We start from the raw sequence: 230,686 nt of genomic DNA on the forward strand, positions 1-230,686 counted from the left end.
CATCACCACTTACCGGGGCAGTCACGCTCCAACTGCCATCAGCTTCAACCACGGCCGAACCGATCAGCATATTACCGTCGTACAGTTTCACGATCTCGCCTTGCGTACCACCGTTACCGCGCAACGTCATCTCACCGTTGTTGGTCAGGCCACCGGCGCTCAGATCAAGACCGTTACCGTCTTGCAATTGTCCCACTGGCGCATCTGGTGCCGTGGTGTCCAGTTCGATAACAATTGGGGCAGATTTCGCGCTCTCGTTGCCCGCTGGGTCAGTCAGGCTGGAGCTCAGATTATGTGGGCCATCCCCACTTACCGGAGCGGTCACGCTCCAACTGCCATCGGCTTCGACCACCGCCGAACCGATCAGCGTGTCGCCGTCGTACAGCTTCACCACATCACCTTCGATGCCACCATTGCCGGACAGGGTCATCTCATCGCTATTGGTCAGGCCACCCGCACTCAGGTCAAGTCCATTGCCATCTTGCAGTTGGCCTACCGGTGCATCTGGAGCGCTGGTGTCGAGATCCACAATGATCGGAGCCGTTCTTGCGCTCTCATTGCCCGCCGGATCGGTAAAGCTCGCGCCCAACTCGTGTGTGCCGTCGCCGCTCACCGGGCCAGAAACACTCCAGCTGCCGTCGTCTTCAACTACCGCCGAACCGATCAGGGTGTCGCCGTCATACAGTTTCACTACATCACCCGGTACACCGTCGTTACCGGACAGGGTCATTTCATCGCTATTAGTCAGGCCGCCTGCACTCAGATCAAGACCGTTACCGTCTTGCAACTGCCCTACCGGAGCATCCGGCGCCGTGGTATCCAGTTCCACCACTATTGGGGTGGATTTTGCACTCTCGTTGCCCGCTGGGTCAGTCAGGCTGGAGCTCAGATTATGTGGGCCATCCCCACTTACCGGAGCGGTCACGCTCCAACTGCCATCGGCTTCGACCACCGCCGAACCGATCAGCGTATTACCGTCGTACAGTTTCACGATCTCGCCTTGCGTACCACCGTTACCGCGCAACGTCATCTCACCGTTGTTGGTCAGGCCACCCGCACTCAGGTCAAGTCCATTGCCATCTTGCAGTTGGCCTACCGGTGCATCCGGAGCAGTGGTATCGAGATCCACAATGATTGGAGCCGTTCTTGCGCTCTCATTGCCCGCCGGATCGGTAAAGCTCGCGCCCAACTCGTGTGTGCCATCACCGCTCACTGGGCCGGTCACGCTCCAACTACCGTCTTCTTCAACTACCGCCGAACCGATCAAGGTGTCGCCGTCATACAGTTTCACCACATCACCCGGTACACCGTCGTTACCGGACATCGTCATCTCATCGTTGTTAGTCAGGCCGCCTGAGCTCAGATCAAGCCCATTGCCGTCTTGCAGTTGCCCTACTGGTGCATCTGGAGCGCTGGTGTCGAGATCGACAATGATCGGAGCCGTTCTTGCGCTCTCATTGCCAGCCAGATCGGTAAAGCTCGCGCCCAACTCATGTGTGCCGTCGCCGCTCACCGGGCCGGTCACGCTCCAACTACCGTCGTCTTCAACTACCGCCGAACCGATCAGGGTATCGCCGTCGTACAGTTTCACTACATCACCCGGTACACCGTCGTTACCGGACAAGGTCATTTCATCGCTGTTAGTCAGGCCGCCAGTACTCAGATCAAGACCGTTACCGTCTTGCAACTGTCCTACAGGAGCATCCGGCGCCGTGGTATCCAATTCCACCACAATTGGGGTAGATTTTGCACTCTCGTTGCCCGCTGGGTCAGTCAGGCTGGAGCTCAGATTATGTGAGCCGTCACCACTTACCGGAGCGGTCACGCTCCAGCTACCATCAGCTTCGACCACGGCTGAACCGATCAGCGTGTCGCCGTCGTACAGCTTCACCACATCACCTTCGATGCCACCATTGCCGGACAGGGTCATCTCGTCGCTATTGGTCAGGCCACCAGCACTCAGGTCAAGTCCATTGCCATCTTGCAATTGTCCTACCGGCGCATCCGGCGCAGTGGTATCGAGATCTATCGTAATCGGAGCCGTTCTTGCACTCTCATTGCCCGCCGGATCGGTAAAGCTCGCACCCAACTCATGTGTGCCATCACCGCTCACTGGGCCGGTCACGCTCCAACTACCGTCTTCTTCCACGACTGCCGAACCGATCAAGGTATCGCCGTCGTACAGTTTCACCACATCACCCGGTACACCGTCGTTACCGGACATCGTCATCTCATCGCTGTTAGTCAGGCCGCCTGAGCTCAGATCAAACCCATTGCTGTCTTGCAGTTGCCCTACTGGTGCATCTGGAGCGCTGGTGTCGAGATCGACAATGATCGGAGCCGTTCTTGCGCTCTCATTGCCCGCCGGATCGGTAAAGCTCGCGCCCAACTCGTGTGTGCCGTCGCCGCTCACCGGGCCGGTCACGCTCCAACTACCGTCGTCTTCAACTACCGCCGAACCGATCAGGGTATCGCCGTCGTACAGTTTCACCACATCGCCCGGGGTAGCGCCGCTACCAGACATTGTCATCTCGTCGCTGTTGGAGAGACCACCGGTGCTCAAATCTAGCCCATTACCATCTTGCAATTTCCCGGCAGGAACATCCGGTGCCGTGGTATCAACGTCAAAATTGATCGGAGAAGATTTCGCACTTTCAACACCGCCCAAGTTAACTTCCGAGAAGCTCAGGCTGTGAGTCCCCTCGGTCAGTTTTGTGTCTGACTGCCACTGCCAGCGACCATCGCTGCCAACCGTGGTAGAACCGATCAACTCACCATTGTCATAGATTCGAACCACATGGCCTGGCGTCCCCAAACCTGTAACCACCGGACGGGTATCATCAGTACTATTGCCCTGGGTAATCACGCCTGTCACCGCACCAACGTTATCGGTAGCGATAGCATCCGCCGGAACAGTCGCCTCAACAGGCTGCCCATTACCATCAGCATTACCGCTATCACCGCCGCCACCACCACCGGCGGCTAAAGCAATACCGGTCAACGCGGCTAATGCTGCCAATGCGCCAACAGCAATCATGCCCGCAGAAAGCCCACCGGTCAGACTCAGGCCTTCAAGACCAGAAGTCGTTTCACTTGCGAGCAGTAACGGTGAGACAGAACCGTCTTCCAAAATCAGGAAGGCATCTTGGTCAGTACCTTGGCTCACATAAGTGTGGTAATTGCCGTCCGTGCCCATACCGGCAAGCTCACCCTGTTGATCATAGAAACCATCAATGATCAGCTCAGGGGTCTCGTCGCCCTCTTGTGTAAAGACGTGCAAATCCTTCCCGACACGCTTAACGCGAATATTATCGGGAGCAGGTTGGTTGTCTTCAGCGGATAACAGATATTTACCACCACGGATGGCTTTGATGTGCTTAGGTGTGCCACTAACCTCCGCAGACAGAGAAGCGGTATCGACGATCTTTTTGCCGTCTACGACGATTAAGTGAACAGTGTTTTTCATATAAAATTACCTGGTTTTATTAACGGAATATGGAAAGAGAGCCAAATCTCAGATTTTCCTTAATGCTAAACCGTCGAAAAATAAACCAAGTTTAAGAACGTTCTTGTTTGTCTAGATTACCCCCTTAAATAAAAAACGCCCGATGGAACTCATCAGGCGCAGGTAAGAACGGGTTAACTGTAAATCAGTGTCTAACGCAGGGATATTCCGCCGTTAGCGCCAGCATAATCACCGAAGGTGCCGAATAATGAAGTTGCTCAGGGTGATCTTTGAGGTAAACCAGCACCGCGTCCGATGCCGTGCCAATGCTTACACCGTCTTTTGGGCAAATATTACGCTTTCCTTGCATCGAATAAGTATCAAAAACGCCTGCCACATAGCCCATAAATAGGCCGCCATCCAAGGCTTCCGCCACCGTTGGTGCACCGTCTTTATTTTTTTCATAACCCGAGCTTTCATCCAGCAGCGTCTTGCCTGAATAAAAGCCCGCATATGCGGTTGTAGATAACAACAATGCGGCCAATAAAATCCAGAGTCTCGCCATAAAAATGCATCCTGCCAATTTTCAATTTTTGATACTGTAGGATAGCGGCTTTCGCGAGGATTATCCGTTTTTCGGGGTGCTTTCAGAATTTATCGGGCGCAACTCGTCTACCTTCTTAGCGGAACGGGGCAAGATCGCCTGCGCCTTTACGCACCACTTCGGGTGCGGCTTCGGTGAGGTCGACAACCGTAGTTGGGTGTTGCCCCAAGAAACCACCGTGGATCACCAAATCGACCTGTTTACCCAAGTGATCACTAATTTCTTCCGGATCAGATTCAGCAAAATCATTGCCCGGCAACATCAGCGTGGTGGACATCATAGGTTCATTCAGCACATCTAATAATGCTAAAGCGATAGGATTGGAAGGCACACGCAAGCCGATAGTTTTACGTTTATCATTCATCAAACGACGCGGTACTTCTTTGGTCGCTTTAAGGATGAAAGTGTAATTCCCCGGAGTATTATTTTTAATCAGGCGAAATGCCGCGTTATCCACAAAAGCGTAGGTAGATAATTCAGACAGATCGCGACACATCAGGGTGAAGTTGTGGTTGCCATCCAACTGACGGATGCGGCAAATACGCTCCATGGCATTTTTTTCTTCCAGTTTACAGCCCAACGCATAACCAGAATCTGTCGGATAAACAATCACCCCGCCCTTACGCAATACATCTACCGCTTGGTTAATCAAACGCGGTTGCGGGTTGTCTGGGTGAATATAAAAAAGCTGGCTCATGTCTTACTCCTAAAAATTTGACTGCGGCCAGTCACGCCACACCGGCTCAACTCCGCCGGGTAACCACAGTTTGCGTCCTAGTTCGATCCACGAGCAGGGCTGGTGAAAGTCGGAACCTTGCGACGCCAATAGTTGATAATCTTGCGCATACTTGGCTAATTGTGTGCGTTCGTGCGGGGCTTGCTGACATTGTGCGACTTCCATGGCATCACCGCCATGCTCAGCAAAGTATGCCAATAGGCGTTTGAGCCATTTAGTGCTCAACTCATAACGGCCCGGATGCGCGATTACCGCTTGCCCGCCAGATTGATGAATGACATCAATAGCTTGTTCTATTGTACACCACGGTGGCGGAACGTAACCGGTTTTGCCTTTCGCCAAATACTTTTTAAATACCTGCGCCATATTGTCCGCCACGCCGATCTGCACCAGATAACGGGCAAAGTGACCGCGAGTAACTGCGCCATCACCAGCCAGTTGCTGCGCCCCTTCAAAAGCATCAGCAATACGGGCTTTCGCCAATCTCACACCGATTTCACGCGCCCGCAGGTTGCGACGTTCGGTCTGTTCTGCCAGTAATTGGATCAGTGCCGGATGCTCAATATCCATCCCTAAACCGACGATATGAATTTCGTGATTCTCCCACAGCGTGGAGATCTCGACACCGTTCACCAACTGCAACGGCAGTGATAATGCGCTAATGGCAGTGGCGGCCTCTGCCAGCCCGGCAGTGGTGTCATGATCGGTGATCGCCAGTACGCCAACCCGCATTTCGACCGCCCGCTGCACCAGTTGTGTCGGCGTTAAATAACCGTCGGAGGCGGTGGTATGGCTATGGAGATCGTACAGAGTAAAGGCGGAGGATTGTGGGTTGTTATCTGTCAAAAGGAGCATCCAATAAGTAGCTAAGTTTCTATCATAACCGCTATACCCGTCATACTTGAAGCTGCATCTTTGTTGGCTACGTTCATTCGCCCGAATCACTTACTGATGTAAGCTCATCGGGACTATGAGCTTCGTTCCTCAGCTCCCCCTTCGGGCCAGCGCAAGCGCTGTTCAAATCGGTCTGACGACCAATTTGTCATTCACTTGTGCCGTGCAGGGATGCACTAATGTCGCGAGCGCAGGGATGCGCTGGAGCGACCCGCCTTGATGCAACTCCAATTATTTGGGGTATATCATTGAATAAAATCTACCTAAATGAAAAAACTCACTATTACGGATAAAACTTTACACGATGAGAGGGTTGACTTTATTTTCACGATCCAGTTAACTAGTACACAAGTTCACGGCGGTGACCGTGTTGGATGATAGACAGGAGAGTACAGACATGAACAAGCAAACTTCTCTTCATCGTTGGTGGCGTTCCTCCCTCTTGTGGGCGGTGTAATCACGCATACCTGTCATCTGACATTGCAGATTCCCTAAGCCCGCACATAACGCGGGCTTTTTTATGGACAGAATTTCACTGGAAGTAGCAATAATGAACAACAAACCACAGCTTAAATTACTGACAGCAGAATCCAGTTACCGAGGCGACCCAACGGCGATCTTCCACCAATTGTGTGGCGATCGTCCGGCAACTTTGTTGCTGGAGTCCGCCGAGATCAACAGTAAACAAAATCTAAAAAGCTTATTAGTGGTTGATAGCGCCCTGCGCATCACCGCGTTAGGACGCAAAGTCACGCTGCAAGCACTGACCGCTAACGGTGCCGCCCTGTTGCCGTTGCTGGATAATGCGCTGCCTGCGGAAGTGGAAATCCAAGTGCGTCCGAACGGTCGTGAACTGACTTTCCCCATCATTAACGCGGTGCAAGATGAAGATGCCCGCCTGCGTTCACTATCAGTTTTTGACGCGCTGCGGACTCTGTTGACATTGGTGGAAGCACCAACCGAAGAACGTGAAGCCATGTTGCTCGGCGGGTTGTTCGCCTACGATTTGGTCGCTGGTTTCGAAGATTTGCCAGAACTGCGTCACGACCAACGCTGCCCGGATTTTTGCTTCTACTTAGCAGAAACCCTGCTGGTACTGGATCACCAACGTCGCTTTACCCGTTTGCAGGCTAGCCTGTTCACTGCCGACAGCGCAGAAGAGCAGCGTTTGCAGCAGCGCCTTGAGCAGTTGCAGGCACAGTTGCAACAAACGCCGCAGCCGATCCCACAACAAAAGCTGGAAGATATGCAACTGAGTTGCAACCAGAGCGACGAAGAGTACGGCGCAGTGGTCAGCGAATTGCAGCAGGCAATCCGTCACGGTGAAATCTTCCAGGTTGTGCCTTCGCGTCGCTTCTCCCTGCCTTGCCCTGCTCCACTGGCGGCTTACCAGACGCTGAAAGATAACAACCCAAGCCCGTACATGTTCTTTATGCAGGATGACGAATTCACTCTGTTTGGTGCTTCACCGGAAAGCGCACTGAAATACGACGCCAGCAACCGTCAGATTGAAATCTACCCGATCGCCGGGACTCGTCCGCGCGGTCGCCGTGCCGATGGTTCACTGGATTTGGATCTCGACAGCCGTATCGAACTAGAAATGCGTACCGACCACAAAGAACTAGCCGAGCATCTGATGTTGGTCGATTTAGCGCGTAACGATCTGGCGCGTATCTGTCAGGCCGGTAGCCGTTACGTCGCGGACTTAACCAAAGTAGACCGTTATTCATTCGTGATGCATTTAGTGTCACGCGTTGTCGGTAGCCTGCGCGAAGATTTGGACGTGCTGCACGCTTATCAAGCCTGTATGAACATGGGCACCCTGAGCGGTGCGCCGAAAGTTCGCGCCATGCAATTGATCGCCGCCTCTGAAGGCTCACGCCGTGGCAGCTACGGCGGCGCGGTCGGTTACTTCACCGCTCATGGCGATCTAGATACCTGCATCGTGATTCGTTCCGCTTATGTCGAAGATGGCGTTGCTACCGTGCAAGCCGGTGCTGGCGTGGTGCTGGATTCCATTCCACAGGCCGAGGCCGACGAAACCCGTAACAAAGCCCGTGCCGTGCTGCGTGCCATCGCCACCGCGCATCAAGCTAAGGAAGTGTTCTGATGGCCGATATCTTATTGCTCGACAACGTGGATTCCTTTACCTACAACCTGGTCGATCAACTGCGTGCCAGCGGTCACAACGTGGTGATTTACCGCAACCAAATCGCTGCCGACACCATTATTGAGCGTCTGCAACAGATGGAGCAGCCAGTTTTGATGCTGTCTCCTGGGCCAGGCACTCCTTCCGAAGCCGGTTGTATGCCGGAATTGCTGCAACACCTGCGTGGTCAGTTGCCGATTATCGGTATCTGCCTCGGTCATCAGGCGATTGTTGAAGCCTACGGTGGGCACGTCGGTCAAGCCGGTGAAATCCTGCACGGCAAAGCCTCGGCGATCACCCACGACGGCGAAGGCATGTTTGCCGGTATGGCGAACCCACTGCCGGTGGCGCGTTACCACTCGCTGGTCGGTAGCAATATTCCAGCAGAGTTAGTCGTTAACGCCAAATATGGCGAAATGGTGATGGCCGTTCGTAGCGACGCCGAGCGCGTATGCGGCTTCCAATTCCATCCAGAATCAATTTTGACCACCCAGGGTGCGCGTTTATTAGAGCAAACCTTGGCTTGGGCGCTGGCGAAGTAAGCAGAGGAAATCACCATGCAATCTATTCTCGATAAGCTGTACCGCGCCGAATCGATGGATCAGCAAGAAAGCCAGCAACTGTTTAGCGCTATCGTGCGCGGTGAGTTGGAACACAGCCAACTGGCCGCAGCGCTGATCAGCATGAAGATCCGCGGCGAAAGCCCGGCGGAAATCGCTGGTGCAGCGAAAGCTTTGTTGGCAGACGCCTTGCCGTTCCCGCGCCCGGATTATCCGTTCGCCGATATTGTCGGCACCGGCGGTGACGGTACCAACAGCATCAATATTTCCACCGCCAGTGCTTTTGTCGCGGCGGCTTGCGGCGCTAAGATCGCCAAACACGGTAACCGCAGCGTTTCCAGCCGTTCAGGTTCATCCGATCTGCTGGCAGCCTTTGGTATTCGTTTGGATTTACCGGCGCAAGAAGCGCGTCAAGCGTTGGACGACCTCGGTGTGTGCTTCCTGTTTGCACCGCAATATCACACTGGTTTTCGCCACGCGATGCCCGTTCGTCAGCAACTGAAAACCCGCACAGTGTTCAACGTGTTAGGGCCATTGATCAACCCAGCGCGTCCGCCTTTGGCATTGATTGGCGTTTATAGCCCTGAACTGGTGTTGCCGATTGCTGAAACGCTGCGCGTGCTGGGCTATCAGCGTGCAGCAGTGGTTCACGGCGGCGGTATGGATGAAGTCGCTATCCACACCAGCACTCAAGTGGCTGAGCTGAATAATGGCGAGATCGAACACTATACGTTGACGCCACAATCGTTCGGCTTGAGCAGTTACCCGCTGGAGTCGCTGCTGGGCGGCTCACCGGAAGAAAACCGTGACATTCTGGCACGGTTGTTACAAGGTAAAGGTGAAGCGGCACACGCCGCGGCAGTCGCGGCTAACGTGGCGTTACTGTTGAAATTATTCGGCCAAGAAGACCTGCGCCAAAACGCGCAGCAGGCACTGGATGTGATTCACAGCGGGCGGGCTTATCAATTAGTCACCGCCTTGGCAGCAAGAGGATAAATGATGCAGGAAACCGTGCTTAACAAGATTGTTCGCGACAAAGCAGTATGGATCGCGGCACGCAGCCAACAGCAACCTTTGGTCAGCTTTCAAAATGAGATCGTGCCAAGCGAACGCAGTTTCTATGATGCACTGCAAGGAGCCAAAACGGCATTTATCCTTGAATGCAAAAAAGCGTCCCCTTCTAAAGGATTAATTCGCGAAGATTTCGATCCGGTCGAGATTGCGGCGGTTTACAAAGATTATGCCTCGGCGATTTCAGTACTGACCGATGAAAAATACTTCCAAGGCAGTTTTGATTTTTTACCGATGGTGAGTAAAACCGTCACTCAACCGGTGTTGTGCAAAGACTTTATTATCGATCCTTATCAGATCTATTTGGCGCGCTATTATCAAGCCGATGCCATTTTGTTGATGCTGTCGGTGTTGAACGATGAGCAATACCGTCAACTGGCCGCGGTGGCACATAGCCTGAACATGGGCGTGTTGACCGAAGTGATCAGCGATGAAGAGTTGGAGCGTGCGATCGCGTTGAAAGCCCGCGTAGTCGGCATTAATAACCGTGACTTGCGCGATCTAAGCATTGACCTGAGCCGCACCCGCACGTTAGCGCCGAAAGTGCCACACGGCGTCACGGTGATCAGCGAATCGGGTATCAATAACTACGGTCAAATTCGCGAACTGAGCCACTTTGCCAACGGTTTCTTAATTGGTAGTGCGCTGATGTCCGAGCCCGATTTACGTGCCGCCGTGCGCCGCGTGGTGTTGGGTGATAACAAGGTCTGCGGCCTAACCCGTCCTCAAGATGCCGCTGCCGCGCATAAAGCCGGTGCCATCTACGGCGGTTTGATTTTCGTTGGCACTTCACCGCGTTATGTTGACATCAGCCGCGCCCGCGAAGTGATTTCTGGCGCACCGCTGAAATATGTCGGGGTGTTCCGCGAAGCGAAAGTGGAAACCATCGTGCAGACCGTTGAACGCCTTGGACTGCGCGCAGTACAACTGCACGGTGCGGAAGATCAAGCTTACATTGACGAACTGCGTGCTCAATTACCGGCGAGTTGCCAGATCTGGAAAGCACTCAGCGTAAAAGAAGAAATACCGCAGCGCGATCTACAGCAAGTTGATCGTTATCTGTTAGATAACGGTGCGGGCGGTAGCGGAAAAAGTTTCGACTGGGCGCTGTTGCAAGGTGAAAAACTGGATAACGTGATGCTGGCCGGTGGCTTGAGCGCAGATAACTGTGTCAACGCGGCGAAACTCGGCTGTGCCGGTTTGGATTTCAACTCCGGTGTAGAAAGCGAGCCCGGTATTAAAGATGCCGCCAAAGTGGCCGCCGTGTTCCAAACCTTACGCGCTTACTAATTGCCCTTATTTTGATTAGAAAAGAGAAAGAAAAATGACGCTACTGAATCCCTACTTCGGCGAATTTGGCGGTCAATATGTACCGCAGATTTTAATGCCAGCCCTGAAACAACTGGAAGAAGCCTTTGTCAGCGCCCAGCGCGATCCTGAATTCCAAGCAGAATTCACCGATTTGCTGAAAAACTACGCTGGTCGCCCTACCGCGCTGACGCTGTGCAAAAACCTGACGGCAGGCACCAAAACCAAATTGTATTTGAAGCGCGAGGATTTGCTGCACGGCGGCGCGCACAAAACCAACCAAGTGTTGGGGCAAGCCCTGCTCGCTAAACGCATGGGCAAAACCGAGATCATCGCTGAAACTGGCGCAGGTCAACACGGTGTCGCATCGGCACTAGCCTGTGCTTTGCTCGGTCTGAAATGCCGCGTTTATATGGGCGCTAAAGACGTTGAGCGTCAGTCACCAAACGTGTTCCGTATGCGTTTGATGGGCGCAGAAGTGATCCCGGTTCACAGTGGTTCTTCCACGCTGAAAGATGCCTGTAACGAGGCGCTGCGCGACTGGTCTGGTAACTACGAAAAAGCCCACTACATGTTGGGTACTGCTGCGGGTCCACATCCTTACCCCACCATCGTGCGCGAATTCCAACGCATGATCGGTGAAGAAACCAAAGCGCAACTTCTGGAGCGCGAAGGTCGTCTGCCCGATGCGGTATTGGCTTGTGTTGGCGGTGGTTCCAACGCTATCGGCATGTTTGCCGACTTTATCGATGACACCAGCGTCGGCTTGATCGGCGTAGAGCCGGGGGGGCTGGGGATCGAAACCGGGCAGCACGGTGCACCGCTGAAACACGGTCACGTCGGTATTTATTTCGGTATGAAAGCGCCGATGATGCAAACTTCTGATGGTCAGATTGAAGAGTCTTACTCAATCTCCGCAGGTTTGGACTTCCCATCCGTCGGCCCTCAGCATGCCTATCTGAACAGCATTGGTCGCGCAGACTATGTCTCGATCACCGATGACGAAGCGTTAGAGGCGTTCAAAGCGCTGAGCCGCAGCGAAGGTATTATTCCAGCATTGGAATCCTCACATGCGCTCGCCCACGCGCTGAAAATGATTAAGGCCAACCCTGAGAAAGAACAGATTCTGGTGGTTAACCTGTCCGGGCGCGGCGACAAAGACATATTTACCGTTCACGATATTTTGCAAGCACGGGGAGAAATTTGATGGAGCGTTATCAGCAACTATTCAAACGCCTGGAAACCAGCAAGGAAGGCGCTTTCGTGCCATTCGTGACTATGGGCGATCCTAACCCGGCGCTGTCATTGCAAATCATCGATACGTTAGTCGAAAACGGTGCCGATGCGTTGGAGTTGGGTATTCCATTCTCCGATCCGCTGGCCGATGGCCCGACGATCCAAGGTGCGGCACTGCGTGCTTTCGCGGCTGGCGTAACACCAAACCAATGCTTTGAAATGTTGGCGGCCATTCGTCAGAAGCACCCAACCATTCCTATTGGTCTGCTGATGTATGCCAACTTGGTATTCCATAATGGTATTGATGCGTTTTATCAGCGCTGCGCCGAAGTGGGCGTCGATTCGGTACTGATTGCCGATGTGCCGTTCGAGGAGTCTGCCGAATTCCGCGCGGCGGCATTACGCCACGGCATCGCGCCGATCTTTATCTGCCCACCGAATGCCGATGACAACTTGCTGCGTGAGATCTCTTCTCATGGCCGCGGTTACACTTATTTGTTGTCGCGTGCTGGCGTCACCGGTACCGAAAGCCGTGCGCAGTTGCCGTTAAACCATCTGATCGACAAATTGCGCGAATACCATGCCGCCCCGCCGTTATTAGGTTTTGGTATTTCTGAGCCGACACAGGTGAAGGATGCATTACAAGCCGGCGCGGCTGGGGCAATTTCTGGTTCCGCCATCGTCAAACTGATCGAGCAAAATCACGCACAACCGGCAGAGATGCTGGCGAAACTGGGTAAGTTTGTTCGTGAGATGAAAGCCGCGACCGCTTCTTGATCCACCCACCTGGGTGTTCTACTGAGCACCCTTGGCTAACGCTTTGTTTATACTCCTTGTTTATGTTTAGGATTAAGCTAAAATTTCTGTAGAACATTTATCGTGTCTACGTTAGTTCAACATAACATTGCATGGAGAGTGATTTTATGAAATTCCTGAAAACCCTTTCGGCTATATGTATGGCCGCTATCGTTGCTGTTGCCGTAAGTGCTTGTGCTCCAACCGCTAAATCCGAAGGTACCGGCGGTTATATCGACGATACGGTGATCACCACCAAGGTGAAGTCAGCGCTGTTGGCAGATAAGACCATCAAGTCCACCGAGATCAGCGTCGAAACCTTTAAAGGGCGTGTACAGTTGAGCGGTTTTGTCAGTTCTAGCGCCGATGCCAATCGTGCGGTACAGACAGCTCACGGCGTTGCTGGCGTAAAAGCCGTTGAGAACGATATGCGGGTTAAGTAAGAAATGTTATTCAGGAGGCGCAATCGCGCCTCCTTTCTTTTATTAGAAGCGGTAACCTGCACCAAACATAAATACCCACGGATCCAAACGAGTATCAATGCTGTGATGGCCGCCAGAGGCATCGTCAAAGCGAGTTTTGGTTTCGATATTCATCCACCAGACTGACATGTTCAGCATCCAGTGCTCATCTAGGTTGTAATCCAAGCCCGCCTGCGCGGCAACACCCCAGGAATCTTTCAAGCTCAGATTGCTTAGACCAGCAGCTTGACCGTTATCGTTAAACTTCTCGTCAAAGAACGTGGTGTAGTTAACACCCAGCCCTAAATAGGGGCGCAGTTTGTCTTGCTTATCACCAAAGTAGTATTGGGCCATCAACGTCGGTGGCAGATCGCGGACGGTGGCAATATCGCCACTCACCGCAGAACCGCTCAGCGAAACTTTATGGCGGAACGGTGTAGCCGCTAACAATTCCACACCGATGTTGTCGGTTACCATGTAACCGAAAGTCAAACCAAGCTGCGTATTGTTGTCGGCATTGAATGAACCTTGCCCTAATACATCGTCAGAACCTGCATTTGGACGCACCGTTGCGGCGCCTGCGCGGAACAGAAAATCGCCCGCTTGGTGCGCACTGGCTGCTATAGGAGCCATCATCGATGCCAATACCACTAGCGCTGCTGCTTTCTTCATATTTTTCATTATCCATTCCATTAGTGTGGTTTATGTTCGAGGGGAATATACCTACTTGAGGGTATTTTTGATCTAATCGCGATCACATCTTATGACTAAATTTGTAAAATCCCACTAAAACCCTGATTACCTAACCCACTAATAAATAGAGAATTGATCTAAATCAAAAAGTAACTTTTGTTGCAAATTATGTACATGTTTAAATTTGCATTACTGGAGGTGAAAACGACGATCGTGCGTCTAAGTGTACGGTTGGCAGCATTCTGCCGATATCTCTACAATATCTATTGCCGAAGAATTCAGCACCGCGACATTCGTGGGGTGCCACAGAGAAGCGGAACAAGGTACAATCACGCCCTGATTTGTCTCTGTTCCCGACGCCAAGGAGTCTGCATGCCTATCACGGCCAACACGTTGTACCGTGACAGTTTTAACTTTTTCCGTAATCAACTCGCCACCATCCTGCTGTTGGCGCTGTTGACTGCGTTTATTTCCGTTCTGCTGAATCAGGTTTTCAGCCCGGATGTCGAACAACTGAAACTTCTGACAGCAACGGAAAGCGATTTTGCTTCCACCGCGGGTATGGGGATTCAGGAAGTCATTCAACAAATGACGCCAGAGCAACAAATGGTGTTGTTGAAGGTTTCTGCTGCGGCCACGATATCTGCATTGGTAGGTAATGTGCTGCTGGTGGGTGGGATGCTGACGCTGATCCGTATGGTTTCCCAAGGGCAACGCCTCAGCGCACTGCGCGCCATTGGTGCTTCTGCACCGGTTTTACCGCGTTTGCTGTTGCTGCTATTTATCGTCACTCTGTTGATTCAGCTCGGCCTGACGCTGTTTGTGGTGCCGGGGGTGATTATGGCGATTGCTTTCGCTTTAGCGCCAATCATCGCGACATCGGACAATAAAGGCGTGTTTGCTTCACTGAAGTTGAGCAGCAAACTGGCCTTTGCCAACGCCAAAGTGATCGTCCCAGCGATGATGCTGTGGTTGGCGGCTAAACTGCTGATTCTGTTCTTGGTCAGCCATTTGTCGGTACTGACACCTAACGTCGCCAGCGTGGTGCTGACGGCGCTGAGCAACTTGGTTTCTGCTTTATTGCTGATTTACCTGTGCCGTCTGTATATGTTGCTGCGTAACTAATCACAGCTCACTAACGTTGAAGGGCACGCCAGTGCGGTGTGCCCTTTTTGCTTGTTTACAATGACCTAATTACGCTGGCTGTGGTTCCGCCTGTTCTTTACTCTGAATCAATTTCAACGCCAGATAGAGATCCGGCACCAAAATCAAATCTTCATCACGCCCCACTTTGTTAATACGGAACCAACGCGTCAGTTCGGTTCGACGCCCCGCCAACACCAACTTGACGTTACGCTGTAACAAATCACGTTTCAGTTCATCAATCGCCGCCAACACGCTGATATCCGCGTGAGTAAAACTCGCCACCGCATCAACCACCACCCAGCGCGGCTGGAACGGTGTGCTATCTACCAAATTAAGGATACGGCGTTTGAAATAAGCCACGTTGAAATAAGTGAGCGGCGAGTTGAAGCGGTACATCATCACACCGGGCACGGCCTTGATGCCGTTGTTGTTGCCCATTGAGTGAATCATCCCTTCTTCATTCACGCCCAGCAGTTGTTCTGTCGGGCGGAATACGGTGCGTAGGAACTGCATTAAACCCAGTAAAACCGCCAAGCCGATCCCATTGATGACCCCGACTAGCAATACGCTTAACAAGGTGAACATTGCCAAGCTGAACGCCTGTACGTTGCGACGACGCAGTAGCCAAATACCACGAATATCCAGTAACGACCACGCGGCGTACATCAGTACCACGCCTAAACCAGCGACCGGGATAAACTGTAATGGTGACGTCAGGAACAGCAACACAATGCCGATCACTACCGCAGCAATAATCGAGACCAGCTGGCTCTTGCCGCCGTTGGCATCATTCACCGCAGTACGTGAATCCGCCCCGCTGATGGCGAAACCTTGTGACAGTGCCGAGACAATGTTTACCAGACCTAATGCGCGGAACTCGGCATCGGCGTTCACTTCATAACCATTTTTGGCGGCAAAACTACGCGCCGTCAGCATCATGCTAACGAAACTCACCACCGCCAAGTTAAGCGCTGGGATCACCATGTCACGCATCAAGCCGGGTTGAAAATCCGGCCATTGAACAATCGGCAACATACCGCTGAATCCACCTACCGTCACGATGCCATGTTGTTGTAAATTGCCCGCCCAAGTGACAAACGCCGCCAGCACCATAGCAAACAGTGGCGCAGGCCAATTAGGACGCAGCTTTTTAACCGCCACCAAGGTTAATAGCGTCAGTAACGAAACACCGATCGTCAGTAAATCGCTGTTCAGTAAGTTACTCGGCATAGCGTAAATACGTTCGATCAACTGCGCTGGCGCGGCACCGAACCCCAACACCTTACCCACTTGGTCAACAATGATGGTGATTGCCACCCCGTTTAGCAGACCGCTGAGGATTGGGCGCGACAGTAGATCGGCCAGCGCGCCCAATTTGAAACGACTGGCTAGCAGACACCAACCGCCCATCATGGCGGTCATCATAATGGTTAGCTGCCAATGCCGCTCCATATTGCCTGCCGCCAGCGGCGTTACCACCGCAGCAATTACCGCACAAGTCGCGGCATCCGGCCCGATGATTAACTGACGTGACGAACCAAAAATCGCATAAGCAATCATCGGTAAAATACAAGAATACAACCCGACCACCGGGCTAACCCCCGCTAGCTCGGCATACGCAATCGCCACCGGTAACGCCACTGCCGCCACCGATAGACCCGCACGAATGTCAGGCTTCAACCAACTGCGTTCGTAAGTTAATAAATGCGTCAAACCCGGCGTCAATGACCGGAGGGATTTCCATTGCATGATTATTTTCCATGGTAACTATCTGGCTATTATAATGTGTATAGACGCCGTGTGGGCTGTATATGTGAATTGATCGTAAGTTTATGCAAATTTCTGTCTGTTATGCGGAAATTCCACGACCAAACACCGATAATCACCGTTTTCCAGTGATACACAGACCCCGTCGAATCCGGTATAGTCGCCCCCTAAACAGTTGATGGATTGATTTATGAAGCAGTTTTTAGATTTCCTCCCACTCATTGTCTTCTTTGCTTTTTATAAGCTCTACGACATTTATGTCGCATCCGGGGCATTGATTGTCGCGACTGCACTGGCTTTGGTGTTTACCTGGGTCAAATACCGTAAGGTCGAGAAAATGACGCTCGTCACCTTCGTGATGGTGGCGGTGTTCGGGACTTTAACGCTAGTTTTCCATAACGATTTGTTTATCAAATGGAAAGTTACGGTGATCTACACCCTGTTCGCTTTGGCATTGTTGGTCAGCCAATGGGTAATGAAAAAACCGTTAGTACAGCGCATGCTGGGTAAAGAGCTAACGCTGCCAGAGAGTGTGTGGAACAACCTCAACTTAGCCTGGGCGGTCTTCTTCCTGGCCTGTGGTCTGGCAAATATTTACGTTGCTTTCTGGCTGCCACAAGATGTGTGGGTTAACTTTAAAGTGTTCGGTCTGACCGCGTTGACGTTGGTATTCACCCTGTTGAGCGGTATTTATATCTACAAACACATGCCAGAAGAACAAAAGAAATAGTTACGAATTTGTTAATGCCCGTTAATTCCACGACGGGCAGTATTATCTGAACCCCTTCTAGAAGCAGATTGAAATGACACAACAACGACCTTTGCCCAACGGTGAGTTGGTGCTACGTACATTGGCAATGCCAGCAGACACCAATGCCAACGGTGATATTTTCGGTGGCTGGCTGATGTCTCAGATGGATATCGGTGGCGCTATTCAGGCGAAAGAAATTGCCGAAGGCCGCGTGGTCACCGTGCGTGTCGATGGTATCACCTTCCTAAAACCGGTCGCCGTGGGAGATGTGGTGTGTTGCTACGCCCACTGTATCCGTACCGGGCGCAGTTCCATTACCATCAATATCGAAGTGTGGGTGAAAAAGGTTTCTTCCGCGCCGATCGGGCAGCGTTATTGCGCGACCGAAGCGGTATTTACCTACGTGGCAGTCGATCCCGAAGGTCTCCCTCGCCCATTGCCCGATGGCAAACAGAACTTCCGCGAGGACTCTGTTGAGTAATTGAAAAAGGGTTGCCGATTGGCAACCCTTTTTACTGGAACGGCGATCAATTCACCGCCGTCGAACCATCCAACTTGAACTGAATGTTAACGATTTTATCTTTCGCCGCTTTGGCTTCATAACGCCATTTACGCATCGCCTGTTTAACTTCACGCTCGAACATATTGCGTGGTTCAGCAGACAGAACTCGCACGTTGCTAATACGCCCATCGTTCTCAACATCAAACTGCACCCGCACTCGGCCTTCGATCTGTAAGGCTCTGGCTCGCGCCGGATACATAGGTGCGACACGGCTCAATGGCTTCGGCCCCAGATCTTGCGAATTGCCTTGCACAGGAGCAGCAGGAGCCTGCTTTACCGGCGCTTTGGCGATCGGCTTAGCTTCCGAATTGTTGTTTTCAAACGGCGAAGGTTCGCGCGGTTCAACTTTCTTCGGCTCCCGCTTCACCTGCTCGGATTTAGGTTTCGGTTTTGGCTTAGGCTTTGGTTTAACCGGCTCAGGTTTCGGGATCGCGACTGGCACCGGCGGTGGCTCTGGGATCGGTTCTGGCTCGGGTTCAGGTTCTGGCTCCACCTGCGGCTCTGGTTCTGCCGGTGCTGGCGGAGGAGGTTCAGCCAAAGCAGCCATATTCACCATCATAACGCTGATAGGCGCATCTTCTGGCTTGGGCAAATCCATCACTTCCTTTACGGATGCGTAGAGCAGACCAATCACCAAGGCACTGTGCAAACCAACGGAAAGAACAATTGGCACGGATAAACGGCGAATAGGGAACATCTTTTTTAGCGGCATAATGATTCTGTTTCCTCTGATTCGCCAAGTTTAAATGCAAATAGCAATCATGTTCAATAACGAAAGACAAACTATCGCTGTAATCGGCATGATTCGTCGCTTTAACCTGCAAACCTATGAGGATATTAACCTTTTCGTAGCCTTTTTCAGGAAGGATTGATACTAATTTTTAACTTATTGGCGAGCGGAGAAAATGTAAAAAAGGAAGTAAGGCACTTCAACATGGGTACAAAGCATGCAGATAATACTTTCCCTTGAGCTATTTTTTGCGTTACCTTGTAACCACCGTTGTATGGCAATGATTTTAAAGGTGAAATATGCTTTATTTGATCTACGCACAAGACGTTCCCAACTCCTTAGAAAAACGCCTCTCCGTGCGCCCTGCACATTTGGCTCGCTTGCAGACTCTGCGTGATGCTGGCCGTTTGCTGACCGCTGGCCCGAACCCGGCGATCGACAATAACGATCCCGGTGCCGCAGGTTTCTCCGGTTCCACGGTGATTGCTGAGTTTGCTTCGCTGACCGAGGCTAAAAGCTGGGCAGAACAAGATCCTTACGTGGCCGCGGGTGTGTATGCAGAAGTGACGGTCAAGCCGTATAAACAAGTATTTTGAGCAAAAAAAAGCCAGCACGGAGCGGCTGGCTAAAATGGGTTCTTACGAGGGATATCTTGTGTAGTAAAGATACTCCCTCTTCTGTCACTATCGCCAGCTATCGCTGTGATAGGTTATTTTTCATTGCGCGTGGGTTGGAAAATGAACGCTTGCATATCCGCAAACATGCTTTCCCACTCTTCCTGTGAGACGTCCATCAAGCCAAAGAAACGCATCATAAATGCGCCTTCCGAGGCAAGGAAGGCCAAGCGCGCCCTTTTGCCCTGTTCAGTCGTGAGATCCAATCCTTCGATTCGACTGTGATACCATTTTTTGGTGCCATCCAGATGCTCAGGCGTTTGGATCAGCATCGCCATTAATCCCGCCGCTTTGGCGCTGGAGGCTTGATCAGAGCTGCACGTCGCCTGCATATGCGCTTGAACCCGTTGCTCTGGCGATGGCGTGCTGCCGACAATCTTGTCAAAAGCGTTATCGTAGGCTTTTCCCCAACGTTCGAACATGGCATCGATCAGCGCCTCTTTATTGCCAAAGCAATATTGCACCCCGCCTTTCGAGATCCCCATCGCTTTCGCGACCGAATCAATAGTCAGCCCGGCTGCGCCTTGAGTGGCGACTATTTCTTCGGCGGCATCCAAAACTTTGTCGCGATCGATACTACGTTGACGTCCCATTGAGAAACACCTCTTTTCAATACGTGCGTATGGATTTATATTATACCACGTCGTTTTTTACTTTTGGGTCATTATTATGCACGTGAACAACCGTTGGCTGATCCTGTTGATGATCTCCAGCGCCCTATTTTTGATCATTATCGATATGACGGTGCTATATACCGCACTGCCGCGTCTGACACAGGCACTGGACGCCAGTGCATCGGAAAAACTTTGGATTGTGAACGCCTATCCGTTGGTAGTCGCGGGTTTGCTGCCTGGCGCGGGGATGTTGAGCGACCGAATCGGTCATAAACGTTTATTCATTGCCGGGTTGCCAGTTTTTGCCCTCGCTTCGCTCTGCGCGGCCTTTTCACCAACTGCTGAATGGCTGATTGCCGCACGCGTTTTCTTGGCCATCGGTGCCGCAATGATGATGCCGGCCACGTTATCCATCGTGCGCCACGTATTTACCGATGAGCGCGAACGTGCATTAGCGATCGGCATCTGGGCGGCGGTCGCCTCAGGTGGTGCAGCGATTGGTCCGGTAGTCGGCGGCATCTTGCTGGAGTATTTCTGGTGGGGCTCGGTGTTTTTAATCAACGTGCCGGTGGTGATGTTAGTTTTACCCTTCGCAATAAAGCTGATTCCACATTGCGGCGGCGAAAACCCACGGCCTTATGATGTGGTAGGTTCGGTGCAAATCATGATCGGTCTGGTTGGCTCAATCTATGCGCTGAAGGAACTGAGCAAACCTTTCCCTTCAATGGTTACTTTGGGGGTTGCCGCTCTGATTGGCATCGCGTTCTTGGCATTGTTTGTTCGTCGTCAGCAACGTAGCCAACATCCAATGATTGATTTCTCCCTGTTCCGTAATCCGATGTTTGCCGGTGGTGTCAGCGTCGCACTTATTTCGATGATCGCACTGGTGGGTATCGAATTGGTATTAAGCCAACATCTGCAATTGGTGGTGGGTTTTACACCGTTGCAAGCTGGGCTATTTATTTTACCCATTCCGTTGGCCTCTGCGCTTGCCGGCCCCTTAGCCGGACTATTATTACCGCGTTGTGGTGAACGGTATCTAATTATTGGTGGTCTGGTTCTCGCCAGCGGCGGAATTACCGGATTGGCCTTACTCTACCAAGGGAATCTTATCGTTCAATTAATCAGCCTGTTTATTGCGGGGTTTGGTTTCGGTTCGGCAATTACTGCGGCATCGACCGCAATTATGCTCAGCGCTTCGGAAGAAAAATCCGGCATGGCGGCTTCAATTGAAGAAGTCTCTTATGAATTAGGCAGCGTTTTAGGCATTACATTACTGGGGGGATTAATGACTGCCACTTACAGCCACAGTCTGATCTTACCTGCCTACCTTCCGGTGGCAGAATTAGCCTATGACAGTATCGACGAGGCATTGCGATTAGCCGCCAATATGACGATTTCTCAAGGTGAACAACTGATGCAACTGGCTCGTGCCGCCTTCGATCGCTCGTTGATGGCGGTGTTAATTGCCGCAGCCCTATTGATGGCATTGGGAGCCTGTGCGTTAAAATTGGCTTTACCTCGCCGTTGAGTTATTTTGGTAACGCTATTGGTTTAAACGATTGTATTGATACTCCAAATCGTCTTTAACCTCAGAATAGATCTGGTTACTGTGTTTGTATTGAATTGAATCTCGGAACAAACAATCAGGAGAAGATTATTATGGCAACGACAAAAAAAGCGACAAAAAACCATATCGGCCTGGACAGCAAGCAGTCAGCGAAATTAGCTGATGCACTCAATGCCCTGCTGGCAAACTATCAGGTGCTGTATATGAATGTGCGTGGTTATCATTGGAATATTTCCGGCCCCCACTTTTTTGAACTGCATGTGAAGTTTGAAGAAACTTATAACGATCTGCTGACTAAAGTCGATGAATTGGCAGAACGTATCCTGACCTTGGGCTCACAACCACGCCATGCTTTTAGCGAATATCTGAAGCACGCCGATATCAAGGAACACACCAACGTGACCGACGATAAAGGAACCTTGCGCGGTCTATTAGATGGGTATTCCATTCTGCTACAGCAACAGCGTGATCTGTTAGCGCTGGCGGCGGACGCCGGTGATGAAGGGACTTCTTCGCTGATGAGTGATTACATCAAAGAGCAAGAAAAACAGGTGTGGATGCTGAACGCCTACCTGGGTAAATAAGCCTTCGTTGAGTATAAAACAGTCCCTATCACGGGACTGTTTTCGTTTTACCACTCGCAAGAAACGGCAAATAACAACGAGCGGCGATGTTGGTCATCTAAACGACGACGTACACGAATAATTTTGCGGTTGTTGCACGATTGGCGTTCCAACCAACGATGTCTACGACGCTGAGTTTGGCGTAACATCCGCCAACGACCGACTTCATTTCTACTGCGTTTCATTTTTTCAGTCCAAAATAAACCGCGGGCATTATAGCCCTTTCCCATCATGATCCAAGTAGCAAAGAAAACGCTGACTTTGAAAAATACCGCGGGAAAATCAGGGTTTTTATTTACGCCAAGTCCCTTAAGATAATCATTTTTATGCCACTTAAGCCTCGATAAAGGGTTTCACCTTTCCCTTTCTGTGCGTACACTGGTTAATGGTGGTTTGCGAACAGGATTTTTCGCCTTTATGACAACATTTTATACCGTGATCAGTTGGTTGTTGGTGTTCGGATACTGGCTGCTTATCGCCGGTGTGACGCTGCGTATCTTGATGAAACGCCGTACAGTCCCTTCAGCCATGGCTTGGCTGTTAGTTATCTATATTCTGCCGTTAGTGGGAATCGTTGCCTATTTGTCATTTGGTGAACTGCATCTGGGCAAACGCCGAGCTGAACGCGCCAAAGCCATGTGGCCTTCAACCGCCAATTGGTTGAAAGAACTGAAAGAAAGCCGCCAAATTTTCGCGACTGAGTACAGTGAAGTGGCCCGCCCATTATTCCAACTTTGTAACCGCCGTCAGGGGATTGATGGCGTCAAAGGCAATCAGCTTCAACTGTTAACCACCACCGATGCCACGCTGAATACATTGATCCGTGATATTGAACTGGCGCGTCACAATATCGAGATGGTGTTCTATATTTGGCAACCGGGTGGCTTAGTGGATAACGTCGCCGAGGCGATGATGGCCGCCGCCCGTCGTGGCGTTCATTGTCGCGTGTTGCTAGATTCTGCCGGTAGCGTACAGTTCTTCCGTAGCCGTTATCCAGAGATGATGCGCAACGCAGGCATTGAGGTAGTTGAAGCACTGAAAGTAAACCTGCTGCGTGTTTTCCTACGGCGCATGGATTTACGTCAGCACCGCAAAGTGGTGCTGATCGACAACTACATCGCCTATACCGGCAGCATGAATATGGTCGATCCGCGTTACTTTAAGCAGGACGCGGGGGTTGGCCAGTGGATCGATTTGATGGCGCGTATGGAAGGCCCAATAGCGACGACAATGGGCATCGTCTACGCCTGCGACTGGGAGATTGAAACCGGTAAACGCATTCTGCCACCACCGCCGGACGTCAATATCATGCCGTTCGAACAGGAAAGTGGACACACTATTCAGGTGATCGCTTCCGGGCCCGGCTTCCCAGAAGAGATGATCCATCAAGCATTACTGACCGCCATCTATTCCGCGCGTGAGCAGTTGATCATGACCACGCCCTATTTAGTGCCGAGTGACGATCTACTGCACGCCATTTGTACCGCTGCATTGCGCGGTGTGGATGTCAGCATTATCGTGCCACGTGATAACGATTCGACGATGGTACGCTGGGCTAGCCGCGCCTTCTTTACCGAATTGCTGGAGGCGGGTGTTAAAATTTACCAGTTTGAAGGCGGTCTGCTGCACACTAAAAGCGTGTTGGTTGACGGCCAGCTCAGCCTGGTCGGCACCGTGAATCTGGATATGCGCAGCCTGTGGCTGAATTTCGAAATCACATTGGTCATTGATGATGACGGTTTCGGTAGCGATTTAGCCTGCGTGCAAGACGACTATATCGCCCGTTCGGTGTTGTTGGATGAAAAAGAATGGGTGAAACGACCTTTCTGGCATCGCATTGTTGAACGTGTGTTCTACTTTTTCAGTCCACTGCTGTAAATAGCCCGATGAGCATGGTTTAATAGCGTCAATTTATTAGTTATCAGGATATTTGTGATGGATTTGAATAACCGCCTTACTGAAGACGAAACGCTGGAACAGGCCTACGATATTTTCCTCGAATTGGCTGGCGACAATCTAGATCCGGCGGATATTCTGCTGTTCAACTTGCAGTTTGAAGAACGTGGCGGCGCGGAACTGTACGATCCAGCGGAAGATTGGCAAGAACACGTCGATTTTGATCTGAACCCAGATTTTTTCGCCGAGGTGGTGATCGGTTTGGCCGATAGCGACGGTGAACCGATTAACGACGTATTTGCTCGTGTATTGATTTGCCGCGAGAAAGACAATAAGTTGTGCCACATTTTGTGGAAAGAATAAGCTTCGTTATCTTTCCTGCATAAAAAAACCTGCCAATCGGCAGGTTTTTTGTTTTCAATAAGCGTCTATAGCGGATCGACCTTCAGGCAAGACACCGCGTGGCGGAAGCTCCCTTCCAGCAACGGTCGCGTCTTAGCACATTCTGGCCCGGCGATCGGACAACGGGTACGGAACACGCAACCAGACGGCGGATTGATCGGCGAAGGTAATTCCCCTTCCAACAATTGGATCTGTTTTTCCTTCTCTTTATCGGGATCAGGAATCGGCACCGCTGACATTAATGCGCGAGTATATGGATGCTGCGGGTTGTGATACACCTCATCATAGGTGCCTAACTCCACCGCGTGCCCCAAATACATCACCAATACACGGTCAGAAATGTGTTTTACCACCGCCAAATCGTGCGCGATGAAGATCAGCGACAGCCCCATCTCGCGCTGCAATTGTTGTAGCAGGTTAACCACTTGCGCCTGAATGGATACGTCCAGCGCCGAAACCGGTTCATCACAAATAATTAGCTTCGGTTCCAAAATCAACGCACGTGCAATACCGATACGTTGGCACTGGCCACCAGAGAATTCATGGGGATAGCGGTTGATCAAGTTAGGCAACAACCCAACCTTCAACATCATCGCTTTCACCTTGTCTTTCACTTCTTGACGCGGCATTTTGGGATGATAGGTACGCAGCGGTTCAGCAATGATTTCGCCAATGGTCATACGTGGGTTCAGCGAGGCCAACGGATCTTGGAAAATCATCTGGATATCGCTGCGCACATTGCGCCACTCTTCCGGCTTCATCCCCAACAAATCTTTACCCAACCAAGCAACACGGCCGCTAGTCGCTTTCACCAAACCGATAAGCGCGCGCGCGAAGGTTGATTTACCACAGCCAGATTCGCCGACTACGCCCAGCGTTTCCCCTTCGTATAAACGCAGAGTCACGCCATCAACTGCTTTCAGACTTTTTGGCGGCTGCCAAAACCACTGTTTGTCATCATGAATATCGAAGTGCACTTTCAGATCGGCGACTTCGAGCAACACTTTTTTGTCGGTTACTGTGTTCATACCAACGCCTCCACCGGCTTAAAGCAAGCGCGCAAGCGCCCTTCACCAAATTGCTCCAACGGTGGAGCACTGGCGCACTGTTCCATTGCGTGTGGGCAACGTGGCTGGAACGGGCAGCCTTTCGGCAAGCGCAGCAAGTTTGGCGGGTTGCCAGGGATGGTCATCAGAGATTCACCTTCCGCATCCAGACGCGGTACCGCATTCAGCAGACCAATCGAATAGGGATGCGTCGGATGATAGAACACGTCACGCGCACTGCCGTATTCCATGGTACGGCCAGCGTACATCACCAGCACCTTGTTACAGATACCGGCGACCACACCGAGATCGTGGGTGATCATAATGATGGCGGTGTTGAACTCACGCTTTAAGTCGTTCAACAGCGTCATGATCTGCGCCTGTACGGTCACGTCCAACGCGGTGGTCGGTTCATCGGCAATCAGCAGTTTTGGCCGGCACAACAACGCCATGGCGATCATTACACGTTGGCGCATCCCACCGGAAAACTCATGTGGATACATGCGCATACGCTTACGCGCTTCCGGCATTTTCACCGCGTCCAACATTCGTATCGACTCTTCAAACGCTTCGCTTTTGCTCATGTTTTTATGCAGCATCAGCACTTCCATCAACTGTTCGCCAACACGCATATACGGATTGAGCGAGGTCATCGGATCTTGGAAGATCATCGAAATCTCTTCTGCACGCAGCTTGTTGAGCTGTTTTTCCGGCAGGTTAAGAATTTCGCGACCATTGAATTTGGCCGAGCCACCAATGCGGCCATTACTCGCCAACAACCCCATCAGGGCAAATGCAGTTTGTGATTTACCTGAGCCAGATTCGCCAACAATGCCCAACGTTTCGCCAGCACGCAGGTCGAAATTCAGGTCGTTTACCGCGGTCACGTCACCGTCTGGCGTAGCAAAAGTGACACGTAGATCTTTAACATCCAGTAGCAGAGAAGATTGACTCGCGCTACTGGTTTGCAATTGTGGATTTTCAATGGTGCTCATGGTCGCACTCCTTAACGATCTTTCGGGTCGAGGGCATCACGCAGACCATCGCCGATAAAGTTGAAACAAAACAGAGTGATAACCAGGAGGCCCGCTGGAAACAGCAGCAACCACGGTGAAACTTCCATTGAGTTCGCGCCATCACTGAGCAACGCGCCCCAGCTACTCAGCGGTTCCTGCGTCCCCAAACCCAAGAAACTCAGGAAGGATTCGAACAGGATCATGCTCGGCACCAGCAAAGAGGCATACACCACCACCACGCCCAACACGTTCGGTACGATATGGCGCAATACGATGTTACGGGTAGAAACCCCACCCACCAGCGCCGCTTCGATGAACTCTTTACGTTTCAGGCTCAGGGTTTGTCCACGTACGATACGCGCCATGTCCAGCCACGACACCATGCCAATCGCCACAAAGATCAGTAAAATATTCTGACCAAAGAAGGTCACCAACAAGATAACGAAGAACATGAACGGGAAGGAGTTGAGGATCTCCAGTAAACGCATCATGACCGAGTCAGTTTTACCGCCAACATAGCCGGACAGTGAGCCGTATAACGTTCCAAGCAGAACCGCCACCAGCGCCGCCGCGACACCAACCATTAGCGAAATACGTCCGCCAATCGCCACGCGCACCAACAAGTCACGTCCGGAGGAGTCAGTACCAAAATAGTGCGCCGATTCGATGCTCGGCGCTGCCGACATCATCGCCCAGTCAGTGTCGTCATAGGCAAACTGCGACACCCAAGGAGCAAGCACAACAAATAGAGTAATCAGGGCCAAAACAAACAGACTGCTTACTGCCGCACGGTTCTGCATAAAGCGACGCCATGCATCTTGCCACAGGCTACGCCCTTCCACTTCCAGCCTTTCGCCGAAGTGTTCCAGAGCTTCGCTATTCTTTTTCGTCAACATCATTTGCGTGCTCCAGTTAGTAACGGATCTTCGGATCGATAACGGCGTACAGCACGTCCACAATCGCGTTGAACAAGATGGTCAAACCGCCCACCAAAATGGTCAGGCTCAGTACCAGTGAATAGTCACGGTTTAATGCGCCGTTAACGAACAATTGGCCAATGCCCGGCAGACCATAAATGGTTTCGATCACCATCGAGCCAGTGATGATGCCTACAAACGCTGGGCCCATGTAGGACAACACCGGCAACAGAGCAGGTTTCAACGCATGGCGGAAGATGATGCGACGCATCGGTAAACCTTTGGCTCGCGCAGTACGAATAAAGTTGGAGTGCAAAACTTCAATCATCGAGCCACGGGTGATACGCGCAATACTGGCGATATACGCCAGTGATAACGCCACCATCGGCAAGATCATAAATTTCAGCGCACCTCCGTTCCAGCCACCGCCCGGTAACCACTTCAAAGTAATGGCGAAAACCAAGACTAATAGCGGTGCCACCACGAAACTGGGGATAACCACCCCGGTCATCGCAAACCCCATGACGGTATAGTCCCATCTGGTGTTTTGGTTCAGTGCTGCGATCACTCCGGCACTCACTCCCAACACAACAGCCAAAATAAAGGCCGCAAGACCTAATTTGGCAGAAACCGGGAAAGAAGCCGCGACCAGATCGTTAACCGAGTAATCTTTATATTTGAATGAGGGACCAAAGTCGCCTTGGGCAAGTTGCCCCAAATAATTGAAATATTGCTTATAGATAGGATCGTTGAGGTGATATTTCGCCTCAATATTCGCCATCACTTCTGGAGGTAACGCACGTTCACCGGTAAACGGACTTCCGGGTGCCAAACGCATCATAAAGAATGAAATGGTGATCAAAATGAACAGCGTCGGAATCGCTTCCAAACAGCGGCGAAAAATAAATTTTAACATTGCCCGTACCTGTATCCTTGAGGCTACCACCCTGCATGGATGGCAGCCTCTTAGCCTTTACTTCAGCTTTATCATTATCAATACGCGAAGGATATTTCCCCCGCCATCAGCCACTAGTGCTTGATAATATAAAGATCTTTGACGTGGATATTATCCAGCGGGTCTTTACCGGTATAACCACCTACGTAAGGTTTCACCAAACGGGCGTTAACGTAGTAATAAACCGGGACAATGGCAGAGTCTTTATCCAACTGCACTTCGGCTTTCTGATACAGACCAGCACGCTCATCATCAGTTTTCACTTTCAGCGTTTCGGTAATCAGTTTGTCGAACGCAGGGCTCTTATAGTGAGCGGTGTTGTTACTGCTGTCGGAAAGCATGGTGTTCAGGAAGGAGCTTGGTTCGTTGTAGTCAGCACACCAACCAGCACGAGCGATGTCGAAATTACCTTGGTGACGGGTATCCAAGAAGGTTTTCCATTCTTGGTTCACCAATTTGATATTCACACCCAAGTTTTTCTTCCAAATAGAAGATGCGGCAATCGCCAGTTTTTTATGCAGATCAGAGGTGTTGTATAACAGGCTCAGCGTCAAAGGTTTATCTGGGCCGTAACCCGCCTCAGCCAACAGTTTCTTCGCTTCTTCATTGCGTTTTTCTTGTGTCCAGCCAAACCATTCTGGTGGGGTCAATTTCGCGCCATCGGTATAAGGAGGGGTGTAACCATACGCTGGCAGATCGCCCTGATTCTTCACTTTGTTGACGATAATGTCGCGATCCATTCCCAGTTTCAGTGCAGTACGGACACGTACATCGGTCAACGGTGACTTCTGGTTGTTAATTTCATAGTAGTAAGTACACAGGTATGGATCGACGTGAACTTCGTTCGGGATTTCTTTCTTCAATTTCTGGAACAGTTCGATCGGCATGTTGTTATAGGTCATGTCGATTTCGCCAGTACGGTAACGGTTAACGTCCGTCACTTCGGAGGAAATTGGCAGGTAAGTCACCTGATTAATAACAGTTTTAGCATTGTCCCAATACTCTGGGTTGCGCTCCAGAACGATACGTTCGTTGACCGTCCAAGTTTTCAGTTTGTAGGCGCCGTTAGCCACAAAGTTTGCTGGTTGAGTCCATTTCTCACCAAATTTTTCAACTGCGGTTTTATTTACCGGTGACATGGACGGGTGTGCCAGCAGCTTAATCAAATAAGGTACCGGCTCACTCAGAGTGACTTCCAGCGTATGGTCATCAATCGCTTTCACACCTAAAGTGTCTGGTTTCTGCTTACCGCTGATGATGTCATCAATATTGGTAATATGTGCATATTGGACATAACTGGCGTAAGGAGAGGCGGTTTTTGGATCGGCCAAACGTTGCCAGCTATAAACGAAATCTTGTGCAGTGACGGGTTCACCGTTTGACCACTTAGCATTTTTACGGATGTGGAAAGTCCACACTTTAAAATCTTTGTTTTCCCAACTTTCAGCAACGCCTGGGTTGATCTTGCCGTCTTGATCGTTGATCACCAGACCTTCCAGCAAATCGCGAGAAACGTTGGACTCTGGCACCCCTTCGATTTTGTGAGGATCTAACGATTGCACTTCGGAACCGTTGTTACGCACCAAAACCTGTTTAGCCGCATCTGCCAGTTGCACGCCTGCAGGCACTTCAGCCGCAAAAGCACTTCCGGTTACTGTCATTCCCAGAGCGGCAACAATGCCGGCAGCCAGGAGCGTTTTTTTCGTGATGTTGGTCATTTATATACTCCAGTTTTTTATTATCACAACCTCTCGTGGAGGCCGCGTTGCTCGTTATTCGAGCCTTGTTGTCATTGATTGCCGTGGAACGCAGCGGCAATCAACATCCCGATATTACTCACTACTGCTGCGTGTCGTAATACCTGTTATTTCTTAATGATGTACAGATTTTTGACGTCGGTATAATCCAGCGGATCTTTACCGGTGAAGCCACCGACCGTCGGTTTAATTAAGCGCGCGCTAACGCGGTAATACACCGGGATCACAGCAGAGTCTTTATCGAGCACCGCTTCGGCTTGTTGATAAATTACTGCACGTGCCGCCGCATCCGGTGCTTTCAGGCTGCTCGCCATTAACGCATCAAAAACCGAGCTCTTATAAAAGACCGTGTTATTACTGCTATTGGAGAGCAGCATATTAAGGAAGGCGCTTGGCTCGTTATAGTCACCGCACCAAGTTGCACGTGCGACGTCATATTGCCCTTGATGGCGGCTTTCCAATGAGGTTTTCCATTCTTGGTTCTGCAATGTGACATCCGCACCCAAGTTTTTCTTCCACATTGAAGCAGCAGCAATCGCCTGCTGTTTATTTTGATCAGACGTGTTGTACAACAAGGTGAATTTCAATGGGTTGGCGGTGCTATAGCCTGCTTCAGTCAGCAGTTTTTTCGCTTCTTCATTGCGTTTTTCTTGCGTCCAGCCCGCCCATTGCGGATTAGTGAATTTACCGCCGTCAATAAAGGTGGGTGTGTAACCGTATGCCGGGATCTGACCTTGTCCCATAATCTTGTTGGCAATAATGTCACGATCTAACGTCAGTTTAATGGCTGTACGCACTCGCTCATCGGTGAAAGGAGCTCGTTTATTATTGATTTCGTAATAGAAGGTACACAGATACGGGTTAACATGAAGCTGCTCGGGAATTTCGCGCTTCATTTTTGCATACAGAACCGGTGGGATCGCACTGTTGGTGATATCAATCTCACCACTGCGATAGCGGTTAATGTCGCTGACTTCGGAAGTCAACGGCAAGAAAGTGGCCTGCTCAATGACCGTTTTTTTGTTATTCCAGTAAGTTGGGCTGCGCTCCAGCACAATACGCTCGTTCACCACCCAGTCTTTCAAGCGATAAGCCCCGTTACCCACATAGTTTTGCGGCAACGTCCATTTATCACCAAACTTCTCGATTACCGACTGTTTTACCGGCTTCATCGACGTATGGCTCAGCATGCTGACAAAATACGGTACCGGCTCGCTCAACGTCACTTGCAGCGTTTTATCATCAATGGCTTTGACACCTAGCGTTTGTGGGCTTTTTTTGCCGGTCAGAATATCGTCGACATTGTCAATTTTGGCATACTGCAAATAACTGGCATATGGCGAGCCGATTTTTGGATCTGCCAAGCGTTGCCAGCTATAAACGAAATCTTGCGCAGTGACCGGGGAACCATCGCTCCAAACCGCATCAGGACGCAGATGGAAGGTCCAGTTTTGATAATTCTTATTTTCCCAACGTTCTGCCACCGCCGGAACCTGATGCCCATTCGCATCAGTACTTACCAAACCTTCTAACAGGTTAAGAATAATATTACTTTCTGGGCTGCCTTCGACCTTATGCGGATCTAATGAAGCGACTTCGCTACCATTGTTAATCACTATCTTTTGTTGCGCAGCGAGTTGTACGCCAGCTGGCACATCTACCGCATGAGCGCAGTTAATAACCGCCAAACTCAACATGCTGGTAATGATGAATAGATTTAGCGGTGTGCGCTTCAGTGTTTGCTGCATGGTCGAGGCTCCTTTTCACCAACAAGCATGGCTTATCGATCTTTGTGAAATATTTATAAGAATTCTAAATAAACGGATACCAGCAAAAATCATTCCTACTTTACTTAGCGACGTAACGGATTAGCCGCAGAGAAGTTGCTCGGAAATTAGCAGAAGCTAAAATCCATAGCCAATAATTTTTACAGAAATGTTAAGCAATTCTCTTTTATTGGTACTAACGCCTCTTTGCACCAACTCATTAATGCCACACAAAGATAACGTAACAACATGAATTTAATGAATAAAACAAGGGTGAAAATTTATCCCGTTCTATCAATCAAGCACCCAGCCGCCAAAAAGAAACATTAAATTAACAATTTAGCCATTCGAAGAATAAACACCTGCCTATGTGCGCTTAATCACTAATAACACCTGTATGAAAGCGAGACAAGCCCTACAGAATGATGTGATTAAATTAACAACAAAATAGGTTTTGATGGCGAAGGAAAGTCAGAAAGTGACAAGAGAAAAACGCTATAAATAGCGACTTGAGGATTTATTGAGCAACAAACAAGGTTTTATGCCACATAGCAGTGCAATTGCTAAAAATTTATTCAGATTGCGCACTATATTAATGCGAACAATAAAATAATTTTAAAAATTAAAAATGAATTGAGTTGCGATATTCTCATCGCAACTCAATTTGATCGTTATAACAGACCTGGGAATATCGCTTTGATACCGGTAACGATAAATTCAATCCCCAATGCCATCAGCAACAAGCCCATGATACGAGTAATAACGTTGATGCCCGTTTGCCCCAACAACCGCACCAACAGTGGTGCAGCGCGGAACAATAGCCAACAGCAGAAGGCAAACAGTGCAATCGCAACTGAAAAACCTAACAGATTCGGCCAAGTGTGATAACGCGAGCTCCAAACAATCGTGGAGCTGATCGCCCCCGGCCCCGCCATTAACGGTAACGCCAGTGGCACGACACCAATACTTTCGCGGATCGCGCTTTCGGACTTCTCTTGTTTATTCTGCTTATCTTCGCCCAACTTACCGCTGATCATCGACATAGCGATGGTCACCACCAAGATGCCGCCCGCAATACGGAACGAATCAATCGATATGCCGAAGAGATGCAGGATACCTTCGCCGAGGAACAATGAAGTCCATAAAATGATCGCCACCGACAGGTTAGCCGTCAGATTGGTTTTGTTGCGCCCGACTTCCGCTTGGTAGCTGGTCATACTGATAAAGACGGGCAGAATACCTACCGGGTTCACCAGTGCAAACAGGCCGACAAAGAACTTAATGTAGCCAGAAAAATCCAATAAAGATTGGCCCACAATGACCCCACGTTAATAGCTTTAATAAAGAGACACGCCCACGCGCGCTAATGTAATGGAATTGCAACTGCTAATCCATGACTTAACCATGACATTTTTCGCTACATTTATGATTTGTAACCAAACATCGCGCCATTGTGAAAAATTAGTGTAGGATTTAACACTTATTATAGAAGAGTGATGAAAATCACAGAACCTCGATCATACAAATCGTGCTGAAAGGTGTCAGCTTGAGAATTTTATGACTTATGTCACAAAATGATTAACCAAGAATAGTTAAGCTTTTAGTCGTAGTCAGGGAGTAGAACAGTTTAGGGATGAAGGTTCCATTCACTGCCTGCTACCAATTTCGCGCTTGGTAAAGCTCTTTAAGTAAATCAGCAGTATGTAGCACTAAATGCAGGAAAAGCCTTGGTTTTTAACAGACGTTTTTCCTCAAGCTGTCTATACTAGTTGCTCGCACGGCTTATTTACTGAAAGAGTTTAACATTTATCAGGAGAGCATTATGGCTGTAACAAATGTCGCTGAATTGAACGAGCTTGTTGCACGTGTCAAAAAAGCCCAGCGTGAATATGCCAACTTCACTCAAGAGCAAGTTGACAAAATCTTCCGCGCTGCCGCCCTCGCCGCTGCCGATGCACGTATTCCCTTGGCTAAAATGGCCGTCGAAGAGTCCGGTATGGGCATCATCGAAGACAAAGTGATCAAAAACCACTTCGCTTCTGAGTATATCTACAACGCCTATAAAGATGAAAAAACCTGCGGTATTTTGTCTGAAGACGAAACCTTCGGTACCATCACCATTGCAGAACCTATCGGTCTAATCTGCGGTATTGTTCCAACCACCAACCCAACCTCTACCGCTATCTTTAAAGCACTGATCAGCCTGAAAACCCGTAACGGCATCATCTTCTCCCCGCACCCTCGTGCGAAGAACGCTACCAATAAAGCGGCAGATATCGTGCTGCAAGCAGCTATTGCTGCCGGTGCACCAAAAGATATTATCGGCTGGATAGACCAACCTACCGTTGACCTGTCTAACCAGCTGATGCACCACCCAGATATCAACCTGATCCTGGCAACCGGTGGCCCGGGCATGGTTAAAGCCGCTTATAGTTCAGGTAAACCTGCTATCGGTGTTGGTGCGGGTAATACCCCGGTGGTCGTTGATGAAACGGCAGACATCAAACGTGTTGTCGCTTCTATTCTGATGTCAAAAACCTTCGATAGCGGCGTTATCTGTGCTTCCGAACAGTCCGTCATCGTGGTTGATTCCGTTTATGACGCCGTGCGTGAGCGTTTCGCTACTCACGGCGGCTACATGCTGCAAGGCAAAGAACTGAAAGCCGTTCAGGACATCATCCTGAAAAATGGCGGCCTGAACGCGGCGATCGTCGGTCAATCCGCACCGAAAATTGCTGAAATGGCCGGTATTAAAGTCCCCGCTAGCACCAAAGTGCTCATCGGTGAAGTTAAGGTTGTTGATGAGTCCGAGCCGTTTGCTCACGAAAAACTGTCTCCAACGCTGGCAATGTACCGTGCCAAGACTTTCGAAGAAGCCGTTACCAAAGCAGAAAAATTGGTAGAAATGGGCGGTATCGGTCACACCTCGTGCCTGTACACCGACCAAGACAACCAACAGGAACGTGTCGCCTACTTCGGCGAGAAAATGAAAACTGCACGTATCTTGATCAACACCCCTGCCTCTCAAGGGGGTATCGGTGATCTGTACAACTTTAAACTCGCGCCATCGCTGACGCTGGGCTGTGGTTCTTGGGGTGGTAACTCCATCTCTGAAAACGTCGGTCCAAAACACTTGATCAACAAGAAAACTGTAGCGAAGCGAGCAGAAAACATGTTGTGGCATAAACTTCCAAAATCAATCTACTTCCGCCGTGGCTCACTGCCAATCGCGCTGGAAGAAGTGGCAACCGATGGTGCCAAACGCGCCTTCATCGTTACCGACCGCTTCCTGTTCAATAACGGCTATGCTGACCAAATCACTAAAGTGTTGAAGTCACACGGTATTGAAACAGAAGTGTTCTTCGAAGTTGAAGCAGATCCAACGCTGAGCATCGTGCGTAAAGGTGCAGAGCAGATGAATTCCTTCAAACCAGACGTGATCATTGCGCTGGGTGGTGGTTCACCAATGGATGCTGCCAAAATCATGTGGGTGCTGTACGAACATCCAGAAACTCACTTCGAAGACTTGGCGCTGCGCTTTATGGACATCCGTAAACGTATCTACAAGTTCCCGAAAATGGGCGTGAAAGCGAAAATGATCGCCGTCACCACCACTTCCGGTACTGGTTCAGAAGTAACGCCATTTGCGGTAGTGACCGACGATGCAACCGGTCAGAAATACCCATTGGCTGACTATGCATTAACCCCAGACATGGCGATTGTGGATGCTAACCTAGTGATGAACATGCCTAAATCCTTGTGCGCCTTCGGCGGCTTGGATGCGGTCACTCACGCACTGGAAGCTTACGTTTCTGTTCTAGCGAACGAATACTCTGACGGCCAAGCGCTGCAAGCCCTTAAACTGCTGAAAGAATATCTGCCAGCCAGTTATAAAGAAGGTGCGAAAAACCCAGTGGCTCGTGAGCGTGTGCATAATGCTGCGACCATCGCCGGTATTGCATTTGCTAACGCCTTCTTGGGTGTGTGTCACTCTATGGCCCACAAACTGGGTTCCGAGTTCCACATTCCACACGGTCTGGCCAACGCCATGTTGATTTCCAACGTGATCCGTTACAACGCCAACGACAACCCAACCAAGCAAACGGCTTTCAGCCAGTACGATCGTCCACAAGCGCGTCGTCGTTATGCTGAAATCGCCGATCACCTCGGTCTGAGTGCGCCGGGCGACCGCACTGCACAGAAAATCGAGAAACTGTTGGTATGGTTGGACGAGATTAAAGCTGAATTGGGCATCCCTGCATCTATCCGTGAAGCTGGCGTGCAAGAAGCTGACTTCCTGGCGAAAGTGGACAAATTGTCTGAAGATGCGTTCGATGACCAATGTACCGGTGCGAACCCACGCTACCCACTGATCTCCGAGCTGAAAACCATCATGCTCGATACCTTCTACGGCCGTAAATTCAGTGAAGCCGAAGAAGAAGTGGCCGCTGCCCCTGTTGCTGCAAAAGTAGAAAAGAAGACCAAGAAGTAATGGTTCTCTGAACTGACAAAAAACCCGCCGAGGCGGGTTTTTTATTGCTCTGAATTAGCGCTATAAACTATCGCAGCCAAACAACGCTAGAAGCGATTTTCGTTACAACCCTTAATGACCACCAGCTATGTACCAGAAACGCACCAAACACGTCTCTAGCGCATTTAGAGCCCGTTACTCAGAGTGCATCGCTTCTTTATAATGCTTGCGGCAAACAGACACATAGCTTTCGTTACCACCAATCACCACCTGTTCACCGGCCTGCATAGCATTGCCCTGCTCATCTAAGCGCAGCACCATATTTGCTTTACGGCCACAGTGGCAGATAGTTTTCAACTCAACCAATTTATCAGCCCATGCCAATAAATATTGGCTGCCTGTAAATAGTCCACCCAAAAAATCGGTACGTAATCCATAGCACAGCACCGGAATATCAAGTTGATCGACAACCTCACAAAGCTGTTCAACCTGGGCTCTGGTCAAGAACTGGCTTTCATCCACTAATACACAATGGACGGCTTGCTGCTGGTGTTCTTGATGAATCATCGAGTGAAGCTGAGTCTCGTTATTATAAAGCTGAGCTTGAGATGAAAGTCCTATTCTAGAACTGACTTTACCCACGCCAAAACGATGATCAATTTCTGCGGTAAACACCAAGGTACGCATACCACGCTCTTGATAATTATATGAAGATTGTAACAGTGCGGTTGATTTTCCCGCATTCATGGCAGAGTAATAAAAATAAAGTTGAGCCATGGGCCCGTTGCTCCAATGGTATAAGAAATATTCAGATTGCAATCCCATTAGCGATTGTACCATAACCTAGCGTGGCTCTGCTTGTCAGCGGAACAATATCTCATAGATGAATACCCCACCTTTCAAACGAAAGATTTCATCCTGTAAGCCGCCCATTTTTACATCTATTTACAGGATGAGGTCGGCTAACGGTTACTATTAATTATTGCTAATGATTTACCATCAACATTAATGCTTTTGTGGATAACTGCCAAGACATCACTCCCCATCAAGAGAACAGACAACAGTATTAATCTTAATCCATGCCATTAGGCATAGACCTTATTGACTGTTTGCCAGTACCAGAACACTTCTTGACGAAATCTTTACTTGTATAACCCTAAGATTTACGGTGTTAGTAAATCTATTGACGTGATTAAGCCCACAAAATTTATCGCAATATTGATATAAAACACCATAATAACTTAAGCTACAAAAGCTTTTTAGGCTGAAGAGCACACGATGCCTGTTGAAATTTTGGCTGGACTTGATGTTGATAATAGTTAGCCTCACAAACCGATATTAGCTGAGTCGTTCTGAATAATAGTATTTAAAAAGGTAAAATTGAGCTTTGTTATCAATTTGGCTATTGCAGAAAAGAAAATAGCACTCTATTATTATCCAGACGCCCCCCCACCAATATAATTTGAGACCAGTACAATGAGCGAAGCATTAAAGATTTTGAACAACATCCGTACTCTGCGAGCACAAGCTAGAGAATGCACTCTGGAAACTCTGGAAGAGATGCTGGAGAAATTGGAAGTTGTTGTGAACGAACGTCGCGAAGAAGATAGCCAAGCGGCAGCAGAAATCGAAGAACGTACTCGTAAATTGCAACAATACCGCGAAATGCTGATTGCTGACGGTATTGATCCAAACGAACTGCTGAATGCAATGGCTGCAACTAAAGCCGCTGGTAAATCCAAGCGCGCTGCACGTCCAGCCAAGTATTCGTACATTGATGAAAACGGTGAAAACAAAACTTGGACTGGCCAAGGCCGTACCCCAGCAGTGATTAAGAAAGCTATCGAAGAGCAAGGTAAAAAGTTGGAAGACTTCCTGCTGAAATAGTTTTTTATTGTCTAAAACAAAAAGGCTCCCTTATGGGAGCCTTTTTGTTATGGTTATTAGGAATATTCCTTAAACCTTAAGACTGGTGAATTAATGCATACCTCATCACCTTGCAACCAGTACAAATCACAACGGTGTAAAAAAGGGGCTCAGCCCCTGAATTACCTTATGCCACACATTTACAAAATGTGATAAAACGCTTTGTACCAGTCAACAAATCGCTTAACGCCGTCTTCGACACGCGTTTCAGGTTTAAAGTCGATGGTTTTATAGAGTTCGACAGTATCAGCACTGGTGTCCAATACATCGCCTGGTTGCATCGGTAGCATGTTTTTATGCGCTGTAATACCCAGAGCCTTTTCCAAAGCACTGATATATTCCATCAGCTTCACCGGGCTGCTGTTGCCTATATTATAAACATAGTATGGTGCAGAACTGGTCGCTGGGGAACCTCTCTCAACGGTCCATTGACTATCCGGTTGCGGGATAATAGCCTGCAAACGGACGATGGACTCGACGATATCATCAATGTAAGTAAAATCTCGGTGCATTTCGCCGTGGTTATATACATCAATGCTCTCACCCGCCAATATCGCTTTGGTAAATTTAAACAACGCCATATCTGGGCGCCCCCACGGGCCATAAACGGTAAAAAACCGCAAACCCGTGGTAGGTAAACCATATAAATGCGAATAGCTATGTGACATCAGCTCATTGGCTTTTTTAGTTGCCGCATACAACGATATCGGGTGATCAACAGAATCATCTGTCGAAAATGGTAGTTTACGATTCAAACCATATACCGAGCTCGATGACGCATAGAGCAGATGCTCTACTTTATTATGCCGGCACCCTTCCAAGATATTTAAATGCCCAACCAAGTTTGAATCAGCATAAGCCAGCGGGTTTTCCAGTGAATAACGCACCCCAGCTTGGGCGCCGAGGTGAATGACACGTTGAAATTTATGTTCCGCGAACAGGTCGGCAATACCGCTTCGGTCGGCTAGATCCAGTTTGAAAAACTGAAACGCTGGTTTATCCGCCAACAGCGCAAGTCGGGCATCTTTCAGGCTAACGTCGTAATAATCGTTCAGGTTGTCAATACCAACGACCTGATGACCCGCCGCCAACAAACGCTCTGCGACGTGATAACCGATAAAACCTGCCGCGCCAGTAACCAAAAATTTCATAGTGACCTCTTAAACAACCGGTTGGATCGAAGCACCACGACCAATGGCATAATAAGTGAAACCACGCCCTTGCAAACGTTCTGGATCGTACAGGTTACGTCCATCAAAAATTACCGGATCTTTTAATGCTGTTTTGATGGCATCAAAATCTGGCGCACGGAAGCTTTGCCATTCGGTACAGACAATCAAAGCATCCGCACCTTGCAACGCGGCTTCTTTGGTGCCCATCAGTTTCAGATCGTCACGATGACCATAGATACGCTGAGTTTCACTCATTGCTTCAGGATCATACGCCTGAACCGTTGCTCCGGCCTCCCACAGAGTTTCCATCAGCACGCGGCTAGAGGCTTCGCGCATATCATCCGTGTTAGGTTTGAAAGCCAATCCCCAAAGTGCAAAGGTTTTACCCTGCAAATCTTTACCATAGTGGCGCTCGATGAACTGACCGAGTTTGTTCTTTTGCTGATAGTTCACCTGTTCAACCGCCTGCAACAGCTTCGGTTGATAGCCAATTTGTTCAGAGGTTCGAATCAATGCTTGAACATCTTTTGGGAAGCAGGAACCGCCGTAACCACAGCCAGGATAAATAAAGTGGTAACCGATACGGGAGTCTGAACCAATCCCTTGGCGAACTTTTTCAATATCCGCACCCAGCATTTCGGCCAAATTGGACATTTCGTTCATGAAACTGATTTTGGTGGCCAACATGCAGTTAGCTGCGTATTTGGTCAGCTCTGCACTGCGGATATCCATCAAGATAATACGATCGTGGTTACGGTTGAACGGTTCGTACAACTCACGGATAGGTTCGATAACATCTTTATTATCAGTACCGATAACGATACGTTCAGGACGCATGCAGTCAGCGACCGCCGCGCCTTCTTTCAAGAACTCCGGGTTGGAAACCACGTCGAATGGCAGTGAGCTACCACGCTTTTGCAAAGTCGCAGTCATTACCTCACGGACTTTATCTGCTGTCCCTACCGGTACGGTGGATTTATCAATGACCACTTTACGATCGGTCATGTGTTCAGCAATGGTACGTGCAACTGCAGTAACATATTTCAGGTCAGCAGAGCCATCCTCATCGGGTGGTGTCCCTACAGCGATAAACTGGATAGTGCCATGCGCCACACCCAGTTTGGCGTCAGTGGTAAAATGTAGGCGCCCCGCTTCGTAGTTTTGCTGTACCAACGGTGTCAAACCCGGTTCAAAAATAGGGATATTCCCTTTTTTCAGGTTCTCAACTTTTTTTTCGTCTACATCGATACACATGACGTCATGGCCAACTTCCGCCAACACTGCCGCCTGTACCAGGCCGACATAGCCAATACCAAAAACGGTTACTTTCATTGAAAGATCCTAGTTTTTCAAATTAAGAGTAATCACTGGACTTATTGCTTTCCAGCCGCCACGATTTGTTTCAACCATTGAGAGAAGTCTTTGCCCAAACTGGCGTGGCGCATACCGTATTCGACGAAAGCTTGCATATAGCCCAACTTATTGCCGCAGTCATGGCTCACCCCTTTGAGGTGATAAGCTTCAACCGATTCTTTCTTCATCAGCATGTCGATAGCATCGGTAAGTTGGATTTCGTCACCGGCACCTGGCGGTGTTTTCGCCAAGAGAGCCCAAATATCCGCAGAGAGCACATAGCGGCCAACAATAGCCAAATTAGATGGCGCCTTCTCTGGCGACGGTTTTTCAACCACGCTGGTCATGGCTGTGCTTTCACCCGGTTGCAGATCATAACCCTGGCAGTCAGCGACACCGTAATTACCAACATCTTTATGAGGTACTGGCTCAACCATAATCTGGCTAACGCCAGTCTGTTCGAAGCGCTGCAGCATCTCATGCAGGTTGTCTTTTTTCAGGTCAGAAGTGTATTCATCCAGAATCACATCTGGCAGCACTACGGCCACAGGTTCATCACCGATCAACGGATAGGCACACATAATGGCGTGCCCTAAACCTTTAGCGACACCTTGACGTACCTGCATAACGGTAACGCCTTTCGGGCAGATCGACTGCACTTCGTCCAGCAACTGGCGCTTGACGCGTTTTTCCAGCATCGCCTCCAGCTCAAAACTGGTGTCAAAATGGTTTTCGATAGAATTCTTAGAGGAGTGAGTCACCAACACGATTTCGTTGATTCCCGCCTTGATACATTCGTTGACGACGTATTGGATAAGCGGTTTGTCTACTAACGGTAACATTTCTTTCGGAATAGCCTTAGTCGCTGGCAACATCCGAGTCCCCAAACCTGCAACTGGAATCACTGCTTTTTTAACTTTACGATTTAACGCAGACATTATTTCCTCTCTTGATACGAGCTCAATTTGTGAGCTTCCGCTACCATAAAAAATATCCCGGAGTATACCAGCTTATACTGGATGAGTATTACTCCAAGTGTAAATAGGGGAAGTTTAGGACAACTACCTAATTCTAATAAGTTCAATTTAGAACCAGTGATATAACAGAATTAAGATTGGATACTATTTTCTTTCACAGAGTGAACATTTATTCAGCACTAAGCATCAGACGCAACTGCCCACCAGCCCCCCATACCTGACACTGCCATGCTGCGCAACGCTGGCTGATTTGATTCATATAAGTTGCGCCTAATGTCCCCAAAGGCACACCATTACTCAAATGGATATGATTGTCCCCCGTATTCACCTCGGCATGTAATCCGGCAGAAACGAGCACCAAGTTCTTATATTCAGCGTGGTAATATCCGACAAGTAATGGGAACTGTCCCTCCAGTTTCCCCTGCCGTAATAATTGATTAACCTGTTTTAACAATGCTGACATTTGCGGTAATCGGTGCTGTTGATTAGCCAAATGATCTTGTAACAAGCCATTAAATAGGGCACGCAATAACAATGCCGCTAATATGCCATTATCACCGGCTCGAGTAACATCTAAACAGTAAAAAGCTAAATCCTTGTCAGATAATGCCGCTATATCCAACACCAACCCCGGACTTTCTGTAGAGGTTAATTGGCGATAGTTAACCCGACAACGCGCTACCGTCTGTTGAACCGGAGGTTGTAATTGCTTGAGTAGACGCATGGCTTCTAAAGGATTTTTACTGAGCTCATCCCAATCCTGAAATAGTTCTACCTCTTCGATGGCGGGCGAAGTAAACATCTTTGGATACAAACAGGCCAAGGCGGCTTCACGCAATCGGTTTAAATCTGCCAACGGTTTCAGTAATACATCCTGCACACCAAGGCGCAAGACTTGGGCAACATCGGTCATTTTATCGGTCGCCGAGATCACCAATACTGGCGTCTTTACCCCTTGCAAACGCAAATGTTCGACAAACTCAATACCGCCCATTTCCGGCATAGCAAGGTCACAAAGAATCAGATCAGGGTTAACCTCATCAGCCATGCTCAACGCCTGTATGCCGTTGCTGGCCTCATGTGTTTCTGCTCCGAGAGATTTTAGATAGGCGACCAGTACCGAACGAAACACCAGTTCGTCTTCAACGATCAGAATATGCTTGTTAATCAGTGGTAGTGCCATTGGCCGAGTCTCTCCCCTTTTCATCCCTTAATAGTGGCTCATAATGGTCACTTACGCCTGTCAGATTTCCTCCTACATTTTCAAATTCACGTAAATACAGGTAACTATTTATGTCTTACTAACGGCAGCAATATTTCTAACTGTTTTTCTACCGCTAATCGCCCGGCTTCGATAGCTTCATCGGCTCGGTGGAAGTCCAACGTCGATATTTGCGGACAATAAGGTTGGATCAACACATCCGGCGGATCGCCCGCCATACGCGTGCGTTTCACCCGATTTTCCAGCACTTGAATTGAGGTACTCATAATCTCCATCGCCGTTGGGCTAATACTCGATTTTTTCTGAGTCAACTGTTCAATGCGTCCACGCAGCCGGCCACGCCAATTTTGTGCTGAACTCTCACCTGACTCTTCGCTTTCTTTACGGACGGAAAACAAATTCTGCTGCATCAAGTGAGCGTCATGTTGCAGATCAACAGCAATGACAATATCGGCTCCCAATGCTCGAGTCAGTGAAATAGGCACTGGGTTAACGACCGCGCCATCTACCAGCCAATAACCGTCGAACCAAACCGGAGCTAACAAGCCGGGCATACTGCACGAAGCCCGTATTGCCTGATGAATATCCCCTTTGGTCATCCACAGTTCGCGTCCGGTACTCAAGTTGGTCGCGACCGCACCAAACTTCAATGAACACTCGGCAATATCATCGACCTTAAGTAATTGACCAACGGCGTTAAAGACCCGGTCACCGCGCAGTAACCCACCGCGTTGCCAGGAAAGATCCATCAAACGGATGACATCCCAATAACTGAACGAACGAACCCAATGTTCCATTGCCGGTAATCGATGGCTAGCATATGCCGCGCCGACTAATGCCCCGACGGAGCAACCGGCCACGATTTCAGCCTCAATGCCCATTTTTCTCAAGGCATTAATCACGCCAATGTGCGCCCAACCTTTCGCCGCCCCAGCCCCTAATGCCAACCCAATTTTTATTTGCCGCATCTATGCCACCTTAACACTCGGGCGAATTGTGCCAATCCTGTTGGCAGAGTACATTGTCACGATTGAAGAATGTTAGGTAACATATGCGCTAATCTTATTTTAAGCGCCAGTTTGTTTTCCCCAAACCTGCCAATTTTAGGAGTTACTTTGTCCGAACTATGTCCTTGCGGCAGTGGTCTGGAGTATAGCGAATGCTGCGAACCTTACATAAACGGCAGCCAAACCGCCCCGACGCCCGGCAAATTGATGCGCTCTCGCTATAGCGCCTACGTTAAACAGAACGCCGATTATCTGATCGCTACTTGGCACCCAAACTGCAGCGCCAACGAATGGCGTACTGCCATTATCGATAGTTTCCAAGGTACTCAGTGGAGCGGTTTAACCGTAATCGAAGAAAAAGAAGGCAACGAGCCTGACGAAGGATTCGTCGAATTTATCGTGAAATTTACCGATGAAGGTGAGGAAAGTCGTCAAGCAATGCACGAGCGTTCCCGCTTCCTTCGTTTAGAACAACGTTGGTATTATATCGACGGCACCAAACCCCAACCGGGCAGAAATGCTATTTGCCCTTGCGGCTCTGGCAAAAAATATAAGAAGTGTTGTGGACATTAAGCCCTCAGCCTACAGAACTGAATCAGACAGGATCAACACCCCCATGCCACACCAAAATAATCAAAGAAAAATTCTACGCACCATTTGCCCAGACGCCAAAGGGTTGATCGCCAAGATCACCAATATTTGCTACAAGCACGAATTGAATATCGTTCAGAACAATGAGTTTGTTGATCATCTTACCGGTCGGTTCTTTATGCGTACCGAACTGGAAGGGATTTTCAACGATAATACCCTGCTTGCCGATCTCGATAGCGCCTTGCCAACAGGGTCAATACGCGAACTGCATAGCGCAGGGCGTCGTCGTATTGTGGTGCTGGTGACTAAAGAAGCGCACTGTTTGGGCGATTTGTTGATGAAAAGCGCTTATGGCGGTTTGGATGTCGAAATCGCGGCAGTCATCGGCAACCACGACACGTTACAAACGTTGGTTGAGCGTTTTGATATTCCGTTCCACTTAGTGAGCCACGAAGGGCTAACACGCGAAGAACACGATCAGAAGATGATCGAACAAATCGATCAATTCATGCCAGATTACGTGGTATTGGCAAAATACATGCGCGTGCTGAGCCCAGAGTTCGTACAGCACTACCCGAATCAGGTGATCAATATTCACCACTCGTTCTTACCTGCATTTATTGGCGCACGCCCTTACCACCAAGCTTACGAACGCGGCGTGAAGATCATCGGCGCCACTGCGCACTACGTGAATGATAATTTGGACGAGGGTCCTATCATCATGCAAGACGTGATCCACGTTGATCACACCTACTCTGCCGATGACATGATGCGCGCAGGCCGCGACGTAGAGAAAAATGTCCTAAGCCGTGCTCTCTATCACGTATTGACACAACGGGTGTTTGTTTATGGAAATCGCACCGTAATCTTGTAATTGCTTCTTTGTGGTGGGCGGGTTGTTCAGTCCCGCACCACCACGAATAAAAAACCGGCAAACGATTCATTTTCTTCATTTCAATGCTTTACACCCACGCTTCATTTGATATGATGCGCCCCGCTTACCAAGACAGTAGAAATGCAGTCACGGCAAGACAGAAAGCAGGTCAGCTTTCTGGAATAAAAAATTCGTTAAACCACGAATTTCGTGGTGGGGTTCCCGAGCGGCCAAAGGGAGCAGACTGTAAATCTGCCGTCATCGACTTCGAAGGTTCGAATCCTTCCCCCACCACCATCCTCAACCTTGGCAACAAGGTGAACTGAACGAATGTGCTAATACAGGCGCCGTACAGGGAAGGATGAGAAGCTTCGACAAGGTTCGAGTTGAGCGAAGCGAAACAGCGCGCGCCAGCGCGACCCGAAGGGTGAGGAGCGAAGCGATGAATAATCCTTCCCCCACCACCATCTTCTCTTAGCCAGAAAGATGTGCAGTAAACCGAACTCTCGGTCACAATTTAGAAAACCATGTCTGACATGGTGGGGTTCCCGAGCGGCCAAAGGGAGCAGACTGTAAATCTGCCGTCATCGACTTCGAAGGTTCGAATCCTTCCCCCACCACCATCTCTTATATTTCCCCCAAGTTTAAAATCATCATCATCATCGTCCTATGTAACTCCGTATTGGGGAAGGATGAGAAGCTTCGACCAAGGTTCGAGTCGAGCGCCAGCGAGACAACGCGCTTCAGCGCGGCCCGAAGGGCGAGGAGCGCAGCGACGAGTAATCCTTCCCCCACCACCATCTCTTATATTCCCCCCCCAAGTTTAAAATCATCATCATCTTCGTCCTATATAACTCCGTATTGGGGAAGGATGAGAAGCTTCGACAAGGTTCGAGTCGAGCGTCAGCGAGACAACGCGCTTCAGCGCGGTCATCCTTCCCACTCAGTACTCACAACTATCACATCACCACCTTATCCACTCCAAAACCTTGAACTCCCCCCAAGAATCCGCTATACCACTTCCTTCTTGAAAGCAGTAAGGAACCTCTATATGCGTAACAATATCTGCGTTTTTTGCGGCGCGAGTGAAGGCGCCTCTCCCGCTTATGCCGAGAACGCCCGCCAGCTAGGCCACACACTGGCTACTCAAGGCCGGCGTTTAATCTACGGTGGTGGTAAAAAAGGATTGATGGGGATCGTCGCCGACGCGGTTTTAGAAGCCGGTGGCGAAGCGGTGGGTATCATCCCAGAACGTTTGGTCGAAGCAGAAACGGCGCATCGTGGTTTAACCGAACTGGAAGTGGTGCCGGATATGCACACCCGCAAAGCCCGCATGGCGGAATTAGCCGATGGTTTTATTGCGCTGCCTGGCGGTATCGGTACGTTAGAAGAACTGTTTGAAATCTGGACCTGGGGACAGATTGGTTACCATAACAAGCCCGTCGGCCTACTGGACGTCAACGGTTACTACTCACCACTCAATGGTTTCCTGCAACATGTCGCCGATCAGGGTTTTATGCGCCACGATTATCTTGGCACTTTGCACCTCAGCGAGTCGCCACAGACGTTATTGCAACAATTTGATGACTATCAGCCGAAAAATTACGACCGTTGGGCGAAATAACCCAACCTTGTCCAGCGGTGTAAACCGCTGGCTCACGTTACATTTCCTGCCAACTTCTGCTACTATCACAACACATTTTTCTCGCGTAAACGGCACCGCTCATGAAGTTTGTATCTTTTAATATCAATGGACTGCGCGCGCGTCCGCATCAACTTGCGGCGATTATTGAACAGCATCAGCCAGACGTCATTGGCCTGCAAGAAACCAAAGTCCATGACGATATGTTCCCGCTGGAAGAAGTCAGCCAACACGGTTATCACGTGTTCTATCATGGGCAAAAAGGCCACTACGGTGTTGCTCTGCTGACCAAAGAAAAACCGCTCGACGTGCGTCGTGGTTTCCCGACTGATGAAGAAGATGCTCAACGCCGCATCATCATGGCCGATCTGGCAACGCCACAGGGCACGCTGACGGTGATTAACGGTTACTTCCCACAAGGCGAAAGCCGCGACCACCCGATCAAATTCCCGGCCAAGACCCGTTTTTATCAGGATTTGCAAAGCTATCTTGAGAAAGACCTTTCCGCCGAATCGCCAGTGTTAATCATGGGCGACATGAATATCAGCTCCACTGACGACGATATTGGCATCGGTGAAGATAGCCGTAAGCGCTGGTTGCGCACCGGTAAATGCTCCTTCTTGCCGGAAGAACGTGAATGGATGGATCGCCTGCTGAACTGGGGATTGGTTGATACCTATCGTCACGCCAACCCAGGCCGCAACGACGAGTTTTCGTGGTTTGACTACCGTTCTAAAGGCTTTGATGACAACCGCGGTCTGCGCATTGATCTGTTACTGGCGAGTAACCCACTGGCAGAACGTTGCATCGCAACCGGTATTGATTATCAAATCCGTGGGATGGAAAAACCTTCTGACCATGCGCCTATCTGGGCTGAATTCAAGCTGTAATCCCCTTACCCCGATGTAAATCGGGGTTCTACTTTGAACATCAAAATGAAAATTATCGATGTAGTCGCCGCCATCATTGAACGAGACGGCCAAATTCTACTGGCTCAGCGCGATGCCAATAGCGATCAGGCTGGTTTATGGGAATTCCCCGGCGGTAAGGTGGAAACTGGCGAAAGCCAACCGCAAGCGCTAGCACGTGAGTTGGATGAAGAGTTAGGAATCAACGTTACGGTAGGTGATTATGTTGCCAGTAATCAGTGGCAACAGGGTGAACGGGTTATCCGTCTGCACGCTTGGCGAGTTGCTAATTTTAGCGGTGAACTACAAACTCGCTGTCATTCGGCCCTTATTTGGCTAGCACCGGAACAAGCTTACGATTACCCGCTGGCTCCGGCAGATGTACCATTGTTGGATAGCTACATCACCGCATTAAAACCGTAGGGATCACCCTACGGTTACAACGTCACTTTTTTAAACGTACCCAAATGAGTGGATTGGTGCCCACCACGTTTTGATCGCGACTGCACTGCAAGACTTCCCCTTCCACCTTCAACACCGCGCCTTCAGAATAATTCTGGTTCTGATAAACACAGCAACGGTTACAAGGTTGCGGCGCAGATTCAGCAGTATTTTTCGCCGTGCCCCAAATCTCCGGGGAAATCGGTACCACGACGTCCACATTATTGCGGTTAGCCAACGCTGCTGTCGAAAATAAGACGGCTCCGCCCAGTAACGCCAGTAATCCGAGCTTCATTCATTTTTCTCCTGTGCCTTATTGGCACTTCGCTTACGCTTTTTCGCCCCACCAGCGCTGGCCGCGGGAGGTAACCCACGGAACGCCATGCTGGCACGACTCTGTTTGGCCTGATAAATCAAATCCTGCAAGGTACCTACCAGTGGTTGCATAAAATCCTGATACCGACAGGACTTTTCGCTGATTTGCGTCAGCGTCGCTTCCCAATGGGCGGTCATATCCGGGCGAGCGGCCATTTCTGGCAAGGAGTGAATCAACGCCCTCCCGGTCTCGCTGGAATGAATATAGCGACCTTTCTTATACAAAAATGAACGTTTGAACAGTAATTCGATAATGCCCGCACGTGTCGCTTCTGTACCTAAACCATCGGTCGCTCGCAGGATTTTCTTTAATGATTTATCTTGCACAAAACGCGCGATCCCGGTCATTGCCGACAACAAACTGGCATCGGTGAACGGGCGCGGTGGCTGTGTCTGGCGTTCTACCACCTCACCGCGCTCACACAATAGCGCGTCGTCTTTCGCCACCACGGGCAGTGGCGAGCCTTCGTTTTCTTCATCACGCTCTTTGCTGCCAAGCAAAGTACGCCAACCCGCTTCCGCGAGAAAACGCGCCTTGGCGATAAATTTTCCCCCGGCAATATCCAGTTCGATCACGCATTTGCGGAACATCGCATCCGGGCAAAATTGCATCAGATACTGACGTGCCACCAAACCGTAAACATTCAGTTCATCGGGGCTAAGATTAGCGCGACTGGCTCGCGCAGTGGGAATGATGGCGTGGTGAGCATCAACCTTTTTATCGTCCCAACAGCGGTTACGACGATCAGTATCAATCACTGGCTGCGGATACAGATCGGGCTGATGCACGCTAATCGCGTTCAATACCGCATGACGTCCGGCGAAATGTTCTTCCGGCAGATAACGGCAATCGGAGCGCGGATAAGTAATTAATTTGTGGGTTTCATACAACCGCTGGCAAATATCCAACACCTGTTGGGCGCTGAGGTTAAACTTCTTGGCGGCCTCAATCTGTAATGTCGAAAGGGAGAATGGCAACGGTGCGGTATCTGATTCCCGTTTATCATTATACGAAGTGACAATCGCTGGCTGCCCTTCGATGCGTTTAAGCACGTGTTCAGCCAAAGGCCGATGCAGTAAACGCCCTTCTTCGTCCTGATAAGGTTCACAAGATTCGCTCGGCTGCCACAGCGCAACAAAACGTTCGTCGGCAGGCGTCACGATATGCGCCTTCACTTCGAAGAAATCCTTCGATACGAAGTTTTCAATTTCTTCATCACGCCGCACCACCAATCCCAATACCGGTGTTTGTACTCGCCCAACCGACAACACGCCGTCATAACCAGCGTTACGCCCTAAAATAGTATAAGCGCGGGTCATATTGATGCCATACAGCCAGTCAGCTCGCGAGCGCGCTAATGCCGAGACACACAGAGGGATAAAGTCGCGGTTATCACGTAAGCGTTCTACTGCACGCTCTACCGCTTGTGGGTTGAGATCGTTAATCAGACAACGGCGCACGTTTTGACGCTTTTCCTGCGTCAATGCTAGATAATCCAGCACCTCATCCACCAGCAATTGCCCTTCACGATCCGGGTCACCGGCGTGGATCACTTCATCCGCGTCTAATAACAGTTTTTTGATCGCATTAAGCTGTTTACTGACGGAAGGTCGCGGTTGAAGCTGCCATTTCTCAGGGATAATGGGCAGATCCGCCAACGACCAGCGAGCATAGCGGCTGTCGTAGGCATCAGGCTGGGCTTGCTCCAACAAGTGCCCCACACACCAGGTCACAACGTCGTTGTTACCACAGGCAATGAACCCATCGCCACGACGATGGGGTTTTGGCAGGACATCAGCAATGGCGCGAGCCAAACTCGGTTTTTCGGCAATAAACAGGCGCATTATTCACCGTTATTCTGGCTGTACGTCATCAAAAATTCTCTTACTTCAGCATAGTCACCACGGAAGATAATCCGCTGGTGTTTCTTTTCTAATTGATAGCGATACATCGGATCATAGTAGTGACGCACCAAAGGCTCCAACCATTGTTGGTGAGCATCGCTATTGTTGCTGGCTTGCTGGCGCTGCAAGGCAAACGTCAGATGTTCGGTCAACGTTTGGAAGCGCTCCATCCCCAAACGGCGGCGGATGGCATAGAGGCCGTGATGCAAGTATTCACCATATTGTTGCCAGCCCTCTTCCGCACCGTAATGCTGTTCAAATGCCTCACGCATCTGATCAACATATTCCGTTTGCAGACGAGCTAATCGCACCTCGAACGGATCGTCAACTACCGCGATGGGAGCCTGCTGCATACTGTTGAACAGCGCCAACGGAACGTTACTAGAACCGATAATCCGCCCTTCGTCTTCCACTACCCAATTTCGGCAGCCACCATGCTGTTTTTTCAGCACTTGCACAGCCAGACGATTCTCAAAATCGATTTGCGAGCTTTGTTTGACCAACATTCGACCAAAAGACGAACCTCGGTGACGGGCTAATCCTTCCAGATCGATACCGTTCGACAACTCGTTAATCAGTAAGGTTTTTCCGCTACCGGTATTGCCCCCCACAATCACCATCGGCAACGAGGCACAATTTTCCAAGGTGGTCAGCAAAAAGTGACGCAACGCCTTGTAGCCACCGACTACGCGTGGATATTCCAACCCTTGCTCAGACAACCATTGCTGCACCAGTTGTGAGCGCAATCCACCACGGAAACAGTAAATATAGCCATCTGGCTGCTTGGCGCACTGTTCCAACCAAGCGGCGATGCGTTGTTGGCGCAGTTCACCAGTAACCAAACGGTGCCCCAGTGCGATGGCTTCTTGCTGCCCATGTTGTTTATAACAGGTGCCAACTGCCTGCCGTTCGCTGTCGTTCATCAATGGCAAATTCACCGCCATAGGAAACGCACCCTGTTGAAATTCAATCGGGGCACGCACGTCAATCAGCGGAATATCGTTGAGGAAGAGGCTGCGGTAGTCGGTGGTGTCCAACATCAAATAACCTCTATCAGCGGTTTACCGGCATTGGCCGCGTGCAATTCACCGATAGCATTCAGTTTTATGCCATGACGCTCGGCAATCGCCTGAACTTGCGCTTCGGCTTCTGGCATTACCGCTAACAGCAAACCACCGGACGTCTGTGGATCGCACAGCAGTTGGCGTTGTAAATCGTTCATTGGGCCGATCAAGTGACCATAACTGTCGAAGTTACGTCCTGTTCCGCCCGGTACGCAGCCCTCGGCGATGTAACTTTCGACATCAGGCAATTTCGGTACTTGCTCAAACCAGACCGTAGCTTGCAAATCGGAACCCTGACACATTTCACTCAGATGCCCTAACAGGCCGAACCCGGTGACGTCGGTCATTGCCGTCACACCGGCCACATCGGCAAAATCGGCACCCGGTTTGTTCATTTGGCACATGATTTCGGTCGCCAATCCTTGGTGCTCTGGGCGTAATTTGCTTTTCTTCTCGGCGGTGGTTAACACGCCAATGCCCAGAGGTTTGGTCAGGAACAATTTGGCTCCCGCTTGCGCCGCGCTGTTCTTTTTCACTAATTCGGTGCGGACAATACCGGTGACGGCTAAACCGAAAATCGGCTCAGGCGCATCGATTGAATGTCCACCGGCCAGCGCGATACCTGCTTGCTGACAGGCGAAACGTCCGCCATCAATCACTTTTTGCGCCACTTCTGGCGCTAATTTCTCAATCGGCCAACCGAGGATAGCAATGGCCATAATCGGCTTGCCGCCCATCGCATAAATATCACTGATCGCATTGGTGGCCGCGATACGGCCAAAATCGAAGGGATCGTCAACGATCGGCATAAAGAAGTCAGTGGTACTAATAATGCCAACGCCGTTACCGATGTCATAAACCGCGGCATCATCACGAGTTTCATTGCCAACCAGTAAATGAGGATCGACAAATTTGGCTTGTTCGCTGTGCAGGATAGTTTCTAAAACTTTCGGTGAGATTTTGCAGCCGCAGCCAGCACCATGGCTGTACTGGGTTAAACGGATCGGTGACATCATTCCACTCCCTTCGATATGCGAAGAATAAGATAGCATAGGGTACCGCTTGCTGAAGGGATTGGTAAGAGCAGCCTGCCGATAACCCGGCGAGCCGCTCAAAAACGGTACAATTTTGCCGGGTATTGGGCGTTTTTCCCGCAAAGAGTTAGAAATAACTCACGAAAGGTGTACTGTCTGGTGCACTAACTTTAGCGGGTGCTTTCAATACTGGCGTCCCTAAATACAGGAAACCGACAATCTGATCCTGATCGCGGCAGCCGAACGCTTTACGTACCGCTGGATGCTCGGTCCAAGCGCCGCTACGCCAGATACCGTTAAAACCTTGTACCTGCGCCGCCATCTGCATGGCGTGTACTGCGCAACCGGCTGAAACCACCTGCTCCCAGATCGGCACTTTCGGGTTTTCACTGCAATGGGCGATCACGGTAATAATCAACGGTGCACGAAAAGGCGCTTGTTTGGCTTTTTCAATCGCCGCATCGTCCAGTTGATCCTGTTTGGCAGCAGTTTGTAACAATTGACTAAACTTCTCCAACCCCTGCTCTTCAATCATCACAAAACGCCATGGCTGTAACCCACCGTGATCGGGTGCGCGCAAACCGGCATTAATGATGTTTTCACGCACTTCGCCCATTGGCGCAGGTGCCGCCAAGCGTGATGCAGAACGGCGATTCAGTAAAAGCTCCAACGCATCCATAGTGATCTCCTGATAATAATTTTCATTTTCCGCACGTTAACATAGCTAAACGGCGAGTGACAGCCTTGGCATTTGAAGCTACGAGTAACGATTTAAAGCTGACATTTAGTTGGTCGCTCATTAGGATGTACGCTGAAACCCTTGACGCTTGTTGGAGAACTCATGCGCACATTGTGGCGAATTATTACCAATATATTCAGGTGGACATGGCGTCTGCTGAACTTTATCAGGGAACTGATCCTTAATCTGTTCTTGGTGCTACTCATTCTGGTTGGTGTTGGCCTCTATATGGCATTTCAGGGTAGCTCTACCCCGGCGGTGCCCACTCAGGGTGCCTTATTGGTCGATCTGAGCGGCGTCGTGGTCGATGAACCGGCGATGAACAACAAAGTCCGCCAGTGGGGGCGCGAACTGTTAGGGGCTTCCAGCAGCCGTTTGCAAGAGAATTCCCTGTTTGATGTCGTCGATAGCATCCGCAAAGCGAAAGACGACAAAAACATTACTGGCATGGTCTTACAGCTCAATGATTTCGCCGGTGCGGATCAACCTTCGTTGCAATACATCGGTAAAGCGCTGCGCGAGTTCCGTGACAGCGGTAAACCTATCTACGCCATCGGCGATAGTTATGACCAATCGCAATATTATTTGGCCAGCTACGCCAACAAGATTTTCCTGTCACCGCAAGGTGCAGTCGATCTGCATGGTTTTGCTACCAACAATCTGTACTACAAGTCATTGTTGGAAAAACTGAAAGTGACGACCAATATCTTCCGCGTCGGCACTTATAAATCCGCCGTTGAACCATTGATTCGTGATGATATGTCCCCAGCCGCCCGCGAAGCAGATAGCCGTTGGATCGGTGGATTGTGGCAGAACTACCTCGATACCGTCGCGGCTAACCGCCAGATCACACCGCAACAGCTGTTCCCTGGCGCTGCGGGTGTATTAACTGGCCTACAGGCTGCTGGTGGCGACACGGCGAAATATGCGTTAGATAACAAGTTGGTCGACGAGTTGGCATCACGCACGGTGATCGAGAACCAGCTAGTGAAAGCTTTCGGATGGGATAAGCAGGCCAATGATTTTAATGCGGTCAGCATCTACGATTACCAGCCGAAACCGACACCCGATCAAGGCGAACAGATCGCAGTCATCTTTGCTAATGGCGCGATTATGGATGGCCCACAAACACCGGGTGCCGTCGGTGGTGATACCACCGCGGCAGAATTGCGTCAGGCACGCCTAGACCCGAAAGTCAAAGCCGTGGTGCTGCGTGTTAACAGCCCTGGTGGCAGCGTTAGTGCTTCGGAAGTGATCCGCTCTGAATTGGCCGCGGTTCGTGCAGCAGGCAAACCGGTCGTGGTTTCGATGGGCGGCATGGCGGCTTCTGGGGGTTATTGGATCTCTACGCCTGCCAACTATATCGTTGCTAGCCCGAGCACCCTCACCGGTTCGATCGGTATCTTCGGCGTGATCAATACCTACGAGCAAACGCTGGATAGCATTGGCGTGCATACCGATGGCGTCTCCACTTCGCCACTGGCGGATCTGGCCGTCACCAAAGCACTGCCGCCAGAGTTCTCACAAATGATGCAGTTGAACATTGAGAATGGCTATAAGAACTTTGTCGATCTGGTGGCCAAAGCGCGCAAGATGACGCCACAACAAGTCGATCAAATTGCTCAAGGTCATGTGTGGATTGGTAGCGATGCCAAAACCAACGGTTTGGTCGATCAATTGGGTGACTTCGACGACGCCGTCAAGAAAGCCGCTGAGCTGGCGAAGCTGAAACAATGGCAGCTGAATTGGTTTGTCGATACGCCAAGCCTGACCGATTTGGTTCTCGGTCAGTTGGGTATCTCCATCCACGCGATGTTACCTGCGGCGATCCAAGCCATGTTGCCAGCGCCGTTGGCATCCGTAGCAATGGCGGTGAAAGAACAACCTGGATTATTCAATAACCTGAACGATCCGCAAAACCGCTACGCCATCTGTTTGACCTGCGGAGAGGTCCGCTAACAAATTAATCTCTAGCCCGGCAATCGCCGGGCTTTTTTTCTGCCATTATCTCCCTATAATTCAGCACATCTTCTCTCTAGCAGAATTCAGTCATGCAAAAGAAATCCATTTACGTCGCCTATACTGGCGGTACTATCGGTATGCAACGTTCCGATCACGGCTACATCCCGGTTTCCGGCCACTTGCAACGCCAGTTGGCATTAATGCCCGAATTCCATCGCCCGGAAATGCCAGATTTCACCATTCACGAATACGCACCGCTAATCGATTCCTCGGATATGACGCCGGAAGACTGGCAGCATATCGCCGACGACATCAAACAGAACTACGACCAATACGATGGCTTTGTGATCTTGCATGGCACGGATACCATGGCTTTCACCGCTTCGGCGCTGTCGTTCATGTTAGAGAATCTGAGCAAACCGGTTATCGTGACAGGGTCACAAATTCCTTTGGCAGAATTGCGCTCCGACGGCCAAACCAATCTACTGAATGCGCTCTATTTAGCTGCTAACTACCCGGTCAATGAAGTCAGCCTGTTCTTCAACAACAAACTATTCCGCGGCAACCGTACCACCAAAGCCCATGCCGATGGTTTCGATGCTTTCGCCTCCCCAAATTTACCGCCGTTGCTAGAGGCTGGAATCCATATTCGTCGCCAAAACAGTATTGCTTCCCCAGCTTGCAACGGTTCATTGCAAGTACATGACATTACGCCGCAGCCCATCGGCGTAGTGACCATTTATCCGGGGATATCCGGCGCTGTGGTACGCAACTTCCTGCTGCAACCGGTTAAAGCATTGATTTTGCGCTCTTATGGCGTCGGTAATGCTCCACAGAAAGCAGAACTGATCGACGAATTGCGTGATGCTTCCGAGCGTGGCATTGTTGTGGTGAATTTAACACAGTGCATTTCTGGCCGGGTAAACATGGAAGGTTACGCTACCGGCAATGCCTTGGCACACGCTGGCGTGATTAGCGGTTTTGATATGACGGTGGAAGCCGCACTGACCAAGCTGCATTACCTGTTGAGCCAGCCACTATCGCCAGAAGATATCCGCCAGCTAATGCAACAAGACCTCCGTGGCGAATTGACTGCCGTAGGTTGAATCAGAGCTGAGATGAAGAATTGAGATGAAGAATTGAGATGAAAAGAGCCCTGTTGTTAATCGATCTGCAAAATGATTTCTGCCCTGGCGGTGCGCTGGCAGTGGTAGAGGGTGACGTCACCATCAAGGTTGCCAATCAAGCGATAACGGCCTGTAAAACTCGTGGTGAATTAGTGATTGCCAGCCAAGACTGGCACCCCGCTAATCATGCTAGCTTTGCCATAAATGCTAATGCAGAAGCCTTTACTCTGGGTGAGCTGGGGGGCTTGCCACAGGTATGGTGGCCGGTTCATTGCGTGCAAGAGAGTCATGGCGCAGAGTTTCACCCTCTATTGCAGCAGTCGAGCATCGATAAGGTGATTCGCAAAGGACAAGATCCCGAGATCGACAGTTACAGCGCGTTTTTCGATAACGACCGACGCTCGCAAACCGATCTGGATCATTGGCTGAAAGCTCAGGACATCACGCATTTGGCCGTGATGGGATTAGCTACCGATTATTGTGTCAAATTCAGCGTGTTAGATGCATTGCGGTTAGGCTATCACACTTCGGTGATTACCGAAGGTTGTCGCGGCGTTAACCAGCAACCAGAAGACAGTGAGCAAGCGTTACAAGCAATGCAAGACGCCGGAGCGCAACTCGTTACCCTGTCACAATTTCTTCAAGCCTAATTTTAAGGGCACTCCCTGTGCCCTTTCTTAATGGTCCGGTCAATCACCGCCTAACGTTATTTGTTAACCACCAATCCGACGCCACGACCACGCGGATCGGACGCAGTTTCCGGTTTACCGTTATCAACGCGGATCACCTGAATATCTCCCATGTTCCAACCCTGATCTTCCAGCACATATCCCATGGCTTTCAACTGTGCGGCAACTTCACCGGTCAGCGGCGCATAGCTGTCGTAATAGATGGTGTCTTTTGGTAGCAACTGGTGATGAACCCGTTGTGCTGCCACCGCCTGTTGCAATGGCAGATGATAATCATAGATATTGTTCATCACTTGGAAAATCGAAGTGAAGATACGCGAACCACCCGGCGTACCAATCACCAAGGTGACCTTACCGTCGCGAGTCACGATGGTCGGGCTCATTGATGACAACATACGTTTACCCGGTTCGATAGCGTTGGCATCACTGCCGACGACGCCGAAAGCATTCGCCACGCCCGGTTTGGCGCTGAAATCATCCATCTCGTCGTTCAGTAAGAAGCCCGCCCCCTTCACTACCACTCCGCTGCCGAAATCCCAGTTCAAGGTGTAAGTGTTGCTGACGGCGTTACCTTGCGCATCAACAATGGAGAAGTGCGTCGTTTGGTGCGTTTCCAGACCTGGACGGACTTTTTCGGTGGCAGAAATTGCCTGTGGATTCACCTCTGCGGCACGTTTTTGCAGATAATCTGCGGAGGTCAATTTAGCAACCGGCACATCAGTAAAGTCTGGATCACCCAAATAGTCAGCGCGATCGGCGAACACCCGTTTCTCAATTTCCGACAGCAGATGGATGTAACGTGCCGAATTCAGCGCAACACCTTTAAAATCTGCGGCGCGATCCTCTTTGATGCCCAAGAGTTGCGCTAACGCAATGCCACCAGAACTCGGCAACGGAGCGGTATAAACGGTATTGCCACGCCAGCTGATTTGCATCGGTTCACGCCATTTCACCCGGTAATCCTTTAGATCCTCAACGGTGATCAAGCCACCATCCTGCTGCATTTGTTTCACCAGCAGGTTGGCGGTTTCACCGCTGTAGAAATCCGTCGCGCCTTGATTGGCAATGCGTTCTAACGTTTTAGCCAGCTCGGGTTGTTTGAAGGTGCTGCCCGGTTTCATGCTGCCAAAGTAATCGCCAAAGTTGGTTTTGCCAGCAAACAGCTTATTAGCATCCTCACGGTACTGATATTGCTGTTCAGCAACCTTGAAACCCTGCTGCGCATAACCAATAGCCGGGGTTAACAATTCTGACCACGGCAACTTACCGAATTTTTTGTGCGCTTCCCACAGGCCAAGCACCGTGCCCGGCACCCCAGCAGCTTTGGTACCAACCAGACTGAGGTTTTCGATCACTTCGCCTTTTTCATTCAGATACATCCCCTTGGTGGCCGCTTTCGGTGCAACTTCGCGATAATCCAAGAAATAAGGCTTGCCGTCGACGTACAGCGTCATAAAACCGCCACCGCCAATGTTGCCCGCCTCTGGATAAGTGACGGCCAGTGTAAACGCGGTAGCCACCGCGGCATCGACAGCGTTACCCCCGTCTTTGAGGATTTGTGCCGCCACTTTGGCGCTGTACTCATCGGGCGCGGCCACAGCGCCAGCGCTAAGATCTGCTGCGTACAGGGGCGTACTGGTGGCCATGATGGCGGCACTGAGTGTCAGTATTTTGAACAAGCGACTCTGCATAATGATTCCTTGTTAAACAGGTGATTTTTATGGTTATAGAGGTTGCGAGTAAAAAGGTAACTCATTGTCAAACAGCGGTTTCTCACCTCTGCCTTAAAGAAAGTAGCAGTAGAAAATGCCGATCGCTTGCCGGCGATGGCGTTTCGTGACGTAGCTCCGAGAAGTCTGGTGAAGCCGAGTATTGCCAAATTAATCATTCGACACCGCTCACATTTCGACCATTAACCTTCTCTCATTCTATTGTGAGCGCTCTCATTTTTTGTTGTTATGGGGACTGATACCTAAGCATCAATGAGTTATACGCATTCGGGGCCTCCTGAGCCCGACTTTATTAAGGCCAACCTTGTTGGCCAAAGGAGAACATATGGCTTTAACCCGTAAATTGCTGCCGTTGCTCGTCGCAATGCAGCTTGGTATGGCGGGAGCCGGCATGGCACACGCCGCTTCTTATCTTTCAGTCGGTTATTTCAACGGTGGCGGCGATGTCACCGCTGGCCCGGGTGGCGACATCAATAAGCTGGATGTCACTCAAATCACCCATCTCAACTACTCGTTTGGTTTGATCTACAACAACGAGAAAGATGAAACCAATGCCGCACTGAAAGATCCCTCGCGTTTGCACCAGATTTACCTGTCGCCAAAAGTGATGGACGATCTGAAACTGTTGCCAGTACTGCGTAAACAAAATCCTGAGTTGAAAGTCTTGCTCTCAGTCGGCGGTTGGGGCGCACGTGGTTTCTCCGGGATGGCGGCAACACCAGAAAACCGTGCGGTGTTTATCCGTTCGGTACAAGACGTGATCAAAGAATATAAGCTGGACGGTATCGATCTAGACTGGGAATACCCGGTTAACGGCGCTTGGGGATTAGTTGACGCCTTGCCAGCTGACCGTGCCAATTTCACCGCGTTATTGAGCGAACTGCATCAAGCGTTGGATAAAGGCAAACTGCTGACTATCGCGGTGGGCGCTAACGTTAAAAGCCCGCAAGAGTGGGTCGATGTGAAAGCCATTGCGCCTTATCTCGACTACATCAACCTGATGACCTACGACATGGCGTATGGCACGCAGTATTTCAACTCTAACCTGTACGATTCCAAACAGTGGCCAACTGTCGCCGCAGCCGATAAATACAGCGCCAATTTCGTGGTCGAAAACTATTTAGCTGCTGGTTTGAAACCTTCACAAATGAACTTAGGCATTGGTTTCTATGGCCGCGTACCGAAACGTGCCACTGAACCGGGTATCGATTGGGATAAACCTGACGCGGCGAAGAATCCGGTGACTCAGCCCTACTTCACCGATCGTGAAAAAGACATCTTCAAAGCGATGGGCGTTGATCTGGCAAAAGATAGCTACATCAAATACAACGACATCGTCAGCAAGATGCTGAACGATCCGCAGCGTCGTTTCAGCACTCACTGGGACGAAGATGCCAAAGTGCCTTACCTGACGCTGAAGTCTGCCGAAGGCAAACCACTGTTCGCCATTTCGTATGAGAACCCACGCTCGGTGGAGATCAAAGCGGAATACATCAAAAGCAAAGGCTTAGGTGGTGCGATGTTCTGGGAATATGGCGCAGATGACAACAACCGGTTGGCTCATCAACTGGCGGAAACCCTGGAGATCGGTAAAGGGAAGTAATCTGTCGGTTTAGGGCGATGCCTGCACATCGCCCTAAGTTTTATTATTGCGGTTTCAGTTTAACCAACGGTTCAGCGATAAACTGCTGTTTCAGCTCTTGCTTACTCTTCATCACGATCTGACCGTCCGTACCAATGCTCATATGCTGCGGATCGACATTGTTCATCGATTGCCACAACATCACCGCTTGCAAGCTATTTTCTTTCTGCTCGGTGGTCAGCGCTACGCCATCTGGCCATTTACCTAATTCAACAGCCTGTACCAGCCGCTGATAGATTTCTGGCGTCATCGCCGCAATCAGATCTTTCACGTCCATCAGGGCGTTTCCTCGTTCATGGATGAATAATTAGCTGAATCGATTTTGTGGATTAATTTACTACTTAACCTGCCGTTTGCTCACCGTTTTCATCATCAGTGAAATTCAATGATGCCGAATTCACACAGTAGCGCTCACCTGATGGCTGCGGGCCATCGGGGAAAACATGCCCCAAATGTGCATCACAATGACCACAGCGGATTTCCACGCGATGAATATTGTGTGAATTATCATCAAGATAACGGATCGCGTCATCAGAAACGGGTTGATAGAAACTCGGCCAACCACAACCCGAATCATACTTACTGTCGGAGTAAAATAACGGCGTATTACAGACCAAACAATGGTACACCCCCTCGCGTTTATTGTGCAGTAATTTGCCGCTGTAAGGGGCTTCGGTGCCACGCTCTTGGGTGACATAGCGTTGTATTTCATTCAGTTCTGCAACAGGCCTTTTAGTGATGGTTTCTTTAGCCATTCGTGCGATCCCCGTGCTCTGGATAATGTCAACTAAAACAATGATTAATGATAACAAAAAATTAACACCCATGCAGGCGTTTTTGGCCTAAACTGTAGGCCAGAGAGTTGACGCTGATGCCATATGTGATCCGCATCACATATATTATTCAAGCGAGCTTTAAACTTAGCGGTTTGACCCCATATCCGAATGAGGCCGAACGTAAATGGAATGTGTAATAAGCGTACAAATCCGCCTTTCTGGTTTGATTTGCCGCAACAATTGACACGATTCCGCTTGACGCTTGGTAAGGTTTTTGTAATTTTACAGGCAACCTTTTATTCACTAACAAATAGCTGGTGGAATATATGACTATCAAAGTAGGTATCAACGGTTTTGGCCGTATCGGCCGTATTGTTTTCCGTGCTGCTCAAGAGCGTAAAGACATCGAGATTGTAGCAATCAACGATCTGTTAGACGCAGACTACATGGCTTACATGCTGAAGTACGACTCAACTCACGGTCGTTTCAACGGTACTGTAGAAGTGAAAGACGGTCACCTGGTTGTTAACGGTAAAACTATCCGTGTTACCGCAGAACGCGATCCAGCTAACCTGAAGTGGAACGAAGTAGGTGTTGACGTTGTTGCTGAAGCAACGGGCCTGTTCCTGACTGACGAAACTGCGCGTAAACATATCGCTGCTGGTGCCAAGAAAGTCGTTCTGACTGGCCCTTCAAAAGATGCGACCCCAATGTTCGTTCGTGGTGCCAACTTTGAAAAATATGCTGGTCAAGATATCGTTTCTAACGCTTCTTGCACCACCAACTGCTTGGCTCCACTGGCTAAAGTCATCAACGACAAATTCGGTATCGTTGAAGGTCTGATGACCACTGTTCACGCAACTACCGCGACTCAAAAAACCGTTGACGGCCCGTCTCATAAAGACTGGCGTGGCGGTCGTGGCGCGTCTCAAAACATCATCCCTTCTTCTACCGGTGCAGCTAAAGCGGTTGGCGTAGTTCTACCAGAGCTGAAAGGCAAACTGACTGGTATGGCGTTCCGTGTTCCAACCACCAACGTCTCTGTAGTTGACCTGACTGTACGTCTGGCAAAACCAGCTACCTACGAAGAAATCAAGAACGCCATCAAAGAAGCCTCTAACGGTTCAATGAAAGGTGTTCTGGGTTACACCGAAGACGAAGTGGTTTCTACCGATTTCAACGGCGAAGTTTGCACTTCTGTATTCGACGCTAAAGCGGGTATCGCACTGAACGACAACTTCGTGAAACTGGTTTCTTGGTACGACAACGAAACTGGCTACTCTCACAAAGTACTGGATCTGATCGCTCACATCTCCAAATAATGGTCGATGAATAGCTGATCCTGAGGGCGACATTGATATGTCGCCCTTTTTTTATCTCTGTTACGGCGAAAGATTAAGAAGGCAACTATGAACGAAAAAATCCTCACCCTACCCGTTACCGAACAAATTTCACCTTACATCAGTCAGCGTCAGCAGGACGAACTACCGTTGGTGGTGGTTTCACACCCGAAAGTTCGCGCAGCGATTGCACTACAAGGCGCACATTTACTGGCTTGGCAGCCAAGTGGTGATAAGCCCGTTATCTGGTTAAGCAATAACACCAAATTCGAAACTGGCACTGCCATTCGTGGTGGCGTGCCAATTTGCTGGCCATGGTTTGGCCCTGCGGGTAAACCATCGCACGGATTTGCCCGTAATCAACCATGGGAATTAACCGCTCATGATGAAGATGAGCACGGTGTGATCCTGACCTTCACACTGAAGGACAACGATGAAACCCGTAAACTTTGGCCGCACGAATTTACCCTGATTGCCCGTTTTAAATTGAGTGCAGAAGAATGCACCATTGAACTGGAGTCACACGGTGACTACCAAGCCACGGCAGCACTGCACACTTACTTCCAAATCGGCGATATTGATACGGTAAAAGTGACCGGTTTAGGTGAGCACTTTATCGATAAAGTCGTGGATGGTAAGCCAACAACGAGTCAAGTCACTGAACTGACGTTCAAAGGCCAACTCGACCGCATTTATACTCAATCTGAACAAACTAACCTAATCAAAGATCCTAAGCTGCAACGCATTATTGAAGTTCAACACAAGTATCAGAGCGATGTGATCGCTTGGAACCCAGGTGTAGAGCTGTCTTGCAGCATGGGCGACATGCCTAACGATGGTTACAAAACCATGGTTTGCGTAGAAACCGGTCGTGTGAATAAGCCGTTGGTTGCCGCAGATGACAAACCTGCACGCCTCGCAGTGACTTTCCGTAGTCGTAAGCACGGCTAACTCCCACGCTCTACAAATGTGCAAAAGGGGCACTAACGCCCCTTTTTAATGCAAAACCTGCACGATTATCGTGCAAACGGACTTAGAAGGTGTAACTCACACCGGTCCATATGACGCCGGTATACGATTTATCCACCATTGGACTGTCCTTGATCTCGTCCGCCAAACTGACATAACGCCCCATAAAGAACGCATTCCACTCAGTATTGATCTGGTAGTTAACGGACAGCTCGACATACGGCGACCAGCTATCACTCGGCGTATAGGTGCTAAAAGTACTACGCGCAGACTCGTTACCATTCACGCCATAGTAATATTTGTTCTGATTCTTGCTGTTCCAGCTCACACCCACACCCGGCGCGAAACTCCAGCTATCCAACTTAAATTTGTACAGATAGGCAAGATCCCCTACCCAACCGTTACTGTAATCCAGCGTGTCGCCAGAAAACGCAGTACGAATGGTTCCCCAGTCAGCGTTATGTGAATAAGCCATACCTGCCATTAGCGTGGCACGGCGCTTATTCAACTGCTTCATGCGATCATCATCGCTATCGCCTGGCTTATAGTGCAGCGGCGAATAGTAGGCCAACACGCTCAGTTGGTTCGCCTGGTCTTTCCACAGGTAATAACCGGCGGTCAAACTGCGGAAGTAAAAATCTTCACTTTCGTAGTTGATGATCGGCACGGGATAAACACGGTGCTGATAACCACGATAAGGGTCTGGACTCATCAGAGCAGAAGCGCCCAACGACCAAGTTCCGGCTTGCGCCGTCGATGCACAAACCCATGCAGATGCCAGAATGGCGAGGGTTTTCGGTTGAAAAATCTTCACTGATTTCATTTCCATAAAGTCCAAAATTAAATTTCGACGTCAGTGTAGGTTAAAGTTTCGTTATGTGTCTAATCATTACGAGCTCAAGCATTAAGATCGAATAACTTAAGACCAGAGGATGAATGATTAATGACGGAATGATGATGATTTATGCCACAAGCCGCGCCAGATAAGGCACTTCGCAACACAGATGAGAACTGAGTCATTGATATGACTTAAAAAAAGCCTTTTCACTGGCAGGAAATTTTTCAGTATGCAACTAAGCTTAAATTAGAAGGTGAGTTTACTCTGGAACCGTGACAAGACAGCGCAGCTCGTAACAATAAGTAGACCTAGTTGGCATACGAGTTGCTGTATCCAGATAATCACTTCTTCCGGGAGCCATTAAATTATCATTAGCTCTCTTTAACCTGTGCTATTAACGAAAGGACGGGCATCGCCATGAACATATTTGACCACTATCGCCAGCGCTATGAAGCTGCCAAGGACGAAGAGTTCACATTGCAGGAGTTTCTTACCATCTGCCGGCAAGACCGCAGTGCCTATGTCAACGCGGCAGAACGCCTGCTGATGGCCATCGGTGATCCCGTAATGGTCGACACCGCACTTGAGTCACGAATGTCCCGCCTGTTCTCCAATCGCGTGATTGCACGTTATCCAGCCTTTGAGGAGTTCTACGGCATGGAAGAGGCTATCGAACAGATAGTTTCTTACCTGAAACACGCCGCTCAAGGTCTGGAAGAGAAGAAACAGATCCTTTATCTATTGGGCCCAGTGGGCGGTGGTAAATCATCACTGGCTGAACGTCTGAAAGCGTTAATGCAGTTGGTGCCAATCTATGCGTTAAGCGCCAACGGTGAGCGCAGCCCGGTCAACGATCATCCGCTATGCCTGTTTAACCCACAGGAAGATGCCAATATTCTGGAAAAAGAGTACGGCATCCCGAAACGCTATCTCGGCACCATCATGTCGCCGTGGGCAGCAAAGCGCCTGCATGAATTCGGTGGTGATATCAGTAAATTCAAAGTAGTAAAAGTACACCCATCGATTCTGGAGCAAATTGCCATCGCCAAAACCGAACCCGGTGATGAAAACAACCAGGATATTTCGGCTCTGGTGGGTAAAGTGGATATCCGAAAATTGGAAAACCACGCCCAAAACGATCCTGATGCCTATGGTTATTCCGGCTCATTGTGCCGTGCTAACCAAGGTATCATGGAGTTCGTCGAGATGTTTAAAGCACCAATTAAAGTGCTGCACCCGTTGCTGACCGCCACGCAGGAAGGTAACTACAACGGTACCGAGGGCATCTCTGCCCTGCCGTTTAGCGGCATTATTTTGGCGCACTCTAATGAATCGGAATGGGTGACTTTCCGTAATAACAAAAACAACGAAGCCTTCCTCGACCGCGTTTATATCGTCAAGGTACCATATTGCTTGCGCGTGTCGGAAGAAATGAAAATCTACGACAAATTGCTGGATCACAGTGAGCTGACGCACGCACCGTGCGCTCCAGGCACATTGGAAACTCTGGCGCGTTTCAGCGTGCTGTCACGCTTGAAAGAACCGGAAAACTCCAGCATTTACTCAAAAATGCGCGTCTATGACGGTGAAAGCCTGAAAGACACCGATCCCAAAGCCAAGTCGTATCAAGAGTACCGCGACTATGCCGGGGTTGACGAAGGGATGAACGGTCTTTCTACCCGTTTTGCCTTCAAAATCCTATCTCGGGTGTTCAACTTTGATCACGCCGAAGTGGCGGCCAACCCAGTACATCTGTTCTACGTACTGGAGCAGCAGATCGAACGTGAACAATTCCCGCAAGATCAGGCAGAGAAATATCTGGAGCACCTGAAAGGCTATCTGATCCCGAAATACGCCGAATTTATCGGTAAAGAGATCCAGACGGCTTATTTGGAATCTTACTCAGAATACGGTCAGAACATTTTTGACCGCTACGTGACCTACGCGGACTTCTGGATCCAAGATCAAGAGTACCGTGACCCGGATACCGGTCAGTTGTTCGACCGTGAATCTCTGAACGCCGAACTGGAAAAAATTGAGAAACCAGCAGGCATCAGCAATCCGAAAGATTTCCGCAATGAAATCGTCAATTTCGTACTGCGTGCCCGCGCCAACCACAATGGTCACAACCCAAACTGGACCAGCTATGAGAAGCTGCGTACCGTTATCGAGAAGAAAATGTTCTCGAATACCGAAGAGCTACTGCCCGTTATTTCCTTTAATGCTAAAACCTCAACGGACGAGCAGAAAAAACATGACGACTTCGTCGATCGTATGATGGAGAAAGGTTATACCCGCAAGCAGGTTCGCCTGTTGTGTGAATGGTATCTGCGGGTAAGAAAATCGTCATAACGCTTGATAAGAGTGGTACCCAAAAGATTTCAGGCTGCGGCATTGATGTGGCAGCCTGAAAATCACGGGAGCGTGTTGGCAACGTTGGGGGTAGCATGGCGTATTTCATTGACCGACGACTTAATGGCAAAAACAAGAGCACGGTTAACCGCCAGCGCTTCTTGCGACGCTATAAGTCGCAAATCAAACAGTCGATTGCCGAAGCCATCAACAAGCGTTCGGTCACCGATGTAGACAGTGGGGAATCGGTTTCGATCCCGACTGATGATATTAACGAGCCCATGTTTCATCAAGGGCGCGGTGGCACACGTCATCGTGTTCATCCGGGTAACGATCACTTTGTTCAGAACGATCGCGTTGAGCGTCCGCAAAATAATGGCGGTGGCGGCAGCGGTCAGGGCAACGCCAGTCAAGATGGCGAAGGTCAGGACGAGTTCGTATTCCAGATTTCCAAAGACGAATATCTCGACCTGTTGTTCGAAGATCTCGCGCTGCCTAATCTGAAGAAAAATCAGTATAAACAGCTCACCGAATACAAAACTCATCGTGCGGGTTACACCGCCAACGGTGTTCCAGCCAATATCAGTGTGGTACGTTCGCTGCAAAATTCGTTGGCACGTCGCACGGCGATGACGGCTAGCAAACGCCGTGATCTGCGTTCGTTGGAAGGTGAACTGAGTACGTTAGAAAATACCGAACCGGTACAACTGCTGGAAGAGGAGCGGTTACGCAAAGAAATCGCCGAGTTGCGTAAGAAAATCGAGAGTGTCCCGTTTATCGATACCTTCGATTTACGCTACAAAAACTACGAGCGTCGTCCAGAGCCTTCCAGCCAGGCCGTTATGTTCTGCCTGATGGACGTTTCCGGTTCGATGGATCAAGCCACCAAAGACATGGCGAAACGCTTTTATATCCTGCTCTATCTGTTCCTGAGCAGGACTTATAAGAACGTGGATGTGGTCTATATTCGCCACCACACGCAGGCGAAAGAAGTGGATGAGCAAGAGTTCTTCTACTCGCAGGAAACCGGCGGGACCATCGTTTCCAGCGCGTTGAAGCTGATGAATGATGTCGTTGAAGAACGTTACAATCCCGCGCAGTGGAATATTTACGCGGCACAGGCTTCAGACGGCGACAACTGGGCCGATGACTCACCGCTATGTCACGAACTGTTATCGAAAAAGATTTTGCCGATGGTTCGTTACTATAGCTATATCGAAATCACCCGCCGCGCCCATCAAACGCTGTGGCGTGAATATGAAGATTTACAGGCGCGGTTTGACAACTTCGCGATGCAACATATTCGCGAACCTGATGATATCTATCCGGTATTCAGAGAGTTGTTCCACAAGCAGAACGTGTAGAATCTAACTCAAGCGGCCAGATAATCTGGCCGTTTTTTTATCTCAAGAATAACCACATAGATACCCAAAATAATTGGAGTTGCATCGCGGCGGCAACCGAGCGAGTCCCGATGAGCTTACTCCAGTAAGTGATTCGGGTGAGTAAGAGCAGCCAACAAAGATGCAGCTTCAAGTATGACGGGTATAAAGCTATTTATACTGCCAGTCATTGCTTGTACTGAATGAAACCCCTAAAATTCCAGCTTACAAAAAACATTGGAATAGTTTCATGTTGTCGCTGTGGGTTTTAACGCAATACGTTTATTTAGTGGGTTTAGTTATTTCAGCCATTATTACTTTTCTGGTGAGCCGCGAAACCATCGTCATCCGTTGTTTCACCGCCCTGCTTATTGGTCTGACTTGGCCGTTGAGCTTCCCGGTCGTTCTGCTGTTTTCTCTGTTCTAAACACTGGCAATCGCCCCGCCGATTCATGACGGGGCCAGTGTCACCGATTAAAAATCATACCCTACGCTAGCAATCACTGAACGCTCCGCCCCCCAATAGCAATAACCGGTTCCATAACAGGCAGCCACATATTCCCTATCGGTCAGGTTATTCACGTTTAACTGAACATAAGCGCCCTTCAACGCACTATTGACGCTCGCCAGATTCATGCGCACCGAGGCATCCAATAACGTCACCGATGGAATACGTAACGTGTTCTCGTTATCGGCCCATTGTTTACCGATATAACGGATACCCGCGCCTAAATTCAGTCCATAACCTGCGTCGTATTGTCCCCATAACGAGGCGATTTGATCTGGCACTAAATATGGCGTGTTGCCGTCGTTGCCATCCACTGCATCTTTGAATTTCACCTTGTTATAACTGTAACCAGCAATGATATTCAACCGCTCGGTAACTTTAGTGCGTGCTTCCAATTCGATGCCCTGAGAGTTCACTTTCCCTGCGGGAACGTAATAACTCTCTTGGACCAAGCGGTTAGCAACGTCTTTTTGCGTCAGATCGTATAATGAAACGCTATACAGCGAGCTGCTGCCTGGTGGTTGATATTTCAGGCCGATCTCATATTGTTCACTGGTCGTGGGTTTCAACAAATGACCACTCTGGTCGGCCAATACGGCTGGCGTTATCGCCGTGCTGTAACTGGCATACGGCGAAAAACCACTATCGAAATGATACAATACAGAAGCACGGCTGCTGACGTGATCGTCCGTGCGCTCGTCGGTCGTATTGTTATTCAGAACGGTATTCTTGCTCTCTAAACGGTCAAAACGCCCGGCAAGATTGAAGTACCAACGGTCAATGTTAATCTCATCTTGTAAATAGATCCCGGTTTGCTCATAACGACGAATAGAGTCGGTATGCACCAAGCCGGTCAGTTCTGGCCCACCTGAAATTCCGGTATACGGATTTAATGGCGTTGCTGCCGCACTCTCTTCCCACAGAGAGTTGCGGAAGTTTTGATAATCCACACCCAACATCACTTTGTGCGCTAACGGCCCGGTAATAAAATCGGCCACTAATTGGTTATCAATGGCATAGGCGTTCAGCGAGGTATTGGAGCCACTATACCAACGGTTAAGATTGGTGTGGGTTTCGTCCCAACCAATTTGATAGACCTGTTCCAGTTCGACATTGGAATGGGTGTAACTCGCTTTTTGATTAAATGACCAGACATCATTAAAGCTGTGAGAGAAGTCATAACTATAAATCTGCTCCCAACGCTTGAATTCATTGCGGCTACTTTCACCATCGAAAAATCCACGACTGAGTTTATCGCCCTGGCTCGCATACAGGCTGCCATCTGCCGGTACTGAGCTGTGATAACCTCCAGACGGATCTTTTTGCAAATAGGCTCTCAATAATAACGAGGTATTTTCATCAGGTTGCCACAACAGCGACGGTGAAATCGCGTAACGTTCTTCACGTTGATGATCGTACATGGTATCGCTAGTACGAGTCATGCCAGTGAGTCGATAGGCCCATTGGTCGGTCAACGCGCCAGTCAAATCAAACGCCCCGCCTAACGTATTATTGTTACCCGCCATGCCGCGAACATGCCCTTCTGTCGCAAACTGTGGACGTTTAGAAGTCATGGCTACCAACCCGCCGGGAATGCTTTGCCCATACATCACGGCTGCGGGTCCTTTGATCACATCAATACGTTCCAGGAACCAAGGATCAACTTGCAAGGCGTTATAACTACCGCCGTCACTCAGCAAACGCAGCCCATCGAGGAAGGTATTATTGACGTCCCCACCGTGGAAACCTCGCAATGAAACGGTGTCATAGCGCGTGGCACCACCGGCAAAGTTGGTAAATACGCCAGGGGTATAGTTCAGCGCCTCATTGACCGTCTGAGCATTTTGATCGTCCATTTGTTGGCGCGTCACCACTGAAACCGACTGCGCCGTGAGAATGAGCGGTTGATCGGTTTTAGTCGCTCCTATGCTAGTGGTAGCAGTGTACCCCTGCGTCTTGCTTTCCGCATTATCTGCAGGCTGAGCGGTGACGACTAACGTCTCTTCTGCAAAAGAAAATGATGGGGAAAGTAACGCCAAAGAACATAACAAGTGGCAACGTTTGAGAGGAAAAAGCACGGACATACTCATGACCCTTAATGAACCCATTGAAGTTGTACCGTAAAAAACCGTGTCGACGACGTTCCGCGACATTATCCCAGAGGTCTTTCGGTACTCTAGATTGAACAATACTATAAACGATAATAACAATGATAATTATTATCATTGTTATAAATAAAGTGAATTATATCAACCTATTTTCAGCGGGATTGTCAGGATCGTATTTAATCTTGGGGATGATGGCTGTTGTCTACCTATCATTACTTTCCGGATAAGTAGCCAGCGGGTGACTTAGGGCTCGGAATATAAGGTGCAGAAACATCCACCAGTCGGCACAGCTTGCTGTAATTGTTGGATTTCTCACAAATTTTGTCACTCACAAAAATGCCTAGGTAACCGAACCCCAGCAAATACGCGAACATACATAAAATGAAGATAATTTCTCTCAACTGCCGTTCCTACCTGATACCTGTTCTTTTACTATCATAACGTGATTAGCCACTTTCCGCCTGTGCCAAGTATAACCAGAGTTTTCAAGACGTCTCGTCACTGTGGCTACTCACCCCAGCCTCGTTTGGTGTAACATGAAAGATAATTCAGCAAGCAGGATCGCCCATGCATCATTTGATGTTAGATATTGAAACCTTGGATATAAAATCGAGTGCCGTCATTCTGGTGGTGGCTGCCGTCTTTTTCGATCCTAAAACCGGTGAATTAGGTGCCGAATTCGAAACATCAGTTAACAGTCAAAAGGAACAACCGGGGAGGACTATCAGTCTAGATACCGTGGCTTGGTGGGCAAAACAATCGGATGAAGCGCGTAAATTGGCGTTTAGCGGCACTGAAACGCTCAAACGTGTGCTAACCAATTTGACTCGGTTTATCCACATGAACGCGACCGATACGGTCAAAGTATGGGGTAATGGCAAAGAGTTTGATTGTTCAATCCTGGAACATGCTTTCCAACAGTTGGAAATGCCTTGCCCATGGAAGTTTTGGGATACTCAAGATGTGCGAACCGTCATCACACTAGCAGAGATACACGGCTTCAACCCCAAGAAAGAGCGCCCATTTGAAGGAACTCCGCACCGGGCGTTAGATGATGCCAAACACCAGGCGCGTTATGTCGCAGATACCATTTCGGCACTCTATTATCGTAAAGCCGTTTGAATTTCTGAATGATTACGCTTTGCCAAAACACCGTTGGAATCATTGGTGATGACTCGGCGAGTAAAACGATAATAACGATTCCAATAAGGATTTTTCAAACTGGAAATAGTCACGCCTTGGCTAGTTGATGCATGGACAAAACTATCGTTACCTATCGCAATACCTACATGGCGGCGATTCTTTGGGCCAGAGAAGAAAATCAGATCTCCGGGAACAATATTTTGGCGAGAAACTTGTTCACCTAAATTTTTCTGCCCTTGTGTCGTACGTGGCAAATTAACACCAAATTGACTACTAAAAGCTCTTTGTACAAACGCAGAACAATCAATGCCTTTTCTGCTATTACCGCCCCACAAATAGCGAACACCTTCCCAATGGCGATAATGTTCAAGCACGGCAGCACGCACAGTGGCATCATTTTTGATTAGGGTGCTTGAAGACTGATTAAACGGGTCTCGTCCGTTTTCACGGGTGCTCAGTGAAGCATCCGCTTGATAGCTGACCAAGAGGGAAAATATAAATATAAAACCGTAATGGGTTAAAAAATTTTTACTTCTCATCGTATTACATTCCAATCACTGCAATCGTCACATTTGCATGGAATCCTTGTATTGATATATCTCCCCAACAGATAGGTGACAATTAATCTGAGTGGGCCCGTTTAATAGAGCCCGGATGGTATAAAAAGCACTCTAGCATGGCAAATAAAAATTGATTATTTTTTCACCACCCCAAGAGACCGTTATTAATTTTTTACATTAATGACATAAACCTTAAAATCCATCACTCATTAAATAGATGAAATTTATGTTTGATGTCAGCACCTTCCGATTTGTCATATTTGTATTACTTAATCATTTCACCCAGCAATGTAACGTAACAACAAAAAGACAATTTATTTTATTAAAGAAATGTTAATTTCCAATTGCCACATATTTTGTCACCTTATGCAGTGTCCAAAACAACATCAAACTAACAATAACCTGTCTTTATTCCTTTCTATTTGTTAACAGAATCTCTACTCTAGTTCTCTTTGTCACTCGGATGTGCCGATTCTGTTATGCAACGATTTCTCTTTCTTCTTCTCAGCCTGATTTTGTTAGGACCTCTGGGAATCGATCTCTACCTTCCTACCATACCGGCTATCGCCGTGGGTCTAGACAGCAGCGAAGCATTGATTCAATCCACCATCTCGCTGTTCATTTTAGTGCTAGGAGTGGGACAGATTATTGCTGGGCCATTGGTTGATAACTATGGGCGTAAACCCATCGCATTAGCGGGCATTGTTATCTATATGGTTGGGGCTGCAATGGCAGCGTTGGCGACAACACCAACAATGTTTGTCGCCTCACGCCTGTTGCAAGGCTGCGCGGTCTGTTGTACCGCTGTCGTTGCATTCAGCGGTGTGCGCGATCGTTTAAATGGCGATGATGCCGCCCGCGCCTTTGGCTTCCTAAACGGTACGTTGAACATCATTCCTGCATTAGCGCCTTTATTGGGTGGATTATTGGCGGAAGCTTTCGGCTGGCGCGCACCGTTCTGGTTCCTGGTGCTTTATGCCTTGCTGGTGTTGCTGTTGATCGCCCGCTTTTTGCCAGAGACCCGCCCTGCCGATACCGTGCCGGTCAAAGGATTGCCATTACGACAATACGCCCGCATTCTCAGTGACCGCCGTTTTATTTCCTTTGCCTTGGTTAACTCAGGTGCGATGGGCATGGCGCTGACCTATGTTTCACTGGCTCCGAACGTGTTAATGGGAACCGCCGGTTTGACACCGTTGCAGTTCTCATTGGTATTCGGTGCCAACGGCTTTTGGATCATGTTAGTGAGCTTTATTGCCAACCGCATCATTCATAAGGTGGGTCGCCCGGTTTGCTTGGCCACCGGAGGCGTGTTGATGGGGTTAGGCTGCCTAGGTTTGCTGTTCGGTATTCTATCGCTATCTGCAACCACACAAACCCACTGGCTGGTGTATATGTTGCCCGTCGCCAGCGCCTGTTCCGGATTGGCATTTGTGATGGGCCCCGCCACCAGCTATGCATTAGAACCGTATTCGAACGAAGCTGGCGTGGCTTCTGCATTGGTCGGATTCGTTCAAATGGCAGGAGGTGCAGCGTTGGGGTTATTGGCGATGGCACTACCGTTACAGCCGAAACTGTCATTGGCATTGGTGATGGCGGTAGGTTGTTTACTGGCGCTACATGCACGGCAGCGCAGTAAACAAATTAAAGGTCAGATAACTAAAGTAGGTTAGCCGTTATTGGCTGATGGCTATTGGCTTACAATAACGGGCACCCGCGGAGCCAGCGCCGTCAGCAACTCGTATCCGACGGTTGCCGCTGCAGCGGCAACATCATCCACTGGCAAACGTTGTCCCCACAGTTCAACTTCAGTTCCAATATCCGCCTGTGGGCAAAGTGTTAAATCTACCGCCAACATATCCATCGAAACCGTCCCAACAACGCGAGTCACCACGCCGTCGACCCAAACAGGGGTTCCTGTCGGCGCATGACGCGGATAACCATCAGCATAACCACAGGCGACGATACCGATACGTTGTGAAGCATTCGCGGTATAGCGTGCGCCATAGCCCACACGGTCACCGCTTTTCAGTTGTTGAACACCAATAATTTCGCTGCGTAACGTCATGGTCGCTTGCAACCCGCTATCGGCAATGTCTTTCCATTGACCACTCGGTGATGCACCGTACAAAACGATACCAGGACGAACCCAACTCCCCTGCGTTTCAGGGTGCCACAGCGTCGCGGCTGAATTTGCTAAGCAACGCGGCGCGGTGATAGCAACTGCAGCCTTTTCGATCGTCGCCATCTGTTGCGCCACGCCCGTTGGTTCGTCTGCGGTAGCAAAATGGCTCATTAAGGTCAGCGAGCCAATATTACGAATTTCTTGTGCCCGCAACCACACATCATGGAAACGCTCAGGGGCAAAACCTAAACGGTTCATTCCGCTGTTCACTTTCAAATACACATTCAATGGTGCCGAAAGTTTCGCATCAGCAATCGCTGCTAATTGCCAATCGCTGTGTACTGACGTCGTCAGGCGATACCGATCCAGCAAAGCAATATCTTCCGCTTGGAAGAAGCCTTCCAACATCAATATGGGTCCCTGCCAACCGGAGTCACGCAGCAAGATGGCTTCCGCAAAATCCAATACGCCGAAACCGTCGGTTTTAGCCAAACTGCGCCAGATATTTTTGATGCCATGCCCGTAAGCATTGGCTTTCATCACCGACCACACTTTGGCGTTAGGTGCGTAACGGCGAATCACCTGCAAATTATTTTCGAATGCGGAAAGGTGCAACGTGGCAACTATCGGGCGGGGCATGGGCTCTCCTTCGGAGCAAAATCAATCGCCACGGAGTTAACCGTGGCATCATCATTAACGAGCTGGGTGTATATCGTTCAGTGGGACAATTTGCCGCTGGCGAAAGTTAGCGCTATAGCGCGCTACCGCCAGATCGTCAGATGGGATCGCCGGTGTGGTGCCAGAAATCAAGTCAGACAGTAATTGCCCTGAGCCACAGGCCATCGTCCACCCCAACGTACCGTGGCCGGTATTCAGGTACAGGTTTTTCAGCGAAGTACGACCGACGATAGGCGTGCCGTCCGGCGTCATTGGGCGTAAACCGGTCCAGAAAGTGGCATCTTCCACACGGCCACCATTGGGGTACAGATCGCGCACCACCATCTCCAGCGTTTCGCGACGCTTCTGCTCCAACTCAGTATTAAAACCGACGATCTCAGCCATACCACCGACGCGGATACGTTGATCAAAGCGGGTAATGGCAATTTTATAGGTTTCATCCAAGACGGTTGAAAACGGTGCAGAGGCTTCATCGGTAATGGGAATAGTCAGCGAATAGCCTTTAAGTGGATAAACCGGGATCGACACCAAACCCCGCAGCAGTGCCGTGGAATAAGAGCCGAATGCGACCACGTAACTGTCCGCAGTGATCATTTCCCCGTCGCACTGTACGCCCGCGATTTTATCCCCTTCTACCAGCAAGCGCTCAACGTTGCGGTTATACAGGAAGGTGACGCCAGCCTGCTCCGCCATTTTTGCCAATTGTTGGGTGAACAGTTGGCAATCCCCGGTTTCATCATTCGGTAACTGTAAACCACCGGTTAACTTGTGTGCGACTTGAGCCAATGCCGGTTCTGCCGTCGCTAATTGGCTGGCTTCTAACAGCTTATAAGGCACACCGGCATCTTCCAGCACCGCGATGTCTTTAGCGGCGTTTTCGAACTGCTGTTGAGTACGGAACAATTGCAGCGTGCCACCTTGGCGACCTTCATATTGAATACCCGTTTCCTGACGCAGCGCCTTGATGCAGTCACGGCTGTATTCAGCCAAACGCACCATGCGCCCTTTATTGGTCATGTAATGGGCCGTGTTGCAGTTTCTTAGCATCTCCCACATCCAGCGTAACTGGAAGCTGCTGCCATCTAGGCGAATTGCCAGCGGTGCGTGGCGCTGGAACATCCATTTGATCGCTTTCAACGGCACGCCCGGTGCAGCCCAAGGCGCGGCATATCCCGGAGAGATTTGCCCAGCATTGGCGGCACTGGTTTCCATCGCCGGGCCTGGCTGACGGTCGATAACCGTCACCTCATGCCCCGCCTTTGCCAAATACCAAGCACTGGCAACACCCACTACTCCACTACCTAAAATGACCACTCGCATTGTCGACTCCAATCCAAGGCACAATTAAGCACAATATTCTGCTAACAGGAAATTAACTCAGAGGAAAAAACCGTCCAACAACTTGATCTATAAACGTGACATTAATCACATTTAATTTATCGTACATCTTAGCTAGCTTTGCAAATTACACCTATAAATAGGTATATAACGTCACATTTAGCCCAATAACGAAGAAAAAACCAACGATAGCTGAAGACGAAAAGAAGGATTCACTACGCTAACAAGTAAAGTTAACGACCTCTTTAGCTAGCGAATAAAAACGCGCAAACGTCATTTTATTAGCATTTAATTCTGATTAAATGTCCATTTATCCTAATTATCTATCTGCCATTCTGAATCGTTCAATCTGTGAGAAAACGCACAGCTAATCCCCTCTCCGAGAGCTACACGATCCAGCCTGTTGAATTTTTAAGCTTTACATCATTATTCCCTCTACGTAGTTTGAGCTACGATTGTTATAGCACCGATAAAATACAAATAAATAATAAATATCAATTAGATACACTGAAACTTACTCATGAAAAACACACCAAACAACAACTAAACACGACATTTCCCCTACAGATAAACAATCACTTACCAAAGATAGTGACCTAAAAACAGATGTTGACAAATAGCTCCATTGGTTCTATTATTACTGTCACTGAGGTAGCAGATAGTCTGCGGCCCAACCCGAAAGGAAAGGGCGATGAGTGCAAATGAAATGACCACTGCTGAGTTAGAAAAAATTCACGTTGAAATTGCCAAGCTAATGGCTGAGACAGCAAAGATTAATAGGGAAACGATGTGGTATCCCGTCGCGGTTGCAACAGGCTTGATTGGCGTGGTAGCCACGGTAACAACAATTATCATAAAATTCATATAACAAGGAGCCCCGAAAGGGGCTTTTTGATGGGTAAAAAATGCGACTAATAGAAAACTATGAAGCCCCGCACGTTGACGACCTGCTGAAGCTCAAAGAGCAGCTTGGTTATACCGGCACTCAAATGGCAGAGCTAGCAGGCGTCGCCGGTAACAGTCAATGGCGCAAATATACAGGTCGTGAAACCCCTCGTGCGATCAGCCCACACATTCTATTTTTCATGGCTGCACAACTAGCGCTGTCAGATGATGAGTTGCAGAAAGTGATCGGCAAGATGCGTGAGATCGGAGCTGGGGTGTGAAGATATAGTCAATTTCCTAAATTATCTTCGCCTCGTTTAGAGTGTGATGTAAGTGCTGATCAATTACTTTGTAAGTGATAAAATCACTAATCATTTTAAAATACTGAATATAAATATGAACTTAAGATACCGTTCGGACATTGATGGTCTGAGAGCTCTAGCAGTTCTTCTCGTATTTGCCTATCATCTTAAAATTACTTATATAAGCGGGGGTTTTATTGGTGTTGATGTCTTCTTCGTAATTTCAGGATTTCTAATCACTGGAATTGTGATTAGATCTATTGATAACGATAAATTTTCATTTCTTGATTTTTTTAATAGACGAATAAAACGTATAGTCCCAAACGTATTCATTGTCGCAACAGCAACAATAGTTGCAGGGTATTTTATACTTCTGCCAAATGATTATGCAGCGCTAATTAAAGGCTATTTTTTCACTTCTATTTATTCAGCCAACATATATTTCTGGAAAGTTAGTGGGGCGTACTTCGCAGCAGCATCAGACGAAATGCCGTTACTACACATGTGGTCTCTTGCTGTAGAAGAGCAATTTTACTTCATTTGGCCAGTGGTCCTTGTTATAATTCTTAAGATTATGAAAAGCAAAGGGGCAGGAATATTCACTCTTCTGTTATCATTGTTGGCTTTCGCTGTGTCACAATATATGGCAATAAACTATGCGGGTTTTGCTTACTATATGATATTCACGCGTTCCGGTGGGCTATTACTTGGCGCAGCACTAGCACTTTTGCATCGAGACTATAAGTGGATGCGGGAATTCAATTCGTTTTTCGCCGTTGCTACTGGTACAGTTCTTATCATATGGTCGGCAATTAATATTGACTCATCATTTATTTTTCCAGGTTATAACTCCGCAATTCCATCAATAGGCGCATTTCTGATTATAGCTGGTGGCTCTGGCTTCAAAACAAACATTGCATCAAAACTTTACAGCCTAAAACCTATCGTCTGGTTTGGATTGATTTCTTTTTCTATATACCTTTGGCACTGGCCATTCATTGCATTTTCTACGTACATGGGTATTATTGACTCCATTTATGTGAAAATATTTATATTTTTTATGACAATATCATTGTCGTTCTTAAGTTTAAATCTAATAGAGAATCCCATAAGAAAATCACAACTTGGCTTTGCAAAGTCATTTATTTTAATTAATGTATCATTTGTCGCGATAGCTATTGTGATAAATGTAGCATCATATATAACAAATGGATTTGAAGAAAGAGTTACTGATAGCACCATTAGACCTAAGGAAATAGATGTTAGGTATGCTGGCATGGACGAGGGCTGGTGCCATATTAGCGCCGAGGGAAAAAGCGGAATTCCATATAATCAATCGATGTCAAATTGTTTTATTGGTGATAAATCATCTGATAAAGTTGTATTATATATCGGAGATTCTAACGCGGGTCATTATGGACCATTTGTTGATGAAATGGCCAAACTAGCCGGGGTGAAAGTAAGGCAACTCAGTACGTCTTCGTGCTATCCGACAAGGGAAGTAAAAGAATCAGGAGAAAACCCAGAGGTTTGTAAAAATTTCCGTAGAATAATTGACACTGAAATTATAGATAAAAAATATGATACCATTATTATTGCTAATAGATGGGCTCGCGACGATAGGCACATGTCTTTTAAAAGAGAAGACTTTAAAAAAATGCTATCTTTTTATTCATCCCATGCAAAACGCGTAATAATTTTGGATCAAATGCCTGAGTGGTTGATAAATCCAGCGTCTTGCTTTGAAAGAGGCACCTGTGATATTAAAACAGAATTTAAACTTGCACCTAAACTTGATGAATCTCGCGCTAAGATAGCAGAAGCCACATCCGCATACCATAATGTTTACTTAGTAGATCCATACTATCTTATAAAAAAAGATGGTGCCTATACCCCGTTTGCAATGGGGTATCCAATGTATCATGACACCGGACATCTCAGTATAAATGGGATGAAATGGGTAGCAGATATGTACCTAAAAGAACATGTTAACCCTCTAAAATAGACTATGAATAAAAAAGTGTTCATACAGCACACTTAATCTTAAAAACTAAATAGTGGCTAATTAATTAGTCACTATTTAGTTATACGCAGATGCAAATCTGAAAGCGCCGCCACTCACGACACTGAAATTAAAAACCGTTCCAGTTCTTATCACTGAGACCACGACTCCACCAGCATTAAAGTTAACGGGCTCGCTAGTATTCATCAAAAACCTCAAATCAAAATCAAATGCATAATTTGATGACGAAGAACTTACACCAATCACTACAGCTATTTTTGTGTAGTTCCAATCAGGGTATGTATAATCATACGAGAATGACGTCGTTCCAAAAGAAACCAATCCATTTTTTATTTCTGATTTAACATTAAGATCAACAACAGAAAAAGTAATCGGTGACATGTTATTATACATATCAATTTGCGATGGCAAACCAGCAGTAACCCTTCCCTTGTAATACAAAAAAGATGCCCCTGACTTAGAAAAATCACAATTTTTGATAATTAATTTATCAAACCCATCCGGATTAGATTCGGAAAAATAAGCGCTAATCGTATTCGCATCCCTAACTTTTACGTCAAGTACTCCATATTCTCTTGCTCTTCCATTTTTGTTACCTGCTCTATTAATGATGCCGTCAGCATTCCAAAATTGCCCTCCCCTAACATATCCAAATTCTGTTTCATAACACCTAAGAGCTTGAGAAATTCCATTTATTTCACCCGCATAAACATTAACTTCCCTGCAGTTAAACGCCCCAACCAGTTGCGGCTTAACCACTCCATTATAAATAAACGAATCTATATAAACATCGCAAGAACATTCAGATAAATTAATGACCGCATTAGAGTTTGGTCCAGCATACTCTCCGCCAATAACTCTTCCAACTTTAACGTGATTTTTATTGAAATTATTAATGTCACCTTTCATAACTACCGCTTCATCATATGTTGGTAACACATCGGAAATATCAACCTTACAGTTGATGCATAACCCATCAAACGCTATACCCCTATGATCTGAACCACTTATTTTCCCACTCCCAATCACCTGACAGTTATTTACACGGTAATACCCTATGCAATTATTATTATTCTTTTGTGAATGTACTAAGTTATGCTCGGTCGCAATATCTCCATCTAACTGATACATAATATTTGACAAGGATCCAACAACATTGAAGTCACCATTATCAGGATCAACGTAATTAACAAAACCCCACATATGACCTGCATTATTACCTACAGAAACAGAAGGATCATCATACCTCCCAACAATAAAAGTTCCCTTTTCATGAGTGATCTTTATGTTACTCCTTAAGGGGTGAATTGAACCCAGAACATAGAACTCACCCGCAGCGCCATAACTAAATTCGCTGAAACGGGTATCTCTCGTTAGTGCCTGAATTTTGTTTCGATTATCCCATGCCTTTTGTGGATCATATTTACCGCCTGTTATTCCTGCAGACGAAAAATTAGGTGTCAATCAAATAAAATACCCGCCAACCGCACTAATATAAAACGTTGGTGATTCCGGTTGAGTGGCGGTGAACACCCAGTCTGTCACAACGGGCACGTTGTAGTAGTAAGTCCTGACTTTTCGACCCTCAGTTAATCCCGCAATTGATTGAGCCTGAGCAACAGTGGAGCATTCTAGTATCGCACCGCCAACGAGCAACGCACCATTACTTTCAGCGAGCATAGCTCTTAGCGCAGCATCGCCAACACTAACCCAAGCACCAATCCCGATTCCACCCGTTGATGAAGGCGTAGAACCAGATGGGACAACTTTATCAAAATCGCCGTCCCATCTGTAATAATCACCGTCGCCATCTGGCATTTTCCAGCGAAGAGCCTGATTTGGAAGAGTGAGTGTGGCACCATCTTGGAATGAATCCATCGTTATAAAACCGATGCCGGCGACAGCCGCTTTAAATTGCTCTTCCATTCCGTATAGCGTTAAACGAGAAATCCCAAGGCGATCCAGCCACTGTTTATTAGCTCGATCCAGCGAGAAATGGTCGAAATTTTCAGCATTATCATATAAATCTTTTGAAGCAGCAGACCCCAGCGGATTGCCAGTGTTGTAAGTCGTCATATGGGCCTCATAAACGAAAAACCCGCCGAAGCGGGTTATGCGTTTGGTGATTAGTAAACTCAGGAAACATTGCCGGGATAGGCTGCGTTGTCATATGCGTAAAAACTGGCTCTATACTCTTTCGCAGATACTTGGCATGTGCCGTCAGATTGCGGGGCAATATCTGAAATAATGGCATCGTAACCAATACGTGAAGAATCACAGAATATAAGCCGAGGCGGCTCTATTGTGTGGTTATTCATGCTGATATCGTCAAACGCGGGTAAATACGGAACAGAAAGCTGATAGCCCCCCACTTTAGTGGCGATCATTAACCCGGAAGCGGAACCATCTTGATATCGAATAAACGCCCGCGGGTTATCAAACGACCAATCTAGCGGTTCTGTGACTGTGAATGTTGTTACAGAACCGGTAGTTTCCATCGAATCCACTAGACACGATATGGTTTTATTCCCGGGGATATCGTCGGTTAGCACGATGCGATCTCCGAAGTTGTAACACATACCCACCGGCTCGGTCATTTGCTTGCTCCTTTGCTTGCTGTGTCGCTCAGCAAACGCCGGGCGTTAAATGTAAAAAAGCCCGACAACATAGTCAGGCCGACAATTGATTAGATAATTAGATTTACCACTTGATATTATCTAATAAAAAACTTATTATCTAATCATCCTAAGCGGATATGTTCTTTAAAAAGCGAGGAAACATGGTCACGGTTCAGTGGACAAAGAAAGCTCTCAAACAGGTGCTTTCGATAGACACAAGATACCGGAAAGCCATTAAGGAAAAGGTTGATAGACTAATCACCTTCCCATCAGTTGAATTGGACATCAAAAAGCTGAAAGCCACAGATAACCAATACAGGATGCGAGTTGGGGACTACAGGGTTATCTTCCAGATCGAAAATGGTGAGCCGGTAATCTGCACGGTGCAGGAAGTTAAGCGCAGAACGTCGACAACATATTAGGCGGGGTAACCCGCCAGTTTCCTCATGACATTAACCGCGACTCTTAGCAACCCGGATGAATATATGTCAAAACTTCAATACATAAATGATGAAGCAGGCAAGCCACAGTTCGTGGTTTTGCCAATTGCTGAATATGAGCGCTTGCTAGATAGCGACGATGACGGCTGGGAGCCTGTTCCCTACGAGACCGGTGAGCACGATGATGTGACTGTGCCACACGCCATCGTCTCTATTATGCTCGACCAAGACGTCAGTCTGCTTGCAGCCTGGCGCATTCACTGCAACTTGTCTCAGTACGATGTAGCGGAAAAACTCGGCACAACGCAATCAACAGTTTCACAGTGGGAATCATCAAAACGCCCACAAAAGAGCACTCGCGAGAAGTTGGCAGAGATATATGGCTGCACACCGGAACAGCTCACACCATGACAACAGGCTCCGATTAGGGAGCCTTTTCTTGAGTCTCAGAAACGACAAAACCCGCACTTTGCGGGTTATTTATAACTTTGGCAAGATAGCAAAAGTAAGCTAAATATGGCCTATTTCGTTCGGTTTTGCAATATCTACATCAATCATCTGTTCCCGATGTCTCAAAACAGCCATTAATGACAGATGATCCAACTCTGCTGCCAATGATTTCAACCCCTGCCAACGCGAAGCATATATCTCAGACCATGTGGACTTTGCCACACTCCCCATAAGGTATATCAGCGTAGACTCCGTATAGGCATTGTTTTTATTCTTAGCTGCAACATCTTGCGCGGACAACCACACAAGGGTAATAAGCCGTTCTTTTACCTTCTTTTGTAATGCCTTTCCTTCACGATGTACTTGGAAGTTTTCCCAAATATGCTGACAAATCAATCTCTGTAATTTGAAGTCTAGATCACATCCGTAGCAATACTTAATCCAAGCCTGTTGGTACTCATCCAATTTCAGAACGGCACGGCGCCATCCGCACGTAGAAAAATCGTATTCATCTATAGGAGGCAACGGGCGACGTCGGCTGCGAGTCTCCAGCACGTACAGCGCCGAATTTGTAGCCTTAACCGAGCGGGTACCACCTCGTCCATCATCCAGCTCTACCATGTGAACCGGTTTGCGTGGGTTTCGTTCTTTATCTGCCGGGGGATGCTCAGCAAATGCCTCTAACTGCCCTTTCGTTCCGCCCGACGAATCCAACAGTGCAGCGCGTAGATTGATGCGGACATATTCAAGTTGCTGTTCGTTCATCATAGCGGTACCACCAGCCCACGGCGGGCAATCTGAATTACGGTCAGGACAATAGCGCGATCCATCAGTTGGCGGCGTTCATCACGGCTCAAGGTTTTTCCATTATCGATCTCATGATGACACTCGACGCAAAGCGCTGCGGTGGCGCAATCATCAGTTTTCATATCCATGCCTTTTGATTCGTTCCGGTGCGCCACCTGAATACCCCAGTTACCACACAAAACGCACTGCTCAATTTGTCCAACAGCGGCCAGCCATTTTTTACTACGATAAATACTTTTCATTGCTGGCCGTCCTGTTGCCGACGCAACTGCATAAACTCGCTGTTTTCCGGGATAGTTAACGCTAATCCAAACTGAGCACACCAAGCCTCGACTTGGCACAAGAAATAATGCATTTCGCCAGTATCAAGTTCGGACGTATGCCGCGGCTCCCAGCTCGTTGTTTTCTCGCCGGTAACAAAATCTACGTATTCAATTTCGGCAGATCCGAGGTAGGTTTTTTTGAGGTTACGCTTAACCCATTCCCGCGTCGCATCAGTACGGCCAGAGCGGATCAGATATTCGCTGATCTCTGCGTACCACATGTGACTAAGCGAGTTCTGTGGAATGCTGCGCTTTTCGCGCCAAGGTTTAATGATGAGACGATACACCTGCCCACTCGAAAGTAGCGGCGCAATTTTGTCCCCTATCGCTTTGAAATTTCCCTTGTGTAGCTTGACACCATCGGCGGCGATATTCATAGCACACCACCAACAGGGAATTTTGAATGCAAAGAATCGCTGGCCTCAAAATGATGGGTCAGGACTGTATATGCGGATTTTACTAACTGTATTAACTGTGCCATCTCCACCTCTCGGTTTGATGACACAGCAGTGCTGATTCGGGGTTGCCAGTTGTTCAAGCTGGCGAACTTAGTATAGCGCTATTCTTTTCGGTGCTCTACTTGATGTCTTTGTCGCTAGAATCCGTGGTAAAACCGACAGATTGAGCTATCTCGATAAAGTCTTTTATCGTCGCTATGTACTGATCGGGGCGCTTAATCTCAGCAGCAGTAACCACCCCATTCTTCGTATAAACGATCGTACAGCCATTGGCTGGTAATTCTATCGGTAGTTCGTACCAGTATTTTTCCATTACAGAAACCTTTGCATTTGTTGAATCTCTCCATTCGGAGGCCGATCCTTGTTTTGGCTTCCCTGCCTAACCGAAGATTACACCGACGAACTGAATGATTTTGACCTACGCCGCTTAGAAGCACTGCGTTTGGCATAAGGGAGAACGAAGATGCAAAACACTAGTATTGTAACGACTGAGCAGCAAGCTCCAAATACCATTTCCGCCAGCAACGCCATTTTTAATGTGCAAGCACTCGGGCAATTAACCGCATTTGCTAATTTAATGGCTGATTCACAGGTAACAGTTCCAGCTCATCTGGCAGGAAAGCCTGCTGATTGCATGGCTATAGTGATGCAGGCAATGCAATGGGGTATGAACCCTTACGCTGTCGCGCAAAAAACACACTTGGTAAACGGCACATTGGGTTATGAAGCACAGCTAGTTAATGCGGTGATCGCCAGTTCCAGCGCGATACAAGGCCGCTTCCATTACAGCTACGGTGGTGATTGGGAGCGCTGCACTAAAACACGGGAAGAAAACATTGAAAAAACAGGGAAAAATGGAAAGTACAATGTAACTCAACGTGTTCGCGGATGGAACGATGAAGACGAGCATGGCTTGTTCGTACAGGTCGGGGCCATTCTCCGAGGTGAGTCAAAAATCACTTGGGGCGAGCCGGTGTATTTGTCCGGGGTTGTCATCCGAAACTCCCCGCTATGGGTATCAAATCCGAAACAGCAAATCGCTTACCTCGCCGTGAAATATTGGGCACGTCTGTATTGCCCGGAGGTAATTTTAGGTGTTTACAGCCCCGAAGATTTTGAGCAACGAGGTGAGCGGGAGATCAATCCGGTACCGGCGCAGTGTGTAAACCTAAATGAGCTGCCAGACGTTACCAGCAATCTAGAGGTAGATGATCACGAAGTTCAACAAGCTGCGGATATAGATTCCATAGCTGCTCAGTTCCGCCTACAAATTGAAGAATCACAGATCGCTGAACAGGCAAAAAGCATTGGGATTGAAGTTGATAACTTAAAAACGTCGCTGGGATCATCTCTGTTCACCGAGCTTAAAAACAAAGCAGTGAAACGTTATTACCTGCTTATGGCGCGTAACCGTCTTCAAGAAGATATTAAGGCCTTGCCAAAACCCGACGAACCGGGTGCCAGTGAAGCTTTTGCCGCTATCGAAAAAATGTTGGCTAGCACGAAACGTCACCTCACAGACGATTTATACGACCAATTCAGTATCACCTTGAGTGATATGAAACCCGAATACGTTGGCGTCTGAGTAACTGAAACTGATTTCTAAAAATCAAAACACAACCCGGTTCACGATTACTATCGTGACCGGTTGTGTGTACGGAGCATAACCAATGACCAAATTACTGACATTAGATGAATGGAATAACCGACTTCCCCGCCCACGCAGCAAAGAGACCATTAGGCGTTGGGTTCGTGCAGGTCGAATTTACCCAGCACCAGTGCTCGATGGGCGCGAGTATCTTTTTGATGAACGGGCAGAAAAAATTGCTCCACCAAACCAACGCAGAAAAGTTAATCCTTTAGTATCGAGAATCACTAATGGCCAGGAACCGAAACCACTCACAGCGAGACTTACCACCAAACCTCTACGTTCGTAATGGTGGGTATTACTGTTATCGCGATCCACGGACGGGAAAGGAATATGGTTTAGGGCGAATTAAACGTGATGCTATCAATCAGGCCATTGATGCCAATCTTCAATTGATGGATTCAGCGACTAGATTAGTCGATCGGATAAACGGCAATGAGCCCATCAGTTTTCACTCATGGCTTGATAAGTATTCTGACATTCTGAATGGCAGAGGACTTAAAGACAAAACGCTCAGTGATTACCGAGGAAGAATTAAAGCAATGCGTAACGGTATCCCAAACATCAACATAAACACCATCACGACTAAATACATTGCTGAATTTATCAACGATTACGTTAAACAAGGAAAGAAAATGCAGGCAAAAGCGCTACGCGCATCACTTGTTGATGTTTTCAAAGAGGCTATCGCAGATGGGCATATACAGTTCAATCCCGTAGAAGCCACTAGGAACCCTAGAGCAGAGGTGTTGCGCGAACGCCTCAGCTTAGATAATTACTTCCTGATCCGAGAAGCGGCAAAAACTCAGGCTCTTTGGTTGGGGTTAAGTATGGAGCTGGCAGTGCTTACGGGGCAACGCGTCGGTGATATTAGTAAAATTATGTGGTCAGATATTCACGACAATAGGATTTGGATCCATCAGCAGAAAACAGGAATGCGATTGTGCATACCGACAAATTTGGGGCTAACCTCTGCCGACCTGAGTCTTGATAATGTGTTGGATCATTGCAGAGCTACGTACGGGAAGTGTGAAAATATAATAGCAAGTCATCATGGACGCGCCTTATCTCCCAGCACGATCTCAATGGGATTCACGCAAGCGAGGAAAGATTCGGGGATAAATTGGGAGGATCAACCACCGTCATTCCATGAGTTGCGTAGCCTTTCGGCAAGGCTATACTCCAAAGAGAAAGACGGCAAATTCGCTCAACGTCTACTAGGCCACAGGTCTGCCGAAATGACAGCCAAGTATCAGGATGAGCGCGGTAATCGGTGGATTGATGTGGGAACAATAATGACTTAATTTTGAGCAATAGTGACCTATTGATTTTATTTCACTGATTTTAAACAACTTATTTCAACTTGAACTATGATTGTTATATAGGGCTAGCCAATTATGAGCTCTGCCCGTTAATAACGAGGTGCGCTGATGACTACTTCAACACATGACAAGGTCAAGGAAGATAAGCGTCTGAGCGATGGACCGGACTGGACGTTCGAGTTGCTGCAAGTTTATTTGGAGCAAATCGATCGCGTGGCTAAGCATTACCGACTCGACACCTACCCACATCAGATAGAGGTGATTACCTCCGAACAGATGATGGACGCCTATTCAAGCGTCGGTATGCCGATCAACTATACCCACTGGTCGTTCGGCAAAAAGTTCATTGAGACCGAACAGCGCTATAAGCATGGGCAACAAGGATTAGCCTATGAAATCGTTATCAACTCCAATCCTTGTATCGCTTATTTGATGGAAGAGAACACCATTACCATGCAAGCGCTGGTCATGGCACACGCCTGCTATGGGCATAACTCTTTCTTCAAAAACAATTACTTGTTCCGCAGTTGGACCGATGCCAGTTCGATCGTCGACTATCTGTTATTCGCTCGTCGCTACATCAGTCAGTGCGAAGAACGTTACGGTGTGGAAGAAGTCGAAAAACTGCTGGACTCCTGTCACGCGCTGATGAATTACGGCGTCGACCGCTACAAACGACCACAGAAAATTTCATTGGTTGAAGAGAAAGCCCGGCAGAAAAGCCGTGAAGAGTATCTACAAAGCCAGGTCAACACGCTGTGGAAAACCTTGCCTCGCGTAGATAAAGAGGAAACGCCAGAGCAGGCTTTACGCTACCCACGCGAGCCGCAGGAAAACATTCTCTATTTTATGGAGAAAAACGCTCCGTTGCTGGAACCTTGGCAACGCGAAGTTTTACGCATCGTGCGTAAAGTAAGCCAGTATTTCTATCCGCAGAAACAGACTCAGGTGATGAACGAAGGTTGGGCGACCTTCTGGCATTACACCATTTTGAATCATCTGTATGACGAAGGATTAGTCAGCGAACGCTTTATGCTGGAGTTCCTGCACAGCCATACCAATGTGGTATACCAACCGCCTTATAACAGCCCATATTACAACGGCATCAACCCATACGCGCTCGGCTTTGCCATGTTTCAGGATATCAAACGCATCTGCCAGTCACCGACGGAAGAGGATCTTTATTGGTTCCCGGACATCGCCGGTAAAGACTGGTTGGAAACACTGCATTTCGCCATGCGTGATTTTAAGGACGAGAGCTTTATCAGCCAATTCCTGTCGCCCAAAGTGATGCGTGATTTCCGCCTGTTCACCGTATTGGATGACGATCGCAATAATTATCTGGAGATTGCCGCTATCCATAACGAGGCCGGTTACCGTGCTATTCGTCAGGAGCTTTCGGCACAATATAACCTCAGCAACCATGAACCGAATATTCAGGTCTGGAATGTGGATCTGCGGGGCGATCGCTCACTGACATTGCGTTACGTACCACAGGAGCGCGCGCCGCTGGATAAAAGTCGCCGCGATGTGATGAAGCATCTTCATCGTCTGTGGGGCTTCGACATCATTCTAGAACAACAAAACGAAGATGGTAGCGTTGAGCTATTGGAACGTTGCCCACCCAAACCTACGTCTCTGTGATATCTATACCCAAGTTCATTCAAGTTGCAGGTAGGCGGCAACTGAGTGACAAATTGGTCGCAGACCGATTTGAACAACGCTTGCGTTGGCCCGTAGGGTGAGCCTCTTGAGGATCATAATCCCCAGGAGCTTACTCCAGTAAGTGACTGGGGTGAGCGAAGGCAGCCAACACCCCTGCTGCTTGAATGGCGACGGGTATACATAAAAAAATCGCCTGCATAGTGATATAGCAGGCGATTTTTTTGATTCTGTTAATTCCGAAAAATTTGTCTAACGGCGAGCTTCTGTCAGATCGCTTGGCATAGCACCTTGCATACTGTGCCAAATTTCCCCACTTTCTTTGCCGTAGTTACGAACGCAGTCCATCACTTGATCATAAGTCTTTTCATGACACAGAGTAGACAGCTTGCTGTAGAAATTGAGCGCTAATTTACGCGCTTCCGGGTTAGAGAAGTAGTAACGTCCAACACGGATATATAACCCTTTCAAGCCGTTAAAGATCAGGCCGTAAATCGGGTTACCGGAGACAAACGCTAAACCACGGAAAATTTCATAATCCAGATGGTTAAAGGCATCGGCTTGATCTTCAACCTGAGTGGCCTTCGCTAGCACTTCTTGCGCCTGCTCGGGATGGTTACGTACCGCAGCACGGATAAAGATCGACGCGATGTTGGTACGAACGGACAACAAGTTGTCGATCAGTTGCGGTACGCTGTTATGGTCGAGACGCGCCAAGGTTTCCAGGATATTGAGGCCGGAAGTTTCCCAATAATTGTTTACTTTAGTCGGCTTGCCATGCTGGATGGTTAACCAACCATCGCGAGCCAGACGTTGTAACACTTCACGCAGCGTGGTGCGGGTAACCCCAATCAACTCTGAAAGTTCACGCTCCGCAGGCAAAATAGAGCCAGGGGGGAAGCGATTATTCCAAATGCTTTCGATAATGTACTCTTCCGCGAAACCGGCAGGACTTTGCGCCTTTATGACCATGGGTGTGATGTTCCGTAGCGACAATAAAATCAGTAAGGTAATCGGCTGATCATACCAGATCGCTCAGATATGACATAGCCTGCACACAGAACATTAAATAAAAGTGTGCATAAAGTGGCAAAAAATGGGTAAAAACACTCTGCCACATAAAAAGACAGCCCCCTTGTTGCATCAGGCTTGGCGACATTGCTAGGGTATATACCCTTCATTCTTCAAGCTGCATCTTTGTTGGCTGCCCTTGCTCACCCGAATCACTTACTGGCGTAAGCTCATCGGGACTCACTCGGTTGCAGCCTCGATGCAACTCGAATTATTTTGGGTATAGCGCGCCAACTCTTTTTGAGGATCGACAACACATAATGGATACAACCATACGCTCTTCGTTAATGAAAAATTTTCTCGGGCAATCGCCCGATTGGTACAAACTGGCTATTCTCGGTTTTTTGGTGATTAACCCACTGATTTTCTTCTTTGTCAGTCCGTTCGTTGCTGGCTGGCTGTTAGTCCTGGAGTTTATCTTCACCCTTGCAATGGCATTAAAGTGTTATCCACTACAACCCGGTGGATTATTGGCGATCGAGGCCGTGATTATCGGCATGACCAGCCCGGCACATGTGGGGGCGGAAATTGCCAGTAATTTGGAAGTCTTACTGTTACTGATTTTTATGGTGGCTGGCATTTACTTTATGAAGCAGCTGTTGCTGTTTATGTTCACTAAACTGCTGCTGAATATCCGCTCTAAGATCCTGCTGTCGCTGGCATTTTGCCTCGCCGCAGCGGTCCTCTCCGCGTTCTTGGATGCGTTGACAGTCGTCGCGGTCGTGATCAGCGTCGCCACTGGTTTCTATTCGATTTACCACAATGTGGTCTCCAACCAATCAGATGGACACACCGATGTGGGCGATGACAGTGCTATCGACTGTGATGATCGCAAACAAACACTGGAACAGTTCCGCTCCTTCCTACGTAGCCTGCTGATGCATGCCGGTATCGGTACCGCCCTCGGCGGCGTAATGACTATGGTCGGCGAACCACAGAACCTGATCATCGCTAAAAATGCCGGTTGGGGTTTTATCGATTTCTTCCTACGCATGGCGCCGGTCACTCTGCCGGTATTTGTCTGCGGTCTATTGGTTTGTCTGCTGGTCGAACGTTTCAGTTTATTTGGCTACGGAGCCAAATTACCGGAAGCGGTACGCGAAGTGTTGAAAGACTTTGACCAAAAGGCGTCGAGCAAACGTGGGCAGCAGGAAAAGGTCAAATTGTTCGTTCAGGCACTAATCGGTGTCTGGTTAGTGGTTGCCCTTGCCTTCCATCTGGCAGACGTGGGTTTGATCGGTTTGTCAGTGATTATTCTGGCGACGTCGTTGTGCGGCATTACCGACGAACATGCTATCGGCAAAGCCTTCCAAGAAGCCTTGCCCTTCACCGCTCTACTCACCGTATTCTTCACCGTTGTCGCCGTCATTATTGAGCAGCGCCTGTTTACCCCGGTGATTCAATTTGTTCTACGGGCTGATCCTTCGTCACAGCTATCACTGTTCTATTTGTTCAATGGCTTGTTATCGGCAGTTTCTGACAACGTATTTGTCGGCACGGTTTATATCAACGAAGCGCGCACAGCCTTTGAGAATGGCATTATCTCGCTCAAACAGTTCGAGATGCTGGCGGTGGCGATCAATACCGGAACCAATCTACCATCAGTAGCTACACCTAATGGTCAGGCGGCGTTCTTGTTCCTGCTGACTTCAGCATTAGCTCCACTGGTGCGCTTATCTTATGGCCGAATGGTGTGGATGGCCTTGCCTTATACCGTAGTGTTAACCCTCGTGGGTTTGTTATGCGTACAGCACACGTTGGTGCCTATAACGGACTTGCTCACCCAATGGCATTGGCTGACACTGCCATCCATTGATGGGGTTGTTCCTACGCGTTAGTCGTTAACGATAATTTTATCTCAAGAGGCTGGCAGCGGGATTGAATTGGTTTACACTGCCTGCTTAATTGCTTACTGCATGGAAGAACAAAGATATGTTGCAATTTTTTAACCGTTGCTCGCAGGGGCGCGGTGCTTGGCTGTTAATGGCCCTGACTGCACTAGCGCTGGAATTGGCTGCGCTCTATTTCCAACACGTGATGAAGTTACAACCTTGCGTCATGTGTATTTATGAGCGTTGCGCATTGTTTGGCATTTTGGGGGCTTCGTTGCTCGGTGCTATCGCGCCGAAAACATCGTTGCGTTATCTGGCAATCCTGCTGTGGATCTACAGCGCTTGGGAAGGTCTGCAACTGGCATGGAAACATACTATGATCCAGTTGAACCCATCACCATTTAGCACCTGCGACTTCTTTGTCAGCTTCCCGTCGTGGCTGCCACTGGACAAGTGGATGCCTGCTATCTTCCACGCTTCCGGTGATTGCTCGGTACGCCAATGGCAGTTCTTGTCTCTGGAAATGCCACAGTGGTTGGTGGGGATCTTCACGGCTTATCTGATGTTCGCCATCATCGTGCTGATTAGCCAGTTTGTCCGCACTCGCAGACGCGGCGATCTGTTCGGTCGTTGAGTTCTAACCATGTGAAAACGGCGCCTTCATCCAAGGCGCCGTTTTTTATTGGCAAAAATATGGGTACAGCAATTATCTCGCCCACTTTGGTTTGTTGAGGATATGGTCCTGCCAGTCCACCACTTCATCCTCGTGCACTGCAATATGGCGCACGGTGATGCGTTCACCGTGCATCGCGGCCTTCGAACCTGTGATCAATGGATGCCACGGAAATAGCGGTTTGCCTTCACCGATCAGACGGTAAGCACAGGTCATTGGCAACCACTCGAAGGTGGTCATATTTTCGCGAGTCAATTTGATGCAGTCTTCTTCCAACTCGAAACGACGTTCGTAGTTACGGCACTGACAAGATTTGATGTTGAGCTGATCGCAAGCAACGTTAGTGAAGTAGATCTCGTCGGTATCTTCGTCGATCAGTTTATTCAGACAGCATTGCCCACAACCGTCGCACAGCGATTCCCACTCTGCTTCCGACATTTCTGCCAGTGTTTTCGTTTGCCAAAAAGGGAGTTGTGACATGTTGCCGCCTAGTCTCTGAATCAATAAAGGGTGTCTATATAGACATTTTAGTGTGCAGATGCAAGCTTTGCCGCCGATTTCTCCGTCATACTCGAAGCTGTCTTGATACAACTCCAATTATTTAGGAGAAACCTAGCGGCAAGTGTGTAGAGGGCTAGATCACGCGGGTATTCAGCGTTTTACCATTCAAGGAGATTTGTAGCATATCGCCGGAGTTCATTGAGCCGACGCCTTGCGGAGTGCCGGTCAAAATAATATCGCCCGCACGCAGCGTGAAGAAACGGCTCATATAGCTGATTAAGGGCAGGATCGGCGTGATCATATCGTGAGTGTTACCTTTTTGACGTAACTCACCGTTCACCGTCAACTCAAGCTCGGCGTTTTGTGCATCACCAAATTCGGCTACCGGAATAAAACCGGAGATCGGGCAAGAACCATCGAACGCTTTGGCTTTTTCCCATGGTTGCCCGGCCTTTTTAAAACCGGCCTGCAAATCACGTAGCGTTAAGTCCAGTGCCACGCCGTAACCAGCAATCGCTCGTGCAACACGGTCTTCGCTGGCTTGTTTCAGCGGTGTACCAATCAATACCGCCAGTTCGACTTCATGGTGAACCGATCCCAAATCTTTCGGGATGGCGACCGGTTGACGGATATCGCACAAGGCTGTTTCAGGTTTGATAAAGATCACCGGTTCTGCCGGTTTAGCGCTGCCCATTTCTTTAATATGGTCGGCATAGTTACTGCCCACACATACCACTTTGTTCGCTGGAAAATCGAGTAACGATCCTTGCCAATCTCTGTGTTGATACATGTCGCATCTCCTGCCGAAAATAAAGGTTCAAGCCGAACCCTGAATTAGTGCCCGATAGCATCAGCCATCATACCGATACTAATGGCGAAATAGTACGAACGATTCCAATGCATGATGGTGCGGAAATTATCATAAACCAGAAACGCACGACCAGGCAGATCGTCAGGGGCGATCAACCAACTGCGCAAGGTTGAATCAGGCAATGCTGCCCCACTCACTCGTACCACGCCGCGCTGCGCCCACTCATTCACCGAACGTGCCTGATTATCTTTCAAGCCAAATTCGCTCGCATTCAATCCGGCTGGGAGTTTGACTTCACGTCCCCAACTCACGCCGGTGTGCCAGCCTTCTGTTTTCAAGTAATTGGCGGCAGAGGCAAAAACGTCATCAACATTGTTCCAGATATCAATCCGACCATCACCATCGCCGTCAGCACCATACTTCAAGAAAGAGCTGGGCATAAACTGACATTGCCCCATCGCACCGGCCCACGAGCCTTTCAGTTGTTGTCCGGTGACGTGCCCTTGCTGAACAATCTGCAACGCCGCCATCAGTTGCTGAGTAAAGAAGGCTTCGCGTCGCCCCTCGAACGCCAACGTCGCTAATGCGGAGATCACGTCTTCTTTGCCCTGAATTTTCCCGAAGTGGCTTTCCATCCCCCACAACGCCACGATATACCGCGCAGGGACACCATAATGCGCGCTAATACGTGTCAGTTGCGGTTGATATTGAAGATACAGCTTACGCCCTTGCTGGATTTTGCTCGCCGTCAGCACCCGCTGTAGGTAATCGCTCAGCGTTACCTTCTTTTCTAACTGGCTGCGATCGGCCTTAATCACTCGATCGACAAAATGGACATTGGCGAACGCGCTATCAATGGTCGTTTGAGGAATGCCCTGTGCCAACGCCTGTTGTTTTAACTGTTCCACATAATTCGGGAACTGCGCCGGGGAGCGCCCGGTGGCCGCCAGCGTACTCTCGGCCGGGGCCGCGATGCTGTTTTGGCCGAAACTGCCAACCATTAACAACAGAGTTAACGAGACTGCCGTAGTTAGCCCCTTCATTAGCCCACCTTAAAATTGATTATTTCTTATCATCCGTCAGATGTAAGTTTAATAAATTTTCTACTGGTGGTGGAAATTGCAGATAAAAGCCGTCGTCTTTCAGTGACTGTTTCACTTTCTCAATATCTGCCGAGGCTAATTTCTTACGTCCTGCCAGATTAAGCATCATTGAAAATTGCGGCTCACCGAAACTTTTCATCAGTTCTTCAGGGACGCGAGAGAAATCGTCTTTTTTTTCGACATAAAGATATGTTTGATCCCGTTTTGGGCTTCTATAGATCACACAAAGCATTTTTTTAACTCTATTTAATTGAGGCAGCGTCTTGCCTGGATATAACTCTGACTATAACATGCTTCTAGTACATCGGAATATCGCACCCCGTAGGCTATTCCGGGGATTTAAAGTTGCTGAGACTGAGTCAGGATAGATGTCACAATCGCCAATTGAGCTAAAAGGCAGCAGTTTTACCCTATCGGTTGTTCATTTGTATAATTCCGAACCCGAGGTAATTCGTCAGGCGCTGCAAGAAAAAGTGGATCAAGCTCCGGCTTTTTTGCAAAACGCCCCTGTTGTTATCAACGTTGCCACGCTGAACGGCGATGCAAACTGGAAAGAACTGCAACAGGCTGTTAGCGCAGCCGGTCTGCGCGTCGTCGGCATCAGTGGTTGTAAAGATGAACGGCAAAAACGCGCGATTACTCGTGCTGGTTTGCCACTGATGAATGAAGGCCGCAGTCAGAAAATGGCCGCACCGGCTCCCGCGCCAGTGGTGGTGGAGAACGCCCCAGCCAAAACGCGGATCATCAGCACGCCTGTTCGTTCAGGCCAACAAATTTATGCCCGCAACAGTGATTTAATCGTCATCAGCAGCGTCAGCGCCGGTGCCGAATTGATCGCCGACGGCAACATCCATGTTTACGGCATGATGCGCGGCCGAGCGCTGGCCGGCGCCTCAGGTGATACACAGTGTCAGATTTTTTGCACACACCTGGGTGCTGAGCTAGTCTCTATCGCAGGGCAGTACTGGTTGAGCGACCAGATCCCGTCCGATTTTATCGGGCAGGCAGCGCGACTCAGCCTGTTAAATAGCGCTTTAACCATACAACCTTTAAATTAAGCCCTTTTGACAAGGAATCCATTTCATGGCACGCATTATTGTTGTTACATCGGGTAAAGGGGGCGTTGGCAAGACCACATCGAGCGCGGCCATTGCTACCGGTCTAGCCCAAAAAGGCAAGAAAACCGTAGTGATCGATTTCGATATCGGCTTGCGTAATCTTGACCTGATCATGGGTTGTGAACGCCGTGTCGTTTATGACTTCGTGAATGTGATTCAGGGTGATGCCACGCTGAACCAGGCGCTGATCAAAGACAAGCGTACTGAAAACCTCTACATTCTGCCTGCTTCACAAACGCGTGATAAAGACGCACTAACTTACGAAGGCGTTGAGAAAGTGTTGAACAATCTCAACGAGATGGATTTTGACTTTGTCGTTTGTGATTCACCGGCCGGTATCGAAACCGGAGCGTTGATGGCGTTGTACTTCGCTGATGAAGCGATCATCACCACCAACCCGGAAGTCTCCTCAGTACGTGACTCTGACCGTATTTTGGGTATTTTGGCTTCCAAATCACGTCGCGCCGAAAAAGGCGAAGACCCGATCAAAGAACACCTGTTGCTCACCCGTTACAACCCAGGCCGCGTTAGCCGTGGCGACATGCTGAGCATGGAAGACGTGCTGGAAATCCTGCGTATTCCGCTAGTTGGCGTGATCCCAGAAGACCAGTCAGTACTGCGTGCATCCAACCAGGGTGAACCTGTTATTTTAGATAATGAGTCTGATGCCGGTAAGGCCTACGACGATACCGTTAACCGTTTGTTAGGAGAAGAACGCCCATTCCGCTTCATTGAAGAAGAGAAGAAGGGCTTCCTGAAACGCCTTTTTGGGGGATAAACCATGGCTCTGTTAGATTTCTTTCTGTCCCGCAAAAAACCGACAGCCAACATAGCCAAGGAACGGCTGCAAATTATCGTCGCAGAGCGTCGCCGTGGGGACAGCGAGCCCCACTATCTACCTGATTTAAAACGCGACATTTTGGCCGTAATTTGCAAATACATTCAGATCGACCCTGAAATGCTGCATGTGCAATTTGAGCAGAAAGGGGATGATATTTCGGTACTTGAGCTTAACGTGACGCTACCGGAATCGGAAGAAGCTGCGAAATGATTGCGATGTATTAGTTTATCCCCTGTAGTTATTTACAGGGGATAGCTGTATAGATGCCCAGTTATTAGATCGGAAATTGCAAAATACACATTTATCCTGATTGAGATTATTCCCAATTAACTTTGTGGGCTTTTTCTTTACAGTGGATACTGGCGGTTAAAATATTAGCTTAAGTTATTTTAACCAATAATCAGGCAGTATTTCCCTTCCTGCCCGATCATATTATTCAGTGTCGGTTAATAATCCTGCAAAATTTCCTGCAACGGGGCAGATAATAAATCCCCACGCCAACCACGGATTAATTCCGGCTGATTGTCACTTTCTTTCAATTGCCAATGTGCATTCAACAACTGATTAATTTGACGACGTGAAGCTAACAGCTCACTGCTTAATCCGCTCTGCTCGCTAACAATGGCGATCGCGGCTTTGATTTCTTTAAAGACTTTTTTATACCCAACATGGTCGATTAAGTTAACGATCGGCGCAGGTAATTCCGCTTCGTCCAATTCGTTAGCTTCTGCGACCAACGCCACCAGCGTTTTACCGTGATAACGGATTTCTGGGCCACTTAACCCTAACGCGTCCAATTCGCCCAATGAGCCAGGCATATAGCGGGCCACAGCCCATAGGTTTTCTTCACGCACCACAAAGTTCACCGCTAAATCGCGCTCACGTGCCTGACGTAACCGCCACTCGGCCAACTTCTGCAAACAACCCAGTTGGCGTGGGCGCAACTGCCAAGCGTTGCCAATCTCACGATAAGCCAGCTCTGGTGTCAGAGTTTCACGACGGCGTTGGCATAACAGCAAACACTCATCATGCGCCGCTGCCGTCCAACCCGCCTCTTCGGTTTCTTGCACCAATTGTTTGGCCATTGGCAGCAGATAGAACACATCAGCCGCGGCGTAAATACACTGTCTTTCAGTCAATGGACGCGCTAACCAATCGGTACGTGATTCGCTTTTATCCAGTTCGACTTTCATGTACTCCGCCACCAACGTCGCGAAACCACATGACAAAGGACGACCAGTAAACGCCGCCAGAATTTGGCTATCCACCAGTGGTGTCGGCAAGGTTTTGAAGGCATTCAGGAACACCTCCAGATCTTCGCTACCCGCGTGTAAGAACTTCACCACGTTGGTATCAGCCAACAGTTCGATAAACGGCTGCCACTGTTTGATAGGTAAAGGATCGATCAGGGAAAGTTGTTCACCATCGTATAACTGGATCAGCCCCAACTGCGGATAGTAAGTGCGCGTTCTGACAAATTCGGTATCTAGCGCTATCTGGGTATGGTTTCTGGCCTGCTCGCAAACCTGCTGCAATCCTGCGTCTGTCGTGATCAACTGATAGTTCAAAACGTTATTCTCTCATATCGTCTAAACACAACAACGCCGGCATTCACCGGCGTTGTTGATAGGGTGTGGTTACTGAAGCAACCTAAGCGGCATCGGCCTCTTTCGGTTTACTCAGCTCGTCACGCAGTTCCCGACGTAAAATCTTGCCAACGTTCGATTTTGGCAACTCATCACGGAACTCAACAATTTTAGGCACTTTATACCCGGTCAGGTGGCGACGGCAATGGGTGATCAACTCCTCCACGGTTAACGAAGGGTCTTTTCTCACCACGCAAATCTTCACCGCTTCCCCAGCAGCACCGTTAGGTACCCCGATCGCCGCAGACTCCAGCACTTTCGGGTGCCGACTGACCACATCTTCGATCTCATTCGGATACACATTAAATCCGGAGACCAAAATCATGTCTTTCTTGCGGTCGACAATGCGTACAAAGCCTTCATCATCTACCGTAGCAATATCACCAGTCGCTAACCAGCCATCCTTCAGGACTTCGGTGGTCGCTTCTGGGCGCTGCCAGTAGCCTAACATAACTTGCGGCCCTTTGACCCAAAGTTCCCCCGCTTCGCCATGCGGAACCTCATGACCTTGTTCATCCACCAGTTTCACTTCGGTAGAGGGCACAGGCAGGCCGATGCTGCCGCTGTAATGCACTAGGTCGTGCGGGTTGCCGGTAACCAACGGTGAGCACTCGGTCAGGCCGTAACCTTCTAGCAAGTGCTTACCGGTCAATTGCTCCCACTTCTCCGCCACCGCTTGCTGTACCGACATTCCGCCGCCAACCGAGAAACGCAGCGTAGAGAAATCTAACTTGTGGAAATCTTCGTTATTCAACAATGCATTAAATAGCGTGTTGACTCCACTCATCGCGGTAAACGGATATTTAGATAATTCTTTCACCAACCCCGGAATATCTCGCGGGTTGGTGATCAGCAGGTTACGTCCGCCAAGATCGATAAACAGCAGGCAGTTCACCGTTAACGCAAAGATGTGGTACAGCGGTAGCGCCGTTACCACCACTTCTTTGCCATCGCGGAATAGCGGTTTATAGGCCGCTTTCGCTTGTTCAAGATTAGCCTGCATATTGCGATGTGTCAGCATTGCGCCTTTCGCTACACCCGTGGTGCCACCGGTGTATTGCAGGAATGCCAAATCGGAATTACTGATGGTTGGCTTAACGTATTGCAGACGGCGGCCACGTTGCAGCACGCTGCGAAAAGAGATGGCATCCGGCAGGTGATATTTAGGCACCAAGCGCTTGATGTATTTCACCACGAAGTTGACCAAGGTGCCTTTAGCCGCCGACAGTTGATCGCCCATCCGGGTCAAGATCACGTGTTTAATCGGCGTATTGAACACCACTTTTTCCAACGTGTGGGCAAAGTTGGAGACAATCACGATGGTGCTTGCCCCGCTGTCGTTCAACTGGTGCTCCAACTCGCGCGGGGTATACAACGGGTTGACGTTAACCACCACCATTCCGGCACGCAAAATGCCGAACAAGGCGATGGGATACTGCAACAAATTCGGCATCATCAAAGCGACGCGATCGCCTTTTTTCAGCCCAAGTTCATTTTGCAGGTAAGCGGCAAAAGCACGACTACGTTCTTCCAACTTACGGAAGGTCATCGTTTCGCCCATATTAATGAAAGCCGGTTGGTCAGCGTAACGCTGAACGGCGCTTTCAAACATTTCCACCAGAGAGGGGTAATGATCGGCATTGATTTCTGCCGGAACATCCGCCGGGTAGCGTTTTAACCAGACCTTATCCAAGCTATGACTCCTGAAATCTTTACTAATAATCATCGCAGCACCCAAATACGCAACGAACTTTAACAATATTTTAACTCAGCGTACCAGTTTGCGTTTTAAACAATATTCAGGTTGCGATGTAGGTCACTAATTGTCGGCGCTTCCTTTCGCTCCAAAAGCCAAAGGCGGCCGAAGCCGCCCTAGACGAAAATGTTAATGCTATGTAACTAAAAGCATTTCTATCACGAACGCGATTTATTCGGTCACAATGGTCTGTACTTGCGCCGGCCCTGGATTATACCAGCCATAACCCGCGCCCCAGCCTGGTCCCCAAGGACCGCCGCGCCAGCCCCAAGGTCCCATTGGCGCCGGTGGCATAATGATCTGTTGTGACAAATGCCAACGTTTATAACCAGTGACATTCATGGTGACGAAGTTATACGGCGTCATACCGATTTTGCCGGGTTGCAGGCCGGTAATCGGTCCCACTACGGTCACTAACTGGCCTTTAAAATCGACAGGATCGAGGAAACCATTCACCGTCGCTAATAAACGACCTTGGGATGGTTCACCGAGGATCGGCCGGGCGCCAGAATCCAACGGTACTGCAGCGATCTCCAACAAGGTTTTACCCGGCTGATTAATCACCGTCATCACATTGCCACCAAAACGCCCTTCCGCACCGGTGAACATTTTTGGCGCGTTTTGCACCGAGGAAAGTTGCGTGACCGGCGTTTCGGTAGTGCCTTTAATCTCATCGGGAACGGTGACACAACCGGATAACAACAAAGCACTGCTGGCCAGCGTCAGTAGGCCTAATTTTTTACTTGTCGTGCGGATTAGCATGATCGTAATCTCCTGAAAACTCTACCACTTTGACCGTGAATTCGACGGCAAGTTGCAGAGCCTAGCCTTCCCTACTTCAACGATAGCTCAACTATTCGCGACCCGGCAATTTTTTCCAAGTCACTTCATTACGCAAATAAGTGGGTTCGGCATTTTCTACGCTCACCGCCAACCCTTGTTGCCAAGCCAGTAGCGCCAACGGCAGCATATCTTCGGCCTGTGGCAATAACATTTGGCCATCACGCAGGTTCACCGGTGAGCCAGTAATCAAGTCCGGGTAAGTTTGCCAGCCAGTACCGACGTGCGTCCAATCGCCATTCAGGCTCTGCGCTCGTTCCAATGCTTGCTGTGGTGACAACACCGCTTCACCAGCACTTTCGTACCAACTGCCGTCTTGCTGACGTTCGAACTGTCCCCAGTAAACCTCACCCATGCGCGCATCAATAGCCGCCAACACCCGCTCTGAACCCGTCACACGCCATGCGCCCTGCGCCATGGTTTGTAACGTGGAGATACCCAACATCGGCAGCGAGGCACCCAACGCCAAACCTTGAGCGATACCAATCCCGATACGTACTCCGGTAAAACTGCCCGGCCCACGGCCAAAAGCCAGTGCGTCCAGTTGAGATAGCGTCACGCCGCTTTCCGCCAGTACCTGTTGCACTAGCGGTAAAATACGTTGTGTGTGTTCACGTGGACAGAGTTCAAACAGGGCGTGAATTTCGCCTTGATTCCAGAGTGCAACGGAACAGGCTTCCGTTGCGGTATCGATCGCTAAAATTCGCGTGGACATGCCAAACCTCAGGCAGGAAAAAGAAAAATCAGTGGGCGCGGATTGTAACACAGCAAACCGTAGCACAGGGCATAAGTCACGACTATTCTGCCTGCAAGAAGGCGATAGCCTGTGCCAAATCACGCGTGCGTGGCGTCGGTGGCAAACTGTTGAGGAACACTTCGCCATACGGACGCATCACCAAACGGTTATCGCAAATCACCAGCACGCCGCGATCGTCAGTATCACGAATCAAACGCCCAACCCCCTGCTTCAACGTGATCACCGCATCGGGTAATTGCACCTCGTTGAACGGGTCGCCACCGCGCAACCGACAATCTTCAATTCGCGCTTTTAGCAACGGGTCGTCTGGCGAAGTAAATGGCAGTTTATCGATAATCACGCAAGACAACGCATCACCGCGCACATCAACCCCTTCCCAGAAACTACTGGTGGCCACTAACAGCGCATTACCGGCTTCAACAAACTGCGCCAACAGTTGCCCTTTACTGGTTTCGCCCTGTAGCAGCACCGGTAAGGTCATGGTGGCACGAAACTCTTCTGCCAATTCACGCATCATTTGGTGTGAAGTACACAGGAAGAAACAGCGCCCCTGATTCGCTTCAATCAGCGGTCGCAACATACGCGCTAGCTGACGTGCGCCGCCCGGTTGATTCGGTGAGGGGAGAAAACGCGGCACGCACAGTAAGGCTTGAGTGGCGTAATCGAAAGGACTCGCCAGCAACAGCGTTTTGGCATTTTTCAGCCCCAAGCGCTCGGTAAAATGGCTGAGTTGTTCATTGACCGACAGCGTTGCCGAGGTGAATATCCAACTGCCCGGCTTTTCGTCCATCATCTCGCGAAAACGCTCAGTGACGCTCAACGGCGTCAGCGCCAACACGAAATTGCGCGAGTTACATTCATACCAATAACTGAACCCCGGCTCATTCACCTCTTTCAGCCGTTTGAGACGCGTGCGGTACTGCGTCGCGCGTTCAAATGCCACATCTAACAATGCCGAACGACCAAGAGAAAGTTTGACTACGTCGTAGCAGAGTTCCAACGCATCATCGAGCAACACCAGCGCACGCTGCACGTTTGGTTGGTTAATCACTTCGCGTAAATTGCCACGGAACCCCGGTTCGCCCAATGCCAAACGGAAATCTTGCGTACTTTGGCTCAGACGGTCAGCGCTCTTTTGTAATTGCGCCGAATCCCGCACTTCGGTGCGATAGGCGATGGTGATGTCTTTGGCTAAATCCATCAACTGACGGCTAGTGAGCTGTTTGCCAAAGTATTGGCTAGCGATATCGGGGATTTGGTGCGCTTCGTCGAAAATCATCACATCGGCTTCGGGGATCAGTTCAGCAAACCCGCTTTCCTTCACCACCATATCGGCCAAGAATAGGTGATGGTTGACCACCACCACATCGGCATCCATCGCCCGGCGGCGCGCCTTAACCACGAAACAGTCTTTGTACAGCGGGCAATCGCTGCCTAAGCAGTTGTCATTGGTGCTGGTGACTAGCGGCCAAACAAAACTGTCTTCCGCCACATCGCTACAGGTGCTGATATCCCCTTCTACCGTCTGGGATGACCAACCGCGCAACCGCACTAGATCGATCAGTGTCTGCCCAGCCAGTTCGCCACCGGCCATCGATTGCTGTTCCAAACGTTCCAAACACAAATAGTTGGAGCGCCCTTTCAACAATGCCAGTTTGCCTTTGAATTTTAATGCCGTGGCAATAGTAGGCAGATCGCGCGCATACAACTGATCTTGCAACGCTTTGGAACCGGTGGAAATGATCACTTTGCGTTTGGAACGCAGTGCCGGAGCCAAATAAGCAAAGGTTTTACCGGTGCCGGTTCCCGCTTCCACCACCAATTCCTGTTTGAAGTTGATCGCTTCGGTGACCGCTTCCGCCATTTGACGTTGAGGTTCACGCGGTTTAAAGCCTTTGATGGCCTGCGCCAATGCGCCGTCTGTTGCGAAATCGTCTGCCACGCTATCTCTCTAGCCGAAAATAATCAGCGCTGAGTATACCTGAGTTTATTGCCAGGTAGTTTGTGATACCCTTATCCGAATAACGAACTGGAGATAACTGAATGAATATTGAACGAATTGATCCTGATACGCGCTGGTCTGAAGCGGTGATTTATAATGGCACCATCTATTACACCAGCGTGCCAGAGAATCTGGATGCCGACGCCACGGCGCAAACCGCGAATGCCTTAGCGGTAATCGATCAGATCTTGGCGCGTGCCGGTTCAGACAAAAGCCGAATTCTGGATGCGACAATCTTCTTGGCAGACTCAGCCGACTTTGCCGCGATGAACGCCGCTTGGGATGCATGGGTCGTTGCAGGTAGCGCGCCAGTGCGTTGCACCGTACAAGCTAAATTGATGAATCCGAAGTACAAAGTTGAAATCAAAATCATCGCCGCAGTGTAAGCGGCGATAAGGTGCCGCAGAGTATCGCTCTGCGGCTCGCAATCAAGCGATTTTAATCATCACCATTCCCGCCAACAGCAACACTACGCCAATCCAACCTTTAGCATTTAAGCGTTGCCCGAACAGTATCCAACCAGCAGCGATCGTCGCGGCGATACCAAAACCGCCCCACAATGCATAGGCTACCGACAAATCGATGCCTTTTACCGCCTGCGCCAATGCGCTGAACGCTCCCAGTACCGACAGCAGTGATAACAACCCCAGCCAGACCTTACGAAAACCGTCTGACATTTTGAGAAAAATATTGGCGGCAATTTCTAACACAATCGCCAGCGCCAAGAACCCAACATGAATTAACTCAAGCTGTTGCATGTTGTTCACCTCGCGAGCTGACCTGTTTTCGTGCTTTGCGAGTGCCTGATTTCACCAGCAAAATACCGGCAATCAGCGTTGCTAAGCCCAGCGCTTTTAACAGCGATATCGGTTCATCGAACCACAACACACTAAACAGAGTAATGAAGACGATACCGATCCCTTCCCACAGCGCATAAGCCACGCCCAATGCCACTTTCTTAATAGCAATGGATAGCAAAATGTAGGAGGCGGTGATCATCACATACATCACAACATGCCCGGTAAGACCGCCGCTCACACTGGCGTATTTCATCGACAAGGTGCCGATAATTTCGGCCACAATAGCCAACCCTAAAAACATCCAATAAATCATAATTTTATTCCTAAGCAGCATATAGCGCACGCTAAGGCCTATTTATCCCAATTTATCTCGTCCAGCCGTTGGCAGACGCAGAGATCTATGGGGATAAAAAACCCAAACGCAGTAAATAAGTGATTTGCCCGGCTACACCGAAATGGTACGCCGGAAATCTCCTAAATAATTCAAGTCATATCAAGGCGGCAAGTCCGTGAGTCCCTGGAAGCATAGACAAACTATGTGACTAGGGTGAACGGACGCAGCCAACGCAGAGATGGCTTGAAGAATGACGGAGATTCGCTATAGCTCGCTGCACCAGTGATGCTCACTGGCAAGGATAGCTGAAAGGAAAAGCTGGCAAGTAGAGGTTCTGAGGGTTGTTCCATTAAGTGTCATCATAATTGTTTTATATTATCCGCCGCACCCCGTGCGATTCGCTCAATATCCTCATTACTGTAAATTTTCAACGGTGTTATTTGTAACATGACGTAAATAATAAAGCAAACCGCCATTTTCACAAAAATAAGAAAAAAACGGGTTACAAATAATAAAGTTAATATAATTAAAAATAAAAAAAAGACCCAACGTTTGGTTGAGTCTTGGTTTAGATTTATCAGGTCAACAACACACCAAACCTAGGCTCCGCGTGGGTTAGCTAAGCGTTCGTTTTACCATCGCTAACAGATGGGCGACATCTTCCGTGCGTGTTTCACCACTGGCTGGATCGATGATCGAACTATAAATATGTGGCATCACTTGTTCGACGCCAGCTTCCAAGCAGGTTTCCAAAATCGGCAGGAAATTATCCAGATCGATACCGCCGGTCGGTTCGATCATGGTCATGCCGTTACGCACACAACTTTCCGCCAAGGCTTTCAGTTCTGCCAACGAGGCCAAACCGCCCATCGGGAAGAACTTCGCTGCGTGACCGCCGAGATCGAGGATCATACGCACCGCGCTATCGCAGCTCACTACCGCCGGTTCCCCTTGGCTGCTGAGCACGCCGGTGGAGATCAACACTTTGCCGGGCGTCCCGGTTGGGGAAACCAACGCATTGATACGGGTATTGGTAATATCCCGCGCCGCCAGTGCTCCGGCGGCAAAACCACAGCCAGTGAAGGTTTGGTTGACGTGTGCCGGAGCCGTTGCGGCAGCAATCATTGCAGCTTTATAGAACTGCTTAGCAGAACCCGCACCCAATCCGACTGAAATCGCCGGTATAGTTTCCATCCACCGCTGAACCTCCTTCACGCCCTGCGCTACATCTGTGAACTGCGCCGAAATCACACCGATCGCCGCGTGCCCTTCTGCCGCCAGATGTACCGCCTGTGCATTAGCCACGTCTTTCGCTAAAACATTGAGCGCGACGCGCTGACGGTAAAAATTAATTTGCTGCATGGTTTCCCCCTGCTTGCTGCACGACCTCCCGCAGTCGCGCTACGATCAATGCCATATCGTCATTTTGTAACGCACGCGGATCAAAACTGAATACACCTTGATTGAGGAAGTAATGACGGGTGTATATCGCCACTTCACCAGTACGCAATTGTTCCTCAACCTGATACGCAGTCAGCCCCAACTTTTCCGCATCCACACGCACACGTACCCGATAAATGGCACGCCCGGCTTCATCCTGTTCGATCTCCGCAGATAAGCCCTTCAGCGTCGAGATTTGCCCTGCAAGTTCACGCAAAGTGGGTAATTGCAGGCTCCAGTCCGGCTTATGCTGCTGATAACGCTCCAGCGCCATCACCAAGCCCACCATGTTCTCTTTGCCGATCTTCATCGCGCGAGCAATGCCGTCGTGTTGCGCTTTGCAATGAGCGATCCACTGCACTTCACCGGTAATAAAGCCGGAAGTCGGCGCATCCAACGCTTTCGCTCCGCTATAAACCACCATGTTGGCACCCGCCGCCACATAAGCACCTAGGTCTTCTTCTGCGGCGGCATCAACAATCAGCGGCAATCCAGCGGCACGAGCAATCTCAACGAAATCACTCAACGCCACCATGCCTTTTTGCACGCAGTGGTGCGATTTCACGTACAACAACGCAGCAGTATTGCCGTTGATGGCTTTTTCTAACTGCCAACGTGCTGCGAGATTGCTTTGCCCAACTTCCACCACTTTGCCACCGCCGAGACGAATGGCGGTGGTGATCGGTGCACCGTAATCAATATTATGCCCGCGTAACATCACGATTTCGTTCGCCATGCCAGAGCTATCTGGCAGCAAAGCTACGCGATCGGGTTCGCCACGCGTCACCGCCGCTGCGACTGAGATGGCAATCCCCGCCGAGGCGCAAGATGTGACATAACTGTCCTGTGCGCCGGTATGCTGCGAGACCAATTCCCCTACCCGATCCACCAACACGTCAATTTCAACAAACGCGCTTGCGGCTTCGGCGGTGGCGGCCATCACGTCTTGTGGCACCGAGGAGACGCCAAGAATGGTCATTTTTCCGCTGGCGTTAATCACCCGTTTGAGTCCGAGCCGTTGATAAATATTCATCATTGCTCCGTTACAGAATGCCCAACAGTGAACACACGATGCTCAGTATCACTACCGACAGCAGGATTGTGGTGTAGCGCGGCCCTTTCTTCACCAAATAGAAGTAGATCGAGAACACTGCGGCCAATGGCAATAGGCCGGGAGCGATAGAATCGAGGATCTGTTGCACTACCACTTCTGAGCCTTTCAGCGCGCTAAACGTCAGTGGCGTGGTGATCTTGACGTAGCTGGCAGAGAGCGCCCCCATCATGATCAAGCCCAGCACGTTAGCGCCGTAGATCAGCTCTTTGATTTTTCCTCCCTGTAGCAACCCGATGATCGACTCTCGCCCCAAGGTGTAGCCTTTGTGCGCCAAACCGTAGCTAATCGCCAGCGTGATACCGGTGTACAGAATCACTGGCATGATGCCGCCCATCGCACTCCCGTTCGCAGCAAACGGAATAAAGATCGCGATCAGCAACGGCATGATGGCAGCCCAAACCACCGAGTCACCAATCCCTGCTAATGGCCCCATCAGACCGGTTTTAATACCGGTGATTGAAGAATCGGCAATCGGTTCGCCACGGGTTTTCTGCTCTTCCATCGCAATCGCTACCCCTTGGATCACCGCACCAAAGGTTTGCTCGCTGTTGAAGAAGTTCAGATGGCGTTTCAGCGCTTCCACCTGTTCTTCTTTCTGCGGATAGAGTTTTTTGATAATCGGCGTCATCGAGGCGCAAAAAATCAGGCTTTGCAGACGTTCGTAAGAGTTAGAAACCTCCGCCCCCAGCCAGTAAATAAACCACGCCTTGGTGATGTCACGCTTGGTCAGGACGTTAGTTTGCCGTGCGCGCTCCACCAGTTCGTGTTGCATGATGTCCGTGCTCATCAGGAGACTCCTTCACTTTTCGCCATGTTTTTCACCAGGAATGCCGCACAGGTGCCGAAGATTGCCATCGCCATGATGTCGACCTTCAGGTACAACACCGCGAAGAAACCAGCGATAAAGTACGGTAGCAGGCTCTTTTTACCGATCACCATGATGGTGATAGCAAAGCCCAATGCAGGCAGGATGCCGCCCATGATTTCAAACGAGTGGGTCAACCAATGCGGCATCAGCGCGAGGAATTTCTCTACCACGCCTTGGCCGAAGTAGTTAGCGGCGAACACCACCGGGAAGCGAATGGCCAAACCCAGTAACGCTGGGTAGAGGAAGGCACAACGCATGATGCCGCTCATGTTGGCTTCTTCGGCATGTTTATCCGCCATATGCACCCAGATGGCGTTCAGCGTACGGCGTAACTGATCGACGAATACGCCAATCACGCCGAATGGGATCGCCAATGCGATGGCCAGATTAGGGTCCATACCGGCTTTAACCGCAATTGGCAGCGCAATACAGGCCGCTAATGCGGGGTCGGAAGGTACGTTACCGCCCGGTGTAGAAGTCACGCCCAGATACACCAACTGCATCCCGGCACCGATAATCATCGCGGTTTTCATGTCGCCCAACAGGAAGCCGACGAATACCGCAATGGCGATAGGCTGCACCAACATACCTGACAGGCTGTAACCCAAACGCAGACGGGCGAACCAGTAATACAGCCCCATGCAGATGGCAACGGTTAAGTTATCCATTTCATTGCTCCTTATTTATACCCGTCATACTTCAAGCTGCATCTTTGTTGGCTGCCTTTACTCCCCCTAGTCACTTAGTTATCTAAGCTCCTAGGGCTTCGCTCAGTTGCCGCCGCGATGCAACTCGAATTATTTAGGGTATATACCAAAAGTCAGAGTTAGAACTTTTTCAAGATCTCAGCCAACGATTGTGGTTTGTCTTCCGGGATAGTCTGGAAGAAGATGTTGACGTTGCGTTGTTGCAAGTCGCGCAGGGTTTCTACGTCTTTATTGTCCAGCGTGATATTTTGGAAAACCGCTTTACGGTTTGGCCCACCACCCAAACCACCCACTTGGATGTCTTTCACATCAAAACCATCGACAACGGCCTGCTGTACCGAAGCCAAATTAGGGAACAGCACCAGCACGTTACCTTCACCGAGTTGGTTTTCTTGCCAAGCGGCCGCGAAGCTTTTGTTACCGTAGCAATCCACTTTCACACCCGGTGGTGCCGCCATCAGGTAGATGCCTTTCATGAAGTCATCGGCTTCTAGCTCGTCACTGACGACGGCAATACGGTTAGCCTGTGATTGTCCGACCCACTTGGTGACCACTTGCCCGTGAATTAAACGGCTGTCGATACGACATAAAACGATTTTAGCCATGATAGTTATTTCCCTGAAGTTGATGTTATTGATTTAATTTGTTTAATTACGTCCAGGCAGCTATTGCGGCCTAACTCAACCAACTCATCGAGATGAGCGGTCAGGTCGCCCTGTTCTTGCAAGTCGATCGCCGCTAATAGCAACGTGGCGTTTAGGCCAGCGATCACGCCAATCTGGTATTCACGGCTCAGATACGCCGCCACGTTGGAAGTGGTGCCGCCGATAAAATCGGTCAGGATCAACGAGCCGGCTGGCATGGTTTTTACTTGCTGTTCCACCTTGGCGCGGAACTCTTCCAACGTGTCGGCAGGCATTAGGGCGATGTCGGAAACACCGGTGGTTTCACCAATCACCATGCGCACGCTTTCACGTAGTTGTTTGCCCCAACCACCGTGGGTCAGTAACAGAATTTCGGGTAGTGCAGCCAAAATGGGCCTCCTGGCAATACCCTTCGTCTTTCAAACCGCAGCGGTGTTGACTGCCTTCAATCCCCCCAGTCACTTACTTATGTAAGCTCCTGGAGAGTCATTCAGTTGTCGCCTTGCTGCAATTTGAAATCCATTGGGTATAAGTTGAATTTATTAGGAAATTTTTGCTTCGATCTAGATATAGCAATGCCCGTGCCAGTTTTCTGTCACGAGCAAAGAGGAGGAGTGAGAAACGGGCGGGAAAGCCCGTGTTAGCAGGGTTTAGCCGTACAACAGTTCGTAGATATAAAAATATTCGGCGTCAGATAAACGGATGGAATAGGCACGTTCAATCGGGGTGAACGCCTGTTTGATGACAGAAAACGCCTGTTGGTTGAGATCGGGCTGCGCTTCCAGCGCTATCTGTAACGGTTTGTGGCTTAAAACGATACGCTCCACCATACAGCAGCAGTGGATCAGGAAGCGAAGTGTCACCTGTCGCGAGGGTTGCAGGTCTAAACTGCGGCAGATCTGGTGTAACACCCCTTCTATCTCTTGCAGAATACGTTGCGCATTCAATACCGAGATGTGATTGATGATGCTTTCCAAGGTCAAGGCGCTGATAAAACGCATCGAGCTACGCTCCACCTCTAACTGGCGTTCGGCACTACTGAGATCTGGATTGAGCAGACTCAGCACCAGCTCCGGCCCTTGTTCAGAGAACAGTTCTTCCAAGGCGATAAACGGAATATCGGGCAGCCCCGGTTGGAAAGTCCCGACAATCCCGACCAATCGCTCATCGCCACCAATCGCCTGCCGTAAACGCTCTAGGCTGCGTACTTCGTTGTAATCCACCAGTACTAATCGGGTGTCGTCGGCCATCAGCTCGCCAAAGCTTTCTTCCAACACTTTCTTGATCTTCACCGCCGTCCCCATGCCAGTAATGCAGGAGATCGCTAATACCTTACCGCGCTCCTGTTCATGCTGATCGTAGAGATGATAGGCAATGCCTTTGCTCGCCATCAGTTGCATCAGCTGTGGGAAGTCGCTGGTTTCGTAGCTGAGATCGAGCCCGATTTCCAACAGCGAAGCCATGGTGATGTTTTGCACCAACAGCACATCGATATGGAATAACTTGCTGACAGTGCTAGCAAAATGCACCAGTGAGCCAATATCGACGATCAGTAACAGCCGCTGATAACGTTTTTCACGCAGCGTGGCGATCAACACCTCCAATGTGTCATGCACCGATTGTTCGAATGGCATGTCGATCGCTGTGAACTGCTCGCACTCCAGCACCCGATTGACGTAATGCGCCATGCTGCTGGCGGTCGTAGCACCGTGACCGATCAGGATCGCGCCACAGTCTGGATTCACGGCTTTGCGCTGCCGGAAGCTACGGCACTCCTTCAGGAACAGGCAGAGATAGACAATTTCTGTCGATGGACACTGAATATGGAAGATTTCGTTAATCTTGCGACACAGCAAATTAGCGTTGTCGTACTCATCTTTGCAGTAATCGTGGATCAGGCTGGAGGAGTACAGATTGGGGATCAACCCCTTTTGCACATATGACAACAACGCCAGCACGTGTTTTCGCAGGTGGCTCGCCATATTCGGCGGTAACGGGAAGCCTAGCACCTGCTCAATACAACCGGTCAGCAGAGTGATGCGCTGTTCGACCTGCCCACCGTAATAACGCTCTTGGCTGTCGTTATTGCGGCTGTACAAACCATATTCAAAAATGGTGCGCAGCTTGTTTTTCAAGATCGACAACGTTTCTTGCGGCGGAACGTTACTGTTGCGCAAGTTGACGTATTCACGCGTCAGATAGGTATAAAACAGATCGCTATCCTGTTCATTGCCCAAGGTATTCAGATGTTGTTTCAACTGCGCCAGCGGTTGTGAACTGATGTCCAGATAATCTTGTTGGCCGAACAATGCATCCACCAGCAGGCGACTGCTGGCGGTGGCAACCAATGGGGTGTCGATCAGCCGCTTATCCAGCATCAGTTGCGGATTGCTGTGCCCCATACCACTCGCCCAAGCCTGAGCGCACAGGAACTGGATGTCACTCTTCAACTGACCGATATTACCCGCTAACGGTTTCTCCAGCAGGTACAGCAATAGGCCTTTATCCAACCGAATGGTGCGATCGATTTTGCGGCTTTCCAGTTGCAAGAATCCGGTGATAATTTCCACTTGTTCTTCCAACGAACGTTCACGCAAAGCCGGAATGGCAATCGATACCTGAATGCGCCGTAGGAAAGTGCGCAGCAATGAAGAGTCAGGGCTTTCGGTGGTGGCACAGATGAGACGCACGCTGATAGGGCGTGCTTTGTCGCTCGAACCCAACGGACGGTATTCGCCTTTATCGAGGATCGAGAATAATTTCTCCTGTCCTTCATACGGCAAGCGGTGAACTTCATCCAACAGCAAAAAACCGCCGTCGGCTTGCTCAATCAACCCGCGTTTACTTTCACTGGCGCCGGTAAAAGCACCCTGCTTATGACCAAACAGATGGGACGACAACAGTTCCGGGTTATGGGCGTATTCTGCGCAGTTGAAATAGGCCAACGGGATGGCTTTCGGTGGCTGTTGTGTACTGGCGAATTGGTGCATGATTTCGGCAAAAAAGGTTTTACCCACGCCAGAAGGCCCGGTCAGCAACACATGCAGACCTCCGGGATACAACACCGCCGCTTTACCCTTCTCTACCGCCATTTTCAGGCTACGGTCATAACCGATAACGTTATGGAACGGATCGTCACTTTGCGGCGTTTCATCGGGTTGGTTTGGCAATAACTCAGCCAAGTTTTTCACTTCCAAAACACCATTCGGCGAGGTCAACACGTAACCGAACCGTTGTTCACACACCGCACGGTGTAAGAAAAGCACTGGGCGCGATTTAATCTTGATCACCAACTGTTCGCTACACAACTGGTTCAGTTCTTTACTCACCGAGTTACGTGCTAAACCCAGGTTAAAACCGATGGTTTCTGCATCGAAGCCGATGCTGTCTTGCTTGAGTGCGTCGAGGGTTAAAGTCAGAGAAAGGCGTTCCAGCTCCTGGCAAACTGCGTCTTTACGTTTCATGGTAACCTGTTGTTATTATTTATACCCTTCATAAAATCTACTAGGTATATCGAGCAGACACTGAAATAAAAAAAGCGATGCATCCGTGAACGCATCGCTTCATCCTAATACAGTGCTGCTGCTAATAACTACCGCAAAGTGCCAACTCCGTGACTTTGGCCGGTAGATAACGGTTACGCTTTCGCGCCACTGACTGCTTCACGCGCCAGTTCGGTAATGCGTGCGTAGTCACCGCTTTCCAGCGCATCGGCTGGAACTAACCATGAACCACCAATGCACAGCACGCTTTTCAGTGCCAGATAATCACGGTAGTTGTTTGGTGTGATGCCGCCGGTCGGACAGAAACGTACTTGTGGGAACGGGCCACCGATCGCTTGTAACGCTTTAACGCCACCGTTGGCTTCTGCCGGGAAGAATTTGAACTCACGTAAACCGTGATCCATCCCCAACATCAATTCAGATACCGTACTGATGCCCGGGATCAACGGGATCGTCCCAGCCGTCGCGGCTTTCAGCAAGTCGTCCGTCAGCCCTGGACTGATGGCGAATTGTGCCCCCGCTTCGGTCACTTCTTTCAACTGCTGCGGATTGATCACCGTGCCCGCACCGATAATCGCATCCGGCACTTCTTTGGCGATCGCACGAATGGCATCCATCGCGCAAGCGGTACGCAATGTCACTTCCAACACCCGCACACCACCGGCGACCAGCGCTTTCGCTAGCGGCACCGCATGTTCCAGTTTATTAATCACGATCACCGGAACTACTGGCCCCGCAGTCAGGATTTGCTCTGCGCTGGTTTTCCAGTTTTTCATTTATTTGTTACTCCACTTTTAAGGTTGGTTTCAGCACGCCCCTGCCACAGGAAATTCCGGCCGTACCACTCACAAAAAAGCCGACAGTAAACTGTCGGCTTGAAGCATTACTCGAATTCGTTCCAGGAACGCCCATCACGGGTGATCATCGCCACAGAAGCCACTGGCCCCCAAGTACCAGATTGGTACGGTTTCGGCGCTTCGTTATCCGCTTGCCATGCATTCATAATGGAGTCGACCCACTTCCAAGCCTCTTCCACTTCATCACGACGTACGAACAATGCTTGAATACCACGCATGGTTTCCAGTAACAGACGCTCATAGGCATCCGCCACGTGCTCCTGATTGAAGGTCTCGGAGAAGCTCAAATCCAGCTTAGTCGTCTGCAAGCGGTGCTTGTGATCCAGCCCCGGCACCTTGTTCAGTACTTGAATTTCAATCCCTTCGTCCGGCTGCAAGCGAATGGTCAGCTTGTTCTGCGGCAACTGTTGGTATGAATCGCTGAACAGGTTAAGCGGTGGATTCTTGAAATACACCACCACTTCCGAACATTTGGTCGGTAAACGCTTACCGGTACGCAGGTAGAACGGCACACCCGCCCACTGCCAGTTGTCGATATCCACGCGGATAGAAACAAAGGTTTCAGTGCTACTCGTCTTGTTGGCGCCTTCTTCTTCCAAATAGCCTGGGACTTTTTTACCTTGCACGAAACCGGCGGTGTACTGACCGCGAACGGTAGTTTCACGAACGTTGCTCTGATCGATACGACGCAACGAGCGCAACACCTTAACTTTTTCGTCACGAATGCGGTCGGTGGTCAAATCCGCCGGAGGCGACATCGCGATCATAGTCAGGATTTGCAGCAGGTGGTTTTGGATCATGTCGCGCATCTGCCCGGCCTGATCGAAATATCCCCAGCGCCCTTCAATCCCCACTTCTTCCGCCACGGTGATCTGCACGTGATCGATAGTGCGGTTATCCCAGTTAGAAGCAAACAGTGAGTTGGCGAAACGCAATGCCAGCAGGTTAAGCACCGTTTCTTTACCGAGATAATGGTCAATACGGTAAACCTGACACTCGTTAAAATACTCGGCGACTTGATCGTTGATCACTTGCGAAGAAGCGAGATCGGTGCCCAGCGGTTTTTCCATCACCACGCGCGCGGGCTCTTTATTCAGCTTGGCCTCGCCCAACCCTTTGCAGATCGCGCCGAAAGTGCTTGGCGGCATCGCGAAGTAGTTGATGGTGGTACGGTGTTTTTGATCCAGCATTTTGCCCAGATTAGCAAAGTGGGCGCTGTCATTAACGTCCAAATTGCAGAAGTCCAGACGGGCGCTAAGGCGTCCCCAAATTTCTGGATCAACTTTTTCTTTCATAAAGGTACCGAGCGCTTCCTCGATCACCTTGGTATAAGCTTTTTTATCCCACTCGGCACGGCCAACGCCAATGATGCGGGTGTCCGGGTGGATATGACCGGCTTTCTCTAATTGATACAGGGAAGGCAGCAGCTTACGACGCGCTAAATCGCCTTTCGCGCCGAAAATAACCAGGTCACACGCCTGGGCTGTAGAGGTTACCGCCATGTTTATCTCCTCGTTGCAGGTCTACCTTAAATAATTCAAGACGCATTAAGATGGCTTGAATTATGACGGGTATATTTGTAATTTTCTTACATCGCTACTGTACTCTTTTTGCCTACGACCCGTAAACCCGGATCAAAAGCAGAAAAAAAGCCCTAAAAATACTGGTGTTAACTTCAGACAACTGATAACACCGATAACAGCAGGAAATGCTGTAATTTTCTGTCTTTTTTGATGCTCTTTTACCATACTGAAATTTAGACACAGGTCATATTCTGGTGAAAAAACCCGACTTAACTTACATCGATACTGCCAACAGCCCCCAGCGCGTAGTATATTTTCACAAAATCGGCATTGATTTCTCCTTTGGTTGAAATCGATAAACCCAATAGATTTCACGTTGCTTTTACAGCTAAAGAGATCAAGGGCAAACTTCATGAGTGACTCCGCTATATGAATACGCTGGAAAAAATCCAAAGCAGTCTGGAGCTACTGAGCAAATCGGAGAGAAAAGTCGCCGAGGTGATCCTCGCCGCTCCGCAAACCGCCATCCATTCCAGCATCGCCACATTGGCACGTATGGCCGATGTCAGTGAGCCTACCGTTAACCGCTTCTGCCGCCGCTTAGAAACCAAAGGTTTCCCCGATTTCAAATTGCACTTGGCGCAGAGTTTAGCGAACGGTACACCTTACGTTAACCGCAACGTCGAAGAAGACGACAGCGTCAGTGCCTATACCAGCAAAATATTCGAATCGGTGATGGCCAGCCTGGATACAGTAAAGGCAAATTTAGACATTGCCGCTATTAATCGTGCTGTTGATCTGCTGACTCAGGCCAAAAAAATCTCCTTCTTTGGCCTCGGAGCCTCTGCTGCCGTGGCTCACGACGCGATGAATAAATTTTTCCGTTTTAATATTCCGGTGGTGTATTTCGATGACATCGTCATGCAACGGATGAGTTGCATGAACTCCAACGAGGGCGATGTGGTAGTATTGATCTCTCACACCGGGCGCACCAAGAATCTGGTGGAGATGGCACAACTGGCGCGAGAAAACGACGCCACGGTCATTGCCATTACCTCGCAAGATACGCCGCTGGCGCGCGAAGCTACCCTCGCCCTGCTGCTCGACGTACCAGAAGATACCGACGTTTACATGCCGATGGTGTCGCGTATTGCCCAATTAACACTGATTGACGTACTTGCAACGGGATTTACCTTGCGACGTGGCACAAAATTCAGAGATAACTTGAAGCGCGTCAAAGAAGCCTTGAAAGAATCGCGCTTTGATAAGGGTGCTTTTATTCCTAACAGTTTCGACTCGTAATTGATTTGAACGGCAACACAACAAGTACTCGCATGCGGGTAACCCGGGTGAAACATCAGTGTAGTAAAATTACAATTCACTCTTGGTTTCGTTTTCCGACGTTATCGCAACACTTTTATTTATTTGCAATACCAGCACAGTCAACGGAGTAAGACATGTCTAGACGGCTCAGAAGAACCAAAATTGTTACCACACTAGGTCCGGCAACTGATCGTGACAATAATCTGGAGAAGATTATTATTGCCGGTGCCAACGTAGTTCGTCTCAACTTTTCTCATGGTACTCCGGAAGATCATCAGCTTCGTGCCAATAAAGTCCGTGAAATCGCGGCTAAATTAGGTCGCCATGTCGCTATCCTCGGCGATCTGCAAGGGCCAAAAATCCGCGTGTCTACCTTTAAAGAAGGTAAAGTTTTCCTCAATATCGGTGATAAATTCCTGCTCGATGCCAATATGGCGAAAGGCGAAGGCGACAAAGAAAAAGTCGGTATCGACTATAAAGGTCTGCCTGCCGATGTGGTTCCGGGTGACATTCTGCTGTTGGACGATGGTCGTGTGCAGTTAAAAGTGCTCGAAGTTCAGGGCATGAAAGTGTTCACCGAAGTGACCGTCGGTGGCCCGCTGTCAAACAACAAAGGTATCAACAAATTGGGTGGTGGCCTGTCTGCCGAAGCCCTCACCGAGAAAGACAAAGCCGATATCATCACCGCCGCCAAGATTGGTGTCGACTATCTGGCTGTCTCCTTCCCGCGTACTGGTGAAGATCTGAACTACGCGCGCCGTTTGGCACGTGACGCAGGCTGTAATGCCAAGATCGTTTCCAAAGTAGAACGTGCAGAAGCGGTATGCAGCGACGAAGCGATGGACGACATCATTCTGGCTTCTGACGTGGTGATGGTAGCTCGCGGCGATTTGGGCGTAGAAATTGGCGATCCTGAACTGGTCGGTATCCAGAAGAAACTGATCCGCCGCGCTCGTACGCTAAACCGTGCCGTGATCACCGCGACTCAGATGATGGAGTCAATGATCACCAACCCGATGCCAACCCGCGCCGAAGTGATGGACGTGGCTAACGCCGTGCTGGATGGTACCGATGCGGTCATGCTGTCTGCGGAAACCGCCGCCGGTCAATACCCGGCAGAAACCGTGGCTGCCATGGCGCGCGTGTGTCTGGGTGCAGAGAAGATCCCAAGCATCAATGTTTCCAAGCACCGTATGGATGTGCAGTTCGACAACATCGAAGAAGCGATTGCTATGTCTTCCATGTATGCCGCCAACCACCTGAAAGGCGTTACCGCGCTGATCGCCATGACCGAATCTGGCCGCACCGCACTGATGATGTCTCGTATCAGTTCCGGTTTGCCAATCTTCGCCATGTCACGTCATGAGCACACGTTGAACCTGACCGCACTGTATCGTGGCGTTACGCCTGTGTACTTTGACGAGCACTCCGACGGTGTTGCAGCAGCCAATGACGCCATCAACCGTCTGCGCGACAAAGGTTTCTTGGTCTCTGGCGATTTGGTTATCGTGACTCAGGGCGACGTGATGGGCACCGTGGGCACTACCAATACCAGCCGCATTCTGCGCGTTGAGTGATTAACGCTAGGTTGAATAATTAACACCAGAAAGTACAAAGGCACCTTGTCGGGTGCCTTTTTCTTTACTGCTAATTTAACTTACCGATACAAATCCCGCGAATACGGTTCCTCTTCCCCTTCTTTACGCGTTTTCAGCAATTTCAGGATCCAAGTGTATTGTTCAGGATTCGGCCCCACCAGATTTTCAACTTCTTCATTCATTCGGCGAGCAATGCGGTTATCATCCAGTTCGGCCAAATCATCCATTGGCTCACGAATGTAAATATCTAACAGGCTAGTTTTACCGTCGTAGACTGGGAACAGCGGAACGATGGCCGCACGACAGACTTTCATCAAGCGCCCAACGGCTGGCAATGTGGCTTTATAAGTGGCGAAGAAATCCACGAACTCGCTATGCTCGGCACCGTGATCCTGATCCGGCAGATAATAACCCCAGTAGCCCTGACGCACAGAACTAATAAAAGGTTTGATACCGTCATTGCGCGCATGCATCCGCCCACCAAACTTACGACGTACCGCATTCCACAGATAATCAACCAGTGGATTGCTTTGGTTATGGAACATCGCCGCCATCGGTTGACCACGTGCCGCCATCAGCATCGCCGGGACATCCACCGCCCAACCGTGCGGAACCAAGAAGATCACGTTACGCCCTTCTTCACGGATTTTATCCAGCACTTCCTCACCGTGCCAACGCACACGTTCGAGTACTTTCTCTGGTTTAGTACAGGCCAATTCCGCCATCAGAATCATTGATTGTGGCGCAGTCGCAAACATTTGATCGATAATCTGCTCGCGGTCACTTTCTGGTACTTCTGGCAAGCAGTACAACAAATTGATGCGTGCACGACGGCGAGCGCTTTTCGCCACTTTCCCCGCCAGTTTACCGACTGCTCCCAACACCGGATCGCGCATCCGTGCCGGGATCAGTGAAATCCCCGCCATAAGACCCGTGCCTAACCACACACCCCAGTAGCGCGGGTGAAAGAAAGCTTTTTGGAATTGAGGTATGAATTCTACGTTCGATTTTTTTTCGTTGTTCATGCACTAGCTCTTAGCTTAACGATTCGGCTAATGATAATTGCTGATGGTGAATTTGCAATTAAAGACGAATAGAAGAAACATCGGCCCTATACAGGCCGATGTTTCTTCAAACAATCAGAGAAGGATTAATCCAGTTGTAGTTGCGGGATAACTTCACGCACTTGCGCCAGATAATCACGACGATCTTTGCCACCCAGACCTTCCGAACGCGGCAGTTTAGCCGTCAGCGGGTTAACCGCTTGTTGGCCGGTCCAGAGTTCATAATGCAGATGTGGGCCCGTAGAGCGACCGGTGTTACCGGAAAGCGCGATACGATCGCCACGTTTGACCTTCTGTCCTGGCTTAACCAGTGCCTTCTTCAGGTGCATATAGCGCGTAGTGTATTGGCGACCATGGCGGATAGCCACATAGACGCCCGCAGCGCCGCTACGTTTGGCGATCACCACTTCACCGTCACCGACCGCAAGCACAGGCGTACCCACTGGCATCGCGAAATCGATGCCTTTATGTGGCGCAACGCGACCGGTCACCGGGTTCACACGGCGAGGATTGAAGTTGGAGGAAATACGGAACTGCTTCATGGTTGGGAAACGTAAGAAACCACGAGCCAAACCAGAACCTTGACGATCATAGAACTTACCGTCTTCGGCGCGGATAGCGTAGTAGTCTTTGCCCCCCGTGCGCATGCGTACGCCCATCAATTGGCTCTGTTCGCTTTTGCCATTGAATTGTTCACGGGACATCAACACCGCGAACTGATCGCCTTTACGCAACTTGCGAAAATCGAGTTGCCATTGCAGGGCTTTAACCACCGCATTGACTTCAGCACGGCTCAAACCCGCGTTCATTGCACTGTTCACAAAGCTACCGTTTAGGCGGCCGGTCAACACTTTGTTGGTCCACTCGCCTTCTTGATTCTCTGTGGTTTCTTTAAAACTATTGCCAGAACGCTCATAAACACGCGTCTCGCGGCGAGAAACTTCCCACGTCAGTTTTTGCAGATCGCCCGCATCGTTCACCGTCCATGACAGTTGCTGACCGATTTTCAGGTTACGCAAATCACGATTCTGGGAAGCCAATTGCGTGACATCAGACATATCGATGCCATATTGGGTCAGGATACTACCGAGGGTATCGCCAGTAGAAACCACATATTCATGCACACCCTCTTCACCTGGAGCCTTCTGATCTAACTCATCCTGTGGGATCTCGTCATCAGGTGTCGGCTGATCGGCATCGATCGGCTCACTGGCCTCAGGTAATAGGGTTCGTAGCTGACCGGCTTCTAACTCAACGTTTTTAACAATCTGTGAGGTTTGCTCTGGGTGATAAATGGAAGGCCGCCAGACGGCGACTGCCAAGGTGACCACTGTCAACGACCCCAGCATGACGCGGTGGGGTCGAGGCAGGTTGTTATACGCCAGAGCGATAGATCGAACTATCTGCTGCACTCAATAATATCCTCATAATCTTTATTTCAGGCAGCTCACGTATTGGTTAGACAGCGCTGTCAGGAAATCCCCGTAGCTGTTCTTGCTCAATGCGATACCACTACCAAGCGGGTCCAGCGTTCCAGAACGCACGTTCGTCCCCTTGGCTACGGCATTAATTACGGCCGGCCTGAATTGTGGCTCAGCAAAAACACATACTGCTTTCTGCTCAACCAACTGTGTTCGAATTTGGTGTAAGCGCTGTGCTCCGGGTTGGATTTCAGGATTAACGGTGAAATGCCCTAATGGGCTCAAACCGTAGTGTTTTTCGAAATAGCCGTAAGCATCATGAAAAACAAAATAACCCTTACTCTGCACAGGCGTAAGCATCTTACCAACATTTTTGTCAATTTGCGTCAGTTGATCCTCGAATTGACGCAGGTTCGCGTCAAGTTTGGTCTTCTTTTGCGGCATAAGTTCCAATAATCTGTCGTGAATCGCGATCGCGGTCACTTTTGCTATCTCTGGCGACAACCAAACGTGCATATTATATTCACCATGATGATGTTCATCACCCTGGTCGTGATCAGCATGATTATGCGCATCATTTGCATGTTCATCGTGATGATCGTCGTCATCACCTTTCATCAACAAAGGTTTTACCGTCGCTAATTCAGCGATCGCTAACTGTTTATTCGCCGCGACCGGAGTCAACGCTTTGGTAAGAAAAGCTTCCATGTCTGGCCCGACCCACACCACCAGATCGGCGGAACGCAGGCGTTGGATATCAGAAGGACGCAATGCGAAGTCGTGTGGCGAAGCACCATCTGGGAGCAAAACCTCGGTGTCTGTTACGCCGTCAGCAATGGCCGAAGCAATAAAGCCCAGCGGACGAACCGAAGTCACTACCGCTGCAGAAGCGCTGCCTGCCGCCATCAACGCCGCCGTCAATAAGGTGCGTTGCAACCACTTATTTTTATCAATCATCCTGTATTACCCCGTCGTGTTTACCCGAAGGGCGTGATATTATAACATTCGGTTAGCTCTGCAAAATGTAATCACACTATGCCCATGCAAATAACGTCTACACTGGCGACACTTAAAAACATCTCTGTCTCTTTCGGCGAAAGGCGGGTACTGACGAATATCTCGCTCAACCTGCAACCGGGCCGCATCTTGACGCTGCTTGGTCCTAACGGCGCAGGGAAATCAACGCTAGTACGCGTGGTATTAGGGCTGATCACACCCACCGAAGGCACTCTCGAACGCCAAACAGATTTACGCATCGGTTATGTACCGCAGAAATTGCATCTGGACGCGACATTGCCGTTGACCGTCGGTCGTTTCATGCGCCTGAAACCGGGCGTGAAAAAGAGCGACATCCTCCCCGCGTTGAAACGCGTTCAAGCCGCTCATCTGCTTGAACAACCACTGCAAAAGCTTTCCGGTGGTGAAACTCAGCGAGTATTGCTAGCACGAGCCCTATTAAACCAGCCGCAATTACTGGTGTTGGATGAACCGACTCAAGGCGTTGACGTTAACGGTCAATTGGCGCTGTATGATTTGATCGACCAACTGCGTAAAGAGCTGGGCTGCGCCGTATTAATGGTCTCTCACGATCTGCATTTGGTGATGGCAAAAACCGATGAAGTGTTGTGCCTGAATCAACATATTTGCTGCTCCGGTACGCCGGAAGTGGTTTCCATGCACCCGGAATTTATTGCCATGTTTGGCAACCGCGGCGCGGAACAACTGGCGATTTACCGCCATCACCATAATCACCGTCACGACCTGCAAGGGAAGATTATTTTGAAGAAAACCGGGAGTCGTGAAGGATGATCGAACTGTTATTACCCGGTTGGTTAGCCGGAGTGTTACTGGCGATGGCGGCTGGGCCATTGGGTTCTTTTGTCGTTTGGCGTCGCATGTCGTATTTTGGCGATACCCTCGCCCACGCCTCGTTATTAGGTGTGGCTTTCGGTTTGCTGCTCAACGTCAATCCGTTCTATGCGGTGATCGCCGTAACCTTGCTGTTAGCATTAGTATTGGTGTGGTTAGAACGTCGCCCACAATTACCGATAGATACCCTGCTCGGCATTATGGCGCACAGTGCGTTGTCACTGGGTCTGGTGGTGGTGGCGTTAATGTCCAACGTGCGGGTCGATTTGATGGCTTATCTGTTTGGCGATCTGCTCTCCGTCACCCTAAGTGATATCTGGATGATTAGCATCGGCGTGGTGGTTGTACTGCTGGTGCTATGGTGGCAATGGCGCGATTTGCTGTCGATGACCATAAGCCCAGAGATGGCACATGTAGATGGCGTCAATCTGGCACGTTCACGGATTATATTGATGATGGTGACGGCATTAACCATCGGCTTGGCGATGAAGTTTGTCGGGGCACTGATTATTACCTCTTTACTGATTATCCCAGCGGCTACCGCGCGTCGTTTTGCCCGCACGCCTGAGCAAATGGCGGGTATCGCCGTACTGATCGGCATGGTCGCCGTAACCGGTGGTTTAGCCTTTTCGGCGTTTTACGATACCCCGGCAGGCCCTTCCGTCGTGCTATCCGCCGCGATCCTGTTTATTCTTAGTCTGTCGAAAAAACAGCTTAATTAAGATTATCTTTCCCCCACCATTCTGTGGGGGAAACACCTATCACTCTTCCCGCTCAATACCAAAGTGCTTATAAGCATGATTGGTCGCCATACGGCCACGCGGAGTACGCTGAATAAAACCTTGTTGGATCAGGAAAGGCTCAATCACATCTTCAATGGTTTCGCGTTCTTCACCAATTGCCGCCGCTAAGTTATCCAACCCCACCGGACCGCCAGTGAATTTTTCGATAATTGCCAACAGCAATTTGCGATCCATATAGTCGAATCCTTCGGCATCCACATTCAGCATATTCAATGCCTGTGAAGCGACATCGCCATTCATAACGCCATCGGCTCGAACTTCGGCAAAGTCACGTACTCGACGCAACAGGCGGTTGGCGATACGTGGTGTTCCACGTGCTCGGCGTGCGATTTCATGCGCACCTTCGTCAGACAAACTCAGCCCAAGACAACTGGCGCTACGGGCGACGATATATTCCAGATCTTTGACCTGATAAAACTCCAAACGCTGCACGATGCCAAAACGATCGCGCAAGGGCGAAGTCAATGAACCCGCGCGTGTGGTGGCGCCAACCAAGGTGAATGGGGGGAGATCGAGCTTGATTGAACGCGCGGCAGGCCCTTCACCGATCATGATGTCCAACTGATAATCTTCCATCGCCGGATACAACACTTCTTCCACTACCGGTGACAGACGGTGGATCTCATCAATAAACAGCACGTCGTGCGGTTCGAGGTTAGTCAGCATCGCGGCCAGATCGCCGGCCTTTTCCAACACCGGTCCCGAAGTGGTACGCAGGTTAACGCCCATTTCATTGGCGACAATATTCGCCAAGGTCGTTTTCCCGAGCCCCGGAGGGCCGAAGATCAGCAGGTGATCTAACGCATCGCCGCGCTGCTTGGCCGCCTGAATAAAGATCTCCATCTGCTCACGCACATGCGGTTGCCCAACATATTCGGTCAGCAGTTTCGGACGAATGGCGCGATCCAGCACCTCTTCTTCATTGAAGGGTTCAGCAGAAATCAGGCGATCGGCTTCTATCATTTTTTATCCCTTCTCGGCCTTACAACGCAGCGCGCAGCGCGTCACGGATCAGGGTTTCGCAATCGGCACCCGGCTTGGCAATTTTACTTACCATACGGCTAGCCTCTTGAGGTTTATAACCCAGAGCCACCAGCGCCGAGGCTGCTTCGGCTTCAGTATCCGCTTCTGCCGGTTTGGCGGCAGTTGCAGGCAGGCTGATTTCACTGCTGCTGTTATTGAACAGATCGCCATTCAACCCTTTAAAGCGATCTTTCATTTCGACGACTAGGCGTTCAGCGGTTTTCTTACCTACACCCGGTAATTTCACCAAGGCGGTGATTTCTTCACGCTCGACGGCACGAACAAACTGCTGCGCCGACATGCCAGACAGAATCGCCAATGCCAGTTTTGGCCCCACACCGTTCACTTTGATCAACTCACGGAACAGTGCACGCTCTTGTTTATCATTGAAGCCGTACAGCAACTGCGCATCTTCACGCACCACGAATTGGGTAAATACGATGGCCTCTTGCCCCAGTTCCGGCAGTTCGTAAAAACAGGTCATCGGCATATGGACTTCATATCCGACGCCGTTGGTTTCCAATAACACCAGCGGTGGTTGTTTTTCCAGAATAATTCCTCTGAGACGACCTATCATTTACCTCTCCTGTTCGGATGACTGAATTACCGTAAAGCTTATACCATAAAAAAAGCTGGATGAATATCCAGCCCTCTGCGAGATGCACTATTTACCTATTTCAAGCGACCACGCGCTAAACTCAACCGCCCTTCACTCATCCGCAAGACGTTCTGGCTAAGATGGCAATGGGTGATGGCAATCGCCAACGCATCGGCGGCATCGGCCTGCGGATTAGCCGACAACTTCAATAGCGAACGCACCATATGTTGCACCTGCGCTTTTTCTGCTGCACCTGTACCAACCACGGTTTGCTTTACCTGCCGCGCCGCATACTCAGACACTTCCAGATTCTGGTTAACTGCGGCGACGATCGCCACACCGCGCGCCTGACCGAGTTTGAGCGCAGAATCCGGGTTCTTGGCCATAAATACCTGCTCGATGGCGAAGAAATCGGGTTTGAATTGGGTAATGATTTCACTAACGCCCGCATAAATCAGCTTCAAGCGGGTTGGCATGTCATCCACCACAGTGCGAATACAGCCGCTAGCGACGTAGGTCAACTGGCGGCCTTGCTGGCGAATCAAACCATAACCGGTGACGCGTGAACCGGGATCGATACCTAATATAATCGCCATCGTATCCTCTATCAGTCACCGGGCGCCGTTAAATTACACTTCATCCTTCAAGCTGCCTCTGTGTTGGCTTCCTCGTTCACCCCAGTCACTTGGTGGGCCAAACTCCCGGGGATTCTCTGCGTCGCCGCCTTGATGCAACTCGAATGATTTTGTGTACCACAGCGCCACAAACCACATATTATAATGTGGCAGCGATTTCGTCAGAGATCTCACCGTTATGGTAAACCTCTTGCACGTCGTCGCAGTCTTCCAGCATATCGATCAGACGCAGCAGTTTTGGTGCAGTTTCTTCATCCATATCGGCTTTGGTCGATGGGATCATAGAAACTTCAGCCGCTTCTGCTGCGAAACCGGCAGCGGTCAGTGCATCTTTTACCTGCCCCAACACTTCCCAAGCGGTAAATACGTCGATCGTGCCATCGTCATAAGTCACGATGTCGTCAGCACCGGCTTCCAGCGCCGCTTCCATCACCGTGTCTTCGTCCAGACCTGGAGCAAAAGTGATAACGCCTTTTTTGGTGAACAGATAAGCCACTGAGCCATCGGTACCCAAGTTGCCGCCGCATTTGGTGAAGGCGTGACGCACTTCCGCTACGGTACGGTTACGGTTGTCGCTCAGGCAATCGATCATAACCGCAGTGCCGCCCGGACCGTAACCTTCATAAATGATGGTTTCCATGTTGGAATCATCGTCACCACCTACACCACGCGCAACCGCACGGTTCATGGTGTCACGCGTCATGTTGTTAGACAGCGCTTTATCCATTGCCGCACGCAAACGCGGGTTGGAATCCGCATCGCCACCGCCTAACTTAGCCGCAGTAACCAATTCACGGATGATCTTGGTGAAAATTTTACCGCGTTTGGCGTCTTGCGCCGCTTTGCGGTGTTTGGTGTTGGCCCATTTACTGTGACCTGCCATAGAAAATCTCCAAATAATGTTCCCCGTCATACTTCAAGTCGCAGGGTGTTAGCTGCCTTCATTCACCCGAATCACATACTGACGTATGCTCATCGGGACTCGTTCAGTTGCTGCCTACCTGCAACTCGAATTATTTAGGGGAGGTTTGATTTAATTAATCACAAACTCTTCAATCGCCTGCTGATTGCTCCAGGATTTAGTCAGTTTGACGGCATCTTTCGCCGCTAACCACTGATAGGCGTGATGCTCGGCAAGAACCGGATCGCGCTCCTCGGGCAACGCCAGACAGAACCAATGCTCTTTATTACGCGTGGTTCCCGGTGCATAGCGATGTCGCAAATGGACAAAGAGTTCAAACTCCACACAGCGCTGGCAATCGAACAACGGCAGTTGCTCTGCTTCAATATCGATGCCGACTTCTTCCATGACCTCACGCCGTGCGGCTGTGGCTGGCGACTCCCCGTCTTCCAGGCTGCCGGTGACCGACTGCCAAAACTCCGTATCGTCGCGCCGTTGTAACATCAGCACCCGACCACTGGATGTTGCGTAAATCACTACCAGAATAGATTCAGGGCGCTTGTAATTCATTATTCGCTCTCGCCTGCTTTCTTCACCACGGCGATCGCCAGTTCTTGCAACGAGGCCGGGTTGGCGAAGCTTGGTGCATCGGTCATCAAGCAAGCGGCAGCGGTGGTTTTCGGGAAGGCGATGACGTCGCGAATGTTGTCAGTACCGGTCAACAACATCACCAAGCGATCCAAGCCAAAGGCCAGACCGGCGTGTGGTGGCGTACCGTACTTCAACGCATCCAGCAGGAAGCCAAACTTCTCGCGCTGTTCGTGTTCATTGATACCAAGAATGCTGAATACCGTCTGTTGCATTTCGCTGCGGTGAATACGCACCGAACCACCACCGACTTCGTAACCGTTGATCACCATATCGTAGGCGTTGGCGATGGCAGACGTTGGCTCTTTCGCCAGATCTTCAGGGCTCATGTCACGCGGTGCGGTGAACGGATGGTGCATTGCCGCCAAGCCGCCCTCGCCATCTTCTTCGAACATTGGGAAATCAACGACCCACAACGGAGCCCAGCTATCCAGCTTGGTCAGTTGCAAGTCACGACCGATTTTCAAGCGCAACGCGCCCATGGCGTCGGTAACGATTTTGTAGCTATCAGCGCCGAAGAACAAGATGTCGCCCGTCTGTGCGTTAGTGCGCGTCAGCATCGCTTCCAGCACTTCTGCACTCAAGAATTTGGCGATTGGGCTTTGTACGCCTTCCATACCTGCGGTACGGTCGTTAACTTTCAGCCATGCCAGACCTTTGGCACCATAGATGTTGACGAAAGCGCCGTACTCGTCGATTTGCTTACGAGTCAGTTGTGCGCCGCCCGGTACGCAGATCGCCGCGACACGGCCTTTAGCATCGTTAGCTGGGCCGGAGAACACTTTAAATTCAACGTCTTTCACCAGATCGGCCACGTCCACCAGCTCCAGCGGGTTACGCAGGTCTGGTTTGTCGGAACCGTAACGACGCATTGCTTCGGCAAAGGTCATCACCGGGAATGCGCCGAGATCGACACCTTTAACTTCCAACCACAGGGAGTGCGCCAGTTTCTCCATCACTTCACGCACCTGTGGTGCGGTCATGAAGGAAGTTTCAACGTCGATCTGGGTGAATTCCGGTTGGCGGTCAGCGCGCAAGTCTTCATCACGGAAGCATTTGACTATCTGATAATAACGGTCGAAGCCAGACATCATCAGCAACTGTTTGAACAACTGCGGTGATTGCGGCAACGCGTAGAATTTGCCTTTATGTACCCGGCTTGGCACCAAATAGTCACGCGCGCCTTCCGGCGTGGCTTTGGTCAGCATCGGGGTTTCGATGTCGAGGAAACCGTTACTATCCATAAAGCGACGAACAAAGCTGGTGATTTTAGCGCGCGCTTTCAGGCGGTCAGCCATTTCCGGGCGACGCAGATCCAGATAGCGATATTTCAGACGCGCTTCTTCGGTGTTAGTCTGGTTGGAGTCCAGCGGCAACGGCTCGGAACGGTTGATAATTTCCAACTGATGAGCAAAGACTTCTACCGCACCGGTGGCCATATCTTTGTTGATTTGACTGTCCGGACGCGCGCGTACCGTGCCGACTATCTGGATGCAGAACTCGTTACGCAGCTCGAACGCCTTGTCGAACGCCACTTTTTGGTCCGGATCGAAGAACACCTGCACGATGCCTTCGCGGTCACGCATATCAATGAAGATCAAGCCGCCCAAATCACGACGACGATTGACCCAACCACACAGGGTGACTTCCTGGCCCACGTGAGCAGCATTCAACTGCCCGCAATATTCAGTACGCATACGCTATCCTTTTACTCAGCCGACGCCGCCGGAAGTCGCTGCTGTCCGCACGGCTGTTATCAGACGAACTGCTCGGTTCAGAATCTGAAGTCAGATCCATAAATCGGCATAGGTCGTAGGATTAAAAAGTGTTGAAAAAAGGCGGTCATTATAAAGGAAATTCAAGCGCTAGATAAGTGCGAACACGGCATTCTTGCGCGACTAAATGCTGGCTTTTTATCCGAAGTCACCTGTTGGTTGGTTAATTTTCCGTTAACTTGCGTCAGGTTATACAGGTAGTATGCATTATCGCCTTGTTTACTGCACAAAACGCAGGCGTGACTTTTAACTCTATTAGGAATAAGGAAACCCTATGCTGAAACTCGACCCTTCAACCACCGCATTGGTTTTGATCGATCTACAAAAAGGAATTTTTCCGTTTGCTGGCGGCCCACACAGCGCAGAAAAAGTGGTTAGCCACGCCGCGCATCTGGCGGGACGTTTCCGTGCCTTAAATGCTCCAGTGGTTCTGGTTCGCGTTGGTTGGAGTGATTCGTTTGCCGAAGCGTTGAAATCACCGGTTGATAAGCCGTCGCCACCACCAGTTGGTGGTTTCCCTGATGCGTGGTGGGAGTTCCCAGCCGATCTGGCAGTGGCAGACAGTGATATTTTGGTCACCAAACGTCAATGGGGCGCGTTTTACGGCACCGATTTGGAGCTGCAACTGCGTCGTCGCGGCATCAAAACCATCGTATTGGGCGGGATTTCCACCAATATCGGTGTCGAGTCCACCGCACGCTTCGCTTGGGAATACGGTTTTGAATTGGTGATCGCCGAAGACGTATGTAGCGGACAAAACGCGCAAATGCATCAATTCGCCTTCGAGCACATCTTCCCGCGCATTTCTCGCGTGAGTAACACCAGTGATATTTTGGCAGCTCTGTAATTAGGGAACAGGACGCGCAGATGTATATCGGATTACCACAGTGGCAACACCCGGCATGGAGCCGCATCGGGCTGCGCGACTTGGCAGATTACAGCCGTTACTTTAACTGCGTGGAAGGCAATACCACCTTCTATGCCTTGCCGAAGCAGGAAATCGTACAACGTTGGCGAGATATGACGCACGACGATTTCCGTTTTTGCTTCAAATTTCCCTCAGCCATCAGCCATAAAGCGGCATTACGCAATTGCGACGCCGATATTCAAGCGTTCTATCAATGTCTCGCTCCGGTGCAAGAGCGTATTGGTCAACTGTGGCTGCAACTCCCTGCGGCATTTGGCCCGGCGGAGCTTCCGACACTATGGCAATTCTTCGATGCATTACCTCAAACTTTTACCTACGGCGTCGAAGTGCGTCATCCGGCCTTTTTTGCCAAAGGTGAAGCAGAAAAAGCGTTGAACCAAGGATTACATCAACGCGGCATTAATCGAACCATTCTCGACAGTCGTCCAGTACACAATGCCAAGCCCAACAGCGCGGCCGTGCGCGATGCTCAACAGAAGAAACCCAAATTACCGGTTCACGCCCTACTTACAGCCAGTAATCCATTGATACGTTTTATAGGTGGTGATGTATTGGCGGACAACTTACGTTGGTTCGAACCTTGGCAGCAGAAACTTCCGATATGGCAACAGCAGCATCGACCCTACCTGTTTATTCACACGCCAGACAATGGTGATTCACCACAACAGGCGCGGAAAATCTGGCAACAATTGCGTCATTCGATACCTCAATTACCCGCGCCACCTGATTGGCCGGAACAAAATTCACTGTTTTGACCGATTAATCTGACAGATTGCATCAGATTTTTCCTCGCGACAGTGCACGTAATGACAGCTATGATGCTGTCTGCCAGATTTAGTTAGGGAATGGAGTCAAAAATGGTAAGCGCGCTTTACGTCGTACTCGGCGCATTGTTGTTGATCAAGCTCTCTTATGACGTGGTCAGATTACGCATGCAATACCGTGTTTCCTACGGTGATGGCGGCTTTTATGAATTACAAACGGCGATCCGCGTGCATGGTAACGCCGTAGAATATATCCCGATTGCCGCCATATTATTGGTGATCATGGAGATGAACGGCGCCGAAGTCTGGATGATCCACATCTGCGGTTTGATGCTGATCGCGGGCCGTCTGGTGCACTATTACGGTTTACGCAACCGTGATGTCAGTTGGCGGCGTTCCGGTATGGCCGCGACTTATATGTCGCTGATTCTGATGGTGCTCGCAAATATCGTCTACCTGCCATGGGATCTGATTTTCAGCCTGCATTGATACCCTTCATCTTTCAAGCCACAGGGGTGTTGTCTGCTTTCAGATACTCGGCTCATCCGTGAGCCTCGCTCCTGGGGACTCACTCAGTTGCCGCCTACCTGTGACTCGAAATCTATTGGGTATCCCGTATCAACGCATGATTTATCCCGCCAATCTGTTAGAATACGCGCCTTCAAATTCTGAACTGACTTGCCGCTATGCCTAACCGCGATACTCTTTTCTCCGCTCCGATCGCCAAACTGGGTGATTGGACCTTCGACGAACGCGTCGCTGAAGTGTTTCCTGACATGATCCAGCGATCGGTTCCCGGCTATTCCAATATCATTTCGATGATTGGCATGTTGGCCGAACGTTTTGTGCAACCCGCGAGCCAAGTGTACGACTTGGGCTGTTCGCTCGGTGCCGCCACGCTGTCGATGCGCAGAAATATCAAGGTTCCCGGCTGCAAGATCATCGCGATTGATAACTCACCAGCCATGGTTGAGCGCTGCCGTCGTCATCTTGACGCTTTCCGTGCCGATACCCCAGTCGATGTGATTGAAGCGGATATTCTTGATATCAAGATTGAAAACGCCTCAATGGTGGTACTGAACTTCACCCTGCAATTCCTCGAACCTGCCGATCGCTTGCGTTTACTCGAGCAAGTCTATCGTGGCCTACGTCCGGGTGGCGCGTTGGTACTGTCAGAGAAATTCAGCTTCGAAGATGCCGACGTCGGTGAATTGCTGTTCAACATGCACCACGACTTCAAGCGTGCCAACGGTTACAGCGAGTTGGAAATTAGCCAAAAACGCAGCATGTTAGAAAACGTGATGCTGACCGATTCCGTTGAAGCGCATAAAGCACGCCTGGAAACAGCGGGATTCGAACATGCAGAAGTCTGGTTCCAGTGCTTTAACTTCGGTTCATTAATCGCACTGAAATCCGAGGTGGCAGCATGATCGAGTTTGGTGATTTTTATCAGCGTATCGCTAAAAGCCCACTCAGCCATTGGTTGGATACCCTGCCCGCTCAACTTAGCGCTTGGCAACGCGAATCACTGCACGGCAAGTTCAAGCAGTGGTTTAACTCGGTAGAACATCTACCAATGCTTACGCCAACTCACCTCGATCTGTTAAATGGTGTTCGCGCCGAGATGGAGCCACCACTCTCCCCCGGCCAGCTCGAAGGCATTGAAAAAATGCTGCGCACCTTGATGCCATGGCGCAAAGGGCCGTTCTCGCTGTACGGCATTGATATTGACACCGAATGGCATTCCGACTGGAAGTGGGATCGGGTATTGCCGCACATTTCTCCGCTGAAAGACCGCACTATTCTCGACGTCGGTTGCGGCAGCGGTTATCACCTGTGGCGCATGATCGGCGCCGGTGCGCATCTGGCGGTAGGCATCGACCCAATGCAACTGTTCCTGTGCCAATTCGAAGCGGTACGCAAACTGTTAGGTGGCGATCAACGTGCTCATCTGTTGCCATTGGGTATTGAGCAGTTGCCAGAATTAGCGGCGTTCGACACGGTATTCTCGATGGGCGTGTTGTATCACCGCCGTTCACCGTTGGATCACCTCTATCAGTTGAAGAACCAACTGGTGAGTGAGGGTGAGCTAGTGTTGGAAACATTGGTGGTGGAAGGCGATCGCAATCAGGTGTTAGTCCCCGGCGATCGTTACGCACAAATGCGTAACGTCTATTTTATTCCTTCGGCACAAGCGCTGAAATGCTGGTTGGAGAAATGCGGTTTTGTGGATGTGAAGATCGCTGATATGTGCGTCACTAACACCGAAGAGCAACGCCGTACCGATTGGATGACCAGCGAATCACTGGCCGAATTCCTCGATCCTAACGATGATACCAAAACCATCGAAGGTTACCCGGCACCGCTGCGCGCGGTATTGGTGGCGAAAAAACCTTAACCCGGTCAGAAAAACCGTAGGCTTGGTTTCATACCAAGCCCCGAAATCATTTTTTCTCTACCGCCAACTGGATAGCATTCGCCAGTGGCATGATGTGTTTTCTAGCTTCATCCAACTGGAAGCCCACGCTGTTACCGTCGTTGGTGTCAGATAATGTGGCTTTAATGATCTCCAGCGCGGCCTGCACTGCCAATAGGCGTTTGCTCTCTTCGGTCTGTGCTGGATCAGTATAATTCTCTAACATTGCTCTCTCCTTTTGCTCGTTGAGCCGCTATGTTAACAAAAATTACTCGGTTGTATAAAAACAAAACCCCCAACGGCGCATTGGGGGTAAAAAACCAGACCAGACTTACAGAAAACTATGCGCTAACCGGATCGATCAACGCCAGCGCGCTTTTCATTGCTTCAACCATTTCGCTATCCACGCAGTAATGACTGAATTCATCAACTTCGTTATCTGAACCCATCGTCACACCCGCTTTGCGATAACGCATGGTGGAAGGCACGGTATGCCCCGATGAGCTATGCACTTCCCGCAGGCCAATCTCGACAAACTTGTGCAAGTTGCTTAAACGCACCCCCGCACCGGCCATAATCACCGGCCCCTGGCTGGCGTTATGCAGTTCACGCAGTAACGGTAATCCCAGTTCGGCATTCTGTTGCTGACCGGAGGTCAAGATCCGTGCCACACCCAACTGCGTCAGTTGATCCAGCGCCACCATCGGGTTTTGGCACATATCAAAAGCACGATGGAAAGTGATCGCCATATCGCCGCTCAATTTCATCACTTCTCGCATCCGCGGCAGATCGATATGGCCTTCTTCATCCAGCATACCGATAACCAAACCTGGGAAGCCCAATTCTCGCAGTTGGGCAACATCACTCTTGATCACGTCAAAATCCACTGCGTTATAGCAAAAATCGCCACCGCGTGGGCGGACAATCGGATGCACTGGGATCTTCACCCGCTCCCGCGCTAATTTCAGTGAGCCGTAGCTTGGTGTCAAACCGCCCTCACTCGGGCTCGCACAAAGTTCGATACGGTCGGCACCCGCACGTTCAGCCGTCAGCGCACAATCCACGCTATAGCAGCAAACTTCCAATTTAATCATTGTCACCCCCAGATGACGGCTAATAATCGTTAACTTCAGAAATTAATCAAAAGTCATAAAGTATTTTTCATGGGTAATAACTATTCATTGGGATAACTATGGCATCCAATTGCGATCTACGGGTAGACCGCAGTCACAGTGATAGCGTTAAGTGGGATAAATATCACGATCATGACGGTTAATCGCTAAGCCCGCTCGCTGGCGACGATTTCACGGATATGATGCGGATGAAACTTGATCGTCACCGTACCGTCGGTGATCGCTAACGTCGGGTTAGCCAAACGTTCGCCATCACCTTTGGGGGAGCTTTGCTTTAATTTAATGCCCGGCGTACGCAGTGCGTCATCCGACAAATATTCCAACGCCCGCGCATACAAGGTTTCAGGATCGCCACTCAGCACCAATTCGACATGTTCCCAACCTTCGTGCGGATAACGCTTTTCACCGGGGTATGGCAGCTCAATACAATCAATTTGCCAAGAACCCACTTGAATCGGCTGATGCAGATCGAACAGGCAGATCGGCCGCCCATTGATCATCGCTTCGGACAACAAGCTGCCGCATTGTAATAACCCGTTACGCCAGCGCTCAGCGGTCGCATTTTGATGACAACGCACGGAAATATGGTCAGCACTGAACTGGGTTAGATCGAGGTGTAATTTTTCAGCCAACAGCGTCAACGCTTGTTCAAAACGCGGCAAATCTTTTGCCAAATCATCAAGTTCGGCAACTGCCGAGAAATTGGTCATAATCCCCCCAATGAAAAAGATTTCAGGGCCGTAATTTACACGGCAATGGCGCCGCTTGCTATGGTGACTGACCACAAAGTGACATTCGTTAAACACAATTTTCAAAAATTCGGAGATCTCTTTCAAAGATGTCACTCTCATTTCCGAATTTATTTATTTAAGATTTTCCTTATCATAAAATCCGTATGATATACAAAACCCCCATTGCTATATTTTTATTGAAAATCCAACAATTTAATCTTAACAATCATTTTACAAAGCAATATAAAGAAATTACTGACAATATAATCACCTATTTTATATCGACGAAAAGTAAACTTGAGATACGCATTTATCACACTGTTTTAATTGAACTTATATTTCTATATGTGCGATTTTTCCGAAAAGACAAGTAGTTTAATTGTGTCTGAATAACTATTAAGCTACTTTGATTCAACTTTTAATTTTGGATACATATCATGTTACTTTTAACTTTATCAGTTGTACTGATAGTTATTGCCACATATGCTATTTTTCGTCATTCTAAAAATCGAAGAAATAATACTATCGACACTAACCGTCGCAAAAGAAAGTAGTTTTTCTTTAACTACATTTTTATTGGTTTCTCCGCACCATCGTTCGCCCCCCGTATCAACCCGCGGGTGAAACTCTTTCTAACCGGAGTTTGTGGCAGTTTTACCAACAACGCTCCCTCAATTGCTGACGTCTAGCATCCAATCAGTTACAATTACCGGCTGTTTTGTGGTTGCTCACACGATGATGTGCGGCTCAACAACCACGGTTAAATTCAGAGGGGCGCATCGCGTGGCCCTCGTATGCATTTGAAGGTAAAACCGGTGAATATTCAGGCTCTTCTCTCAGATAAAGTCAGCCAGGCACTGATTGCCGCAGGCGCCCCTACCGACTGTGAAGCTCAGGTACGTCAGTCCGCAAAAGCGCAATTTGGTGATTATCAGGCTAACGGCGTGATGTCCGCCGCAAAAAAGCTCGGTATGCCGCCACGACAACTGGCAGAAAAAGTGGTGCAATTGTTAGCGTTAGACGGCATCGCGAGCAAAGTTGAGATCGCCGGCCCCGGCTTTATCAATATTTTCCTCGAGCGTGAATGGATTGCCAAACGCGTCGAAGAAGTGCTGAAGGCAGCTAAACTGGGCATCACTCCTGTTACACCGCAAACCATCGTTATCGACTATTCGGCGCCAAACGTCGCGAAAGAGATGCATGTCGGCCACTTGCGCTCCACCATCATTGGTGACGCCGCGGCGCGTACTCAAGAGTTCCTCGGGCATAAAGTGATCCGCGCCAACCACGTCGGCGACTGGGGCACCCAATTCGGGATGCTGATCGCCTATCTGGAAAAGATGCAGAACGAACACGCTGACGATATGGCGCTGGCCGATCTGGAGCAGTTTTACCGTGCAGCGAAACAACACTACGACGAAGACGAAGATTTCGCCCTGCGCGCGCGTGGATTCGTGGTGAAACTGCAAGGCGGCGATGAATACTGCCTGAAAATGTGGCGCAAGCTGGTCAACATTACCATGGCGCAGAACCAACTGGCCTATAACCGCCTGAACGTCACACTGACCGAAGATGATGTGATGGGTGAAAGCCTATACAACGCCATGCTACCGGGTGTCGTTGCAGATCTAAAAGCCAAAGGGCTGGCAGTCGAAAGTGAAGGCGCAACCGTGGTTTACCTTGATGAGTACAAAAACAAGGAAGGCGAGCCGATGGGAGTGATCATCCAGAAAAAGGATGGCGGCTACCTGTACACCACGACCGACATCGCCTGCGCCAAATACCGCTATGAAACACTGGGCGCTGACCGCGTGCTGTATTACATCGATTCACGCCAACATCAGCACCTGATGCAAGCATGGACCATCGTGCGTAAAGCCGGTTATATCCCAGAAGCCGTCACGTTGGAACACCATATGTTCGGCATGATGTTGGGCAAAGATGGCAAACCGTTTAAAACGCGCGCCGGTGGCACTGTACGTCTGGCTGATCTATTAGATGAAGCCATCGAACGCGCTGGCAAACTGATCGCCGAGAAAAACCCGGATATGCCGGAAGATGAGCAAAAACAGTTGGCGAATAGCGTCGGTATCGGCGCTGTGAAATATGCCGATCTATCGAAAAGCCGTACCACCGATTACGTATTCGATTGGGACAACATGTTGGCCTTCGAAGGCAACACCGCACCTTATATGCAATACGCGTATACCCGCGTGGCTTCGGTATTTAAACGTGCTGGTGTAGAAGAAAAAGATCTGACTCAGGCGTTGGTCATCACCGAAGATCGCGAAGCGGCACTGGCGACTCGTTTGTTGCAGTTTGAAGAAACCATCACCATGGTCGCTCGTGAAGGTACGCCACATACGATGTGCGCCTACCTGTACGACGTAGCCGGTCTGTTCTCTAGCTTCTACGAGCATTGCCAGATCCTGAATGCCGATAACGAAGTTGAACGTCAAAGCCGCCTGAAATTGGCGCTGTTGACCGCTAAAACGCTGAAAACTGGTCTGGATACTTTAGGTATCGAAACCGTAGAACGTATGTAATCTGTTACTCGGGTGCAGGCTCCCAGCCTGCACCCAGCTTTCATTTTCCCCTTCCTCTCGCCGTCCCTCACATTTCACACTGAAAATAATTGATTGTTTTGTCGAATAAATTTAGAAATGGATGAAACTAAATAACCTCAACGGGAATTGGAATGGATTCACAACATGTAGTCATTGATGCTCGCCAATCGCGACAGGCATTACTGGCCGGCTCCGTCGGTAACTTTATAGAGTGGTACGAATTCGGTGTTTACGGCTTTCTCGCTACCGTGATCGCCGCTAATTTTTTCGCTTTGCAGGGTGAAAGCGAAATCACCAGTTTGATTCTCACCTACGCGGCGTTTGCGCTGGCGTTCTTCTGCCGTCCGATCGGGGCCATTATTTTTGGCCGTATCGGCGATAGAATTGGTCGCCGCCCTACGCTCATCGCTGTATTGCTGTTGATGACATTAGCCACCGCATTAATCGGCGTGATGCCAACCTACGCCTCAATCGGCGTCGCCGCTCCGCTATTATTGACCTTGCTGCGCATGTTCCAAGGTTTGTTTGCCGGTGGCGAGTTTGGCGGTGCGGTTTCGTTAATGACCGAATTCGCCCCTAAGGGCAAGCGGGGTTTTTACGGTGCTTGGCAATCATTGACCGTCGCATTCGGGCTATTAGCCGGTGCCGGGCTCGTCGCCTTGTTGGCCTCAGTACTCACCCCTGAACAACTGCACGATTGGGGCTGGCGCATTCCATTTCTGTTAGCGCTGCCGATGGGGGTTGTCGCGCTATGGCTGCGATTAAAACTGCAAGAAACCCCAACCTTTAAGCAAGCACAACAAACCACTGCGAGCGAATCTGCAGAACCAGAAGTCACTCTCACTAGCATGTTGAAAACCATTCTGATCGGCATCGGCCGTATGATGGGTTGGTCAGCCGCCGGTTACACCTTCTTAGTGGTGATGCCTTCTTATTTGCAAACCTCGCTGCACGCGACTTTCCAACAGGCGCTCGTCGCCACGGTGTTAGCCAATATTGGTTTTGCATTGACCATTCTGCCGGCGGGGATCATCAGCGATAAATGGGGGCGTAAAGCAGTGATGCTGACTGCGGTGGTTGCAGTGATCCTGTTTACCTTCCCGCTGCTGCATCTGCTACAAGACGCCAACAGCTCGCTGCTGGCTAAAGGCATTGCGGTGATGATTGCTGGTGCTGTCGTCGGTTTGTTGGCCGGCCCAGGTCCTGCAATGTTGGCAGAAATGTTCCCGACCAAGGTGCGTTATACCGGCTTAGGGTTGGCTTATTCTCTGTCTAATGCAGTGTTTTCCGGTTCAGCCGGGTTGATTATTACTGGCCTCATCAAACAAACCGGTAATCTCGATATTCCTGCCTATTACGTGGTCGCGACCTCAGTAGTGAGCCTGTTCGCGTTGATGACATTGCGTCGTGATGATCATTTGCGCTCACTGAACGAACGCTGATTATGATGGATAACGGTGGCTCAACTGAGCCACCGTTATTTGGAAGGTTTGTTACGCGACTCGACGTGCAAAATCCCGAGGACGGAAGCCTAACCCAGCCAGTACACCAAAGTACGCGACCACGCCAGCTACCACCACCGCAGTCAAACGCAGCAGACGCTCTAGCATATTGCCGTGATCCCAAGCTGGCATCAGCCACATTACGCCAATCAGCACCGCAGCCATCACCACCACCGCAATCACCAATTTGGTCAGGAATAACGCCCAGCCCGGTTGTGGATGGAAGATCTTTTGCTTACGCAGTTGCCAATACAACAGCGAAGCGTTCAGGCAAGCCGCCAAACCGATCGACAAAGAAAGCCCGGCATGTTTCAACGGGCCGATAAACGCAAGGTTCATCACCTGCGTCATGATCAACGTGATGATAGCGATTTTCACTGGTGTTTTGATGTCTTGCCGCGAGTAGAACCCCGGAGCCAACACTTTCACCACGATCAACCCCATCAACCCGACGGAATACGCCACCAGCGCTCGCTGCGTCATTGCTGCATCAAAAGCAGTGAACTTACCGTATTGGAACAATGAAACGGTTAACGGTTTCGCCAGAATCCCCAGCGCGATGGCGCTCGGCAATGCCAGCAGGAAGCACAGACGCAGCCCCCAATCCATCAAACGGGAATATTCATCATGATTACCGCTGGAGAAACTTTTTGCCAACGATGGCAGCAGAATAGTGCCCAACGCCACACCCAATACACCAGAAGGAAACTCCATCAGACGGTCGGCGTAATACATCCATGACACTGAACCTGATACCAAGAATGAGGCAAAAATAGTGTTAATAATCAACGAAATTTGGCTTACCGACACCCCGAGGATCGCCGGCCCCATCTGACGCATCACGCGCCATACGCCGGCATCACGCAGTTTCAGGCGCGGCAACACTAACATGCCGATCTTCTTCAAATGCGGTAATTGGTAACCCAGTTGCAGCACGCCACCTAGCACCACCGCCCAAGCCAGCGCTAATACCGGCGGATGGAAATACGGCGCGGCAAACAGTGCAAAACCAATCATACTGACGTTCAGCAAGGTTGGCGCAAACGCCGGGATCGAGAAACGGTTCCAAGTATTGAGGATCGCCCCCACCAGCGAAGCCAGTGAGATCAGCAAGATATACGGAAAGGTAATCCTCAGCAGCGCAGAGGTGAGCGCAAATTTATCTGGCGTATCAGTAAAACCCGGTGCGGTAACGTAAATCACCCAAGGTGCGGCCAACATTCCCAGCACCGTGACTATCGCCAAAATCAAGGTTAGCAAGCCGGAAACATAGGCGATAAAAGTACGCGTCGCTTCTTCACCCTGCTGGCTTTTATATTCCGCCAAGATCGGCACAAACGCCTGTGAGAACGCGCCTTCGGCAAAAATACGACGTAGTAAGTTGGGCAGTTTGAATGCCACGAAGAAGGCATCCGTTGCCATCCCGGCACCAAAAACGCGCGCTACGATAGCATCACGCGCAAAACCCAGCACCCGTGAAAACATGGTCATCGAGCTGACGGCTGCCAGTGATTTGAGTAGGTTCATGTGATTTTTCTGATAGTTAAATATCAACGCCTGCATCAGCAGGCGTCAGTTAAGCGTGGTTAGCAGTTTACGTATTCGAGGCAGAATAGCTACTGCCAGATGTTACATCGGATTACCTGGGTTTTGCTTATAAACCCGCATCGCGCAGCAGTTTCTCTATCACTCGCTGAGCGTAGATCGCCTGTTCGCCGGAGGTTTCCGCCGTCGTTTGATTGGCGACCGAATCGATAAAGTGACGGATCGCGCCCTCAAAACCGCGCTGTGCTAACGTGGTTTGCCACCCCGCAGCCGGTTGTTCCAGAATGCCGCTAGCATCTTCCCGCAGCCATTGACGCATGTCGTTTAACTGATACACCGCGCCATTGGTCACTGCCTGCACGCTCTCCCGCTGGCTACCCGCCCGGCGATGCATACTGGTGGTGATCGTCGTGTTATCGCACTGGAAATGATGTTCGGCATACAGCATTTCGCCAGCATCATTGGCACGCAACGTACCGCTGAGCAATTGCCCTTTGTCACCCGCCAGCCACAATGCGGTATCCACTACGTGCAGATAATCGTCCAACAACGTGAAACGCAGCTCTTTCGGCCCCACGCTGTCGGCACGGTGTTTATCCATGCGGATCGATGCTGGTTGCTGCATCTGTTGTTTGAGTTGGCAATATAACGGAGCAAAACGGCGGTTGAAACCCACCATCAAGGTTTTGCCTTTTTTATCCGCCAGTTCGATCAGTTGTTCGCCCTGTTCGACCGTTTCCGCCAGTGGCTTATCAACGTAGACATGCACACCGAGATTCAGTAATTCGCCCACCACCTCAAAATGACTGGCGGTACTGCTGTGAACGAAAATCGCGTCGCACTGTTGCGCTAAGCTATCGAGGCGAGGGAAATAAGCCATACGATAACTGTCGCAAATCGGCTGGGCTTTCTGTTGATTAGGCGAGAAACCGCCTACCAGCGTCCAATCTGTCGCTTGGCTCAATACCGGTAAATAGGCCTTCTGCGCAATACCGCCCAACCCCACCACGCCAATGCGTAATTTACTCATGTTCGCCCCGTGCTAATAGCTGTTGCAGTTGCTGTTTCAAGCCAGCCACTTCGCTCTCCAGCACCGCAACACGCGCCGCCAATTCACTATCGTCTGCCATGCTTTCTTCCGCTGGCGCGGCTTCTATCTCACCGCTAAACAGGTGCATAAAGCGGCTTTCACGTTTGCCCGGTTCACGCGCCAAGCGCACTACAAACGGGCCATCTTCACGTTCTGCCAGTTGTTGTAACGTTTGTTCGACTTCGCTAACGTCACTGAATTCGTGCATCCGGTTGGTACGGGTTCGCAACTCACCCGCTGTTTGCGCTCCGCGCAATAACAAGGTGGCGATCACCGCCAACTCTGCAGGTGACAATTTCAGTTGACCGAATTCTGAATTGCAAAAACGTTGCTCGTACTTCACTACACGGTTGCCGAATCCATTCAACGTTTTCAAGAAATGACGGCGCAGCAATAAATCGAGCTGTTGCTGTACTTCGCTTTCGCTCAAGTCCATCACCGGTTCGCGGTTGGTTTTCTGATTACAGGCCAAGGTAATGGCATTGAGGGACAATGGATATTGATCCGGCGTCGTCACCTGCTTTTCCAGCAGACAACCGATCACCCGAGCTTCTTTGGCATTTAATTCATATTTCATTCTTTAGCCTCAGCGTGGCGGTAGCCACTCTTTATTGGTCAATGCAGTCAGTACGTGATCCTGCCACTGCCCGTCGATCAACAGATAATCTTTGGCGTAGCCTTCACGTTCAAAACCCAGACGAGTCAACAACGCACCGCTGCGCTGGTTATGCGGCATATAGTTAGCCATGATGCGGTGCATACGTTGTTGGCGTTGCATATAGCGAATGGTGGCTTGCAAGGCTTCATACATCAGCCCTTGGCCTTGCCATTTTTCCCCCAGCGAATAGCCGAGGTAGCAGGCAAAAAAGGAACCGCGTAACACATTGCTAAAATTAGCGACGCCGCGCACTTCCTGCTCTTCAGGATCAAGCAAAATAAAGTAATAGGCACTGCCCTGCTTTTGCATGTCATCAATCATGCTTAAGCGCGCCTGCCAACCGGAAGGATAACAGTGGCTTTCATCCCGTATCGGTTCCCAAGGCTTGAGGAACAATCGGTTTGCAGAGTAATAATCAGCCAGACGATAAGCGTCCCGCTCGTACACCAAACGAACCACCATTCGGTCGGTCGTCAGGCGAACTTTCGGTGCTGCAGAGCGATAACCAAACATCATTTCCCCCGAGGTCAATCCGGCTCGATAAGAAGTATTTATGGGTGAGCATAAAAATAATAGCTCTGCCGGAATTATTGGCCGGGTAGTTAATGTCCAACACCCCGCGTAAAACCGCAACAGCCACCGCTAATATAACCGTAGCCTGCCTTACAGGTAAAATCGCCAAAGCTCAGTAAATAACCGCTTAAACCAATTAATGCGTTTTTCATGCGATTTTGCTGCGCAAGTAACGCTTTGACGATAAAAAAATATTATCTACCTGCCCCCTATTGGCAAAGGTTTTTTGGGCGCAATATGAACGAGTCGCTTTTTTCCTCCTTTTATTTTCCTGTGGTGAAGCATGTCTCTGGTATCGCAAGCTCGGAGCTTGGGTAAATATTTTCTATTGCTTGATAACCTGCTGGTGGTTTTAGGCTTTTTTGTCGTCTTTCCACTGATTTCGATTCGCTTTGTCGATCAACTCGGTTGGGCGGCCGTTGCCGTCGGTATTGCCTTAGGCTTGCGTCAATTAGTACAACAAGGGCTAGGTATTTTTGGCGGCGCGATTGCCGACCGGTTTGGTGCCAAACCGATGATAGTCATCGGGATGCTGATGCGTGCGGCCGGCTTTGCCACCATGGCGATGGCGACGGAACCGTGGATGCTATGGGGCTCCTGCATTTTGTCGGCGCTGGGAGGCACATTATTCGATCCGCCACGGGCGGCACTGATCATCAAACTGACTCGTCCCCATGAACGCGGCCGTTTTATCTCAATATTGATGATGCAAGACAGCGCAGGGGCGGTAATCGGTGCGTTAATTGGCAGTTGGTTACTACAATACGATTTCCATTTCGTTTGCTGGACTGGCGCATCCATCTTTGTCCTCGCCGCCGCGTGGAACGCTTGGTTGCTACCCGCTTACCGTATCTCCACCGTTCGCGCCCCCATGCGCGAAGGCATGATGCGTGTTCTGCGCGATCGTCGTTTCCTGATGTATGTGTTGACCCTAACCGGCTACTACATGCTGGCGGTGCAAGTCATGTTGATGTTGCCCATCATCGTGAATGAAGTTGCCGGTTCAGCGACGCCAGTGAAGTGGATGTACGCCATTGAGGCGGCGCTTTCTCTGTCTCTGCTTTACCCACTGGCGCGCTGGAGTGAAAAACGCTTCCGTCTGGAACAGCGTTTAATGGCCGGTCTTTTACTGATGACAGTCAGTCTGATGCCCGTCGGCTTAGCGAGTAATCTGCATGTATTGTTTGCGATGATTTTCTGTTTCTATCTGGGTTCAATCATTGCCGAACCGGCGCGTGAAACGCTCAGCGCGTCGCTGGCCGATCCTCGTGCTCGCGGTAGTTATATGGGCTTTAGCCGTTTAGGTTTAGCGTTGGGAGGCGCTCTGGGTTACACAGGCGGCGGTTGGATGTATGACACCGGGCGCGCTTTGGCGATGCCGGAACTGCCGTGGTTGTTACTCGGTATTGTTGGCTTTATTACACTGTTCGCGTTGCACTGGCAATTCAACCCACGTACCGCGCCGGCAACGGCTAAATTGTCATAAAGCCAGCCCAAAAAGCAATCAGCATTAACCCACCGATTTATGTGGGTTACATCGCATTAATGCATCGTTATATTGTATCATTCCACGACAGCTCATTGGCGTTACGGTTAGTATTGCGATGTGAAGCTGACAATTGGGAGCCTACATGAAACTGTTTATTTACGATCATTGCCCATACTGCGTAAAAGCCCGCATGATTTTTGGCTTGAAAAACCTACCTGTTCGCTTAGTGACATTACTCAGCGACGACGAAGCAACACCAATCAGTATGATCGGCAAAAAAATGGCGCCGATCCTGCAAAAAGACGACGGCAGCTATCTACCTGAAAGTATGGACATTGTGCATTATGTCGATCAGTTTGATGGCAATCTGGTACTGACGGGTGAGACTAAACGAGAGATCAGTAACTGGCTACACAAGGTGACCGATTACAGCGACAAGCTGCTGTTACCCCGCTTTGCCGAAGCCAATTTTGAAGAGTTTGCCACCGAAAGTGCGCGTAAGTACTTCAGCGATAAAAAACAGTCTACCAGCAGAAATTTCAAAGACCTTTTGGATAACAGCGCCGAGCTGATTAACCGATTGGAAGAAGATTTGAAGGTTCTGGATAGCCTGATTGTTTCACCAGAAGCGGTTAACGGTACGCTGTCCGAAGATGATATTCATTTATTCCCGCTGCTACGTTCATTGTCGATCGTTGCTGGAGTGGAGTTGCCGGAAAAAGTAGCAGCCTATCGCGAGCGGATGTCAAAACGCAGTGACATTCCATTATTATCCGCTCTGGAAAGATAATACTTTCAGGAACTGCTGTCAGCACGGCAGCAGTTTCAGTGTTATCTGATAGGTAATCCCCTGTTTTTTCTGCATCATTCGTTTTTCTTCCCCGCGTCATACTTTAAATAAGTTATCATCTGCGTCATGTCATTAGCAGTTTTAAGAGGATCGTATGAAAAAGATTTTGCTGGGCGCCGCCGCGCTGGTATTTACCGTTGTGATTGCGGGTTGTAATCAGCTCACCCAATACACTCTCAGCGAGCAGGAAGTGAATAATTACCTGCAAAAACATAATGATTTCCAGAAACAGATTGGCGTTCCGGGATTGGTGGATGCCAATATCGTCCTGACACAATTACAGAGCCAAATTGGCCGCAGCGAGCCGGGCAAAGTGACGTTGTCAGGCAATGCAAAAGTGAATATCACTTCGATCCTCGGGCCACAGGCCGCTGATTTGCAACTAACGCTAAAAGCACAACCGGTCTACGACCGTGAAAAAGGTGCGATTTTCCTGAAGGATATGGAACTGACTGACTATAAAGTGCAGCCAGAGAAAATGGATACGGTGATGAAGGCATTAACACCTTATTTGAACCAATCGCTGAAAGCTTATTTCGATCAAAAACCCGCTTACGTGTTGAACCCAGACAACAGCAAAACCGAAGCAATGGCGAAGAAAATGGCGAAAGGATTGGAAGTGAAACCGGGTGAATTGGTGATCCCGTTTACTGACTGATTTGATGATGGGCGCAGAGTAGCATGCACTGCGCCCAAAATTATTTACTCTTCTTCGCCCGAATCAGCGCTTTGCTCATCTTCCGCCAACTCATCCCACATGGCCTGCACCGCATCACGCGTCAATTCCGCCAAGGTACGATAGAAAGCGCTGGTCGTATGAGCTTCGACTTTCCCCAAAAATTTACCGCACCACGGCAATAGAAACTCATCAAACAGAGTGATTTGCGCCTGAACTTCATCTTCCTGCGATTGATCTTCCAACCAAGAGGCGGCTAACAGTAATAAACCAAAGTGGTCTGCTGGGGTTTCACCTTGAGGCATGCCGCGTTGTTGCAAGAAGGCACGCACTTCGGCTTCACTGCTACCTTCAACATAGGCAGAGCGGAATGGAGAAACACTGCACTCGCTGCCAACAAATAACCGGTTGAACTCTGCCGCCAACTGGCTCGGTTCACAACTCTGCTGCAAGCGCTTCAACAAATCGTCTTGCTCTAACGGCCAATGCTGCTGCAGTTTGCCCGCTTTAATCAGGCCAAACAACGGTACCAGCAACGCATCTTGCGGTTGGCGATAAAATAACGACCCCAACACGCGGCAAACAATAGAAAACTCGTTCATCATAAAACCTTATAACACGCGGAAAATTTTGCGTGACGATGTCACAAACTGGCCAGTTCCGCAATCGCGGGTTTGCCGCGCTGCTCAAGAAAATCAAGCAAACGGCGCGGGCTGACGTTCAGGATACGATCCTGTGGGAAATCCACCTCGCCAATAATACGTTCGCAATGTTCGAAATTACCCAAGGCAAAAGCAACATGAGAATCAGAGCCCAATGCCAACCAGCCCCCAGCATCACGTACTGCGGCGGCAATCGCCCGACAATTAGCCTCGCTGCCTTTACGCGAATGGGTAAATGATGAGTTATTCAATTCCAACGCCACATTGTATTGCGCGGCAGCAGCGGCGACGGCTTCAATATCAATCGGATACTTAGGGTTCCCCGGATGACTGATGATATGTACATCACCCTGCGCCATCGCGGCAATCATCGCTTGGGTGTTAGCAGCCTTATCTTGCGGAGCAAACACCGGCTCATGGAAGCCAGCAATAATTAGATCGATTTTATCCAGCATCGGGCCAGTACAATCGATGTCTCCCGCTAGATTTTTGATGTTTGCTTCAATACCGCGCAAGATCCCCACCCCCTCAACGATACGTGGCCACACGTGCATATTCATAAAGTGCCAATAGTGCGGCGCATCGACCATGTCAGGCCCGTGGTCGGTGATGGCGAAAAGTTTGATGCCTTTTTTCTGAGCTTCGGCAATGTAGTCATGCAGAGTACTGTAAGCGTGGGTACTGGCGACGGTATGCATATGCAAGTCAACGGGGTACATTACTTCTCCTTGTTTTTCCGCCCACCATTGAACGTCGGGCGCAGACTTTCTCTTCATTTAGCATAGCAGCAGCGCTACAAGATCAGTAGCCTCGCTGCATATCCACCACGCCGAGCGGTACCTGCCCAACTTCAACTTTCAAGATATTGGCAACGATCTGATCCATCGCCTGCTGCGGCAGAGTAATAGCCGCAATATGCGGGGTAATAGTGACACGCGGATGACGCCAGAACGGATGATCTTGCGGCAATGGCTCAGTAACGAAGACATCCAGCGTCGCTGCTGCGATTTGCCCTTGATCTAAAGCTCGCACCAGATCGTTTTCTACCAAATGTGCACCACGAGCAAAATTAATTAAATACGCTCTCGGAACCAGTTGCTGGAACAATTTTTCATTAAGAATACCCACGGTTTCTGGCGTATTCGGCAACAGATTGATCAACAGCCGCGAGCCATCAAGAAACGCAGGGAGCTGAGCATTTCCCGCAAAACTGGTCACGCCTTCGATCTGTTTAGCGCTTCGACTCCAGCAACGGACGTTGAAACCAAATTCCACCAGTTTTTCCGCTACGCTTTTACCTAATACACCTGCACCTAAAATACCGATGGTGAAATTATCGCTAACATGAGGGTCTAGCGGCAGCCAGTTTTGTTGTTGCTGTTGGAGATCGTATTCATCAAAACGACGGAAGTAACGCAGCACATAAGCCAGCGCGTACTCCTGCATCTGTTGCCCCATACCGGTATCTTCTAGTCGTACCAATGGCACGCCAGCGGGTAATGTGCCTGGGTTTAGACGCTCTTGTTCTAGAATGGCGTCCACACCCGCCCCTAACGCAAACACCCCTTTCAGATCTTGGCGATTAGCCAACATGGCAAACGGTGGCCGCCAAACCAAGGCATAATCGGCCGGCCGATCGTCCCCCGGCTGCCACTCGCGAATATTGGCCTGTGGCAAGCGTTGGGCAATCCCCGCTAACCATTCCTGAGGATTAAAGAACGGATGATAAAAAATGATTTCCATGATTCGTTGCCTCCGATTGCGATGGATAACAGACTTCCTTGATTTGCCACATAATGCAAGTAATTAGTTAGCTTGCAAATTAAATATTTTTGCGATTTTCCAGCTCGATATAATTGGAATTGCCGCAAACGAGCAGTGTTCGGCAAGCCATGATCCGCTTAACGTCAAAACACAAACCATCAACCACCGAGTAATCTCACCATTTTAAAAACAATTGCTGAGTGGAGCACTGGTGTTGACGCCATTGAAGGCGCCAAACGGAGAAACGGAGCATAGGCAAATGCGCCATGGAGGGCGCGTTTAGGCGAGTTATACATGGACGTATATCGTAGCCGGCCGTGATGCGCAGTGCCGTAGTGACAAATTTGCCGGGAGCAAATTTGAACGCCGCTTGCGGCGGCCCCGTAGGAGCGAGTCCTAGGGTTCGGACGAGTAATTGAAGTTGCGCCAGCAACCGCCTGAAGTAGCAAGGGCCGGGGGGTGGGGCTGGCTCTTGAGCCCCCAACTCGGTCGCAGTCATCCGCATGACACGGAACAAACCAAATTTAAGCGACCGAAACTTATAACCTATTAATTAAAGACTCAGGCCAACCCTGGCTCATCGCGCCGAATCAAGCGACGCAACAACGGGATCAAAATCAGCAACACCACGCCAACCCCCGCAGCCCCCCAACCTAAGGTGTTAAAGATCTGACTGTATCCCGGATTGGTCAATACTGGTGTGCTACCGCTGTTTGCTGGCATTAAACCGGAAACATAACCCGCCAGCACCGAAGCCACACCCGTCACCATCATCCAACAACCCATCATCACCCCTTGATAACGTGCTGGAGCCAATTTACCAATCATCGCGTAGCCAATTGGCGAGATCATCAATTCGCCAAGGCTTTGTAAGATATAGCTAATCACAATCCATTTGAACGCCACCAACCCATCGCCGCCCGCCAAACTGATCCCTACCGGCAGCACTAACATACCCAGCCCCATACAGAATAATGAGCCAGAAAATTGCAACGGAATATCGATGTTCCAACCACGCTGACGCAGGCGGTTGAACCATAACGCCATCAATGGTCCTCCGACAACAATCACTAATGTGTTGATGTTCTGAATCCATTGAGGTGCGACTTGAATACCATAAACATTCAGGTTGATATTGTGTTCAGAGAACAACATTAGTCCCATTGGTGCCAACTGGTACAGTGCCCAGAATACCAACGAGCCAACAGCCAGAATCAGGTAAGCCAGCATACGGCGACGCTCATCACGCGGATGATGACGCAAAGTGACGACACAAAGCAGTAGGAAAATCAGGATGCCAAGTCCAATCACAAAGTGCCCACTGAACTCAGCATGGGTCAGCATCACGCGGATAATCGGTACCAAAACCACCAACACCGCCAATCCGACCAACATACGCCAGCGATACTGTCCACGCGTAGCATCATGTAAAGGCGTGTTAATATCGGCCAGAATACGCCAACGGCTCAGCGCGACAACGATCGCTGCAACATTACCTAAAGTGGCAAACAGGAATAACGCGCGATAGTTTTCTGTCAATTGGAAGTAACCGGCAACGGTAAAACCGACGAAGAACCCCAGATTCATACCGGCGTAATTCCATAAGAAGGCAGACTCACGACGATCATCATCCGGTTTATAGCGTTGAGTCAGCATCATATTGATGCAGGTCACGTTCAGGCCACTACCGGTGAGGAACATCGCCAAGCCCCAATACAGCCCCCAAACCCCGGCGACGGCAATCAAAGCACAGCCAATAACTTGCAATACCATTCCCAACACAAACAAGTTTCGGTTACTGAGAAAACGTCCGCCGAGATAGCCACCAAACATATGCAATCCATAGTTGAAGGCACCAAACACCCCCATCATAGCGTTAGCGTTAGTTTCGCTAAATCCTAAGCGTTTGGTGGCATATAGCACCAAGGTGGAATACAGCACGGCAAAACCGAGTGTGGCGAAGATTTGGATGAAAAACAGCGCACCTGCTCCTGTCGGGATACTGTGCTGCTGTTGTTCTGACGATGGGGGAGCCGATAAAGTCAAAGCAAACCTCTACTGCATTATTATTTAATAGAATTAATCCCTGCCCGTGCTGTTCATTAGCGCTATGGTTCATCGCTGTAGTCCACAGACAGCATGCCAGCACCACTTTATTTAGCGACACACTTGACTAATAATCCAGTATTAATGCATATAACCGCATTAAGTGTTGATAGATTGCTGGTATATTGAGCTGAAGGTAACTGGTTAACCCAAAGAGCCTTTTTCGCATTAAATTTTGCGGGTCATTGCTGGGTAGATTGGAGAATAAATAGTAGGTTATCGTTCGGCAAATCAGCAAATTGCTGTAACTTTAGCTAAACGCTCTCAGAGTGATAATAAGAATGTTGACGCTGAGATCAGATTCTCCTACATTAGCGCCCGTTGACTGCGCACGGCGCCGTTGATGACAATATGGTGAGGTGTCTGAGTGGCTGAAGGAGCACGCCTGGAAAGTGTGTATACGCGTAAGTGTATCGAGGGTTCGAACCCCTCCCTCACCGCCATATTCAAAGAGAAAGTCTGGACTCACGTTCAGGCTTTTTTGCTATCTGCACCCCGATCAGGGAGGGGTGAGAACCCTCGACAGGGTTTGACAAAATGCGCCAGCATTTTGGACAGCCGCAGGCTGCCCGAAGGGCGAGCAACGCGAGTCAAGCCCTCCCTCACCGCCATATTCAAAGAGAAAGCCTGGACTCACGTTCAGGCTTTTTTGCTATCTGCACCCCAATCAGGGAGGGGTGAGAACCCTCGACAGGGTTTGACAAAATGCGCCAGCATTTTGGACAGCCGCAGGCTGCCCGAAGGGCGAGCAACGCGAGTCAAGCCCTCCCTCACCGCCATATTCAAAGAGAAAGTCTGGACTCACGTTCAGGCTTTTTTGCTATCTGCACCCCGATCAGGGAGGGGTGAGAACCCTCGACAGGGTTTGACAAAATGCGCCAGCATTTTGGACAGCCGCAGGCTGCCCGAAGGGCGAGCAACGCGAGTCAAGCCCTCCCTCACCGCCATATTCAAAGAGAAAGCCTGGACTCACGTTCAGGCTTTTTTGCTATTTGCACCCCGTATTTGCCTAACCTTACACCAAAGCGAGCAGAGCTTAACCGTCCGATAAGAAACAAAGAAAATATACTTGACCGGATCGGTGCGACTCCCTATAGTAGCGCCCCGTTGCACTGGTAACACGCAACGACAAAAACGGTGAGGTGTCTGAGTGGCTGAAGGAGCACGCCTGGAAAGTGTGTATACGCGTAAGTGTATCGAGGGTTCGAACCCCTCTCTCACCGCCATATTTTAAGAGAAAGCCTGAATTCGCGTTCAGGCTTTTTTGCTTTACATACCCCATAGAGAGGGGTGAGAATCCTCGACAGGGTTTGACAAAATGCGCCAGCATTTTGGACAGCCGCAGGCTGCCCGAAGGGCGAGCAACGCGAGTCAAGCCCTCTCTCACCGCCATATTTTAAGAGAAAGCCTGAATTCACGTTCAGGCTTTTTTGCTTTATATACCCCATAGAGAGGGGTGAGAATCCTCGACAGGGTTTGACAAAATGCGCCAGCATTTTGGACAGCCGCAGGCTGCCCGAAGGGCGAGCAACGCGAGTCAAGCCCTCTCTCACCGCCATATTTTAAGAGAAAGCCTGAATTCGCGTTCAGGCTTTTTTGCTATTTGCCCCACTGATTTCCCACCTCAACAATTGTTCAAAAAATGGTCTACAGTTAAATCTTGCTGTAGGGTTCCTTGTAACACGTCACCAACCCTAACATTTATTAATATCCACTCTTTTTACTTGTTAAAACAACGTGGGAGATTATTTATGATTAATGACAGTTATAACTTTCACTCAATGATCATTTGAGCACCACTCAATATCGGCGTTGGCGCCCCTGTTTTAAACTTTAAATATGAAGCTACTGCCACAGGCGAAAGTGTGGCTAAAAGAAAGGTTATTTGAAACAGCAACCAATATGAAAATGAGAATGACCTTGAAAGTAACAAGGATAATGCCAGTGCACTGGTTAATACCCATGCTAACCAAGCAAATCCGACGACCTTGATCAGTGCTAAAAATAACAACTGCATCCCACGGTTAATACTGGACCATTCAACCTCAGCCGCGACTTGATGATATGGCATAAACTCTGTTCGGCGTAAGTAGATAAAAGAAAATACTAAAACAATAAGTAAGGAAAGAAGATAGAAAAAAAGCCCAATACCAGACAGTAAATTCATAACGACACCACCTCGTAGACTTTAGCCAAGATAATGCAAAAATTGATAAAAATAATTCACCTATATTGTATAAACGCAGTTCTCCCATTGCGCAATAATAAGCGAATTATTTATTTTTCCGTTATCCAAAGAGGATAGTTGCATCATGCATTGAGTTCAGATTGAAAAGCACTCTAGTTAAGTGCATACGAAGCCATCACCCAGGTAATTCACTTCCGTTCTCTCAGGTATTATTTTCTAAATTCACCTCTTTCCCTAGCTCAACCATCAATTACACCCACTAACACTTAAAAATCACACTTTACTTTTTTCGTTATAGCAATAACACCTGTGAGGCGTGGCATCAGTGATTTTTATCGCCAGGTAAAACTGTAGTCATAAATTTTTTTCATCATATTGATGTATATCTAGGTATCTCCAATTCAATCAGCGTATGGTATCAGTCAGCTATTCGAGACGGACCTCAACCGGCCCGCCATTCCGTCTTCTTTTATAGATTTGGTTTGCACCTTCGATGAAAACGCACAAAATTAACAGTATTCGCCCTTTCAGCGCACTGATCGACGCCTGTTGGCGGGAACCTTACTCCTTGCAACGCTTCCTGAAAGATACCATTGCTGGCATCACCGTGGGCATTATTGCCATCCCATTAGCAATGGCCTTGGCCATTGCCAGCGGCGTGCCGCCACAATATGGGCTGTATACCGCGGCAATTGCAGGGATCGTAATTGCCGTCAGTGGCGGTTCTCGCTACAGCGTTTCTGGCCCTACCGCTGCCTTTGTGGTGATCCTGTATCCGGTTTCGCAGCAGTTTGGTCTCGCGGGATTACTGATTGCCACTCTAATTTCTGGTGTATTCTTGGTATTAATGGGATTAGCGCGCTTTGGGCGGCTGATTGAATATATCCCATTGCCCGTCACACTCGGTTTTACTTCTGGTATTGCCATTACCATCGCCACCATGCAGGTGAAGGATTTTTTTGGTTTGCATTTAGCAGAGATACCCGAAAATTATGTCGGTAAAGTTTATGCCCTCTTACACGCCGTACCAACGTTGGATTTTGGTGATACGTTGATTGGTGCCGTGACCCTGTTGGTATTGATCCTTTGGCCTAAGTTAGGGTTACGAATTCCCGGTCACTTACCGGCATTACTGGCAGGAACCGCGGTAATGGGTATTTTGGCGTTATTTGACCATCAGGTAGCGACCATCGGTTCTCGCTTCAGCTATCTATTAGCTGATGGCAGCCAGGGGCAAGGCATTCCACCGATATTGCCACAGTGGATATTCCCTTGGAATTTGCCTGCCGCAGGCGGTCAGCCGTTCACGCTAAATTGGCAAACGCTTTCCGCTCTGCTGCCTGCCGCCTTTTCGATGGCGATGTTAGGGGCGATCGAATCGCTGTTATGCGCAGTGGTATTAGATGGAATGACCGGTAAAAAACATAACTCCAATGCCGAATTGATTGGTCAGGGTGCCGGGAATATTATCGCCCCGTTCTTTGGTGGCATTACCGCCACTGCCGCGATCGCCCGTTCCGCCGCTAACGTACGTGCTGGTGCAACCTCGCCGATTTCATCCATTATTCATGCGCTACTGGTTTTACTCGCGTTGTTGGTATTAGCGCCGTGGCTTTCCTATCTGCCATTAGCGGCGATGGCATCGCTCTTATTGATCGTCGCTTGGAACATGAGCGAAGCACACAAAGTGGTTTATTTACTGCGTAGCGCGCCAAAAGACGACATCATAGTCCTGTTACTCTGCATGTCGTTGACGGTGCTGTTTGATATGGTTATCGCTATTACCGTCGGTATCGTGCTGGCTTCGTTGCTGTTTATGCGCCGAATTGCACGTATGACGCGATTGAGTGAAATCAGTAGCGAGCAAAACCGCTTGGTGTTACGGGTCAATGGTCCGTTGTTCTTCGCCGCTGCCGAACGTATTTTCAACGAGCTATTGCTACGCAGTGAAAACTATAATCAGGTGGTTTTACAATGGGATGCAGTGCCAGTACTGGATGCCGGTGGTTTACACGCCTTGCAACGTTTCATTGATACTCTGCCAGACGGGAAATTATTGGTAATCACCGATATTCCATTCCAACCGCTAAAAACCTTGGCGCGAGCGCGCATCCAACCCATCGAAGGGAAACTACAGTTCTATTCGACGTTGCCAGAGGCACTTAGCGCGCTGGACCAATAAAAGCAAAAGGCTCGACGAATCGAGCCTTTTGATTAGATAAACAACAGGTATTACTTGCTGGTATCTAATTCTGGGAAGCTCTTCACCAGATCGTCGATCGCTTTCATCTGCATCAAGAACGGCTCCAGTTTGTCCAACGGCAACGCTGATGGGCCGTCACACTTGGCACTGTTGGGTTCTGGGTGCGCTTCGATAAACAATCCTGCCAAACCAACCGCCATACCAGCACGCGCCAGTTCAGTGACTTGGGCACGACGACCGCCAGAAGCTGCACCGAATGGATCGCGGGTTTGCAACGCATGGGTCACGTCGAAGATGACCGGATGACCACCAGTCGCGTTCTTCATGACGTTAATCCCCAGCATGTCGACCACCAGGTTGTCATAACCAAAGTTGCTACCACGATCGCACAGAATCACTTGATCGTTACCGCCTTCTTTGAATTTATCGACGATGTTCCCCATCTGGCCTGGGCTCACGAACTGCGGTTTTTTCACGTTGATAACTGCGCCAGTTTTCGCCATCGCTTCAACCAGATCGGTTTGGCGTGCCAAGAACGCAGGCAGTTGAATCACGTCTACCACTTCGGAAACCGGTTGAGCCTGAGAAGCCTCATGCACATCGGTGATCACTTTCACACCGAAGGTTTTTTTGATTTCCTGGAAGATTTTCATCCCCTCTTCCAAACCCGGCCCACGATAGGAGTGGATAGAAGAACGGTTGGCTTTATCAAAAGAGGCTTTGAAAACGTAAGGGATGCCCAGTTTTTGCGTCACGGTGACGTAGTGTTCGCAGATGCGCATCGCCAAATCGCGCGACTCGAGCACGTTCATACCGCCAAACAGCACAAACGGCAGATCGTTCGCTACGTTGATGTCACCAATGCTAACCACTTTCTGTTTCATGCTTTCGCCTTTGTTGATGTTAAATCAGAATTCATTAATGCAATGTCACTTGTTTCGGTTCTATTGCGTGGATCTGTACTTTGAGCATTTCACTAACCGGATCTTCAGGACATTGCTCGATAAAATAATTGAGATCGGAAATGGCAATATGATTGCAATCCAATTGGGCGTAAATCAGCCCGCGATCGCGGATTTCATACGGATCTTCCGGGTCAAAGCTCAGTACCGTTTCGCTGGCACGCAACGCCATTTCCATCTGTTTTTCTTCCATCAGCGCGGCTTTCAGCGTATCTAACATTTTACGCACCACCATGACGTTTTCTGATTCATCCAGATCGTCATCTTCCAGTTCGGCACCCTGCCCCAAATTACCTTTGATCCATACTTCCAGCGTATGCTCGTTGAGCGTTTCGCCATTTAGCGGGTTGATCAGCCACATTTCTTCATCCAGCCAATCAGCACGCAAAATTAATTGGGTCGGGAAAATCACCGGCATTAACGGCAGATCCAACTGATGGGCGATATGCAGGAAGATAGTACCCAGTGAAACCGGCGTACCTTGGCGAGCCTCCAGTACATGGTCCAGCCAGATAACATCGGATAAACGATAAACGCCACTAGCACCGCCGAACCCCCACGTTTTGAAGAACAACTCAATAAGTGCATCCAATTGTTCTTCCTGGCTGAGATCGAGCGGCACAGCGGCGCGCGCCTCTTCGCTCAGTTGTTGCAGTTTGCGCTCTACCTCAGCAGTAGGAAAATCACCGCGCACTTCCTGCGATACCAAGATCACTCCCTCACTCAATAGTGAGGTGTTAAATTCAAAATCGGCAATGCTACTCATAAGTATCCCATCAGAAACGGTATTTTCGTCGTGGCAAGTTTAATAATCAGATACAAACACCCCAATGCCAAGACGAACGCCAGAGTGCGTTTCTGCTGGCTACGGGTCTTTTTGCCCAATGCAACATAACCCAGCAGGATGTAGATAATAACGCCAAATAACTTTTCGGTCAGCCATGAGTCCATGCCTAACAGCGGATAAAGTTTAAACATCACGACTAAGGCGATGCCGCTAAGGAACAATATAGTGTCGTTAATATGCGGTGTAATCTTTACCCAGCGCTGCTGCATGATGGGTGAACCACGCCACTGCCAGATAAAACGTAAAATAAATAAACTGATGCTGATAACCACCGTCAATAAATGAAGGTGTTTTAACGCCATATATGCGGCCATATTATTCCTTAATTATTAAGCCCATTCTATTTTTCAGGCCATTGCCCCAGCGTCACGCGATCGTTACCGCCATAATCACGGCAAGTTTCTACCGATTTAAACCCTGCGGCCAGCAGTAGATTACGCACACTTTCTCCTTGCTGCCAGCCATGTTCTAACAACAACCACCCTTGCGGCTGTAAATGGTTCGATGCTTGTTGAACGATTAACGCTAAATCCGCCAGCCCTTGCTGCTCGGCCACTAACGCACTGCTTGGCTCAAAACGGACATCTCCTTGCGCCAGATGGGGATCGTTCGCATCAATATAAGGGGGATTACTGGCGATTAACGCAAATTGTTGTTCTGCCAATGGCGTAAACCAACTGCCTGGCAGAAATTGCACATTGGTGATCGCCAGTTTCTGCGCATTGTGCTGCGCAAGCTCAACGGCGGCCGGTTGCAAATCAACACCAAACACCGAACAATCCGGGCGTTCACTGGCTAATGCCAACGCAATCGCCCCCGTGCCGGTGCCGAGATCGAGGATCTGGCATGGCTGCGTCGGTAAGCGCGTTAATGCCAACTCCACCAGACATTCGGTATCCGGGCGCGGGATCAACGTCGCAGGGGATACCGACAACGGCAGTGACCAAAACTCACGCTCACCGACCAAATAAGCCACTGGCTCGCCACGTTCACGGCGTACCAACAGCGCTTCAAGTTGAGCCGTTTCCTGCGGCGTCAGTAAGGTCTCACCAAACGCCAACAGGAAGGTTCTGGCTTTACCAGTGACGAAACCTAGCAAGATTTCTGCATCTCGTTTAGCACTTTCACTTTGCGCCAAACGAATGACCGCAGTTTTCAGCCAGGCTTGATAATCCATCACTCAGGCTCTGCGGACAGCGCCGCCAGTTGATCGGCCTGATATTCCTGCACGATAGGCTGGATCAACATATCCAGTTTACCTTCCATCACTTCGTCCAGACGGTACAACGTCAGGTTAATGCGGTGGTCGGTCACGCGCCCCTGTGGGAAATTGTAAGTCCGATTACGGTCAGAACGGTCACCGGTACCCAACAGGTTACGACGCGTTGAAGCCTCTTCTTGATGACGCTTCGCCATCTCCGCCGCACGGATACGCGCACCCAATACTGACATCGCCTTGGCTTTGTTTTTGTGCTGTGAACGTTCGTCCTGACACTCCACCACAATACCGGTTGGCAAGTGGGTAATACGAATTGCCGAGTCGGTGGTGTTAACGTGCTGACCACCTGCACCGGAGGAGCGGAAGGTGTCAATTTTCAAATCGCCAGGGTTAATCTCCGGCAACTCCGCCTCTGGCACTTCTGCCATCACCGCCACAGTGCAGGCAGAAGTATGAATACGCCCTTGTGATTCGGTTTCCGGTACGCGCTGTACACGATGACCACCAGATTCGAATTTCAGTTGACCGTACACGCCGTCGCCCGAAACTTTGGCAATCACTTCTTTATAACCGCCATGTTCACCTTCGTTGGCGCTCATCACTTCTACCCGCCAACGGCGAGTTTCCGCATAGCGGCTATACATACGGAACAAATCACCCGCGAAAATCGCCGCTTCATCACCGCCCGTTCCCGCACGAACTTCCAAGAAGCAGCCGCGTTCATCATCGGGATCTTTCGGTAACAGCAAGACCTGCAACTGTTGTTCCAGCTCTTCGGTATCTGTTTTGGCCTGTTTAATTTCTTCCTGTGCCATCTCGCGCATTTCAGGATCTTCCAACATCATCTCGGCTTCAGCGAGATTGTCCTGCACCTGTCTCCATTTGAGAAAACAAGCACTAACGTCGGTCAACTGTGCATATTCACGCGACAAGGCGCGAAACCGATCCTGATCGGCTATAACCCCGGCATCGCCGAGCAGCGCCTGAACTTCTTCATGACGCTCTTGTAACGCTTCCAGTTTGGCAACAATAGAAGGCTTCATTCGTGGTATTAAACCCTGTTAATAAAAGAAAACTAATGCTGATCCAGCCCGAGGCTGTCGCGTAAGATTTGTAACCGCTCCATGTCGCCATCGCCGGCGGCTTGCTGGAGGGATTTGGTAGGGGCATGAATAAGGCGGTTAGTCAGGCGATGCGCCAATTCGTGGATGACGTCTTCCACATTGGCACCTTGGGCAATCGCCGCCAACGCTTTGGTTTCCATTTCTGCACGAATTTGATCGGCTTGCGAACGATAATCACGGATGGTTTCGACCGCGCCTTGTGAACGCAGCCAAGCCATAAAATTGCTGCTTTCTTGCTCGACAATCGATTCGGCTTGCACTGCCGCTGCCTGACGCTGCGCCAAATTGCTCTGAATGATGGCGTGTAAATCGTCCACGCTATACAGATAAGCGTTAGGCAATTTACCCACTTCCGGCTCAATATCACGCGGTACGGCAATATCTACCAACAGCATCGGCTGATTACGACGCGATTTCAACGCTCGCTCAACCATACCTTTACCGATAATCGGTAATGGACTAGCGGTCGAACTGATAATAATGTCGGCATCGGCCAAGCGTTCGTCAATCTCCGGCAAGGTGATGACTTCCGCGCCCACTTCATCCGCCAACACTTGGGCGCGTTCACGGGTACGGTTAGCGATAATCATGTGCTTAACCTGGTGTTCACGTAGGTGACGCGCCACCAGCTCAATGGTTTCACCGGCTCCCACCAACAACACATTCAGATCGGCCAGAGATTCGAAGATTTGGCGTGCCAAGGAACAAGCAGCAAATGCCACCGACACCGCACTGGCACCAATTTCGGTTTCGGTACGGACGCGCTTGGCAACCGAGAAGGATTTTTGGAACAACCGTTCCAGTTCACCAGAAAGAGATTGGCCTTTTTGCGACTCGGCAAAGGCTTTTTTTACCTGCCCGAGAATTTGCGGTTCGCCCAAGACCAAAGAGTCTAAACCACTGGCCACCCGCATCAGATGACTCACCGCATCGTTACCGTGATGCCAATAAAGGCTTTTATTCACCTCTTCTGGTCGCAAATTGTGATATTCACACAGCCAAGTGACGAGCTGTTCATGAATATGCTCTTGCTGTTCGACACTGAGATAAAGTTCGGTACGGTTACAGGTAGACAACACCACACCGCCCTGCACCAACGGTTGTTGGAGCAAGCTGCTAAGCGCCTGATCGATGGACTCTGGGGAAAAGGTCACGCGTTCCCGTAGAGAAACCGGAGCGGTTTTGTGATTAATACCTAACGCCAGAAGGGTCATTGGCTTCGAGTAATACTTCTGTTGGTATGGGTTCTCATTGTAGCGCATTCTACTTGATGCGCTGGATCAATTAAAGTAACAACCGCATCTTCCCGCCAATCACTGACATAGCCAATATGTATCAATAATGGCGGGAATTTTATTGCTGAAAACCGTAACTAAACCAAACGGCCTTAATAGGGTTCTTTTGCTGGCGTTTCCGTGTTTTTGGCGGGTTCCTCTTTGTTAACCACACTGATTTCTGGCAACGCGCCATAATCAACTTTGACATCTTTCAGTCCCGCAATAATTTCTGCGGTCACGTCATTGGCAGGATCGGCAGCAACAACCTGCGCCCGACTCATCACCATATCCAGTTTTTGACTCAAACGGTATTTCTCGGTCTCAGCAGTAACGGCTTTGATGCTCAATTCTCGCGCACGATTCTGCTCGGCTAACCACAATTGATTGAGGTTCATGGCATCTGCGGCGCGGCTTTGTCGTTGTTGTGGCTCCGGCATCGTTTTATATCTTTCCTGTGCATCACGATCGGCCTTCACCAAAACTTCTTTCACCTGTTGATTATGCTGTGTTTCTTGCTTTCCAATCGGAGAGTCAGCCAATACTTTAGCCACATCAATGTAGGCAACTTTTGAACGTGTTAAGCCCAACTGATCACAGCCGGTCAAACCGACCACCATAGCGCAAATGACTAACAGAGACTTAACGGTACAACGATTCATGTTTTTCATGCTTTCCAACTTATTTTTAGCTGACAACTTTTAAAAGAAATTTCGTTTAGAACCTATCTGCATTGCCGATCAGAAACTGTACTTAATCCCAACCATGGCAGAGGTGTCGTTGTATCCCTTATCCCCAACCTGAACCCCAACATTACCCCACAGATTCAGGCGTGGAGTAAGCTGCCCTTCAACACCGGTTTTAATCTCCCCGATATTTTTAGCGCCGCTCTGATACACACTTGCACCATCCATCTGTGTACCGAAGTTTTTGGTGTTGTGGATCCAGTTAATTTCCACAAACGGTTGGAACGTCCGGTTTTTACTCTCATCAATGCTGCTGTGTCCTTTCAGATAGGTGCGGACACCCAGACGCGTCTGGAGATTACCGTCACCTTCACCACTCACCTGGGTGCCATTGCTTTCACGGTGGTCATCCGCCTTCACGCCCATCCAGATAGCCTGTGCCTGAGGTTGGATAAACCATTCATTCAGCGAACCTTGGCTACCGGCAAACTCACCCAGTTTATGGGTATAGCCCAATTCCAATGAGGCGGTTATGCCACTGGATTTATAGGATTCACCCTGAATATCCGAACCTTTCACATTGTTGTTAAACCAACCGTATTGTGCCCAGCTATCCAGATACATTCCCTGTTTCGTTTCGTCATTGGCGTACCAGGTGGCATAGAGCCCGGCACTGTAACCGTCGACTGAACCTTCAGAACGATACCCTGTGACGTTAGAATGGGTATTGCTACTGTTATTGCCGTAGCCAGCCATCACACCCAGATGCCAGCGCTGTAGACCATCTGGACTCCATTGGGCAATTTCCCCCCCCAGTTGCGTGACGTAACGGTTACTTTGAGTACCCAACTGACCGCTAGAATCTTTCCAGCTGTTATGACCACCAACCTGACGCAACCACATACTGGTGACTTTCTGCTCGCCGGTTAACACATCGGTATACTGAGTTTCCCCTAAACGGTCATGTAACTCGGTGATAAACATCGTATTCGCCGCTGCCAAGTTGGCAATATAACTACCGGCCTCGGGACGTATAACCGAAACATCTTTTTTCTCTGGGGATTTCGTCAGCGGTGTTGTATCCAGACTGGTCAGGAACCAATCTTTCTCTTTTTTCACCAAGCTATAATCATAAGCCCCGGCAACAATACGCCCTGACTTGGTGAAGGTTCCGTCTGACAGACCGTTAACATCCACTACGCGGATGCCTTCTACGGTTTTCGCGCCACGACCGCCGACATTATTAATCTTCACGAAGGTGTTCCCACTGGTATTGCCGTTGACCACCAGCTTATCCGTTACGGAACTGTCATCACCTAACACCGTATTCATGACCAACGTACCGCCTTGACCATTCCAGTTATTGGCAGTCAGAGTGTGTCCTGCACTCATCGGCAATGATTTCGGTGCAGCAAAGTTGATGGTACCAGCCAGATTGACGTCGTCGACGAGGGAGTCAGCCGTCATATTCCAGCGACTGGTCGCGTCGATGTTCACATCGGTTGGATCGATCCAGCCAGTTAGGCTGGCACCGCGGCGCAAGGACAACGCAGTATCGTCTTTTGCGATGATATTACTCACCAGTTGCGCACCACCGTTAGAGCCATCTAACACCAGTTCGCCTTCATCAATGTAAGTGTTACCCGTCCAACCGGTTTTACCGGTCAGAACCACTTCACCAGCGCCTTGTTTAATGAGTTCACCGGTTCCATTAATATTGTTGTCCAAGGTGCCGGTCGCCCCGTTCAGCGCCAACTTACCGTTGGTGGTAATATCACCGCTGCCCAGACCATCCACATCATTCATGCTCACCGTCGCACCATTCGCAATAGTGGTATTGGCGCTCAGCCCGGTATTCGCACCCTGTACATCCAACGTACCGCCGTTGACGTTGAGCAAACCGCCACCGGTCAGTGAACCTGCCGAAGTGCCGCCATTACTCAGGTTCAGCGTACCGTCGTTGATATTCAACGCTGAACCCGCTTCGCCATTCAACATCCCAATCGTCTGCTTCTTACCGTTCAGGTCAAACCCACTTGAGGCAGCCAGGTTCAGCTTGCTGGTTTGACCCAACGCATTGTCAGCCTCTGAACGCAAGGTTCCCGTTTTGACGCTCGTCTCACCGGTGTAGTCGTTGGTGGTGTTAGACAGCGACACCACACCCACGCCCGCTTCAATCGCCAGATTACCGCTGCCAGTTAACTTGGCAGACATATCGGCTGAAGCACCACTCGCGCCTGTATCTTCAGCTAACGTCAGAGTCTGACTCGCTTGCAGATCCAACTCCGTCAAACCGTAGTTCACATACAAACCATCAGTCTGAGTGCCGGAGGTCAAACGGTAATCATAAGTCGCCAGAGCCACGGTATTACCATTCTGGCTAACATCGATCTGACGGGCTGCAGTAACTGCCTGTCCATTCTGATCGGTCAATGTGAGTGCACCACCGCTGCCATTTACTGTGCCCGCCCGTACCAATTGGACGCCCACATTTGCCTCGTCCTGCATCAATAGGTTGGTGGCATTCGGCGCATCCGGTGCACTTGGTGTCAGTGGCGTCGGCAGATTAATACTCACAGTACCGGTATTGTCGATGTCCAGTGTGCCGGAGGTGACCAAGCTGATCGCCACTTTCTGATCCGGTGCCGTGGCGTTGAATTTCACCGTACCGCCGTTGATGTTCAATCCGCCGATTTGCTGATTGCCATCACCGACTGTGGTTACGTTGCCTGCGCCCAACTCCAGCGTGGCGCGAGTCAGCGCCGTGGTGTTGTCCCCAGCCAGAGCAAAGGTATTATTTGTCAGTACCGCGGTACCTGCGAAATCCGCTCCCACGCTGCTACCGAAGGAGAACGCCTGACCGCCGTTAGATGCCGCCAGCGTACCCGTGCCGGTTAACGCGTTGTCAAAGCTGAATGCCCCAGTGGTTTGTGCATTGACGACGCCAGCAGCAATATCCACGCCACCTGAGCCCAGATTGGTGTTACTGGTGGTCGCCGCATTATCTACTGCCAGCGTACCGCTGTCGGTCACACGCCAGTTACCGGTGTAAGCGGAATTATCAGCCGTAATAGTGGCTTGTGCCCCGCTCACCGTGGTGGTCCCCGCACCAGCCAATACATTGTCAAAGATACTGGCGGTTGCGAGTGCCAGTTCCAGACCCGTTGTCGCACTGCCTGCTGTGGTATTGACGTTTACCACACCTGAACCCGCGCCATCGGTATCGGTCAGTTTCAGCACACCGTCCAAGATGGTGGTATCGCCGCTGTAGTTGTTAACCCGTGCGATAGTCAGCGTCCCAGTACCATTTTTAGTCACTTCACCGGTGCCATTGAGTGCATTATCTAGCGTCCAGTCAGTCGAGGTATCGACATTAAAGGTGCCGGTATTGTTGATCGCCGCGGTGCCCAAATTGCTGGCAACCGAGGCTGTCAGACGAGTACCTACTTCCGTGCTCCAGTACCCCGACAGAGTATTGTTGCCAGCCAATGTTACATCGGCAGCGTTACTCAGTTGCACGGATCCAATGCCGTTGATGGTGTTATCCAAGACACCAGTGGCACCATTTAGCGTCAGCGCACCTTCTGTCGTAATAACACTACTGCCCAGACCGTCCACATTATTCATGCTGACAGTCGCACCACTCGCAATGGCAGTGCTGGCAGTCAGACCGACGTTAGCGCCCTGCACCTCCAGCGTACCGCCGTTAATGTTCAACTGACCTGCACCCGTTAGCGCACCCGCCGAAGTGCCGCCGTTGCTCACATTGAGTATGCCGCTATTGATATTCAGTGTTGAATTTGCTGCGCCGTTAAGCGCACCGATTGTCTGCGTCATACCGTTCAGATCGAACTCAGTCGCATCAGCCAGGTTCAATTGACTGGTCTGGCCCAACGCATTATCGCTGATGGCGCGCAGTGTGCCTGAGTTGACGCTGGTTTCGCCTTGGTAGTCGTTGGTGGTGTTAGACAGCGACACCACGCCCGTACCTGCATTAATCGCCAGATTACCGCTACCCGTAATTTTGGCTGACATATCAGCTGAAGCACCGCTAGCACCGGTATCCTCAGCCAGCGTCAGGGTCTGACCTGATTGCAGATCCAGCTTCGTGAGGCCGTAGTTCACATATAAACCATCGGTCTGAGGGCCAGAGGTCAAGCGATAGTCGTAAGTGCCTTGAGCTACGGTGTTGCCACCCTGGCTGATATCTATCTGACGTGCCGCAGTGATAACTTGATGATTCTGGTCGGTCAGTACCAGTGCTCCGCCGCTGCCGGTCACCGCGCCAGCCCTAACCACCTGTACGCCGATGTTCGCCTCATCCTGCATCAACAAGTTGTTGGTGTTAGGCGTATTTGGCGGGCTTGGGGTAAACGGCATCGGTAGATTGAGACGCACCGTACCAGTATGGTTGACGTTCAACGTACCAGCCGTGATCAGGCTGGTTGCCACCACCTGCTCCGGTGCCGTAGCGTTGAACTGCATCGCCCCATTGTTGATGATCAACCCGCCGATCTGCTGATTACCGTCACCTACCGCAGTCTCGTTGCCTGTCCCCGCTTCCAGTGTGGCGCGAGTCAGCGCGGTAGTGTTGTCCCCTGACAGAGCAAAGGTGTTGTTTGTCAGTACCGCGGTACCTGCGAAGGCCGCCCCCACACCGCTGCCGAAGGTGAATGCTTGACCGCCGTTGGACGCCGCCAGCTTACCGCCACCGGTCAATGCATTATTAAAGCTGAATGCCCCTGTGGTTTGAGCATTGACGATGCCACCTGCGGCAATATCCACACTACCTGAACCCAAGTTGGTATTACTGTTGGTCGCCGAGCTGTCAACTGCCAGCGTACCGGTACCAGTCACATGCCAGTCACCGGTGTAGGCGGTGTTGTCACTAGTGATGGTGGCCTGCGCCCCGCTCACTGTGGTGGTACCCGCGCCAGCCAATACATTGTCAAAGACACTGGCGGTTGCGAGCGCCAGCTCCAGACCCGTTGTGGTGCTGCCCGCCGTGGTATTGACGTTCACCACACCTGAACCCACACCATTGGCATCAGTCAGTTTCAGCACACCGTCCAAGATAGTGGTGTCGCCGCTGTAGCTGTTAGCCCGAGCGATGGTCAGCGTCCCGGTACCGTTTTTGGTCACCTCACCAGTGCCATTGAGCGCATTATCCAGTGTCCAGTCAGTCGAGGTATCGACATTAAAGGTGCCGGTATTGTTGATAACTGCCGTACCCAGATTATTGGCTACCGAGGCCGTCAGGCGAGTACCTGCTGCGGTGTTCCAATTACCCGACAGGGCATTGTTACCCGCCAGTGTCACATCAGCCGCGTTGCTCAGTTGAACGGAACCTGTGCCGTTGATGACATTGTCCAGCGTACCGACTGCGCCATTCAGTGCCAGCGCACCCGTTGCCGTAATATCACCGCTGCCCAGGCCGTCCACATTATCCATGCTAACGGTCGCTCCTGTAGCAATGGCGGTGCTGGCCGTCAGTCCGGTATTTGCACCCTGTACTGTCAGCGTACCGCCGTTGACATTCAGCAAACCTGCACCAATCAGCGCACCGGCCGAGGTACCGCCGTTGCTCACATTGAGTATGCCGCTATTGATATTCAGCGTTGAATTGGCCGCGCCGTTAAGCGCACCGATCGTTTGCGTTTTCCCGTTCAGATCGAAACCGGTCGTCGCCGCCAGATTCAGTTTGCTAGTTTGCCCTAACGCGTTATCGACTCCTGCCCGCAGCGTACCCGAGTTGACGCTGGTTTCGCCTTGGTAGTCGTTGGTGGTGTTAGACAGCGACACCACGCCGGTACCCGCATCAATCGCCAGATTACCGCTGCCGGTTAACTTGGCTGACAAGTCAGTTGCAACGCCACTCGCGCCGGTATCCTCGGCCAGCGTCAGTGTTTGCCCCGTTTGCAATGCGAGTTGGCTCAGTCGATAGCTAGCGTACAACCCATCAACGGTGCTGCTGCCTGCGGCGCGGGTCGCCAAATCGTACGAATAAGTACCGATGGCGACCGTATTGCCACCTTGCACAATATTCGATGTACCGGATGTCAGATCGTTGCCAGCCAGATCCTTCAAGATCAGATTATCCGCAGAACCGTTCACCGAAGTAGCAGAAATCAGACGCTGGGTGGTGCCTTCATCTTGCACCAACAAGTTACCCGAGCTGCCCGCATTTTGCGGATCGAGCTCAACATTACCCGATGTCAACGTCAAGGTATTGGTCGCGACTGTGCCCGTTGGCAGATTCTGGAACGCCATCGTGCCAGCGTTGAATGTCAGGTTGCCGATGGTTTGGTTGCCCGCACCTACGGTGGTCAGGTTACCCGCGCCCATTTCCAATGTGGCACCGGTCAGTGCGGTGGTGTTATTACCCGACAAGGCAAAGGTGTTGTTTGTTAACACCGCGGTACCCGCGAAGTTAGCACCCACGCCACTTCCGAAGGAGAACGCCTGACCACCATTGTCCGCATTTAACCTGCCGGTACCAGTCAGCGCATTGTTAAAGCTAAACGCGCCCGTAGTTTGAGCATTAACAACACCGCCAGTGGCAATATCGACACCACCTGAACCTAGGTTATTACTACTGGTTGTGGCGGTATTGACCACCGCCAGCGTACCGGTACTGGTCACTCGCCAGTTACCGGTGTAAGCCGAGTTGGCACCAGTGATGGTGGCCTGCGCCCCACTCACCGTGGTGGTGCCCACACCGGCCAACTGGTTATTAAAGGTGCTGGCAGAGGCGAGATCCAGTTCTAGCCCGCTAGATGTGTTGCCCGCCGTTGTATTGATGTTGATAGTGCCCGAACTCGCTCCGATACTGTTGGTCAGTTTCAGCACACCACCTGAAATTGTGGTGCCACCGCTATAGGTATTGGCATTGGTCAACACCAGCGTACCAGCATCGGTCTTGGTCAACGCACCGGTGCCACCGATAGCACCTGTCAGCGTCAACGTCGTACCGCTATCAACATCCAGTGTTGCACCACCCGCATTGACAGTGGTCGCGCGTGCGGAGGTTAACGAGGCCGTTGTTTCCAATGTACCGCCATTGATACTCAGCGCACCCGAGGTCGCACCGAGATTGGCATCGCTGGATACCTGGACGCTACCGCCGTTGATTGCCGTACCACCGCTATAGGTGTTGCTTCCGGCGAGCACCAGTGTGCCGGTATCAGTTTTTGTCAATGAGCCAGTGCCGTCGATCACACTACCTACCGTCAGTGTCTGACCAGCATCAATGTCGAACGTGCCGCCACCGCTATTGAGGGTGGTCGCACGCGCCGTAGTGAACGAGCCACTCGCTTCCAGCGTACCGCCATTAAGAGCAAGCGCCCCGGTAGTCGCACCAAGATTGTTATTATTGGACACACTCAGCGTGCCACCGTCTATCTCCGTGCCGCCGCTGTAACTGTTGGTGCCACTCAGTACCAGTTTGCCAGCATCGGTTTTGGTCAGTTTACCGGCACCACCAATTGCACCACTCATGGTTAGGGTTTGAGCTGAGTCAATATCGAACGAACCGCCTTTAGCAGTAAGCGTTGTCGCGCGTGCCGTGGTGAATGAGCCAGTGCTTTCCAGTGTGCCACCATCCAGACTGAGCGCACCGGCAGTCGCACCAAGATTGCTATCATTAGACACACTCAGCGTACCGCCGTTAATCGCCGTTCCGCCGCTGTAGGTATTGGCTCCAGTCAGCACTAACTTGCCCAAATCAGCCTTTGTGAGGCGGGTACTACCTTGCAAGGTAGTACCGATAGTCGCGGTATAGCCAGAGCTAGCAGCACTGCCATCACCAACGCGGACAGTGGTGCTGCCCGAACCGGAGGCGGTTTCGAGAAGAGTTATCGCCCCTCCAACAAGTGAATAACCACTTACCGCGAACTGAATGCCACTGCTCGAAATGGAGCCGAAGCTAGTGTCCACCGTCACCGCTGCCGGAGTTCCTTGGAAAATAACGAACGAGGTCGGGGTATAGGTCGAGTTGATTGAACTGCTGGCGTCCCCCCAAGACTGATTGGCCAGATTCCGGTTCCAAACCCCGGTTCCGCCGTCCGCTGCACCGTTGTTGTATTTGGTCGGATTGCTACCATCCCAAACAGCGGTGAGGATACCGGTGGTGTTGATCAGGTTGATCTGCCCCGGAACGCCGGTTTGCAGAGCCACAGTCGTTGACGGCGGCATATTGCCGAGCGCCAAGCCATTGTTGGTCAGGGTGCCGTCATAGTTGAAAATGCGATAGATACCCGGATCGAACGATCCACCGGTTGGAACCGTAACATCTAAACGCCCGTTCAAGGTCAGATCGCCACCAACATTGGTCAGGCTGTTTTGCGATACGCCATTGAGCGTACCGAAGGTATAACGCAGGATCGAGGTGTCATTGAGCGCGAGATTGCCTTTGATGGTCAAGGTGCCACCCGTACCATTGGTGGTGCCTGGGGTTAGAATGCCATCATTGGCTATGGTGACATTACCGCCAATAGTGCCGGTACCGCCCAGATTCGCACCTGCGGCGACTGTCGTGGTGCCCGTCGTCGCCGACTGATCACCATTAACGATCAATCCACCCGACGACACCGTTGTCGCGCCCTTATAACTATTGGTTCCGGTCAGGATTAGGTTACCGGGACCTTTTTGCACCAGACCACCGGTGCCGGAGATAATGTCGCTAAACGTCACACTATCACTGCGATTAAAAGCCAATGTGCCGTTGTTGATGACATCATCCGTTATCGAGCCCACCGTGCCACCGTTGCCAATCTGCAAGGTGCCCGCATTGATGGTGGTGATGCCCGCATAGGTGTTCTCACCGGTCAATATGGTAGTACCAGTACCGTTTTGCTGTACCGCGCCACTGCCAGACACTACGCCAGCATAGGTATAAACGTCGCTACGATTGAAGGCAAAATTGCTGTTGTTGGTCACATTGCCAGCGATCGAGCCTGTTGTCCCCCCATTGCCTAACTGCAATGTGCCGGAGTTGACAGTGGTGCCACCAGTATAAGTATTGTTATTGGTCAGCGAAGTGGTGCCAGTACCGTCTTGCTGAACCGCACCCGAACCGTAAATGACACCACCATAAGTGGAACTGTCGCTACGGTTGAAGGCCACCGTACCGTTGTTATTGATATTGCCGCCTACGGTTCCCGTGGTGCCGCCATTACCAATTTGTAACTTAACCCCATTGACGGTTGTGCCGTTATGGTTTGCATTACCGGCCACGATGACGGTGCCACTTCCTGTTCCGGTATTGTTGAACACAAGGCCACCAGAGCCATTGATCGAACCGTTCAAAGTCAATGTCGCACCATTAACGGTTTGGATGGTTCCCCCCGTGTTGGCCGTATTGATAGCTCGCGCGATATTAATACTCGTCAACGCTTGCAGGACTGCGCCGTTGTCCATCGTCAGACCGCCGGACACTGCCCCCATGCTGGCATCACTCATTACCCCGAGTATCGCCCCATTGATATAGGTGCCCCCGGTATAAGTGCTATTCCCCGTCAGAAGAACCCGCCCTTGTCTGATGCCCAGCAAGCCACCACCAGAAATGTTCCCGCTCAAAGTCAGTGGAGCGGCAGTACTCGCGCTACCAAAACTGCCCTGAGAACCGCTGTCAATGATGATATCGCGCGCTAAAGTGGTCGCCGAGGTGGCAACAAGCCAAGCGGTAGCGGTGTTCCCGGTGAAACGTAACCGACTTGACGCTGCACCAAGGTTGGCATCACTTGTCACGTACAAACGGTTATTGCCGGTCATGAGCGTGTCACCTGTGTAGGTGTTCGCTCCACTCAGAGTCAGTGAGCCGACACGCTGTTCAACCGAACCACTACCGGAAATGATCCCGGCATAGGTGTATCCAGCATTGCGGTTGAAAACCAGTTTGCTGTTGTTGGTGATGTTACCCGCAACAACCCCCGATCCACCGCCATTACCCAACTGCAACGTACCTGAGTTGATCGTCGTACCGCCGGTGTAAGTGCTATTGCCTGCCAGCACCGTGGTGCCAGAGCCGTTCTGCACCACCGATCCGTTACCTGAGATCGCTCCGCCATAGGTGACAGTGTCACTACGATTAAAGACCAGTGAACCCGGACTGCTTAATGTCACTGCGCCGGTACCCAACGTACCCGATGTACCGCCATTACCAATCTGCAAAGTACCGGATGTTATGGCCGTGGTGCCGCTGTAGGTATTGGCTCCCGTCAGTATCGTGGTGCCCGAACCGATTTGCTGGATCGCACCCGAGCCGGAAATAACGCCACCGAAAGTGGCAGTATCACTACGATTAAAGGCCAGCGTGCTGTTGTTAAGTACGTTGCCGATAATCGAACCTGAAGTGCCGCCGTTACCGAGTTGCAGAGTACCCGCGCTGACGGTGGTAACGCCGCTATAGGTATTGGCACCCGTCAGTACCAAGGTACCGCGATCGGTTTTAGTCAGAGCAGTGCTGCCCTGTAACACCGAACCGATAGTAGCAACATATCCGCTCCCTGCGGTGGTGCCATCACCAACACGGATCGTAGCTTGCCCCGACCCCGCAGTGGTTTCGACCAAGTCGATAGCATCGCCATTGACGGTATAACCGTTGGTTGCAAACTGCATTCCTGCGGAAGTTACGCCGCCAAGACTAGTGTCTACCGTGACCGCACCAGGTGAGCCTTGGAATACCGCGAAGCCCGGACTATAAACGCCATTGGCTGCGCCTGCAGCATCTGTCCAGTTACTGTTCGCACTGGTTCCGCTGTTCCAGATACCCGTACCGCCATCGACTCCCCCATTGTTCTGAGTCCCCGCCGTGGCACCGTCCCAGAAACGCATGTTATCCAGAGAGTTAATCAGATTGACTTGACCATTTACCGAAGTTTGCAGCAGCGTGTTAGCACCCGCGGGCATCGTCCCGATAGTCAGTCCGTTGTTGGTCAGCACTCCTGAATAGCTGATGATGCGATAAACACCCGCACCGAATACACCACCCGCAGTGGTGCTCACGTTCAGCGTGCCGTCCAGAGTCAAGTTACCGCCGACCACGGTCTGATCGTTGTATTGACCGCCGACCACGTCAGCCTGTCCAAGGTTATAGTTTAATATCGAACCACCAGACAGCAGCAGATTGCGTCGAATATTCAGCGTACCCGCCACACCAGCAGATCCACCCGGAGCCAAAATACCGCCATCCGCGACCGTGACATCACCACCAATGGTGCCCGAGCCCCCCAAGGTAGCGCCGGACTCTACAGTAGTCATTCCTGTAGCCGCACTCTGGTTACCGTTGATATATAGCGAACCAGAGGCCACTCGCGTTGCCCCCGTATAATTGCTGCTACCTGTCAGAGTCGTGGCACCGCTGCCACTTTGGGTAAGCGTACCTGCGCCCGAAATAACGCCGCCATAGGCATAAGCGTTGGCACGATTGAACACTAACGCGCCTCGGTTGGTTATGTTACCCGAGCCCAGAGAACCTGAGTTACCCCCATTACCGACCTGCAACGTACCGCCATCAATGATAGCGCCACTGGAAGAAGAACTGGTTCCTGCCAACACGAGAGTACCGGTATTGGTTTTTCGCAATGCGGTGGCGCTACCATAAATATCGCCAGTAACGGTCAACGTCGTCGTCGGCGCGACATCGATAGTGGCACCACCAGCACTAAGTCCAATCTTGTTGATAGAAAAATCGCCTGTCGTCGCTAGCGTCCCGTTGTTGAGATTGACATCTTTCGCGCTACCCAGACTAGCGGCACTGGACACGACCGCCTTGACGCCGCCCTGTAGATAAGTAGTGCTGGTATAGGTACTGGACCCGTTAAGATTCACCGTACCACCAGGGCTCCCTACACTGTTCAGTATCAGGGTGCCCGCACCTGAAATCGCGCCATTCAGGGTCAGTGTTGTTCCGTTGAAGGTTTCGAAGGTGCCAGTACTGTTCAGTGCGATATTACGATCGGTGCTAAAACTTGAGAGCACACGTAACACACCGCCGTTAACGAACCTGATACTACCGGATGTAGCACCGAGGTTGGCATCGTTGGATACCGACAAATAGCCGCCCCAGATATTGGTACCGCCGGTATAGGTGTTGGCTGCCGTCAGGATCACCTGCCCGGTATCAACACCTAACGCTCCGGCACCAGAAACAACACCATTTATGGTCAGTGGCGTACCTCCGTTAGTACTACCGACATAGCCGCTAACTCCGCTGTCGATAACGACATTGCGCGCCGTCGCCAACGTGGTACTTGTACGGAAACTGCTGTTCCCGGTGAAATGAAGTTGACCTGATGCTGCGCCGAGGTTGGCATCGCTGGATACCTGTAATATCCCACTACGCATAAGCGTATCGCCGGTGTAGGTATTAGTACCGGTCAGGACAGTCGTGCCGCCATTTTGCTGCACCGCACCGCTACCCGAAATCACACCCGCGTAGGTATAAGTATTACTGTGGCTAAAGCTAAGTACGCCGTTGTTAGTGACGTCGCCGGTGATTGAGCCCGTCGTGCCACCATTGCCGATTTGCAATGTACCCGCATTGATGAGAGTGCCACCGGTATAAGTGTTAGCACCACTCAATACCGTGGTGCCGAGACCATTCTGCTGGAGTTGGCCAGAGCCGGAAATTGCACCAGCATAGGTATAGTTGTTGCTGCGATTGAAGGCCAGAATGCCATTATTAGTGAGTGCACCACTGCTCAACGTACCTGTCGTCCCGCCATTGCCAATCTGCAAAGTGCCGGAGGAGATGGTTGTCGCACCGCTGTAGGTATTAGCTCCCGTCAGTACCAGCACACCCGTACCGTTGAGGGTCAATGAACCGCTACCACCAATGGCACCACCTAACGTTGCTGAACTTCCCGGTGCCATATTGAACGTACCGCCACCCTGAGCAAGCGTCATCGCACGGGTGCTGGCAAAAGTGTTGCCGGTGATGGCCAGTGTGCCTTGCGTTGTGGTATTACCCAGCGTCAGTAAGCCGTTCGCTGCACCAAGGTTATTATCTGTCGATACCCGCAGAGTACTGTTGTTAGTGACCGTCGTCCCCCCGGTGTAGGTATTGGCTCCACCGAGAACAGTGAGACCGCCGCCATTGACGTCAACGCGGGCGCTACCGGCAATAGACGAATTGACCGTTGCCGTATTACCACTGCCTACGTTGATAACCATGGTACCCGAGGCAGAATTCAGTGTGCCGCCATTGATGATGTAACCATTGGTGGTAAACAGCAGATCCTGAACGGTTATCGGGCTGAGCAGTGTGACTGTCCCCACCGTGCCGCCAAACAGCGCACTGTCGCCTGCAAGGTTGTTCCAAGGCAGAGTCACGGTGCCGTTGTACCAACTACTGCTGGTAAGATCCCAATTCCCTGAACCACCTGAGTTCTGCCCAGAGGGAGACCATGAGACCGTTGATGCTTGCACCGTGCCACACATCGCAAGCGATGCCAGTATTACCGCGCTGCCAACAGACCTTCTTCGTGCACTTTTACCACGAACCTTAGTCAACTCAGAGACGGCTACCCAACATTGTTTAGCCACGTTCCAGATAATACGGTAGACAGTATTCATTGCTGACTTTCTCGTTATTTTTGCTTAATGACAAAAGAAAAAAGGTTCGCGCGTGAGTTAATGTAATTGCGCTCGTGACTTTAATTACATTAATTACGTTAGTTACTTTAATTACATTAGTCAGGGGCTCATGTTTTTACGTATGGATCAGGACATCCCGCCGACCGTAACCAACGAGGCTTCATTCAATATTTCCCCCACTAATAATCATTGTATTTAAGAATTATCCCATAAGGCAAATTTTAAATGATACTCAAAAAGAGGTAATAAGTAGTTAATGATTAACTAAATGCCCATATATTGAATTTCATTTATATAATTCTTTTTAAGGTGTGCTTTGGTTAAAAAGTTAGCCGCCACACGCAGCAATGCATCCAACGCACTGATACGGTTGAGTTTTAATTTAAAAAATAGGATTTTAAAACACAAAAATGCATATTGAATGCATTTATTGACCTTAAAAACCATTAGCAAATTTACATATTTCCTTAAGAAATCAAAATTCACATCATCAATTAAGGCATTTTATTAATTCATTTCAGTATAAATAAATGTTTTTTACAGACAAAAAAATCATTACTACAAACTCAACAAACTTGTTCTTACCACACTCACAGCAGTGTTAAGCCGTGCAGTTTAATTATCAAAAGGCCATTACATTGATGCCAAACAATAATGACAACGCACACCTTGATGTCTGACCAGTTTAATACTAAAGGCCTAAAACTTTATTCTCGCCAAGAAATATCTCACTTACTTAACATTGTAAGGTGGCCACTCTCAGCACCATACTCAGAGGGTTCGGTGAAAACGGAGGCGCTATCGTCAATGATGATAATATTCCTCTATTAGTTGACGCTAAGGCGTTCCCCCGCTAGCGTGGGCACAGAAAACGCTGTCTGCCCTTAAGGATTAAAGGACTCGAAAAAACGATGCCAATTCGCAAAAAACATTTGCTCCGCCTACTCCCTCTAGCCAGCTTGGTTCTGGTTGCCTGTACCACCACCAAACCTAGCGGCCCAGCGACCAGCCCGACGTCGCCACAATGGCGTGCCCATGAACAAGCCGTGCAACAGCTCAGCCAATATCAAACTCGCGGTGCTTTCGCTTATCTGTCCGATGAAAAGAAACAATATGCGCGTTTCTTCATGCAGCAATATTCACCCGATCGCTATCGTCTGCTGTTGACTACGCCGGTAGGTAGCAGTGTGCTAGAGCTGAACGTGCAGAAAGACGTGGCGCAGTTAACCGATAGCAACGGCAAGCGTTACGTCGGTGATAACGCAGAAGAAATGATTAAAAAACTGTCTGGGATGTCGATCCCACTCGATAGTCTGCGTTTGTGGATGCTCGGCTTGCCGGGCGCCGCCAGCGATTTCACCCTGGACGACCAATATCGCTTAAGCAAGCTGAACTATTCGCAAAGCGGCCAGAACTGGGCGGTGAATTACCAGGCTTACAACACTGACATCACGCCGCAGCTACCCAGTCGAATGGAATTGCAGCAAGGAAACCAGCGCATCAAGTTAAAAATGGATAACTGGACGCTTAAATGATCCATCAGTGGCCTTCTCCAGCAAAACTTAACCTGTTTTTGTATATCACCGGGCAGCGGGCGGATGGTTATCACCTGCTGCAAACCTTGTTTCAGTTCTTGGACTATGGCGATACCTTGACCATAGAACTGAGACAGGACGATGATATTCGCCTTTTGACGCCAGTTGATGGCGTACCCGATGAGCAAAACTTGATTGTTCGCGCCGCACGGCTGTTGCAAAACTATTGCAGTCAACATGGGCTCAACAATCAACCGCACGGTGCCAATATCAGTATTGAGAAAATTTTGCCAATGGGTGGCGGGCTCGGCGGCGGTTCTTCCAATGCAGCGACCGTTTTGGTGGCTCTGAATGAATTGTGGCAATGCGGCTTGAGTGATGAGCAACTGGCCGAGATGGGGTTGACGCTCGGAGCCGATGTCCCGGTATTTGTCCGCGGTCATGCCGCCTTTGCCGAAGGTATTGGTGAGCAGTTACAACCCGCCGCCCCTACCGAAAAGTGGTATTTGGTCGCTCATCCCGGCGTTAGCATCCCCACACCGATTATTTTTGGCGATGCAGAATTAAAAAGAAACACGCCAATTCGCCCACTGGCGGCGTTATTAGCGGCTCCGTACGCAAATGATTGCGAACCGATCGCAAGAAAACGATTTCGCGAGGTTGAACAGCTTCTTTCTTGGCTGTTACAATACGCGCCGTCACGCCTGACCGGCACAGGTGCTTGTGTGTTTGCAGAATTCGACTCCGAGTCCGCCGCCCGCCAGGTGTTAAATCAAGCCCCGGCATGGTTGCGTGGTTTTGTAGCGCGTGGCGTTAACATCTCCCCACTACATCGCACCCGCTCCGGGCAGTTTTAGTTTTTTTACACACCCGTATGTATATTGCGCGGAAGTCGTCAACGCCCCTAGGCGATTTCATGTGACAATATCTTCTCTGGACGCAAGCCTGAGGTTCTTCTCGTGCCTGATATGAAGCTTTTTGCTGGTAACGCCACCCCGGAACTAGCACAACGTATTGCCAACCGTTTGTACACCAGCCTTGGTGACGCCGCTGTAGGTCGTTTTAGCGACGGCGAAGTGAGCGTGCAAATCAACGAAAATGTACGCGGCGGTGATATTTTCATCATCCAGTCCACCTGTGCACCCACCAACGATAACCTGATGGAACTGGTTGTCATGGTCGATGCCCTGCGTCGCGCCTCCGCAGGGCGTATTACTGCTGTTATCCCTTACTTCGGTTATGCCCGTCAGGATCGCCGTGTGCGTTCTGCTCGTGTGCCAATTACTGCCAAAGTTGTTGCCGATTTCCTCTCCAGTGTAGGGGTTGACCGCGTATTGACAGTGGATCTGCATGCTGAACAGATTCAAGGCTTCTTCGATGTTCCTGTAGATAATGTGTTCGGCAGCCCAATCCTGCTCGAAGACATGCTGCAACAGAATCTGGTGAATCCGATCGTAGTTTCTCCAGATATCGGTGGCGTAGTGCGCGCGCGTGCTATTGCCAAACTGCTGAACGATACCGATATGGCTATCATCGATAAACGTCGCCCACGCGCAAACGTTTCTCAGGTGATGCACATTATTGGTGACGTAGCAGGCCGTGACTGCGTGTTGGTTGACGATATGATCGACACCGGTGGTACTTTGTGTAAAGCGGCTGAAGCGTTGAAAGAACGCGGTGCCAAGCGCGTATTTGCCTACGCGACGCACCCGATCTTCTCCGGTAACGCCGTAGATAACATCAAGAACTCGGTGATTGATGAAGTGATCGTCTGTGACACCATTCCGTTGTCACCAGAAATCAAGGCACTGAAAAACGTTCGTACTCTGACGCTATCTGGCATGTTGGCTGAAGCCATCCGCCGTATCAGCAATGAAGAGTCAATTTCTGCGATGTTCGAGCATTAATTTCCCCTCGGCGCAGCGCACTACTGGGTTGCGCCGAAAAATGAATTGCCGCAAATGCAGATAAAGAAAAACCCGTTGCTGCATAAGCATCAACGGGTTTTCTACTTGTAGTCCGACATTGCCTTAAACCTGTGACTTGGCAGTGATCCTTTGCCTGAAACGACTCCTTGATAAAAATTAATGCGAAGGACGATGTTCGTCTTTGTTGCAGCAACGTTTATCGAAGTGCTTTACCCACCAATAACGATCGGCAACTCGCTCACGTCCCCCTACCCGTGCACCTGCCAACCACAGCAGCGCACCAATGAAGATACTCATCACCGCCCCATGAGAAAAGAACTGGGGTAAATTCCATGTTGATACTTGAGCAATAATGGAGTATCCGACACCAGCAACCATAACGAACAAGCCTAATCCCATTAGCACATTGCCCATTCGATCTGCATTTCTACGTTTCATAATGCCACCTCCATAATGTCATCAGCCGACTGGGATAACGCGATAAATTGTTAACCCACTTTGATAAGTTAAGTATAGACCCCGTTACAGCAAGGTTATTGCGGTAACGATCACAAATGACAAATAAAGGCTGACAAATCTTTACGTTAGTGTGACAGTTTGCAATGAAATAGAATGATTGCGCTTATGTATTATTCACTTTTCACACTATATTCTTTCTTATTCTATACCCAAAATAATTCGAGTTGCATCGAGGCGGCAACGTAGTGAATCCCGATGAGCTTACGCCAGTAAGTGATTCGGGTGAGCGAGGAAAGCCAACAAAGATGCAGCTTGAAGTATGAAGGGTATATGTGCAGAGTTTTGTCATTCCGCATGAGGGCAGGTAGACTAGTGTCCTTTTTCCGATTTCGACCATAGTGAATCTCCAGTGAGCAGTATCAAATTGATTGTTGGCCTAGCCAATCCGGGCGCTGAATATGCCCAAACGCGACACAACGCCGGTGCCTGGTACGTTGACTTGCTAGCTCAGCGCCACAACCAGCCACTGAAAGAAGAAAGCAAGTTCTACGGCTATACCGGACGTTTAAATCTGGCAGGTCATGATGTTCGATTACTGGTACCGACCACCTTTATGAACTTGAGTGGCAAGGCCGTCGCCGCGATGGCCACCTTCTACCGAATTCAACCCGATGAAATTCTGGTCGCTCATGATGAATTAGATTTCCCACCCGGCGTTGCCAAATTGAAATTAGGTGGCAGTAACGGCGGCCATAATGGCTTAAAAGATATTCAAAGCAAATTGGGTAATAACCCTAATTTCTATCGATTACGCATTGGAATTGGTCATCCGGGCGATCGCAACAAGGTGGTGGGTTTTGTTTTGGGCAAACCTCAGGCAGCGGAGCAAATACTGATCGATGATGCGATAGATGAATCATTACGCTGCACTGAGGTGTTGTTAAAAGAAGGGATAACCAAAGCAATGAACCGCCTACACGCATTTAAAGCCAGTAGCTAAGAACGATTAGGTAGGCTGAGTTAAGCGCTCAGTCTGTCAATGACCTTAACTGGGCAAATACGACAAATGGCGCTGTTGCAACAGGTGCAACTGTGTTTAACATTTGTCTTATTCGTGTTTGGCTCCATCTTTCCTACAATAAAAAGATGACTATCTAACCGAGGGCGCGAAACCAATCGCTGCTTCCGGCTCAATTTGAAATGAATAATAAATGAAAAAATAGAACAAAAGAACAATAAAAACACGGCAATAATATAGATTCCGCCCATAATAAATCCCTTTAACCACAACGAACGATAACGATAACCTTACCAAACCTTATATTAAAAAATGCCCATTCGCAATATTTAACGCACGGTGCAATACACTGGTCAAACAATTAAGAATCAACCTAGATAGCTAAGAGTGTTCTTATTCAATCAAAGCTAGCACTATCTAACTCTCTTTAGCCAAAGAATTTAGGCGTTATAACTTATTATTATAAATGAAATATGCTCATCATCATGATCACAAAATATTTACTCTGTTTTCCATTGTACGAAACCGCAGCATCATGTCGCCTTTCTCCTCTGTTGCGTCACAGGACGATCGAGATAAAGCCCCATTACGTGTATAATGCGGACAGATTTTTTCATTTATGCGGCTGGTTAACACTAACGAGCTGATAGTTAAGATATTTAAGGTGACATAAACATGGGATTCAAATGCGGTATCGTCGGTCTGCCTAACGTAGGCAAGTCCACCCTGTTCAACGCGTTGACCAAAGCAGGCATCGAAGCAGCCAACTTCCCGTTCTGTACTATTGAACCCAATACCGGCGTAGTTCCTATGCCTGATCCGCGTTTAGATCAACTGGCAGAAATCGTCAAACCTCAACGCATTTTGCCAACGACAATGGAATTCGTTGACATCGCTGGTTTGGTGAAAGGTGCATCCAAAGGTGAAGGTTTGGGTAACCAGTTTTTGACCAATATCCGTGAAACCGAAGCCATCGGCCACGTGGTGCGTTGTTTTGAAAACGACAATATCATTCACGTGAACAATAAAGTCGATCCAGCAGACGATATTGACGTGATCAATACCGAGCTAGCGCTCTCTGACCTTGATACCTGTGAACGTGCTATCCACCGTGTACAGAAGAAAGCTAAAGGCGGTGATAAAGACGCTAAAGCTGAATTAGCTGCGCTGGAAAAATGCCTGCCACATTTGGAAAACGCTGGCATGTTACGCGCGTTGGATCTGAGTGCTGAAGACAAAGCGGCAATCCGCTATCTGAGCTTCCTGACACTGAAACCCACCATGTATATCGCCAACGTCAACGAAGACGGTTTCGAAAACAACCCTTACCTAGATACCGTGCGTGAAATCGCGGCGAAAGAAGGCTCCGTGGTAGTTGCCGTTTGTGCCGCTGTCGAATCAGACATCGCCGAGCTGGATGATGCTGACCGTGATGAGTTCATGGCCGAGCTGGGTTTGGAAGAACCGGGTCTGAACCGCGTGATCCGTGCAGGTTATGAACTGTTGAGTCTGCAAACCTACTTCACAGCAGGTGTAAAAGAAGTTCGTGCTTGGACCATCCCTGTTGGTGCGACTGCTCCACAGGCCGCAGGTAAGATCCACACCGATTTCGAAAAAGGTTTCATCCGCGCTCAAACCATTGCTTTCAATGATTTCATCACCTACAAAGGTGAACAAGGCGCGAAAGAAGCCGGTAAAATGCGCTCAGAAGGTAAAGACTACATCGTGAAAGATGGCGATATAATGAACTTCTTGTTTAACGTCTAATTCCCTTTAACGTCCTAAGCCCCCAGATTTAATTGGGGGCTTTTTATTTCTACATTACTCGCATCAATCTTTTAGCGGAATAACCAGAACATCCACATTCAGTTGATTTATTGCCTTGCGAGTGGTCGAAAATAGATTACTCCACAGATCGTGGTGATGCCCGAAAATAACCAAATCGATCTGATGTTCTTTTATCGCACTGATCAACTCACTCACCAGTTCACCACGACTAACAATCACGCCATTAACGGGATAATCGGTACTCTTCACCAACGGTTCTAATTCTTTTCTGATCTTGTCTTCGAATGAACCCGCGGTGTAATGATAAAACTCGGTCGAAAAGCCTATCATGGCGTATTGCGGTTCATGGTGAACCTCAACATAGATCAGAGAAAGCTTTGCGTTCAATGCACGCGCTAATGCGACACCCCGCTGAAACATTAACTTGCCTGCATCGGTAAGGTCGGTTGTCACTACAATGTGTTGATAAGCCATATACCCTCCTCCAATCCACTATCGGTTATGTTTTGAGAGGAACGACCAACACGTCAATGTCCAATGAGTTAATTGCCTGACGTGTGGAGGAAAATAAATTGCTCCAAAAATCCTGATGATGCCCGAAAATAAACAGATCTATTCCCCGCTCACTAATTTCACGCCTCAATCCAGGTATAAAATCATCTTTAACGGCAATGGTATCAGTGGCCATGTCTGGGATCTTCGCGGCTAAAGTCTGCAAAGCACTTTTAGCTCGCGCCAATACCTCTTTGTCGTCTTCATAATAATGGGCAGGTAGACCGATTTCTGAATAGTAAGTCGCTTGATGAGTGTCGATATGGATCAAAGAGAGTTTGGCGTTGAGTGTTCTCGCCAGTTCAGCACCTTTTTCGAAAAGCACCTTACTGCCGTCATCGAGATCGGTGGCAACAACAATATGTTGATAGCACATGGCGCCTCCTGTTCTCATTTCAGGAAATGACTAGCATACGATTTGGCTCATAGAGTCATATCACTATCTATTATTTTAGTTCAGAAATGCACTTTGTGTTTTATTGATGAGGAAGATAGCACCGCCAGGTATCACTAGAGCGGTGCTCGCGCACGATTAGTTCTGCCGTTGAGCTTCAAACCAGACATTACAGACAGACAAAATCAGGCTGTTTTTATCTTTGATCATCACATTATCACCAGGAACGCCGACGGTTCCCTGATCGGTGATGCCTTTGATTTCCACATCAGCATGTTGAATAGTCACACGCTCTACCGCTGGTTGGGTGATCCCCAGCATTTTAAAATCGACCACAGAGCCGCTGCCGGAGTTATCTTCAACAAACTCTTGAGCCTCAACTGTAGCGGTAGTCGTCCCCTGATTGGCTAGCTGGTGATTATTCCAATTAAAACCGTCGTTCTTATAAGTAATAGAAGTCCCAATCAGCGTCTGAGCCTGTTGACCATCCCAGCAACTTATCGTCTGTGTTGGCAGAACTTTACTGATGTTCCATTTGCCAATAAGTTCTTTAGGGATCGCTTTGACCGTTGCTGGCTCACTCGCAGCAAAGGCCAGTGACAACGACGTAGATAACAGCATGGCGGTAGAAACTAACAGATTACGACGAGTTAAGAATAACATGTGATAGCTCCCTGAGAATGGAATAATCTATTGGGTTCATCTTAGCCTATCAGCACGCGGGGTTGCAGTAGGAAAATAGCGCGGTTTTATTGGGTTACAGAGATAAGGGCAGCCGATTAAATATTGCCTTGTCTACCTAAACGGTTTTTGTAATTAAAGAAACACTTCTCCAGTTTGATTACGTACTATAACCTGCTGCCGGGAAGATTATCCCGTCAATGATTCTTTGGAGGACACTATGCCCAAGCCACGGGTACCGCTAAAACTCAGTACCTCCGTTACGCTGATGGTGGCGGCTATCATTGCTTCGGTACTCTTAGTGGTTTATGCATTGTTTTTCCTGCAAATGAAAGATGAAGGCCAAGCACAGTTACAGCAAAAAGCGATGGCGATTGCTGAAACATTAGCACTTTCATCTACCGTGATTGAGGGGCTGCAACAACAAGATCACAGCGGAAGTATCCAACGCTTCGCCGAATCGGTACGCACTAAGAACGAGTTGTTGTTTGTAGTGGTGCTGGATATGAATGGCATTCGTTACTCACACCCTAAACCGTGGCTAATCGGCAAGCATTTTATCGGTAACGATCTAGAACCAGCATTACGTGGACAGCCCAACAGCGCGATCAACCGTGGGGCTCTAGCTCCCGCGCTACGGGTATTTGTCCCGGTTTATAACGCACAACAACAGCAAATTGGTGTAGTGGCATTGGGTATTGCATTGGATGCCGTTCAGCGCGTCATTGCAGAGAGCCGTTGGATCATTTATTGGACCATCGCCTTTGCCGCATGGGTTGGCACACTCGGAACCTTCTTTTTAGTCAAAGCTCTCAAGCGCATAATGCTAGGCTTCGAACCTTATGAAATTTCTAATTTATTCGAGCAACGCAACGCCATGTTGCAATCGATTAAAGAAGGGGTCATCGCCGTCGATAGTCAATCAAACATCACTATTGTCAACGATGAAGCTAAACGCTTATTCCTCCAGCATGGTTCCGTCGAAAACTTATTATCAGACTCGGCCAGCAAGCATTGGCCTAGCCAGTTGCATTTAGCCGAAGTGCTTGCCAGCGGTGTGCCCCAGCGCGATCAGCAAATTAACTTAAACGGTAGCGAACTACTGACCAATACGGTGCCGGTGATCGTCAAAGATCAGGTGATCGGTGCTATTGCCACTTTCCGCGACAAAACTGAAGTCAGTCAGTTATTACAACGACTCAGTGGTATGGAGCATTACGCTGACGCCTTACGTGTACAGTCACATGAATTTATGAACAAACTGCATGTTATTCTCGGCATGTTGCATATGAAGGCTTATCAGCAACTAGAAAATTACATCATCCATACCGCCAGCAACTATCAGGAAGAGATAGGCACCTTGTTGCGGAAGATAAAGTCGCCTGAAGTGGCGGGTTTTTTCATCGCCAAAATCAACCGCGCTCATGATGTTGGTGTCAAACTAACGATTGATGATTGTAGTTTGCTACCAGAAACAGACCATGCCGAAACCACACATGTGCTAATCAGTGTATTGGGTAATCTGATAGAAAATGCCATCGAAGCCATTAACGGCGCAGAAGGGCATGAAATTGGTTTAAGCTTCCATCATCATGAAAATTATCTACACTGCACAGTCAGTGATGACGGTCCCGGCATCGATCCATCTATCGCCTCACAGGTTTTCATGACCGGATTTTCTACCAAAGGGGATAAGCGCGGTATCGGATTAGCGCTGATCCGCAGTAACCTAGAGAAATTAGGTGGCAACATTGAGTTTGAGTCCGAACCGGGAGAATTAACTCAGTTCTTTGTGCATATTCCCTATCAGGCGAAAGGCTAACAGAATGATTAACGTATTGATTGTTGATGACGATCCGATGGTCGCTGAGTTGAACAAATACTACCTGAGCCAAGTTTCTGGTTTCCATTGCCAAGCGACAGTCGCAACTTTAGCTCAGGCCCGCGCACTATTGGCAAACAGCGATATCAACATCGATCTCGTGTTGTTGGATATTTATATGCAACAGGAGAACGGGTTGGATCTGTTACCCGGCCTGCGCGAATTGGGTGAGAAAACGGATGTCATCGTCATTTCATCCGCTAGCGATGTCGACACCGTGCAAAAAGCCCTGCACTACGGTGTAGTCGATTATTTGATCAAACCGTTCCAATTTGGTCGATTCAAAGAAGCACTCTGTCATTATCAACAACAGTCACAGATCCTGACAAAACGTGAATTTTGTGCCCAAGCCGATGTGGATAATCTGCTGCGTCGCCAACCTCATAACAATGCCAGCAAAAAACTGCCAAAGGGTTTAACCAGCCTCACGTTGAGTACAATATGTGAGTGGATCGCACAACATCATGACACTGAGTTCTCTACCGATAACTTGGCGGCCGCCATTGGCATATCACGAGTCTCATGCCGTAAGTATCTGATTTATTTATCAGAAATACAAATTCTTACCACCCGTATTCTGTACGGCACAACCGGACGCCCGGTCTATCTCTACCAGCTCAAAGCCGATGCTTTAGCGTTGTTGAAAGAATATTGCCAACCAAAATCCTAACAATATGAGGGAGCGAACAATGAAAAAATCATTAATCCTATTAGCATTATCAATCAGTTGTATTGCGGGTTCCGCAGGGGCGACAACCGCCAAAAAAGCACTCAAATCCCCCGTTTCCGGGGTTGTCTGCGATCAATATATTTGTGTCAATGCTACCGATGGCGTTTCGATTCCGCTCACAGAGAAGTACTTAGGCAAGAAAAAAAGCGATCGGTTGTCAACGGATAGCGATTTTGACCATACGGAATTCACTTTCGCCAATGGCGTATTCTGCGATGTGAAAGAAAAGCTTTGCCGCAAAGATCGTTATTATGGAGAGGACGGAAAGCGCAGCGGTGCCGTTGATGAAAAAACAACAGCGTTGTTGTTTGGTAAGAAGTAATAAGCTAAAAATAACATAAAAATCATACAAATAAAAAAAGACCGAATACGATTCCTATATTCGGTCTAGGGAAATGGCTCTTGGGAGAGAGCCGTGCGCTAAAAGTTGGCATTTAGTGCAAGGCTTGTTCAGCCGTGCAATTTAAGAATAGTCTAATGTGCCAGTTTTGCCAGCGAGCCTAACACGCAGTGATAGTTTCGCTGTGAAACAAATTTAGCACACAACTCAATCAACCGTTAACCATCTCGTAACTCATTGGTTGATAGACGCTATTTCGCACACAACTTCTCAGCACGCTCGCGAAACGGCGTGACATCCATTTTGTGGCCTGGGTTATTAGCATCATCTAGTAGGATCACATCCAAGGATTCAGCGCGCAGTTGGCCAGCCTTCACCTGCTCCGCCGCCACGTCATTCAGAGGATATTGCATCAGCGTACTGTTATTGAGAACAAACACCGCACCACCTTTTCGGCATTGCAGCGTCACTTCTTCTTTGACGAATGCCCATTGTTTGCCGTATTCCAGTTTGCTGACGTTCACGATCCCTGCTGCCAGTACGCTGGTTGAGGTTGCCAGAAGCGCAATGCCAAGTAATACCGATTTCATGTTATGGCCTTCAGTTGCAATTTTCCGTAATTCTCCCGCAATTCGGTAGGTTACGGCAAGTCGCAATATGATATCGACGCCGATGTTATACCAGAACTGAAGTTGTACTGGCGTTGACGTTATACTGGCGCTGAAGTTGCAAATAAACTCACTAGCATGAGCACCACCGCACCTAACGCAATTTCACTCCAACAGGCTACCACCACGCCACGCAGTGCCAGCGTTGGGTTAGTGCGCATGATAGGCACCACCACATAGCGATTGGCGATGGCGACCAATACCATTAACGCCACTAACACCATTTTGATCGCCAATAAACGTTGATAAGGCGAAGAAAAATTTAACGGCCAATGTCCCAACACCAGCAGGTTATTGATGATCCCAGTGATAATGACCAATATCACGGCACCATGCCCCCAAGACGAGAAGCACACCAACGTAGTAACAGCGTCGTGACGCCATTTCGGTTGAGATAGATAGCGCATACAAATCAGCAACGGCAATAAACTACCAAACCAATAACCTGCGGCTAACAGATGTAAGGCATGGTTAAAACGATGCAACGCACCAACACCCCCTTGATACATTGCCGCATGGCCGATGAATGCCAAGCTGATTAACAATAATGCCGAAAGCGAAACCAGAGCGCGTAGCTGCCAGGGTTTCGGTAATATTAGCGCCAACAGACTTAACGCCGAAAAGGCAAGGTGCCAGCGCCACACTTCACCGAAGGTCGTGCCAAGAACTGCCAGCCAAATTGCAGGTTGATAAGTATCCGTCCAACCATCGCCCATTTGCCCGGCCTGGATCATCAACAAAAATCCAGCAGAAAGCGCGGCTATCCAAGTGGCCGAAACCAACAGCCGGCGGGTGTCGCGAGTCAACTGTGGGGAGAGAGGCTGCGGAGATAACAAGGCGCAGAATAGACCTACGCCAAACATTATCATCACCGCCGCAAAGTGCACAAATCGGCACAGGACGAACAGTGTCGCCAAAGTCATGCTTATTTTACGGTAAAGCTGTATTGGCCTTTGGTTTTATGACCATCAACCGACACCACGTGCCAGTCAACGTTATATTTACCTGCGGCCAACTTACTTTCGATCGGCAGGTTGATTTGTGTGTTGTTGCTAGGATCAATCTTCAGCGCGCCAGTTTTCACCACGTTATTGTCTGGCCCGGTGATTTTAATACCACTGAAGTTAGGCTCGATACCTTCAGAAAAATTGAGTGTTAGCGTTTCAGGTGCCTGATTCACAATGGCATCAGCAGCCGGGTTTTCCACTTTCAAGTGGGCGTGAGCCAATGCCTGTTGGGAGGACAAACCGACAAACAGCACAAAGACGGTAGAAAGCAGACGGTAAGAAGAACGAATTTTCCCAATCACGATGGTATTCCTTCAGATGAAAAATGTAATAAATCACGCCAAATCATAACTACCGTCTATCGGTAAGTCGAGCATATCACTAGAATTTTGCGATCCACCAGCACACAATTTTAGGCTTGCCAAATTGCGGACGAAAAAAAACCGCATCCTAAACAGTACGCGGTTTCTTCTAATACCAAAATTAAGCCTGCGGATTGCCGCCTGTTGCACCCATTTTCTTCAGATCTTTGTCGATGAAGAACAGACCCTTACCGCTATCACCCACCAGCGCCAGTTTATCCAGCACAGATTTGAATAGTTTTTCTTCTTCATGCTGCTCAGAAACATACCATTGCAGGAAGTTGAAGGTGGAGTAATCACGGGTGGTCATTGCCACGTGCGCCAGTTCATTAATTTGCTTGGTGATGTGCTGCTCGTGTTCGTAAGTTTGAGCAAAAACATCGGCCAACGATTTGAACTCAACTGGCGGAGCCGCGATGGTACCCAACAATGGTAGAGCGCCAGTATCGCTCAGGTAGTCGAACAGACGCTGCATATGCTGCATCTCTTCCTGTGAATGTTCACGCAGGAACGCTGCCGCACCTTCAAAACCTTTCTCGGCACACCAAGCGCTCATTTGCAGGTACAGGTTGGCAGAATAGAATTCCAGGTTCAGTTGTTCATTCAACTTCTTGGTCATTTCTTGCGTCAGCATGATTATTCCTTTTTCTTGGCAGGTCATGAATTTAATTTCACGCATTATGCCCAGATTAAAACAAAATAAAAACACTTGATTCACATTAATCATGGCATCAATTTAATTTGAATATAAATCAATGTGTTAAAATAAAACAAATGCGCAAGTTAATTGTTATGATAATTATTATCGTCAAGCCAAAGCAAATTAGAAGCGAATAATTCTTATTTATAAAAATAAATAAATTACATTATATAAAACCAATAAATAACCATAATGAAAAAAGGGATTAAGTTTCATGCTTGCCAAGCGTTGGCGAGTGGATTACCTTTTGCGCTAATTCGGATTGATGATGTAAGGAGCCGACGGTGGGTTACAATCTGGCAGAGCTTGCCAAAGAAGATATGGATAAGGTGAATGTGGATCTGGCAGCGTCTGGTGTGGCATTTAAAGAACGCTACAATATGCCAGTGATTCCAGAGATGGTTGAACGTGAACAACCTGCTCATCTGCGCGATTACTTTCGCGAACGTGTGATGCATTATCGTGGCGAATCGCACAAATTCTCGCGTCTGCCTTACGAGCCAAAAACCAAATAACTGACCAGCCCTGTAAACGTCACAGGGCTGGAGCTACGATTTACACTGATTTACCTGCGAAACGGTCGGTTGCCAACATCAGTTGATGCAAGATCCCCGGCTCATCAAATGAATGCCCCGCCCCTTCGACAATATGCAATTCAGCTTCCGGCCAAACCTTTTTCAAATCCCATGCGTTCTGCACTTGGCAGGCCATGTCATAACGACCATGAATGATCACCGCAGGTATGTGACGTATTAATGCCACGTCTTGCAGCAACTGATCATCACTGTCCAAAAAACCTAAGTGGGTGAAATAGTGGTTTTCAATGCGGGCAAAGGCCAAAGCAAAATCATCCTCACCGAAAGAAGCCGAAGTCGGGCTTGGCAGCAAGGTCACGGTTTCCCCTTCCCATACACTCCACAATCGTGCAGCTTCCAGTTGCACTTCTTTATCCGGTGAGGTCAGGCGCTGGCGATAAGCTGCAATCACGTCTTTGCGCTCTTCGTCAGAGAGAATGGATAACACACGCGCCCATTTGTCCGGGAAGAAGCGCGATGCGCCATCTTGGTAGTACCAAAGCAGCTCTTGCTTGCGTAGGGTAAAAATACCGCGCAATACCAGTTCACTGGCGCGTTCGGGGTGTTTTTGTGCATAAGCCAGTGCCAAGGTCGAGCCCCAAGAGCCGCCAAACACCAACCACTTCTCCACACCCGCCATTTCACGCAGGCGTTCGATATCGTTAACTAAATCCCAAGTGGTATTGTTATCCAGGCTGGCATGAGGTTTAGAACGCCCACAACCACGTTGGTCGAACAACATCACCTTATAAAGCTCAGGATCAAACAACTGCCGATGGTAGGGAGAAATACCACCGCCCGGCCCACCGTGGATAAATACCGCCGGTTTCCCGTTCGGATTACCGCTCAGTTCCCAATAAATTTTGTGACCATCCCCGGTATCCAACCAACCGCTGTCATACGCTTCTAATGGCGGGTACAAACCGCGTAATTGTTCCATGGCGCTTCCGTCTGTTGGTGAATGATGCTTTCAATCAAAGACCAAGCCCTGTAGCTGGTCAACGTCAAAATCGCAAAAAATCGTTGTTCCATCTGCATTTGCTTAAAATGACGACGAATTGATGATTTTCGCTACAACATCCTGATGAAAAATCGTGATGCTGATGAGACAAAATCCAACGGATTAACAATCCGTTGCATTGATTCTTCATTTTGTCACTTGCATTCACTCACCTTTAGATGGTTAATGGTTAAGCAACCCACCCAGTCATAGGTAAAGAGAGGCCAACATGAGTAAGGGAATGGATAGCAAGAAAAATGCGAAGAAGAAGCCGTTGAAAACTCCAGCAGAAAAACGTGCAGATAAACGCGCCAAAAAAGGTGCATCCGTCTGACGAATAATCTATCTGATGACTTAATCTATCTAATAGATAGTTCAACCTGCTTTTGAACGTAATTAAACCCGCGCGAACGCGGGTTTTTTGTTGCCGTTATTCTGCCAACGTCAGGATAAACGCATATTCCAGCGCAATATCCTCATAGGCTTTGAAACGACCGGATTTACCACCGTGCCCCGCATCCATGTCGGTATACAACAACAACTGACGATTGTTCGTTTTCAGTTCACGCAGTTTCGCCACCCATTTGGCCGGTTCCCAATACTGCACTTGAGAATCATGCAAACCGGTCGTTACCAGCAGATGCGGGTAATCCTGCGCTTTTACTTGGTCGTAAGGACTGTATTGCTTGATGTAGTCGTAATACGCCTGTTCGTTCGGGTTACCCCACTCGTCATATTCACCCGTGGTCAACGGGATTGAGTCGTCCAACATGGTCGTAACCACATCAACAAATGGCACCTGTGCCACCACGCCATGGAACAACTGTGGCGCTTGGTTAATCACTGCGCCCATCAACAAGCCACCAGCGCTACCGCCCATCGCGAAGACTTTCTTGTTGTCGCCATAACCTTGTGCAATCAGGCTTTCGGTCACATCAATAAAATCATTGAAGGTGTTTTGCTTTTTGAACAGTTTGCCGTCTTCATACCACAACTGCCCTAACTCACCGCCACCACGAATATGCGCCAATACGAACACAAAACCGCGATCTAACAGACTAAGGCGACTGCCGCTAAAAGCAGGATCGATACTGCTGCCGTAAGAACCATAACCGTACATCAGCAACGGATTTGCGCCTTTACTAAAGCTGTCGATGCGATACACCAACGAAACGGGCACTTCGATACCATCACGCGCTTTCACCCACACACGTTCACTGCGGTAATGTTCCGGCGTAAAGTTTTTGACTTCCTGTTGCTTTAACAGCACGCGATCACCGCTGTCCATGTTCAGTTCATACATAGTGGTCGGTGTGGTCATGGAAGAATAACCGTAACGCAACAGCGCGGTTTCAGGGTCTGGGTTATAGGCCAACCAAGTGGTATAGGTCGGGTCATCAAAGGCGATAGCTTTCTCTTCACCACTCGTCCAATGGATCTGACGCAATTGAATCAACCCTTGATGACGTTCTTCCACCACCAACCAATCACGGAACAGGCTAAAACCTTCCAACATCACTTCTGTTCGTGGGGCGATCAGTTGCTGCCAATGCGCTTCATCCGCTTGCTCACTCTGATACAAACCGAAGTTTTTGCCATCTTTATTCGAGCGGATATAGAAATGTTGGTGGTAATGGTCAATACCGTATTCGTGATCTTTGCGGCGCGATAAGAACATCTGCGGTGTGCTGGTCGTATCGTCAGCGTCCAACAGCAGGATTTCTGAGGTCGTCGTGCTGCTTAGGTGGATCAGGATATAACGTTCAGAAGTGGTTTTTTCTAGGCTGACGTAGAAGGTATCGTCTTGCTCTTCATAAATAAGTACATCCTGCTGTGGATCGCTCCCCACTACATGACGATAAACCTGATACGGCAGCAACGTTTTTGCGTGTTTACGCACGTAGAACACGGTGGCGGAATCATTTGCCCACTCGAAATTACCGGAGGTGTTCTCCAGTACTTCATCGCTCCAAGAGCCGTCTTGCAGGTTTTTGAAACGTATATCGTACTGGCGACGCGATAGAAAATCCTCTGCTACCGCTAGCTGATGGTTGTCCGGGCTGACTTCTAATCCACCTAAGGTGTAAAACTCATGCCCTTCTGCACGTTGATTGCCATCGTGCAGAGTTTCCCACTGTTCAGTTTCCGTTTCTAACTGACGGACATACAGCGCGTATTCATTGCCCGGTTCGTAACGCGTTTGATAGCGGTAACCATGCTTGACGTAAGGTACCGAATGCTCTTGTTGAGGGATGCGCGCCACCATTTCTTCGTACAAAGTTTCACGCAACACTTGTTGTGGTTTCAACTCGGAGTCGGTAAAGGCATTTTCTGCGGTGAGATAGGCAAGAACCTGCGCATCGGTACGGTCATCGTCACGTAACCAGTAATAATCATCAACGCGGGTATCACCGTGAGTGGTGATCGGGTAAGGACGTTTTTCTGCCTTAGGGGGTGTCATCATTAATACATCATCCGTTTATAGAGATGATATAAGAGTGGCACGTTCCCCCCCGGCTTAACAAGCGAGTGCTTAAATCAGTTCGCGCTTTTTCTCGCTGACGTCGTTTTCGATGCCCTGCTTCACATCCGCCGGGATCTTCAACGATTGCGCCAAGGCGTCGAGATAGCCACGCTCCATGAAGTGATCGACGTCGATCACCATGCAGCTCAGGTAATAGACTTCCAGCGCTTCTTCTTCGTTTTTCACGCTTTTGGCTATCAGGTCTGGGTTCAGCGGCTGATCGATGGCTTCTTGCACCCAAACCTGTGCTTCCTCACCGACCTGTAGTTGTTCCAGGCTATGATCGATAGCACGCTTTTCATCAGCATCAATATGGCCATCGCTCTTGGCAGCGAAGACTAGTGCCTGCACCAGTCGTTTGGCGCGCAAATCCACGGCGGTATTCTGCACGCCGAACTGCGGTTCATCTTGATGTGCATCTTTGACTTGCTGCTTATATTTGTTCCACAACACCGCGCCGATAGCTGCACTGCCACCAATAATCAACGCATTGGTTCCATATTTAGTCACCATTTTGCGCGACGATTTATTCACCAACAGCGCCCCTACCAAACCGCCTAATGCGGTCGGAGCCAACAATTTCCCCAGTCCTTCGGTGCTACTTCCCCCGCCTTTTTGCCCCAGCAGAGATTGAATTTGCTGCATCCAGTTATTTTTCATCATTTGCCCCTTTCAATGCAGAATCGCAGCGCTCAACCGTGAACGCCAGTCAGCTTTCAAGAATAAGGGTTCTTTTGTCAATTAATGTATGGAGAGGAAAAATTGTGTGGGATGTTGTGAGGGCGATAGGGCAAAAAGCCCAGCATCGCTGGGCTATTCGAGAATTTATTGTGGGCCGTTGTAGGTAATTTCACCTTTCTGACAATCCAGGGTCACGTCATAGGTTTTCTGCGCTTTGCTACCGCGTACTGTTAGCGGCACCTGCCAAACGTCGTCTTTACCCGTGATGGCTGTTGGGCTCACCCAAGCAATGGTGTCACTACCGAGCACTTTTTTGTCAGCTTCCCAACGTGGGATACGATTTTGCAGGAAGTCACGCTTTACCTGTGCTCCAACGTCATCCGATTTCATGCCCAAGCATTTCGTTATTGTCGCAGTACGCGGCTGCTGTTCCTGCGCAAGTGCGTTGTTTGCCAAACCCATCATTGCCAACAAGGCCAAAGCCAATCCTGTCTTTTTCATATTTCCTCCGAGTTATTATTCTTTCTACCCAAGGAGATATAGTCAGGGATCACAGTTTAGTAAAGGTAATGACAAACAGTTGATCCAGCCCTGGGTAGATTTCCTTAATCACCTTCTTCAAGTCTTCGAGCGACATGTTTTCTTGCTTGGCATGCTGGCCGGTCAAATCATCCAGACGTACCTGTTCCACTGACGACACTTTAATATCACAGAAGTGCTGACCGTCTTCGTTACGGCTAACATGTAATACCTCACCGGGCTTAAAGTGAGATTCACTGAAATCCCGGATAGTAATCGTCTTGCGTCCAGCCAAGATGTCTTTTTCGAAGCGGCTGAAGAAGGTTATTTCACGGAGCATTTTAGATCCTTTTTAATCACAATACTGCAACATAACGTATTATGCAGCTTGCTTTTCTGATGCAGATCCCTCTTTTACGTTAGCATCGGATTTTTCTACTTTGAGCTTGGCTGGTTTTTTCACCGAATCTTGCGGCGCGTTACCACGTAGGATTTGTGATAAGGCCTCTTTGTTTTCCGCCAGGAAGAACCCCAACCGTTCGCGTTGTTCTTCGTCCAACTCTAGCGGAGCCTGCTGTAACCACTCGCCTAAGCTATCGGCCATATCCAGCATTTTGTCGTAGGCATCGGCTTCTTTCTTATTTGCGAAAGTCATTTTTTCCTCACCGTTTCTTACCACCACATATTTTATTTCAACAGCCATGTGTGCATTCCTCAAAGATTGAAATACTGTATTTTCATACAGTATAAATAATTCAATAGGCGGGAGCAAGGCGCTCCCGGATTATTATTTCAACAACCGCACTTTGCAGTTTTTGCCTTTGATTTTGCCCTGTTGAAGCTGTTGCAACGCTTTGCGTGCGCTGGCTTTGCCGATCGCCACATAAGCATGCACTGGGAACATATCGATCTTACCCACTTCGGCAGCAGTCAGCCCTGCATCCCCAGTCAATGCGCCAAGAATATCACCAGGGCGAATTTTGGCTTTGCGTCCGCCGTCGATGCACAACGTGGTCATTTCTGCCGCCAGTGGTGTGTTCGGCGCACCGCTCAGTTCAGAAACCTGCGCCCAGTTAATAGTCATCTGCAAATCATCTTCAATGGCATGAACACGCGCCATTTCTTGTGGTGTGCATAGGCTAATTGCCAAACCGCTCAACCCTGCGCGCCCCGTACGGCCAATGCGGTGCACATGTACTTCAGGATCAAACGCCAGTTCGTAGTTCACCACCAGCTCCAGATCTTTGATATCCAAGCCACGCGCAGCGACATCGGTCGCGACCAACACGCGGCAACTGCGGTTAGCAAAACGGACCAATACCTGATCGCGATCACGCTGTTCAAGATCGCCATGCAACGCCAACACGCTGATGTCACGGGCTTCTAATGCTTCAAATACCGTTTGGCAATCGCGTTTGGTATTACAAAACACCACGCAGGAAGATGGCTGATAATGACGGAGTACCGCGACCAATAGCGCAGGACGTTGATCGCGAGTCGTTTCATAGAAGCGCTGTTCGATGGTGGTTTGTTCTTCGTCACCATCCAGTTCTACATTTAGCGGCTCACGCTGCACACGTGCGCTGATTCGTTCAATGCCTTGCGGATAAGTGGCAGAAAACAACAAAGTTTGGCGCTGCGGTGGTGTGTAGCTGATCACATCATCAATATCGTCGGCAAACCCCATATCCAACATGCGGTCGGCTTCATCCAGTACCAGCACTTTCATTTCATCCAGCACCAGCGTTTTTTTGCGCAGATGCTCCTGCACACGCCCCGGCGTACCGACGACGATATGCGGTGCATGAACCAGTGAATCCAACTGCGGCCCGACTGGCTGACCACCGCACAGGGTCAAAATTTTGATGTTCTGGGTGAAACGTGCCAAACGGCGTAACTCTTTACTGACCTGATCGGCCAGCTCGCGGGTTGGACACAGGATCAGCGCCTGAGTCGCCACTTGCGCCACATTGATTTTATCCAGCAGGCCAATACCAAATGCCGCCGTTTTACCACTACCGGTTTTGGCTTTGGCACGAACGTCCCGCCCTTGCAAAATGGCAGGCAGCGCTGCGGCCTGTACCGGTGTCATTTCGGCATACCCCAGTTCGTTGAGGTTAGCCAACTGTTCGGCGGGTAGCGGCAAGGAAGAAAAGGAAACTGTGCTCACGGCAATAACTCTTTATGGCAGATGGAAAGGCGGCGCGCCCACAGGTTGGCACCGAATCAGGCGGTGATAATAACAGAGATAGCAGGGATTCCAGATTTCAGGCGTAAAAAAACCCGCAAAACGCGGGTTCTGGTCGTGAATTAGATAACAACAACATTGGCGCTCACTCAACGCTGATGGCAATTTTGTCGTATGGAAAACAGTTTGGCTGCCTACGCAAACGATTTCGTATATACTGCGCGCCATCTTTATCAGACCGCATTAATCCTCAAATCAGGTACGAAATCATGCTAACCATTGGAACCGCCCTACGCCCTTCGGCTACCCGCGTTATGTTGTTGGGTTCAGGTGAACTGGGTAAAGAAGTCGCCATCGAATGTCAGCGTTTGGGATTGGAAGTGATTGCTGTCGATCGCTATGCCGATGCCCCAGCGATGCATGTTGCCCATCGTAGCCATGTGATCAACATGCTAGATGGTGCCGCATTGAAGGCGTTAATCGAACAGGAGCGTCCTGATTATATCGTGCCGGAAATTGAAGCCATCGCCACCTCGATGTTGGTTGAGCTGGAGCAAAATGGTCATCGCGTGGTGCCTTGTGCTGAAGCCACTCGTCTTACCATGAACCGTGAAGGTATTCGCCGCTTGGCTGCCGAAACGCTCAAACTGCCCACTTCAAGCTACCGTTTTGCCGATAGCGAAAACGCTTTTCAGCAGGCGGTCATAGATATTGGTTATCCATGCATTATCAAGCCGGTGATGAGTTCTTCTGGTAAAGGGCAAAGCCTGATCCGCAATGAACAACAACTGCAGACAGCGTGGGATTACGCTCAACAAGGCGGCCGTGCGGGTGGCGGACGTGTGATCGTCGAAGGCTTGGTCAAGTTTGATTTCGAGATAACGTTGTTGACCATCAACGCCTGTGATGGCATTCACTTCTGCGCACCGATTGGGCATCGTCAGGAAGACGGTGATTATCGCGAATCCTGGCAACCCCAACAAATGTCGGCGCTGGCGTTAGAGCGTGCACAGGACATCGCGGCAACAGTGGTGAACGCTCTGGGCGGTTATGGTTTGTTTGGCGTCGAACTGTTTGTCTGTGGTGATGAAGTGATTTTCAGCGAAGTTTCACCACGTCCACACGATACCGGTATGGTGACACTCATTTCGCAAGATCTGTCCGAGTTTGCGCTGCACGTCCGCGCCTTCCTCGGCTTACCGATAGGTAAAATTCGCCTGTTTGCTCCGTCTGCTTCGGCGGTGATTTTACCGCAACTAAACAGTGCGGATGTGCGTTTCAGCGGCTTGGAATCTGCGTTGCAAGGTTTCAATCAAGTGCGTTTGTTCGGCAAGCCGGAAATAAACGGTACACGTCGTTTGGGCGTGGCGCTCGCCACTGCAGAGACCACAGAACACGCGGTAGAGTTGGCGAAACAAGCGGCAGCGGCTATTCAGGTTCAGGGGTAAGAGACAAGAAAGGCACGCTTCACGGCGTGCCTCCACTCAGTACTCAATAATTTTCGTCTTCTTCTTCGTCATCTTCCGGTTGCTCAACCGGTTCTTGTTCTTCGTCGTCGTCTTCATCAAACATCACCGCGACCTGATCGCCCTGATGCTTTTCGCGGATTTCTTGTGCCACGAGCGCAATGGCTTCGCCACTGCTCATGCCCTGTTCCATGAGTTGATGAATACGATCGGCAGCTTCCTGCTGCTCCTGATGACTCAATGATGGCATTCCTGCAAGCATGTTAATCTCTCCAACAAAATGGAGGGGGATTATACGCGCTAAGTAGACATATCCCTACGTTTGTTATTGCGCCGCTGGCTGTGAATATTATTGCGCCGCGGGCTGTGAACAATCGCCAACGCCGTGCCATTTTCTCAAGCGGCTTAACCACAGTATCACATGCCAGTCCTGCTGGAGACCGCGTGCATTGCTTAACATCATTTTATCGATGCCACGCTGATAGAATTCGTCGGTAATTTGTTGCTGCGCCGCCAGTTCCGGTTCACGACGAATGCTGTGGCAAATCCCCAACGCTTCGCGGGTAATCTGCCAATGGAATGCAGGTACGATTTTGATTTTGTTGTGGTAACGCTGATTCATGCTCACCAACATTTCCACAATTTTCATGTAGTGACGCTGGTATTCCACATTCGCCTTACCGATGCGTTTACGGTTGCTGATCGATTGATCGTGAACCCGTTGGTGATACAAAGATTGGCTAATATATTTGACTCGCTCTGCGTTGAACATGACTTCCGTGGTCCACGGAATATCTTGATGATGTAAGCCCGGTTCGAAATAGAGTTGATATTGTTTAATAAAATCCAACCGATAAATGGCCAACCACACCACATGAATAAACTTGCGTGATTTTAATCCACGTTCTAGCCAATCAGCTCCGGTTATCACATCAGTGCTTTTTAAGCGATCCTTAGGAAAAATTTCACTCAACGTATTACTGCGGGTAAAATAACGTTCACCGTTACATTGAGTGACATCAAGCTGATATTTTTCCGCCTGTTCAAGCAAAGTAGAATACATTTCAGGCATCAGTAAGTCATCGGCGTCTGGAAAAGCAACATATTTCCCTTTTGCTACCGCCAGCCCCGCATTACGTGCATTAGAAACACCAGAATTAACCTGATCAATAACATGGATATGTGAATATTGAGCGGCGTAACGATGCGCAATATCACCAGAGCCATCGGTAGAACCATCGTTAACAATGATCACTTCCAATCGCTGCTCACGTTGTGCCAGCAAGGACTCAAGGAACGGAATAAACAGTTCCCCTACATTATGCAGCGGGACAATAACACTCAACATTAACGACATAAGCAACACTCTTACAAACAGGTGAATTTATAGAATTTTATCAATACGTTTTGCTGTCCAAAGATGCTATTAAGTAAAGGGTTAAAACAGCGGAAAGAGAAAAAATAATTTCATCAAGAAACTAACCGTAATAGTTTATATTTTTTGAATACAGTTATTGCTTTCTTCGTTTATTTCTTAGTGTAGGAATAATTATTTTAAACAGAACAGAGTATAGTTTAATACGCAAAAAATGCTTCTACCGAAAAATTATTTAACGCTAGTTTAAGCAGTGTGCACCTGTTGTACGTTGCTCTTTCGAAGCAAGCGGTGCGCCAACCGGGGGATTGTGGCACAATAGCGGGCAGAAATTGCCCTCGTCAGCCAGGTTTATTGATGCCCATGAGTGGAACTGCCCCAAATCTTAAATCACTGCCCTACCACCGCGATGCCCTATTGAAGTTGTTCACGCCACTCGCGCAACAACCTTGGGCGATGCTGCTGCATTCTGGCTTTGCCGAACATTCTCACAATCGTTTTGACATTCTGGTTGCCGATCCTTGTGCAACGCTCACGACGCGTGGGCAAAACACGGAAATCTACCAACAAAACACAACGGTTAACTCGCAAGACGATCCGTTCCAACTGTTACAACAACAGTTGCAAAGCCTTGGCTTGCGGCCAACGAGCAATCCACAATTGCCATTCCAAGGCGGTGCATTGGGTCTGTTCGGCTATGACTTAGGGCGTAGAGTAGAAACGTTACCGCAAGTGGCTAAGAGAGATATCGCCCTGCCCGATATGGCGATAGGGATCTACGATTGGGCGCTGATTGCCGATCACCATCAACAGCGGCTGACTTTATTAAGCCATGCGGATGTTGAACAACGCTGGCAATGGTTGAATCAGCAGCAGGCGAAACCGCAATCAGCCTTCGCATTGACCAGTCACTGGCAAGCGAATATGAACCGCGAGCAATATGGTGAAAAATTCCGCCGAATTCAAGACTATCTGCGCAGCGGTGATTGCTATCAGATCAACTTGGCGCAACGCTTCTCCGCCCATTATCAAGGGGACGAATGGCAAGCCTTTTGCCAATTAAGCGCCAGCAATCGCGCTCCGTTCTCTGCTTTTCTGCGCCTGCCGGAAAATGCCGTTCTTAGCGTATCGCCGGAACGCTTCCTGTGGTTGGAAAATCAACAGATTCAGACCCGCCCGATTAAAGGCACCTTGCCGCGTTTGCCTGATCCGCTTGCCGATGCCCAGCAGGCGGAACGTTTGGCTAATTCGCCAAAGGATCGAGCGGAAAATCTGATGATTGTTGATCTGCTACGTAATGACATCGGCCGCGTGGCCGAGCCGGGTAGCGTACGCGTTCCTGAATTGTTCGTGGTTGAGCCTTTCCCGGCGGTGCATCATTTAGTCAGCACCATTACCGCCACGCTACCAAACGAAACGCCAGCAACCAAGTTACTACGCGCCTGTTTCCCCGGAGGTTCGATTACCGGCGCCCCCAAAGTTCGGGCAATGGAGATCATCGAAGAGCTGGAGCCCCAACGACGTAACGCCTACTGCGGCAGCATTGGCTATATCAGCGTCTGTGGCACCATGGACACCAATATCACCATCCGTACTTTGATCACCGAGAATGGCAAGATTTACTGCTCCGCTGGCGGTGGGATCGTTGCCGATAGTCAGGAATCCGCGGAATATCAGGAAACCTTCGATAAAGTCGGCCGCATCTTGCCACAACTGGGGGAGTTTAGCGTTTCGTGAACCCATCGCTCTATCCGTCTACGCTGGACGAATTTATCAATCGTTTCCAGTTACAGTTACCGCAGGCGGTACAGATCTCACGCCAAGTACGCCCTGCTGCGGTATTAATCCCGATCGTCTGTCGCCCGGAGCCAACGCTGCTGTTAACTCGTCGTGCCGATTCACTGCGCAAGCACGCAGGTCAGGTGGCATTCCCTGGCGGTAAAGCCGATGCGCAAGACCGTTCGCCCATTGCCACCGCGTTGCGCGAAGCACAAGAAGAAGTGGCGATCCCTCAGCAATTGGTCAAGGTTCTCGGCCAGATGGCGCCACTCGACAGCAGTACCGGTTTTCAAGTCACACCGGTGGTCGGTCTCATTCCACCCGATATATTATTCCGTGCCAATGAGGGCGAAGTGGCCGAACTGTTCGAGATGCCACTGCACGAAGCGCTCACCTTGTCGCGCTATCATCCGCTGGATGTCCATCGTGCTGGTCACGCCCATCGCATTTATCTTTCTTGGTACCAAAGCCAGTTTATCTGGGGGCTGACGGCAGCCATCATCCGGCGTTTAGCGCAACAGGTCAGCCTCTAAGCCATGATAGAAGTCACAACCTAGCGGTGCTTTTCGTGCTTTTGTCAGGGAAAGCGATCGCCATCACTCCAAACGATTGCGTTTTAAACTACCTTTCACAGCATCAATCTTTTAAAAAAACTGTAAACTCACTCTCAAACATTACGAAATACCTGTAAAATAATATCATCCGGGATAAACCACTAAAATCATAAGGGGAATATCCCGGCTACCTGTACGGTCTGAAACCCGTGCAGCCATAATCTATATCTCTTTAAGGAGTTTTAGCGTGATTAGCGTTTTCGACATGTTTAAGATCGGCATCGGCCCGTCCAGCTCTCATACGGTTGGACCGATGAAAGCCGGCAAACAGTTTGTCGACGATCTGGTAACTCAAGGCCTGATGCCTTCTATCACGCGTGTGTCTGTAGATGTTTACGGCTCACTTTCATTGACCGGCAAAGGTCACCATACCGATATCGCTATCATCCTCGGCCTGGCAGGTAACATGCCGGACACCGTGGATATTGACGCGATCCCGGGCTTTATTCGCGATGTAGAGCAACGTCAACGCCTGATGTTGGCTAACGGCCAGCAAGAAGTCGATTTCCCGCGCGACGGCGGCATGATTTTCCGCAGCGACAACCTGCCGCTGCATGAAAATGGAATGCAAGTCCATGCCTTCGCTGGCGACAAAGAAGTGTATACCAAGACTTATTACTCCATCGGCGGCGGTTTTATCGTTGATGAAGAGAATTTCGGTAAAGACGTATCTTCTGAAGTGACGGTGCCTTACCCGTTCCACTCTGCCCGTGAAATGCTGGATCACTGCCGTGACACCGGTCTTTCTCTGTCTGGCATGGTGATGCAGAACGAACTGGCGCTGCACAGCAAGCAAGACATCGAAACTTACTTCGGCAATATCTGGCAAACCATGCGCGCCTGTATCGATCGCGGTTTGAATACCGAAGGCGTGTTGCCCGGCCCATTACGCGTTCCACGCCGAGCCTCGGCATTACGTCGTCTGTTAGTTTCTTCCGACAATTTGTCTAGCGATCCGATGAATGTGATCGATTGGGTGAACATGTTCGCTCTGGCGGTTAACGAAGAAAACGCCGCGGGTGGCCGAGTAGTCACCGCACCAACCAACGGGGCTTGTGGTATCGTGCCTGCGGTGCTGGCGTACTACGATCACTTTATCGAATCCGTCAGCCCAGAGACCTATATTCGTTACTTTATGGCCTCTGGCGCTATTGGTACGCTGTATAAAATGAACGCCTCTATTTCTGGTGCCGAAGTCGGTTGTCAGGGCGAAGTGGGTGTAGCCTGTTCCATGGCCGCGGCTGGTTTGGCAGAATTGCTCGGCGGTAGCCCTGAGCAAGTTTGTGTGGCGGCAGAAATCGGTATGGAACACAACCTGGGGCTGACCTGTGACCCGGTTGCCGGTCAGGTACAGGTTCCTTGCATCGAACGTAACGCCATTGCCTCGGTTAAAGCGATCAACTCCGCGCGCATGGCATTGCGCCGTACCAGTGAGCCGCGGGTTTCACTGGATAAGGTGATCGAAACCATGTACGAAACCGGTAAAGACATGAACGCCAAATACCGCGAAACTTCACGCGGTGGCTTGGCTATCAAGGTTCAGTGCGATTAATCTCTCCATCCCGCCTTAACCGGCGGGATTTTTTTATTATCATCATCAATGTATAGGCTATGTTGTTACAACGTCACCAATCTCCTTTTCTTGGCAATCCAATGGTTAACCGGCAAATTACCTCTCTGTTTTCGCAATTGAAATAATTTAATGCGTTATCATAATTCTTGCGTACTAGCTGGCTAGAATTAGCCTAGCGTCATTTTATAGGGATCTTGTAGACCAGACGTCAGGTCTACTTGCCCGACAAGGATTTACTGGATGTTGATGTCCCAACTGGCTGCAACAAAATATCGTCACTACCGCTGGCTGTTAGCCGGAACGGTTGGGTTGCTAATCTTACTGGTCTCGTTGTTTGCCCGTTATTATCAAGAAGTTAAGCTTATCGAACGCAACCAGCAGGCGCTGGCTACCCGTACCATCAATAAAATCAATCAGATATTAATTCCGGCGCAACAACAGGCCGAACACTCAATGGATTTGTTAACGCAAGATTGCCGTAGTGCGCAATCTGATCTGCGTTTCCGCACGGCACAAAATCAAGCACTACGCGCCATACTGTTGGTCAAAGACGGGATTATCTACTGTTCCAGTCTGTTTGGTCCGCGCAGTTATCGCTTCGCCTCACTCTTTCCAGAAAACCATAACAAATTACAGCTAGCATTACGCCCCTCATTGGCGGTAGATAAAGGTGTACCGACGTTGATTATGTGGACACCACAACTGCCATTAGCCACGGCAGGTATTTTGCATGTGTTTAATATCGAGTTATTAGCCAACTTTCTGCTCGAACCCCAATTGCCTTACGCTCAGCGCATTGTGTTAAACGTCGCGGGTAATAGTTTGGAGTATGGGCAGCGTGCGATTTCACAAAGTCACGCTCAGGCTAAAGGCTGGATCAGTACCATTGCCTCTGCACGTTATCCCTTCTCGATTTCATTGTACGGCCAAAAAGCCAGTTCACTCGCTCTGGCTAGCCTACCCGCACATATTCCACTCGCTTTATTGATTAGCCTGTTGGCGGCTTACGTCATTTACTTACTGACCGCCAATCGTATGAGTCTGGCGTATCACATTGGCCACGCCATCACTCAGCGGGAGTTCCGCGTCTATTGCCAGCCGGTTATCCATGCAGAAAGTGGTCGTTGTGTGGGGGTTGAAACGTTAATGCGCTGGAAGAAAAAACGTCAAGGATGGATACCGCCGGATGTATTTATTCCACTGGCCGAACAGCATGGTTTAATTATTCCGCTCACTCGTTATCTCATGAAGACGGTGGTGAATAATCTGCACCTGTTCCCACCGCGCCCTTCGTTTTATATCGGTATTAATATTGCCGCTGAACATTTCAATCAGCAGATAATCATTGAAGATATACGGAAAATTTGGCTACCCGCCAACCCAATGCCCTCGTTGATGCTAGAACTAACCGAACGCAGCGCGCTGACCGATATTCCTGCTGAGCAAATTAAAGAGCTAAAAAAGCTTGGCATCATGTTGGCGATTGATGACTTTGGTACTGGGCACAGTTCGTTGAGTTACCTGAAAAAATTCAGTCCCGACGTTTTGAAGATCGATCGCAGTTTTACTGCCTCCATCGGTACTGACGCCATCAATGCCACCGTCACCGATGCCATTATTACCTTGGCGCAACGCCTACGATTAAAGCTGGTAGCGGAAGGCGTCGAGACCCTAGAACAGGTGGATTACTTACGTTCGCGAGAAGTGAATGCGCTGCAAGGGTATTACTTTGCTAAACCGATGCCGATCAACGTGTTCCCACTGTGGTTACAGCAATATGAAGGTCATCAACGAGGAATGGATAATACCGAGGAATGATGACCGAGGGAGAACTCCCTCGGTCATATAACGATTACTGGTCTTCTTCCTGATGCGTGACCAACTTGGTAATACGCACCATTTCAATACGGTAATCAGAGGCTGACAGGATTTCGAAGCGCAAATTATTTAGCTCTACGACGTCACCCACCACTGGCATCTGGCCATAGTGCGCCAGCAACAGACCGGCCAGTGAAGCGTAATCTTCGGTCGGACTGACCAAATCATCGCAATTCAATTCCTGTTCTAACGAGTGCAGATCGGCACCGCCTTGCACCAACCAACTATCACCATCGGTAACGATGTCCGGCGTTTCATCCTCGTCCGGGAATTCACCCGCGATGGCTTCCAACACGTCCAGCGGCGTGACTAAGCCTTGCACCACACCAAACTCACTGGTGACCACCACCAAACGTCCTTTAGCACGACGTAACACGGCGAGCAGGTTAATCACGTCCATGGTGTCTGGCACCACGATCGGCGGCGTGCGCGCAGCAAACTCAGCGATATCCGCGCCCTGCTCCAGCGCCACCAACAGATCTTTGGCGCGAACTACGCCGATAATCTCGTCCAGTTCGTCACGGCACACTGGGAACAGGCTGTGCGGCGTGTCCAATAGTTGGGCACGCACTTTTTCCCGTGAACTTTCGCAATCGACCCAAGAGATTTCCGTCCGCGGTGTCATCACGCTACGCAGTGAACGCGAGGCCAACGTCAATACACCGCTAATCATGTAACGTTCTTCGGCGGCAAACTCTTCTTTAGCCGGGCGTTGCACGATGGTCTCATCATCTTGCTGCTGCTGACGCTGTTGCCCCATCAGACGCATAATCGCTTCGGCGGTACGTTCACGCATCGGTCGATGCGCCTGATGTTTGATAAAGTTGCGACGCGCAACCTGGTTGAACAGTTCGATCAGGATCGAGAAACCAATCGCGGCGTACAGATAGCCTTTCGGAATGTGTAGACCAAAACCTTCGGCAATCAGACTCAAGCCGATCATCAACAGGAAGCTCAAGCACAGCACTACGATAGTCGGGTGTGCGTTGACGAAGTTAGTCAACGGCTTCGAAGCGAGCAACATCACGCCCATCGCAATCACCACTGCCGCCATCATTATCGGTAAGTTGTTAACCATACCGACCGCCGTGATCACCGCATCCAGTGAGAACACCGCATCAAGGATCACAATCTGCACCACTACGGTCCAGAACTTGGCATATCCGCGATTATTGCCTTCCTGGTGCGGTTGCCCTTCTAATCGTTCATGCAGCTCCATGGTAGCTTTGAACAACAGGAAAATCCCCCCGAACAGCAGGATCAGATCGCGCCCGGAGAAGCTGAACTCCCCGACGCTAAACAGCGGTGTGGTCAGTGTAACCATCCACGATATGACCGACAGCAAGCCCAAGCGCATTAACAGCGCCAATGACAAACCAATAATTCGCGCCTTGTCACGCTGCTTTGGTGGCAACTTATCGGCCAGAATGGCGACAAATACCAAGTTATCGATGCCCAGTACAATTTCCAAAACCACCAACGTAAGTAACCCAGCCCAAATCGAGGGGTCCATTAAAAATTCCATGTCAGACTCCGAAAAAAAGACAGGTTGACTGAGTAGCACTCAGACGTGACGGTGCTTGCGCAAAAATTGCGACAGTAGAAAAAGCAAGGGATCGGGATGGTATTACCGTGATATGGCCGATCGGCCGCGTAAGTTGTACAACGCCAGCAGGTGGCGGATGAAACCTTGAAGAACAGTAACTTCGGTGACAGTCCATGCAGAGGGCTGAAGCCCTTCACTCCTTAGTAATGAAAGAAGAAAGCACTCTAGCAGGAATTTTTTCACCCGAAAAGAGGGTTTTAGTGCTGCGCGACTCTTCTTGTAACACCTCTGTGGTTTAATTCATCAAACAAACGTCATAAGTGTTATCTGAATCATTTCAGCCATCAATAACGGAGCGATGTCACAAAATTTATTTTTTCACTGACTAAAATAAATGGCGCTAACGAGGATTAATACGCAGGTTTTTGAAACTGCGGCAATAACTGTCAGTGTGCGTTTCCTTTTTTCAACCATACTGTATTTGACTTATCTGTGTCACGGTCAATACAGACAATAAGGCCGAAGGAAATTGCATAAGATGTGCCTGAAGTTCAACGAGGAGGTAGCGAGTGGCAATAGCTATTATCATCGGCACACATGGGACTGCAGCAGAACAACTGCTAAAGACAGCGGAAATGCTATTGGGTGAGCAGGATAACGTCGCCTATATCGATTTCGTTCCCGGTGAAAATGCCGAAACATTAATTGAGAAGTACAACGGTAAAATCAGTGGACTGGACACCAGCGGCGGTGTTCTGTTTCTGGTAGATACTTGGGGCGGCAGCCCGTTCAATGCGGCTAGCCGTGTCGCTGTCGATAAAGAAAACTATGAAGTCATCACCGGAGTGAACATTCCGATGCTGGTGGAAACCTTCATGGCCCGCGATGACAACCCGAGTTTTAGCGAACTGGTTGCCTTGGCGGTAGAAACCGGTCGTGAAGGCGTAAAAGCACTCAAACAACCGGCTCCAGAAAAGGCCAAACCCGTAGCCCCTGCACCAAAAGCCGCAGCCCCGCAGGTTCCTCTTGGTCCTAACGATCATATGAAAATCGGTTTAGCACGTATCGATGATCGCTTGATCCACGGCCAAGTCGCAACTCGCTGGACTAAAGAAACCAATGTCACCCGCATTATCGTGGTCAGTGATGAAGTGGCTGCCGATCACGTGCGTAAAACCCTGCTAACTCAAGTGGCTCCTCCGGGCGTGACCGCTCACGTGGTTGACGTTGCCAAGGCAATCCGCGTGTGGGACAACCCGAAATATGCAGGCGACCGTGTGATGCTACTGTTCACCAACCCGACAGATGTCTGGCGTTTGGTGGAAGGTGGCGTCGATATCAAATCGGTCAACATCGGTGGTATGGCATTCCGTCAGGGTAAAACTCAGGTAAATAATGCCGTTTCCGTTGATGAAACAGACATCGAAGCGTTTAAAAAACTAAACGAACGCGGTATCGAACTGGAAGTCCGCAAGGTTTCCTCTGATACCCGGTTAAAAATGATGGACCTGATTAACAAACTCAATTAATGGCGTGTTGCTGTTGATTTTTTACTCAGAGATCTTTTTGGTCATAGTCATAGGAGAAGTACAATGGAGATCACCACTCTTCAGATTGTGCTGATATTTATCGTTGCCTGTATTGCCGGGATGGGTTCCGTTCTGGATGAATTCCAGTTCCACCGCCCATTGGTCGCTTGTACCCTGATCGGTTTTATCCTCGGTGATATGAAAACCGGCATCATCATCGGCGGTACGCTGGAGATGATCGCACTGGGTTGGATGAATATCGGTGCTGCCGTTGCACCTGATGCTGCTTTAGCTTCTATCATTTCTACCATTTTGGTTATTGCCGGTGGGCAAAGTGTCGGTGCTGGTATTGCCTTGGCGATCCCTCTGGCTGCCGCAGGCCAGGTACTGACTATTATCGTCCGTACCCTGACCGTGGCCTTCCAGCACGCCGCTGACAGTGCCGCCGAACGGGGTAGCCTACGCGCCATCACGTGGTTGCACATTTCCGCCCTGCTGTTACAAGCCATGCGTATCGCCATTCCAGCGGTGATTGTGGCAGTGTCCGTCGGGACTTCTGGCGTCCACGCGCTGCTTAACTCAATCCCTGAAGTGGTTACCAGCGGTCTGAACATCGCCGGTGGCATGATCGTGGTAGTCGGTTACGCGATGGTCATCAACATGATGCGCGCGGGCTACCTGATGCCATTCTTCTATGCCGGTTTCGTGACGGCGGCCTTCACCGAGTTCAACCTGGTCGCACTGGGTGTGATTGGTGTGGTGATGGCAATCCTCTACATCCAGCTCAGCCCGAAATACAACAAACAACAGGGTGTTCAGGCCGGCCCGGCGCAGCCTAACGATCTCGATAACGAACTGGACTAGGAATAGGTGAGAGAAATGGTTGATACAACTATCGCTGAAACAAAAACAGCTACAAAAAAACTCACACCCGCCGACATCCGTGGTGTGGTCATGCGCTCCAACCTGTTCCAAGGTTCGTGGAACTTCGAACGTATGCAAGCGTTGGGTTTCTGCTTCTCAATGGTGCCGGCGATCCGTCGTCTGTACCCAGAGAACAACGACGACCGTAAACAGGCGATCAAACGTCACCTAGAGTTCTTCAACACCCACCCTTACGTCGCAGCGCCAGTGCTGGGCGTAACCTTGGCGATGGAAGAACAACGAGCCAATGGCGCACCGATCGACGATGCAGCAATCAACGGTATCAAGGTTGGTCTGATGGGGCCATTAGCCGGTGTGGGTGACCCTATCTTCTGGGGGACCATGCGTCCGGTGTTTGCTGCCCTCGGTGCGGGCATCGCGATGACCGGTAGCCTGCTCGGGCCGATCCTGTTCTTCGTGCTGTTTAACTTGGTACGTTTGTTGGTGCGCTATTACGGCGTGGCCTACGGCTACCGCAAAGGGGCTGATATCGTTAACGATATGGGCGGCGGCTTCCTACAAAAACTGACGGAAGGGGCGTCAATCCTCGGCCTGTTTGTGATGGGGGCGCTAGTTAACAAATGGACGCACGTTAACATCCCGCTAGTGGTATCGAAAATTACCGACCAAACCGGTGCGGTAAAAATCACCACGGTGCAAACCATCCTCGATCAGTTGATGCCGGGGCTGATCCCGCTACTGCTGACCTTCGGTTGTATGTGGTTGCTGCGCCGAAAAGTCAACGCGTTGTGGATCATCATGGGCTTCTTCGCGATTGGTATTTTCGGTTACTGGATCGGTTTGTTGGGCCTGTAATTTATTGAAGCAATGCCGGGGGGCAACCCCCGGCTTTTTATTTTTGGGAGTGGTGGGATGTCGCTGACGGATGCAGTTCTGATTCTCTTTATTGTTCTAATGTTAATCTATGCGCTGTACGACGAGTTTGGTATGGATAAACGCCATGGCAAAACCTTGTTGAAGGTGCCGCTCAAGCGCCGTAACCGTATCGACAGCCTAATTTTTGTCGGCCTGCTCGCCATTCTGATTTATCAAAATGTGATTGCCAGTGGTACCCTACTCACTACTTGGTTGTTAATTTCATTAGCCTTAGTCGCCATATATATTTCGTATATTCGCTGGCCGAAATTACTGTTTAAATCGCAAGGTTTCTTCTACGCTAACGCTTTTATTGAATATAAACGTATCAAGGCGATGAATTTATCGGAAGACGGTATTTTAGTGATTGATTTAGAACGCCGTAGATTACTTATCCACGTTACCAATCTGGATGATTTAGAGCGAATTTATAAATTTTTTGTTGATAATCAGTAAATAACCTTCGATAACTTCCATTCTCACGGCGTGTGAGGTTATTTTAATCACCACGCCTTATGCCCTTCGATTATTATTTCCACAATATTGTTACTATTATTAGCTTATTTTTCACTCTAGAATAGATTAATGAAAATAATTCTCAATATCATAAGAATATTCCACGGAATAAAAGATTGCCCTGCGTAAAAATATTATGTTAAGGTTGCGCCGTCATTTGGGGAGTAGCCGGTTTCTACACAAAAACAGTGTGGAAACGCTCGTATCAACATACTCGTTTCATTCATGAAACGTGGTGCGAGCAGCCGTTAAGGTTGGCGAGACCATAGACACGTAGCTCCGTCGTATGGTTGGGGGTGGGTTACGTGTATATGGAGCCGCCCGGCCAGGACTATTTCAAATGAATCTATCCGCTACCGTTATTCTTGCTTTCGCCATGTCTATGGATGCTTTCGCAGCCTCAATCGGCAAAGGCGCTACCCTGCATAAACCTCGTTTTCGTGAAGCTCTGCGCACTGGTTTGATCTTTGGCGTTATTGAAGCTATTACCCCACTGATCGGTTGGGGCATCGGCCTGTTCGCCAGCCAATACATTATGGAATGGGATCACTGGGTCGCTTTCGCTCTACTGTTTATCCTCGGTATGCGCATGATCGTTGAAGGTATACGCAACAAACCGGAAGACGTCGAGAAAGTGGGTCGTCACGGCTTCTGGGTGTTGGTCGCCACCGCTATCGCCACCAGTTTGGATGCTATGGCTATCGGCGTCGGATTGGCCTTCTTACAAGTGAATATCGTACACACCGCAATGGCCATTGGCCTCGCCACCATGATTATGGCCACGCTGGGTATGATGATAGGTCGCTTTATCGGCCCGTTGCTGGGTAAACGTGCAGAAATTATTGGCGGCGTAGTATTGATCGTGATCGGCTTTAATATCCTGTTTGAACACTTGGGTTATTTGGCTTAACAATTTGATTTCAGTCGCGGTGATGCTACCGCGACTGAAATAATCAAAATCTATACTGGATCAATATCCGCCCACAGAGCCAGACACTCCTCACCCTGCGGTAACAGTTGCCCACCGCGTTCTTGCTCTAACCACCAGCCACCCTGCCGTGGTCCAAAAGTCTCACCGGCTAACCGCCACTCACCTTGCAAGATATACAACACACCCGCGTGATGTATCGGCAGCACTTTGGCATGTGTCACACGCCGTACATTCGCCGCCCAGTGTCCGCGCCGTGTCATAATATTAAAATCCTGACTGCTACCGCCGAGCAACGTTGCGTTCAGCGCCACATCGCCGGAGAAAGCAAACGGCTCGCCAATATTTTGCAAACGGTGGTCGATCTGCCCAGCGCTATACAAACGCACACCATCACCTTCCAGCAAGGTAATCGAACGATCAATACCGCTAAACGCAGAAAAAGGTCCATCTTGCGCGATAGTGGCGATACTGGCACGCCAAGCAAAATCTTCACCCATCGGCTGGCAGACGATTTCTCGCGTTTCGCCACCGCCGTTACGCCACGGACTGACCGGTAAACTGTCGAAATCAAAACGATGAATTTGCATTATGCCTCCTGTTGGAAGGTTTTCAGCACCGACAAGAATTCTGCGTTGCTCTGCTGTTGCAGAACATGACGCCCTTGATCGATCACCTGTTTACCGCCGACAAACACATCGCGAATTTGCTCTTTACCACCAGCAAATAACCAACGGTTAAGCAGCGAAGCATCCGACGCTGCAGCTAAATACGGATCGTCGCCATCCAGCACCAGCCAGTCAGCACGATAGCTACTTTGCAGTTTGCCGATCGGCACGCCACAAGCCTGCGCGCCCCCTTGTAATGCCTGCTGATACAACACATCCGCCACCACTGGTTGTTCTGGCGTGGTCAAGCGGTTACGGCGCTGATCGCGCAGGCGCTGCCCGTATTCGAACCAGCGTAGCTCTTCCACCACGTTGAGTGAGACATGGCTATCGGAACCAATCCCCCAACGACCTTGATGATGCAGGAAACTATCGCCGGGGAAGATACCGTCGCCCAAGTTAGCCTCGGTAGTTGGGCACAGCCCCGCCACCGCTTTACTGTGAGCCAGCATTTCCAGCTCACTACGATCCAGATGCGTGGCATGAATCAAACACCAGCGTTGATCCACCGGTAAATGCTCATACAACCAAGCCACCGGGCGCTGTCCACTCCATGCCAAACAATCATTCACTTCTTTTTGCTGTTCCGCGATATGGATATGCACTGGCAATTGCTTATCCGATGCCTCAAGAATCCGTTGCATCTGCTCCAACTCCACCGCACGCAGCGAGTGGAAGCACAGCCCTTGATTTTGCAGCGGTTGATGTGCAAGGTGGCGCGCGACTGCCTGTTGTTGCTCTAAATAACTTTCTGCGTCCTGAAGAAAACGCTTTTGCCCCGGCTGTGCTGGCTGCGCACCAAATCCTGCGTAGCTATACAGTACTGGCAGCATAGTTAGGCCAATGCCCGCCTGTTGCGCCGCCTGACTCAAATGCCCTGCCATTTCCGCACGGTCGGCATAAGGATTGCCATCTGCCGCGTGGTGCAGGTAGTGAAACTCCGCAACTTGGGTATAGCCGCCTTTGAGCATTTCGATATACAGTTGACGAGCGATTATCCCCACCTGATCCGGCGTTAGGCGTTGCACTAGGCGATACATCAGATCGCGCCAAGTCCAGAAGCTGTCCTGTGGATTACCGGCTACCTCCGCCAAACCCGCCATCGCACGCTGGAAAGCGTGTGAGTGCAAGTTTGGCATGCCCGGCACCACATCGCCGTGCAAGCGGATACAACCTTCAGGTTCGGAGTCAGGTGTCACTTGGGTCAGATGGCCTTGTGCGTCAACATCCAGCCGGACATTATGCGCCCAGCCAGCGGCCAGCAGTGCGCGAGGGGCAAAATAAGCAGGCATGGCAATATTCCACAGTGGGTGTAACAACGAATCACATAGCGAACATGTGAATTTTTTGTAAGCCAATTGCATTAGTCTGGTGAATTGGCGCTAACTTGTATATACATATACATATCTCCAGCAGCAACTGTAAACTAGTGTTATTATTTTTTTATTTGACGAGGTTAACGCTGTGGTTGATCAAACGACCGTGCTACAACTGGCTGCTGCAATGAGCGATACCCCCGCCCCTATCTATCAGCGGGTGAAGCAAGCGATCGTAAACCAAATCCGTGCCGGGCATTGGCAACCTCATCAACGCGTGCCTTCAGAAAGCGAACTGGTCGCCGAATTGGGCGTCAGCCGCATGACCATCAACCGTGCGTTGCGCGAGCTCACCAGCGAAGGATTTTTGATTCGTATGCAAGGCGTTGGCACTTTCGTCGCCGAAGCCAAAGCTCATACTGCATTGTTGGAAGTGCATAATATCGCAGATGAAATCGCGGCTCGCGGTCATCGCCACAGTAGTAAGATACTCGATGTCACCGCCCGCCCGGCGACAGCAGAAGAAGCCGCCGCACTGGGGATCGCCCCCGATCAGCAACTGTTTTATTCGCAGATCGTCCATTATGAAAACGATATGCCAGTGCAATTGGAAAATCGTTGCGTTAACCCGATTGTGGCTCCCGATTATCTGCAACAAGATTTCGATCGCGTCACGCCTTATATCTACCTGACCCAGTCCGCACCGCTAACCGCGGGTGAGCACATTGTCGAAGCGGTAACGCCAACCAAGCATGAACGCGAGTTACTGCAATTGGCCGATCACGAACCTTGTTTGCTGATCCACCGCCGTACTTGGTCGGGCAAAACCGTCGTCACCTCTGCGAATCTGCTCTACCCCGGTAGCCGTTACCAACTGTTTGGCCGTTTCACCAATCCCGCCTAATGACCTTTCGGGTGTAGGACTCTGCACCCGTTATCACATTTTGATAACAAATCCCGCGACTACCTCTTGTGACAAATTGATGAATAAGCTAGCTTGTTTTTAATTGTATATACAACCATGTGGGAGTTAACACGTCATGACGTCAGAGATCCTCTGCGACAGCCTGTGGTATGGCGCCGATATCGTCACCATGCGTGACGGCAAGTATCACATCATCAACGATGGCGCGATTGCAGTGCGCAACGGCAAGATTGTCTGGCTCGGTGAACGTGAATCCATCCCGGTGATTAGCGCCGCCACCACGCACGAATTTACCGGCGGTATCATCACTCCCGGCTTTGTCGATTGCCATACGCATTTGGTGTTTGGCGGCAACCGCAGCGGTGAATTTGAACAACGTCTGAACGGCGTCAGCTATGCCGAAATCGCCGCTCAAGGCGGCGGCATTATCTCGACGGTAACAGCCACCCGCGCCGCTGATGAAGAGTTATTGTTGGAACAGGCACAGGCTCGCCTGCAACCGTTGCTGGCCGAAGGCGTGACCTGCATAGAGATCAAATCCGGTTATGGATTGACGCCAGACGACGAACTGAAAATGCTGCGCGTGGCGCGTACCTTAGGCGAGAAATTGCCGGTCGAGGTGAAAACCACCTGTCTGGCAGCTCATGCATTACCGCCGGAATACGCCGGCCGCGCCGATGACTATATCGATCTGGTCTGCAACACCATCATCCCGCAAGCCGCCGTACAAGGGTTGGCTGATGCGGTAGACGCCTTTTGCGAGCATTTGGCGTTTTCACCACAACAGGTTGAAAAAGTCTTTGCCGCCGCTGAGAAAGCCGGTTTACCGGTCAAACTCCACGCAGAGCAGCTTTCCGCACTCGGGGGCAGCGCACTGGCCGCACGGCACCATGCACTTTCCGCCGATCATTTGGAATACGCTACCGAGCAAGACGCCAAAGCCATGGGCGATGCCGGTACAGTCGCGGTTCTGCTGCCGGGGGCTTATTACCTGCTGCGTGAAACTCAATGTCCGCCGATCGACTTATTCCGCAAACACAGCGTGGCGATGGCCGTTGCCAGTGATGCCAATCCGGGCACCTCTCCGGCACTGTCACTGCGTTTAATGCTCAATATGGCCTGTACACTGTTCCGCCTAACGCCGGAAGAAGCACTGGCCGGTATCACAATACACGCCGCCAAAGCGCTGGGCTTGCAGGACAGCCACGGTTCTCTTGAGATTGGCAAAGTCGCAGATTTCGTTCATTGGCCGCTGGCACGCCCGGCAGAATTGGCTTACTGGTTGGGTGGACAACTGCCCTGTACGGTGATTTTCCGAGGAGAAGAACGTTAATGGCTATTCGCGATCCTTTAAGTTTTCAGGCGGGAACTATTCCGCTGCTCATCAGCATCCCTCACGCGGGCACACAACTAACTCCTGTGGTCGAAGCCGGGTTAAGTGAAAAAGCCCGTCCGTTGCCGGATACCGATTGGCATATCCCACAACTGTATGATTTCGCCCGCCAGATGGGTGCCAGTATTTTGGTCGGCAACTATTCGCGCTTCGTGATCGATCTTAACCGCCCTGCCGACGACAAGCCGCTGTACACCACCGCGACTACCGGGTTATATCCAGATGTCTTGTTCGACGGTACGCCAAGTTTCCTGCCGGGTAAAACGCCATCAGACGCTGAACGAGCGACTTATTTACAACACATTTGGCAGCCTTATCATCAACAGTTGCAGGGTGAACTGGAGCGTTTGAAAGCCAAGCACGGTTACGCGCTGTTATTCGACGCACATTCTATCGCTTCAGTGATCCCACGCCTGTTCGACGGTAAATTGCCAGATCTGAACCTGGGAACTAACAGTGGGGAAAGTTGCGCGACAGCATTGAGCAATCTTCTCGTGGCCTGCTGCGAACAACAGCAACAGTTCACCCACGTACTCAACGGTCGTTTCAAAGGGGGCTATATCACTCGTGCCTATGGCCAACCACAGCAAAATATTCACGCGGTGCAATTAGAATTAGCGCAGGTGAATTATATGTCTGAGCAATATCCGTTCGCGTTCGATGCACCACGCGCCGCGCAGCTGCAACGCCTATTGAAACAAATGATCGAAAGCATGATCGAATGGGGTGAGCAACCGCGTTAAATCACCTTCGTTCAACGGGGAGCCAGCCTTGACTCCCCGCCTATTATCTAGATTTGTGTACCAGCTCGCATTTTTACCGAAAATACGCCCCTCCCTGCTAAAACTCCGCACGAAACAGCGGCTTTGAGTTCGTTGTCTGCGACACAATTCGTCAAAAAGCTGTTTAATTTTAAACTGATTTTTCGACTGCTCTGGAGGCAATGATGTCTGACTCCCCACTCAATTGGCGCGCTGCTCACGCTGCCGCTCAGCAGTTATTGGCCGATTGGCAACGCCAAGGAGAACCTGGTGGCGCCATCACCCTGTTTGATGCTCACGAAACGAAAGCCGTCGCCTGCGCCGGTTTAGCTGATCTGACCCGCAACGAGGCTTTCACCGCCGACAGCGTGGTGCGCTATGCCTCGATCACCAAACATATCTTTGCCGCACTGGCTCTGAATGCCACCAATAACGTGCTGAGCCTGGACGATCGCCTTGGCGATTTGTTACCTCAGCTCAACGGACAATTGGCTGACGTGACTGTCGGGCAAGCATTAGATATGACCAGCGGGTTGCCAGACGTGCGCGAAACCTTGGCTTTGCTGGGGATCTCGGTGAATACCGTCAGCGACGCACAACCGGTCATGGAATTTCTCTACGGTCTAACAACATTAAATTATCCGGCTGGTAGCGAGATCAGCTATACCAACACCGGTTATCGTCTGGTGGAGGCAGCGCTAAAAGCTAAAGGGCATGATTTCAATACGTTAGTACAACAACATATCGCCCAACCACTCGATGTTCAGCTCCATGCACCGGAAAATTGGTTCGATATCGTCCCAGGCTTAGTGCCCGGCTACTGGCGTGCTGAACAAGGGTGGCAACTGGCGACCGCCGGATTACACCTTTCTGCCTCTGGCAGTTTGACTGGCAGTGCCAACGCCCTCACCCGCTGGCTGCAATGTCTACTGGCGGATAAAGCACCGGGCAAAGGTGTATTGGCGCAGTTAAGCGCGCCACGCTTTTTAGCCGATGGACAACAGAGTGCCTACGGTCTGGGACTGGCGCGAACATCGCTAGGCGAACACCCACTCTTGGGGCACGGCGGCTCTCATGCCGGCTATAAAACCTATTTCTTACTCGCGCCCGAACGACAAGCTGGCGTGGTACTGGTCGCGAACCGGGAAGACTGCGATAGTTTCGCCATCGCCTTACAGGTTATGGCTGAGCTATTGGGAGAAACGGTGCCCGCAGCAGGCCATCAGATCCCGGACGGTATTTACGCCACGGTGGCAGAACCTTACTGGCTGGAGGTCAAAAACGGTCGAGTGGCCTATTTAGGTAGCGATGAGACATTGTATCCAGATGCCGAAGGTTATGCCGTGTCGCTATCAGCCCATAAGCCTTTGCGTTTGAAATGGACGGGTTCTGCAGTAGAAGGTGAAGCCTGTCATGTCACAAGGACGTTCTTGCCGGTAGCGACCAATCAGGAGTGCCTGAAACATGTACAGGGGATCTGGTATCACCCGCACTATCGCACCGCATTTGAAATTCGTGGAGATAAGATTTATATCGGTACCGGTCCAGCCATGCATACTGGTACCTTGAGTTCATTCGGTCATGGTCGAATGCTGGTAGAAAGCCAAGACGGCCCGTGGTTAAAACGTTTTTGTCTGTATTTTCGCGGTTACCATGTCGATATGGTCGCTAACCGCAGCCGGGCGCTGACGTTCAAACGCAGCACCACGGCCGGGAATGCTATTCACTAGTCAAACAAGTAACTAGTCAAACACGCCATTGATGACGGATGCGACGATGGCGGTACTCAGAGCCACCAGCACTAAATCGTCGCCGACAATACGCCATTCATAGCCAGGATAGGACGGAAGGTCGCCTAGCATAGATGCAGGGACGGTTTTCTTGGCAATACCCGGAGGCAATGGTTTGCCACGTGCCAGGTTTTTCGCGATACCCGGAGGTAAAGCTTGATACCCGACTAACCCGTAGTTAACCGCCAATGGACGCACGCGATCAAACGAAACATTGACTGAAACTAGGTCGCTGTCTCCGTTCTTGGCTTTATTGCCCTTGGTGCTATCGCCGCTGTTACCTTTGTTGCTTTTATCCTTACCGCTATTACCGTGGTTGCCGCTGTTGCCATGGTTACCACTATTGCCATTACCATTACCTCCACCATTGCCATTTCCGCCTTTATCTGCGAAAACCGGCGCCGAAGAGAGTCCCAGAGAAGCAATCAGGGCTAATACTGTTAACGTTGTACGACGCTTGTTCATGTTGTTATGTCCAGTGTGAGGAGCTGATAAAATTATAGCTTTCATTCGCCCCATAAATCATGCGGACAAATCCTATATTTTAGAACTCCCCAATTTCCTAAGATTAATCCATATTTAAATAAGTAAAATTTATCCAAACGCAAAATAGCTCGAAAATCACGAATTTTCATACAGATTTTTCTTGCAGCGAAATAAGCGATACCGTAACTTGGTCGAGTAACAAAAAGAGTTAGCATGCTCTTTTTCGTCGCACCTCAAATCAAATTTTTTATGTCATCCAAATGATATGACTCATTGTCTCCCGCCGTTCCGTGCGGGATTTTTTTATCCTTTATTTGGACAATCCAAGCCCTCATCGCAACACTGCTACGCCCTAAGACAATAACCCCGCTCAATACTTAGGATTAGCTTCATCATTGTCAGCTTGTCGCAGAATTAGCTGTCTATTTCAGATGATAAACTACCCTACGCAAAAACTTTCCCATAACACGCAGATGAATTTCCCTGAAACTTCTGCATCACGCTTAGTAATACCTGAGTATTTAGAATATTACTGCGGCATAAATTCTCTTAATCTTTTGATTTGGTTCTCTGGAAAAATGAAATCTTCTTTAATGACGCGTTGTCTGATAATCGCAGGCTTGATCACAACCACACCCTATTCTATCGCCAGCAGTAATGGCTTCGAAGCCCGTAATGCAGCCATGGGGGGAGCGGGTACAGCATCAGCCACTTTTGGTGCCGCAGCGTTAATTAACCCCGCTCTTTTAGCAAAGCCCACCGCTGCCAATAAAATGACGCTGATTGCCCCGGCCATTGGTGCGCAAGCCAGTGATGCCGATCATCTGATTGATCGCTTTGATGATGTAAAAAGTGCTTGGGATAAACTGGACAATTCTCTCGCCACTGGCGCTGCATCAACAACGGCGGACGCAGGTGCATTGAATGACCTACTCACCGATATCGCAGGTAGCAGCGCAGATGCCAATGCCAGCCTGTCCATGCTCTTGGCCGTACCTGATGCTTCACTGCCAATCGCGCTGTTTATCAATACTTGGGGCAAGGGCACGGCACAGCCCCTGATCAGTCAAAGCGATCTGGATTATCTAGAAGGCGTCAGTAACGGTTCGATAATTCCGGGGAAAGATGATCTAGATAACCTCACTTCTCGGGCTGAAGGGATCGTCGCGTTGGTCACCGAGTATGGCGTATCGCTAGCGCATCCTTTTACCTTGGGTAACGTTCCGATGGGCATCGGTTTCACCCCAAAAATCCAACGCATTGAAACCTGGAACTATAATGTCGCCGTCAATAACTATAGCTCATCAGACTTACGTGATGGTAATTGGCAGCACCAGACAATAAGCGGCAATATTGATGTGGGTATGTATGCCGATCTCTCATCCAACTGGACGGTTGCACTCTCTGCCCAAAACCTGATTGAACAACGTTTTAAAACCCGCGAAGTCAACGGAACACAAAGTGCCTTTGTTATCCGTCCTCAAGTGACTGTAGGCACCGCTTGGACACAAGACGCCGTGACCTTGAGTACCGATCTTGATTTAACGCCAGTGAGCGATTTCGATACGGTGGATAAACGACAGTATGCCGCAGTAGGTGCGGAATTACGTGCTGCAAGTTGGACTCAGGTGCGCGCGGGCTATCGCGTAGATATGCGTGGCAATGACCATCGGCAATTCACCGCTGGTTTTGGACTTTCACCTTCAGAAAGTGTGCAATTTGATCTAACGGCAATGGCGGGACGCATGCGCACCATTGGTGGCGTGGCTGAACTCACGTTCAGATTCTGATAACAACGGCGTCGATTTTATAAGAGCCGCTCAGTACGAGCGGCTCCTCAGAATAACAATTAGAAGTTGTAACCTGCCACTAAGTAATAGCCCCAGCCGGTAGATTTGATCGCGCCACCCGGCAGACCGATATCAACCCCATCCTGCCATTGACCACCATTATGGAAGTAACGCGCTACGAAGGAGTAGTGCCAGTGATCATAGTTCAGTGCCAAGACATGGCTGGAAGCGATCGCGTTGCTGGTACGTGCCTGACGGCCATTAACGGTGAAATCTTCTTTGCCCAGATCGGAACCGAAGTCAAAGTTGGTGAAACCGATGTAGCTCAGGTTGCCACCCCACAGTTCAGTCAACGGCACAAAGTATTTCACTTTGAAGCGGTAACCATCCCAGCTGTTTTCGTTGGCAGCCTGATAGTTTTCCCACTGATATTTGGCATAGATGTTGAGCGACAGACTCATCGGCAGACCGGTGTCGATGTCCGTGCCCAGCCCCATGTACCACGTGTTCTGGCGACCGTCGCTGTTATGACCCATATCGTAGATATAGTTGTTAGCGAAGTACCATTCTTTGAATGGCCCAAATGCCAAGCTGGTGCCAGTCAGTTTATCGATGGAGAAACGCGGTTCGATCTCCATAAACAGCGGTGAACCTTTATCCCAAATACCTTTGTCTGGCGTGTTACCTACACCAAAGAACTTCGGCACATCGACATAGCCATAGAAATCAAACCACTCGTGCTTGGTATAGGCTTCGTACTCCAGGTACAGGTCGTTATTCAGTTGCGGTCCGAAGCGGGTGTGATAACTCCCTACCACGTTAACGCTCTGATGCCACCAGTCAGAAACGTATTGGCTGTCTTTGCTTTCTTCAGCCATTGATGAAGTACTGTAAGACGCTGCGAGAAGTACACCTGCTGCGAGAGCTATTTTTTTCATTTTATTACCACATGCTTAAAGGGCCATTTCCTGCCCGACGTAAAGATGACAAATGAGTCTGAACGACACCTGGTGTAACGAACGGTTAAGCCTGTAACCGAACGACGCGCGCATTATAAGAATCACTGGGTGTAATAATCTGTGATCCAGTTGGGTATTTCGCGAACAGGTAATCGATTGCGTTCTCATTATACATATAATGTTTCATGGAAATTCATTTTGGTTGTGATTTTTATCATGCTCGGTGAACTTTAGAGCGATTGTGGGTTCATTAATAGCCAATGAATGGTTGCGAGATTTGTTACTCTTTTTCCCGCAAAAACCGGCGAATTTTTCCGCCGGTGCGTGAACGAGGCGCTATGACAATGCAACGTTCAATAAATAGTCTTCGGTCAGTGGTGGTTGTACCTTCTCGCTGGTCACGGCCTCCGCTTTAAGCGTTGTCGACCCGTTTGTCGGTGGCGTTGGGAAAACCTCACCGCTATCCACTATCAACAGCGACCCCATCGACAAGTCCGGTTCTTCCGCTTGGCTATGCAGCGCCTTACTACTCCCCTGCACCGTGAGTTTGAAAGGCTCACTTGCCAAAGACGAATGCCCCTGTGCATCTGTTGCTACCGCACGGATGGAATGTTCTCCGGCATCCAACGCTTTATTCAGCGGCACAATAAATGTCCATGTACCGTCAGCATCAACTTTAGCCTCACCTAATAAATTATCGCTATCGAATAAACGAACCATACAGCCTATCCCGACCTTCCCACGGAATACTGGGGTTTGATCATCGGTCACACCATTAACTGGAATATTACTGATCACTATCGCGGGTACCGCTGTCGATTCAGTGATGGTGGTGACATGGGCTCCGTCCCAAGCAGGACCGTAGATCAAGCCTTCATCGGAAAGTGGCAACCAAGAGTTAGCAGTGAGATGAGTGAAATTTGCACCGCCGGGATCGTTAATTTCCAAAGAGCCGATCAGTTTGTTTCCCGGTGCGGCTAGGCTACAAATATAAAGATTGGCGTTATCCGTTGATGGCGGCAAGGTAAAGGTCATCAATATGACACCTTGTGAATCTTTCATCGTGATCGTACCGCCATTGGTGCCCGTGACTAAAAATGAAAAAGATTTTGCCACCGTATCGAAGGTTATCACGCTCGTCGTCGCACCCAACGTCAGGCTTTCCCCCATCGTATAATGGGTGAAACTGCCGCTATTTTTCCCCCATTCACTGCCTGCAAGATGGTGGTAGACAGCATTATCAATGTGGATGAAATCATTGCGATAAACCTTACCGATCGGGTCTGCCTGCAAACCAGAAAAATCATCAAATGCGCTATTGCCGTTGGTATAACCGTAGATAATCACCGGCTTAGCTGGCCCCTGTTCACTGATGAAAAGGTGCACAGACTCTGATGGATCACTAACCCATTTTGCCCGATCGGTCGCGGTAGCCGTATAAGAAACCTCGCTGCCAAGCGGTGGGTTTTCTACGGTTAACGTCCACTGGCCTTGCGCATCCGCCGTGGTCTGCCCCACCAAATTCCCATTGGCATAAACTTTAATGGTGCTGTCTGCTTCGGCCTCACCGGATAACGTTGTCTGTTGCTTATTGGTGGTTGCTCCGTTATTCAACAGATTTTCAACACCATCCACATAGATTATTTGGGGAGCATCAGGAGCGATGGTATCGACAATCACTTTTATCGGGGCGCCCAATGCACTGGTATTACCCGCTGCATCGACACCTTGCACTTGGAAAATTTGTTCACCTTCTGGATACGCGATTTCTGGCGTAAAACGCCACTTACCGTCATCAGCGACTGGAACCGTCGCAAGATATTGACCGTGATTATAAATAGCGACGAAACTCTTCGGATCTGCCGTACCGCTAAGCGAACAATAAGCATTTCGGGTAAAACGCAACGGTTCTGCTGCACCTAACATTGAATTATTTATTAAATTTTCTGAATTTTCCATATTACTCAATCTCCTAATAATTTTAATCATTCCATTGCTAATACAGCGTAGCTAAAATAATAAAAACCAATAAAAATCAGAGCAAAAATAAAAAACAGAACACCACCCCTGTATTAACAAGGTTAATGATCTCGCTTATTTGATCAAAAAATCTACTTTACATATTCCTAATGGTGACAATTTGCTGAGGTGACAGATCAATTAATTTAAATAATCAGATCAAATGACAACCAACGAACCCTGTTCGTTGGCTAATGGAAGATATATGTTGGATTAACGAGAACCAGGAACGGCTTTAGCAATGTTCTCCTGTTCAAACACCACGACCTCACCGGGATGAACCTCCCACTCTTTAGGGGGCACATCCATGGTCGGTGCGGCGGCAGAGACATAGCCATGAATTTGCTTGCCATCACGACGCAGGATACTCACATCAAGCTGATACTCATGGTGTAAGTTAGCGGTGGTTAGGCGCACCGTATCGCCCCATTTGTACTTTTCGCCGCTAATATCAGGATGTTGAATAAATTGAATATCATTTCTTAGGCTCATGATTAACGCTCCTTCGTGAAGAATCGCTAATTCAAGCTTAGATGAAAATCGGCAGGCTGAGCAGAGTATCCATTATTTATCTGAGGACTTTAGCCTGCGCGCGTTGCCCGCCAGCAAATCAGCGAACCGATAATGACCATTGCCACACCTTGCCAGAAGTTGGCCGTCAACGCGGTACTCAACACCACCGCGGCAAACACCGAGGACAGTACTGGCGTGAAATAAGAAGCGGTGGCGAGCAACGTCATATTGCCGTGCAAAATGCCGACGTTCCACGCCGCATACCCCGCCCCCATCGCAACGCCGGCACAGAGTAAGGTCAGGGTAACCGGTAACGTAAAGTGCAATGCGCCCTCACTGCTAAAGGCATATTTCAGCCACAGTGCCAGCGCAGTTAGGGTGATAAACAGCACCACGCCATTTTTACCCTTCGCGATACGTTTGGTGACGTTGCAATACACCGCCCAAATCACCGCCCCGCTGAGCGCCAAACTATAACTGAGCGGATTGCTACGCACATTTTCCAACATCTGTGCCAGCGACCAACCGCCCTCACCGCTCATGATCCAACCGATGCCAAACAGTGCCAGCAATAAGCCCGGTATTACCCACCATTTGGCTTTTTGTCCATTAAACAAGATCGCCATCAGCACCGTCAGGCTCGGCCATAAGTAGTTGATCATCCCCAATTCAATCGCCTGCATACGGTTACTGGCATAGCCTAGCGATAGCGACAGGCAGATTTCATACACCACAAACAACAGGCTACCGAGAATCAGGTAAGATCTCGGAAATTCACGCAATTTGGGAAATCCCATCACCAACAGCAAAAACAGCGAGCCGACGCTATAAATCATCGCCGCACCACCGATGGGCCCCAATCCCTCACTTACGCTACGAATCAGCCCGACTACGCTGCTCCACAAGACGATCGCCAATAACCCCAGTGAGGTGGCTTTGTGTTGCGCAGATAAAACGATCATGAGCGATCCTATTGATTTGATTAATCAGGGAGATCCACTCTACGGGGCGCTGCAAGGAAAGGGAATACGGGGAAATTGATATTTCATTAATCTCCCCCTTTACAAACGATTATTGCGGCTGCCGTTCAAACTGCGGCGGAGGCTGGCGGAAACGACGGGTGAGATAAGCTAAGTAAACAAACCCCATCGCCGCCCAAATCAACCCTAAGGTCAGCGAACTACTTTCCAGATTCAACCACAATACGCCGACGGTCAGTGCCCCTACCAACGGCAGGAACAGGTAATGGAAGTGATCTTTCCAGGTTTTATTACGCCCTTCACGAATATAAAAATGGCTGATCACCGACAAGTTAACAAAGGTAAACGCCACTAACGCACCGAAGTTGATCAATGCCGTTGCCGTCACCAGATCAAACGACAGCGCAGACAGTGCCACCATCCCAACCAACAACACATTCAGCGCCGGGGTGCGCCATTTCGGATGAATGTAGCCGAACAGTTTTTCTGGAATCACGTTATCACGCCCCATCACATACAACAGGCGCGAAACGCTGGCGTGGGAGGCCAAGCCAGAAGCCAAGGTATTGACGAAAGTGGTGCACAGGAAGATCGATTGGAACAACTTACCGCCGACATAGAGCGCGATCTCCGGCAACGCGGCATCCGGTTGATTAAAACGAACGTTGGTCGGGAAAAATAATTGAATAAAGAATGAGACGCTAATAAATATCACCCCGCCGTACAGCGCAGTCAGGAAAATAGCTTTAGGGATCACTTTAGCGGCATTAGGGGTTTCTTCACTGAGCGTGGTCACAGCATCAAAGCCAAGGAACGAGAAACAGAGAATGGTGGCACCGGTAATGATCGGTAGCAGATGGGCATTTTCACTGAGGAAAGGTTTCAGGCTCCACACCTCGCCAATGCCCTCCCCACTACGCAGCCCACGGACCACTAAGAAGATAAACACCACAATGATGGCAATTTGTACCAAAACGAACAGCGTATTAAAGTTAGCCACCAAATTGACGCTTTTTAGGTTGATGGCGGTAATAATCATCACAAAACCCACCACCCAAATCCACGGGGGAACCTCTGGAAATAGCGCGGTCAGGTAGATTTTAGCCAGTAAGGCGTTAATCATCGGCAAGAACAAATAATCAAGCAACGACGACCAGCCAACCAAAAAACCTACGTGCGGATTAATCGCTTTTTGCGCATAAGTATAGGCCGAACCCGCAGTAGGAAATTGGCGCACCAACTTGCCATAACTGATGGCGGTGAACAACACGCCTGCCAAGGCAAACAGATAGGACGAGGGCACATGCCCATCGGTGATACCAGAAACAATACCGAAGGTATCAAATACCGTCATCGGGGTCAGATAGGCTAGCCCCATCATCACCACTTGCCATAATTTGAGTGATTTACGCAGTTGCGGTTTGCCCGCGCCATTACAGTCGATGGCACTTATTGTCATGAGAATTTCCTCGCTGGTGCCCTGTACACCGAGTTGGAAGAAACCTATTTACCGCGTGCGCAGCCTCGCCAACCGCAGGATAGTCAGCGAAAAACGCCATACACACGCGATATCGTCAATTGTGTGGATCAGGCGTTTTTCAGCATCCACTCAATCTCTGTTTCGGTGATCAGGCGTTCAAATTGCACCAGTTCATCGGTTTTACACGCCAAATAAACGTGGCTAAAGCGCTCACCCAGCAAAGCATTCAACACCGGTTGGTGTTCAAACTCATATAAGGCGTCGCTTTGGCGGATCGGGAATGGTAGCCCTTCTTGTTCTAAACCATTACCGGTGACTGGCTCTGGCAACGGTAACTGGGTATCTAGGCCGTAAACAACGCCCGCTAAAATGGTTGCCATCACCAGATACGGGTTAGCATCGGCACCCGCTACGCGGTATTCGATACGGTGACTATCGCGATCGCCACAAGGAATGCGCAGTGCCACGGTGCGGTTGTTGTGTCCCCAAGAAGCCTGAGTCGGTACATACATGCCCGGTTGGAAACGGCGATAGGCGTTGACGTTCGGTGCTAACAACGCCATTGAAGAAGGCATTAGCGTGATCATTCCGGCCAGCGCCTGTTTCAGCAGCGCTGAATCCTCGCCATCCACATCGGAAAGCACATTATTGCCCTGCGCATCCACAATGCTGATATGCACGTGCATACCGCTGCCCGCATGTTCTTCATAAGGCTTCGCCATAAAGGTGGCGTGCATATGATGATTCTCTGCCACCTGTCGTACCAGACGCTTGAGCGCCAATGCGTGGTCGCAGGCTTGCAGTACGTCATTGGTGTGATGCAGGTTAACCTCAAACTGGCCGGGAGAAGCCTCGGCCACCGCGCCATCGGCCGGAATACCCTGCAAACGCGCCAGTTCGTCGATCTCACTCAGCACGTCAGCAAAGTGATTCAGGTTATCCACCGAATACACTTGGCTTTGAGTGTTACGTTCCTGAGTTCCTGGAGCACACGGCGGCTGTAAATAACCTTCCGCGTCGCGTTGCCTGTCAATGAGATAGAACTCCAACTCTACCGCTACCACGGGGAAAAGCCCGCGCTGCCGCAAACGCTGCCAAACTCGGTTCAGCACATTACGCGGTTCAACGTCAAAGGGAGTACCATCTTCATCCAGCATGGTGAGCAACACCTGACCGATATATTGTGGATCGGCCGCCGACGGCGTCAGCGTGCCCAACACCGGAACACAATTACGATCCGGCTCGCCTAGTTCCTGCCCCAACCCGGCCTCTTCTACCACATTGCCAAGAATGTCCATCGCGAAGACCGACGCCGGGAAGTAACAACCTTTCTCCAGTTTATTCAGCCCCGCCACCGGAACGCGTTTACCACGGAAGCTGCCGTTGAGATCGGTCAACAGCACATCGATATGTTGAGTTAACGGATAACGCTCCAGGTATTTCTTCACTTCCAACTGGAACGCGCTACTTCGCCTTTCTTCTTTCTGCTGAACAAAGTTTTCCACTGCTACGATGTTGGTTTGCATGATTCACCTGCCGTTATGTTTGGTCTGTGGTTCCTACATTTACTGAGCGCGATGTTTATTGACCATTATGTTCAATATAATGCCCACAAATTGAAACATAGATGCAACAAAAATGTTTTGCAAGTGTTAATTTGGTTTGAATATTGGCCTATCGACTGCTAGATTTATAAAATAATGAACGAAAAAGACGCTGTAAAGCTCTGTCCGTTCATAATATCGAGCACAACGAGGGGATATCATGGGCAATATATTTAACAGACCGTTAATCGGTGTCGTGATGTGTAGGTATAGGTTAAACCAGCATCCCACCCAGACCTTGCAAGAAAAATACCTAAATGCAGTGATCACCGCTGGCGGGCTCCCCATCGCCCTGCCACACGCGCTCGCAGAGCCAAACATGCTGGCGGAATTGTTACCTCGTCTTGACGGCATTCTTCTGCCGGGTAGCCCCAGTAACGTGCAGCCGCACCTTTATGGTGAAAACGGCGATGAGCCTGACGCCGATCCCGGGCGTGATGAACTGAGCCTGGCGCTAATCCGCCATGCGATCGACAGGCGCATTCCCCTTTTCGCCATTTGCCGTGGTATGCAAGAAATGGTGGTCGCCACCCAAGGCACCTTGCACCGGCGTTTATTCGAACTGCCAGAATTGCTCGAACACCGCGAAGATCACGAACTGCCTCTGGAACAGCAATATGCCCCCGCCCATGAAGTGATCGTTCAGGAAGGTGGCCTGCTTTCGCAACTGATACCGGATTGCAACCGTTTTTGGGTTAACTCACTGCATGGCCAAGGGGCTAAATCGCTCGGTGATAGCGTGCGCATTGAAGCTCATGCCGCCGATGGGTTGGTAGAAGCCATCAGTTTGCGCGGCCACCCGTTCGCACTTGGTGTGCAGTGGCATCCAGAATGGAACAGTGACGGTTACGCATTATCTTGCCGATTATTTGAAGGTTTCATCACCGCTTGCCAGAACTTTAATCAAACGAAATCAAGCACGCCTTTGTCGACGACATTCTGATTAACGGAGTAGGTATGGACTTCCACCATTTGCAGTATTGGCAACAACGGGCGCAGAGCCTAAAGATTGAGAACCGACTGTTTATTAATGGCCGTTATCAACCCGCCGCCGAAGGCACCACCTTTGCCACTGAAGATCCGGCTAGCCAGCGTGAATTAACGCAAGTGGCCCGAGGTTCCGGCGTCGATATCGATCTGGCGGTCAGCGCCGCACGTGAAGTTTTTGAACGTGGCGATTGGTCACAAGCGGCGCCAAGCCAACGTAAAGCTACCTTGTTGAAGTTGGCCGATCTGATGGAACAACATCAGGAAGAATTAGCACTGCTAGAAACGCTGGATACCGGTAAACCGATCCGCCACAGCCTGCGTGATGACGTACCGGGCGCAGCACGCTCAATCCGCTGGTATGCCGAAGCTATCGACAAAGTTTACGGCGAAATCGCCCCGACTGGCCGCGATGCCTTGGCGTTGATCGAACGTGAACCGATTGGCGTCGTCGGTGCCATTGTCCCTTGGAACTTCC

The 230,686-nt window shown here is 49.7% G+C and carries 205 protein-coding genes, 4 tRNA genes, 7 other RNA genes, 3 pseudogenes, 1 riboswitch and 1 other annotated feature (2 of these 221 cut by a window edge); of the genes and pseudogenes, 100 read left to right on the plus strand and 119 right to left on the minus strand.

What is annotated here, in order from left to right; genetic code table 11:
* The 4 genes from AC3ISQ_RS11655 to rnm all read right to left on the minus strand — a co-directional run.
* Positions 1 to 3,466, minus strand: the 5' portion of a protein-coding gene (locus AC3ISQ_RS11655) for an Ig-like domain-containing protein (RefSeq protein WP_489346630.1). The gene continues 2,987 nt to the left of window position 1, outside the view; only the first 3,466 of its 6,453 coding nucleotides appear in the window; the start codon lies at positions 3,464 to 3,466; its stop codon lies beyond the left edge, outside the window.
* Positions 3,467 to 3,650: 184 nt separating this feature from the next.
* Positions 3,651 to 4,010 carry a Rap1a/Tai family immunity protein gene (locus AC3ISQ_RS11660; RefSeq protein ID WP_489346631.1) on the minus strand — a complete coding sequence of 120 codons (360 nt, stop codon included), beginning with the start codon at positions 4,008 to 4,010 and terminating at the stop codon, positions 3,651 to 3,653.
* A gap of 115 nt (positions 4,011 to 4,125) precedes the next feature.
* Positions 4,126 to 4,746 (minus strand): L-threonylcarbamoyladenylate synthase, encoded by a 621-nt coding sequence (locus AC3ISQ_RS11665; RefSeq protein ID WP_489346633.1) that lies wholly within the window; start codon positions 4,744 to 4,746, stop codon positions 4,126 to 4,128.
* A 9-nt stretch (positions 4,747 to 4,755) separates the two neighbouring features.
* Complete coding sequence (gene rnm, locus AC3ISQ_RS11670) at positions 4,756 to 5,631, minus strand: RNase RNM (protein ID WP_489346635.1); 876 nt, start codon at positions 5,629 to 5,631, stop codon at positions 4,756 to 4,758.
* Positions 5,632 to 6,097: 466 nt separating this feature from the next.
* Positions 6,098 to 6,201: a sequence feature (Trp leader region), on the plus strand.
* 28 nt (positions 6,202 to 6,229) lie between these two features.
* On the opposite strand from rnm, the gene AC3ISQ_RS11675 reads away from it, so the two are divergent.
* The 6 genes and pseudogenes from AC3ISQ_RS11675 (at position 6,230) to AC3ISQ_RS11700 (ending at position 13,241) form a co-directional block, all read left to right on the plus strand.
* Positions 6,230 to 7,789: an anthranilate synthase component 1 gene (locus AC3ISQ_RS11675; RefSeq protein ID WP_489346637.1), complete on the plus strand. Its 1,560-nt coding sequence runs from the start codon at positions 6,230 to 6,232 to the stop codon at positions 7,787 to 7,789.
* Positions 7,789 to 9,384 (plus strand): annotated as a pseudogene (gene trpD / locus AC3ISQ_RS11680) (bifunctional anthranilate synthase glutamate amidotransferase component TrpG/anthranilate phosphoribosyltransferase TrpD). Before AC3ISQ_RS11675 ends, trpD begins: the two are co-directional and overlap by 1 nt.
* 3 nt (positions 9,385 to 9,387) lie before the next feature.
* Entirely contained in the window at positions 9,388 to 10,749 is a 1,362-nt protein-coding gene (gene trpCF / locus AC3ISQ_RS11685) for a bifunctional indole-3-glycerol-phosphate synthase TrpC/phosphoribosylanthranilate isomerase TrpF (RefSeq protein WP_489353252.1), read from the plus strand.
* A gap of 34 nt (positions 10,750 to 10,783) precedes the next feature.
* The gene (gene trpB / locus AC3ISQ_RS11690; protein WP_489346639.1) at positions 10,784 to 11,974 is read left to right on the plus strand and encodes a tryptophan synthase subunit beta; all 1,191 of its coding nucleotides are present in this window, start codon (positions 10,784 to 10,786) and stop codon (positions 11,972 to 11,974) included.
* Positions 11,974 to 12,780 carry a tryptophan synthase subunit alpha gene (trpA, locus tag AC3ISQ_RS11695; RefSeq protein WP_489346641.1) on the plus strand — a complete coding sequence of 269 codons (807 nt, stop codon included), beginning with the start codon at positions 11,974 to 11,976 and terminating at the stop codon, positions 12,778 to 12,780. The genes trpB and trpA overlap by 1 nt, the downstream gene beginning before the upstream one ends.
* A gap of 146 nt (positions 12,781 to 12,926) precedes the next feature.
* Positions 12,927 to 13,241 carry a BON domain-containing protein gene (locus AC3ISQ_RS11700; protein WP_489346643.1) on the plus strand — a complete coding sequence of 105 codons (315 nt, stop codon included), beginning with the start codon at positions 12,927 to 12,929 and terminating at the stop codon, positions 13,239 to 13,241.
* Between the two features lie 42 nt (positions 13,242 to 13,283).
* Here AC3ISQ_RS11700 and ompW read toward each other — a convergent pair whose 3' ends face one another.
* Positions 13,284 to 13,931: an outer membrane protein OmpW gene (gene ompW / locus AC3ISQ_RS11705; RefSeq protein ID WP_489353254.1), complete on the minus strand. Its 648-nt coding sequence runs from the start codon at positions 13,929 to 13,931 to the stop codon at positions 13,284 to 13,286.
* Positions 13,932 to 14,324: 393 nt separating this feature from the next.
* Between ompW and AC3ISQ_RS11710 the strand changes: the two genes are divergently transcribed.
* Complete coding sequence (locus tag AC3ISQ_RS11710) at positions 14,325 to 15,077, plus strand: YciC family protein (protein WP_489346645.1); 753 nt, start codon at positions 14,325 to 14,327, stop codon at positions 15,075 to 15,077.
* Positions 15,078 to 15,146: 69 nt separating this feature from the next.
* Here AC3ISQ_RS11710 and AC3ISQ_RS11715 read toward each other — a convergent pair whose 3' ends face one another.
* Positions 15,147 to 16,847, minus strand: a complete 1,701-nt coding sequence (locus AC3ISQ_RS11715; RefSeq protein WP_489346647.1) for a SulP family inorganic anion transporter — start codon at positions 16,845 to 16,847, stop codon at positions 15,147 to 15,149.
* Positions 16,848 to 17,055: 208 nt separating this feature from the next.
* Here AC3ISQ_RS11715 and AC3ISQ_RS11720 point away from each other — a divergent pair, with 208 nt between their 5' ends.
* Positions 17,056 to 17,595 carry a septation protein A gene (locus AC3ISQ_RS11720; protein ID WP_489346649.1) on the plus strand — a complete coding sequence of 180 codons (540 nt, stop codon included), beginning with the start codon at positions 17,056 to 17,058 and terminating at the stop codon, positions 17,593 to 17,595.
* Between the two features lie 73 nt (positions 17,596 to 17,668).
* On the plus strand, positions 17,669 to 18,097 hold the full coding sequence (gene yciA / locus AC3ISQ_RS11725) for an acyl-CoA thioester hydrolase YciA (protein WP_489346650.1): 429 nt from the start codon (positions 17,669 to 17,671) through the stop codon (positions 18,095 to 18,097).
* A 46-nt stretch (positions 18,098 to 18,143) separates the two neighbouring features.
* Here yciA and tonB read toward each other — a convergent pair whose 3' ends face one another.
* Entirely contained in the window at positions 18,144 to 18,890 is a 747-nt protein-coding gene (gene tonB, locus AC3ISQ_RS11730; RefSeq protein ID WP_489346651.1) for a TonB system transport protein TonB, read from the minus strand.
* Positions 18,891 to 19,207: 317 nt separating this feature from the next.
* On the opposite strand from tonB, the gene AC3ISQ_RS11735 reads away from it, so the two are divergent.
* Complete coding sequence (locus AC3ISQ_RS11735; protein ID WP_489346653.1) at positions 19,208 to 19,504, plus strand: YciI family protein; 297 nt, start codon at positions 19,208 to 19,210, stop codon at positions 19,502 to 19,504.
* Between the two features lie 113 nt (positions 19,505 to 19,617).
* On the opposite strand, the gene AC3ISQ_RS11740 is transcribed toward AC3ISQ_RS11735, so the two are convergent.
* Positions 19,618 to 20,175 carry a TetR/AcrR family transcriptional regulator gene (locus tag AC3ISQ_RS11740; protein WP_489346655.1) on the minus strand — a complete coding sequence of 186 codons (558 nt, stop codon included), beginning with the start codon at positions 20,173 to 20,175 and terminating at the stop codon, positions 19,618 to 19,620.
* Between the two features lie 76 nt (positions 20,176 to 20,251).
* Here AC3ISQ_RS11740 and AC3ISQ_RS11745 point away from each other — a divergent pair, with 76 nt between their 5' ends.
* Both AC3ISQ_RS11745 and AC3ISQ_RS11750 read left to right on the plus strand, forming a co-directional pair.
* Entirely contained in the window at positions 20,252 to 21,727 is a 1,476-nt protein-coding gene (locus AC3ISQ_RS11745) for an MFS transporter (RefSeq protein ID WP_489346657.1), read from the plus strand.
* A gap of 131 nt (positions 21,728 to 21,858) precedes the next feature.
* Complete coding sequence (locus tag AC3ISQ_RS11750) at positions 21,859 to 22,350, plus strand: Dps family protein (RefSeq protein WP_489346659.1); 492 nt, start codon at positions 21,859 to 21,861, stop codon at positions 22,348 to 22,350.
* 47 nt (positions 22,351 to 22,397) lie between these two features.
* Here AC3ISQ_RS11750 and AC3ISQ_RS11755 read toward each other — a convergent pair whose 3' ends face one another.
* On the minus strand, positions 22,398 to 22,574 hold the full coding sequence (locus tag AC3ISQ_RS11755; protein ID WP_489346661.1) for a YciY family protein: 177 nt from the start codon (positions 22,572 to 22,574) through the stop codon (positions 22,398 to 22,400).
* A gap of 232 nt (positions 22,575 to 22,806) precedes the next feature.
* On the opposite strand from AC3ISQ_RS11755, the gene cls reads away from it, so the two are divergent.
* On the plus strand, positions 22,807 to 24,267 hold the full coding sequence (cls, locus tag AC3ISQ_RS11760; RefSeq protein ID WP_489346662.1) for a cardiolipin synthase: 1,461 nt from the start codon (positions 22,807 to 22,809) through the stop codon (positions 24,265 to 24,267).
* A 57-nt stretch (positions 24,268 to 24,324) separates the two neighbouring features.
* Positions 24,325 to 24,648 (plus strand): HI1450 family dsDNA-mimic protein, encoded by a 324-nt coding sequence (locus AC3ISQ_RS11765; RefSeq protein ID WP_429617792.1) that lies wholly within the window; start codon positions 24,325 to 24,327, stop codon positions 24,646 to 24,648.
* Between the two features lie 65 nt (positions 24,649 to 24,713).
* On the opposite strand, the gene oppF is transcribed toward AC3ISQ_RS11765, so the two are convergent.
* The 7 genes from oppF to AC3ISQ_RS11800 all read right to left on the minus strand — a co-directional run bounded on the left by oppF (position 24,714) and on the right by AC3ISQ_RS11800 (position 33,460).
* Positions 24,714 to 25,715, minus strand: a complete 1,002-nt coding sequence (gene oppF / locus AC3ISQ_RS11770; RefSeq protein ID WP_489346664.1) for a murein tripeptide/oligopeptide ABC transporter ATP binding protein OppF — start codon at positions 25,713 to 25,715, stop codon at positions 24,714 to 24,716.
* Positions 25,712 to 26,728, minus strand: coding sequence for an ABC transporter ATP-binding protein (locus AC3ISQ_RS11775; RefSeq protein ID WP_489346666.1), 1,017 nt, complete (start codon positions 26,726 to 26,728; stop codon positions 25,712 to 25,714). The genes oppF and AC3ISQ_RS11775 overlap by 4 nt, the downstream gene beginning before the upstream one ends.
* A gap of 11 nt (positions 26,729 to 26,739) precedes the next feature.
* Positions 26,740 to 27,648 carry an oligopeptide ABC transporter permease OppC gene (gene oppC / locus AC3ISQ_RS11780; RefSeq protein ID WP_489346668.1) on the minus strand — a complete coding sequence of 303 codons (909 nt, stop codon included), beginning with the start codon at positions 27,646 to 27,648 and terminating at the stop codon, positions 26,740 to 26,742.
* A 13-nt stretch (positions 27,649 to 27,661) separates the two neighbouring features.
* The gene (oppB, locus tag AC3ISQ_RS11785; RefSeq protein ID WP_489346670.1) at positions 27,662 to 28,582 is read right to left on the minus strand and encodes an oligopeptide ABC transporter permease OppB; all 921 of its coding nucleotides are present in this window, start codon (positions 28,580 to 28,582) and stop codon (positions 27,662 to 27,664) included.
* Between the two features lie 113 nt (positions 28,583 to 28,695).
* On the minus strand, positions 28,696 to 30,339 hold the full coding sequence (oppA, locus tag AC3ISQ_RS11790) for an oligopeptide ABC transporter substrate-binding protein OppA (protein ID WP_489346671.1): 1,644 nt from the start codon (positions 30,337 to 30,339) through the stop codon (positions 28,696 to 28,698).
* A gap of 146 nt (positions 30,340 to 30,485) precedes the next feature.
* Positions 30,486 to 32,126, minus strand: coding sequence for an ABC transporter substrate-binding protein (locus AC3ISQ_RS11795; protein ID WP_489346673.1), 1,641 nt, complete (start codon positions 32,124 to 32,126; stop codon positions 30,486 to 30,488).
* 689 nt (positions 32,127 to 32,815) lie between these two features.
* Positions 32,816 to 33,460, minus strand: a complete 645-nt coding sequence (locus AC3ISQ_RS11800; RefSeq protein ID WP_489346675.1) for a YchE family NAAT transporter — start codon at positions 33,458 to 33,460, stop codon at positions 32,816 to 32,818.
* Positions 33,461 to 33,966: 506 nt separating this feature from the next.
* Between AC3ISQ_RS11800 and adhE the strand changes: the two genes are divergently transcribed.
* Positions 33,967 to 36,636: a bifunctional acetaldehyde-CoA/alcohol dehydrogenase gene (gene adhE, locus AC3ISQ_RS11805; RefSeq protein WP_489346677.1), complete on the plus strand. Its 2,670-nt coding sequence runs from the start codon at positions 33,967 to 33,969 to the stop codon at positions 36,634 to 36,636.
* A 174-nt stretch (positions 36,637 to 36,810) separates the two neighbouring features.
* On the opposite strand, the gene AC3ISQ_RS11810 is transcribed toward adhE, so the two are convergent.
* A complete protein-coding gene (locus AC3ISQ_RS11810; protein ID WP_489346679.1) occupies positions 36,811 to 37,392 on the minus strand; it encodes a thymidine kinase in 582 nt (193 codons plus the stop codon).
* 699 nt (positions 37,393 to 38,091) lie between these two features.
* Here AC3ISQ_RS11810 and hns point away from each other — a divergent pair.
* Positions 38,092 to 38,502, plus strand: coding sequence for a histone-like nucleoid-structuring protein H-NS (gene hns, locus AC3ISQ_RS11815; protein WP_489346681.1), 411 nt, complete (start codon positions 38,092 to 38,094; stop codon positions 38,500 to 38,502).
* A 179-nt stretch (positions 38,503 to 38,681) separates the two neighbouring features.
* On the opposite strand, the gene AC3ISQ_RS11820 is transcribed toward hns, so the two are convergent.
* The 5 genes from AC3ISQ_RS11820 to rssA form a co-directional block, all read right to left on the minus strand.
* Positions 38,682 to 39,692 carry an NAD-dependent epimerase gene (locus AC3ISQ_RS11820; RefSeq protein WP_489346683.1) on the minus strand — a complete coding sequence of 337 codons (1,011 nt, stop codon included), beginning with the start codon at positions 39,690 to 39,692 and terminating at the stop codon, positions 38,682 to 38,684.
* A 9-nt stretch (positions 39,693 to 39,701) separates the two neighbouring features.
* Positions 39,702 to 41,045 (minus strand): UDP-glucose dehydrogenase family protein, encoded by a 1,344-nt coding sequence (locus AC3ISQ_RS11825; protein WP_489346685.1) that lies wholly within the window; start codon positions 41,043 to 41,045, stop codon positions 39,702 to 39,704.
* Between the two features lie 41 nt (positions 41,046 to 41,086).
* Entirely contained in the window at positions 41,087 to 42,004 is a 918-nt protein-coding gene (galU, locus tag AC3ISQ_RS11830; RefSeq protein WP_489346687.1) for a UTP--glucose-1-phosphate uridylyltransferase GalU, read from the minus strand.
* Between the two features lie 208 nt (positions 42,005 to 42,212).
* Positions 42,213 to 43,226: a two-component system response regulator RssB gene (rssB, locus tag AC3ISQ_RS11835; protein WP_489346689.1), complete on the minus strand. Its 1,014-nt coding sequence runs from the start codon at positions 43,224 to 43,226 to the stop codon at positions 42,213 to 42,215.
* A gap of 104 nt (positions 43,227 to 43,330) precedes the next feature.
* A complete protein-coding gene (gene rssA, locus AC3ISQ_RS11840) occupies positions 43,331 to 44,233 on the minus strand; it encodes a patatin-like phospholipase RssA (protein ID WP_489346691.1) in 903 nt (300 codons plus the stop codon).
* A 147-nt stretch (positions 44,234 to 44,380) separates the two neighbouring features.
* On the opposite strand from rssA, the gene AC3ISQ_RS11845 reads away from it, so the two are divergent.
* The 9 genes from AC3ISQ_RS11845 (at position 44,381) to AC3ISQ_RS11885 (ending at position 48,710) form a co-directional block, all read left to right on the plus strand.
* The gene (locus AC3ISQ_RS11845; RefSeq protein WP_489346692.1) at positions 44,381 to 44,845 is read left to right on the plus strand and encodes a YchJ family protein; all 465 of its coding nucleotides are present in this window, start codon (positions 44,381 to 44,383) and stop codon (positions 44,843 to 44,845) included.
* A gap of 43 nt (positions 44,846 to 44,888) precedes the next feature.
* Positions 44,889 to 45,737 carry a formyltetrahydrofolate deformylase gene (gene purU, locus AC3ISQ_RS11850; RefSeq protein ID WP_489346694.1) on the plus strand — a complete coding sequence of 283 codons (849 nt, stop codon included), beginning with the start codon at positions 44,889 to 44,891 and terminating at the stop codon, positions 45,735 to 45,737.
* A gap of 212 nt (positions 45,738 to 45,949) precedes the next feature.
* Positions 45,950 to 46,034 (plus strand) — tRNA-Tyr (locus AC3ISQ_RS11855).
* A 43-nt stretch (positions 46,035 to 46,077) separates the two neighbouring features.
* Positions 46,078 to 46,204: non-coding RNA, RtT sRNA (locus AC3ISQ_RS11860), on the plus strand.
* A gap of 71 nt (positions 46,205 to 46,275) precedes the next feature.
* Positions 46,276 to 46,360: transfer RNA gene (locus tag AC3ISQ_RS11865), tRNA-Tyr, on the plus strand.
* 48 nt (positions 46,361 to 46,408) lie between these two features.
* A non-coding RNA gene (locus tag AC3ISQ_RS11870) (RtT sRNA) lies at positions 46,409 to 46,537 on the plus strand.
* A 251-nt stretch (positions 46,538 to 46,788) separates the two neighbouring features.
* A complete protein-coding gene (locus tag AC3ISQ_RS11875) occupies positions 46,789 to 47,361 on the plus strand; it encodes an LOG family protein (protein WP_489346696.1) in 573 nt (190 codons plus the stop codon).
* Positions 47,362 to 47,462: 101 nt separating this feature from the next.
* The gene (xthA, locus tag AC3ISQ_RS11880; RefSeq protein ID WP_489346698.1) at positions 47,463 to 48,269 is read left to right on the plus strand and encodes an exodeoxyribonuclease III; all 807 of its coding nucleotides are present in this window, start codon (positions 47,463 to 47,465) and stop codon (positions 48,267 to 48,269) included.
* Between the two features lie 45 nt (positions 48,270 to 48,314).
* Entirely contained in the window at positions 48,315 to 48,710 is a 396-nt protein-coding gene (locus AC3ISQ_RS11885) for a pyrimidine (deoxy)nucleoside triphosphate diphosphatase (protein WP_489346700.1), read from the plus strand.
* A gap of 22 nt (positions 48,711 to 48,732) precedes the next feature.
* Here AC3ISQ_RS11885 and AC3ISQ_RS11890 read toward each other — a convergent pair whose 3' ends face one another.
* The 5 genes from AC3ISQ_RS11890 to AC3ISQ_RS11910 form a co-directional block, all read right to left on the minus strand.
* A complete protein-coding gene (locus AC3ISQ_RS11890) occupies positions 48,733 to 49,023 on the minus strand; it encodes a DUF1496 domain-containing protein (RefSeq protein WP_489346702.1) in 291 nt (96 codons plus the stop codon).
* On the minus strand, positions 49,020 to 50,948 hold the full coding sequence (locus tag AC3ISQ_RS11895; RefSeq protein WP_489346704.1) for a DNA topoisomerase III: 1,929 nt from the start codon (positions 50,946 to 50,948) through the stop codon (positions 49,020 to 49,022). The genes AC3ISQ_RS11890 and AC3ISQ_RS11895 overlap by 4 nt, the downstream gene beginning before the upstream one ends.
* Positions 50,948 to 52,048 carry a tRNA 2-selenouridine(34) synthase MnmH gene (mnmH, locus tag AC3ISQ_RS11900; RefSeq protein ID WP_489346706.1) on the minus strand — a complete coding sequence of 367 codons (1,101 nt, stop codon included), beginning with the start codon at positions 52,046 to 52,048 and terminating at the stop codon, positions 50,948 to 50,950. Before mnmH ends, AC3ISQ_RS11895 begins: the two co-directional genes overlap by 1 nt.
* The gene (gene selD / locus AC3ISQ_RS11905) at positions 52,048 to 53,088 is read right to left on the minus strand and encodes a selenide, water dikinase SelD (protein ID WP_489346708.1); all 1,041 of its coding nucleotides are present in this window, start codon (positions 53,086 to 53,088) and stop codon (positions 52,048 to 52,050) included. Before selD ends, mnmH begins: the two co-directional genes overlap by 1 nt.
* A 145-nt stretch (positions 53,089 to 53,233) precedes the next feature.
* Positions 53,234 to 53,785 carry an NAD(P)H nitroreductase gene (locus tag AC3ISQ_RS11910; protein WP_489346710.1) on the minus strand — a complete coding sequence of 184 codons (552 nt, stop codon included), beginning with the start codon at positions 53,783 to 53,785 and terminating at the stop codon, positions 53,234 to 53,236.
* A gap of 162 nt (positions 53,786 to 53,947) precedes the next feature.
* On the opposite strand from AC3ISQ_RS11910, the gene sppA reads away from it, so the two are divergent.
* The 3 genes from sppA (at position 53,948) to pncA (ending at position 57,584) form a co-directional block, all read left to right on the plus strand.
* The gene (sppA, locus tag AC3ISQ_RS11915; RefSeq protein WP_489346712.1) at positions 53,948 to 55,804 is read left to right on the plus strand and encodes a signal peptide peptidase SppA; all 1,857 of its coding nucleotides are present in this window, start codon (positions 53,948 to 53,950) and stop codon (positions 55,802 to 55,804) included.
* Between the two features lie 92 nt (positions 55,805 to 55,896).
* Positions 55,897 to 56,913: an asparaginase gene (gene ansA, locus AC3ISQ_RS11920; RefSeq protein ID WP_489346714.1), complete on the plus strand. Its 1,017-nt coding sequence runs from the start codon at positions 55,897 to 55,899 to the stop codon at positions 56,911 to 56,913.
* A gap of 38 nt (positions 56,914 to 56,951) precedes the next feature.
* Complete coding sequence (gene pncA / locus AC3ISQ_RS11925; RefSeq protein ID WP_489346716.1) at positions 56,952 to 57,584, plus strand: bifunctional nicotinamidase/pyrazinamidase; 633 nt, start codon at positions 56,952 to 56,954, stop codon at positions 57,582 to 57,584.
* A 56-nt stretch (positions 57,585 to 57,640) separates the two neighbouring features.
* Here pncA and ggt read toward each other — a convergent pair whose 3' ends face one another.
* Entirely contained in the window at positions 57,641 to 59,314 is a 1,674-nt protein-coding gene (gene ggt / locus AC3ISQ_RS11930) for a gamma-glutamyltransferase (protein WP_489346718.1), read from the minus strand.
* 364 nt (positions 59,315 to 59,678) lie between these two features.
* On the opposite strand from ggt, the gene chiD reads away from it, so the two are divergent.
* Entirely contained in the window at positions 59,679 to 60,956 is a 1,278-nt protein-coding gene (chiD, locus tag AC3ISQ_RS11935; RefSeq protein ID WP_489346720.1) for a chitinase ChiD, read from the plus strand.
* A 43-nt stretch (positions 60,957 to 60,999) separates the two neighbouring features.
* Here the strand turns inward: chiD and AC3ISQ_RS11940 are convergent, their stop codons facing one another.
* Both AC3ISQ_RS11940 and msrB read right to left on the minus strand, forming a co-directional pair.
* The gene (locus AC3ISQ_RS11940; RefSeq protein ID WP_489346722.1) at positions 61,000 to 61,272 is read right to left on the minus strand and encodes a YeaC family protein; all 273 of its coding nucleotides are present in this window, start codon (positions 61,270 to 61,272) and stop codon (positions 61,000 to 61,002) included.
* Between the two features lie 64 nt (positions 61,273 to 61,336).
* On the minus strand, positions 61,337 to 61,750 hold the full coding sequence (msrB, locus tag AC3ISQ_RS11945; RefSeq protein ID WP_489346724.1) for a peptide-methionine (R)-S-oxide reductase MsrB: 414 nt from the start codon (positions 61,748 to 61,750) through the stop codon (positions 61,337 to 61,339).
* Between the two features lie 347 nt (positions 61,751 to 62,097).
* Here msrB and gapA point away from each other — a divergent pair, with 347 nt between their 5' ends.
* Positions 62,098 to 63,093: a glyceraldehyde-3-phosphate dehydrogenase gene (gapA, locus tag AC3ISQ_RS11950; RefSeq protein ID WP_489346726.1), complete on the plus strand. Its 996-nt coding sequence runs from the start codon at positions 62,098 to 62,100 to the stop codon at positions 63,091 to 63,093.
* A gap of 87 nt (positions 63,094 to 63,180) precedes the next feature.
* The gene (locus tag AC3ISQ_RS11955; protein WP_489346728.1) at positions 63,181 to 64,062 is read left to right on the plus strand and encodes a D-hexose-6-phosphate mutarotase; all 882 of its coding nucleotides are present in this window, start codon (positions 63,181 to 63,183) and stop codon (positions 64,060 to 64,062) included.
* A gap of 82 nt (positions 64,063 to 64,144) precedes the next feature.
* On the opposite strand, the gene AC3ISQ_RS11960 is transcribed toward AC3ISQ_RS11955, so the two are convergent.
* Positions 64,145 to 64,909, minus strand: coding sequence for a MipA/OmpV family protein (locus AC3ISQ_RS11960; RefSeq protein ID WP_489346730.1), 765 nt, complete (start codon positions 64,907 to 64,909; stop codon positions 64,145 to 64,147).
* Positions 64,910 to 65,335: 426 nt separating this feature from the next.
* Between AC3ISQ_RS11960 and yeaG the strand changes: the two genes are divergently transcribed.
* The 3 genes from yeaG to AC3ISQ_RS11975 all read left to right on the plus strand — a co-directional run bounded on the left by yeaG (position 65,336) and on the right by AC3ISQ_RS11975 (position 69,079).
* Complete coding sequence (yeaG, locus tag AC3ISQ_RS11965) at positions 65,336 to 67,270, plus strand: protein kinase YeaG (protein ID WP_489346731.1); 1,935 nt, start codon at positions 65,336 to 65,338, stop codon at positions 67,268 to 67,270.
* Between the two features lie 95 nt (positions 67,271 to 67,365).
* A complete protein-coding gene (locus tag AC3ISQ_RS11970; protein ID WP_489346733.1) occupies positions 67,366 to 68,634 on the plus strand; it encodes a YeaH/YhbH family protein in 1,269 nt (422 codons plus the stop codon).
* Positions 68,635 to 68,902: 268 nt separating this feature from the next.
* The gene (locus AC3ISQ_RS11975) at positions 68,903 to 69,079 is read left to right on the plus strand and encodes a GhoT/OrtT family toxin (protein WP_489346735.1); all 177 of its coding nucleotides are present in this window, start codon (positions 68,903 to 68,905) and stop codon (positions 69,077 to 69,079) included.
* 47 nt (positions 69,080 to 69,126) lie between these two features.
* On the opposite strand, the gene AC3ISQ_RS11980 is transcribed toward AC3ISQ_RS11975, so the two are convergent.
* Positions 69,127 to 71,244: a TonB-dependent siderophore receptor gene (locus tag AC3ISQ_RS11980; RefSeq protein ID WP_489346737.1), complete on the minus strand. Its 2,118-nt coding sequence runs from the start codon at positions 71,242 to 71,244 to the stop codon at positions 69,127 to 69,129.
* 591 nt (positions 71,245 to 71,835) lie between these two features.
* Here AC3ISQ_RS11980 and AC3ISQ_RS11985 point away from each other — a divergent pair.
* The gene (locus tag AC3ISQ_RS11985) at positions 71,836 to 72,390 is read left to right on the plus strand and encodes a 3'-5' exonuclease (RefSeq protein WP_489346739.1); all 555 of its coding nucleotides are present in this window, start codon (positions 71,836 to 71,838) and stop codon (positions 72,388 to 72,390) included.
* On the opposite strand, the gene AC3ISQ_RS11990 is transcribed toward AC3ISQ_RS11985, so the two are convergent.
* Positions 72,372 to 72,950, minus strand: coding sequence for an NlpC/P60 family protein (locus AC3ISQ_RS11990; RefSeq protein WP_489346741.1), 579 nt, complete (start codon positions 72,948 to 72,950; stop codon positions 72,372 to 72,374). The two genes, AC3ISQ_RS11985 and AC3ISQ_RS11990, sit on opposite strands and share 19 nt — an antisense overlap.
* A 500-nt stretch (positions 72,951 to 73,450) precedes the next feature.
* Here AC3ISQ_RS11990 and AC3ISQ_RS11995 point away from each other — a divergent pair, with 500 nt between their 5' ends.
* On the plus strand, positions 73,451 to 74,644 hold the full coding sequence (locus AC3ISQ_RS11995; RefSeq protein ID WP_489346743.1) for a multidrug effflux MFS transporter: 1,194 nt from the start codon (positions 73,451 to 73,453) through the stop codon (positions 74,642 to 74,644).
* 17 nt (positions 74,645 to 74,661) lie between these two features.
* Here AC3ISQ_RS11995 and dadX read toward each other — a convergent pair whose 3' ends face one another.
* Both dadX and AC3ISQ_RS12005 read right to left on the minus strand, forming a co-directional pair.
* Positions 74,662 to 75,735, minus strand: a complete 1,074-nt coding sequence (gene dadX, locus AC3ISQ_RS12000) for a catabolic alanine racemase DadX (protein WP_489346745.1) — start codon at positions 75,733 to 75,735, stop codon at positions 74,662 to 74,664.
* Between the two features lie 54 nt (positions 75,736 to 75,789).
* The gene (locus tag AC3ISQ_RS12005; RefSeq protein ID WP_489346746.1) at positions 75,790 to 77,094 is read right to left on the minus strand and encodes a D-amino acid dehydrogenase; all 1,305 of its coding nucleotides are present in this window, start codon (positions 77,092 to 77,094) and stop codon (positions 75,790 to 75,792) included.
* A 709-nt stretch (positions 77,095 to 77,803) separates the two neighbouring features.
* Here AC3ISQ_RS12005 and AC3ISQ_RS12010 point away from each other — a divergent pair.
* Genes AC3ISQ_RS12010 through AC3ISQ_RS12020 form a run of 3 tightly spaced genes read left to right on the plus strand, consistent with a single transcriptional unit; the run spans position 77,804 to position 80,304 of the window.
* Positions 77,804 to 77,980, plus strand: coding sequence for a hypothetical protein (locus AC3ISQ_RS12010; protein WP_489346748.1), 177 nt, complete (start codon positions 77,804 to 77,806; stop codon positions 77,978 to 77,980).
* 37 nt (positions 77,981 to 78,017) lie between these two features.
* Complete coding sequence (locus AC3ISQ_RS12015; RefSeq protein ID WP_489346750.1) at positions 78,018 to 78,278, plus strand: XRE family transcriptional regulator; 261 nt, start codon at positions 78,018 to 78,020, stop codon at positions 78,276 to 78,278.
* Positions 78,279 to 78,330: 52 nt separating this feature from the next.
* Entirely contained in the window at positions 78,331 to 80,304 is a 1,974-nt protein-coding gene (locus AC3ISQ_RS12020) for an acyltransferase family protein (protein ID WP_489346752.1), read from the plus strand.
* Positions 80,305 to 80,379: 75 nt separating this feature from the next.
* On the opposite strand, the gene AC3ISQ_RS12025 is transcribed toward AC3ISQ_RS12020, so the two are convergent.
* The 3 genes and pseudogenes from AC3ISQ_RS12025 to AC3ISQ_RS12035 all read right to left on the minus strand — a co-directional run.
* Positions 80,380 to 81,786 carry a hypothetical protein gene (locus tag AC3ISQ_RS12025; protein WP_489346754.1) on the minus strand — a complete coding sequence of 469 codons (1,407 nt, stop codon included), beginning with the start codon at positions 81,784 to 81,786 and terminating at the stop codon, positions 80,380 to 80,382.
* Entirely contained in the window at positions 81,787 to 82,398 is a 612-nt protein-coding gene (locus tag AC3ISQ_RS12030) for a tail fiber/spike domain-containing protein (protein ID WP_489346756.1), read from the minus strand.
* 59 nt (positions 82,399 to 82,457) lie between these two features.
* Positions 82,458 to 82,916 (minus strand): annotated as a pseudogene (locus tag AC3ISQ_RS12035) (host specificity factor TipJ family phage tail protein); the annotation flags it as partial.
* A 185-nt stretch (positions 82,917 to 83,101) separates the two neighbouring features.
* On the opposite strand from AC3ISQ_RS12035, the gene AC3ISQ_RS12040 reads away from it, so the two are divergent.
* Positions 83,102 to 83,362, plus strand: coding sequence for a type II toxin-antitoxin system RelE family toxin (locus AC3ISQ_RS12040; protein ID WP_489346758.1), 261 nt, complete (start codon positions 83,102 to 83,104; stop codon positions 83,360 to 83,362).
* Positions 83,363 to 83,425: 63 nt separating this feature from the next.
* Entirely contained in the window at positions 83,426 to 83,791 is a 366-nt protein-coding gene (locus AC3ISQ_RS12045; RefSeq protein ID WP_489346760.1) for a helix-turn-helix domain-containing protein, read from the plus strand.
* A gap of 99 nt (positions 83,792 to 83,890) precedes the next feature.
* Here AC3ISQ_RS12045 and AC3ISQ_RS12050 read toward each other — a convergent pair whose 3' ends face one another.
* The 4 genes from AC3ISQ_RS12050 to AC3ISQ_RS12065 all read right to left on the minus strand — a co-directional run bounded on the left by AC3ISQ_RS12050 (position 83,891) and on the right by AC3ISQ_RS12065 (position 85,731).
* Positions 83,891 to 84,598: a bacteriophage antitermination protein Q gene (locus AC3ISQ_RS12050; protein ID WP_489346762.1), complete on the minus strand. Its 708-nt coding sequence runs from the start codon at positions 84,596 to 84,598 to the stop codon at positions 83,891 to 83,893.
* Complete coding sequence (locus AC3ISQ_RS12055) at positions 84,595 to 84,879, minus strand: hypothetical protein (protein ID WP_489346763.1); 285 nt, start codon at positions 84,877 to 84,879, stop codon at positions 84,595 to 84,597. Before AC3ISQ_RS12055 ends, AC3ISQ_RS12050 begins: the two co-directional genes overlap by 4 nt.
* The gene (locus AC3ISQ_RS12060) at positions 84,876 to 85,337 is read right to left on the minus strand and encodes a YbcN family protein (RefSeq protein WP_489346765.1); all 462 of its coding nucleotides are present in this window, start codon (positions 85,335 to 85,337) and stop codon (positions 84,876 to 84,878) included. Before AC3ISQ_RS12060 ends, AC3ISQ_RS12055 begins: the two co-directional genes overlap by 4 nt.
* A 199-nt stretch (positions 85,338 to 85,536) precedes the next feature.
* The gene (locus AC3ISQ_RS12065) at positions 85,537 to 85,731 is read right to left on the minus strand and encodes a hypothetical protein (RefSeq protein ID WP_489346767.1); all 195 of its coding nucleotides are present in this window, start codon (positions 85,729 to 85,731) and stop codon (positions 85,537 to 85,539) included.
* A gap of 54 nt (positions 85,732 to 85,785) precedes the next feature.
* Between AC3ISQ_RS12065 and AC3ISQ_RS12070 the strand changes: the two are divergent.
* The 5 genes and pseudogenes from AC3ISQ_RS12070 to AC3ISQ_RS12090 form a co-directional block, all read left to right on the plus strand.
* A pseudogene (locus tag AC3ISQ_RS12070) lies at positions 85,786 to 85,869 on the plus strand (hypothetical protein); the annotation flags it as partial.
* Positions 85,870 to 85,881: 12 nt separating this feature from the next.
* Positions 85,882 to 87,003, plus strand: a complete 1,122-nt coding sequence (locus AC3ISQ_RS12075) for a RecT family recombinase (RefSeq protein WP_489346769.1) — start codon at positions 85,882 to 85,884, stop codon at positions 87,001 to 87,003.
* An 85-nt stretch (positions 87,004 to 87,088) separates the two neighbouring features.
* Positions 87,089 to 87,355: an excisionase gene (locus AC3ISQ_RS12080; RefSeq protein ID WP_489346771.1), complete on the plus strand. Its 267-nt coding sequence runs from the start codon at positions 87,089 to 87,091 to the stop codon at positions 87,353 to 87,355.
* Positions 87,297 to 88,370 carry a tyrosine-type recombinase/integrase gene (locus AC3ISQ_RS12085; protein WP_489346773.1) on the plus strand — a complete coding sequence of 358 codons (1,074 nt, stop codon included), beginning with the start codon at positions 87,297 to 87,299 and terminating at the stop codon, positions 88,368 to 88,370. Before AC3ISQ_RS12080 ends, AC3ISQ_RS12085 begins: the two co-directional genes overlap by 59 nt.
* A gap of 126 nt (positions 88,371 to 88,496) precedes the next feature.
* Positions 88,497 to 90,032, plus strand: a complete 1,536-nt coding sequence (locus AC3ISQ_RS12090; protein ID WP_489346774.1) for a SpoVR family protein — start codon at positions 88,497 to 88,499, stop codon at positions 90,030 to 90,032.
* A 270-nt stretch (positions 90,033 to 90,302) separates the two neighbouring features.
* Here the strand turns inward: AC3ISQ_RS12090 and fadR are convergent, their stop codons facing one another.
* Complete coding sequence (gene fadR, locus AC3ISQ_RS12095; protein ID WP_489346776.1) at positions 90,303 to 91,022, minus strand: fatty acid metabolism transcriptional regulator FadR; 720 nt, start codon at positions 91,020 to 91,022, stop codon at positions 90,303 to 90,305.
* 359 nt (positions 91,023 to 91,381) lie between these two features.
* On the opposite strand from fadR, the gene nhaB reads away from it, so the two are divergent.
* Together nhaB and dsbB are read left to right on the plus strand one after the other, a co-directional pair.
* The gene (gene nhaB, locus AC3ISQ_RS12100; protein WP_489346778.1) at positions 91,382 to 92,959 is read left to right on the plus strand and encodes a sodium/proton antiporter NhaB; all 1,578 of its coding nucleotides are present in this window, start codon (positions 91,382 to 91,384) and stop codon (positions 92,957 to 92,959) included.
* Positions 92,960 to 93,053: 94 nt separating this feature from the next.
* The gene (dsbB, locus tag AC3ISQ_RS12105) at positions 93,054 to 93,587 is read left to right on the plus strand and encodes a disulfide bond formation protein DsbB (protein WP_489346780.1); all 534 of its coding nucleotides are present in this window, start codon (positions 93,054 to 93,056) and stop codon (positions 93,585 to 93,587) included.
* Between the two features lie 72 nt (positions 93,588 to 93,659).
* Here dsbB and ycgN read toward each other — a convergent pair whose 3' ends face one another.
* From ycgN to AC3ISQ_RS12125, 4 genes are all read right to left on the minus strand, one after another.
* Positions 93,660 to 94,106 carry a cysteine cluster protein YcgN gene (ycgN, locus tag AC3ISQ_RS12110; RefSeq protein WP_489346782.1) on the minus strand — a complete coding sequence of 149 codons (447 nt, stop codon included), beginning with the start codon at positions 94,104 to 94,106 and terminating at the stop codon, positions 93,660 to 93,662.
* Positions 94,107 to 94,260: 154 nt separating this feature from the next.
* A complete protein-coding gene (locus tag AC3ISQ_RS12115; protein WP_489346784.1) occupies positions 94,261 to 94,917 on the minus strand; it encodes a fumarylacetoacetate hydrolase family protein in 657 nt (218 codons plus the stop codon).
* A 44-nt stretch (positions 94,918 to 94,961) separates the two neighbouring features.
* The gene (locus AC3ISQ_RS12120) at positions 94,962 to 95,939 is read right to left on the minus strand and encodes a lytic murein transglycosylase (protein WP_489353255.1); all 978 of its coding nucleotides are present in this window, start codon (positions 95,937 to 95,939) and stop codon (positions 94,962 to 94,964) included.
* A 61-nt stretch (positions 95,940 to 96,000) separates the two neighbouring features.
* Positions 96,001 to 96,273 (minus strand): YcgL domain-containing protein, encoded by a 273-nt coding sequence (locus AC3ISQ_RS12125; protein ID WP_489346786.1) that lies wholly within the window; start codon positions 96,271 to 96,273, stop codon positions 96,001 to 96,003.
* 136 nt (positions 96,274 to 96,409) lie between these two features.
* On the opposite strand from AC3ISQ_RS12125, the gene minC reads away from it, so the two are divergent.
* Genes minC through minE form a run of 3 tightly spaced genes read left to right on the plus strand, consistent with a single transcriptional unit; the run spans position 96,410 to position 98,210 of the window.
* On the plus strand, positions 96,410 to 97,099 hold the full coding sequence (gene minC / locus AC3ISQ_RS12130; protein ID WP_489346788.1) for a septum site-determining protein MinC: 690 nt from the start codon (positions 96,410 to 96,412) through the stop codon (positions 97,097 to 97,099).
* 25 nt (positions 97,100 to 97,124) lie between these two features.
* Positions 97,125 to 97,937, plus strand: coding sequence for a septum site-determining protein MinD (gene minD / locus AC3ISQ_RS12135; protein ID WP_489346790.1), 813 nt, complete (start codon positions 97,125 to 97,127; stop codon positions 97,935 to 97,937).
* Between the two features lie 3 nt (positions 97,938 to 97,940).
* Entirely contained in the window at positions 97,941 to 98,210 is a 270-nt protein-coding gene (gene minE, locus AC3ISQ_RS12140) for a cell division topological specificity factor MinE (RefSeq protein ID WP_004945472.1), read from the plus strand.
* A 236-nt stretch (positions 98,211 to 98,446) separates the two neighbouring features.
* Here minE and rnd read toward each other — a convergent pair whose 3' ends face one another.
* From rnd to yoaA, 5 genes are all read right to left on the minus strand, one after another.
* Positions 98,447 to 99,568: a ribonuclease D gene (gene rnd, locus AC3ISQ_RS12145; RefSeq protein WP_489346792.1), complete on the minus strand. Its 1,122-nt coding sequence runs from the start codon at positions 99,566 to 99,568 to the stop codon at positions 98,447 to 98,449.
* A gap of 82 nt (positions 99,569 to 99,650) precedes the next feature.
* Complete coding sequence (gene fadD / locus AC3ISQ_RS12150; protein WP_489346794.1) at positions 99,651 to 101,339, minus strand: long-chain-fatty-acid--CoA ligase FadD; 1,689 nt, start codon at positions 101,337 to 101,339, stop codon at positions 99,651 to 99,653.
* Between the two features lie 234 nt (positions 101,340 to 101,573).
* Positions 101,574 to 102,164, minus strand: a complete 591-nt coding sequence (locus AC3ISQ_RS12155; RefSeq protein WP_489346796.1) for a Slp family lipoprotein — start codon at positions 102,162 to 102,164, stop codon at positions 101,574 to 101,576.
* Between the two features lie 91 nt (positions 102,165 to 102,255).
* On the minus strand, positions 102,256 to 102,957 hold the full coding sequence (gene tsaB / locus AC3ISQ_RS12160) for a tRNA (adenosine(37)-N6)-threonylcarbamoyltransferase complex dimerization subunit type 1 TsaB (protein ID WP_489346798.1): 702 nt from the start codon (positions 102,955 to 102,957) through the stop codon (positions 102,256 to 102,258).
* Between the two features lie 82 nt (positions 102,958 to 103,039).
* A complete protein-coding gene (gene yoaA, locus AC3ISQ_RS12165; RefSeq protein ID WP_489346800.1) occupies positions 103,040 to 104,941 on the minus strand; it encodes a DNA repair helicase YoaA in 1,902 nt (633 codons plus the stop codon).
* 101 nt (positions 104,942 to 105,042) lie between these two features.
* Here yoaA and AC3ISQ_RS12170 point away from each other — a divergent pair, with 101 nt between their 5' ends.
* Complete coding sequence (locus AC3ISQ_RS12170) at positions 105,043 to 105,387, plus strand: RidA family protein (RefSeq protein WP_489346802.1); 345 nt, start codon at positions 105,043 to 105,045, stop codon at positions 105,385 to 105,387.
* A gap of 42 nt (positions 105,388 to 105,429) precedes the next feature.
* Here AC3ISQ_RS12170 and mdtI read toward each other — a convergent pair whose 3' ends face one another.
* From mdtI to zwf, 11 genes are all read right to left on the minus strand, one after another.
* Entirely contained in the window at positions 105,430 to 105,759 is a 330-nt protein-coding gene (gene mdtI / locus AC3ISQ_RS12175; RefSeq protein WP_489346804.1) for a multidrug/spermidine efflux SMR transporter subunit MdtI, read from the minus strand.
* Positions 105,746 to 106,114, minus strand: a complete 369-nt coding sequence (gene mdtJ, locus AC3ISQ_RS12180; protein WP_489346806.1) for a multidrug/spermidine efflux SMR transporter subunit MdtJ — start codon at positions 106,112 to 106,114, stop codon at positions 105,746 to 105,748. Before mdtJ ends, mdtI begins: the two co-directional genes overlap by 14 nt.
* 636 nt (positions 106,115 to 106,750) lie before the next feature.
* Positions 106,751 to 107,497, minus strand: a complete 747-nt coding sequence (gene dagF, locus AC3ISQ_RS12185) for a 2-dehydro-3-deoxy-phosphogluconate aldolase (protein WP_489346808.1) — start codon at positions 107,495 to 107,497, stop codon at positions 106,751 to 106,753.
* Positions 107,484 to 108,611, minus strand: coding sequence for a D-glucosaminate-6-phosphate ammonia lyase (gene dgaE, locus AC3ISQ_RS12190; RefSeq protein ID WP_489346810.1), 1,128 nt, complete (start codon positions 108,609 to 108,611; stop codon positions 107,484 to 107,486). The genes dagF and dgaE overlap by 14 nt, the downstream gene beginning before the upstream one ends.
* Before the next feature lie 7 nt (positions 108,612 to 108,618).
* Positions 108,619 to 109,479, minus strand: a complete 861-nt coding sequence (locus tag AC3ISQ_RS12195; protein ID WP_489353257.1) for a PTS system mannose/fructose/sorbose family transporter subunit IID — start codon at positions 109,477 to 109,479, stop codon at positions 108,619 to 108,621.
* Entirely contained in the window at positions 109,476 to 110,225 is a 750-nt protein-coding gene (locus tag AC3ISQ_RS12200; RefSeq protein WP_489346812.1) for a PTS mannose/fructose/sorbose/N-acetylgalactosamine transporter subunit IIC, read from the minus strand. Before AC3ISQ_RS12200 ends, AC3ISQ_RS12195 begins: the two co-directional genes overlap by 4 nt.
* 158 nt (positions 110,226 to 110,383) lie before the next feature.
* On the minus strand, positions 110,384 to 110,869 hold the full coding sequence (locus AC3ISQ_RS12205; protein ID WP_489346814.1) for a PTS sugar transporter subunit IIB: 486 nt from the start codon (positions 110,867 to 110,869) through the stop codon (positions 110,384 to 110,386).
* A 5-nt stretch (positions 110,870 to 110,874) separates the two neighbouring features.
* Positions 110,875 to 111,297 carry a PTS sugar transporter subunit IIA gene (locus tag AC3ISQ_RS12210; protein WP_489346816.1) on the minus strand — a complete coding sequence of 141 codons (423 nt, stop codon included), beginning with the start codon at positions 111,295 to 111,297 and terminating at the stop codon, positions 110,875 to 110,877.
* A 261-nt stretch (positions 111,298 to 111,558) separates the two neighbouring features.
* Positions 111,559 to 114,372 carry a transcriptional regulator DagR gene (dagR, locus tag AC3ISQ_RS12215; RefSeq protein ID WP_489346818.1) on the minus strand — a complete coding sequence of 938 codons (2,814 nt, stop codon included), beginning with the start codon at positions 114,370 to 114,372 and terminating at the stop codon, positions 111,559 to 111,561.
* A 173-nt stretch (positions 114,373 to 114,545) separates the two neighbouring features.
* Positions 114,546 to 115,187: a bifunctional 4-hydroxy-2-oxoglutarate aldolase/2-dehydro-3-deoxy-phosphogluconate aldolase gene (locus AC3ISQ_RS12220; protein ID WP_489346820.1), complete on the minus strand. Its 642-nt coding sequence runs from the start codon at positions 115,185 to 115,187 to the stop codon at positions 114,546 to 114,548.
* A gap of 107 nt (positions 115,188 to 115,294) precedes the next feature.
* The gene (gene zwf, locus AC3ISQ_RS12225; RefSeq protein WP_489346822.1) at positions 115,295 to 116,770 is read right to left on the minus strand and encodes a glucose-6-phosphate dehydrogenase; all 1,476 of its coding nucleotides are present in this window, start codon (positions 116,768 to 116,770) and stop codon (positions 115,295 to 115,297) included.
* A 450-nt stretch (positions 116,771 to 117,220) separates the two neighbouring features.
* Between zwf and AC3ISQ_RS12230 the strand changes: the two genes are divergently transcribed.
* On the plus strand, positions 117,221 to 118,093 hold the full coding sequence (locus AC3ISQ_RS12230; RefSeq protein WP_489346824.1) for a MurR/RpiR family transcriptional regulator: 873 nt from the start codon (positions 117,221 to 117,223) through the stop codon (positions 118,091 to 118,093).
* Positions 118,094 to 118,248: 155 nt separating this feature from the next.
* Positions 118,249 to 119,691 (plus strand): pyruvate kinase, encoded by a 1,443-nt coding sequence (gene pyk / locus AC3ISQ_RS12235; protein WP_489346826.1) that lies wholly within the window; start codon positions 118,249 to 118,251, stop codon positions 119,689 to 119,691.
* 80 nt (positions 119,692 to 119,771) lie between these two features.
* Here the strand turns inward: pyk and lpxM are convergent, their stop codons facing one another.
* The 3 genes from lpxM to znuA all read right to left on the minus strand — a co-directional run bounded on the left by lpxM (position 119,772) and on the right by znuA (position 123,154).
* The gene (gene lpxM / locus AC3ISQ_RS12240) at positions 119,772 to 120,737 is read right to left on the minus strand and encodes a lauroyl-Kdo(2)-lipid IV(A) myristoyltransferase (protein WP_489346828.1); all 966 of its coding nucleotides are present in this window, start codon (positions 120,735 to 120,737) and stop codon (positions 119,772 to 119,774) included.
* A gap of 125 nt (positions 120,738 to 120,862) precedes the next feature.
* Positions 120,863 to 122,188 (minus strand): murein DD-endopeptidase MepM, encoded by a 1,326-nt coding sequence (mepM, locus tag AC3ISQ_RS12245; protein WP_489346830.1) that lies wholly within the window; start codon positions 122,186 to 122,188, stop codon positions 120,863 to 120,865.
* 21 nt (positions 122,189 to 122,209) lie between these two features.
* Positions 122,210 to 123,154, minus strand: coding sequence for a zinc ABC transporter substrate-binding protein ZnuA (gene znuA, locus AC3ISQ_RS12250; RefSeq protein WP_489346832.1), 945 nt, complete (start codon positions 123,152 to 123,154; stop codon positions 122,210 to 122,212).
* A gap of 84 nt (positions 123,155 to 123,238) precedes the next feature.
* On the opposite strand from znuA, the gene znuC reads away from it, so the two are divergent.
* Complete coding sequence (znuC, locus tag AC3ISQ_RS12255) at positions 123,239 to 124,006, plus strand: zinc ABC transporter ATP-binding protein ZnuC (protein WP_489353258.1); 768 nt, start codon at positions 123,239 to 123,241, stop codon at positions 124,004 to 124,006.
* A complete protein-coding gene (gene znuB / locus AC3ISQ_RS12260) occupies positions 124,003 to 124,788 on the plus strand; it encodes a zinc ABC transporter permease subunit ZnuB (RefSeq protein WP_489346834.1) in 786 nt (261 codons plus the stop codon). Before znuC ends, znuB begins: the two co-directional genes overlap by 4 nt.
* A gap of 39 nt (positions 124,789 to 124,827) precedes the next feature.
* On the opposite strand, the gene ruvB is transcribed toward znuB, so the two are convergent.
* The 6 genes from ruvB to aspS form a co-directional block, all read right to left on the minus strand.
* Positions 124,828 to 125,832 carry a Holliday junction branch migration DNA helicase RuvB gene (gene ruvB, locus AC3ISQ_RS12265; protein ID WP_489346836.1) on the minus strand — a complete coding sequence of 335 codons (1,005 nt, stop codon included), beginning with the start codon at positions 125,830 to 125,832 and terminating at the stop codon, positions 124,828 to 124,830.
* A 19-nt stretch (positions 125,833 to 125,851) separates the two neighbouring features.
* Positions 125,852 to 126,469: a Holliday junction branch migration protein RuvA gene (gene ruvA / locus AC3ISQ_RS12270; RefSeq protein WP_489346838.1), complete on the minus strand. Its 618-nt coding sequence runs from the start codon at positions 126,467 to 126,469 to the stop codon at positions 125,852 to 125,854.
* A gap of 95 nt (positions 126,470 to 126,564) precedes the next feature.
* Entirely contained in the window at positions 126,565 to 127,086 is a 522-nt protein-coding gene (ruvC, locus tag AC3ISQ_RS12275; protein WP_489346840.1) for a crossover junction endodeoxyribonuclease RuvC, read from the minus strand.
* A gap of 178 nt (positions 127,087 to 127,264) precedes the next feature.
* Positions 127,265 to 128,008, minus strand: a complete 744-nt coding sequence (locus AC3ISQ_RS12280) for a YebC/PmpR family DNA-binding transcriptional regulator (RefSeq protein ID WP_489346842.1) — start codon at positions 128,006 to 128,008, stop codon at positions 127,265 to 127,267.
* Between the two features lie 150 nt (positions 128,009 to 128,158).
* Positions 128,159 to 128,596: a dihydroneopterin triphosphate diphosphatase gene (gene nudB, locus AC3ISQ_RS12285; protein ID WP_489346844.1), complete on the minus strand. Its 438-nt coding sequence runs from the start codon at positions 128,594 to 128,596 to the stop codon at positions 128,159 to 128,161.
* Complete coding sequence (aspS, locus tag AC3ISQ_RS12290; RefSeq protein ID WP_489346846.1) at positions 128,596 to 130,371, minus strand: aspartate--tRNA ligase; 1,776 nt, start codon at positions 130,369 to 130,371, stop codon at positions 128,596 to 128,598. The genes nudB and aspS overlap by 1 nt, the downstream gene beginning before the upstream one ends.
* Positions 130,372 to 130,723: 352 nt before the next feature.
* Between aspS and AC3ISQ_RS12295 the strand changes: the two genes are divergently transcribed.
* From AC3ISQ_RS12295 to cmoB, 5 genes are all read left to right on the plus strand, one after another.
* On the plus strand, positions 130,724 to 131,296 hold the full coding sequence (locus AC3ISQ_RS12295) for a hydrolase (protein ID WP_489346848.1): 573 nt from the start codon (positions 130,724 to 130,726) through the stop codon (positions 131,294 to 131,296).
* 20 nt (positions 131,297 to 131,316) lie between these two features.
* Entirely contained in the window at positions 131,317 to 132,132 is an 816-nt protein-coding gene (locus AC3ISQ_RS12300) for a DUF72 domain-containing protein (RefSeq protein ID WP_489346850.1), read from the plus strand.
* A gap of 102 nt (positions 132,133 to 132,234) precedes the next feature.
* A complete protein-coding gene (locus tag AC3ISQ_RS12305) occupies positions 132,235 to 132,630 on the plus strand; it encodes an MAPEG family protein (RefSeq protein ID WP_489346852.1) in 396 nt (131 codons plus the stop codon).
* Between the two features lie 197 nt (positions 132,631 to 132,827).
* Complete coding sequence (gene cmoA, locus AC3ISQ_RS12310) at positions 132,828 to 133,571, plus strand: carboxy-S-adenosyl-L-methionine synthase CmoA (RefSeq protein WP_489346854.1); 744 nt, start codon at positions 132,828 to 132,830, stop codon at positions 133,569 to 133,571.
* Complete coding sequence (gene cmoB / locus AC3ISQ_RS12315; RefSeq protein WP_489346856.1) at positions 133,568 to 134,539, plus strand: tRNA 5-methoxyuridine(34)/uridine 5-oxyacetic acid(34) synthase CmoB; 972 nt, start codon at positions 133,568 to 133,570, stop codon at positions 134,537 to 134,539. The genes cmoA and cmoB overlap by 4 nt, the downstream gene beginning before the upstream one ends.
* A gap of 46 nt (positions 134,540 to 134,585) precedes the next feature.
* Here cmoB and AC3ISQ_RS12320 read toward each other — a convergent pair whose 3' ends face one another.
* The 3 genes from AC3ISQ_RS12320 to AC3ISQ_RS12330 form a co-directional block, all read right to left on the minus strand.
* Positions 134,586 to 134,783: a hypothetical protein gene (locus tag AC3ISQ_RS12320; RefSeq protein ID WP_489346858.1), complete on the minus strand. Its 198-nt coding sequence runs from the start codon at positions 134,781 to 134,783 to the stop codon at positions 134,586 to 134,588.
* Positions 134,784 to 134,898: 115 nt separating this feature from the next.
* Positions 134,899 to 135,651 carry a copper homeostasis protein CutC gene (cutC, locus tag AC3ISQ_RS12325; protein ID WP_489346859.1) on the minus strand — a complete coding sequence of 251 codons (753 nt, stop codon included), beginning with the start codon at positions 135,649 to 135,651 and terminating at the stop codon, positions 134,899 to 134,901.
* A gap of 185 nt (positions 135,652 to 135,836) precedes the next feature.
* A complete protein-coding gene (locus AC3ISQ_RS12330; RefSeq protein WP_489346861.1) occupies positions 135,837 to 136,400 on the minus strand; it encodes a VOC family protein in 564 nt (187 codons plus the stop codon).
* Positions 136,401 to 137,236: 836 nt separating this feature from the next.
* On the opposite strand from AC3ISQ_RS12330, the gene argS reads away from it, so the two are divergent.
* Both argS and AC3ISQ_RS12340 read left to right on the plus strand, forming a co-directional pair.
* The gene (gene argS / locus AC3ISQ_RS12335; RefSeq protein WP_489353260.1) at positions 137,237 to 138,967 is read left to right on the plus strand and encodes an arginine--tRNA ligase; all 1,731 of its coding nucleotides are present in this window, start codon (positions 137,237 to 137,239) and stop codon (positions 138,965 to 138,967) included.
* A gap of 152 nt (positions 138,968 to 139,119) precedes the next feature.
* The gene (locus tag AC3ISQ_RS12340; protein WP_489346863.1) at positions 139,120 to 140,430 is read left to right on the plus strand and encodes an MFS transporter; all 1,311 of its coding nucleotides are present in this window, start codon (positions 139,120 to 139,122) and stop codon (positions 140,428 to 140,430) included.
* Between the two features lie 51 nt (positions 140,431 to 140,481).
* Here the strand turns inward: AC3ISQ_RS12340 and murJ are convergent, their stop codons facing one another.
* The 4 genes from murJ to rimJ form a co-directional block, all read right to left on the minus strand.
* Complete coding sequence (murJ, locus tag AC3ISQ_RS12345; protein WP_489346865.1) at positions 140,482 to 142,017, minus strand: murein biosynthesis integral membrane protein MurJ; 1,536 nt, start codon at positions 142,015 to 142,017, stop codon at positions 140,482 to 140,484.
* Positions 142,018 to 142,144: 127 nt separating this feature from the next.
* Positions 142,145 to 143,065 carry a Gfo/Idh/MocA family protein gene (locus AC3ISQ_RS12350; protein ID WP_489346867.1) on the minus strand — a complete coding sequence of 307 codons (921 nt, stop codon included), beginning with the start codon at positions 143,063 to 143,065 and terminating at the stop codon, positions 142,145 to 142,147.
* Positions 143,058 to 143,702: a DUF480 domain-containing protein gene (locus AC3ISQ_RS12355; protein ID WP_489346868.1), complete on the minus strand. Its 645-nt coding sequence runs from the start codon at positions 143,700 to 143,702 to the stop codon at positions 143,058 to 143,060. The genes AC3ISQ_RS12350 and AC3ISQ_RS12355 overlap by 8 nt, the downstream gene beginning before the upstream one ends.
* Positions 143,703 to 143,711: 9 nt before the next feature.
* Positions 143,712 to 144,296 carry a ribosomal protein S5-alanine N-acetyltransferase gene (gene rimJ / locus AC3ISQ_RS12360; protein ID WP_489353262.1) on the minus strand — a complete coding sequence of 195 codons (585 nt, stop codon included), beginning with the start codon at positions 144,294 to 144,296 and terminating at the stop codon, positions 143,712 to 143,714.
* A gap of 343 nt (positions 144,297 to 144,639) precedes the next feature.
* Between rimJ and mdtH the strand changes: the two genes are divergently transcribed.
* The 3 genes from mdtH (at position 144,640) to AC3ISQ_RS12375 (ending at position 147,353) form a co-directional block, all read left to right on the plus strand.
* Positions 144,640 to 145,842, plus strand: coding sequence for a multidrug efflux MFS transporter MdtH (gene mdtH / locus AC3ISQ_RS12365; protein WP_489346870.1), 1,203 nt, complete (start codon positions 144,640 to 144,642; stop codon positions 145,840 to 145,842).
* 145 nt (positions 145,843 to 145,987) lie between these two features.
* A complete protein-coding gene (gene grxB / locus AC3ISQ_RS12370) occupies positions 145,988 to 146,635 on the plus strand; it encodes a glutaredoxin 2 (RefSeq protein ID WP_489346872.1) in 648 nt (215 codons plus the stop codon).
* Positions 146,636 to 146,789: 154 nt separating this feature from the next.
* The gene (locus AC3ISQ_RS12375; RefSeq protein ID WP_489346874.1) at positions 146,790 to 147,353 is read left to right on the plus strand and encodes a lipoprotein; all 564 of its coding nucleotides are present in this window, start codon (positions 146,790 to 146,792) and stop codon (positions 147,351 to 147,353) included.
* Positions 147,354 to 147,397: 44 nt separating this feature from the next.
* Here AC3ISQ_RS12375 and AC3ISQ_RS12380 read toward each other — a convergent pair whose 3' ends face one another.
* The 4 genes from AC3ISQ_RS12380 to AC3ISQ_RS12395 all read right to left on the minus strand — a co-directional run bounded on the left by AC3ISQ_RS12380 (position 147,398) and on the right by AC3ISQ_RS12395 (position 151,843).
* On the minus strand, positions 147,398 to 147,973 hold the full coding sequence (locus AC3ISQ_RS12380; protein ID WP_489353263.1) for a TorD/DmsD family molecular chaperone: 576 nt from the start codon (positions 147,971 to 147,973) through the stop codon (positions 147,398 to 147,400).
* Between the two features lie 41 nt (positions 147,974 to 148,014).
* Positions 148,015 to 148,752, minus strand: a complete 738-nt coding sequence (locus AC3ISQ_RS12385; protein ID WP_489346875.1) for a phosphatase — start codon at positions 148,750 to 148,752, stop codon at positions 148,015 to 148,017.
* Between the two features lie 82 nt (positions 148,753 to 148,834).
* Positions 148,835 to 149,776 carry a glyoxylate/hydroxypyruvate reductase GhrA gene (ghrA, locus tag AC3ISQ_RS12390; RefSeq protein ID WP_489346877.1) on the minus strand — a complete coding sequence of 314 codons (942 nt, stop codon included), beginning with the start codon at positions 149,774 to 149,776 and terminating at the stop codon, positions 148,835 to 148,837.
* Positions 149,777 to 150,358: 582 nt separating this feature from the next.
* Complete coding sequence (locus AC3ISQ_RS12395) at positions 150,359 to 151,843, minus strand: peptide MFS transporter (protein WP_489346879.1); 1,485 nt, start codon at positions 151,841 to 151,843, stop codon at positions 150,359 to 150,361.
* Positions 151,844 to 152,256: 413 nt separating this feature from the next.
* Here AC3ISQ_RS12395 and AC3ISQ_RS12400 point away from each other — a divergent pair.
* The 7 genes from AC3ISQ_RS12400 (at position 152,257) to AC3ISQ_RS12430 (ending at position 153,461) form a co-directional block, all read left to right on the plus strand.
* Positions 152,257 to 152,346: transfer RNA gene (locus AC3ISQ_RS12400), tRNA-Ser, on the plus strand.
* A gap of 45 nt (positions 152,347 to 152,391) precedes the next feature.
* Positions 152,392 to 152,514, plus strand: a non-coding RNA gene (locus tag AC3ISQ_RS12405) — RtT sRNA.
* Between the two features lie 45 nt (positions 152,515 to 152,559).
* A non-coding RNA gene (locus tag AC3ISQ_RS12410) (RtT sRNA) lies at positions 152,560 to 152,682 on the plus strand.
* 45 nt (positions 152,683 to 152,727) lie between these two features.
* A non-coding RNA gene (locus AC3ISQ_RS12415) (RtT sRNA) lies at positions 152,728 to 152,850 on the plus strand.
* Between the two features lie 189 nt (positions 152,851 to 153,039).
* A tRNA-Ser gene (locus AC3ISQ_RS12420) sits at positions 153,040 to 153,129 on the plus strand.
* A gap of 43 nt (positions 153,130 to 153,172) precedes the next feature.
* A non-coding RNA gene (locus AC3ISQ_RS12425) (RtT sRNA) lies at positions 153,173 to 153,295 on the plus strand.
* Between the two features lie 43 nt (positions 153,296 to 153,338).
* Positions 153,339 to 153,461, plus strand: a non-coding RNA gene (locus tag AC3ISQ_RS12430) — RtT sRNA.
* Between the two features lie 216 nt (positions 153,462 to 153,677).
* Here the strand turns inward: AC3ISQ_RS12430 and AC3ISQ_RS12435 are convergent.
* Entirely contained in the window at positions 153,678 to 154,070 is a 393-nt protein-coding gene (locus tag AC3ISQ_RS12435; RefSeq protein ID WP_489346881.1) for a hypothetical protein, read from the minus strand.
* Between the two features lie 514 nt (positions 154,071 to 154,584).
* Between AC3ISQ_RS12435 and dauA the strand changes: the two genes are divergently transcribed.
* Positions 154,585 to 156,273 (plus strand): C4-dicarboxylic acid transporter DauA, encoded by a 1,689-nt coding sequence (dauA, locus tag AC3ISQ_RS12440; RefSeq protein ID WP_489346883.1) that lies wholly within the window; start codon positions 154,585 to 154,587, stop codon positions 156,271 to 156,273.
* Between the two features lie 50 nt (positions 156,274 to 156,323).
* Here the strand turns inward: dauA and kdsA are convergent, their stop codons facing one another.
* From kdsA to AC3ISQ_RS12480, 8 genes are all read right to left on the minus strand, one after another.
* Positions 156,324 to 157,178, minus strand: coding sequence for a 3-deoxy-8-phosphooctulonate synthase (gene kdsA / locus AC3ISQ_RS12445; protein WP_489346885.1), 855 nt, complete (start codon positions 157,176 to 157,178; stop codon positions 156,324 to 156,326).
* 34 nt (positions 157,179 to 157,212) lie between these two features.
* Positions 157,213 to 158,022, minus strand: coding sequence for an invasion regulator SirB1 (gene sirB1 / locus AC3ISQ_RS12450; protein WP_489346887.1), 810 nt, complete (start codon positions 158,020 to 158,022; stop codon positions 157,213 to 157,215).
* A complete protein-coding gene (locus AC3ISQ_RS12455) occupies positions 158,019 to 158,417 on the minus strand; it encodes a SirB2 family protein (RefSeq protein WP_489346889.1) in 399 nt (132 codons plus the stop codon). The genes sirB1 and AC3ISQ_RS12455 overlap by 4 nt, the downstream gene beginning before the upstream one ends.
* A gap of 26 nt (positions 158,418 to 158,443) precedes the next feature.
* Positions 158,444 to 159,280, minus strand: coding sequence for a peptide chain release factor N(5)-glutamine methyltransferase (gene prmC / locus AC3ISQ_RS12460; RefSeq protein WP_489346891.1), 837 nt, complete (start codon positions 159,278 to 159,280; stop codon positions 158,444 to 158,446).
* Complete coding sequence (gene prfA / locus AC3ISQ_RS12465; protein ID WP_489346893.1) at positions 159,280 to 160,365, minus strand: peptide chain release factor 1; 1,086 nt, start codon at positions 160,363 to 160,365, stop codon at positions 159,280 to 159,282. Before prfA ends, prmC begins: the two co-directional genes overlap by 1 nt.
* A 32-nt stretch (positions 160,366 to 160,397) precedes the next feature.
* Positions 160,398 to 161,660 (minus strand): glutamyl-tRNA reductase, encoded by a 1,263-nt coding sequence (hemA, locus tag AC3ISQ_RS12470; RefSeq protein WP_489353265.1) that lies wholly within the window; start codon positions 161,658 to 161,660, stop codon positions 160,398 to 160,400.
* 173 nt (positions 161,661 to 161,833) lie between these two features.
* Positions 161,834 to 162,391, minus strand: coding sequence for an OmpH/Skp family outer membrane protein (locus tag AC3ISQ_RS12475; protein ID WP_489346894.1), 558 nt, complete (start codon positions 162,389 to 162,391; stop codon positions 161,834 to 161,836).
* Between the two features lie 69 nt (positions 162,392 to 162,460).
* Positions 162,461 to 175,981: an autotransporter outer membrane beta-barrel domain-containing protein gene (locus AC3ISQ_RS12480; protein ID WP_489346896.1), complete on the minus strand. Its 13,521-nt coding sequence runs from the start codon at positions 175,979 to 175,981 to the stop codon at positions 162,461 to 162,463.
* Between the two features lie 932 nt (positions 175,982 to 176,913).
* On the opposite strand from AC3ISQ_RS12480, the gene lolB reads away from it, so the two are divergent.
* The 3 genes from lolB to prs all read left to right on the plus strand — a co-directional run bounded on the left by lolB (position 176,914) and on the right by prs (position 179,444).
* Positions 176,914 to 177,537, plus strand: coding sequence for a lipoprotein insertase outer membrane protein LolB (gene lolB / locus AC3ISQ_RS12485; protein WP_489346898.1), 624 nt, complete (start codon positions 176,914 to 176,916; stop codon positions 177,535 to 177,537).
* Positions 177,534 to 178,394: a 4-(cytidine 5'-diphospho)-2-C-methyl-D-erythritol kinase gene (ispE, locus tag AC3ISQ_RS12490; protein WP_489346900.1), complete on the plus strand. Its 861-nt coding sequence runs from the start codon at positions 177,534 to 177,536 to the stop codon at positions 178,392 to 178,394. Before lolB ends, ispE begins: the two co-directional genes overlap by 4 nt.
* 102 nt (positions 178,395 to 178,496) lie before the next feature.
* Positions 178,497 to 179,444, plus strand: a complete 948-nt coding sequence (gene prs / locus AC3ISQ_RS12495; protein WP_039992027.1) for a ribose-phosphate diphosphokinase — start codon at positions 178,497 to 178,499, stop codon at positions 179,442 to 179,444.
* Between the two features lie 177 nt (positions 179,445 to 179,621).
* On the opposite strand, the gene ychH is transcribed toward prs, so the two are convergent.
* Entirely contained in the window at positions 179,622 to 179,903 is a 282-nt protein-coding gene (gene ychH / locus AC3ISQ_RS12500) for a stress-induced protein YchH (RefSeq protein WP_489346902.1), read from the minus strand.
* A 430-nt stretch (positions 179,904 to 180,333) separates the two neighbouring features.
* On the opposite strand from ychH, the gene pth reads away from it, so the two are divergent.
* Positions 180,334 to 180,924 (plus strand): aminoacyl-tRNA hydrolase, encoded by a 591-nt coding sequence (gene pth / locus AC3ISQ_RS12505; RefSeq protein WP_489346904.1) that lies wholly within the window; start codon positions 180,334 to 180,336, stop codon positions 180,922 to 180,924.
* A gap of 693 nt (positions 180,925 to 181,617) precedes the next feature.
* Positions 181,618 to 182,709: a redox-regulated ATPase YchF gene (ychF, locus tag AC3ISQ_RS12510; protein ID WP_489346906.1), complete on the plus strand. Its 1,092-nt coding sequence runs from the start codon at positions 181,618 to 181,620 to the stop codon at positions 182,707 to 182,709.
* Between the two features lie 63 nt (positions 182,710 to 182,772).
* Here ychF and AC3ISQ_RS12515 read toward each other — a convergent pair whose 3' ends face one another.
* The 3 genes from AC3ISQ_RS12515 to AC3ISQ_RS12525 all read right to left on the minus strand — a co-directional run bounded on the left by AC3ISQ_RS12515 (position 182,773) and on the right by AC3ISQ_RS12525 (position 184,339).
* Positions 182,773 to 183,204, minus strand: a complete 432-nt coding sequence (locus AC3ISQ_RS12515; protein WP_489346908.1) for a universal stress protein — start codon at positions 183,202 to 183,204, stop codon at positions 182,773 to 182,775.
* A 25-nt stretch (positions 183,205 to 183,229) separates the two neighbouring features.
* Positions 183,230 to 183,658, minus strand: coding sequence for a universal stress protein (locus AC3ISQ_RS12520; protein WP_489346910.1), 429 nt, complete (start codon positions 183,656 to 183,658; stop codon positions 183,230 to 183,232).
* A gap of 156 nt (positions 183,659 to 183,814) precedes the next feature.
* Entirely contained in the window at positions 183,815 to 184,339 is a 525-nt protein-coding gene (locus AC3ISQ_RS12525; protein ID WP_489346911.1) for a hypothetical protein, read from the minus strand.
* Between the two features lie 238 nt (positions 184,340 to 184,577).
* Here AC3ISQ_RS12525 and AC3ISQ_RS12530 point away from each other — a divergent pair, with 238 nt between their 5' ends.
* From AC3ISQ_RS12530 to AC3ISQ_RS12540, 3 genes are read left to right on the plus strand one after another with little or no spacing between them, the layout of a single operon-like run.
* Complete coding sequence (locus tag AC3ISQ_RS12530) at positions 184,578 to 186,179, plus strand: sensor histidine kinase (protein WP_489346913.1); 1,602 nt, start codon at positions 184,578 to 184,580, stop codon at positions 186,177 to 186,179.
* Positions 186,180 to 186,183: 4 nt separating this feature from the next.
* Positions 186,184 to 186,909, plus strand: a complete 726-nt coding sequence (gene dcuR / locus AC3ISQ_RS12535; RefSeq protein WP_489346914.1) for a two-component system response regulator DcuR — start codon at positions 186,184 to 186,186, stop codon at positions 186,907 to 186,909.
* 19 nt (positions 186,910 to 186,928) lie between these two features.
* Positions 186,929 to 187,291, plus strand: a complete 363-nt coding sequence (locus AC3ISQ_RS12540) for a YcgJ family protein (RefSeq protein WP_489346916.1) — start codon at positions 186,929 to 186,931, stop codon at positions 187,289 to 187,291.
* Between the two features lie 269 nt (positions 187,292 to 187,560).
* Here the strand turns inward: AC3ISQ_RS12540 and AC3ISQ_RS12545 are convergent, their stop codons facing one another.
* The 4 genes from AC3ISQ_RS12545 to ftnA all read right to left on the minus strand — a co-directional run bounded on the left by AC3ISQ_RS12545 (position 187,561) and on the right by ftnA (position 189,980).
* A complete protein-coding gene (locus tag AC3ISQ_RS12545) occupies positions 187,561 to 187,899 on the minus strand; it encodes a YebY family protein (protein WP_489346918.1) in 339 nt (112 codons plus the stop codon).
* Positions 187,900 to 188,018: 119 nt separating this feature from the next.
* Entirely contained in the window at positions 188,019 to 188,900 is an 882-nt protein-coding gene (copD, locus tag AC3ISQ_RS12550; protein ID WP_489346920.1) for a copper homeostasis membrane protein CopD, read from the minus strand.
* Positions 188,901 to 188,902: 2 nt separating this feature from the next.
* A complete protein-coding gene (yobA, locus tag AC3ISQ_RS12555) occupies positions 188,903 to 189,289 on the minus strand; it encodes a CopC domain-containing protein YobA (protein WP_489353266.1) in 387 nt (128 codons plus the stop codon).
* 178 nt (positions 189,290 to 189,467) lie between these two features.
* Positions 189,468 to 189,980: a non-heme ferritin gene (gene ftnA, locus AC3ISQ_RS12560; protein ID WP_489346922.1), complete on the minus strand. Its 513-nt coding sequence runs from the start codon at positions 189,978 to 189,980 to the stop codon at positions 189,468 to 189,470.
* 350 nt (positions 189,981 to 190,330) lie between these two features.
* Between ftnA and AC3ISQ_RS12565 the strand changes: the two genes are divergently transcribed.
* Entirely contained in the window at positions 190,331 to 190,561 is a 231-nt protein-coding gene (locus AC3ISQ_RS12565; RefSeq protein ID WP_489346924.1) for a DNA polymerase III subunit theta, read from the plus strand.
* Positions 190,562 to 190,601: 40 nt separating this feature from the next.
* On the opposite strand, the gene pip is transcribed toward AC3ISQ_RS12565, so the two are convergent.
* The 7 genes from pip to dbpA all read right to left on the minus strand — a co-directional run bounded on the left by pip (position 190,602) and on the right by dbpA (position 197,515).
* Entirely contained in the window at positions 190,602 to 191,561 is a 960-nt protein-coding gene (pip, locus tag AC3ISQ_RS12570; RefSeq protein WP_489346925.1) for a prolyl aminopeptidase, read from the minus strand.
* 490 nt (positions 191,562 to 192,051) lie between these two features.
* Complete coding sequence (locus AC3ISQ_RS12575) at positions 192,052 to 194,085, minus strand: S9 family peptidase (RefSeq protein WP_489346927.1); 2,034 nt, start codon at positions 194,083 to 194,085, stop codon at positions 192,052 to 192,054.
* A gap of 69 nt (positions 194,086 to 194,154) precedes the next feature.
* Positions 194,155 to 194,805, minus strand: coding sequence for a tellurite resistance TerB family protein (locus AC3ISQ_RS12580; protein WP_489353268.1), 651 nt, complete (start codon positions 194,803 to 194,805; stop codon positions 194,155 to 194,157).
* A 165-nt stretch (positions 194,806 to 194,970) separates the two neighbouring features.
* On the minus strand, positions 194,971 to 195,327 hold the full coding sequence (gene yebF / locus AC3ISQ_RS12585; RefSeq protein WP_489346929.1) for a protein YebF: 357 nt from the start codon (positions 195,325 to 195,327) through the stop codon (positions 194,971 to 194,973).
* Between the two features lie 49 nt (positions 195,328 to 195,376).
* Complete coding sequence (gene yqfB / locus AC3ISQ_RS12590) at positions 195,377 to 195,685, minus strand: N(4)-acetylcytidine aminohydrolase (RefSeq protein WP_489346930.1); 309 nt, start codon at positions 195,683 to 195,685, stop codon at positions 195,377 to 195,379.
* A 39-nt stretch (positions 195,686 to 195,724) separates the two neighbouring features.
* Positions 195,725 to 196,048, minus strand: a complete 324-nt coding sequence (locus AC3ISQ_RS12595) for a YebG family protein (RefSeq protein ID WP_489346932.1) — start codon at positions 196,046 to 196,048, stop codon at positions 195,725 to 195,727.
* Positions 196,049 to 196,132: 84 nt separating this feature from the next.
* Positions 196,133 to 197,515, minus strand: coding sequence for an ATP-dependent RNA helicase DbpA (gene dbpA / locus AC3ISQ_RS12600; RefSeq protein WP_489346933.1), 1,383 nt, complete (start codon positions 197,513 to 197,515; stop codon positions 196,133 to 196,135).
* A gap of 287 nt (positions 197,516 to 197,802) precedes the next feature.
* Here dbpA and purT point away from each other — a divergent pair, with 287 nt between their 5' ends.
* Positions 197,803 to 198,981 (plus strand): formate-dependent phosphoribosylglycinamide formyltransferase, encoded by a 1,179-nt coding sequence (gene purT, locus AC3ISQ_RS12605; protein ID WP_489346935.1) that lies wholly within the window; start codon positions 197,803 to 197,805, stop codon positions 198,979 to 198,981.
* A gap of 43 nt (positions 198,982 to 199,024) precedes the next feature.
* Here purT and AC3ISQ_RS12610 read toward each other — a convergent pair whose 3' ends face one another.
* Together AC3ISQ_RS12610 and AC3ISQ_RS12615 are read right to left on the minus strand one after the other, a co-directional pair.
* Positions 199,025 to 199,261 (minus strand): YoaH family protein, encoded by a 237-nt coding sequence (locus tag AC3ISQ_RS12610; RefSeq protein ID WP_489346936.1) that lies wholly within the window; start codon positions 199,259 to 199,261, stop codon positions 199,025 to 199,027.
* 87 nt (positions 199,262 to 199,348) lie between these two features.
* On the minus strand, positions 199,349 to 200,356 hold the full coding sequence (locus AC3ISQ_RS12615; protein WP_489346937.1) for a glycosyltransferase: 1,008 nt from the start codon (positions 200,354 to 200,356) through the stop codon (positions 199,349 to 199,351).
* A 381-nt stretch (positions 200,357 to 200,737) separates the two neighbouring features.
* On the opposite strand from AC3ISQ_RS12615, the gene pabB reads away from it, so the two are divergent.
* The 4 genes from pabB (at position 200,738) to AC3ISQ_RS12635 (ending at position 206,158) form a co-directional block, all read left to right on the plus strand.
* Positions 200,738 to 202,111: an aminodeoxychorismate synthase component 1 gene (pabB, locus tag AC3ISQ_RS12620; RefSeq protein ID WP_489346938.1), complete on the plus strand. Its 1,374-nt coding sequence runs from the start codon at positions 200,738 to 200,740 to the stop codon at positions 202,109 to 202,111.
* Positions 202,108 to 202,686, plus strand: coding sequence for a CoA pyrophosphatase (locus AC3ISQ_RS12625; protein ID WP_489346940.1), 579 nt, complete (start codon positions 202,108 to 202,110; stop codon positions 202,684 to 202,686). Before pabB ends, AC3ISQ_RS12625 begins: the two co-directional genes overlap by 4 nt.
* A gap of 268 nt (positions 202,687 to 202,954) precedes the next feature.
* Positions 202,955 to 204,319 carry an L-serine ammonia-lyase gene (gene sdaA / locus AC3ISQ_RS12630; protein WP_489346942.1) on the plus strand — a complete coding sequence of 455 codons (1,365 nt, stop codon included), beginning with the start codon at positions 202,955 to 202,957 and terminating at the stop codon, positions 204,317 to 204,319.
* 261 nt (positions 204,320 to 204,580) lie between these two features.
* Positions 204,581 to 206,158 (plus strand): EAL domain-containing protein, encoded by a 1,578-nt coding sequence (locus AC3ISQ_RS12635; protein WP_489346944.1) that lies wholly within the window; start codon positions 204,581 to 204,583, stop codon positions 206,156 to 206,158.
* Positions 206,159 to 206,192: 34 nt separating this feature from the next.
* Here AC3ISQ_RS12635 and AC3ISQ_RS12640 read toward each other — a convergent pair whose 3' ends face one another.
* The gene (locus tag AC3ISQ_RS12640; protein WP_489346946.1) at positions 206,193 to 207,743 is read right to left on the minus strand and encodes a TerC family protein; all 1,551 of its coding nucleotides are present in this window, start codon (positions 207,741 to 207,743) and stop codon (positions 206,193 to 206,195) included.
* A 590-nt stretch (positions 207,744 to 208,333) separates the two neighbouring features.
* Here AC3ISQ_RS12640 and manX point away from each other — a divergent pair.
* From manX to mntP, 5 genes are all read left to right on the plus strand, one after another.
* Positions 208,334 to 209,293, plus strand: coding sequence for a PTS mannose transporter subunit IIAB (gene manX, locus AC3ISQ_RS12645; protein WP_489346948.1), 960 nt, complete (start codon positions 208,334 to 208,336; stop codon positions 209,291 to 209,293).
* Positions 209,294 to 209,356: 63 nt separating this feature from the next.
* Positions 209,357 to 210,157, plus strand: a complete 801-nt coding sequence (locus AC3ISQ_RS12650) for a PTS mannose/fructose/sorbose transporter subunit IIC (protein ID WP_489346950.1) — start codon at positions 209,357 to 209,359, stop codon at positions 210,155 to 210,157.
* A gap of 15 nt (positions 210,158 to 210,172) precedes the next feature.
* Positions 210,173 to 211,033 (plus strand): PTS mannose transporter subunit IID, encoded by an 861-nt coding sequence (locus AC3ISQ_RS12655; protein WP_489346952.1) that lies wholly within the window; start codon positions 210,173 to 210,175, stop codon positions 211,031 to 211,033.
* A 57-nt stretch (positions 211,034 to 211,090) separates the two neighbouring features.
* The gene (locus AC3ISQ_RS12660; protein ID WP_489346954.1) at positions 211,091 to 211,549 is read left to right on the plus strand and encodes a DUF986 family protein; all 459 of its coding nucleotides are present in this window, start codon (positions 211,091 to 211,093) and stop codon (positions 211,547 to 211,549) included.
* A gap of 206 nt (positions 211,550 to 211,755) precedes the next feature.
* Positions 211,756 to 211,938: riboswitch (yybP-ykoY riboswitch) on the plus strand.
* Positions 211,939 to 211,949: 11 nt separating this feature from the next.
* Positions 211,950 to 212,519 carry a manganese efflux pump MntP gene (gene mntP / locus AC3ISQ_RS12665; protein WP_489346956.1) on the plus strand — a complete coding sequence of 190 codons (570 nt, stop codon included), beginning with the start codon at positions 211,950 to 211,952 and terminating at the stop codon, positions 212,517 to 212,519.
* A gap of 50 nt (positions 212,520 to 212,569) precedes the next feature.
* Here the strand turns inward: mntP and AC3ISQ_RS12670 are convergent, their stop codons facing one another.
* Positions 212,570 to 213,127, minus strand: coding sequence for a HutD/Ves family protein (locus AC3ISQ_RS12670; protein WP_489346958.1), 558 nt, complete (start codon positions 213,125 to 213,127; stop codon positions 212,570 to 212,572).
* Positions 213,127 to 214,497, minus strand: a complete 1,371-nt coding sequence (locus AC3ISQ_RS12675) for a formimidoylglutamate deiminase (protein WP_489346960.1) — start codon at positions 214,495 to 214,497, stop codon at positions 213,127 to 213,129. The genes AC3ISQ_RS12670 and AC3ISQ_RS12675 overlap by 1 nt, the downstream gene beginning before the upstream one ends.
* Before the next feature lie 211 nt (positions 214,498 to 214,708).
* On the opposite strand from AC3ISQ_RS12675, the gene hutC reads away from it, so the two are divergent.
* The 4 genes from hutC to AC3ISQ_RS12695 all read left to right on the plus strand — a co-directional run bounded on the left by hutC (position 214,709) and on the right by AC3ISQ_RS12695 (position 219,330).
* Entirely contained in the window at positions 214,709 to 215,425 is a 717-nt protein-coding gene (gene hutC / locus AC3ISQ_RS12680) for a histidine utilization transcriptional repressor HutC (protein ID WP_489353270.1), read from the plus strand.
* A 136-nt stretch (positions 215,426 to 215,561) separates the two neighbouring features.
* Positions 215,562 to 216,779: an imidazolonepropionase gene (gene hutI, locus AC3ISQ_RS12685; protein WP_489346962.1), complete on the plus strand. Its 1,218-nt coding sequence runs from the start codon at positions 215,562 to 215,564 to the stop codon at positions 216,777 to 216,779.
* Positions 216,779 to 217,582 (plus strand): N-formylglutamate deformylase, encoded by an 804-nt coding sequence (hutG, locus tag AC3ISQ_RS12690; RefSeq protein WP_489346963.1) that lies wholly within the window; start codon positions 216,779 to 216,781, stop codon positions 217,580 to 217,582. The genes hutI and hutG overlap by 1 nt, the downstream gene beginning before the upstream one ends.
* A gap of 203 nt (positions 217,583 to 217,785) precedes the next feature.
* On the plus strand, positions 217,786 to 219,330 hold the full coding sequence (locus tag AC3ISQ_RS12695) for a serine hydrolase domain-containing protein (protein WP_489353271.1): 1,545 nt from the start codon (positions 217,786 to 217,788) through the stop codon (positions 219,328 to 219,330).
* A 12-nt stretch (positions 219,331 to 219,342) separates the two neighbouring features.
* Here AC3ISQ_RS12695 and AC3ISQ_RS12700 read toward each other — a convergent pair whose 3' ends face one another.
* Positions 219,343 to 219,855 (minus strand): anti-virulence regulator CigR family protein, encoded by a 513-nt coding sequence (locus tag AC3ISQ_RS12700; protein WP_489346965.1) that lies wholly within the window; start codon positions 219,853 to 219,855, stop codon positions 219,343 to 219,345.
* Between the two features lie 599 nt (positions 219,856 to 220,454).
* Between AC3ISQ_RS12700 and AC3ISQ_RS12705 the strand changes: the two genes are divergently transcribed.
* Entirely contained in the window at positions 220,455 to 221,666 is a 1,212-nt protein-coding gene (locus AC3ISQ_RS12705) for a conjugal transfer protein TraF (protein WP_489346967.1), read from the plus strand.
* Positions 221,667 to 221,725: 59 nt separating this feature from the next.
* On the opposite strand, the gene AC3ISQ_RS12710 is transcribed toward AC3ISQ_RS12705, so the two are convergent.
* The 6 genes from AC3ISQ_RS12710 to AC3ISQ_RS12735 all read right to left on the minus strand — a co-directional run bounded on the left by AC3ISQ_RS12710 (position 221,726) and on the right by AC3ISQ_RS12735 (position 229,143).
* Positions 221,726 to 222,604, minus strand: a complete 879-nt coding sequence (locus AC3ISQ_RS12710) for a nucleoside-specific channel-forming protein Tsx (RefSeq protein WP_489346969.1) — start codon at positions 222,602 to 222,604, stop codon at positions 221,726 to 221,728.
* 357 nt (positions 222,605 to 222,961) lie between these two features.
* Positions 222,962 to 224,584, minus strand: coding sequence for an Ig-like domain-containing protein (locus tag AC3ISQ_RS12715; RefSeq protein WP_489346970.1), 1,623 nt, complete (start codon positions 224,582 to 224,584; stop codon positions 222,962 to 222,964).
* A 273-nt stretch (positions 224,585 to 224,857) separates the two neighbouring features.
* On the minus strand, positions 224,858 to 225,136 hold the full coding sequence (locus tag AC3ISQ_RS12720; RefSeq protein ID WP_489346972.1) for a hypothetical protein: 279 nt from the start codon (positions 225,134 to 225,136) through the stop codon (positions 224,858 to 224,860).
* Positions 225,137 to 225,225: 89 nt separating this feature from the next.
* A complete protein-coding gene (gene yddG, locus AC3ISQ_RS12725) occupies positions 225,226 to 226,119 on the minus strand; it encodes an aromatic amino acid DMT transporter YddG (RefSeq protein ID WP_489346974.1) in 894 nt (297 codons plus the stop codon).
* 109 nt (positions 226,120 to 226,228) lie between these two features.
* Complete coding sequence (locus tag AC3ISQ_RS12730; RefSeq protein WP_489346975.1) at positions 226,229 to 227,596, minus strand: APC family permease; 1,368 nt, start codon at positions 227,594 to 227,596, stop codon at positions 226,229 to 226,231.
* Between the two features lie 128 nt (positions 227,597 to 227,724).
* Complete coding sequence (locus tag AC3ISQ_RS12735; protein WP_489346977.1) at positions 227,725 to 229,143, minus strand: glutamine synthetase family protein; 1,419 nt, start codon at positions 229,141 to 229,143, stop codon at positions 227,725 to 227,727.
* Between the two features lie 238 nt (positions 229,144 to 229,381).
* On the opposite strand from AC3ISQ_RS12735, the gene puuD reads away from it, so the two are divergent.
* Entirely contained in the window at positions 229,382 to 230,164 is a 783-nt protein-coding gene (gene puuD / locus AC3ISQ_RS12740; protein ID WP_489346979.1) for a gamma-glutamyl-gamma-aminobutyrate hydrolase, read from the plus strand.
* Between the two features lie 14 nt (positions 230,165 to 230,178).
* Positions 230,179 to 230,686 carry the 5' portion of an aldehyde dehydrogenase PuuC gene (puuC, locus tag AC3ISQ_RS12745; RefSeq protein WP_489346981.1) on the plus strand. Its footprint extends 989 nt past the window's final position, so only the first 508 of its 1,497 coding nucleotides appear in the window; it begins with the start codon at positions 230,179 to 230,181; the stop codon falls past the right edge of the window.

It is taken from the genome of Serratia sp. KH_031 (assembly GCF_057839655.1).

Excerpts from the sequence above, each read along its gene's own strand:
- AC3ISQ_RS11660 (WP_489346631.1), bottom strand. The coding sequence starts at position 4,010 with ATGGCGAGACTCTGGATTTTATTGGCCGCATTGTTGTTATCTACAACC.
- AC3ISQ_RS11665 (WP_489346633.1), bottom strand. The coding sequence starts at position 4,746 with ATGAGCCAGCTTTTTTATATTCACCCAGACAACCCGCAACCGCGTTTG.
- AC3ISQ_RS11675 (WP_489346637.1), top strand. The coding sequence starts at position 6,230 with ATGAACAACAAACCACAGCTTAAATTACTGACAGCAGAATCCAGTTAC.
- trpCF (WP_489353252.1), top strand. The coding sequence starts at position 9,388 with ATGCAGGAAACCGTGCTTAACAAGATTGTTCGCGACAAAGCAGTATGG.
- trpB (WP_489346639.1), top strand. The coding sequence starts at position 10,784 with ATGACGCTACTGAATCCCTACTTCGGCGAATTTGGCGGTCAATATGTA.
- trpA (WP_489346641.1), top strand. The coding sequence starts at position 11,974 with ATGGAGCGTTATCAGCAACTATTCAAACGCCTGGAAACCAGCAAGGAA.
- AC3ISQ_RS11700 (WP_489346643.1), top strand. The coding sequence starts at position 12,927 with ATGAAATTCCTGAAAACCCTTTCGGCTATATGTATGGCCGCTATCGTT.
- ompW (WP_489353254.1), bottom strand. The coding sequence starts at position 13,931 with ATGAAGAAAGCAGCAGCGCTAGTGGTATTGGCATCGATGATGGCTCCT.
- AC3ISQ_RS11710 (WP_489346645.1), top strand. The coding sequence starts at position 14,325 with ATGCCTATCACGGCCAACACGTTGTACCGTGACAGTTTTAACTTTTTC.
- AC3ISQ_RS11715 (WP_489346647.1), bottom strand. The coding sequence starts at position 16,847 with ATGCAATGGAAATCCCTCCGGTCATTGACGCCGGGTTTGACGCATTTA.
- AC3ISQ_RS11720 (WP_489346649.1), top strand. The coding sequence starts at position 17,056 with ATGAAGCAGTTTTTAGATTTCCTCCCACTCATTGTCTTCTTTGCTTTT.
- yciA (WP_489346650.1), top strand. The coding sequence starts at position 17,669 with ATGACACAACAACGACCTTTGCCCAACGGTGAGTTGGTGCTACGTACA.
- tonB (WP_489346651.1), bottom strand. The coding sequence starts at position 18,890 with ATGCCGCTAAAAAAGATGTTCCCTATTCGCCGTTTATCCGTGCCAATT.
- AC3ISQ_RS11735 (WP_489346653.1), top strand. The coding sequence starts at position 19,208 with ATGCTTTATTTGATCTACGCACAAGACGTTCCCAACTCCTTAGAAAAA.
- AC3ISQ_RS11740 (WP_489346655.1), bottom strand. The coding sequence starts at position 20,175 with ATGGGACGTCAACGTAGTATCGATCGCGACAAAGTTTTGGATGCCGCC.
- AC3ISQ_RS11745 (WP_489346657.1), top strand. The coding sequence starts at position 20,252 with ATGCACGTGAACAACCGTTGGCTGATCCTGTTGATGATCTCCAGCGCC.
- AC3ISQ_RS11750 (WP_489346659.1), top strand. The coding sequence starts at position 21,859 with ATGGCAACGACAAAAAAAGCGACAAAAAACCATATCGGCCTGGACAGC.
- AC3ISQ_RS11755 (WP_489346661.1), bottom strand. The coding sequence starts at position 22,574 with ATGAAACGCAGTAGAAATGAAGTCGGTCGTTGGCGGATGTTACGCCAA.
- cls (WP_489346662.1), top strand. The coding sequence starts at position 22,807 with ATGACAACATTTTATACCGTGATCAGTTGGTTGTTGGTGTTCGGATAC.
- AC3ISQ_RS11765 (WP_429617792.1), top strand. The coding sequence starts at position 24,325 with ATGGATTTGAATAACCGCCTTACTGAAGACGAAACGCTGGAACAGGCC.
- oppF (WP_489346664.1), bottom strand. The coding sequence starts at position 25,715 with ATGAACACAGTAACCGACAAAAAAGTGTTGCTCGAAGTCGCCGATCTG.
- AC3ISQ_RS11775 (WP_489346666.1), bottom strand. The coding sequence starts at position 26,728 with ATGAGCACCATTGAAAATCCACAATTGCAAACCAGTAGCGCGAGTCAA.
- oppC (WP_489346668.1), bottom strand. The coding sequence starts at position 27,648 with ATGATGTTGACGAAAAAGAATAGCGAAGCTCTGGAACACTTCGGCGAA.
- oppB (WP_489346670.1), bottom strand. The coding sequence starts at position 28,582 with ATGTTAAAATTTATTTTTCGCCGCTGTTTGGAAGCGATTCCGACGCTG.
- oppA (WP_489346671.1), bottom strand. The coding sequence starts at position 30,339 with ATGACCAACATCACGAAAAAAACGCTCCTGGCTGCCGGCATTGTTGCC.
- AC3ISQ_RS11795 (WP_489346673.1), bottom strand. The coding sequence starts at position 32,126 with ATGCAGCAAACACTGAAGCGCACACCGCTAAATCTATTCATCATTACC.
- adhE (WP_489346677.1), top strand. The coding sequence starts at position 33,967 with ATGGCTGTAACAAATGTCGCTGAATTGAACGAGCTTGTTGCACGTGTC.
- AC3ISQ_RS11810 (WP_489346679.1), bottom strand. The coding sequence starts at position 37,392 with ATGGCTCAACTTTATTTTTATTACTCTGCCATGAATGCGGGAAAATCA.
- hns (WP_489346681.1), top strand. The coding sequence starts at position 38,092 with ATGAGCGAAGCATTAAAGATTTTGAACAACATCCGTACTCTGCGAGCA.
- AC3ISQ_RS11820 (WP_489346683.1), bottom strand. The coding sequence starts at position 39,692 with ATGAAATTTTTGGTTACTGGCGCGGCAGGTTTTATCGGTTATCACGTC.
- AC3ISQ_RS11825 (WP_489346685.1), bottom strand. The coding sequence starts at position 41,045 with ATGAAAGTAACCGTTTTTGGTATTGGCTATGTCGGCCTGGTACAGGCG.
- galU (WP_489346687.1), bottom strand. The coding sequence starts at position 42,004 with ATGTCTGCGTTAAATCGTAAAGTTAAAAAAGCAGTGATTCCAGTTGCA.
- rssB (WP_489346689.1), bottom strand. The coding sequence starts at position 43,226 with ATGGCACTACCACTGATTAACAAGCATATTCTGATCGTTGAAGACGAA.
- rssA (WP_489346691.1), bottom strand. The coding sequence starts at position 44,233 with ATGCGGCAAATAAAAATTGGGTTGGCATTAGGGGCTGGGGCGGCGAAA.
- purU (WP_489346694.1), top strand. The coding sequence starts at position 44,889 with ATGCCACACCAAAATAATCAAAGAAAAATTCTACGCACCATTTGCCCA.
- AC3ISQ_RS11875 (WP_489346696.1), top strand. The coding sequence starts at position 46,789 with ATGCGTAACAATATCTGCGTTTTTTGCGGCGCGAGTGAAGGCGCCTCT.
- xthA (WP_489346698.1), top strand. The coding sequence starts at position 47,463 with ATGAAGTTTGTATCTTTTAATATCAATGGACTGCGCGCGCGTCCGCAT.
- AC3ISQ_RS11885 (WP_489346700.1), top strand. The coding sequence starts at position 48,315 with ATGAAAATTATCGATGTAGTCGCCGCCATCATTGAACGAGACGGCCAA.
- AC3ISQ_RS11890 (WP_489346702.1), bottom strand. The coding sequence starts at position 49,023 with ATGAAGCTCGGATTACTGGCGTTACTGGGCGGAGCCGTCTTATTTTCG.
- AC3ISQ_RS11895 (WP_489346704.1), bottom strand. The coding sequence starts at position 50,948 with ATGCGCCTGTTTATTGCCGAAAAACCGAGTTTGGCTCGCGCCATTGCT.
- mnmH (WP_489346706.1), bottom strand. The coding sequence starts at position 52,048 with ATGTTGGACACCACCGACTACCGCAGCCTCTTCCTCAACGATATTCCG.
- selD (WP_489346708.1), bottom strand. The coding sequence starts at position 53,088 with ATGATGTCACCGATCCGTTTAACCCAGTACAGCCATGGTGCTGGCTGC.
- AC3ISQ_RS11910 (WP_489346710.1), bottom strand. The coding sequence starts at position 53,785 with ATGGATGCGTTGGAGCTTTTACTGAATCGCCGTTCTGCATCACGCTTG.
- sppA (WP_489346712.1), top strand. The coding sequence starts at position 53,948 with ATGCGCACATTGTGGCGAATTATTACCAATATATTCAGGTGGACATGG.
- ansA (WP_489346714.1), top strand. The coding sequence starts at position 55,897 with ATGCAAAAGAAATCCATTTACGTCGCCTATACTGGCGGTACTATCGGT.
- pncA (WP_489346716.1), top strand. The coding sequence starts at position 56,952 with ATGAAAAGAGCCCTGTTGTTAATCGATCTGCAAAATGATTTCTGCCCT.
- ggt (WP_489346718.1), bottom strand. The coding sequence starts at position 59,314 with ATGCAGAGTCGCTTGTTCAAAATACTGACACTCAGTGCCGCCATCATG.
- chiD (WP_489346720.1), top strand. The coding sequence starts at position 59,679 with ATGGCTTTAACCCGTAAATTGCTGCCGTTGCTCGTCGCAATGCAGCTT.
- AC3ISQ_RS11940 (WP_489346722.1), bottom strand. The coding sequence starts at position 61,272 with ATGGACGTGAAAGATCTGATTGCGGCGATGACGCCAGAAATCTATCAG.
- msrB (WP_489346724.1), bottom strand. The coding sequence starts at position 61,750 with ATGGCTAAAGAAACCATCACTAAAAGGCCTGTTGCAGAACTGAATGAA.
- gapA (WP_489346726.1), top strand. The coding sequence starts at position 62,098 with ATGACTATCAAAGTAGGTATCAACGGTTTTGGCCGTATCGGCCGTATT.
- AC3ISQ_RS11955 (WP_489346728.1), top strand. The coding sequence starts at position 63,181 with ATGAACGAAAAAATCCTCACCCTACCCGTTACCGAACAAATTTCACCT.
- AC3ISQ_RS11960 (WP_489346730.1), bottom strand. The coding sequence starts at position 64,909 with ATGGAAATGAAATCAGTGAAGATTTTTCAACCGAAAACCCTCGCCATT.
- yeaG (WP_489346731.1), top strand. The coding sequence starts at position 65,336 with ATGAACATATTTGACCACTATCGCCAGCGCTATGAAGCTGCCAAGGAC.
- AC3ISQ_RS11970 (WP_489346733.1), top strand. The coding sequence starts at position 67,366 with ATGGCGTATTTCATTGACCGACGACTTAATGGCAAAAACAAGAGCACG.
- AC3ISQ_RS11975 (WP_489346735.1), top strand. The coding sequence starts at position 68,903 with ATGTTGTCGCTGTGGGTTTTAACGCAATACGTTTATTTAGTGGGTTTA.
- AC3ISQ_RS11980 (WP_489346737.1), bottom strand. The coding sequence starts at position 71,244 with ATGTCCGTGCTTTTTCCTCTCAAACGTTGCCACTTGTTATGTTCTTTG.
- AC3ISQ_RS11985 (WP_489346739.1), top strand. The coding sequence starts at position 71,836 with ATGCATCATTTGATGTTAGATATTGAAACCTTGGATATAAAATCGAGT.
- AC3ISQ_RS11990 (WP_489346741.1), bottom strand. The coding sequence starts at position 72,950 with ATGAGAAGTAAAAATTTTTTAACCCATTACGGTTTTATATTTATATTT.
- AC3ISQ_RS11995 (WP_489346743.1), top strand. The coding sequence starts at position 73,451 with ATGCAACGATTTCTCTTTCTTCTTCTCAGCCTGATTTTGTTAGGACCT.
- dadX (WP_489346745.1), bottom strand. The coding sequence starts at position 75,735 with ATGCCCCGCCCGATAGTTGCCACGTTGCACCTTTCCGCATTCGAAAAT.
- AC3ISQ_RS12005 (WP_489346746.1), bottom strand. The coding sequence starts at position 77,094 with ATGCGAGTGGTCATTTTAGGTAGTGGAGTAGTGGGTGTTGCCAGTGCT.
- AC3ISQ_RS12010 (WP_489346748.1), top strand. The coding sequence starts at position 77,804 with ATGAGTGCAAATGAAATGACCACTGCTGAGTTAGAAAAAATTCACGTT.
- AC3ISQ_RS12015 (WP_489346750.1), top strand. The coding sequence starts at position 78,018 with ATGCGACTAATAGAAAACTATGAAGCCCCGCACGTTGACGACCTGCTG.
- AC3ISQ_RS12030 (WP_489346756.1), bottom strand. The coding sequence starts at position 82,398 with ATGACGACTTACAACACTGGCAATCCGCTGGGGTCTGCTGCTTCAAAA.
- AC3ISQ_RS12040 (WP_489346758.1), top strand. The coding sequence starts at position 83,102 with ATGGTCACGGTTCAGTGGACAAAGAAAGCTCTCAAACAGGTGCTTTCG.
- AC3ISQ_RS12045 (WP_489346760.1), top strand. The coding sequence starts at position 83,426 with ATGTCAAAACTTCAATACATAAATGATGAAGCAGGCAAGCCACAGTTC.
- AC3ISQ_RS12050 (WP_489346762.1), bottom strand. The coding sequence starts at position 84,598 with ATGATGAACGAACAGCAACTTGAATATGTCCGCATCAATCTACGCGCT.
- AC3ISQ_RS12055 (WP_489346763.1), bottom strand. The coding sequence starts at position 84,879 with ATGAAAAGTATTTATCGTAGTAAAAAATGGCTGGCCGCTGTTGGACAA.
- AC3ISQ_RS12060 (WP_489346765.1), bottom strand. The coding sequence starts at position 85,337 with ATGAATATCGCCGCCGATGGTGTCAAGCTACACAAGGGAAATTTCAAA.
- AC3ISQ_RS12065 (WP_489346767.1), bottom strand. The coding sequence starts at position 85,731 with ATGGAAAAATACTGGTACGAACTACCGATAGAATTACCAGCCAATGGC.
- AC3ISQ_RS12075 (WP_489346769.1), top strand. The coding sequence starts at position 85,882 with ATGCAAAACACTAGTATTGTAACGACTGAGCAGCAAGCTCCAAATACC.
- AC3ISQ_RS12080 (WP_489346771.1), top strand. The coding sequence starts at position 87,089 with ATGACCAAATTACTGACATTAGATGAATGGAATAACCGACTTCCCCGC.
- AC3ISQ_RS12085 (WP_489346773.1), top strand. The coding sequence starts at position 87,297 with ATGGCCAGGAACCGAAACCACTCACAGCGAGACTTACCACCAAACCTC.
- AC3ISQ_RS12090 (WP_489346774.1), top strand. The coding sequence starts at position 88,497 with ATGACTACTTCAACACATGACAAGGTCAAGGAAGATAAGCGTCTGAGC.
- fadR (WP_489346776.1), bottom strand. The coding sequence starts at position 91,022 with ATGGTCATAAAGGCGCAAAGTCCTGCCGGTTTCGCGGAAGAGTACATT.
- nhaB (WP_489346778.1), top strand. The coding sequence starts at position 91,382 with ATGGATACAACCATACGCTCTTCGTTAATGAAAAATTTTCTCGGGCAA.
- dsbB (WP_489346780.1), top strand. The coding sequence starts at position 93,054 with ATGTTGCAATTTTTTAACCGTTGCTCGCAGGGGCGCGGTGCTTGGCTG.
- ycgN (WP_489346782.1), bottom strand. The coding sequence starts at position 94,106 with ATGTCACAACTCCCTTTTTGGCAAACGAAAACACTGGCAGAAATGTCG.
- AC3ISQ_RS12115 (WP_489346784.1), bottom strand. The coding sequence starts at position 94,917 with ATGTATCAACACAGAGATTGGCAAGGATCGTTACTCGATTTTCCAGCG.
- AC3ISQ_RS12120 (WP_489353255.1), bottom strand. The coding sequence starts at position 95,939 with ATGGTTGGCAGTTTCGGCCAAAACAGCATCGCGGCCCCGGCCGAGAGT.
- AC3ISQ_RS12125 (WP_489346786.1), bottom strand. The coding sequence starts at position 96,273 with ATGCTTTGTGTGATCTATAGAAGCCCAAAACGGGATCAAACATATCTT.
- minC (WP_489346788.1), top strand. The coding sequence starts at position 96,410 with ATGTCACAATCGCCAATTGAGCTAAAAGGCAGCAGTTTTACCCTATCG.
- minD (WP_489346790.1), top strand. The coding sequence starts at position 97,125 with ATGGCACGCATTATTGTTGTTACATCGGGTAAAGGGGGCGTTGGCAAG.
- minE (WP_004945472.1), top strand. The coding sequence starts at position 97,941 with ATGGCTCTGTTAGATTTCTTTCTGTCCCGCAAAAAACCGACAGCCAAC.
- AC3ISQ_RS12155 (WP_489346796.1), bottom strand. The coding sequence starts at position 102,164 with ATGCTAATCCGCACGACAAGTAAAAAATTAGGCCTACTGACGCTGGCC.
- tsaB (WP_489346798.1), bottom strand. The coding sequence starts at position 102,957 with ATGTCCACGCGAATTTTAGCGATCGATACCGCAACGGAAGCCTGTTCC.
- AC3ISQ_RS12170 (WP_489346802.1), top strand. The coding sequence starts at position 105,043 with ATGAATATTGAACGAATTGATCCTGATACGCGCTGGTCTGAAGCGGTG.
- mdtI (WP_489346804.1), bottom strand. The coding sequence starts at position 105,759 with ATGCAACAGCTTGAGTTAATTCATGTTGGGTTCTTGGCGCTGGCGATT.
- mdtJ (WP_489346806.1), bottom strand. The coding sequence starts at position 106,114 with ATGATTTATTGGATGTTTTTAGGGTTGGCTATTGTGGCCGAAATTATC.
- dagF (WP_489346808.1), bottom strand. The coding sequence starts at position 107,497 with ATGCAGCAAATTAATTTTTACCGTCAGCGCGTCGCGCTCAATGTTTTA.
- dgaE (WP_489346810.1), bottom strand. The coding sequence starts at position 108,611 with ATGATGAATATTTATCAACGGCTCGGACTCAAACGGGTGATTAACGCC.
- AC3ISQ_RS12200 (WP_489346812.1), bottom strand. The coding sequence starts at position 110,225 with ATGGATAACTTAACCGTTGCCATCTGCATGGGGCTGTATTACTGGTTC.
- AC3ISQ_RS12205 (WP_489346814.1), bottom strand. The coding sequence starts at position 110,869 with ATGGCTAAAATCGTTTTATGTCGTATCGACAGCCGTTTAATTCACGGG.
- dagR (WP_489346818.1), bottom strand. The coding sequence starts at position 114,372 with ATGAAACGTAAAGACGCAGTTTGCCAGGAGCTGGAACGCCTTTCTCTG.
- AC3ISQ_RS12220 (WP_489346820.1), bottom strand. The coding sequence starts at position 115,187 with ATGAAAAACTGGAAAACCAGCGCAGAGCAAATCCTGACTGCGGGGCCA.
- zwf (WP_489346822.1), bottom strand. The coding sequence starts at position 116,770 with ATGGCGGTAACCTCTACAGCCCAGGCGTGTGACCTGGTTATTTTCGGC.
- AC3ISQ_RS12230 (WP_489346824.1), top strand. The coding sequence starts at position 117,221 with ATGAATACGCTGGAAAAAATCCAAAGCAGTCTGGAGCTACTGAGCAAA.
- pyk (WP_489346826.1), top strand. The coding sequence starts at position 118,249 with ATGTCTAGACGGCTCAGAAGAACCAAAATTGTTACCACACTAGGTCCG.
- lpxM (WP_489346828.1), bottom strand. The coding sequence starts at position 120,737 with ATGAACAACGAAAAAAAATCGAACGTAGAATTCATACCTCAATTCCAA.
- znuA (WP_489346832.1), bottom strand. The coding sequence starts at position 123,154 with ATGATTGATAAAAATAAGTGGTTGCAACGCACCTTATTGACGGCGGCG.
- znuC (WP_489353258.1), top strand. The coding sequence starts at position 123,239 with ATGCAAATAACGTCTACACTGGCGACACTTAAAAACATCTCTGTCTCT.
- znuB (WP_489346834.1), top strand. The coding sequence starts at position 124,003 with ATGATCGAACTGTTATTACCCGGTTGGTTAGCCGGAGTGTTACTGGCG.
- ruvB (WP_489346836.1), bottom strand. The coding sequence starts at position 125,832 with ATGATAGAAGCCGATCGCCTGATTTCTGCTGAACCCTTCAATGAAGAA.
- ruvA (WP_489346838.1), bottom strand. The coding sequence starts at position 126,469 with ATGATAGGTCGTCTCAGAGGAATTATTCTGGAAAAACAACCACCGCTG.
- ruvC (WP_489346840.1), bottom strand. The coding sequence starts at position 127,086 with ATGGCGATTATATTAGGTATCGATCCCGGTTCACGCGTCACCGGTTAT.
- AC3ISQ_RS12280 (WP_489346842.1), bottom strand. The coding sequence starts at position 128,008 with ATGGCAGGTCACAGTAAATGGGCCAACACCAAACACCGCAAAGCGGCG.
- nudB (WP_489346844.1), bottom strand. The coding sequence starts at position 128,596 with ATGAATTACAAGCGCCCTGAATCTATTCTGGTAGTGATTTACGCAACA.
- aspS (WP_489346846.1), bottom strand. The coding sequence starts at position 130,371 with ATGCGTACTGAATATTGCGGGCAGTTGAATGCTGCTCACGTGGGCCAG.
- AC3ISQ_RS12295 (WP_489346848.1), top strand. The coding sequence starts at position 130,724 with ATGCTGAAACTCGACCCTTCAACCACCGCATTGGTTTTGATCGATCTA.
- AC3ISQ_RS12300 (WP_489346850.1), top strand. The coding sequence starts at position 131,317 with ATGTATATCGGATTACCACAGTGGCAACACCCGGCATGGAGCCGCATC.
- AC3ISQ_RS12305 (WP_489346852.1), top strand. The coding sequence starts at position 132,235 with ATGGTAAGCGCGCTTTACGTCGTACTCGGCGCATTGTTGTTGATCAAG.
- cmoA (WP_489346854.1), top strand. The coding sequence starts at position 132,828 with ATGCCTAACCGCGATACTCTTTTCTCCGCTCCGATCGCCAAACTGGGT.
- cmoB (WP_489346856.1), top strand. The coding sequence starts at position 133,568 with ATGATCGAGTTTGGTGATTTTTATCAGCGTATCGCTAAAAGCCCACTC.
- AC3ISQ_RS12320 (WP_489346858.1), bottom strand. The coding sequence starts at position 134,783 with ATGTTAGAGAATTATACTGATCCAGCACAGACCGAAGAGAGCAAACGC.
- cutC (WP_489346859.1), bottom strand. The coding sequence starts at position 135,651 with ATGATTAAATTGGAAGTTTGCTGCTATAGCGTGGATTGTGCGCTGACG.
- AC3ISQ_RS12330 (WP_489346861.1), bottom strand. The coding sequence starts at position 136,400 with ATGACCAATTTCTCGGCAGTTGCCGAACTTGATGATTTGGCAAAAGAT.
- AC3ISQ_RS12340 (WP_489346863.1), top strand. The coding sequence starts at position 139,120 with ATGGATTCACAACATGTAGTCATTGATGCTCGCCAATCGCGACAGGCA.
- murJ (WP_489346865.1), bottom strand. The coding sequence starts at position 142,017 with ATGAACCTACTCAAATCACTGGCAGCCGTCAGCTCGATGACCATGTTT.
- AC3ISQ_RS12350 (WP_489346867.1), bottom strand. The coding sequence starts at position 143,065 with ATGAGTAAATTACGCATTGGCGTGGTGGGGTTGGGCGGTATTGCGCAG.
- AC3ISQ_RS12355 (WP_489346868.1), bottom strand. The coding sequence starts at position 143,702 with ATGAAATATGAATTAAATGCCAAAGAAGCTCGGGTGATCGGTTGTCTG.
- rimJ (WP_489353262.1), bottom strand. The coding sequence starts at position 144,296 with ATGTTTGGTTATCGCTCTGCAGCACCGAAAGTTCGCCTGACGACCGAC.
- mdtH (WP_489346870.1), top strand. The coding sequence starts at position 144,640 with ATGTCTCTGGTATCGCAAGCTCGGAGCTTGGGTAAATATTTTCTATTG.
- grxB (WP_489346872.1), top strand. The coding sequence starts at position 145,988 with ATGAAACTGTTTATTTACGATCATTGCCCATACTGCGTAAAAGCCCGC.
- AC3ISQ_RS12375 (WP_489346874.1), top strand. The coding sequence starts at position 146,790 with ATGAAAAAGATTTTGCTGGGCGCCGCCGCGCTGGTATTTACCGTTGTG.
- AC3ISQ_RS12380 (WP_489353263.1), bottom strand. The coding sequence starts at position 147,973 with ATGAACGAGTTTTCTATTGTTTGCCGCGTGTTGGGGTCGTTATTTTAT.
- AC3ISQ_RS12385 (WP_489346875.1), bottom strand. The coding sequence starts at position 148,752 with ATGTACCCCGTTGACTTGCATATGCATACCGTCGCCAGTACCCACGCT.
- ghrA (WP_489346877.1), bottom strand. The coding sequence starts at position 149,776 with ATGGAAATCATTTTTTATCATCCGTTCTTTAATCCTCAGGAATGGTTA.
- AC3ISQ_RS12435 (WP_489346881.1), bottom strand. The coding sequence starts at position 154,070 with ATGAATTTACTGTCTGGTATTGGGCTTTTTTTCTATCTTCTTTCCTTA.
- dauA (WP_489346883.1), top strand. The coding sequence starts at position 154,585 with ATGAAAACGCACAAAATTAACAGTATTCGCCCTTTCAGCGCACTGATC.
- kdsA (WP_489346885.1), bottom strand. The coding sequence starts at position 157,178 with ATGAAACAGAAAGTGGTTAGCATTGGTGACATCAACGTAGCGAACGAT.
- sirB1 (WP_489346887.1), bottom strand. The coding sequence starts at position 158,022 with ATGAGTAGCATTGCCGATTTTGAATTTAACACCTCACTATTGAGTGAG.
- AC3ISQ_RS12455 (WP_489346889.1), bottom strand. The coding sequence starts at position 158,417 with ATGGCCGCATATATGGCGTTAAAACACCTTCATTTATTGACGGTGGTT.
- prmC (WP_489346891.1), bottom strand. The coding sequence starts at position 159,280 with ATGGATTATCAAGCCTGGCTGAAAACTGCGGTCATTCGTTTGGCGCAA.
- prfA (WP_489346893.1), bottom strand. The coding sequence starts at position 160,365 with ATGAAGCCTTCTATTGTTGCCAAACTGGAAGCGTTACAAGAGCGTCAT.
- hemA (WP_489353265.1), bottom strand. The coding sequence starts at position 161,660 with ATGACCCTTCTGGCGTTAGGTATTAATCACAAAACCGCTCCGGTTTCT.
- AC3ISQ_RS12475 (WP_489346894.1), bottom strand. The coding sequence starts at position 162,391 with ATGAAAAACATGAATCGTTGTACCGTTAAGTCTCTGTTAGTCATTTGC.
- AC3ISQ_RS12480 (WP_489346896.1), bottom strand. The coding sequence starts at position 175,981 with ATGAATACTGTCTACCGTATTATCTGGAACGTGGCTAAACAATGTTGG.
- lolB (WP_489346898.1), top strand. The coding sequence starts at position 176,914 with ATGCCAATTCGCAAAAAACATTTGCTCCGCCTACTCCCTCTAGCCAGC.
- ispE (WP_489346900.1), top strand. The coding sequence starts at position 177,534 with ATGATCCATCAGTGGCCTTCTCCAGCAAAACTTAACCTGTTTTTGTAT.
- ychH (WP_489346902.1), bottom strand. The coding sequence starts at position 179,903 with ATGAAACGTAGAAATGCAGATCGAATGGGCAATGTGCTAATGGGATTA.
- ychF (WP_489346906.1), top strand. The coding sequence starts at position 181,618 with ATGGGATTCAAATGCGGTATCGTCGGTCTGCCTAACGTAGGCAAGTCC.
- AC3ISQ_RS12515 (WP_489346908.1), bottom strand. The coding sequence starts at position 183,204 with ATGGCTTATCAACACATTGTAGTGACAACCGACCTTACCGATGCAGGC.
- AC3ISQ_RS12520 (WP_489346910.1), bottom strand. The coding sequence starts at position 183,658 with ATGTGCTATCAACATATTGTTGTTGCCACCGATCTCGATGACGGCAGT.
- AC3ISQ_RS12525 (WP_489346911.1), bottom strand. The coding sequence starts at position 184,339 with ATGTTATTCTTAACTCGTCGTAATCTGTTAGTTTCTACCGCCATGCTG.
- AC3ISQ_RS12530 (WP_489346913.1), top strand. The coding sequence starts at position 184,578 with ATGCCCAAGCCACGGGTACCGCTAAAACTCAGTACCTCCGTTACGCTG.
- dcuR (WP_489346914.1), top strand. The coding sequence starts at position 186,184 with ATGATTAACGTATTGATTGTTGATGACGATCCGATGGTCGCTGAGTTG.
- AC3ISQ_RS12540 (WP_489346916.1), top strand. The coding sequence starts at position 186,929 with ATGAAAAAATCATTAATCCTATTAGCATTATCAATCAGTTGTATTGCG.
- AC3ISQ_RS12545 (WP_489346918.1), bottom strand. The coding sequence starts at position 187,899 with ATGAAATCGGTATTACTTGGCATTGCGCTTCTGGCAACCTCAACCAGC.
- copD (WP_489346920.1), bottom strand. The coding sequence starts at position 188,900 with ATGACTTTGGCGACACTGTTCGTCCTGTGCCGATTTGTGCACTTTGCG.
- ftnA (WP_489346922.1), bottom strand. The coding sequence starts at position 189,980 with ATGCTGACGCAAGAAATGACCAAGAAGTTGAATGAACAACTGAACCTG.
- pip (WP_489346925.1), bottom strand. The coding sequence starts at position 191,561 with ATGGAACAATTACGCGGTTTGTACCCGCCATTAGAAGCGTATGACAGC.
- AC3ISQ_RS12575 (WP_489346927.1), bottom strand. The coding sequence starts at position 194,085 with ATGATGACACCCCCTAAGGCAGAAAAACGTCCTTACCCGATCACCACT.
- AC3ISQ_RS12580 (WP_489353268.1), bottom strand. The coding sequence starts at position 194,805 with ATGAAAAATAACTGGATGCAGCAAATTCAATCTCTGCTGGGGCAAAAA.
- yebF (WP_489346929.1), bottom strand. The coding sequence starts at position 195,327 with ATGAAAAAGACAGGATTGGCTTTGGCCTTGTTGGCAATGATGGGTTTG.
- yqfB (WP_489346930.1), bottom strand. The coding sequence starts at position 195,685 with ATGCTCCGTGAAATAACCTTCTTCAGCCGCTTCGAAAAAGACATCTTG.
- AC3ISQ_RS12595 (WP_489346932.1), bottom strand. The coding sequence starts at position 196,048 with ATGGCTGTTGAAATAAAATATGTGGTGGTAAGAAACGGTGAGGAAAAA.
- purT (WP_489346935.1), top strand. The coding sequence starts at position 197,803 with ATGCTAACCATTGGAACCGCCCTACGCCCTTCGGCTACCCGCGTTATG.
- AC3ISQ_RS12610 (WP_489346936.1), bottom strand. The coding sequence starts at position 199,261 with ATGCTTGCAGGAATGCCATCATTGAGTCATCAGGAGCAGCAGGAAGCT.
- AC3ISQ_RS12615 (WP_489346937.1), bottom strand. The coding sequence starts at position 200,356 with ATGTCGTTAATGTTGAGTGTTATTGTCCCGCTGCATAATGTAGGGGAA.
- pabB (WP_489346938.1), top strand. The coding sequence starts at position 200,738 with ATGAGTGGAACTGCCCCAAATCTTAAATCACTGCCCTACCACCGCGAT.
- AC3ISQ_RS12635 (WP_489346944.1), top strand. The coding sequence starts at position 204,581 with ATGTTGATGTCCCAACTGGCTGCAACAAAATATCGTCACTACCGCTGG.
- AC3ISQ_RS12640 (WP_489346946.1), bottom strand. The coding sequence starts at position 207,743 with ATGGAATTTTTAATGGACCCCTCGATTTGGGCTGGGTTACTTACGTTG.
- AC3ISQ_RS12650 (WP_489346950.1), top strand. The coding sequence starts at position 209,357 with ATGGAGATCACCACTCTTCAGATTGTGCTGATATTTATCGTTGCCTGT.
- AC3ISQ_RS12655 (WP_489346952.1), top strand. The coding sequence starts at position 210,173 with ATGGTTGATACAACTATCGCTGAAACAAAAACAGCTACAAAAAAACTC.
- AC3ISQ_RS12660 (WP_489346954.1), top strand. The coding sequence starts at position 211,091 with ATGTCGCTGACGGATGCAGTTCTGATTCTCTTTATTGTTCTAATGTTA.
- mntP (WP_489346956.1), top strand. The coding sequence starts at position 211,950 with ATGAATCTATCCGCTACCGTTATTCTTGCTTTCGCCATGTCTATGGAT.
- AC3ISQ_RS12670 (WP_489346958.1), bottom strand. The coding sequence starts at position 213,127 with ATGCAAATTCATCGTTTTGATTTCGACAGTTTACCGGTCAGTCCGTGG.
- AC3ISQ_RS12675 (WP_489346960.1), bottom strand. The coding sequence starts at position 214,497 with ATGCCTGCTTATTTTGCCCCTCGCGCACTGCTGGCCGCTGGCTGGGCG.
- hutC (WP_489353270.1), top strand. The coding sequence starts at position 214,709 with ATGAGCGATACCCCCGCCCCTATCTATCAGCGGGTGAAGCAAGCGATC.
- hutI (WP_489346962.1), top strand. The coding sequence starts at position 215,562 with ATGACGTCAGAGATCCTCTGCGACAGCCTGTGGTATGGCGCCGATATC.
- hutG (WP_489346963.1), top strand. The coding sequence starts at position 216,779 with ATGGCTATTCGCGATCCTTTAAGTTTTCAGGCGGGAACTATTCCGCTG.
- AC3ISQ_RS12695 (WP_489353271.1), top strand. The coding sequence starts at position 217,786 with ATGTCTGACTCCCCACTCAATTGGCGCGCTGCTCACGCTGCCGCTCAG.
- AC3ISQ_RS12700 (WP_489346965.1), bottom strand. The coding sequence starts at position 219,855 with ATGAACAAGCGTCGTACAACGTTAACAGTATTAGCCCTGATTGCTTCT.
- AC3ISQ_RS12705 (WP_489346967.1), top strand. The coding sequence starts at position 220,455 with ATGAAATCTTCTTTAATGACGCGTTGTCTGATAATCGCAGGCTTGATC.
- AC3ISQ_RS12710 (WP_489346969.1), bottom strand. The coding sequence starts at position 222,604 with ATGAAAAAAATAGCTCTCGCAGCAGGTGTACTTCTCGCAGCGTCTTAC.
- AC3ISQ_RS12715 (WP_489346970.1), bottom strand. The coding sequence starts at position 224,584 with ATGGAAAATTCAGAAAATTTAATAAATAATTCAATGTTAGGTGCAGCA.
- AC3ISQ_RS12720 (WP_489346972.1), bottom strand. The coding sequence starts at position 225,136 with ATGAGCCTAAGAAATGATATTCAATTTATTCAACATCCTGATATTAGC.
- yddG (WP_489346974.1), bottom strand. The coding sequence starts at position 226,119 with ATGATCGTTTTATCTGCGCAACACAAAGCCACCTCACTGGGGTTATTG.
- AC3ISQ_RS12730 (WP_489346975.1), bottom strand. The coding sequence starts at position 227,596 with ATGACAATAAGTGCCATCGACTGTAATGGCGCGGGCAAACCGCAACTG.
- AC3ISQ_RS12735 (WP_489346977.1), bottom strand. The coding sequence starts at position 229,143 with ATGCAAACCAACATCGTAGCAGTGGAAAACTTTGTTCAGCAGAAAGAA.
- puuD (WP_489346979.1), top strand. The coding sequence starts at position 229,382 with ATGGGCAATATATTTAACAGACCGTTAATCGGTGTCGTGATGTGTAGG.